This is a genomic window from Kordiimonas sp., assembly GCF_048264555.1.
Taxonomy (GTDB): domain Bacteria; phylum Pseudomonadota; class Alphaproteobacteria; order Sphingomonadales; family Kordiimonadaceae; genus Kordiimonas.
Window position 1 is genome coordinate 1 of the sequence record NZ_JBLXCX010000007.1, and the last position, 183595, is coordinate 183595.

A 183595-nucleotide genomic window follows, 5' to 3' on the forward strand; every position below is an offset into this window, starting at 1 on the left:
GCGCTCGCAGACGACTATGCCAACGCCTATTATGTCAACCCAGCCATTGTGGAGCTGCCGTCCCAGACACCCAGCATGTGTGATGAGACCTTTGCGCCCATCCTCTATATCGTGAAGTATAAAAACTTCAATGATGCCATGGCCATGCAGAACGGCGTGCCGCAGGGTCTGTCCTCCGCCATCTTCACCACAGATGTGCGCGAGGCTGAAACCTTTATCTCGGCCGCAGGCTCAGACACCGGTATCGCCAATGTGAACATCGGCACATCCGGCGCAGAGATCGGTGGTGCCTTCGGCGGCGAGAAGGAAACCGGTGGTGGCCGCGAGAGTGGTTCAGACGCCTGGCGCGCCTATATGCGCCGCCAGACTTCAACCGTGAACTACTCCAAGGAACTGCCCCTCGCTCAAGGCATAAAGTTCGAATTGTAGTAAAGCAGAAAGAACATAGCTCAGCATGAAGAGCTATCGGGGTGGCCGAAATCCGGCCACCCCTTCTTGTTTGTTAGCCCTTCAAACTTATACATTTTTCCCTAAATTTTCGGTGGTTCGTAATACAATCGAAATGCATCACTGTTAGGGTTTCACTTCAGGCAATCATCACACCTCAGGCACCCTTTGGCACCAGGCCGAAGTCCAACCCTTTTGAGAGTATGTTCGATGCCGAGCACCTATGAAGTTACTGCCATCCGGAAATGCGAAACACGCAACGCCTTTGAAAGCGTCACCCATCTGTGTGGCGAGGCCTATGATGGCTCACAGTGGCAGATTCCGCATGAGGATGCGATTGAAGGTATGCGGTGTGGACGGTTCGAATTTCTGGTGCCTACCCTTGAAGGGAAACAAGGGAAGCTCGTGATCGCGCGCAGCCCCTACAATCGGTACTATCTGAAATGCGCACAAGACCGCGGGGAGCCAACCTCTCTCCTCAGGCTACCCTCAGCATAAACGGCCCCACCTGTCAGCCTTATCTGGAGAGCCCCCATAACCGGCAAGAAAAAACCTCCCACAGCACAAGCCGCGAGAGGTTTTGAATTCTTTGGAACTGATAAAGGTTGAATTAACGACCTTTTACTACCAGACCATCGCGCTCAAGGCGCTTGCGCTCAAGCTTACGAGCACGGCGAACGGCAGCAGCCTGTTCACGAGCCTTCTTTTCAGATGGCTTCTCGTAGAACCGACGCATTTTCATTTCACGGTACACGCCTTCACGCTGAAGTTTTTTCTTCAGAGCACGAAGAGCCTGATCCACATTATTATCCCGAACGGTAACCTCCATGGGTTACACCTTCCTTTCTAAAGCCAAAATTTATGGTGCGGGACATCGGGGTCGCACCACAGGGCAAAAGGCCTATAGCAGAGCACCATCACGCACACAAGTCATTTCCACACAAAAAGCCGCTGCAGCCCAACGTGAGCGCTGCATAAACGGTTTCACATGAGCCTTATATACCATGGTTTTTGCCATATTGCCAGAATGCGGCACTATGCCCCTCGCGTCACCACGCCTTCCATGTTAGAAAATTGGTAGCAAATTCTCGAACCAACCAACGAGACCGATCATGGCCACGAAGAAGACCGTCGACCGTACGCCAGAAGAACTTCGCCTCCCCCTGATGGAAGCGATGACAGACCATGTTGCGTTTGACGGCTGGACAGAAACGGCACTCAGGCGCGCGGCGGAAGATGTGGGCGTGACGCCCGAGGTTGCTGAGCTGGCATTCCCACGGGGGGCCATTGAAGTGCTTGAGCTGCACCTTGAGGACGCAGATGCGGTTCTGGCAAAAGCGCTGGCTGAACGTGATCTGGCCTCAATGAAAATTCGCGACCGCATTACCGTTGCCATTCGTACACGCCTTGAGCTGAACATGGGAGAGCAAGAGGTTATCAAACGCGGCCTCGCGACCTTGGCATTACCTCAACACATGGCGCTTGGCAGCAAGGCACTATGGCGCACGGCAGACGTTATGTGGCGGGCAGCAGGAGACACCAGTACGGATCATAATTGGTATACAAAGCGCGCCACCCTGTCGGCGGTCTATAGCGCTGTGCTGCTGTATTGGTTGAACGACAGTTCTGAAGACTGTGCTGACACCTGGGCTTTTCTTGACCACCGGATTGAAAACGTAATGGCCATTGAGAAAGCCAAGTTTCAGGTGCGTGAGGCGTGCAAGAATGCGCCGTCGCTATCCCGCTTTCTGGGGCGTCTACGTTACCCTGGTATGTAGGGTTGTTCCCCGGCCATGGCTAAGGTGCCTCTTTCACCCGATAAACTTCTCACCCATCTTTCACGTGATGCATCAGCGCTTGTCCTCAAGTGGCACCGTTACCTCAAGACAGAACGCCGCGCCTCGCAGCACACGCTTGATGCCTACAGTCGCGACTTTGCAGGCTTTATAGGGTTCCTCAACAATCATCATGGCGGTGCTGTTACCGTGGCGCTTTTGTCTGAACAGTCGGTGCGGGACTTCAGGTCCTATCTGGCGGCCAAACGAGGCGAAGGTGCTTCCGCGCGTTCCACAGCGCGGGCGCTTTCCACCGTGCGCAACTTTTACCGTTTCATCGCCCGCACCGAAGGCATCGAAAATGACGCCATAAAGGCCATTCAGGGGCCGAAACTGCCGCACCGCGTGCCACGCCCACTGACGGAAGATGGTGCACGCGCGGTTATGGACACGATAGGCGAACTGGCGGATGAAGACTGGATTGCTGCACGCGATACAGCAATTATAGCTCTGCTGTATGGTTGCGGCCTGCGGATCGCAGAAGCGCTTTCAATGAATGGTGATCAGGTGCCAGAGGGTGAGACAATGCGTATTGTCGGCAAGCGCGAGAAGGAACGCATCGTGCCCGTTTTGCCCGCCGTCAAAGATGCGATCAAGACCTATCGGAAACTGTGTCCCTATGCGCTCAAAGCCGACGGGCCCCTTTTTGTGGGCAAACGCGGGGCACGCCTGAACCCGCGCACGGTGCAGGCAACGATGCAGAAGGTAAGGGCCTTATTGGGGTTGCCGGAAAGTGCGACGCCCCATGCGCTGAGGCATAGTTTTGCGACCCACCTCCTGTCGCGCGGCGGTGATTTGAGGACAATTCAGGAACTGCTTGGCCACGCTGACCTTAAAGCCACACAAATATATACGGAAGTCGATAGCGCCAGACTTCTTGATGTGTATGATAAAGCCTTCAGACGCACCTAAGGTGCAGCATGTTAATATCAGACAATGGACTTCTTCGTGACCTTACCACCAGAGCATAAAATAGACCGCTTTCGCGGCTGGGCGCTGACAGCGCTCTACGGCTCCATCACACTTCTCAGCGCGATGCTTATTCTTGCCGCCTATATGGTGTGGCCGGCATTTGAAGGAGACTCCATGCTCGTCCTTGGCACTGGTCTTATGGGTCTGGCCACCGCACTCTTTGGCTTGCGGGTAACGTTAGAATATGTCCGCGCCATGCGAGGGCATTCCGGTTTGCCAAAGCTCGCCTTAATGCCCTTTATCTTCATGGCGATGACCATGATCGCCGCAAGCCAGCTATTTGGTGGGCACTAACCCGGCTATACGGGTGCGTAAGCCGCTCGCTGAGGGTGTATCGTCAAGCCACCGCGGCGCCTTTCCTGCCCATGATAAACCTTCATGCCCTTTGCCGGGCGCGATTTGTACTGCGCCGCTCCACACCGTGGTGGATTTTGACAACCTCCCGTCTGCGACAAGGGCCAATATAAGAAGGTGCCCGCACAAATGGTTTTGGATTGCCGATCATATGATTTAGACGGGCATGCAGGAGCTTGGCGGTCAGCGGCAAACCAAGTATCTCATGTGCACCAGCGTCACGCGCGGAAACCACTTTCTGTCTGTCGGGGGTCGGGATCACCATCACAACAAAGGCTTCAGCGACGGGCCCGTCGCACATACGCACGAACTTGATAAAGTCTACCCCGCCAAATTCTGGCAGTTCATAATCTACGAAAAAGAGCGAGAAACGTGACTGCTCCATCCGGGTAACTGCATCTCTCGCACTGGTGACAAGGCGCCCACCGCCAATACCCTGTTCCCTCAGGAAGTGCCAGATTGTACGCCCAAGCTGGGCGTTAGAAAGGGCAACAAGTGCATTCATCGCCCCATAATCAATTTTACTACGCATGAAACTGTCCCCAACAGCAGTTAATCACGCCTGAAGATGGACCCTCTCGATCTGCCTGATCGGTCCAATTTTAGCTAAATAGTATCTAACGCTGATACGGCACAGCGAGGCACTCTGTCAAAAGACATATAAAATTTTATATAATCCAAAAAAAAGCCCCGGCTTTGCGGCCGGGGCTTCATGTCTTATAGCTCTTTTTGGCCACTACATATGGATGGTGCGGTTGTGGACAGCGAGCGCCGCTTCTTTCACCGCCTCAGTCTCTGTTGGGTGCGCATGGCAGGTCAGCGCAATATCTTCCGCGCTCGCGCCAAACTCCATCGCTGTTGCGGCTTGGGCGATCATATTGCCCGCGTCGGAACCGATGATATGCACACCAAGCACACGGTCGGTTTCCTTGTCGGCGAGGATTTTAACGAAGCCTTCGGTTTGCAGGTTGGCTTTCGCACGGCTGTTGGCTGTGAAAGGGTATTTGCCAGCATTATAGGCAACACCCGCCTCCTTCAGTTCCTCTTCCGTTTTACCAACAGCAGCAACTTCAGGATGGGTGTACACAACACCCGGAATAACATCATGGTTCACATAGCCTGTGAGACCAGCGATATATTCCGCACAGGCAACACCCTCATCCTCCGCTTTGTGTGCCAGCATTGGGCCTTCAATCACGTCACCAATCGCCCAGATACCGGGTACATTGGTTGAGAAGTCAAGGGCAACTTTGATGCGGGAACGGTCATCAAGCTCAACACCAACAGTTTCAAGCCCAAGGCCTGCGGTGTAAGGGCGGCGGCCAACGGACACCAGAACAACATCAGCCTCAAGCGTCTTGGCGTCACCGCCTTTAACAGGCTCAAAGGTTACATTCACGCCGGACTTGGTTTTCTCAACCGAGGTAACCTTGCTTGAGAGATTGAGCTTCATGCCTTGTTTCTTGAGCACACGACCGAAAGTTTTGCGAACCTCACCGTCCATACCCGGCAGCACCTGATCCATAAACTCGACCACGGTTACCTCAGAACCAAGCCGCTGCCAGACCGAGCCCAGCTCAAGCCCGATTACACCGCCACCAATTACCACCAGATGTTTTGGCACTTTTGGCAAGCTCAAGGCGCCAGTGGAAGAAACGATGGTTTTCTCATCGATCTCAACACCCGGCAGGCTCGCGACATCGCTACCTGTTGCGATGATGGTATTTTTTGTCTTGAGCGTCTGCTTACCGCCGTCATTCAGGTCTACCTCAATGGTATCCTTCGCGGACAATCGCGCAGCGCCCTTCACCCAGGTGATTTTATGCTTCTTGAAAAGAAACTCGATGCCGCCGGTAAGGCCATCCACGATTTTGTCTTTCGCGCCCATCATTTCCTTGAGGTCGAATGATACGCCTTTGGTGGTGATGCCAAACTTGCCAAGATCGTGCGCTGCCTCATGATAGAGGTGTGACGCATTCAACAATGCCTTTGAAGGCATACAGCCCACGTTCAGGCATGTTCCACCAAGCGTGTCTCGCTTGTCGATACACGCTGTCTTGAGCCCAAGCTGCGCAGCGCGAATAGCTGCAACATAACCACCGGGGCCTGCGCCAATTACAACAACGTCGAAAGTGTCAGACATCTTTTGTCCCTTTTTTAAGCAGATGGGTGGGACAATGGCCCACCCATGTAGATATCTTCAAATCTAAAAGCCGGCCCTACATATCGAGCAGAAGACGGGTTGGGTCTTCAAGCGCCTCTTTCACCCGCACAAGGAAGGTAACAGCCTCACGGCCATCAATGATGCGGTGATCATAGGACAGCGCCAGATACATCATTGGGCGGATAACGACCTGCCCATTGATGGCAACCGGGCGTTCCTGAATTTTGTGCATCCCCAGGATACCGGATTGTGGCGGGTTCAGGATCGGGCTCGACATCAGTGAGCCAAAAATACCACCGTTTGAAATCGTGAACGTACCACCCTGCATATCGTCAACGGTCAGCTTGCCGTCGCGTGCCTTACGGCCGAAGTTCGCGATAGACAGCTCCGTATCCGCGAAGGACATGTCTTGCGCATCCTTCAGCACAGGCACCACAAGCCCGTTCGGGCTTGAGACCGCAACACCGATATTCGCATAATTGTGATAGACGATTTCGTCACCATCGATCTGGGCATTCACGGCGGGAAGCTCTTTGAGCGCCAAGCAGCAAGCTTTGGTGAAGAAGCTCATGAACCCAAGTTTGATGTTATGCTTCTTGGCAAACAGATCTTTGTATTTGTTCCGCGCTGCCATCACAGCAGACATATCCACCTCATTATAGGTGGTAAGCATCGCGGCGGTGTTTTGCGCGTCCTTCAGGCGCTCAGCAATCCGCTTGCGAAGTCGGGTCATTTTCACCCGCTCTTCCCGTGGGCCGGATGATGCTGCAACAGCTGCAACAGCCGGTGCTGACATGGTGCGTGCACTACCGCTCTCGATCGCTTTCAGAACATCACCCTTGGTGAGACGACCATCTTTGCCTGTGCCGGAAATAGACGCTGGATCAAGGTTATAGTCTTCCACCATACGGCGCACAGCGGGTGACATTGGCATCAGGTCACCACCACCTGAAGACGCTGCTGGTGCAGGAGCAGTTTCTTTCGCTGGCGCTGCTTCTTCCTTCTTCGGTGCAGGCGCAGGTGCAGCCGCTTCCGCTTTTGGTGCAGGAGCAGATGAACCGCTTGCTTTACCTTCAGTATCGACCTTTGCGATCAGCGCACCGATCTCAACGTCCTCACCTTCTTCAACAACGATCTCGACCAGAACACCAGCTACAGGGCTTGGTACTTCCATCGCCACCTTATCGGTTTCAACTTCTACAATCGGCTCATCCGCAGCGACCGCGTCGCCCACCTTTTTCAGCCATGTGCCGATGGTGCCTTCCGCGACCGATTCACCCATCTGCGGGATTACGATATCTTCGATTGCCATTGGGTGTGCTCCTACCCTTCTTCTAAATCGTCAGTGCTTGATTAACGAGCTCTTCCTGCTCAGCCGCATGGCGCGAAGCCAGACCGGTGGCAGTTGAAGCGCTCGCGATACGGCCAGCATAAGCAGGACGTGCGCATTTCATTTCCAGATCAACAAGAACGCCTTCTAGAGGTTCATGGATATACCCCCATGCGCCCATGTTGCGTGGCTCCTCCTGACACCATACGACGCTCTCAGCATTTTTAAAGCGCTGAAGCTCGGTTTTGATGGCGCGTTCAGGGAACGGGAAGAGCTGCTCTACACGCAGGAGATAGGTATCATCCTGCTCACGCTTGTCGCGCTCATCCAGAAGGTCGTAATAAACCTTGCCTGAACAAAGCACCACGCGTTTGATCTTGTCGTCGCTCTTAAGCTTGATCGAATCGCCACCCTCGGTTTCGGCGTTATCCCAAAGTACACGGTGGAACTGGGAACCAGGGCCAAAGTCTGCGAGGTTCGATACGCAGCGCTTGTGCCTCAGAAGCGATTTCGGCGTCATGATCACAAGCGGCTTACGGAAACTCCGGTGCATCTGGCGCCTGAGAACATGGAAATAGTTCGCGGGCGTCGTACAGTTCACCACCTGCCAGTTATCTTCGGCGGAAAGCTGAAGGTAACGCTCAAGCCGCGCGGATGAGTGCTCAGGCCCCTGCCCTTCATAGCCGTGCGGCAACAGCATCACGAGGCCCGACATACGGAGCCATTTTGCCTCAGCGGAGCAAATGAACTGATCGATAATGATCTGTGCGCCGTTGGCAAAATCACCAAACTGTGCTTCCCAAAGCGTCAGTGAATTTGGCTCAGCCATCGAGTATCCATACTCAAAGCCAAGCACCCCGAATTCAGACAGGTGGCTATCCAGAACGGTAAACTGTGCGTCCTGATTAACTGACTGCAGCGGCACATAGCGATCTTCGGTTTTCTGGTCCACAAACACAGCATGACGCTGGCTGAAGGTACCCCGGCCACAGTCCTGGCCCGACAGGCGAACACCATAGCCTTCGCGCAGCAATGTACCAAACGCGAGCGCTTCAGCGGTTGCCCAGTCAAACCCCGCACCGTTTTCAAACATCTGGTGCTTGTTCTCAAGCACACGCTTAAGGGTACGGTGAATGTTGAACTTCTCCGGCACGGTGGTGATAATCTCACCCACCTCACGCAGCATGATCTCAGCCACACCGGTTTCAGCGCGGCGTTTTTCATGGTCGGCATCGGCAAGACCAAGGCCTTCCCACTTGCCTTCAAACCAGTCAGCTTTGTTCACGCGGTATTCGCGGGCAGATTCAAACTCATCCTCGAGGTAGCTGATGAACTCGTTTTCCATCTGCTCAAATTTCTCGGCGGTGAGGACACCTTCCGCAATCAAACGGTCCGCATAAATCTTTACCACGCTCGGGTGGTTTTTGATCGCTGCGTACATCAGCGGCTGCGTGAAAGCTGGCTCGTCAGATTCGTTATGGCCGAAGCGGCGATAACAGATCATGTCAATCACCACGTCGCGGCGGAAGGTCTGGCGGAACTCAGTTGCGATTTTTGCCGCATATGTCACCGCTTCAGGGTCGTCACCGTTCACGTGGAAGATGGGCGCTTGCACCATTTTCGCCACGTCACTTGGGTACGGGCTTGAACGTGCAAACTGCGGGCTTGTGGTGAAACCGATCTGGTTGTTCACGATGAAGTGCACAGTACCACCGGTATTGTACCCACGAAGGCCAGACATGCCAAAACACTCTGCCACGATGCCCTGACCCGCGAAGGCCGCATCACCGTGCAGCAGGAGCGAGAGTGTGGTATTACGCTGAGTATCTTTTTTCTGTTCTTGCTTCGCGCGGGTTTTACCGATCACCACCGGGTTAACGGCTTCAAGGTGTGACGGGTTCGCGTTCAGCGAGAGGTGAACCTTGTTGCCATCAAACTCACGATCCGCACTCGTGCCAAGGTGATATTTCACATCACCTGAGCCCTGCACGTCATCCGGCTTGAAAGAGCCGCCATGAAACTCGTTAAAGATCGCACGGTAGGGCTTCTGCATCACGTTTGCGAGCACGTTGAGGCGCCCCCGGTGCGGCATGCCGATCACGATCTCATCAAGGCCATATTGGCCGCCGGTTTTCATCACAGCTTCAAGGGCAGGCACCATGGCCTCACCGCCATCAAGGCCAAAGCGTTTGGTGCCGGTATATTTACGGCCAAGGAAACGCTCAAACTGCACGGCTTCAATGAGCTTGTTCAAGATCGCAATCTTGCCGCGGTCCGTAAACTGGATTTCCTTGTCACGACCTTCGATCTGACGCTGAATCCAAGCCTTCTCCTCAGGGTCGTTGATGTGCATGAACTCAACGCCGAGGTTTGAGCAGTAGGTGCGCTTCAGGATTTCGATGATCTCACGGATGCTTGCGGTCTCAAGGCCCAGCACACCGTCCATGAAAATCTTGCGGTCCATATCGCCGGGGCCAAAACCATAAGTCTCTGGCTTCAGCTCAGGGTTTACCGGGCGTTCCTCGAGCCCAAGCGGGTCAAGGTTCGCCATCAGGTGGCCGCGCACCCTGTAGGTGCGTACCATCATCAACGCACGGATACTGTCGATGGTGGCTGAGCGGACATCTGCCTGACTAACAGCCGCACCCGCAGATTTCGCAGGCGCGTCGCCTTCAATGAACATGTCCGAGCCATCAAGCCCGGTTGTCAGGTCATCGTTCGGGCGCAACGGCCAGTCTGACCGAGCCCAGCTCGGGCCGGACTTGGCAACGCCGGCTTCCAGTTCCTCAAAATATTCCGCCCATCCCTGGTCAACAGAGCTGGGGTCACTAGAATATTTATTATACAGAGTTTCAACAAACTGGGGGCTAACACCTTCCAGTGCGGCGATGCGGTCCATATCTGCACCCATGGGCAAATCGGCGCGGCGTTTTCCACCGCGCCCCTCTTTTGGCGGGTTAACCGTTGATGGCTTTAAGAAGCGTTGTACCAAGCGCTGCAGGGCTGTCTGAGACAATGATACCAGCAGATTTCATTGCTTCGATTTTGTCTTCAGCACCACCCTGACCACCTGACACAATCGCACCAGCGTGGCCCATCGTACGACCTGGAGGGGCAGTACGGCCAGCAATAAAGCCAGCAACAGGCTTTTTAACCTTGCTTTGTTTCAGGAACTCAGCAGCTTCTTCTTCTGCGGAGCCACCGATTTCACCGATCATGATGATCGAATGTGTATCGTCGTCACCGAGGAACATATCGAGGCAATCGATAAAGTTGGTGCCGTTTACCGGGTCACCACCGATACCGATACAGGTGCTTTGACCAAGGCCTGCAGCTGTTGTTTGCGCTACAGCTTCATAGGTGAGCGTACCGGAACGTGAAACGATACCCACATTGCCTGGCTTGTGAATATGGCCCGGCATAATACCGATTTTACATTCACCCGGCGTGATCACGCCCGGGCAGTTTGGGCCAACGAGGCGGGTTTTCGAATTTTTAAGCGCACGCTTCACGCGCACCATGTCCAGAACCGGGATACCCTCGGTGATACAAACCACAAGTTCAATCTCGGCATCAATCGCTTCGAGAATGGAGTCTGCTGCGAATGGAGGCGGAACATAGATCACAGAGGCATTACAGCCCGTGCGGTCTTTCGCTTCGCCAACGGTGTTAAAAACCGGCAGATCAAGGTGCTTCTGGCCGCCTTTGCCCGGGGTCACACCACCAACCATCTGTGTGCCATATGCAATAGCCTGCTCAGAGTGGAAGGTGCCCTGCGCGCCGGTGAAGCCCTGGCAGATAACCTTGGTATTTTTTCCTACGAGAACGGACATTACGCTGCCTCCTTCACGGCTTTCACAACTTTTTCAGCCGCGTCATTCAAATCGTCGGCAGTGATGATCGGCAGGCCGCTATCAGCCATGATCTGTTTGCCAAGTTCTACGTTTGTGCCTTCAAGGCGGACCACAAGCGGAACGCTGAGCGCAACTTCACGTGCCGCCGCAACAACACCTTCCGCGATCACGTCACAGCGCATGATGCCGCCAAAGATATTCACGAGAATACCCTCAACATTATCGTCTGAAAGGATGATCTTGAACGCTTCGGTCACACGCTCTTTTGTGGCGCCACCACCGACGTCCAAAAAGTTGGCAGGCTCGCCGCCCTTCAGCTTGATGATGTCCATGGTTGCCATGGCAAGGCCCGCGCCGTTCACCATACAGCCGATGGAACCATCGAGGCTGATATAGTTGAGGTCGTATTTGGATGCTTCGATCTCTTTTGGATCTTCTTCAGATTCGTCACGAAGCTCACGCACGTCCGCATGGCGGAACAGCGCGTTGCCATCAAATGACATCTTGGCATCAAGCACGATCATCTTATCGTCTTCGGTGAGGACAAGCGGGTTGATCTCAAGAAGCGATGCATCAAGGTCGGTGTAGGCTTTATAGAGCGCAGCTACTACCTTCTGACATTCCTTGGCAGCAGCGCCTTCAAGGTTGAGGCCAAACGCGACCTTGCGGCAGTGGTAAGGCTGCAGGCCAGTTACCGGATCAATCGTGATGGTTACGATTTTCTCAGGCGTGCTTTCCGCTACTTCCTCAATATCCATACCGCCTTCTGTAGACGCCATGATCGCAAGCTTGCCGCTCGCGCGGTCAAGCAGCATGGAGAGGTAAAATTCGCTTTTGATGGCGCAACCGTCTTCAACGTAAACGCGCTTGACCTCTTTGCCCTCAGGGCCGGTTTGGTGCGTCACGAGCGTTTTGCCGATCAGCTCTTTGGCAACAGCTTCAACGTCGTCGAGCGTTTTAACAACCTTCACACCGCCCGCTTTACCGCGGCCACCAGCGTGAATTTGCGCCTTCACAACCCATACAGGGCCGCCCAGCTTCTTCGCTTCATCAACAGCTTCAGCCGCCGTATAGGCAACACCACCTTCAAGTACGGGCGCGCCGTATTTTTTCAAAAGGCCCTTCGCCTGATATTCATGGATATTCATCTGCTATCCAACTCCTTGAGTTCCAGATTTGGAAAGTTCCAAGTCTCTTTGCGTGCCGCTTACGCGAGCGACGGATCGATATTGATGCAAGCTTCCATCAGGCCCTTCACAGCGCCTACGGAGTGATCGAAGCCGGTTTTCTCTTCGCCTTGCAGATCGATCTCAACAACTTTTTCAACGCCGTTTGCGCCAATAATCACTGGCACACCAACATACATGTTATCCAGACCATATTCCCCTGTCAGGTGCGCTGCAACCGGCAACAGGCGGCGTTTGTCTTTCAGATAGCTCTCTGCCATCTCAATCGCGCTGGTTGCTGGTGCGTAAAACGCGGAACCTGTCTTCAGGAGGCCGACGATCTCTGCGCCACCATCGCGGGTGCGCTGAACGATAGCATCGATCTTTTCCTCTGTTGACCAACCCATTTTAATGAGGTCTGGCACAGGGATACCAGCAACAGCCGAATAGCGGGTCAGCGGCACCATGGTATCGCCATGGCCACCAAGCACAAATGCTGTCACGTCCTGAACGGATACGTTGAATTCTTCTGCAAGGAAGTGGCGGAAACGCGAGCTATCGAGCACACCAGCCATGCCACAAACTTTATTTGTTGGCAGGCCAGAGAATTTTTGCAGCGCCCAAACCATGGCATCCAGCGGGTTGGTGATGCAAATAACAAAGGCATCTGGCGCATATTTGCCGATGCCTTCACCCACTGCCTTCATAACCTTGAGGTTGATGCCGAGAAGATCATCACGGCTCATGCCCGGCTTACGCGGCACACCTGCGGTTACGATAACAACATCTGCGCCTTCGATATCTTTATAGTCGTTCGCGCCTTTAAGAACTGAATTATACCCTTCCACCGGCGCGCTTTGCGCGAGGTCAAGCGCCTTGCCTTGAGGCAGGCCTTCCGCGATATCGAAAAGGACAATATCGCCCATTTCCTTAAGCGCTGCGAGGTGTGCAAGAGTACCACCGATCTGGCCGCTGCCGATCAATGCAATTTTTTTACGTGCCATGAGAATGCTCCAGCCAAGTTTTGGGGCCACTTGAGGTCAGTAACCGCGTACTGAAAAACAATGAATATTCTGGGAGCTACCTAGCGCGTTTACCCCCATGAGACAAGTCATGAAGTGCTACCTTGCTCGATATCCCTTTATGAATCGTTACCTTAGTGCGAATTCTGCCTTTAAGCCTTCTTATTTTTCCGCATCAGCCATGCAAAAAGCGCATAGCTCGCAATAAAAGGAAAGAAAATCGGTCGCTTAGGTGCCCGAGTCTCGCATTCTCTGGCCCAAGATATTCCAGACCATACCTGTCCGAACTGTTGCCAAACCCATCACCACACGATTATAAACTTTGGCTTATCAGGGGGTCGAGTTTCACTCGACAGGGTATAGGAGAGACCAGGTTGGTTGAGATAAGTATCAATACTCGCCACGATCCAGAGGATCTTAACGGTATCTATCGAAAAACTGGACGTCTGCAGGTTAAAAATTTTTTCCCGACAAATGTGGCAGATGAACTTTTTGGCCTGATCTCCCAGAACCAGACGTGGTTCACTGCCTATAATGAAGGCGAAAATTACTTCGAAATCCCTCATAGCGGGATGGCTAAGATGACACCCCAGCAAAGGCAGCAGTTCTGGCATAAAATACAGAAAGGCGCGCGTGACGGTTTCCAGTATTTCTTTGACCAATATTATATGACAGAAGCCATTATGAATGGCCGCGAAGAAGGTCATGCGCTGCACCAGATGCACAACTTTGTAAACTCGGACGAGTTTCTAAATTTCATGCGGACGCTCACCGGTGTCGAGGAAATTGATCGTTCAGACAGTTTTGCAAGCCGGTACATGCCGGGCCATTTTCTAACCACTCACACCGATACTCATGCCAATGAGAACCGCGTGGCTGCCTATACGATTTCGATGACCAGGAACTGGATGCCCGACTGGGGCGGCAATCTCATATTTTATGGTGAAGATGGCAATATCAACGGTGGGTTCACACCGACGTTCAATACCCTGAATATTTTCACGGTGCCGCAACTTCATGCGGTGAGCCAGGTCGCGCCTTTTGCCGGCGGCCCGCGCTTCAGTTTCCTTGGCTGGTTGAAAAGGGCGTAACTCAGGTGAGTTTTCCGTGGCCACGCGCCAGATAGTCTTCCGACTGCATCTCCATCAGTCGGGAGACTGTGCGGTCGAACTCAAAGTGGCCATCACCACTTTCATATAATTTGTCAGGTGCTACAGCAGCAGAACACAAGAGCTTCACCCCATGTTCATAGAGCGCGTCAATCAGGGTCACAAACCTCTTGGCTTCGTTTCGCTTTTCCGGCCCAAGCTGAGGCACCGCCACCAGAATAACCGTATGATAAGCGCGTGCGATGGCCAGATAGTCAGCAGCACCTAAGGCGTTGGCACATAATCGCTTGAAGGAAAAAACCGCCACACCTCGCGCTGCTTTGGGTACAAAAAGTTTCCGGCCCTGCACGATAAGTTCGTCGGACGGCACCTTGTCGCGGTCTTCCACATCCCGGTCGGTCAAACGAAAGAAAGCTTCGGAAAGCCTGGCCGTGGTTTCAGCGTTTATGGGCGTATAATAGGTGTCTACACCCTTCAGGCGATCATACCGGTAGTCGGTTGGGCCATCGAGCGGCACCACATCAAACTGCGCTTTGATCATCTCAATAAAAGGCAGGAAAAGCTGACGATTGAGCCCGCCTTTATAGAGGTCATCGGGCACCCGGTTTGACGTCGCAACGATAACCACCCCGCGCTCCAGCAATTCTTTGTATAGCCGTCCAAGCACCATGGCGTCAGCAATGTCGGTGACCTGCATCTCGTCGAAACACAGAAGTGTGGCTTCAAGCGCAATCTGCCGCGCAACCGGCGGAATGGGGTCATCCTCGGAAGCTCTACCGCCTTTCTCCGCTCGCTCTTTCGCGGAAAGGCCGCGCCACTCTTTCAGCCGCGCATGGATATCCAGCATAAACTCATGAAAATGCACACGCTTTTTGTGGGTAACCGGCGCGAGCTCATAAAAGAGATCCATCAGCATGGATTTGCCGCGCCCCACACCACCATATATGTAAAGGCCTTTGGGCGCCTTCTTGTCACCCCCGGTCCAGCGAAAGAAATTTGCGAGCCGCCAGCTCTTGATCGAAAGCCCACCAGACCGGCCCGCCACTTCAGGGTATTCAGCCAAATCATGGTACAGACGCTCAAAATGGGTCAGCACACGCTCCTGCTCGGGGTCAGGTCTTACTTCGCCTTCTCTAGCGAGCCGCGCATAGGCGGCCTTGGGCGTTTCCGTCATAAATATTGGCCTAGCTGGTCTGACAAATATATGTCTTCCTAACACGCGGTATAGGCGGGAACAAATGTAATTGCTCGCTCAAACCACGCTTTGGCTTCTGATAAATTTTGCCCTTTTCCTTGACCAACCGCCACTTCGTCATAATCAACAGGGTATAGATGTGCAGCTTACCGACGGTAGACAAAGGCCAGACCCTATGAACGATACCATGAGAATTGTACCGCTTGCCGGTGTCAAAAACTTCCGGGACATGGGCGGATACAGCACGCGTGACGGACGTAGCGTCAAATGGGGTCATCTGTTTCGTTCTGGTCATCTCTCTGACATGACCGACGAATGCGGCACTGAGCTGACCGCACGAGATATCGGGACCGTAATCGACTTTCGTTCCGACCGTGAAAAAGAGCGCCACCCGGTGCGCTGGCCAAGAAGCTGGGCGCCTGACTATCACGCGCTCCCCATCGGTGGGAATGCGGCGGCCTGGGTGCATGATCTGTTTGAACGCATTGCCACAAGCCCTTTTCCAGCGGATGAGTTGAGAGAACAGTTCATCATGGCGTTTGAGACCATACCCGTTCGCAACGCCAGTGGGGTGAAGGATTATTTTGATGCCATCATTGACCGGACCGCACCTGGCGCTGTGCTCTTTCACTGTACTGCAGGCAAGGATAGAACGGGTATTACCGGTGCATTGATGTTGCGCGCGCTTGGTGTTGATGAAGATCAGGTGATGGCGGACTTTCTGATGACCAATCAGGCCGTAGACCTTGATGAGACCAGCGCACGACTGGCAGGCTGGCTCTCCTCACGCGCCAACCGTGAAATCAAGCCGAAAGACGTGTTTCCTCTTGTAGGCGTGGAGGCAGATTTCCTGCATGCTGCAGACAAGGCTATCAGCGCTGAATTTGGAAGCCTGGAGAGCTATATGACGAGTGTTCTCGGTCTAACGCCGTCTCGGCTTGAAAAACTGCGCGCGTCATTCCTGAACGGATGAGCCAGCCGCATCAGTTCCTTCCAGCAACTGCACCAAAATACCGTCACGATTCAAGCGTGTGATTGCCGCATTGATACGCGGAAGCAGCTCAGCGTGCGCGCGATGAACACGTATCTTTTGCTGTGCCCTTATGCGCACACTCCCCAGCTCAAAGGTGTTTGGCTGATCGATCGTTAACGCCTGGAAATCCACGTTGCTGATCACGCCCACATCGGCACGGTCCGCTGCCAACAACTTCAGCACGTCTGAGAGGTCGCGCCCTTCTACTGTCACACCAAAAAATGGCCGGTCCTGATACTCAAAACCTGCAACAACCGCGACCCTCAACTGCAGTAGGTCTTCCGGTTTTTCTATTTCCCGCACATCCCCAGCCCTAAATACATATTGCTCACGTGTCAGGTAAAACGTGTCACTCCAGAGCTGTGCATTCATTTCTTCTGGCCGCACCCGCCACATTGGGGCAGTGCAGCAATCCAGAACAATTTCACCGCTTGTAAACATGCGGCGCTTCCGCTCCTCAGGCGCGTCCACAAATTCCGGCTTGATATTGGCTTCTTCCAAAATCGCACGCCATGCCGCCTGAAAACCGGGGCTACTGCTTTCGCTGGCCTTGACGGTCACCGGCTCTTCGGGTTTCTGGTCCGCGCCGGACATGGTCGCTTCCTGCAAAATCTCGGCTATCACACCGCTATCCTGCAGTCGGGCAATTGCCGCGTTAATCCGTGGTACCAGCGCGGCGTAATCCTTGTGAACCCTCAGCCTGAGGTCAGCAACAAAATGCGCCTCTCCAAGCTCAAGCGGGCGAGGCCGCAGGCGCATGCGGCGGTAAAAATCCTGCTGGTTGATCATGCCGACCTGTGCGCGACCTGCCACCAGCATATCAAGCACATCTTCCATATCCCGCACCTCAACGGTGCTGCCGAAATAGTCCTCATACTGGTAGTTAAACCCACGCACTTTCGCCACACGCAATTTGCGAAGCGCCTCTGGCGTGGGGATAGACAGCACATGGCCTTTTTTAAAAACATAATGTTCCGCTGAATGATGAAACGCGTCAGAGAACAGTTGAACCGCTTCCTCACCCGGTGCCTGACGCCATATGGGGGATGCGCAGCAATCAATAGCAATCACCCCGTCGAGAAACATGCGGCGCTTGCGGCCATGGGGCGCAGAGATGAAGTCAACCTTGATCCCGGCTTCATCAAGAATGGCCGCGAAGACTTTAGAGTAGGCAATCGAGTCACTCTGGCCCGCGCGCACAGCGGAAGGGTCGTCCGCTACCGCACCGACGGAAAGATAAAATATCACAGCAAGAAAGCCGCAGATAATCCTATGGAAAAGCCTTATAGTCAGTTCTCTGTCCTCTGGCCAAAGATCTAGTCATCTATATTGGCGTAGTCACGTTAAAAAAACGCTACCTAAAGCCTTACCACAACCTCTCAGGCTTATTCAGGTACCTTCATATCGCGAAGACGTGCCCCGGTCAGGTGAGCAATCCGGCCATTCGCGTTCAATGCTTTTATAGCGGCCTCAATGCGTGGCAGGAGATCCGCGCGCGAGTTATGCACTCTGGCACGTAGTGCAAGCCGGTGATGCTCCGGCCCCAATGCAAGCGGTAATGGATTGAGCTTTTGCCTGCGGCGAAACTCCTGATGATTTGCAATGGTGAGGTCTGCCTCACCTTGCGCCACAGCCTCAAATACCTCGCCAAGCGAGACACGAACGACCGTATCGCCGAAGGTCGCATCGCGGCGATAAGCAAATCCTTGTACAACACCAACACGGTATGCGCTCAAATCGGTTGGGTCGGGCAAAGCGTATTCCCGCCCCTCCTGTACGATCAGATGATCGACCGTGTAGAAAAAGGGCGACGTCCAGAGCTGGGTTTCTTTCTCGTCCTCGCGAGCGCGCCAATCTGGGACCGAGCAACAATCAAGAACCAGTTCGCCTTTTACGAACATATCCCTGCGAATGTCGCGCGGGGCAGCAATAAACTCCACCTCTATCTGTGCTTCCTCAAGAATGGCATGCCAGACATCCCTGAAAACGCTGTCACCAATCCGGCTGGCTTTCGCCACATCAGCCGCGTGGCTCGCCACACTTTGACAACCCAGTGTCACACCCAAGCACAGTGCAAATATCAGTCTGATCTTGTCCATCTCTAGCGCGCGCTCATTGAAGTTGCTACTTCACTCAACAAAAGGAGTTTATCCAAGCGGCCGTCAGCTTTCATTCTGGCAATGGCCGCATTGATCTTCGGTAAAAGGTCAGGCCGCGTCACATGCACACTGGCATGTAAATACCCGGATGCCATCACGTTGCCGAGCTCCATCGGCCACCGGCGTTTAGCCATTTCAAACCGAAACTGCAAGCCTGTGATAATGCCGACATCTGCCCGGTGCATTTCAAGCAGCGTGAGAATATCCGTATGGTCGCGGCCGTCGATGCGGTCACCAAACTGGTCCTGCCACATATAATCAAAGCCGCGAATGCCCGCCACACGCAGCGAAGTCAGGTCGCTACCATCTTTGATGGGCACGACTTCACCTTTGCGAAACACATAATAAGCCTGCGCAAAATAGATGGGATCGGTAAAAAGATGCGTCGCTTTTTCCTCGGGCGTGTCCCGGTACATCGGCGGGTGACAACAGTCCAAGAGCAGATACCCTTCTATGAAGGAGCGCCTTTTCCTCTTGGCTGGCAGCGGCGAGAACACCACGTCAATGCCAGCCTCCTTGAGGATAGCCTCCCATATAGGCGCGTTAGGTGCTGTGCTTGCCTGGCCTGCGCGCACAACGCCTTCGGCCTGCCCGGCGCCCACAGAAGTGCAGACGCAGAAAACTACACCAATGATAATTGCAAGCTGACTACAAACCTTCAACAGCGCCGAACCTTATCTCTCTCGCCCCTACTTCACTATCTTTCACAGACCTTGAAAAAAGATGAACGGCTTCGGTGAAAAAAACGGGGCCCAAAGGCCCCGTTTCTAATCAGCTTCCATGATCAAGCCTATCCTTTGCGCTCAACCATCATTTTCTTGATCTCCGCAATCGCTTTTGCCGGGTTCAAACCCTTAGGGCACGCGTTTGCACAGTTCATAATGGTGTGGCAGCGATAAAGTCGGAACGGGTCCTCAAGGTTGTCGAGGCGCTCGCCCGTTGCTTCATCACGGCTATCGATCAACCAGCGATAGGCTTGCAATAGTACAGCAGGCCCAAGGTATTTGTCATCGTTCCACCAATAGCTTGGGCAAGAGGTGGAGCAACAGGCGCACAAGATGCACTCATAAAGGCCATCGAGCTTCGCGCGGTCTTCATGGCTTTGAAGGCGCTCTTTCTCAGGCGTGGTGCTTTGGGTCTGCATCCATGGTTTGATAGAAGCATATTGCGCATAGAAGTTGGAAAGGTCTGGCACCAGATCTTTCACCACTTCCTGGTGCGGCAGTGGGGTGATAGAGACATCACCTTTTGCGTCTTCGATCGCTGTTGTGCACGCAAGGCCGTTTTTACCGTTGATGTTCATGGCGCAGGAGCCACAAACCCCCTCACGGCAGGACCGACGGAAGGTAACAGTGCTATCCATCTCATTTTTGATTTTAATGAGAGCATCAAGCACCATCGGGCCACAACCGTCCATGTCTACCTCAAAGGTATCCATGCGCGGGTTTTCACCGTCATCCGGGTTCCAGCGATACACGTGAAACGCCCGGGTGTTCGATGCACCTTCCGCCTTGACGGTCTTACCCTTGCCAACGCGGGAGTTTTTGGGAAGCGAAAATTCAGCCATTTGTCTACATCCTTCCCTTAATATACCCGAGCCTTAGGCTTGATATAGTCGACTTCCTCAGTGAGGGTATAGTCATGCACAGGGCGCTCACCCAGCGTGACCTTCTTGCCGTCAAACCAGCCTACGGTATGTTTCATCCAGTTTTTGTCGTCCCGGTCAGGGTAATCTTCATGCATATGCGCGCCGCGGCTTTCTTTACGCGCCGAAGCACCATGCATGGTCAGAACCGCCTGCCCGATAAGGTTATCAAGCTCAAGCGTTTCAATAAGATCACTGTTCCAGACCAGTGAACGGTCGGTGGTTTTAAGGTCACCAAACCCTGCCGCCACTTCATCTATAAGCTTCACGCCTTCCGTGAGCACTTCTTCTGTCCGGAAAACCGCACAGTTGTTTTGCATCACGCGTTGCATCTTGAGGCGCATGTCCGCAGTTGGCGTTGAGCCATCCGCATATCGGGCTTTGTCAAGACGACCGAGAGCCATCTCTTCATAGCCTTTTGGCAGCGGTTTCTGGGTCGCGCCTGCTTTGGTCGTCTCCGCCACACGGTGCGCGGTTGCACGGCCAAACACAACAAGGTCAATGAGCGAGTTTGAACCCAGGCGATTGGCGCCGTGCACTGACACACAAGCCGCTTCACCTACCGCATAAAGCCCTGGCACAGTTGCGTCCGGGTCTTTTTTGGTCGGGTTAATCACTTCACCATGATAGTTGGTTGGGATACCGCCCATGTTGTAGTGCACGGTTGGGATGATCGGGATCGGCTGTTTGGTTACATCCACGCCCGCGAATACTTTCGCAGATTCAGAGATACCCGGCAGACGTTCCGCCAAAATCGCAGGATCAAGATGGTCAAGGTGCAGGAACATATGATCCTTGTTGGCACCAACGCCGCGCCCTTCCCTGATCTCATTTGAGATCGAGCGGGAGACTACATCGCGAGATGCGAGGTCTTTGGCACTCGGTGCGTACCGCTCCATAAAGCGTTCGCCTTCGCTGTTGATCAGGATACCACCCTCACCACGTGCGCCTTCGGTGATCAGAACACCCGCACCGTAAATGCCGGTTGGGTGGAACTGAACGAACTCAAGGTCCTGCAAGCCAATGCCAGCCCGCAGCGCCATACCGCCACCGTCACCAGTACAGGTGTGGGCGGATGTGCAGGAGAAATAGGCCCGGCCATACCCGCCTGTTGCCAAAACAACAGACTGGCTGCGGAATGCGTGGATCGAACCATCTTCCATGTTCATGGCGATAACACCGCGGCATTCGCCGCCTTCCATGATCAGATCGATCGCGAAATATTCGATATAGAAGTCACTGTCATACTTCAGTGACTGCTGGTAGAGCCCGTGCAACATGGCGTGGCCTGTGCGGTCAGCGGCCGCACACGTGCGCTGTGCTGGTGGCCCTTCACCAAACTCGGTGGTCATGCCGCCAAAAGCACGCTGGTAGATCTTGCCTTCTTCTGTGCGGGAGAATGGCACACCGTAGTGCTCCAGCTCATACACAGCCGCCGGTGCTTCACGCACCATATACTCAATCGCGTCCTGATCACCAAGCCAGTCAGAGCCTTTAACCGTGTCATACATATGCCACTGCCAGCTGTCTGGGCCCATGTTGCCAAGCGATGCCGCGATACCACCCTGCGCCGCAACCGTGTGCGACCGGGTTGGGAATACTTTTGTGATACAGGCTGTTTTCAGGCCCGCTTCCGCGAGGCCCATGGTTGCGCGGAGGCCCGAGCCGCCCGCACCAACAACAACCGCATCATAAGTGTGTACTGTAATGGGATAGCTGCTCGTCATGATTTATCCCCCAAACGCTATACGAAGAACGGAGAAGATGCTGAGCGCCGCGATCAGCACACAAGCGAAGGTGATCACCAGCATTGAGGCGATCTTGGTGCCTTTGTCATGCACATAATCTTCGACGATGACCTGCAGACCAAGCCGCATGTGATAAACGAAGTTCGCGACAAACAGGATCACGAGAACGCTTGCAAACGGCTGCTTGAGCCAAGCAACCCATTCAGCGTGGCTTTTGCCCACATTACCCACAAATGAGATAACCATGAAGATCACCAAGGGGATGTTGGCAATGGCGGTAACCCGTTGCAGCCACCAGTGGTGCGTGCCGTCTTTCGCGGAACCAAGCCCACGAACCTTGGCAAGTGGTGTTTTCATATCAGCCATGGCTTACATCACCCCCAGAACTTTATAGGCCGCAACCCAGATCACAACCGTCATCACGATCGAGAACAGGAAGGTCAGCCGGGCGGATGCTGTGTTGGACTTCAGGTCATACATTTTGCCCATGTCCATGATCAGGTGACGGATACCGCCAGCCAGATGCTGCATCAACGCGAAGGTTAGCCCAAGAAGCACAAGGCGACCGACGATCGACCCTGCATAGCCTTGAACGATATCGAAATACTCGTGCCCCGTCGCAAGAGCCACCAACCACCAGGTAAGAAGGATAGACCCAAAAGCCAGCGCCGCACCGGTTGCCCGGTTGATAATCGACGCCGCCATGTGCCATCCCCAGCGATAAACCTGTAAGTGGGGCGAAAGCGGGCGTTTCACTTGAGCCATGAATAATCCCCTGACAGAATTGACATATTGGCCCTGCGGCAGCGAATGCTGCGCCGCAGAAAGAATCAGGCATTGTTTTAGCTCCCCATACGGCCCAACCGCAAGAAAGGATTTGGGTAAATCCCGAAATTTAGTGGTGACGCGGGAGCAATTATGCCAGTTCCCGGCATGAGGTAGGGCGGCTGGAGCAGCAGACAATGCAAGATGCCTCCCTTTATAAAATAATCTCAACCCACCATTGCAGAACATACACCCGTCTGCTACGCACCGTGTAGATTATACGATTACATTATTCTGGTCTTGGGGGTCTGGACTGATGATTTTTTTTCAAGCGCGCCGGCTCGTGCGTGTCGTTTGCTGTACTGTTATTATTTCATGTTCGGCCTTAAGCCTCGTATTTCTCTCGCCAACAACAAAAGCTGGCGACCTCATTCCAGTTGAGGCATTTGCGGCACTGCCCGACTTTTCTGGCGCCAAACTTTCCCCTAGCGGTCTGTCTGTCGCATATTTTGTTGAAATAGAGGGGAAATCAAACGTCGTCGTACAGGACTTGGGCGGCACCGAGCGCATTCTTATCCCACCTATGGATATAGGCGGCATCGACAATTTCTATTGGGCCAATGACGACATCATCTTGGTTAAGTTTGGTTTTGCGCAAGACAGATGGGCATTCAGCCGAACCTCGTACCAAACACGCATTGTCTCCTTTCACCGAAAAACACGCGAGCAAGTATGGCTTGGGCGACCCAAAAATGTCAGGCGAGGCTCAAGCAGCCGCGAGTTCACCTCTCAGTTTGAACGCATCGTCGATATGCTTGCAACTGACCCAGATCATATCTTGATGCAGATGGACTTTGAACTAGACGGTACACCATCTGTTTTTAAGGTAAATGTAGAGACAGGTTTGCGCCGAGATGAAAAAGCCGGTCGGCGCGGCATCCAAACCTGGTTTACCGACGCAAACTCAGACGTTCGTCTTGGGTACGGTTATGACGGTTCCAAACGTATGGCTATATACAAGGATCCAGATACCGGCTGGGAAGACCTTAAAAAAACAGACTGGTTCGAAAAATATGAGGTGGAGGGTTTTACCGACCGGCCGGACACCCTTTATGTGAGCGGCTTGAGCACATACGGAAAACGAGGACTATTCGAGCTCAACTTCCGGACTGGCGAGATATCTGACACGATTTTTGCTCACGAAGAGGTAGACATCTCCCACATCGTGCAGCATCCGCTAACCGGCAGGTTGTCTGGCGTTGCGTATATTGATGACTACTACCGTATTGAGTACATGGACCCGGACCTTCAACTGGTGCAACGCAGCCTTGAACGGGCACTGCCCGGCCACAACGTACTGATCACCAGCCGCGCGAGAGACAGTGAACTTTATTTGGTTTTAATGGATAGCGATCAAAACCCAGGGCACTACTATTTCTACAATCGCGGCGCCAAAACACTCGATTTTGTCATGGCGTCACGTGCACAAATAGACCCAGCCAAGATGGCGCTCACAAGACGGGTCGATATCCCTGTCCGTGATGGCACCTTCATTCCCGCCTATATCACTGAGCCCGAAGGCACAGGGAAAAGAGCTTTGCCCACGATTGTCCTGCCTCATGGTGGACCCAGCTCCCGCGATACTGGTGACTGGGATTATTGGACGCAGTTTTATACAAGCCGGGGTTATCTGGTACTGCGACCAAATTTCCGCGGTTCAACCGGTTATGGCCCCGCGTTTGAAGCTTTGGGAAACCATCAATGGGGTGGACTGATGCAGGATGATGTAAGCGATGCTACTCGCTGGCTGATATCAGAAGGATACGCAGACCCGAACCGCATTTGCATTGTTGGAGCTTCCTACGGTGGCTATGCTGCGCTGATGGGTGTAGTCAAAGAACAAGGCCTTTATGCCTGCGCTATCTCTGTAAACGGCGTAACCGACCTGCCTCGCATGAAGTATGAGGACACAAAATTTATCGGCGGCAGAAGCTGGACCAAAGAAATGGGTCTGGAAGGCGCTGAAGACGAAACCGTCTCACCGCACGATCGCGCTGATGAAATCAACGTACCCGTCATGTTAATCGCATCAAAGGATGATATGCGTATCTCCTATAAGTTCACGAGAAGCACACATAAAAAACTTCGGAAGCTGGGTAAGGACAGCACCTATATCGAGATTGAAGATGGCGGACATTCCATGAGCACACGGAATGCTCGGCTTACTATGCTTTCTGAAACAGAGAAATTTCTAGCCAAACATATCGGGAATTAATTCAGATCGTGCGGGACATCTGATTCACTCGCACGCGCATTAAACTATTGTTGTAATTTATTATTTTGGGGGACCACTGGAATGATCATCAGCCAATTGAAGCAATGCGCAGGCGCAATGGCGCTTGTTGCTATTGTTGCCGGACAACATGTCAGCGCGCAAGAGCCACTGCCGGCGAAGGCCTATACGTCGCTGCCTAATATGCAATCGGTGAAGATGTCACCCAATGCTCAGCAGATTGGCTATATAACGCACAGTGAAGGCCGCAAGGTACTCATTCTTGAGAACACCGATGGCGGCGAGCGGATCATGGTCCCCCCAGTGGATGCGGCTGATATCCTGACCTTCTATTGGGCGACTGATGACAGGGTTCTGGTGGCGTATGAACTCGCAGGGTCTTTTGCAGGATCCGCGAACCAGACCCATACAGCCACACGGCTTATCGCAGTCAACCGAGACGGTACGAGCCCTGACTGGATCGTCAGAAACCACGAATATACCCGGGTCGGGTCGCGAGTGGGCAAAGAAGAGTATCCTCCCTCGCAGTATCAGCACCATATTGTCGACCTTTTAAGAGATGACCCTGAACATGTGCTGCTGTCATTGGATGCCGACCATGACGGTGCCTATGAAGTGCGTAAGATGAATATCTATGATGGTAGCTATAGCATCTACAGAGACGACCAGCGCGGCATCCAGTTTTGGTGGGCAGACCACACCGGAGATGTGCGCTTCGGCGCCGGTTATGTGGCCGGCAAAAGCGACTATGTCTCAACCCTAAAAGGCCCAGACGACAAATGGATATCGCTTCGCAATGCCGAATGGGCAAAAACCTACGAGGTAGAAGGCTTCACGGAGGCGAGCGATGTCATCTTCGTATCCGGGCCTAGCCAGTATGGCACCAATGGTCTCTATAAATTGAACCTCAATTCGGGCCAGGTCGTCGAAACCATCTTTGAACACAAACAGGTTGATGTTGGCGGAGTGCTTGACCACCCGGAAACGGGCAAGCCTGCGGGCTATTATTACACCGTGGACACACCAATGCTTGTGTATTTTGATGCAACGCTGAAAAAGGTGCAGGGCGCGATTGATAAAGCCCTGCCGAACACGCACAACCTGATTATCGGCAAAGCAAAGGGTGCCCACACCTATCTGATCGATGCAAGCAGCCCCAGTGACCCGGGCGTATATTACTGGCTCGATTTCAAATCCAAGGCGATGAACGTTCTCGGCTCCTATATGCCTGATGTCACCCCCGCGAGTTCCAGCCCCATAACAAGCGTGTCTGTGCCAATGCGAGACGGCACATATATCCCGGCCTATCTCACCCGCCCGAAGGGGCAGGAAGACGCCACCGGTTTGCCCACCGTTGTGTTGGTGCATGGTGGCCCACAGGCCCGAGATACAGCAAGCTGGGACTGGTGGAGCCAGTTTCTGGCCAGCCGCGGCTACGCCGTCCTGCAACCCAACTTCCGGGGCTCCACGGGGTATGGCAAAGCGTTTGAAGAAGCTGGTGAACTTCAGTGGGGTGGTTTGATGCAGGACGATGTAACCGATGCAACCAGATGGGCCATCGAAAGCGGCATCGCCGACAGCAAGAATATATGTATCATCGGGGCATCATACGGCGGTTATGCAGCCTTGATGGGGGTGATCAAAGAACAGGGTTTATATACCTGCGCGGCCTCCATCAATGGCGTGACTGACCTGCCGCGCCTGAAAGCGTCTGACAAATATGGGGTGATCGGCGGCAGGGCCTGGATCAAGACCATGGGGCTCAAGGGTCGTTCTGACAGTGATGTTTCACCCTATCACCGGGCCAAGGAGATCAGCGCCCCTGTGCTCTTGATGTCATCGAAGGACGACACACGGATCGACTACGATATGTCTGAAGACCTGAACAAAAAACTGGTAGGTCTCGGCAAGGAAAGCACCTATGTCCTGATGGATGATGGCGGCCACCAGATGGACACGGCAGCCTCACGCCTGACAGTTCTGACAGCGCTTGAAAAGTTCCTCGCCAAACATATCGGCAGTTAGGATAAGCGACTTTTAGGACGCCAGACTGGCGATGGCTTCGGCCATCGCTACTTGCCGCCGGGCTTCCTCTACATGCAGTTCTTCAACCATGCTCCCGTCAAGAACCGCGACGCCCGCGCCCTGCCCTTTCGCTTCCTCGAACGCGGCAATCATGCGGCGGGCAAGCGCTATGTCATCTGCGCTTGGCGCAAACATCTTATTGGCCGCATCCACCTGCGAGGGATGGATCAGCGTTTTGCCGTCAAAACCCATCTCGCACGCCTGCAAGCATTCATCTCGGAAACCATCCGCATCTTTGAAGTTGCCGTACACACCATCAAGTATCGTGAGCCCATACGCACGCGCGACCAATAGGGCCATCGAAAGCGCCGCCATAACCGGCGTGCGATTTTTTGTGTGACGGGCGCGCAGGTCCTTGATCAGGTCATTTGTTCCAACAACCCATGTGGTTTGCCTGTCTGTGACAGTGGCAAGCTCTTCAAGTCGCAGGTATGCCTTTGGTGTTTCAATCATTGACCAAAGCTCAACCCCATCGGCACCGCCAAGCCACGCGAGTTCTTCCTCAATACGGCTGAGTGTTGACGCCTCTTCAACCTTGGGCACCAGAACCGCGTCCGGCTTGCCGCTTAGCGCCGCGGCCAGGTCCTCACGCCACCAAGGTGTATCAAGGCCATTGATGCGCACAACCCGCAGCCGCTTGCCGTACCCGCCTGCTTTCAGGGCATCAGCCGCTTGCTGACGCGCAACCGCTTTTGCCTCCGGCGCGACCGCGTCCTCGAGGTCAAAAATCACGCCATCAGAGGGTATATCCCGCGCTTTCTCAAGCGCCCGCGCATTGGAGGCTGGCATGAAAAGCATGCTGCGGCAGGGTCTAAATTCGGTCATCCCACTCCCCCGTATGTGAAGGCCCGCACAGGTCGCACGGGCCCCACCATTTTTAGCAACCGTTAGCTGTTACCAGCCACAGGTGCGGTCTTTGTTCTGCTCATCCAGCCATTCTTTAAGCGGTGCAAAATACGCAATGATGGCATCACCACTCATTTCACGGCTGCCCGTGAAGGCTTCCAGTGCGTCCGGCCACGGCTTGGAGGCACCCATTTCCATCATGGCATTGAACTTGGCACCCACTTCCTTGTTGCCGTAGATCGAGCACTCAGCAAGCGGGCCAGTCCAACCAGCCTGATCACAAGCAGCCTTATAGAATTGGAACTGAAGGATCCGCGCGAGGAAATACCGCATGTAAGGCGTGTTGCCCGGGATGTGGTATTTGGCACCGGGGTCAAAGGCATCAGCCGGGCGCTCATTAGGCGCCTTCAGACCCTGATATTCCTCCCGAAGTTTCCACCATGCGTCGTTATACTGATCAGGCGCCACCTCGCCGGAGAACACCTGCCAACGCCACTTATCAACCATCAAGCCAAACGGCAGAAACGCCACCTTGTCCATCGCCTGACGCAAAAGCGCAGGGATCGGGTCGCTACTGGCGGGCACTTCCTCGATCAGGCCAATCTGTTTCAGATAGTCCGGCGTCATCGACAAGGCGACCATATCGCCAATGGCTTCATGGAAGCCATCATTCGCGCCATTTTGGTGCAGCGGGCTTTGGTCTTTATAGGCACGCTGATAGAAGTTGTGGCCAAGTTCATGGTGCACGGTGACAAAATCTTCACCATTGACCTTGGTGCACATCTTGATACGCACGTCGTCCTTGCTGTCGATGTTCCATGCCGATGCGTGGCACTGTACTTCCCGGTCTGCCGGTTTTACGAAAAGAGACCGTTCCCAGAAGGTATCAGGGAGAGGGGCAAAGCCAAGCGAAGTGAAAAACCCTTCTGCGGTTTTTGCCATCTTTTTAGCGTCATACCCTTTTTCAACCAGCTTGCTGGTCACATCAATGCTACCGCCCTCAGCGCCCTCAGGCTTCACGAGCGGATAGATGTTGCCCCACTCCTGCGCCCACATGTTGCCAAGCAGGTGCGCGGGGATCGGGCCGCTATCAGGCACCACCCGGTCACCATAAAAATCAGAAAGTTTCGCCCTCACGTGACAGTGCAGCGCATCATAAAGCGGCTTCACATCAGTCCACATATTGTCAACCATTGCGGCAAAGGCATCGGGGTCCATATCGTAACCCGCGCGCCACATGGCACCTACATCCTTATAACCGAGCTCGCCCGCGCCCTCGTTGGCGATATCCACCATGCGGGCATAATCGCCCTTCATCGGCTTGGAGATTTTATGCCAGCCGTCCCACGCTGCCAGCAGTCGCTCCGGCGTGCGGTCTTCCGCCATGATGTCCGACACATCGCCAAGCGACAGGGTCTTGCCCTCCATCTCGACTTTGCCGGTGCCATAGGTGGCATCAAGGTTGGCCTTGATGGTCGCGAGCTCTGCTGTTTTGGCCGCATCGTCCGGCGCAGGCAACGTCAATGCCCCCTTGAGAATGGTCATTTTGCGCGCAAGTTCAGGCGGCAAATCAAGTCCGTCAAATCGTTTTGCCTCGTTGGCAAGCTTGACACCCAGCAAAGTGAAGGCTTCATCAGCCTCAGCCACAATCATGTTGGTATCAACCGTAATGAAATTGGCTTGTACCCAAGCCTTGCGGCTGAAGCTTTTGCCCTCATCCGAAAGCTTCTGCTCAGCATCACGCATAAAAGCTTCAGCTTCGGCAACGGTAGGCGCAGCTGTTTTTGCCTCGTCTGCCTCACCTTTATCCTTTTCACCGCATGCGGTGAGCGACAGCGCGACTGTAAGCGCGATCACTGATATCCCTGATTTCCACTGTGCCATGATTACCCCTCTATTATGATTTTAGCTCTTTTAGGCCTGGTCCGCGCTTGCCCAAGCGCAGCCGCGAGATTTTGCAAATCGCCAGCACACCTGTCAACTGCCCGGATTGCATCCATTCCATAATTGCTGACGTTTCGTTAACCATCCTGTGCTGTAATAACACGTGCCTGAGGGGTCGCTATATTATTTAATGCCATGCCGCATTTGAATGTGGCTGTGCATGATGTGGAGACACGATGTCAGCCGTGAAGAAAAAAAGCGCCAGCACAGAGCCTTTGACCGCCCTTGAGGGCATCTCGCACCTCACCGGCAAAGCGTTTTTTCAGGCTTTATGCAAGCTATTGTCGGAGCAATATGGCGCCGATATCGCCTATATCTCGCAACTGAGCGATGACCATATGACGGCGCGGACACTGGCTCACTATGAAAACGGTGCCTCCAAGCCAGCGACTGACTACCCGCTTGACCTTACTCCCTGCTGGGAAACTGCGAACAAACGTGGCTGCTTTTACGGCAGCGCTGTTCGCGAAACCTATTCTGCTGACACCTATCTGGAAGAACATGAGATTGAAGGTTACATCGGCCTGCCGCTTATGGGTGAAGACCTGAAGCGCAGTGAGGGCACGCTCATCGCCATGAGCAAAACACCGGTTGAAGAGGATGGCCTCCTTCATCAAGTGATGAAGCTCGCCCGGTCTCGCGCCCAAGCGGAACTGATCCACACCAAGCATGAAAACAAGCTCAAGGAAACCATCAGCCAGGCGTTATTGCTCAACTATTCAAAGTCTATGTTCATGGCCAACATTGGCCACGAGCTGCGCACTCCCTTGGGTGCCATGGTCGGCTACGCTTCCCTCATCCGCGATGGGCAGGCCGACAAAACCACCATCAGCACCTATGCCAACAACATCTGCTCCTCGGGCGAGGAACTGTTGGCACTCATTGGCGATATCATGTCGCTCGCCATGCTTGAAATCTCCGACGAAACATCCAAGAAGGAAAAGTTTGATCTTCTCGATATCGCGCGCACTGGCAGGCGCCTCATCCAGCAGCAAGCGGGCAGCAAGAACCTGGCAGTATCTGCCGCAACTCGTTCGGATGCCCTGATCGTGCACGGCGATGCCGGACACACAAAAAAGGCGCTGATGAACATCCTCTCAAACGCGGTGAAATACACCAGCAAAGGCAAGATCGAGATTGTCGTTGAAGCGGATGGTGAGGGTAACGCGCGCCTCAGTGTGATTGACAGTGGCGTAGGCATGAGCGAAGCGGAAATTACAAAGGCCACCGAACCCCTTGGCACCTTCACTCACGCCTATGACATGCATCAGGAAGGCGCTGGTCTCGGCCTACCCATCACCGCCCTTTTGATGGAGCGCCAGGGTGGCAAGCTCTTGATTGAAAGTGAAAAAGGCAAAGGCACCAAAGCCCATCTCATTTTCCCGCGTGAGCTTGTACATGAAGAAGAGGGCGACTTTATCTAAAGCCGCCCTCCCGCAATTCCAGTTCTGTCCTCAGTGCTTATGCAGCCGCAGACAAAATACCCTGGTTCAAAAGTGATTCCGCGATCTGCACCGCGTTAAGCGCCGCACCTTTACGAAGGTTGTCGGATACCACCCAGATATTAAGACCGTTTTTCACCGTAGGGTCTTTGCGGATACGGGAAATGAAGGTCGCGAAATCACCCACACATTCAACGGGGGTGATATAGCCGCCGTCTTCCCGCTTATCGATCACCATACAGCCCGGCGCTTCCCGCAGAAGGGCACGCGCCTGCTTCTCGGTCATCTCGTTCTTGAACTCGATGTTGATCGCCTCTGAATGGCCCACAAACACCGGTACCCGCACACAAGTTGCTGTAAGCTGGATGTTGGGGTCGAGCATTTTGTGTGTCTCTGCCACCATCTTCCACTCTTCTTTGGTGGAACCATCATCCATGAACACATCAATGTGCGGGATCACGTTAAAAGCGATCTGTTTAGAGAATTTCTCTTTCACAATCGGGTCGTTCACAAACACCGCGCGTGTTTGGGTGAAAAGCTCATCCATCGCCTCATTACCCGCACCAGACACGGACTGGTATGTGGACACCACGACGCGTTTGATCACAGCGGCATCATGCAAAGGCTTGAGCGCCACCAGCATCTGAGCCGTGGAGCAGTTCGGGTTTGCGATGATATTCTTCTTGATCTTTTGCAGGTGGTGCGCGTTCACCTCCGGCACCACAAGTGGCACGTCAGGGTCCATGCGGTAATAGGACGAGTTATCGATCACCATAGCGCCTGCGGCTGCGGCCTTTGGGCCAAACTCTTTCGAGACACCGGACCCGGCGGCAAAAAGTGCGATATCCACCTCTTTGAAATCGAAGGTATCAAGGGCAACAACTGTGAGTTCCTTCTCGCCGAAGCCCACCTTCTGTCCCATCGATTTTCGCGACGCAATGGCAATAACTTCCGTCGCCGGGAAGTCCCGTTCAGCGAGGATGTTCAGCATTTCACGACCGACATTACCGGTCGCACCTACAACAGCGACACGAAAACCCATGTTAATCTCCTATGGGGCTATAATTCGGGGCCTTTTGTGAAGGCTACCCTCGATTTGGTCAAACTCTATTAGATGAAGTGATGGTTTAGTTTTACTGCGCTGGTCTCATGCCTTTTCGAGCATCTTGAGGATGGCGTCACCCATGCCGGATGTACCGACGCGCGTGAAGCCTTCCGCCCAGATATCACCGGTACGAACCTCATCAAGCGTACTGGCGACAGCAGCCTCAATCTTGTCTGCGGCATCGCCCATATCAAGGGAATACCTAAGCGCCATCGCGAACGACAGAATGGCCGCCAGCGGGTTTGCAATACCCTGCCCCGCGATGTCGGGCGCGGAGCCGTGCACAGGCTCGTAAAGCCCTGGCCCACCTGAGCCGAGCGACGCTGATGGCAACATACCGAGCGAGCCCGTCAGCATCGCTGCGGCATCTGAAAGCAGGTCACCAAACAAATTGTCAGTGAGGATCACATCGAACTGCTTGGGGTTTTTCACCAGTTGCATGGCGCAATTATCCGCAAGGATATGCTCAAGCTTTACGTCTGAATATTCCGCTGCATGCAGTTTGGTCACCTCTTCGCGCCACAAAAGACCAGCTTCCATCACGTTGGCTTTTTCAGCGCTATGCACCTTGCCACCGCGCTTGCGTGCCATCTCGAATGCTACGCGCGAGATACGAATGATTTCCTCGTCCGTATAACGCTGGGTGTTGATGCCAACACGCCCGCCGCCCGGCAGGTTTTCAATGCCGCGCGGCTCACCAAAATACACGCCGCCCGCCAACTCACGCACAAAAAGGATATCAAGCCCGGCCACGTATTCACGCTTCAAGCTAGAGGCATCCGCCAGCGCATCAAAGCACATGGCGGGCCTCAGGTTCGCGAACAGGTCCAGGTCTTTCCGCAGCCGCAGAAGGCCAGCTTCCGGGCGCTTGTCATAATCGGTTTTGCCGTCCCACTTGGGGCCACCAACACAGGCGAGCAGGATAGCGTCAGATGCTTTGGCGCGCGCAAGCGTCGCGTCAGAAAGCGGTGTGCCTTCCGCGTCATAAGCGCAACCGCCGATCAGGCCTTCTTCCACATCGAAGGTTACGCCATAAGCGCCTTCAACCCACGTCATCACGCGGCGAACCTGATCAGTGATCTCCGGCCCGATACCATCACCGGGCAACAGCATAATATTATAGGTGCTCATGAAACTTCCTCGCCTGTAGGGTGGTTTTATGCCCGGTAAAGCCAGGGCGTTTGCATCTTTTGCTTGGCTTCAAAATCGCCGATGGCGGCATTGGCTGTCAGGGTCTGGCCAATCTCATCAAGGCCCTGCATCAGCATGTCCTTGTGCTCGGAATTGAAGTCAAATTCATAGTGCGCGTTCTGACAGGTGACCGTTTGCGCATCCAAATCCACGTGGATTTCATGGCCTGCCTCTGCCGCCATTACCAGTGCATCCACAGCCTCCTGTGGCAACTCAACGGTCAGGATGCCGTTCTTGATGCAGTTGCCAGCAAAGATGTCTGCAAAACTCGGCGCGATAAGACAGCGGTAGCCAAGATCCGCAATTGCCCAAGGCGCATGCTCACGGCTGGAGCCACAGCCGAAGTTATCCCCTGCGATCAGGATTTTGGCGCCCTTATAACGCTCTCCGTCAAACACATTGTCTTCAATACGGTTGCCGTCAGCGTCAAACCGCACGCTTTCAAAGGCAAACTTGCCAAAGCCTGTGCGCTCGATCGACTTCAGGTGTTTTGCCGGGATGATGATATCCGTATCAATATTCACACGCGGGAAAGGCGTCGCGATTGAGGTGATTTTGGTAAATTTTTCCATCGTCTCTCTCCGCCCTTAAAAGTCGCGCACGTCAACAAAATGGCCAGCAATCGCCGCTGCGGCTGCCATGGCGGGGCTAACGAGGTGCGTGCGCGCGCCGGGGCCCTGCCTGCTGACAAAGTTGCGGTTGCTGGTTGATGCCACATGTTCGCCCGGACCCGCTTTGTCCGGGTTCATGGCAAGGCACATGGAACAGCCCGGCTCACGCCACTCAAACCCAGCGTCGGTAAATATCTTGTCGAGGCCTTCCTGCTCCGCCAGTTCTTTCACGAGACCAGAACCGGGTACAATCATCGCTTCAATGATATGACCCGCCACCTTGCGTCCCTTGATAACACTTGCGGCTTCGCGCAGGTCTTCAATCCGGCTGTTGGTGCAGGAGCCCACGAACACGCGGTCCACCTTGATATCAGTAATCGCCATGCCTTCCTTGAGGCCCATGTATTCAAGCGCTTTCACCACACCTTCCTGTTTCGCGCGGTCAGAAAAGCTGCTTGCCGCAGGGATAGTGCCGGTGACCGGCGCCACATCCTCCGGGCTTGTACCCCAGGTCACCAGCGGCACGATATCATTCCCGTTCAGCACAATCTCACGGTCGAACTGCGCACCGTCGTCTGAGCGCAGGGACTTCCAGTGCGAAACAGCCGCATCCCATTGCCCCGCCTTTGGTGCGTAAGGACGACCTTTCAGATAGTTGAAGGTTTTCTCATCCGGCGCCACAAGGCCTGCACGCGCCCCCGCCTCGATCGACATATTACAGAGCGTCATACGCCCTTCCATCGAGAGGCTTTCAATCACAGAACCCGCATATTCAATCACATGGCCTGTGCCGCCCGCCGTGCCAATATGGCCGATGATGGCAAGTGCCACATCTTTCGCTGAACAGCCAACGGGCAAAGTGCCGTCTACCGTCACGCGCATATTCTTTGATTTTTTGAGCACCAGTGTCTGGGTTGCCAGCACATGCTCAACCTCACTGGTGCCGATGCCAAACGCGAGTGCACCAAAGGCCCCATGGGTTGAGGTATGACTGTCACCACACACAAGCGTAACACCTGGCTGCGTGAAACCCTGCTCAGGTCCCACCACATGCACAATGCCCTGCCGCACATCATCCATTGGGATGTAGTCGAGCCCAAACTCTTTGACGTTTGTCTCAAGAGCAGCAAGCTGCGCGGTCGACATCGGGTCAGGGTTTGGCTTGTCCCGGTCTTTCGTCGGCACGTTATGGTCGGGCACCGCGATGATGCTGTCAGGGCGGCGGATGGTGCGGCCGCTTACACGCAAACCTTCAAACGCCTGTGGGCTTGTTACTTCATGCACAAGGTGACGATCGATATATAGTAGGGCAACATTGTCGCTTCGTTTCTCGACAACATGGCCTTCCCAGATCTTATCGTACATCGTCTTAGGCATTTTCAGCTCCGCTTATCGGTGGTCTTTACCTTCCCGGACCTTCCGGCATTTTAGTGTGTTTTCCAACATCATGCTCCATGAGAGCACGGGCTATATAACCAGCCAAAATGAAAAAACGGGGGCAGGATCTGCGACCCGCCCCCGTTCTTTATAGCCACCCTCGACAATACGCAACAAATAAAAAGCTTGTTGCCGAGGATTGTAATATTATTTCGCGTCGTTTTTGCGGAAATCGCGCTTTTCAACGATACGAGCAGCTTTACCGGTGCGGCCACGCAGGTAGTAAAGCTTCGCACGGCGTACTTTACCGCGGCGAACAACTGTGATGGCATCAACGGTTGGGCCGTAGAGTGGGAATACACGCTCAACACCTTCGCCGTAGGAAATTTTCCGTACGGTGAAGTTTGAGCTGATGCCCTTGTTAGCACGTGCAATGCAGACACCTTCGAATGCCTGAATACGCTCGCGCTCACCCTCTTTAACTTTCACGTCAACACGCAGTGTATCACCAGCGCCGAACTCAGGAATGGTTTTGTCTTCCGTGAGCTTGGCAATGTGCTCTTGCTCGAGCTTTTGAATGATGTTCATCGGTCTAAACCTTTTCTTCTTTTTCCCGAACATAGGTCGACCAGAGGTCCGGCCGGCGTATCCGAGTTAACTCTTCAGCTTTTTCGCGGCGCCACTGGGCGACACGACCATGGTGCCCACTTGTGAGCACCTCGGGAATTTCCCGATCTTCCCAGACCTGAGGTCTGGTGTATTGAGGGTACTCCAGGAGCCCACTCTCAAAACTCTCTTCATCCAGCGTCTCAGCCGCGCCCATCACACCGGGCAGCAGGCGAACCACCGCATCAAGCATCACAAGCGCCGCTGGTTCACCACCAGACAACACAAAATCTCCGACGCTGATCTCTTCCACGCCGCGCGCTTCCAAGACCCGTTCGTCAACACCTTCAAACCGGCCACACAAGAGCGTAACGCCACCTGCGTCTTTCCACCTGTGAGCCTCTTTCTGGTCGAAGCGTTTGCCTCGTGGGCTCATGTAAACAAGTGGCCATTCCGGTTTGGCTTCCGCGCGTGCTGCGTCTATCGCACGCCCCAAAATATCTGCTCTAAGCACCATTCCGGGGCCGCCACCCGCGGGGGTGTCGTCAACCGAGCGGTGCTTATCGCTCGAAAAATCTCGAATGTCCAGTGTTTTCAACGCCCACAGGCCATCGGTGAGCCCCTTGCCTGCCAGCGACATACCAAGGCAGCCCGGAAACATGTCGGGAAACAGGGTCAGAAGCTGCGCAGTGAAGGCGGGGTTCATGACTTTTCCCCTGACTTTCCAACGGCTTCATCACCATCACGTTCGCTCACTTGGGTCTCAACCCACGCGTCAAATGCGATGGTTACAGTGCCTGCTTTCAAATTCACGTCAGGCACATAAACCTTGCGAAACGGAATGAAAGCAAACCGACCGAGGCCCGGCAGCGGTTTCTCAAGCACCAACTCGAGAAGGTCGTCAGAGCCAAAATTCTCAACGGCACGGACAAAACCAACCGTAGCGCCCGCTTCATCACAAGCGTTCAGGCCAATAAGGTCAGCGAGGTAAAACTCGTCTTCTTCCTCAAGGGCAAATGCATCGCGCGGCACATAAAGCTTGGTGCTTTTAAGCGCCTGTGCGTCCTCGCGGTTTTTCACCCCGTCCATGCGGGCGATAAAACCTTCTTTATCCGCACGCAGCCGCTTGAGAGACACTTGCGCGCCACCTGCCCCCTTGTGAAGGGCGGGGTATGCAAAAATGGCTTCGGGGTCTTCCGTGAAGGATTTCAGGCGCACGTCGCCACGGACCCCATGCGCGCCAGACAGAACGCCCACACAGATCCAACCATCCTCAACACCGCGCTGCGCGCGTTCATGAGCCCCGGAAGCCATTTTGGCATCACCTTAAATGAACATGCCCGGCACATAAGCACCGGGCATGGATCATAGCGCTGTGATTACTCAGCAGCTTCTTCTTTAGCTTCTTCTGCTGGTGCTTCTTCAGCAGCAGGAGCTTCAGCCGCAGCTTTCGCGGCTTCTTCTGCTTCTTTTGCAGCTTCCGCAGCAGCTTCAGCTTTCGCTTTTTTCTCTTCGATCAGGTCGAGAGCGCGCTGGCCCGGCTTACCCTTGTTTGGGTTGTTGCGGGTTTTAGCTTCCACAAGACCAGCCGCTTCAAGGAAACGGGAAACACGGTCGGATGGCTTTGCGCCTTCACCGAGCCAGTGTTTTACACGATCAGCGTCAAAGCTTACGCGGTTCTCGTCGTCTTTCGCGAGCATTGGGTTGTAGTGGCCAACCTTCTCGATGAATTTACCGTCGCGGCGAGCGCGAGTGTCCGCAACTACGATACGGTAGTAAGGACGTTTTTTTGCGCCACCACGGGCAAGGCGAATTGCAACAGCCATTTTACTTTCCTTTCAGATGTCCGGTGCCTCACGGGCGTTGCCGGACGTATTCTCAAGTTTTAAAACAATTCTCAGATGAGGTTGGCGACCTCTTTATGAGAACAACTTGTCGAAGCCCGGCGGCAAGCCACCCGGCATTCCACCCATACCTGGCAGTCCGGGCATGCCGCCCTTCTTGCCCATACGGGACATCTTTTTCATCATCTTCGCCATCTGCATATGCATCTTGAGAAGCTTGTTCACCTCGGGCACGGATGTCCCGGAACCGGCGGCAACACGCTTCTTGCGGGAAGCGTTCAGAACCTGCGGTTTCCGGCGCTCCTGCGGCGTCATTGATGAAATGATCGCTTCCTGACGCTTGAAGACCTTGTCGTCAACGCCAGCATTCATTGCGCCCTTGAGCTTGCCCATACCGGGAAGCATGCCAAGAACACCTTTCATGCCGCCCATCTTTGACATCTGCTGCAGCTGGGTGCGCAGGTCATCAAGGTCAAACTCGCCTTTGGCCATCTTCTTGGCCATTTTCTCGGCGTCTTCTTTTTCAATGGTCTCTGCGGCTTTCTCAACAAGGCTGACAACGTCACCCATGCCAAGGATACGGCTCGCAACCCGCTCAGGATGAAAATCCTCAAGCGCATCCATTTTCTCGCCGGTACCTGCAAGCTTGATCGGCTTGCCAGTTACGGCTCGCATGGAAAGGGCAGCACCGCCACGGCCGTCACCATCCATACGTGTGAGCGCAACACCGGTGATCCCGACCTGCGCATCAAATTCTTTTGCCACATTCACCGCATCCTGACCGGTGAGGCTATCGGCAACCAGAAGGGTCTCAAGCGGCATGGTCGCGTTGCGTACCGCCACAACCTCTGCCATCAGCGCCTGATCAACATGCAGGCGGCCTGCGGTATCAAGCATCACCACGTCAAAGCCTTGCAGCTTTGCAGCATCAAGCGCGCGGCGGGCGATATCAACCGGCATCTGACCCGGGATGATCGGCAGCGTTTTAACACCGATCTGCTCACCGAGGATCTTCAGCTGCTCCTGCGCGGCCGGGCGACGCACGTCAAGAGATGCCATCAGCACCTTCTTGCGGTCTTTCTCCGTCAGGCGTTTCGCGATCTTCGCCGTTGTTGTGGTTTTACCGGAGCCCTGCAAACCCACCATCATGATGGCAACAGGCGGCACGCCCGCAACATTGAGGCCTGCACTTTCAGACCCGAGCATGGCGACAAGTTCGTCGTTCACGATTTTGACGACCTGCTGACCCGGCGTGACAGACTTCATCACCTCATGGCCAACAGCTTTGGTTTTTACTTTTGCGACAAATTCTTTGACAACCGGCAGCGCAACGTCGGCCTCAAGGAGAGCCACCCGCACTTCGCGGAGCGCTTCGGTGACATCTGATTCCTTGAGCGCACCACGGCGCTTCAAACCATCGAGAATTCCACCTAACCGATCGGACAAGCTGTCAAACATAAGCAAAATCGCCTTGCATCTTTTCCAAATTCATCTTTTCCATCAAAGGCTTGAAACAAACAATAATGGCACCAGTGGGCGAAACTCGCTGACTGGTGGGCATCTCAGGGCGAACCGTTAAAGACGCGGATATGTCTGTCATTCCCTTGGGAAAGTGCGCTTTACATAAGCGCGAGGGGTAAATCTGTCAAGCGAAAGAGCCTGTCTCTCGCCCACTCATAGTCATTCGGCAGGGAACAATCTGTCCACCGCACTTTCAAGCTGGTCGATATCGATGGGCTTGGCGACAACATCGTCCATACCAATCGCGCGGTAAGCCTCAATATCCTCCGGCATGGTGTTGGCTGTAAGCGCAATGATCGGCACGCTTGCTGCACTGCCCTTCATGGCCCTGATCGCCTTGGCTGCCGTTTTGCCGTCCATCACCGGCATGCGCACATCCATCAGCACAAGGTCAAAGCCATGCCCACCGGCCGCAGCGTCACCAAGCATATTCACCGCCTCCTGACCGTTGCTCACAATCACAAGATCCCAGCCATAACGCGCGAGTAGTTTTTCCACCAGCATCTGATTGATGCGGTTATCTTCAGCCAGCAATACTCTGAGCTTGAGTGCACCAAGCCTCGCGCTATCCACCCGTTCGCGCGGGGTATTGTCATACCGTCCCTCAGCTTTCGGTAGTGTTACAGCAAAGCGGAAGCGGGAACCAACGCCCGGCATACTGTCTGCGTCAATGATACCGTCCATCAGGTCGGTCAACTCCCGACATATGGCAAGGCCAAGCCCGGTACCGCTTTGCCTGCGGCGCTCGCTGCCATCAACCTGCTCAAACCGTCGGAAGAGTTTTGCACCCGCCGCCTCGTCAAACCCGATGCCCGTATCTTCCACCAATACACTCATCCGATATAGCGCACTGTCTGCTGCAGTGAGTGTGACCGTGACATCCACCCGCCCCTCTTCCGTGAATTTAACCGCATTACCAACGAGGTTAAGCAGGATCTGGCCAATGCGCACCGGGTCCCCCACAAGGCGCAGGCCTGCTTCATCAGGCACATGGAGATTGAGCTGCAAACCCTTCTCAGCTGCCGCTGGCATGAGAAGGTCCACCAGCCGCCGCACAGTCTCAACAACATCAAACGCTTCGTTCTTCAGCTCAAGCTTGCCTTCATCAAGCTTGGCGAGATCAAGGATGTCATTGATCAGTGTCAGCAGGGTCTTGGCGCTCACCTGCGCCGCCTCAACCAGCTCGCGTTGCTGGCTATCGAGCTTGGTGCGCTCAAGAAGGTTCATCATGCCCAGCACACCCGTCAGCGGTGTGCGCAACTCATGGCTGGTGTTCGCGAGGAAGATGCCCTTTGCCTCATTGGCCCGGCGCGCTTCTTCAGCCGCTCTCTTGGCCTGTTTCATCTGCTGCGTCACAGACGCGTTCATGACTTCCAGTTGCTCGCTTTTCTCACGGTCGTCCAAGCGCATACGCTCAATGCGCGTGAGGGTCCGGTACCGCTGCCCAAAACACAAAAGGCCAAGGAGAAATGCCGGCAGAAGGAAGAAGGCAAAATGCCCTGCCAGTTCGCCGCCCAAATCCATCAGGCAAAAGATATAAAGCGCTACCGAAATGCTAGTCAGCAGGAAGTATATAAGCGGGCGCAGGGTGACAAAACCAAACACCATGAGCGCAAGCACCGCATTGGTCATTTGTATAATTTCGCCCGTAAGCGCAACATGCGTGAACACGTTTGCCACCCCAAGGAGCCCGGCTGGCACAAAAGCATAGTGGCTCACACTGGCGCTAATACCCCCTCGCCGTGCCACAACATAGGTGACACCGCTTACAAAAGCAGTCACCAGCGCCAAGCCCATAAGGGTGCCGCGAATATCAGCGGGCAGGAAAACCCAATGGGCAACGGCTAGGAACAGGTAATACCCGGTGATAACAGCCACTATTGTCGGCAGTTGCTGCAAGTATATACCGTCCAGCGCCCGACGAACGGCGTCATCTGCATTCCTATGGTCCTGCTGGCTCAGAAACGTCTCCCTTCTTCCTCCAATATCAATCTAGATCAAATATGGTCACTGGTCAGTATTAAACCTTAGGGCGAAAACGAAAAAGGGGACCAACACCGGCCCCCTTTCCAAAATCAGGATGCTCTGTGATCAGGACTTCGATGCGATATAGGCATCGATCTGTTCCTCAAGCACCGTGAGCGGTACAGAACCACCCATCAGCACAATATCGTGGAATTCACGGATATCGAACCTATCGCCCAGAGCTTCACGGGCCTTATCCCGCAGGCGCAGAATGGTCAGTTGCCCGATCTTGTAACCGCAGGCTTGCCCCGGCCAAACGATGTAGCGCTCAATCTCGGTCACAACGTCTGTTTCGCCCATGCCTGTTTTGGCAATCATATAGTCAATCGCCTGCTCGCGGGTCCAGCGTTTGGAGTGGATACCCGTATCCACCACGAGGCGCACCGCCCGGAACATCTCCGACTGCAGCGCACCGATCTTGTCTGCCGGTGTTTTCAGGAAGCCCATCTCTGCGGCCACCCGTTCAGAATAAAGCGCCCAGCCTTCCGTATAAGCACCATAGTGCATAAATTTACGGAACAGAGGCAGGTCTTCCTGCTCAAGCTGCAGGGCGATCTGATAGTGGTGGCCCGGCACAGCTTCATGGTAGGTCAGCGCGCGCATGCCAAACTTTGGTGTGCCCTTGATGTCATAGAGGTTCGCGTAGAAGCGGCCTGGACGGCTACCATCAAATGCGGGAGATTCGTAATAGCCGCCCGGCGCGCCTTGTTCGATAAACACAGGTACCCGCACCACTTCAACCGGTGCCTTTGGCGTACGATTAAACTGGTCAGCAATACCCGCCTCAATCTCCCTGATCAGCGCGGTATAATCTACCAGTATCTGCTGGCGACCTTCGTCCGTATCCGGGTAATAGTGGCGATCCTCCGCCGTGTAGGCGTTCAGGATTTCATCAAACGGCTGGGTGATGTCATACCCCTCCGCCTCAAGAAGCGCGCGCATCTCAGCCTCGATACGTTCCACTTCCGAGAGACCAAGCGCATGAATCTCATCCGCGGTCATTTTGGTGGTGGTATGTGCCTCAAGCTGGGTCTGATAATAAGCCGCACCGTCAGGCAGCTTCCAGACGCCTGCGTCATTGTTCGCGATGTTTTTAAGCTGCACTGTGTAATCCAGAAGCTCTGCCCACACAGGGAACACCACTTCCTTGATCGCGGCTTCGGTTTCCGCCAGTACCCGCGCTTTCTCTTCGTCAGACACCCCTTCAAGGCCGTCAAGCTTGGCGCTGAGCGCCTGATAGAAGGCATTGTCGGTTGCTTTGTCAGTGATGAAAGGCCGCAGCTGGTTTTCCACCTTCTGCAGAACGAACTTTGGCGGGATGATACCCATTTCTTCCCGCTTCTTCAGTTGCCCCATCAGCTGTTCGTACTGCGTGCGTATCTTGCGCAGCCGGGTGTTGTAATAGTCTGCCTCTTCAATATCGGTCACCGAATGAGTGCCAGTCATGAAGCTGGAGATGTTATTCTGCCATCCATAAAGTTGGGTAAGCGGATAATTATAGTGAGCAAAACGTTCGTTGCGGATGGTCTGTTCCATGCCGTAAGCCATCAGGCGCTTGTTGAAGCGCTGCTCTGGTGTCAAGCTCGCGTCGCTGTAGGACATCAGCGTTTCAAAATCTTCCTTCAGCTTCGCCAGTTGTTCCGCGTCATGTTCAAGCGAAATGTCGTCCAATTCGCCGTTATGCGAGGTGATGCCGTAAGGCTCCAGCATACGAAGGCCGGACATGGTCTCGGGGCTATCCAGCCCGCTCTGAACCACTACCCGGGTTTGGAAATGGTCAAAGCTGAAAGGCTTGAACCACACAAGCTTGGCGAGCCAAACGCCGCCGATGATCAGGAGCGCCAGAAACAGCAGCCCCACTATCTTTCTGATGGACACGGTATCCTCCCTCGATGTCTGAAAAGCAGCATACAAAAGCGCACGCCACACACAAGGGAATGTTATGGCTGAAAGTATGTTTGCTTTCCTGCGCCCCTGAGCGTGGCTCGCGCCCACTTCAAGTTTCCCTTCACAGGCGTTCACCAGTCCGCTATCCAGTGCAGGGAAGACCCGGTCACGGGAAGACTGGAAACATCAATCTCGGGGGAGATAGTATATGAGCGCAGCATCCACAGGCGATGCGCCGGGCCGGGCCATGTATCAAACGATCGGGCTCATTCTGGGGCCGATCCTGTTTTTTGCCATTCTGTATTCCCCGGCACCCGAAGGGCTTGCCCCCATCGCATGGCGCACCGTTGCGGTCGCGGCCCTTATGGCGACATGGTGGGCAACCGAGGCCATACCCGTGCCTGCGACCAGCCTGCTGCCGCTCGTGCTCTTGCCAACGCTTGGCATCGCCACATCAAAAGAAGCATCATGGCCTTATGCAGAACCGGTGATCTTCCTGCTGCTGGGCGGGTTTATCGCCGCCATGGGCATGCAGCGCTGGAACCTGCACCGTCGGATTGCGCTCAATATCCTCGCGCGGGTTGGTGATCATCCCGCCGCCCTTATTGGCGGTTTCATGGGGGCCAGCGCCCTTCTTTCCATGTGGATCTCAAACACCGCAACCACGCTGATGATTGTGCCCATTGCCATTACGGTGGCCGATACCATCCTGCGGGAACGGGCCGTTGGTCACCGCTTCACGATTGCGCTGTTGATTGGCTGTGCGTGGGCAGCCTCTATCGGCGGGCTCGGCACCTATATCGGCACACCGCCAAACCTGTTTGTGAAAGGTTTTATCCTGCAGCAAACCGGACGCGAAATTCTGTTCCTTGAATGGATGGCTTTTGCCATCCCGATCGTGGCCACCATGGTGCCGCTGGCGTGGCTGGTGCTGACCAAGGTTTGTTTCCGCTTCAAGGCCGATGAAGTGCGCGGCGGGCACGGTGTTGTGCAGGCGGAGCTGGAAGCCATGGGCAAAACCACAACGCCTGAAAAGCGTGTGGCGCTTATCATGGCGACCATGGCTTTCATGTGGAGCTTCCGTCAAATTCTGGTGGATTTTGAGCCGCTCACCAACCTTCTTCCCTTTGTTGCCAAACTGTCTGACATGCACATCGCTGTCGCGGCCGGGCTCGCCATGTTTCTCGTGCCAGCGGGGTCAGACACCAAAGGAGAAGCGCTCCTTGATTGGGAACGCACCGTCACCCTGCCCTGGGGGGTGATCCTTTTGTTTGGGGGCGGGCTTAGCCTTGCCGCTGCCATCAAGGCGACCGGCCTCGCGATCTGGGCGGGGGAAGCCATGAGTGGTCTGGCAACAGCGCACCTGTACCTTATCATCCTCGCCATCGTGGGCATGGTGATTTTCCTGACCGAACTTACAAGCAACACGGCCACCACGGCGGCACTTGTGCCAGTGCTGGGCGCGCTCGCGACCACCGCGAATATTGACCCCATTATGCTCGCCGCCCCAACTGCCATGGCGGCCAGCTGCGCCTTCATGCTGCCGGTTGCCACCGGGCCAAATGCCGTTGTGTTCTCGACCGGACATATTCATGTGCCGGATATGATGCGCGCGGGCCTCTGGCTCAACATCCTTGGCACCTTCGTAGTGGCAACCCTTTGTTACCTGTTGCTACCGCTGATTTTCTAGGCCAAGCGCTTTGCGGTCACGCGCGTAAATCTCTCGCAGCTTCGATGCGAGGTCGGCCTCAAGACGGGGCCGACGGTTACCTGAGATCAGCGCGAGCGGACCAAAGAGATACTGGCGCATCTTGGGGCGAAGGTGGCGCTTTCTGGCGGACGGCACGAGAACCGCAAATATCCGGTTCAACAGGCGGTAGACCGCGAGGATATTATTCCCAACGGACGGGTTTTGGTTATAGCTGCTTGCGCAAAAATCCGGCAACTCAGGCGCATAGCGGCCAAATACGTCACGAACCTCCTGTGCCGGATGTTCCCGTAGCGCGGCATGCTCAAAAATTCTGACATTGTCAGGACCAAAAGCTATCTGCAGACCTTTAATCAACGGGCACCAACTGAGGTCATCTTCTGTGACATGATCACAAAATTCCCTGAGTGTTTTTGTGCCGCCCTTCCTTACATATTGCACATAGTAGGACGGCAAAAAGGTCGCGAAATTGCGGATGAAATAGATCACCTGCACCTCATACCCGTCAAACAGGCGGGCTAGTTCGCCGATCCATTTCTCATGATGCGGGAAAAAGCCGGGCTTGTCTTCATGGTATGGTTCACCCAGAAGCGACTCGTTGGACAAGAGCAGACTGTGAGCGCCACTTGCTTCAAACAGCGCAGCCAATCGTGCCCGGGCACCGTCAAAGGCGACCTCCGGGTTGCGCCTCGTCCTCATTTGCACAAGGTGTGTGTGCAGCGGGTCTACTTGCCCGCCCTGAATCATACGCTCGGGATAAACAACCCCCGCGCTTCCCAGAACCTCCCGGTTTTCACTCAGGTAATATTGCAGGCTTGTAGTGCCCGTTTTTGGCGCGCCCAAATGCAGGATGATGCGTCTCTTTGGGGTTTGTGAGGGGGTCACGCCCAAACCTCAGGGCTCAAGCCGACAAGTGGGTGAGTAAGAAACTTGGCGTTCTCGTGTTCAAGCTCGCTCAAAAGGTTACGTCTTTCCTCTACCGTGAAACCGAAGCGCATCGGCATGCCAAGCGCCGCTTTCAGCACGCTAATCTCGTCATCGCCGCACCCGAGCAGGTCCTGCACCAACTGAGGTGTTGGCGCCTCGGCTTCCCTCAAAGCCGGGAACAGAACATTCTGCCGCCACGCAATATCAAGCCCCATGCCGGTGCGGTTCATAGCCAACAGGAGCGACAGCCCCGCTTCACCAAACCGGCTGTTACCGGACCGCAAACCACCACCTTGCAGGTTCAAGTTCTTCAGGCCGAGGAAGCCGAGTAGATGTTCGGTTTTACCCTCACCGGGCCAAGCCTCCAGCACACCTATCTTGGCGTGCGCCGCAAGACCATGACGCTCAAACGCTGTAGTCATACGTGCCCATGACATCTCACGTGGCGTGAACCGCGCCGCGAAAGTCTGGAAATCTTCCCGGAGCCCAAAGGCCACCCGAAACCCATAAGCGGATTCGATAAAACTATCCTGCCTGCGCACAATCAACCGTGGGTGCACCTCAACCGTTTTTTGAAGCCTTGATAGCGCACGACAGAACCCGTCAAATTTCTCGTAAAACTCATGGCCCAAATGACCGGGCATGATGCCCATCAGGTTCTCTTCGCTGATCAGGATGGTGTCTGCGTCAAGTGTGGCAAGTGTGGCGGAAGTTCGCGCCACAGCCATCTGGCTGCTTGGCTTCCAAAAACGATACTCATAAAGGCGGTTTACCGCCAATTTTTGCGCATTCTCAGCCAAATCCTCGCGCAAAAAAAGCGCCACACCCTGCGCCTCAATCTCGCCCCGGTTTCGCCGCAGCAGCGCCTGTGTGGCAGATGACGCGCAGCGGTGCGCACCCATATGAATAATCAGCTTTTTCATGGCTCTTTTCTTGTCACCCTGATGCGTATTTGTCCATCACGCAAAAAATCTTGTCTGATCAAGCGCTGAAAACCGCCACTAAATCATAGACTCTCACCCCTCAGGCACCATATAAGCAGCGCCATGAGCAGCAATATGCATACGCGCCGGTTCCTGAAGATGCAGGGCCTAGGCAATGACTTCGTCATTTTTGACGCGAGGGAGCGTGAGCTTTCCCTCACTGACGATGCTGTGCGCCATATTGCTGACCGGCGGCGCGGGGTCGGGTGTGACCAGCTTATCATCATGCGCACAGCGGAAGACGCTGATATCTTTATGGAAATCAGAAATGCGGACGGCAGCCGTGTTGGCGCTTGCGGCAACGCCACACGCTGTGTTGGCCGCCTGATGCTGGATGAAACCGGCAAGGATATTGTTACCATTCGCACGGATGCAGGGCTTCTAAGCGCCCGGCGCGCAGACGCAGGCATCAGCGTCAACATGGGTCCGGCACGGCTCGACTGGGCTGAAATTCCCCTGTCTCATCAGATGGATACCGCGAAGACGGATTTCTCGCTTGGACCACTTACACACCCCGTTTGTGTGAACATGGGCAACCCGCACGCGATATTTTTTGTACCCGATGTGGATGCTGTTGACCTCGAAACCTACGGCCCTCAGATCGAGACAGACCCCTTGTTCTCCGAACATGTGAATGTCTCTGTCGTGCACATACGGGACGGCATTATCCGCCAGCGGGTGTGGGAACGCGGCGCGGGCATCACCGAAGCCTGCGGCTCCGGCGCATGCGCAGGCGCCGTCGCAGCGGCACGGCTTGGGCTTACGGGGCGCAAATCAACCGTTCAGCTTGACGGTGGTCCTTTGGAGATTGAGTGGCTTGAAGACGGCACCGTACAGATGACGGGCAGCGCCACCCTCGCCTTTGAGGGGGAGATTACCCTTTGAGCGGCAAGCCAGATATCGTCACCTTCGGTTGCCGCCTCAACGCTTACGAAAGCGAGGTGATGCGCCGCCATGCGGAGGATGCGGGCCTTGATGATGTTATCATCATCAACACATGCGCCGTAACGGCAGAGGCCACCCGGCAAGCGCGGCAATCTATCAGAAAAATGAAGCGCGAGCGCCCGGACACGCCGATCATCGTGACCGGCTGCGCGGCGCAGATCGACCCCACGCAATTCTCCAAAATGCCTGAGGTCGCAACCGTGATCGGCAATCAGGAGAAGCTGGAGGCCAAGAGCTTTGTTGGCCTGGGGCGTGCGGGGCTTGATCTCTCAAACGCGCCGCGTGTGCAGGTGAACGATATTTTCTCCGTGAAGGAAACTGCAGGCCACTTGATTGACGGCTTTGGCGAACGCGCCCGCGCCTTTGTGCAGATCCAGAACGGCTGCAACCACCGCTGCACCTTCTGCATCATCCCTTATGGCCGCGGCAACAGCCGCTCTGTCGCTATGGGCGAAGTGGTGGACCAGATCAAACGACTGGTGGACAAGGGCTTCAAGGAAGTGGTGCTTACGGGCGTGGATATCACAAGCTTCGGTGAAGACCTGCCAAGCACGCCCACCTTGGGCCAACTGGTGCAGAAGATCATCAAGCTGGTGCCGGACCTGCCGCGCCTGCGTATCTCTTCGATCGATAGCATCGAAGTGGATGAGCCGCTTTATGATGCCATCATCCATGAGCCGCGCGTGATGCCACACCTGCACCTGAGCCTTCAGGCGGGGGATGACATGATCCTCAAACGCATGAAACGCAGGCATTTGCGCGGTGACGCCATCGAGTTCACGAGCCGTGTGCGCGCTGAGCGCCCCGACATGGTGTTTGGCGCAGATATCATCGCGGGCTTCCCGACAGAAACCGAAGATATGTTCCTGAACAGCCTTAAGCTCATTGAGGAATGCGACCTCACGTGGCTGCATGTCTTCCCTTATTCTGAGCGCGAGGGCACACCGGCGGCACGCATCCCAAACCGCGTGCCAAAACAAGTGCGCAAGGAACGCGCAGCCCGCCTGCGCGTGGCGGGCGACAAACGCGTCGCTGACCTCTTCAGGCGCGCCGAGGGCAAAGAAGCACACGTGCTCATTGAGCGCATCGGCCATGACGGGGAAGCCATAGGCCATAGCGAGCAATTCATTCCCGTGGTGATAGACACGGCGGCAGCACCCGGTGATATCATCCCCGTGCGCTTGACCGCCCGCGATGAAAACGCCATGACCGGCACCACACTAGACTAGATACTTCAGGATTTTTTATGGCAGACGAGAAAAAAGGCTGGTTTCAACGGTTGCGCGGCAAGAAAGAAGAGGCTGCGGAGACCCCGACAGTTGAAACACTCGCTGTTGAACAACACGAGCCTGAGCCAGTTGAACTGGCAAGTGACACCATCCAGCCAATCCCTGAGCCAACATCTGCCCCGTCTGAGAAGAAAAGCTGGTTCCAGCGCCTTAAGGCGGGCCTGAGAAAATCCACGAGCGCGATCTCTGGCGGTATCAGTGATATCTTCACCAAAGCGAAGCTGGATGACGATACGCTTGAGGAACTTGAAGACCTTCTGATCACATCTGACCTCGGTGTTTCTGTCGCGTCCAAGCTTACGCAGGCGCTTGCCAAAGGACGGTATGACAAGGAAATCTCTGGCGAAGAAGTGAAGCAGGTTCTGGCTGATGAGGTCGAGAAAATCCTCAAACCTGTTGCCAAGCCTCTCATCATCAACAAAGCCAACAAACCCCATATCATCTTGATGGCAGGCGTGAACGGTGCCGGTAAAACCACCACAATCGGCAAGCTCGCCAAAAAATTCAGGGAAGACGGCAAATCCGTCATGCTCGCAGCCGGTGATACGTTCCGCGCGGCCGCCGTGGAGCAGCTTCAGGTGTGGGGCGAACGGAACGGTGTGCCCGTTGTAACCAAGGAAATTGGCGCAGACGCCGCTGCTCTCGCGTTTGAAGCCGTTGAGCGAGCAACGCGGGAGGGCACGGATGTGCTGTTGATCGATACCGCTGGCCGCCTGCAAAACCGGGACGAGCTGATGGCAGAGCTTGCCAAGGTTGTTCGCGTCATCGGGAAGAAGATTGAAGGCGCACCGCATGATACGGTGATCGTGCTCGATGCCACCACAGGGCAAAACGCTGTGCATCAGGTGGAAGTGTTCCAGAAACTTGCCAACATCTCCGGTATTGTGATGACCAAGCTGGACGGCTCCGCCCGCGGCGGTGTGCTGGTGGCCTGTGCTGAAAAATTTGGCCTGCCCGTGCATGCCATCGGCGTTGGGGAAGCCATCGAAGACCTTCAGCCTTTCGACGCGCGCGAGTTCGCCCGCGCGCTGGTGGGGATTGAGGACTAGGCCTTATCACCTGGCGAGCTGTTTTTGTACCAGTCTACGTTACGCGTGAGGTACATGGCTGCGGCAAGCGCCACGAACATCAGCGTGGTGCCAGCCAGAAGCGCAAAATCTTCCATATTCAGCACACCATATAGAAAACCCAGCAGCGCTGTTTGTGTGAGGCAGATGCCGCCTGTCCAGCCGCCTGATTTGGTCACTGAATAAGCATAGGTGGTCACAAGCCCAACGATTAGGAGCGATGAGACCACATAAGCAGCGGTGAAGGCCATATGTTCCGCCAGCGACAAAAGGCCCATGAAAAACAGGCTGAGCGCAAGGCCGATAAGTATATACTGCACGGGATGCACCTTGCGGCCCGAGACAACTTCAAACAGATAAATCACTGCAAACGTCAGCAGCACAAAAAGCGAACCATATTTTACGCTGCGCTCCGTGAGACTGTAGGTATTCACAGGGTCAAGAAAGTTTACCGAAACAGCATTGGAGACCGGAAGCGGTGCGTTGCCCGCGAGGATTGGCCCAATACCTTGCGCGAGCCGGAGTGTTTGCCACCTTGCTGCAAACCCTTCAGCCGAGACGGTGCGGTCGATTGGAGAAAATCTACCATGAAACCCCGGAGACGGCCAAGCGGACGAAAGCTCAATATCGCTCGTGGTGCCAGCGGGCCAAATGTTGAGCGCCTCCATACCGCGAATGGAAAACCCGGCTTCCACGGCGAAAGTTGCGCCTGTGCTCACACCCAAGGCAGGCGCATGCACACCGCTTTGGCTGTGTTCAAGCCCGGTTGCCGGCTCAATGGCTGTTGCGTTACCATTCACGGTCATCACAATGTCGCCCTGCAGGCCTTGCAGGTCACTGAGATAGAGGCCGACAACCGCACTGCCCCAATCAAGCGCTGATTTTTCAATGCCCTGAAAGTCTTCAGGAACGGTAAAATTCGCCACCATTTTCAGCGTTGCCGTATAAACGTTGCTGCTATAGAGACCAAGGTTGCGGCTTTCTACATCCACTGTACCTTCGGTGATAAGCTTCCCGGGCAATAGAACCAATTGGCGTTTCAGGGTGACAAGCTCGCCGGTGTTGCGAATTTTCTCCACCGTTTCATAGGGCACAACAAGAACGGGGCCACCAACGGTCTGTTCATGACCCCATACCTCACCAATTTTCAGTTGAGCTTCATGGGCTCGTCCAGCGCGTTCATTTACAAGACTGCCGATCATCGAAAGCGGTATAAGCATGATCAGCAACATGAAACCGATTAGAACGGATTTCACACCATAACCGTTCAGGAACTGCATAAAACGACCGCCTGTGTCGTTGCCGTGGCTATCCCGGTTATCGCTCATGATCATAATCTCCCGCCAAACTCCCTGAAGTTTGACAGATAAATCATGGCGTTTTCAAGACTTTGGCTGTGTTTGGGGTATGTCGGGCAATCTCGGCCCCATGCGGGCGAGGGTGCCATCTTTGAGGATAAGGGTGTGATAAAGCACCCCAACCAGATGCAAGCCCACGAGCGTGGCTAGCACATACCAGCCGTAAACATGGATTTCCTCAAACAGATGGTGAAGCTCCATATCCCGCGCAAACGGTGTTGGGATGATAGTCATTCCAAAGACTGTGATATCCCACCCAACGGTCAAAAGCGTGAACATACCAGCGAGCACCACAAGGAAGATCAAACCATAGAGCAGGACATGCGCCGCCGCTGCGGCTTTGGCAATCACAGGCGGTGTGCCTTCAACCACTTTGGGTGTATCGCCAGAAAGCCGCACCGCAAGGCGAAGCAGCATGAAGGCGAGGATCAGCATACCGAACGACATATGTAGGCGAATAAGTTCGTTTTTATCGTCACCGCGCGGCATATCTGCAAACACGAGGCCGAGCACCGATTGCCCCACGAGTGCGATGGCCAAGACCCAGTGCAATGTTTTTGCGGGCCAGCCGTAAGCGTGCCTAGTGTTTTTCATCGGTGCTCTCCCTCTCCCAATCAAACGCCTTAAAAGGCGCCGGTCCAGCTGATGCGTGCCTTCATGTTGCGGCCGGGGTCAACCACGCCAGCAAACACGGTTTGCACTTCCGTATCAAACAGGTTGTCGACCCCGAGATCAATACGCAAGCCTTTGAGTGTTTCCTTCGGTTGCCACACAAGGAACAGGTCAACCGTCTCATAGCCGGGGCGCTCATCTGCCACGCTATTAACCTTATCAAACTTGGCCGCCACATTAGCACGAGCACCAATGCGTGCGCTCATTTCAGGTACCTTTACCTCACCAGACAAGTAAAGCCTGCTGGGCGCCAGTACGCCCACATAGTCGCCTGTATCTTTGTCCTTGCCGTCGACCGTGCTGTAGGATGCAATCAGACGCACACGTTCGCTGTTATACACACCTTCAAGCTCAAAACCCTCAAGCTCCGCGCGGCCGGTATTGATATTCCGGCTAGTGCCCGCATTACAGGTGTCGGGCATGCCCGGTACAAAACACGGCAGTGAGAACTCGAAATTCACCTCAAGGTCGATGAGGTCTGTAACATCGGATTTGAAGTATGCACCCTTGAGCGTGAAACGATCATCGCTCGTAAAAATTCCGGCAAAATCAACCCCGGCACCAAACTCCCATGTTTTTGAGCGCTCTGGCGCGAGGTCCGCATTCGGGATGAAGAAGTTAGGCGCTTCAAGCCCTGGCCCAAGCGGGATGGAGAAGTGAAGATCGTCCGCAAAAATCTCATTATAGGATGGTGCGCGGAAGGCTTCATTATAACTGCCGAAAATCATGAACTGGTCAACCGGGCGCCATGTTGCGGCAAACTTGGGAGAGATTTTTCCTTCTGACGTCTCAATATTCTCGCCCACGGCAGTGTTTTTGAAATTGTCATAGCGGAAGCCGGGAACCAGTATAAATTCACCAATGCCAGTGTCGGCCACCAGCTCGCCCTGCACAAAAAGCCCTAGCGTTTTGGCTGTGGCATCCGGTACACCACCACGGGTGCCGTCGGTCGTCACATTATCCGTGCCCACTTGTTCGTCCCGGTAATATTCACCGCCATAGGTGAGGGTGAAGCTTGAGCCGGTACCGAGGTCAAACTGGCTGCGGTTATCGAAACTCAGGCCAACGGTTTCCACGTCTCGGTTGATCACCCGGTCCGTATCAAGATCGCTTTCTTTCACATTGGCTTTATTCACATAACCAATAAGCGCAAAGTTGATGAGGTTGCTTTCCGGGTTAAAATCCAGACCCGCGCGGAAGGTATCGCTAACGATATCCTTCGCCATAAGGTCACCTGTGTTATTGCCAAGGCCGTTATTGGGTTCAACCGCGTCATTGCGGTAGCCGAGCCAGCTGCCGGAAAGCCTGAGCGCGTCCGATACCTGATAGCTCACCTTCGCGATGCCGGATGCAATGCTGTCATCCGCTTGCAGGCTTGTGCTGTTGCCAAGCGAGATATCACCGGAATCGCGCAGGCTTAGGCTCGCGACCGCATCCAGCTTGCCGTCGCTGCTGCGGCCAAAAAGTGTGGCGCCGCGAAGCCATTCGTCGTTTACACCCTGATAGCCCGCACTTAATCGGTATCCGGCATTCGCGCCCTCGGGCAACAGGTCAGCCGCATCAACCGTGTTCAGCGAGATGACACCACCGATGGCGCCCGAGCCGTAAAGCGATGAACCACCGCCCCGCACAACCTCGGCCGACTTCAACAGGTCCGGCTCAATGAAAAAGCGGCCATCATGGCCCGAGAGGAAACTTTGACGTACGCCGTCAAAAAGCACCACAACACCCTCACCCGCCATGCCGCGGATCGCGGGGGTTTGACCATTGCGGCGCGGTCCACCATCAAACACAAGGCCCGGCACAGATGCAAAAATATCTGAAATGCTGGACGCCACCAGATCATCGATCTCGTCGCGCGAAACCACGCTCACTGACGACGGCACGGAAAAGGCCTCAACCGGATTTTTGGTTGCGCTCACGGTTATTTCCGTGAGGTCGGCGGCCATTTCTGCCACGGCCTGTTGGGTTGCAAACATTGAAAGGCCAGCCAGCAAGAGAGCGGTGTTTTGTGCGCGGGTCATCGTCATGGGTTCCTGATCCTGAAGTTCCATAGAGGTGAAAATCATCTTGTTGATATTAGTTGCAAATGATTCTCATTTTTATTATTAGCGTCTTTATGCGATTCAGATTGCTAATGCAAGTGAGAATCATTATTATATTTATCGACACTCAAGGCGGGAACCGACAACCATGACAACTGCATCCTATCTAGCGCCGCTCAAGATGGCGGCGGCTCTGGCCACAGGCCTTCTCCTGGCCGCATGCAACACCACGAGCCAAGGCTCAAGCCAATCTGTCGCGCCCATGGCAGCGGCGGCGCCAACGATTACTGCTGAAAAATTCGAAGCCGACCGTAAGGCAATCCTTGCGATGGCTGGCGACTATAAAGTCACCTTCGACTTTCAGGAGACGGTGCCCTTCGTTGCCGGGTACTCACCGAAAGACCGGTACGTGACCGGCGCCCATGAGATGGTACGGGTGATTGAAGACACGGGCAGCTTCATCAGCCTCCAGCACATCCTTGTGGTGGGTGATGGTAAGGAAATGCCTTTCATGCCCATCAAGCATTGGCGGCAGGACTGGCAGTTTGAACCAACAGAGGTGATGGACTTCATCGGTGCCAATACATGGCAAAAACGGGAAGTGAATGCTGCTGAGCGTGCGGGAAAATGGTCACAGGTGGTTTATCAGGTTGATGACGCACCACGATATGCCGCCGTTGCCGCGTGGGACCACACCAATGGCATCGCGTCCTGGACCTCCCCCCCTAGCTGGCGCCCATTACCGCGCCGTGACGCCACCAAACGCGATGACTATCACGCTATTATCGCCAGCAATCGGCACGCCATCACACCAAACGGCTGGGTGCACGAACAGGACAATGCCAAGCTGATCCTAACGGGTGACGCGCCACAGGTTCTGGTGCATGAAATTGGCGTCAACACCTATACGCAGTTTGCTGATTTCGAAACGAAACTGGGCACAGAATATTGGGAGAAAACCCAAGGCTTCTGGAAAGCCATTCGTGACGAGTGGGCTTCCCTGTTTGCGAACAACAACCGTGTGGGCCTGACCATTCAAGGTGAACCAGCGGAGATGTATATGCAGATCCTTGGCATCGCGACAGATGTTGAAACCGGCAAAACCACGACTGCCGCTGCCGCTGAAGAAGCCCTCAAGGTTCTCGCTGAATATACTACCACCACACCTGCAAGTGTGGCCGAGCGCCTCAAAGGTGAAACAACTGATGGCGGCGAGGCCTACAGCAGCCATTAGGAAATCCTGCTAGATCGGGGAGTTACCCGCTCCCCGATCTATCCTTCCTTAAAAGCCGCATCTATCAGTTAAAGCTCCCCCTCTGTTTCGCTGGTGTTTTGGCAAAATCGGCTGTATAAGCCGCGCCCATGAGCACGAGCACACACACATCCAAAGTCGGTTTTGTCTCCCTTGGCTGCCCAAAGGCGCTGGTGGACAGTGAACGCATCCTCACCAAGCTACGGTCTGAGGGTTATGAAATCTCGCCCGAATATCAGGGCGCCGACGTTGTGGTCGTCAACACCTGCGGCTTTATTGATAGTGCAAAGGAAGAAAGCTTCAGCGCCATCAAGGAAGCCATGAACGAGAACGGTAAGGTTATCGTGACCGGCTGTTTGGGCGTTGATGAGGGAGCCGTGCGTGAGGTTGTGCCGGGGGTATTGGCAGTAACCGGCCCGCACCAATATGAGCAGGTTGTGGGTGAAGTGCATAAAGCCGCCCCTCAGCCGCATGACCCCTACGTGCACCTGGTGCCTGAAGCGGGCCTGCGCCTTACACCACGTCATTATGGCTACCTGAAAATCTCGGAAGGCTGTAACCACCGCTGTAAGTTCTGCATCATCCCCAGCCTGCGTGGTGATCTTGTCAGCCGCCCGATCCGCGCCGTGCTGCGCGAGGCAGAAAAGCTTGTTGAAGCAGGCACGCAAGAGCTTCTGGTGATCAGCCAGGACACAAGCGCCTACGGCCTTGACCTCAAGCACCAGACGGAAATGTGGAAAGACCGCGAGGTGCGCGCGCATATGACCGATCTCGCACGCGAGCTTGGCAATCTCGACGCGTGGGTACGCCTGCATTATGTGTACCCCTACCCTCATGTGGACGATGTGATTCCGCTCATGGCGGAAGGCAAAATACTGCCTTATCTCGATATCCCGTTCCAGCACGCCAGCCCAAACGTGCTGCGCGCCATGCGCCGCCCCGCGAATGAGGCCAAAGTGCTTGAGCGTATCGAGAAATGGCGCTCGATCGTGCCAGAGATTGTGCTGCGCTCTACCTTCATTGTGGGTTTCCCCGGCGAAACCGACGCGGACTTTGAGTATCTGCTTGACTGGATGCGTGAAGCCAAGCTCGACCGGGTTGGTTGTTTTAAATACGAGCCCGTTGAAGGGGCTGCAGCCAACGCCCTTGAAAACCCCGTGCCAGAAGAACTGAAGCAGGAACGCTGGGAACGCTTCATGGAAGTACAACAGGCGATTTCAGCTGAAAAGCTTAAAGCCCGCGTTGGCCTTGAAATGGCCGTTCTGATCGACGAAGTCACTGAAGATGGGGCCGTTGGCCGCACTTATGCAGATGCGCCTGAAATTGACGGGCAAGTTCACCTCAAGGGTGCAACCGAGCTAAGCGAAGGCGATATGGTGATGGCACTGATCACCGAGAGTGACGACTATGACCTGCACGGCCATGTTGTTGCTGACGAGGAAGAAGACGACTGGGATTGGTAAACTTCCGCCCCTCAGCTATTCCGCCAAACCGGCAATGCCCGCAACCGCAACAGCTGAAAACATCAGCCAGTGCGGCAACCGCATGAAACGCTGTTTGAAACGCAGGATCACCACTATGCTCATCCCTGCAAGCAAAACAGAAATGCCCGCTCCCTGATATGCGAGGCTTATGGCGCCAGGATGCCATGCAGCCCAGAAAAAGCCCAAAGCAATCGCCAGATACAGAAGCGTGAAGGCGTGCCAACACCCAAAGAGCACCGTCTTGACTGTGTCATTCAACTCATGCGCTTCAAGCATAGGGGCGACAACGTGCCGCCCACCCCGGATACAGTGAACCAACACCGTGCCAAGCGCCAAGCTTCCAGCAAGCAGAAAATAGATGTTCATCAGCCATGCTCCTTCTCACCAGAACCTAACCTGAAACCAGCACGCGCGCGACGGGCCATAACGTCGCACGAAATATATTTGACATAATCAACTATTAACTTGATTATAGCATCTAAAGGAGCATCCCATGCATGACATCGTTCCGTCAGACACCGTTCTGGCCATTCGCAGGTTCAACCGATTTTACACCAAGCAATTTGGCTTTCTGCAGCGCCGCATGCTGGAGAGTACCTATTCGCTGGTGGAATGCCGGGTTATTTATGAACTAGCGCAGCGCGGCGCGACCACAGCAAAAGCGATAGCGGCCTACCTTGGCCTGGACGCCGGCTACCTGAGCCGCATCATCAAACGTTTTGAAGATGAAGGGCTGGTGGACAAGGCCCGCAGTAAAGCGGACGGGCGTAGCAGGCTTTTAACCCTGACAGCCAAGGGAGAGGAAACCGCAGACGAGTTAGCGCGTATGGCAAACGATGACATCGCCGCGCGACTTGAAACGCTTGATGCAGACACCATTCAGGATATCGCAAAAGCCATGCAGAAGCTTGAGGCCGTTCTTGGCAACAAGGATGAGGAGAGAAAAACCGCTGTCATCCGGTCCCACCGTCCCGGTGATATCGGCTGGGTGGTCAAGGCCCATGGTGAGATCTACAGCGCTGAGTATAATTTCAACGAAAACTTCGAAGCCCTGGTTGCGCGTATCGCAGCGGACTTCATCAACACCTATGATCCAAAGATTGAGCATTGCTGGATCGCGGAAGTGAATGGCGAAAATGTGGGCAGCATCTTCCTCGTGAAAGACACAGACGAGGTCGCCAAGCTCAGGCTTCTGCTACTGACGCCAAAAGCACGGGGTATGGGGCTTGGCAAAAAGCTGGTGGATGAATGTCTCGGCTTTGCGCGGCGGGCGGGCTACAAGCGCGTGGAATTATGGACCAATGCCGTCCTGCATACTGCGCGGCACATCTATGAGAAAGCCGGGTTTGAACTGGTATCGGAAGATATACATCTGGACTTCGGCCCACCTCAGGCAGGACAGCACTGGCGGCTTGATTTCTAGTTTCCACCCTGAGTGCGCGGCGCTTCAGATGTATCAACCAACTGGTATCTTCCGGTTTTCTCAAGCGCGAGGTACGTGTTCCTGACCTTGTTTCTCATGGTTACATCAGCGTCTATGCCACTCGCGAGATAAAAACCGGCTTTGCCTTCAATGCGCATCGCGGGCCTTGTGATTGCCGGGTCAAACCCTTCTTTTCGCCGAAGCCGCGTGTTTACGGCAAGTTCGCTCACATAAATGTCGGCGCGGTTTGCAATCACCATGCGGAAGTCTTCAGTGCGACTGTTGGCAACAACCATGATATTTTCTTTGGGAATATCGGTCCAACCCAGAAGATCACAGGTGAGATCACCCGTGACACAGGCGGCCTGAAACTGCCCCGAGAGAAGCGTCTCTGGCGACACGCTACGCGGATCATCCGCCCGCACGAACAGATAGAAGCTTGATGGCGCAAGTGGCGCAAGCCAATCAAACTGTGCTTCACGGTCGGGTGTCCGGGTAATTGTGTAGATGAGCGCGTTCTTTCTGGTTTGGCCATACAGCATCGCCCGCGCCCAGGGGACCAGCTTGATGCTATAGCTCAGGCCAGCATCATCTAAAATCTGGCGTACCTTCGCTGTCGCGAGCCCTTCAACCTCTCCGCCGGGTCCCTGATAATTATAGGGGGGATAATTCTCGGTATACACAACCACATCTTCTGCGGAAGCAGGCACCACGCCAAGCAGCAAAAGCAGCCCAACAAACCATATTGCACCGGATCGTGACCTCATGCGCACGCCGTACCCCTTGCTCACGGAACCAGCATATATGCCGGTTCGTTCAACATCTGCCCCAAGCCGATGGTAGCGCAGAAATGAGGCATTTCAAAAAAGTTAATACGTTCAGCCTATAACCCGGCGCTCACTGCAGCTTGAAAAATTTCACAGCAGGCTATATCCGGTAGGTGGTTCTCTATGGGAGAGGACCACAACAGAGCTTGTACTCAGGGCAGGGTGAAATTCCCGACCGGCGGTATTTTCCAACCCGAGTTTCATGGAAGGAAAGAGCCCGCGAGCGCCCGCCGCGAACTATGGTGGCGGGGTCAGCAGATCCGGTGAAAAACCGGAGCCGACGGTATAGTCCGGATGAGAGAGTGGAAGCAGCGAACCAGCCCCAAGGAATTGGGGCGGGTTGCTCATACGCATGGCCGCACTTTGTTTGCCATGGTACTCTATCGACGCCCTGATTCCTGCTGTTTCAATAACGGAGACAAACAGTGAATCAGACTTCCAACAACCCCAAAAACCTGGATATTTTTGGCGCACCTTCTGAACGTGTTGAACGTGCCATCAAACAACTTCGCGAGGGTGGCGGTATCCTTGTGATGGATGATGAAAACCGGGAGAATGAAGGTGACATCATCTTCCCCGCCAGCACAATCACCGAAGCTCAGATGGCGATTCTCATCCGCGAAGGCACTGGCATCGTGTGCCTTGCCATGACCGACACGCACCTTAAAGCGCTGGACCTGCCCCAGATGGTCACAACCAATACCTCCGGTATGGGAACGGCCTTTACCGTTTCCATCGAAGCCAAGGAGGGTGTCACCACCGGTGTGTCTGCCGCAGACCGTGTGGTTACAATCAGAACAGCGATTACGGAAGGCGCCAAGCCCGAAGATTTGGCGCGGCCCGGACACGTCTTCCCTCTCCGTGCTCATCCGGGCGGCATTGCCGCCCGTGCAGGGCATACGGAAGCCTCCATTGATCTTGTATCAAAAGCGGGACACCCGCCCGCCGCAGTGCTGTGCGAACTCACGAACCCTGACGGCACAATGGCAAGGCTGCCTGAAATTGTGGCTTTTGCAGAAGCACACGGCATGCCTGTTGTAACGATTGAAGACCTGCTTGGGTACAATGCCCTGATGCAGGCACAAGTTGCCTGAGGTTATTCCTCTAGCATCACCATTTGGTATCGCCCGGCTTTCACGAGTCGGGCGTATGCCTTGCGTACTTTATCCCGCAACGCTTCCGGCACTTGCGTGCCTGCCGCCAGATAAAACCCGCCGCGACTTTCAATGGTCATCACAGATTTAACCACACCGGGCCCAAGGCCGGCATTTTTAAGGTGAGCTGCATTGAAAAACCTGTCATTGATATAGATATCTGCGCGTCCACCCACCACCATGTGCGGCAAGGGATACCCATGGTTGGGGACGATTATCATCTTCTCTTCAGGGATACCAACCCGCCTCAAATACTCGCAGGACAGGCTTTTGGTCAGGCAAACGCCAATAAAGGTGCCAGACGCCAGACTTTCCCGTGTCACCGCCCTCTGGTCGTCCGCCCGGACATAGAGATGAAATTCTGATTGTCCGATCGGCACCAACCAATCAAACAGTTCCTCACGCTCTGGCGTACGGGCGATGGTATATATGAGGCTGTTTTCGTCCTGCAGCGCCCGCGCGATGGCGCGGGGCCAAGGCACAACCTTCATCTCATAGGTGATGTCGCTTGCGTCAAGAATTTGCCGGACATTCGCCGTGGCAACACCGTCAACGGCGCCCTCCCTATTGGTAAAATTGTATGGAGGAAACTCTTCCGTGTAGACAATCACGTCTGTCGCTATCGCTTTCGCACCCTGTGCAAAACACGCATACATCAGTATGACCAGAAGTTGGTATAGCCCCCGCAAACCCTTCTCCCCGGACCAGCAAACTCAATATAGCCCGAGCCTAGCACAGCTGGCAGGTTTCCGCGATAGTGTCGTGGAGCACTTAACATCAAAAGGGCCAGCGCACAGCTAAACCGAAAAGCCGATCACTCCAAGAAGCGAACTTACAAAAAACAATGACCATTGCGGCATGCTGCGAAAACTCTGTTTTTTCCACAGAATCAGCGCCAAATTCCAAAGGCAATAGGTAATAGAAAGTGCCAGCGCCAGCACCGCGAGCTCAATCGCCTCGGGCGACAGGGCAGCCCATATGAACGCGGCGGCCATCGCAATCAGGGATAGGGTCACAAGATGCCAACAATAATAGTTGGTATACTTCGGCACCTCATGAATATCCCGTGCCCGCAGAAGCGGCTCCGCGATGTAGCGCCCACCAAACCAGCAGTGGATGCTACAGATCACGAGTGTGGTAATTCCAGCTGTCATGAAAAAGGTGTTCATTACCGTTCCTTCGCATCATTTGATGCTTTCACGGTATCGAACCATGCCCCTTACCACCATGAGGCGCAGTGCCGCAGGTAGCCTGCCCGAGCAACTTATGCACCAAGCCGGTATTCACCACCACGCTCGATCGCCTTTTTATAAGCCGGACGTGCCTGCAGCCGATCGAGATAAGCCTGAAGGTTCGGGAAGTGTTTGAGCGTGCCACCAAAGGAGGCCGCCTCAAACACAAAAGAGAGCTGTATGTCAGCACCGGTCAGCGTGTCACCAACAAAAAACTCACCCTCACCTAGAAGACCGGAAAGATAGCCGATATGGTTCACCGTTTCGCTTTTGATTCGCGGGCCAAGAGGTGCGCCCGCCTCACCCAAGCGGCCAACATAAAGCCCGAGCATCAACGGCAGCATGGCCGAGCCTTCCGCATAATGCAGCAGCTCTATATATTTGTTGTAGAGGCTATTCCCCATCGCTGGCGCAAACCTGCCCTCACCGTATGTCCGGGCCAGATACTCCACGATCGCGCCTGACTCCGCTATCTTCACCTCGCCATCCTCAAGCACGGGAGATTTTCCAAGCGGGTGAACCTCCTTGAGAGCATCCGGCGCTAGTCTTGTTTCCTTATCCCGCGCATAGAAAATGATTTCATACTCAACACCCAGTTCCTCCAGAAACCAGAGAATACGCTGTGAACGGGAGTGATTCAGGTGATGAATTTTAATCATGAGCGGGGTCCTCTGCATTGGTTCCAGCATTCAGCATGCTGCGTACGATTATATAAATAGAGCTGTCAGGCATATAACAACCCATGTGTTTTTCTTCTTTGTGACCAATGGTCAAAAATCGGAAATTTCGTTGGGTCGGCATGCGGCTTGTGATAGTTTCCTTCGCATCGAAGAGTATGCTGGCCATCCTCGCCAGTCGCTCGCCAAGGCAATATGATAAGGGCCATTAGAACGATGACGATCAAGATTGAAGACTACTACCCCAAAGACACATTTGAGCGGATCAAAGCCTTTGCGGAAGATAAAGAAACACCCTTTCTTGTCGTCGACACCAAGATCATTGATGCAGCCTATGACGAACTAACCAGCGCATTCCCCATCGCGCGGGTTTTTTATGCAGTTAAGGCAAACCCCGCGCCTGAAATCATCGGCCTGTTGAAAGACAAAGGTTCGAATTTTGATATTGCCTCTATCTACGAGCTCGACCGTGTCTTGGAAATGGGTGTGACACCAGACCGCATCAGCTACGGCAATACGATCAAGAAATCGCGCGATATCCGATATTTTTATGAGCGCGGCGTACGCCTTTTTGCCACCGATTCCGAGGACGACCTGCGCAACATCGCGAAGGCCGCACCGGGTTCCCGCGTTTATGCGCGTGTACTCACGGAAGGCACCCATACTGCAGACTGGCCACTCTCACGCAAATTTGGTTGCCAAAACGATATGGCAATGGACCTGATGGTACTCGCGCGCGAACTGGGGCTGGAGCCATACGGCATTTCCTTCCATGTTGGATCCCAACAGCGGGATATTGGCGCATGGGACGCTGCAATCGCCAAGGTTTGCAACATTTTCGAGCGCCTGCGTGATGAAGACGGCATCGTGCTCAAAATGATCAATATGGGGGGCGGGTTCCCCGGCAACTATGTGACCCGCGCGCACGACCTGCAGACTTACGCGAGCGAGATTACTCGTTTCCTGAAGGAAGATTTTGGCGATGACATGCCCGAGATCATCCTTGAGCCGGGGCGATCCCTTGTGGCAAACGCCGGCATTTTGGTGAGCGAAGTGGTCTTGATTTCGCGCAAAGCGCGCATGTCCTTGCACCGCTGGGTCTTCACAGACGTGGGCAAGTTCTCCGGCCTTATCGAGACGATGGATGAAGCGATCAAATACCCAATCTACACCGAAAAACACGGTGAGCTTGAGGCGTCCATCGTTGCAGGCCCTACCTGCGACAGCGCCGACATCATGTATGAAGACACCAAGGTGCCGCTGCCGCTCAATCTTGCGATCGGTGATCGTCTATACTGGTTCTCAACGGGCGCCTATACAACGAGCTATAGCGCTATCGAGTTCAACGGCTTCCCACCACTGAAGGGCTACTATATATAGCGCGCGCTTCTTAAGCTCCGGAATGTCTTGCCATGTCACATGGTTGGCGAATAATACTTGCTGACGAGCGGATGCATGGCCAGTTGGGCCATCGGCATGGGGGCTGAAGATGGGAGCACAACGGCACGGTTTTAACCGATCCGTCCCCGCATTTTTGCGGCCCATTTTCATGTGCCTGGTATTTAGCCTTTTCACCGCCTCACACACGGCAGCACAAGAAGCCCAGCTTTCGCCAAACCTGCTGCCGGGTGCCTGCTATTTTTATACAGACAGGCAAGATCAGTTCCCGAGTATGTTATCAATGACGGTGGAGCAAAGCTGTGACGGCGGCGTTGAGGCGCACCCTGACATGGTCTGGCTTTCCATAAGTCTTCATGAACTTCGTCCCGATGCGCATACTGACTACCAACTCGTCATGTTTCGCCACTGGGTCGAACGGCTTGTTGTACAGTTGCACTATGCGGATGGGCACATGCAAACCTATGACGTGGGTGCGCGCGAGTTTGATGACTTCTGGTCCGTTGGCAACTTCATAAAGTTTGCAGCACCCGCACGGGACGCCCGCGTGGATCACGTTCTTGTAGGGTTTCAGAACCCGTCATCCATCAAGCTTTTCCGTGAAATTCGCTTCACCAAAGACACCCAGTGGCAAAAGAAAGAGCTAAATGGCCACCTTCTTGTTGGTCTCATCGCAGGCGCTATCATCGCCATGCTTTTCTATAATATATCGCTCGCGGCTGTTTTGCGGTTCGATTTTCACCTGCATTACTGTTTGTTTCTCTTCTCCATTATCACCTATATCCTCACGGCCTACGGTGTGGTGGCGCACTATTTCCCTGGCGCTCTTACTGTCGGGCAACAGATGAACATCACCATCTTTTCGCTCGGGCTCAACGGGTTAAGCGGGCTGCTGTTCCTCTGCTCTTTTATGGAAAAGGGCCTTCTTTCCGAACGCTGGATGCGCCTCGCTAAAGCCGTGGGCGTCGCATTTATGGCTTGTGCGCTACTTTATATCAGCGCGCGCGGCTGGCACGCAGACACCATCGACCTTGTGTTCAACCTCATGTCTGGCGTTGGGCTCGTTGTCATCGTCAGCATCCTCACTAGCACCATCAGGAAAGGCAGCCGAGCCGCGATTTACTATGCGATCGGGTGGGCCTTGCCCGTGCTTGGCGTATGCCTGCGCATCCTGCGCGGCCTGGATGTCATCCCGCATTCACCGCTCGTTGAGTACGGCATGCCCATTGGTATGGCGCTGGAGACAGTCATCCTGTCCATCGGGATCGCAAACCGCATCAGCCAGATCCGGAAAGAACGCGACAGCGCGCGCTTGCTGACAGAGCAAGCCAACGCCGCCAGCAAAGCCAAATCAGATTTCCTCGCGCGCATGAGCCATGAAATTCGCACGCCGATGAACGCGATCGTTGGCCTGAGCGAATTGATGAGCACAACCAAACTGAATGCACAGCAGCAAAACTACGTCCAGAACATTCAGGTCTCGGGCGATATTCTGCTCACCCTGATCAATGACATTCTGGACCTGTCAAAAATTGAAGCAAACAAGCTTGAGTTGGAACACATCCGCTTTTCACCGAAGGAAGTGTTTGAGAGCGTGCATGTTATTCTGGAGCCCGCAGCGCAGGCAAAAGGCTTAACCCTCATATTTGAGGACCTGGAGGCGCTTCCCCCTGCCGTTGTTGGAGACCCAACCCGGTTGCGGCAGGTCCTGATAAATCTCGTCAATAACGCCGTAAAATTTACGGATGTCGGCACAGTAACTGTCAAGGTCGCTTCTACCACAAGCGCGGGTCGTGTTGAAATTTCCTGCAGTGTTGCTGACACAGGTATCGGCATGGGCCCAGACCAACAGGAGCGTCTGTTCCATTCGTTCACACAGGCCGATGAAACAGTGACGCGCCGTTTTGGTGGCACAGGCTTGGGATTGGCCATATGCAGGCAGCTTGTGGAGATGATGGGCGGCCGAATATGGGTTGAAAGTGAGCCAGGATTAGGCAGCACCTTCCATTTCACCATATGCCTTGAGCCTGCCACCGAGAAAGGCGCTTCCCACGCGACCGCGCAACCACAACCGCCAAGCGCCTCAACTGATCTCGCATCGCTCAAAGGTTTGCGCATCCTGGTGGCGGAAGATAATCGCATAAACCGCATGATTGCCGCAAAACTATTGGAACGTGTTAGTTCGCAGGCGGAGTTCGCGGAAGATGGCCGTGAGGCTCTGGAGAAGGCAGGCTCAATCGCTTATGACCTCATACTGATGGACCTTCAGATGCCCGAGATGGACGGCCTTGAGGTAACCCGCCTCTTGCGCGAAAAAGGTAAAAACGCCTCAACCCCCGTCATCGCGATGACAGCAAACGTAAGTGATGAGGACAAAGCACGCTGCTTTGAGGTGGGTATGAACGGGCACATATCCAAGCCGTTTAAACCTGAGGTTTTCTATGACGCCCTGCTTGCAGGCTTATCCACGAATACACCAGACACCCGCGCCTGATCACCTAGGTGCATATTGCAGCACGACGGTCGCGAGGGGCGGTAAGGTGACCATGGCTGAATAAGGCTGGATGTGCCACGGTACGGGTTCAGTGTCTACACCGCCGCCATTTCCAACGTCTGACCCGCCATAAAATTGTGAATCTGTATTAAGGCGTTCGGCCCAAAACCCCTTATACGGCATGCCAATACGGTATCCATGCCGCACAACGGGCGAGAAGTTACATAGCACGATACAGGGTTTTGTGCCCTCGCCACCCCACCGCAAGAAGGACAGCACATTATCGTTGGCTGCCCCGCCGTCTAACCACTGGAAACCATCTGCCGTGCAGTCACGGCGATGTAGAGCCGGTGTCTCGCGGTATAGTCGGTTCAGGTCCCGCACGAGAGACTGGATGTTTTTATGGTCGGCATTCTCAAGCAGGTGCCAGTCAAGGCTACTATCGGCGTCCCATTCCCGCTCCTGCGCGAACTCCCCCCCCATAAACAACAGCTTCTTACCCGGGTGGCACCACATGAAGCCAAAATAGGCACGCAGGTTGGCAAATTTTTGCCACCTGTCCCCCGGCATGCGACCAATAAGCGACCCCTTGCCATGCACAACTTCATCGTGGCTGAGCGGCAGCACATAATTCTCCGAAAAGGCATACTGGATGCCAAAGGTCATCTGATGGTGGTGATGCTTGCGATGAACCGGCTCTGTGGACATATATTTGAGCGTGTCATTCATCCAGCCCATATTCCACTTGAAGCCAAACCCAAGCCCACCATCATAAGCGGGGGAGGAGACTTTTGGATAGGCGGTCGATTCTTCCGCTACCGTAATGATCCCGTCGTTCAGCCCATATGCGCGCTCATTCATGGCGCGCAACAGGGCAATTGCCTCAAGATTTTCGTTGCCGCCATGCTCGTTGGGCAGCCACTCCCCATCCTTGCGGCTATAGTCAAGGTACAGCATAGACGCGACTGCATCCACCCGCAGGCCGTCCAGATGATATTCCTCCAGCCAGAAATGCGCGTTGGAGATCAGATAGTTTGCAACCTCACGTCGGCCGAAGTTGAAAATCAGTGTATTCCAGTCCGGGTGATACCCTTTCCTCGGGTCCGCATGCTCAAAAAGGTGGGTTCCGTCAAACTTCACGAGGCCATGGTCATCCGCCGGGAAGTGGCCCGGCACCCAATCGAGAAGGACACCAATTTCGGCTTTGTGGCAGGCGTCAATAAAAGCCTTGAACTCCGCCGGGGTACCGAAGCGCCGGGTGGGGGAATAAAGCCCAACGGGCTGATAGCCCCATGAACCATCAAACGGATACTCTGTGATCGGCATCAGCTCAATATGGGTAAACCCCATATCTTTCACATAAGGGATCAACCGTTCAGTCAGTTCGGCATAACTCAGGTAGGGATTGTCAGAATCCCACGACCGCATCCATGAACCCAGGTGCACTTCATAGATCGACATGGGCGCATGCATATTCTGGCGCGCGTCCCGGCCCGCCATCCATGCGCTGTCATCCCAATCATAGCCGTCCAGCGTGCGTACAACAGAGGCCGTATTGGGCCTGTATTCTGTCCCAAAAGCGAACGGATCTGCCTTCAGTGGCAGTTGCTTGCCGTCGCTTGAGAAAATGCAAAACTTATAGTGCGCGCCATCGCCAACTCCCGGCACGAACAATTCCCATATGCCGCTGCCACCACGGCTGCGCATGACATGCTGCGTGCTGTTCCAGTGGTTGAAATCCCCCACCACTGCCACATGATGCGCGCCCGGCGCCCACACAGCAAAACAGGTGCCCGCCACCCCTTCATGGGTAAGGATATGCGCCCCAAGGCAGGCATAAGCGCGCTCGTGCGTACCCTCAGACAGCAGATGTAGATCAAGGTCCGAGATCACCGACCCAAACCTGTATGCGTCATCATAAAACCAGCTGTATGAGCCGCTCGATGCCTTTAGCCGGTATCCGCCTCGCGCTTTCGAGGGCGCCAGTTCACCCTCAAACAGGCCAGCATCATGAATACGGGAAAGTTTAGCGAGCGGGCGCTTGCCTGCAGGCGTATAAACCTCAACCTTCTCCGCCCCCGGCGCATAGGTACGAATAACGCTGGTGTTGCCCTCAGTATGCCGCCCAAGCCTTGCAAACGGGTCTGTATGTCGCCCGTTCACAATCGCTTCAATTTCGTTCTGATCCATCGCCACTTGGCCCAAAGGCACTGTTTCACCCCTCATTCGGCAGCGCTTTCCAGATATCCTTCGCATAACCGCGGATCGTGCGATCAGCAGAGAACCAGCCCATGTTCGCTGTGTTCAGGATCGCTTTGCGGTGCCAATTGTCAACATCCTTAAACTCAGCATCTACCTTGCGCTGGGTGTCCCAGTAAGCATCAAAGTCTGGTGTCACCTGGAAATAGTCGTGTGCAAGCACATTGTCGACCACACCGGCAAAGCGCTCTGTATCACCGTGCGAATAACACCCGGCTGAGATCTGCTTGACCACTTCCTGTAGTCGCGGCGTTTCGGAAACTGTCATCCACGGCTGGCAACCTTCCTGCTGGCGGCGCGCCACCTCATCCGCTTCCATCCCGAATATGAAGATATTGTCATCGCCAACATGTTCCTTGATCTCCACGTTCGCGCCATCAAGCGTGCCGATCGTGAGCGCACCATTAAGGGCAAACTTCATGTTACCCGTGCCCGATGCTTCAAACCCTGCAGTCGATATCTGCTCAGAGAGGTCCGCGCCCGGGATCAGTTCCTCAGCCGCAGAGACATTATAGTTGGGCAGGAAAACAACCTTCAGGAGGTCTCCCACCTCTTCATCCGCGTTCACTTTGGCGGCGACATCATTGATCAGCTTGATGATCAGCTTGGCAAGGGTATAGCTCGGTGCCGCCTTGCCCGCGAATATCTTCACGCGCGGTGTCCAACCGGCGCTCGGGTCCTCTTTGATTGCATTATAAAGTGCCATGGTCTCAAGCGCATTCAGGAGCTGCCGCTTATACTCGTGAATACGCTTGATTTGCACATCAAAGAGGGACGTCGGGTTCACCACAATACCGGTTTGCTGTTTGATAAAAGCTGCAAGCCTCACCTTGTTCTCTGCCTTTACCGCCGCAAACTTCTTGCGGAAGCTTTTGTCATCGGCGTGCGGCGCAAGGGCGGCGATATGTTCAAGGTCTTTCACCCATGCATCCCCGATGGTGTCGGTAATCAGGTCGGCAAGAAGCGGGTTGCACTCATAAAGCCAGCGGCGTGGCGTAATGCCGTTGGTCTGGTTCAGGATACGGTCCGGGTATATCTCATGCAGGTCCTTAAAGACCGTTTGTTTCATCAGTTCAGTATGCAGAGCGGACACCCCGTTCACATGGCTTGAGCCAATAAACGCGAGGTTACCCATGCGCACCCACCCACCATGGTGCGGATCAATGGCTTTCATGGGCTCAACGTTTTTGCCTTCATATTTTGCCGATACTTCCGCAGCGAACAGATTGTCTATCTCGCGAATGATCTGCAGGTGGCGTGGCAGGCAACGTTCAAAAAGTTCCAGCGGCCATTTTTCAAGCGCCTCCGGCAATAGCGTATGGTTGGTGTAATGAAGCGTGGCGCGTGCGATCTCGAAAGACTCCACAAACTCAAGCCCATGTTTATCCACAAGCAAGCGTACCAGCTCCGGCACTGCGATTGCGGGGTGCGTGTCGTTGAGCTGCACGGCAGCGTATTGAGGCAGCTCATTCCAGCTGGTGTTATCAAGCTTATAACGGCGAAGAATATCCTGCAGGCTTGCGGAGGTGAAAAACACTTCCTGCTTCAAGCGAAGTTCCCGCCCCTCGGCCGTATGGTCACCGGGATAGAGAACTTTGGTGATCGATTCTGCAAGCACCTGCTGCTGTGCTGCAGCCATAAACTCACCTTGGTTGAACTGATGCAGGTTGAGCACCTCGGCTGACCGCGCGGACCATAGCCGAAGGGTGTTCACATGCTTGCCGCCCCACCCCGCAATGGGAGTATCGAAAGCGCCGGCCAATATGCGCTCAGACGGGGTCCAGACCATCTTGCCTGTGCCGTCACGCTGGACAGAGCCACCAAACTCGACGGAATATTCCACTTCCGGTCGCTGAAACTCCCACGCGTTACCAAACACGAGCCAGTCTTCAGGCTCTTCCAGCTGCCAACCATCCTGAAAGCTCTGGCGAAAAATACCATGCTCATAGCGGATGCCGTAGCCGATGCCCGCCACACCAACCGTTGCCATCGAATCCATAAAACAGGCAGCAAGGCGGCCAAGGCCACCGTTACCAAGGGCTGGATCAGGCTCTGAGTTCAGGATGTCGCTAAGATTAAAACCCAGTTCCTGGAAAAATTCCTTGGCTTCCTTGATCACGCCCATATTGGCGATAGCGTCCTCGAGAAGGCGGCCGATCATGAATTCCATCGACAGGTAATATACCCGCTTCTGCTTGGTTTTATAGATGCGCCGGGTGGTATCCATCCATCCGTCCACCATGCGGTCCCGAATCGCGAGCGAAAGCGCCACGCACCAGTCGCGTGCCACAGCGTGGGATTGATCCTTGCCAACCGAATAGACGAGATGCCTCAATACTGCATCTCCCAGTGGTTGGGCGTTGGCGGGGGTAACGGGCATATCCAGTTCACGGGTTGTCATATTACTTTAGCCTTGTCGCAGTAGAGGGAACATATTGTGCCGGTAGCGTTCTACCTGAGAGTAAAAAACATTTTGTGACATCTGATTTACAGTGGCGGATCAGTTTCTAAAGAAACCAATTCATAAACATTCTATCGTTAATACGATTCTTTTATTGCGCAATCGATTGCAGTTTTGCAAGACTATTACAAGCATTGAAATGCACCGCCAAAACCGAAATTCGGGGGACATGTCTTGAAAACAACAGTATCAGCACCTTATGCACGCCACACCATGGCCTATGTACTCGCTGGTGGCCGTGGCAGCCGGTTAAAAGAATTGACCGACAAACGTGCAAAACCTGCTGTATATTTTGGCGGCAAAAGCCGCATCATCGATTTTGCCCTCTCGAACGCCATGAACTCCGGCATTCGCCGTATAGGAGTGGCAACGCAGTATAAGGCACACAGCCTCATCAAGCACCTGCAGCGCGGCTGGAACTTCTACCGGGCGGAACGGAATGAGAGCTTTGACATCTTGCCTGCCTCCCAACGGGTTTCTGAAACCCAGTGGTACGAAGGCACCGCAGACGCTGTGTACCAAAACATCGACATCATCGAATCTTATGCGCCGAAGTTCATGGTTATTCTGGCAGGTGACCATGTTTATAAGATGGACTATGAGATGATGCTTGAGGAGCATGTGAACTCTGGCGCCGATGTTACCATCGGCTGCCTTGAGGTAACACCGGAAGAAGCCAAAGGCTTTGGTGTGATGCATGTAGACGATGACGACTATGTCACCAACTTCCTTGAAAAACCTGAAAACCCGCCCACAATTCCGGGTAAACCAAACGCATGCCTTGCCTCCATGGGCATTTATGTTTTTGAAACCAAATTCCTGTTTGACCAGCTACGGCGTGACGCGGCAGACCCAAATTCGTCTCGTGACTTTGGCAAGGATATCATCCCTTATCTGGTGGATAATGCGAAGGTGTTTGCACACCGCTTCACCAAATCCTGTATCCGAAGCGTACCGGGCGGTGAAGCCTACTGGCGCGACGTGGGCACGGTAGACAGCTACTGGGAAGCGAACCTCGACCTCGCGACAATTGAGCCGGGCCTCAACCTCTATGATCAGGAATGGCCGATCTGGACGTATGCGGAGATCACACCACCCGCGAAATTTATCCATGACCAGGAAGGCCGTCGCGGCGCTTCTATCAGTTCGCTTGTGGCCGGCGGCTGTATTGTCTCGGGCAGTCATATTGAACGCTCACTCCTGTTCACTGGTGTGCATGCGCATTCCTACAGCCGCTTAAACCATGTGGTGGCATTGCCTTATGTGACGGTCAACCGGGGGGCGCGGCTTTCCAAATGTGTGATCGACCGAGGCGTTGAAATCCCGCGTGGGTTAATTGTCGGGGAAGACCCTGAAGACGACGCACGCCGTTTCCGGCGCACCGAGAAGGGTGTGTGCCTGATCACCCAAAGCATGATCGACCGATTGGAGCACGAGGGATGAGCCAAACGCCCCTGCGCGTGCTGTTTGTTGCGTCGGAATGTTTCCCGCTCATTAAAACAGGGGGGCTTGCCGATGTTATCGGCGCCTTGCCTCGTACCCTTGCCGCAAGCGGTGATGATGCGCGCGTGTTGTTGCCCGCTTTCCCTGCCGTAAAAAAAGCTGCGCTGAAACAGAAAAAAATAGCAGAAATTGCTGACCTCGCCGGAGCCAAAGCCGCCCTCCTCAGCGCCAACACCTCAACCGGGGTAAAGCTGTACCTGCTCGATGCGCCGCATCTCTATGACGTGCCGGGTAATCCGTATCAAGGCAGCGACGGCAAGGATCGGCCAGATAACCATCGGCGCTTTGCCGCCCTCGCACGCGTAAGCGCGCTGCTCGCGCATGGCGATCTGGATAACAAATGGCAGGCAGACATCCTCCATGCCCATGATTGGCAAGCCGGTCTTGCCTCGGCTTATTTGTCCCTTTTGCCTGCGCCACGGCCAAAAACAGTTTTCACCATCCACAACCTCGCCTTTCAGGGGCTCTTCCCAAAAGCTACTTTCTCAAGCCTTGGCCTACCGCCGGAGATGTTCAGCCAGAATGGGCTGGAATATTGGGATCAGGTAGCATTCCTCAAGGCGGGCGTGGTGTATAGCGACCACACCACCACAGTGAGCCCGACTTACGCGCGCGAGATCCAAACCGATGACGGCGGCATGGGACTTGGTGGCCTATTGAAGAGCCGCTCCGCCCATATATCCGGCATCACCAATGGGATCGATACCGACGTGTGGAACCCGGCGAATGACCCCTCACTCACCACCACCTTTAGCCTGAAGTCACCCGCAGGCAAAGCCAGGAACAAAGCTGCCCTTCAGCAAAAACTGGGCCTTGATACAGACAAAAACGCGCCGCTTTTCTGCGTGATCAGCCGCCTGACAGAACAAAAGGGCTTGGACCTGCTTGCGGGTGCTATCCCGCATATTGTTGGCAACGGCGGCCAATTGGCCGTGCTGGGCACTGGCGACAAAGACCTTGAAGCGGCGTTCCAGAATGCAGCCAAGGCGCATAAGGGGAAGGTTGCAACCGTCCTCGGGTATGACGAGCCGCTGGCGCATCTACTGCAGGCGGGCGCTGACGCGATTTTCATACCGTCCCGGTTTGAACCTTGCGGCCTGACCCAGCTTTGCGCACTTCGGTACGGAACCATACCCATTGTCGCGCGTGTTGGCGGGCTCGCAGACACCATTGTTGATGCTAATGATGCCGCACTGCAAGCGGGTGCCGGAAATGGTATTCAGTTTTCACCCGTCACGTTCGATAACCTGATCGCCGCAACCGATCGCTTCCTCGCGCTATTTGATGACAAACGCACCCTGAACGCCGTTCGCAAACGCGGTATGAAGCAGGATGTAAGCTGGCAGCAACCCGCGGCAAAATACCGGCAAATATATCTGTCTCTTTTAAGCGACGCCACCTGAGGAGAGTTTGGTGACATCCTTCGCGCCACCAAGACCGGGAAGCCCCAATCCGCTTGGCGCAACCATTATGGATGGCGGCACAAATTTCGCGCTTTTCTCCGAGAATGCCACGGGCGTGGACCTCTGCCTCTTCTCGCCTGACGGCAAAGTTGAGCTGGCACGCGTGCCGTTACCTGAGCACACCAATGGCATCTGGCACGGCTTTATGCCGGACGTGCTTGAGGGGCAGCTCTACGGCTACCGGGTGCATGGCCCCTATGCCCCAGAGGACGGCCACAGATTTAATGCCCATAAATTGCTGATCGACCCCTACGCGCGCAGGCTTTCCGGGGCGTTCCGCCAACATGACGCACTTTTTGGGTATGCCACAGATGCGCCACAAGGGGACCTCAGCTTCAATACGCAGGATAGCGCACCCTACATGCCAAAATGTGTTGTCAGCCAGCCGGATTTCCGCTGGGGTAAAGACAAGCCTCCGCAGGTAGTGCCTGAGCAAACCATTATCTACGAAGCGCATGTCAAGGGCGTAAGCCAGCTTCACACCGGTGTTCCGGTCAAGAAACGCGGCACATTCGAAGGTTTATCCTCGCCGCGGATGCTGGACCATCTGGTAAAGCTTGGCATCACAAGCGTTGAGCTTTTGCCCGTGCAGGCCTTTTTCACCGAGCCCCGGTTGAGCAACCTCGGGCTAACCAACTATTGGGGCTACAACCCTGCAGCCTATTTTGCGCCTGAAGCCAACTATCTGGGGCCCGCAGGCGTACACTCTTTTCAGCGCATGGTGAAGGCGCTCCACAGCGCGGGGATCGAGGTGATTTTGGATGTGGTTTATAACCACACGGCAGAAAGCTGGGAGTTGGGGCCAACGCTTTCCTGGCGCGGGATAGACAACAAAAGCTATTACCGACTGGATGCTGAGAATCCCCGCTATTATGTCAATGACACTGGCTGTGGAAACACCCTGAACACCAACCACCCGCGTGTCCTTCAAATGGTGACAGACTCGCTTCGTTACTGGGTTGAGGAAATGCATGTGGACGGCTTCCGCTTTGACCTCGCCACCACCATGGCCCGAACCTCTGAAGGATTTCGGCCCGATAGCGCGTTCCTGACTGTCCTCCAACAGGACCCTGTTTTGTCGCGCGTGAAGTTGATCGCAGAACCATGGGATATTGGGCCGGGCGGATATCAGCTTGGTGCTTTCCCGTCCGGATGGGCAGAATGGAACGATCGCTTCCGCGATGATGCCCGGGCTTTCTGGCGCGGCGACAAGGGTGCGGCCCCTGCTCTCGCGGCCCGCATGCTCGGCTCCGCAGATATCTTTGACCATGGCGGCCGTAAAACCCAGACATCTGTGAATTTCATCACCAGCCACGACGGTTTCACCCTCAAGGATACGGCCAGCTTCAACCAGAAACATAATGAGGCCAATCTCGAGGAAAATCGGGACGGCCACGACCACAACATCAGCGATAATTGCGGTGAGGAGGGGCCAACGGCAGATACCGCTGTTCTGGAGCGGCGCGCAAAACGCGCGCGCAATCTCCTCGTGACACTATTTACCGCACAGGGCACCCCCATGCTCCTCGCCGGTGACGAAATAGGCCATAGCCAGAAGGGCAACAACAACGCCTACTGTCAGGACAATGAGATCACTTGGCTAAACTGGCGCGGCCTTGATCAGCCGCTTCTGGATTTTACTCGGCAGCTAATCACATTTCGGCAGCAACATCCCGTGTTCAACCGCCCAGCTTTTATGCATGGTGCGCATGAAAATACGCGTAGCCTCAAGGATGTCACATGGTTGACCATAACCGGGGATGAGATGACAGCTGGTGATTGGCATGACGACACCTTAGCTGCCTTCGGGCTTATGCTCTCAGGCACAACTGGCGCGCCGATGGGAGCAAATGGAAAGCCACTCATCGACGATGACTTTATCGTCTATATGAATGCGGGCGAAGACGACCTCACGGTCAACCTACCAACAGGGATGAAAGGCACATGTGTGCTGAACACAGCAAATATTGGCCGGGAGTTTGAGGTGGATCATACTTCTTCCGGTGTATTCCCTCTCCCGGCTGAAAGTGTGATCATTATCTGCTGCAAGGACGGGGTGCATTAATATGACCCTCAGCGCGGACCTTCTTCATAAAGTGTGTGAAACCGTCGGGGTTTATCACGGCTACAACAACCTTGCGGGTCATTACATTGCCGCAAGCGATGAAACAAAAATCGCTCAACTCACTGCGCTGGGCGTTGACGTATCAAACGACACAGCTCTTGAGCAGGAATATCTTCGCCTTTTATCGGAGAAAACACAGCCGCTCCCCGCATGCTTTGTTGTTATACAAAGTGACAATATGAGCCTACCGCTGCAAGGCGAGATCACAGCGCCCGCTTCATGGCTAGTCACGCTCGAAAGTGGTGATGTGATCGCGGGCGAAATACCTGCGGGTACCCACCTCGCAGTGCCGCTCAACCGCTCCCTTCCGCTCGGGTATCATCAGCTAACCCTGAAGTGGGAAGCAGAGACGCAAACATGTCCGCTTGTGGTGACGCCTGAGCGAACACTAGGCCTTGATGAGCGAACACAGGGGCCGCGCAGATGGGGCCTGACCGTGCCGCTTTATGGTCTTACCTCCAGCCGCAACTGGGGTATCGGCGATTTTGAAGACCTTGCCATGATGTCAGAGGCTGCTGCCCAAGTGGGCGCAGATTTTATCGGCATCAACCCGGTGCATGCGCTTTTCCCTTCCGCGCCGGAGAGATACAGCCCCTATTCGCCTTCCAGCCGTGAATTCCTCAATGTGATGCATATCGCACCGGACAAGATCGATGAGTTCAGCCGCAGCAAAAAGGGCCGGGATATACTTGAAGGTTTTTTGTGTGACCCTGACTATGCAGCGGCACGAAATGCAGAATTTATCGACTACACATCTGTATACAGGCTCAAGCACCGGGCATTTGAGGCTGCGTTTAAGCTTTTTTGCGCCCTGAGCCTCAATGGCAACCGTCGCCGCGCATTTGCTGATTTTTGCACACGTAAAGGCCCAGCTCTATCCCGGCATGCTCTTTTTGAAGTGATCTATGAACTTGAGCAAGCTGAAACGGGGGACACCGCAGGCTGGCAATCCTGGTCAGAAAACCTACAAACCCCCGATCACGCGGCTGTCACACGGATCGCCACAAAACACAAGAATCGCGTCGATTACTACTGCTACCTGCAATGGGTGGCGCATGAGCAACTGGCGGAGGCGCACGCCCGGGCACTGACGGCGGGCATGCGGGTCGGCCTTTACCTTGACCTCGCGGTCGGCATGGTGCCTGACGGCGCGGAAGCATGGGGTGAAAAGGCTGCGGTCGTCAGCGGCATGAGCCTGGGTGCACCCGGAGACGCAGCCAATCCAGACGGCCAGAAATGGCACCTGGCACCGCTGGACCCGATCATGCTCAGGAAAACCGGCTACCGCATTTTTGCCAAAACCCTGCGCGAAGTCATGGCGAATGCCGGGCTTGTGCGTATCGACCATATCCTCGGGCTGAACCGCGCCTTCTGGTGCCCGCTGGACCATGACCTGCCCGGCAATTATGTCGCCTACCCCCGTGATGAACTTCTGGGCGTCATCGCGCTAGAAAGCGTCCGAAATGGATGCGCGGTAGTTGGGGAAGATCTAGGCACTGTGCCCGAAGGATTTAAAGAGCAACTTGCCACCAAAGGATTGATGGGATGCTCAATTCTTTATTTTGAACGCGAGGGCGAAGCCTTCACACCAGCACAGCACTATGACGCCAGCCGGCTGGCGTCTATCAACAACCATGACTTTCCAACGCTGAAAGGGTTTTGGGAGGAAGAGGATTTTCGTTGGCGGGAAGACCTTGGCATCGGCACCGACACAATCGACCGAGATAAAGCTGCGCGGTTTCATGACCGCTGGTTACTACTGAAACGGCTTGAGGAAGAAGGCCTTCTCCCCGATGGGATATCTCCAAATGCGGCACCCGCTGCCCTGTCTGTAGACCTGTCTGCTGCGGTTCATGCTTTCCTCGCGCGCTCAAACGCCAACACCATTGCGGTGCAGATTGAAGACCTCTTGGGCCTCAGCCAACAACCCAATGTACCCGGCACCACCACAGAACAGCCAAATTGGCGCCGTAAAATCCCCGTGCCTGTCGAGAAGGTGCTTGAACATCCCCACTGTCGCCGTATCGTCGAGGCCATTCGAACACAAAGGCCGAAAGAACCCTTTGGAGATTAAAGGCATTATGACGCGCATACTCAAAGTTGAGACAACGCCAATTCAAGGACAAAAGCCAGGTACGTCAGGGCTGAGGAAAAAGGTGAAAACCTTCAAAGAGCCGCACTATCTGGAAAATTTCGTGCAAAGCATCTTCAACGCGGTTGGCGGAATGGAAGGTGCAACACTCATTCTTGGTGGTGACGGCAGATATTATAACCGGGAGGCCATCCAGATTATTCTCCGCATGGCGGCCGCGAATGGCGTGGACCGGGTGGTTGTCGGCCAAGGGGGGCTGTTGTCTACCCCTGCTGCCTCCTGCCTTATTCGCAAACGCAAAGCCAAAGGCGGCATTATCCTGTCCGCCAGCCATAACCCCGGCGGACCGGAGGAAGACTTTGGCATCAAGTACAATAGCGACAATGGCGGGCCTGCGCCTGAGACAATCACCAACGCTATTTATGCTGAAAGCCAAAATATTCGTGAATATCGCGTCACCGATACGGCGGACATAGAGCTTTCAGAAATCGCAGAATTTACAATCGGTGCCATGACGGTTGAGATCGTTGATCCGGTCAAAGACTACCGCAAACTGATGAAGACACTGTTCAGCTTCAAGAAGATCAAAAAGCTCTTCAAGAACGGCTTCCGGCTGCGTTTTGATGCCATGCACGCCATCACTGGCCCTTATGCGCAGGATATCCTGGAACGCAAACTTGGGGCGCCAAAAGGCACGGTGATTAACGCTACACCGCTTGAAGATTTTGGCGACCATCACCCAGACCCAAACCCTGTACACGCCCGCGACCTGTTTGATGTCATGTTCGGCCCAGACGCACCCGACATGGGCGCAGCATCTGATGGAGACGGCGACAGAAACATCATCTTGGGGCGCGGCATTTATGTAGCACCGAGCGATAGCCTCGCTGTTCTGGCGGCAAATGCTCATCTAGCGCCAGGATATGAAAACGGCCTCGCAGGCGTTGCCCGGTCCATGCCTACAAGCTGTGCCGTCGACCGGGTGGCTGCGGAAGTGGGTATGCCATGCTTTGAAACGCCAACTGGGTGGAAGTTCTTCGGCAACCTATTGGACGCTGGCAAAACAACCCTCTGCGGTGAAGAAAGTGCGGGCACCGGCTCAGACCATGTGCGGGAGAAAGACGGCCTTTGGGCTGTACTTCTGTGGCTAAACATTTTGGCCGAGCGGCAAGAAAGCATACGGGAGATCATGAAAGCCCACTGGCGTACCTATGGGCGCAACTTTTATTCCCGGCACGACTATGAAGCCGTGGATAGCACTGCAGCAGGGAACCTGATGGCCACGCTTGAAGCCAAGCTTTCCAGCCTGCCGGGGCAGTGCTTCGAAGGTGAAACCATCAAGTCCGCTGACAATTTTGCCTACAACGACCCAATTGATGGCTCATCAAGCACCGCCCAGGGCATTCGTATCTTGTTTGAGAGTGATGCCCGTGTGGTGTTCAGGCTGTCCGGCACAGGCACCGAGGGCGCGACGCTTAGGGTCTATCTCGAACGCTATGTCTCTGACCCCGAGGAGTTTGACACTGAGACCCAGGTTGCGCTTGAACGCATTATCACTGCCGCAGACCAGATCGCAGGCATTCGCAGCCATACCGGGCGTTCGGAACCAGATGTGATTTCATGAAGGCTCAGCCTTTCACTTTAGGTTTTGACAGGCTACTGTCAGCCTACTGACGTTTTTTGTCAGCAGGCTTGGGTATAGTGGCACCATGAGACGCGCAGACCGCCTTTTCCAGATTGTCAGTTTCCTGCAGGGACGGCGCATTGCCATTACCGCGCAGGACATCGCTGACGAGTTTGATATCAGTGTCCGTACCGTGTACCGGGACATTCAGGACCTTATCACCACCGGCGTACCCATTTCAGGGGAAGCTGGAGTAGGCTATATCCTCGACAAAAGCTACTATCTGCCACCCATGAGCTTTGATGTGAACGAGCTTGAAACCCTGATGCTTGGCGCAGCGATGGTTTCAAGCTGGACGGATGAGAAAATGGCGGCTTCGGCTAAAAGCCTGATCCTCAAAATCAAAAACGTGCTCACAGACCACGACAGGGAAACATTCTCCGGTATCGCGCTTTTTGCACCGCCGTCCCGGGCGAAACTGCCATGGAATATTGACTTCTCATACCTGAGGCAAGCGGTACGCCACAAAGAGGTGCTGGACCTGAGTTACGCGGACGAGGAAGGTGTCGCCACACGGCGTCGGGTGCGGCCCCTATCGCTTGTGTTTATCGGCCCCATCTGGATGATGCTGGCTTGGTGTGAACTGAGGAAAGACTTCCGTCATTTCCGGCTGGACCGCATGCTAAACGCAAGCTCAACCGGTGAAATTTTCACAGATACCGCCGAGACAAGCCTCAAGACCTACCTCGCGCGTCTTAATTATAGAGATGGCCTGAAAGATTAGGCCTCGCCATATTCTGCTGCGACAAACCGCTCAAGACTATCAAGACAACCGCTCCAGCCCTGATCATGGCTCGCCCGCACCTCATCAGATGGAAAGCGGGTTTGGGTCAGTATCATTTCTGTCCGGTTTGGTGAAAGCTCCCGAAAATCAAGCTGCACCAGGCTATGTTCGATGATATGTGAGCTCCAGGTGAAGGTAATGCGGTTATAACGGTTGATCTCCTTATATTCGCCGCTCATGGTGTACTCACCGGTTTTGAGGTGCATGGTCAAATTATAGCTGCCACCCACCGTAAAACTGTTCCGAACCGTACTGTTCTTCACGGGCGTCTGGCTTGCAAAAAACCAGCGCGCCATAACGGACGGCTTCGCCCATGCATCAAATAACTGGCGCTTGCTGCACGGCATTACGCGTTTGATCACGAGCGGTTCCATCTCACTCTCCCCCTGCTTCTTTTATATAAGCCTCAAGCTCATCCAGCCGCCCTGCCCAGAACTTGGCGTGGAGCGCAATATAACTGGCAACCGCACGCCAGGCATCAAAGTTCATATGGCAGTAAACCTCGCGGCCCTGACGTGACTTCAGCACCAGACCTGCCGCCTCGAGAACAGCGACATTTTTGGATGCCGCGCTCATGCGCCAACCGCCAAGGTTTGCGAGGTCGCCGATTGAACGAGGACCGGCAGCAAGCTCGGCAAGCATCGCCCTCCGCCGTTGATCAGCGAGTGCCATAAACACTGCATCCAGATGATCTTCATTTTCCATATATGGAAAATATAACAAGATTTATCTATCATCAATTCAATTAAATCAATATATTTCAATATATTATAATTTTTATATATTTTCGCAAATATGGTTTTATACCCATCCTGGGCCTCTAGAATTGGCAGCAGATAGCCAGCTAGAGGAGACATAACATGGCGAATATCTGTTTAACTTTCGGAACCAAAGCATCGCACGACAAACTTATCGATGCTCTAACCACAGTGAAAGGCCTTGCGGCATGGTGGACGGAAGGCACGAGCGGTGAGGCGGTAAAAGGCGGTGAAGTTGCCTTCCGCTTTGGCGACAACGGCGGCTTTGACATGCGAGTAGACGAGTGTGACGAAAATGGGGTGCTGTGGGAAGTTGTCGGTGGTCCTGATGAGTGGGTTGGCACTCAAATTGAATTTAAAATCATTCAGGAAGATGAGCACAACCAAGTGATGTTCCGCCACATCGGCTGGGCCGATGAAGGACCGTTTTTCCATCACTGTTCAATGAAGTGGGCCACGTTCATGCTCAGCCTGAAGGACTATGTGGAGATGGGCAGCGGTCGCCCCTTCCCCAACGATCTCAAAATTGAAGCCACAGGCATGTAACCGAGCCGACTGCAGCGAGAACAAAAAAAGCCCGGCATACCAGCCGGGCTTTTCATTAGAATGGTTATTCGCGTCAGGAGGTGATCGTCTCACTCACCTGCCAAGTTTGGCCACCATACATCAGCTTCTTGAGTGTGGTGTTGCCTTTCACGGCCTGCATCTGCCCGATCACTGCGTCGGTATAACTATGGTCTGCCTGACGAGCATAAAGCACACCCATCGCCATCGGCTCATTCGGGTTGCCACCAAGCTCACCAAGCATACGAGCAAGCTGCAGATTGGTTTCATCATGGGTCAGAATATCATCTTCCGTGATGCCGTTTTCACCAACCACAACAACTTCCAAAGCAAATACCTGCGGGTTGAAGCGGATACCCTTGTTACCCTCTGCACCAAAAAGCATCTTCTGGCCATGTTCAAGCAGCAGCTGCTTATCAGCCGCAACGCTCTTTTCGGTAATCCCCTGCCAGGCGGAATCGTTGTAGACGATACAGTTCTGCAGAATCTCAACAAAGGACGCACCTTTGAACGCATGCGCGCGTTTGAACACGCCCGGCATATGTTTCTGCGCCGTGTCCACTGTACGCGCCACAAAGTGGGCACCGGAGCCGAGTGCGAAGCTGATCGGGTTCAGCGCCGGGTCAACAGAGCCCTGCGGTGTGGAAGGTGAACGGGTACCCAAATCTGATGTTGGGGAATACTGCCCTTTGGTAAGGCCGTAAATCTTGTTGTTGAACAACAGGATATTCAGGTCCACATCCCGCCGGAGCGCGTGCATAAGGTGGTTACCACCAATCGAGAGGCCGTCACCGTCCCCTGTCACCACCCATACATCAAGCTCAGGGTTCGCGAGCTTCAGTCCGGTGGCCACCGCAGGCGCGCGCCCGTGGATAGTGTGGAAGCCATATGTATCCATGTAATAGGGGAAGCGGCTTGAGCAGCCGATACCCGACACAAACACTGTGTTTTCGCGAGTGACGCCCATTTCAGGCAGCGTGCGCTGCATGCACTTGAGGATAGCATAGTCACCGCAACCCGGGCACCAGCGTACCTCCTGATCACTCGTGAAATCTTTAATCGTCAGATCTTTTTTGGGGGCGCTCAATTCATTCATGGCACCTACTCCCTAATTGCTGGCTTCAGCGCGGATCGCATCCAGGATTTCCTGGATTTTGAACGGCTGGCCTGAGACTTTATTCAGCGGCTTGGCATCAATCAGGAACTTGTCCCGAAGCACGGTTTTAAGCTGCCCTGTGTTCATCTCCGGCACGATGATTTTATCAAATCCAGCCAGAAGGTCACCCAAATTAGCGGGGAACGGATGAAGGTAGCGGATATGAATATGCGAAACCTTCAGGCCATCGGCACGCGCGGCCTTAACGGCTTCCGAAATCGGGCCATAGGTTGAGCCCCACCCGACAACGGCAAGCGTGCCCTTTTCTTCGCCCTGGTCCACGTCCTGCGCCGGGATATCGTGGGCGATGCCATTAATTTTGGCCGCACGCGTATCCGTCATTTTCTGGTGGTTCTCAGGGTCATAGGAAATATGACCGGTGTTATAGCTCTTCTCGATACCGCCAATACGGTGTTCGGTTCCGCTAACACCTGGCTTCGGCCAATGACGTGCCAGCGTTTTTTCGTCCCGCTTGAACGGGTTGAACTCAAGCCCTTCTTCCGGAGCTTCCGCAAACTTCACGGTGAACGGCTCGATAGCGTCCAGATCAGGCAGCTTCCAAGGCTCTGCTGCGTTCGCGATAAAACCGTCAGTCAGCAGCATCACCGGCGTCATATATTTAACCGCAAGACGACAAGCCTCTATCGCAGCTTCAAAACAGTCGCCCGGACTACGGGTCGAGATAACCGGCAGCGGCGCATCACCATTGCGGCCATAGATCGCCTGGTAAAGGTCGGACTGTTCAGTTTTTGTCGGCAAGCCAGTGGACGGACCACCGCGCTGGCTATTGATAACAAGCACCGGCAGCTCGGTTGAGATCGCAAGCCCAAGCGCCTCACCCTTTAGGGCAATACCGGGGCCTGATGAGCTGGTCACACCAAGCGCCCCACCGTATGCCGCACCAATGGCCGCACAGATTGCCGCGATCTCGTCTTCCGCCTGAAAGGTCACCACACCCAGTTCTTTCATGTTTGAAAGCGTGTGCAGGATGGGAGACGCTGGCGTGATCGGGTAGGAACCAAGCACGATAGGAAGGCCCGCAAGCTCACCGCCTGCAGCCACACCCCATGACAGCGCCTGGCTCCCGGTCACTGTTTTATAGGTCCCGGGTTCAGAATGCGTTGCACCGATCTGGTAGCGCTTGAAGGTGGCAGAAAGCTCAGCCGTCTCACCAAAAGCGTGCCCAGCATTAAGCGCCGCAACGTTGGAGGCTGCTATATCAGGTTTCTTGGCAAATTTTTTCTCAAGCCAGTCAATAACGGGCTCACGCTTGCGGCTGAACATCCAGAGCATCATGCCGAGCGTCCACATATTCTTACAGCGCAGGGCCTCTTTATTACCAAGGCCGAACTCTTTCACCGCCTCCAGCGTCAGCTTGGAGATATCAAGCTCGATCACCTGATAGGCATCCAGCTCATGCGTGCCAACGGGGTCAACGTCATACCCGGCTTTTTGCAGGTTCCGCTTGGTGAACGACCCAGTATCAACAACGAGCAACCCACCCGGGCGAAGCGTGTCCAGATTCACCTTAAGTGCCGCAGGGTTCATGGCCACCAGCACGTCGGGCCTGTCGCCCACGGTCTTGATCGACTTGGCACCAAAGTTGATCTGGAAAGCGGAAACACCAAAAGTGGTACCCGCAGGCGCCCTGATCTCAGCCGGGAAATCCGGGAAGGTGGCAAGGTCGCTGCCAGACAATGCGGTCGAGGTCGTGAACTGGCTGCCGGTCAACTGCATGCCGTCGCCGCTATCGCCCGCAAAACGGACAACCGCCGATTCCAAAACCTGTACGTCAGAAGCCATGGATTACTTTTCCTTCAAGTCCGCAGGCAACTCCTAGTCACGCCCGCTGTCAATGCTCTTTGTCACATGTGCGATACAAATAACGATCTTCAAGCCAAAACACGAAGAACTTTTTCTATCATACGCATGAAACGCATCTATTTTGAGAATATAATTCTAATCATATTCTCAAAACCTATTTCTAGCTCGCGCGCGGCGTCCGCATCAGCACAAATTCCTCTGCGCTTGAAGGATGCACTGCAACGGTAGTATCGAACTGTGCCTTGGTCAGGCCCGCCTTAACGGCAATACCAATGCCCTGAATGATCTCTGCCGCGTCTGCGCCAATCATGTGCGCACCAATCACTTTGTCGGTTGTTTTGTCAACGATCAATTTGGTAAATGCGCGCTCGTCTGAGCCACCGAGCGTATGCTTCATCGGACGGAAGTCGGATGTATATACCTCGACAGCATCATATTTTGCTTTTGCCTCGGCCTCGCTCAACCCCACTGTACCAATTGGCGGCTGCGAAAACACAGCGCTCGGCACCGCATCATGCTCCGGCGATGTTGGTGCATTGCCAAACACCGTAAGCGCAAAGGCGTGCCCTTCCTTGATCGCGACTGGGGTCAGTTGCACCCGGTCTGTCACGTCACCAACAGCATAAATGCTGTCCACGTTCGTTTTGCCGTAAGCATCTACCTTAACAGCCCCACCCCGTCCGAGCTCCACACCCGCTGCATCAAGGCCAAGCCCATCGGTTTTGGGTACGCGGCCTGTGGCATACATCACAGCATCCGCTTCAAGCGTTGTGCCGTCGGTCAACGTAAGCGTCACACCCGTGGAAGATTTTTCTATTTTTGTGACGTTTGTGTTGGTGCGCAGGTCAATGCCCTTGGCGCGCATCTCAGTTGCTAATCTATCCCGCAGGTCATCATCAAAGCCTCGCAAAATCTGCTCACTGCGATAAAGCTGGATCACTTCCGAGCCCATACCATGGAAAATGCCGGCAAACTCAACAGCAATATACCCGCCACCCACAATCACGATGCGCTTTGGCTGTTCTTCCAGGTGCAGTGCTTCATTCGATGAAATAGCGTGCTCAATCCCGGGCACATCTGGCATCTGCGGCCAACCGCCAACCGCCACCAGAATAGTCTTGGCGGTAATCTCTTTACCACCAATCTCGACACTATTGGGGCCTGTTACGGTTGCTCGGCCATTGAGGATCTCTACACCCGCACCTTCAAGGGTTTTGATATAAAGGCCGTTCAACCGGTCAATCTCTGCGTCCTTCCGCGCAATCAGTGTTTTCCAGTCGAAGCTGGTCTCCCCAACGCGCCAGCCAAACCCCTTAGCCATTTCAAAGTCTTCAGAAAAATGAGAGGCATAAACGAGAAGTTTCTTCGGCACACAGCCCCTGATCACACAGGTACCGCCGACACGAAATTCTTCTGCCACAGCGACCCGCGCCCCAAAGCCTGCAGCAATTCGGCTCGCCCGCACACCGCCGGACCCTGCGCCGATAACAAAAAGGTCGTAATCAAACTCCATGGAGCACTTTCCCTTGATAGATATAATGTTGCATTTGCAATATTATTAGTTCTGGTTCAACCGTTTTCTGGCTTCTGAATATGGTGCCGAGCCTTCATAAACCAATATGGCGCATCTTCTGAGCGCATCACAATAATATGATGGCGCGCCAATCCCTACCCCAGAAATGCCTATTTCCGAGCAGTTGCCTCGAGCCACTCCGTAAAAGCAATTGTATGGTTTTTGTTATGTCGATCGCTGCGATAGTGCACATAATATTGCCCCCAGGGCAGCGAATAGCTGAACTGCTTCAAGGGGATCAGGTCACCAACTTTCACCAACCTGTCGGCGACAAGATCATTACTGAGCGCAATGCCAAAACCATCCACAGCGGCACGCGCTGAAATAAGAGCAAGATTATAGTGCCTGATATCAAGCGTCGTAGGGGGACGAAGGCCCAGGTGCTGCATCCACAGAGTCCAGTCTGCGCCCTCCTCAGTGCTGTAGAGTGGCCACTGCAGGATTGAGGCGGCATCTTTGGGGTCGATCTGCTTATGTACCGACGGTGCGCACACGGGATACCACCGTCCATCATTCAACTTCCGCGTCACAAACCCCTCAGGCGCGGGCCACGCACCGATCAACACGTCATAATCGTCCGCGTCAAAGCTATGTGCCATTACATAGGTGTCGAGCCGTGTCACAACTTCTGGGTAGGCCGAGTTAAAGTCGTGCATCCGCGCGACCAACCATTCTGATGCAACAGAGGTTTGCGCCATGATCCTGAGACTGACCTTCTGCTTGCCGGTTAGGTGATCCGTGACAGAGGCCATTCGGCTAAAACAGTCTCCCACCACCGACTGGAATGTATCGCCTTCCAGCGTTAACGAGACCTGCTTACCGTTCCGCACCAGTAGCTTTTTACCAAGGAAGTCCTCAAGCGCACGCACCTGATGGCTGACAGCACTTTGGGTTACACAGAGTTCATCCGCAGCGCGGCTAAAACTCAGGTGCCTCGCAGTTGCTTCAAAAGCCCTGACTGCCTTGAGAGGTGGTATTCTATCCATAACCTTATCCATGAATCTTATTCATTCATCTGTGAGATACTATCATTTCACATCATGATAAAGCCTTCATACTGTCAGGGCGACAACAGTGCCCACTTCACCGCGACAGCGAGGATATGTAATGGCGGATAAAAAACTTGAAACACTAGAGACGGAACGCCTCCGTCTGAGGGAAGCAACGCTGGACGACGCGACTTTTGCACTTTCTATTTATAACGACCCTGCATTTCTTGAATTTATCGGGGACAAAAAGCTACGCACCCTGGACGACGCCCGCAGCTACATCGCAGAAAATTTCATCGGTAGTTACCGCGTATACGGCATCGGCATGCTGATCGTGGAACTGAAAGACGGCGGCGAGCCCATTGGTGTCTGCGGCCTGGTAAAACGCCCCTACTTTGAAGAACCGGACATCGGCTTCGCGTTTCTGTCAGACTATACCTCAAAGGGCTACGGCTATGAAGCCGCGCTCACGAGCCTTGAGCACGCCACCACTGTACAAGGGCACAAATGCGTTCAAGCACTCGTGTCTCCCCACAATGTGCGCTCCATTGGGCTTATAGAAAAACTGGGGTTCCGTTTCGATCGGGATGAAATTTTGCCCGGCAACGAAAATCCAACCAAGATCTTCACTATCACTACCTGACAAAGCCGGATATCCATCCCGTGCAATGGCTTGCAGTCGGCATAGCGGCTGCAAGCTTGATTTCGCATATCCCCACCTATATGCTGCGCCGCAACATAAATATTTGGAGCTTCCCCGATGGATATTTCCGGCAAAACCGCGCTCGTAACCGGCGGCGCATCCGGCCTTGGTCGCGCAACCGTTGAGCATTTTGTAAAAAACGGTGCCAACGCTGTTATTCTTGACCTCAATGACAAGCTGGGCGCAGAGCTTGAAGCTAGCCTCGGCAGCGCTGTTACCTACGTGAACACAGACGTAACAGACGAAGCCGCTGTCGCAAATGCCATCAATATCGCCAAAGAGAAATACGGCAGCGTTGATATCGCCGTGAACTGTGCAGGCATCGGCAACCCACAAAAAATTATCGACCGGGATGGCAACCGTTTCCCGATGGACCATTTCCGCAAGGTGATCGGCATCAATCTGATCGGCAGCTACAATGTGTTGGCGCAGGCCGCTGAAGCCATGCAGGCCAACACGGCAAATGCGGATGGTGAGCGCGGTGTGATTATCAACACTGCATCAGTTGCTGCATTCGAGGGACAGATCGGCCAAGCCGCATATTCCGCATCCAAAGGTGGCATCGTGGGGCTTACCCTGCCTGCAGCGCGTGAATTTTCCCGTCAAGGCATTCGGGTAATGACCATTGCGCCGGGCTTCATCCACACCCCTCTTTTTGATGGCCTGCCGGAAGCTGCTGTGGAAAGCCTGACCAATCAGGTGGTATTCCCGAAACGCCTTGGCATGCCGCAAGAATACGCCAAGCTTGCCGGCCATATCGTTGAAAACGCCTACCTGAACGGTGAAACAATCCGCATGGATGCCGCCGCCCGCATGGCCCCTAAATAAGAGCACACTGGAATGGCGTGGCCCAGCCGCGCCATATCCCCTAGACAACATCCCCACCCGCTCTAGATGACGAAATGCACGAGCTATAGGGAGATGAGAACCGTGGGACCACTCAAAGGCATACGCATTCTGGAGCTTGTTGGCATTGGACCCGGCCCATTCGCGGGCATGATGCTGGCTGACATGGGCGCGGAGGTGATTGCCGTTGACCGGCCCGGCCCACCTTCGCCCATGGAAATGAAGGTTGATATCAACCGCCGCGGCAAACGCTCCATCGCCCTTGATCTTAAGTCCGAAGAAGGACGCACTGCTTTCCTCAAACTATGTGAAAGTGCCGATGCGCTCTTTGAAGGCTTCCGCCCTGGTGTCATGGAAAAGCTGGGCCTCGGGCCGGATGATGTCCTGGAGGTCAATCCTAAAATTGTCTATGGCCGCATGACAGGCTGGGGGCAAACTGGCCCGCTTGCCAAAACCGCAGGCCACGATATCAACTATATAGCCCTTTCCGGCGCCCTGCATGCCATGGGGCCTGCGAGCGGCCCGCCAACCGCACCACTCAATCTGGTTGGCGACTATGGCGGTGGCGGCATGATGCTCGCTTTCGGGCTGGTCTGCGGCATTCTGGAGGCTCAAACGTCAGGGAAAGGGCAGGCCATTGATGTCAGTATGGTCGAAGGCTCTTCTGTCCTGATGTCCATCTTCCACTCTATGCTTGCCAACCACCGCTGGGCGCCCATGCGCGGTGCAAACCTGCTGGACGGTGGCGCACATTTCTATGGCACGTTTGAGACCAGCGACGGCAAGTATGTAAGCCTCGGCGCCTTCGAGCCGCATTTCATGCAAGTGTTCGTAGACAAAACCGGGCTTGATAGCAGCTGGATGCAGAACCACCTGAACCCCGGCGAATGGCCCGCTCTCAAGACTGAGCTGGCGGAAATTTTTAAAGGCAAAACACTGGAGGAATGGCAGCAACTGCTGGACGGCACAGACGCTTGTTTTGCGCCCATACTACCGTTCTGGGAGGCGCATAAACACCCGCATAATCAGGCTCGGGAAAGCTTTATTGAGGTTGACGGCCTTCGCCAGCCTGCTCCCACACCGCGCTTCTCCCGCACGGAGCCTGAAGTGGCTCACGGCCCCGCAGTTAAGGGGGCGGATACGGACGAGCTTCTGTTGCAAGCCGGATACAGCGCAGCGGCTATCCAGACCCTGAAGCAAGCTGGCAAGATCGGTTAGTCTTTCGTCCGTGCGAGGGCTGCAAGTGCCCGTTCTCGAGAGGCTTTTCTGTCGATGACGGGGACAGGATAGTCTTTGCCAAGGGTAATCCCCGCCGCTTCCAATACCTCACGGGGAGCTTCAAACGGCTTATGGATATAGGCATCCGGCAACGCGGCCAGCTCCGGCACAAATTCACGAATATACGCCCCGCGTTTGTCGAATTTTTCGCCCTGCAGCACGGGGTTGAAAATACGAAAATATGGCGCCGCATCCGCGCCACACCCTGCAACCCATTGCCAGCTCGCGGAATTGTTCGCGAGATCTGCGTCCACGAGCGTATCCCAAAACCAGTTGGCTCCGTCCCGCCAGTGCCACAGAAGGTCTTTTACCAGAAAAGACGCCACAATCATGCGTACCCGGTTATGCATCCAGCCTGTTTGCCTAAGCTGCCGCATGCCAGCGTCTATAATCGGAAAGCCGGTTTTACCTTTTTGCCACGAGGTAACCACACCCCCCTCACCGTGCTGCCAAGGGAAACGGTTGAAGTTGGCCTTGAGCGGACGCTCAGGCATCTCAGGGAAATGGAACAGCAGGTGCGTGCTGAAATCACGCCACCCAAGTTCGCGCAAGAAGGCATGGATACCATTGCTGGCTAAGGGATTCGCGTCTGCAGCGGCGAGACTTTGCGCCCAAATGCGCCTGACACTGATTTCCCCGTCCACCAGATAAGGCGACAGACGGGATGTTCCATCAACCCCAGGCACATCTCTCGCACGGGCATAACCGGAGGCAATCTCATCCAGAAAATAGTCGAGCCTCTCAAGTGCGGTCGTTTCGCCCGGCTGCCATGCCTCAACGATAGGTTTTGCCCAGTAAGCGGGTTTTGGCTCAAGCCCCAGAGTGTCAATGTCATTGCTTTCCGGCCAAACTGGCGGTGAGGGTATATCGCTCGGTGCATCATAGGCGTAGAGCGTCCCGATCAACTCTTTTGCCTGCCGCCAGAAAGGAGAAAACACTTCATAGGGTTTGCCGGTTTTTGTGACGATATGCTCAGGCTCAAGCAACAGGTTCCCGCTAAACCGCCTGCATTCCACACCGGCAGCTGTGCAGGTTTCATGGAGCGTTTCCTGCAGTTTCCGGCCCGAGGGGCTATAGAGTCGGTTCATATACACCGCATCCGCCGCGCTCTCCCGCAACAGTGCACCAACAATATCGCATGTATTGCCGGACCTGATGACAAGCATGCTGCCCATGGCTTTCAGGCGTTCGTCAAGCTCAATCAATGACTGCAAGAGCCACCAACGGCGCGCGCCGCCCGCCGCCCATGTGCCCGCGTTTTCGTTATCAAGAATAAAGACAGGTAGCACCGGCCGGCCCGATTTGCACGCAGCCAATAACGCCGGGTTGTCATCAAGCCGAAGCGAACCGGCCATCAACACTAAAATCGAACTCACACAAGACCCCTCATGGTTTCACCATGAGGGTTTTACGTCAGAGATCCATGATCCGATCAATATCTTTTGGAAGTGGCTTCGGTTTCTCCATCAAAGACACCCCGATAAAGAGGATCAGTGAGGTGAGCATGGCAAGGAAACCGGGCGATATCGCATAAGGTATTGAAACCCCAAACAACTGGATACTCAGGTTGATAGCAAGGCTTGAGGTGATGGCGATAACGGCCGCCCGCGCGCTGGCTTGTTTCCAGTTAAGACCTATGAGCACAACTGGCACCAGTGCCGCCGCAAACGTACCCCAGCCAAACGCCCCAAGGATTGCTACAAGCGCGTTGCTGCCATAGTAGCTATAGAGCGCGAAGCCCGCGGATAGAACCGAAAGCCCGATGGTGGCAACGCGCGCCCAGAACAGTTCATTGTCAAGCGAGCGCCCCCTGATCGCCTTTGGGATATCGTGAATGATAGCCGCAGCGCCAATGTTCAAAAAACCGTCTGCTGTCGACATGATCGCCGCAAAAAGCCCCGCGAACACAATGCCCGCCAGAAGCGGGTGCGCATATGTGGAAAGAAATGCAGGTGCAGCCTCATCCGGCGCGCCAAGCGGCATCGCCACATCACCAAGCACAAGCGCGCGCATCACCACGCCCACAGATATCCAGAGCATCGCCGCAATGGCGTAGCCGAATATGGTCATGGGCAGGATGATGCGGTTGTCGCTCAAATTACGGTTCATCATCATCTTGGTTGCCACGTGAGGCTGGCCTGCGAGCCCAAGACCAAAGAGGAAAAACCAACTGAGCGATGCCATGGTGCCAAGCGTGCCAAAGGGCATGATGCTCTCACCGTCTTTTTCAAGGAGGATCTGGCTCACTTCCGCGAGTCCGCCATCAAACACACTCGCGGCTGTCATCACCACCAGCGCACCCGAGACAATCATGACGATGCCTTGCACGAGGTCTGTATAGACAGACGCGATAATACCACCTGTCACGCAGTAGAAGATCAGCACCGCACTTGAGATCACTACACAAGCGATCAGGCTGATATCAGCAAGTGTCTCGGTGGCTGATAAAATGGACTGCAACACCAGCGCCATCGCCAGGATCTGGGTTGCGAGATACCCGAGAACCCCGAGAAGGATGGTGCCCGCGGTTAACAGGCGGGCCGTTTCGCTGCTGTAACGAGCGAACACAACGTCCGGGAGCGACATGGTATCCCGCACCTCGGCCACCATGCGGATACGTTTGGAAATCAGGTAAAAGCCGGTTGCGTATCCAAGGGCGGAACAAACCGCCATCCAGATAGAACTGAGCCCGGTGGCATACACGAGGCCCGGCCCGCCCACAAACCCAAAGCCGGACAATGTGGAGGAGAAAACAGCGAGGCTGACAACAACGGGGCCAAGGCCGCGTCCGGCCACAAAAAAGTCACCCGCAGACTTGGTCCGGCGCATCGCCCATAGGCCCACCCAGATACACATCACCATATAAAGCGCAACACAGCCAAGAATGATCGCCTGACGAAACTCTTCCATCACTCAGCCCCCTCTTCCGCCTTCAACTCTTCCACAAGGGCGTGGAAAGCAGCTTCATCTTCAGCGGGTAGGAAATACCGACGAAAGGCAAACACATAAAACAGATCAAAGACCACAAAGCTCCCCCAAATGCCCCAGAACATCCAGTTCGCAGGTACCGGAAAACCAAACACAACATCTGTCTGGCCGGTTTCAAGATACGCCTCGTAGCCGCTATAGAGCATGTACCAGACAAACATGGCGATACCTGTGAATGCCGCCAGCGTAAGCCGGAGCGTGGTGTCTCGCCTGCCTTCAGCCACGCCCATATAGAGAAGCGTGCCAGCAAAGGCGATCACAGCGATCTGGAAGTAGAAGGGAGCCAGCCCGATCGTCGCGAGCCTTGCGGCACCATCACCACCAAGTTTCATGCCCGGGATAGTTTCATGGGCAACACCAACAGCCCCTGATGGTGGGTCACTCATCAATATAAAAATCGTGATACCGGCAATCGCCAGCAGAAACGCAAACGCAAGATGTATGGCTTTCACGATGGCCTCCCCTCCACCTGTTCGGAAGCGAGCCTAGTGGTCTTTGGATGCTTCGGTCAATAGGCCAGATGTTGATTTTTCAACGATCGTTCAATTTTATCTTAGTATATACGGCTTGATGAGCAGCAAACTCATGGTTAGGAGGATCAGCCAGGTCCCGAGCGCGGATACAAACCGCCCCATGCGCCGCCACGGTGTTGGTGGGCTCTCCACTTTCAGACAGACCGCGTGAATGATACGCACCAGCAAAAGCCCCGTACCAAGCCCGTGAAGCAAAAGCGGGCGTGTGTGTGCAAGCTCAAGCACCAGAAACATTCCAAGCATGATGGGCACATGCTCCGTAAAGTTTCCAAACACACGGATTCGGGTGGTGAGGTCAGGCTTGCCACCATCACCAAACTCGATATCCGCCCGAGCGCGTGCAAAGGATACCCTGATTGACAGGATCGCCATCAACAGCCCAAAAAGGCCAGTGTATAGAATAGTGAGTGGTATATTGCCCATGCGCCCTGCTCCCCTCCAGATCACAAAGCTATCAAACAAGGCGCAGGGCAAAAAAACAACGAAAAATGTAGCCTTAAAGCGCTGATTCCACTGCTGTGCGGGCAAGTTCGCGCACGAGGCCAAGATCAATATCACCGCCCTTGCTGCGCGGGGTGATCCACGAGCCGCCTACTGTCGCAACATTGGGCAGCGCACGGTAATCAGGGGCTGTATCAACCGAGATACCGCCCGTCGGGCAAAAGGTGAGGTCGGGCAGCACACTGCCAACCGCCTTGAGGAAGCCCGTGCCGCCTGAAATATTGGCCGGGAAAAATTTCAGCGCCTCAAAGCCCCATTCCCGCGCCTGCATGGCTTCCGAGAGCGTGGCAATACCCGGCAAGAACGGCCAGTTCAGCCGTTTTACAGCCGCCGCCAGTTCCGGCGTCAGCCCAGGGCTCACACCAAATTCCGCCCCCGCTTCAATTGATGCTTCAGCAAGGTCAGGGGTGATCACAGTACCCGCGCCAACACAGGCATCATCAGGCAGGTCCTGCTTTACGGTATTGATGGCGGCAAGCGCGGTCGGATGACGGAGAGTGATCTCGAGCACACTCAGACCCTCATCAAAAAGCACACGGCAGACATTCACCGCCTCTTCTTCGTTCACGAACGCCAGAACCGGGATAACCGGCGATTTTTTGAGTACCGCAACAACGTCAGACATAATTATTCCCATCCCGCAAAAACAGAGGCCCCACCGCTTGCTAAGCCGACAAGGCTACGCATTCCAGAGAAAAGATTGCGCCCAAATGTTTCAGGCGTTTGAAGGCCGCTTGATGGCGTGCGTTTTTCAAACTCATCCTTATCAACCAATAGCTCCAGCGTACCGTTCTCCGCATCAAGGCGGATCATATCACCGTGCTGCACACGGGCGATCGGGCCACCATTTGCTGCTTCCGGCGTTACATGGATCGCCGCAGGCACCTTGCCTGATGCGCCCGACATACGGCCATCAGTCACAAGCGCGACCTTGAAACCCTTGTCCTGCAGCACACCAAGGCTTGGTGTAAGTTTATGAAGCTCAGGCATGCCGTTCGCTTTTGGCCCTTGGAAGCGGATAACCGCAATAAAATCGCGCTCCAATTCCCCGGCCTTATAGGCTTTCAGAAGATCATCCTGATCTTCAAACACAATCGCTGGTGCTTCAATAAACCTGTGCTCCGGCTTCACGGCGGAGACCTTCATGACCGCTTCTCCAAGCGCGCCATTGAACACCGCCAAACCACCAGTGGGCTGGAAGGGGTTATGAACCTTGCGCAGGATCATCTCGTCGCCCGGCTGGTCAGGTGAGAGACGCCAGGTGAGCTTGCCCCCAACAAGGGCAGGCATTTCACCGAATGGCCGCAGGCCGCGACCAAGGATGGTTTCCACATCCTCATGCAACAACCCGGCGGAAAGCAGCTCCTTGATCACAAAGGGCGTGCCGCCTGCTTCGTGGAAGGCATTCACATCTGCGGTGCCGTTTGGATACACCCGCGCAAGCAGCGGTATAATCTCAGACAAGTCAGCAAAATCCTGCCAGGTGAGTTGGATACCTGCTGCCGCCGCAATGGCCACAATATGCAGCGTATGATTTGTGGACCCACCGGTCGCGAGCAGGCCGATAGCGCCGTTGATCACCGATTCAACCGTAACCATTTCGGCAAGGCCAATACCGTTCTTCGCCTCAGCCAACGCCACAATACGCTCAGATGCCGCCACATCCAGCGCCTCACGTACACCGTTACCCGGCGCGAAGAAACTACTGCCCGGCAGTTGCAAGCCCATCATTTCCAGCATCATCTGGTTAGAGTTTGCCGTGCCATAAAAAGTACAAGTGCCGGGGCTGTGGTATGCGCGGCTTTCACTTTGCAGCAGCTCGTCACGCCCCACTTCGCCCTTGGCAAACTGTTGCCGCACCTTGGCCTTCTCGCCATTCGAGATACCTGTGGGCATTGGGCCCGCTGGCACAAACACAAAGGGCAGATGGCCAAACGCTATGGAACCAATAAGAAGGCCCGGCACGATCTTGTCGCAAATACCAAAGAGAAGCCCGCCGTCAAATACATTGTGGCTCATGGCAATCCCGGTCGCCATGGCAATCACTTCTCGGCTGAAGAGCGACATCTCCATACCCGGCTGGCCCTGGGTCACACCGTCACACATGGCAGGAACACCGCCCGCCATCTGCGCAACACCACCGGCGGCTATTACAGCGCTTTTCACCTCATCCAGCTTCTGATGATAGGGCTGGTGCGCGGACAGCATGTCGTTGTAGGCGCTGACAATGCCGATATTGACCATGCCTTCCTGCATCAGCTTTTCTTTTTCAGCTTCCGAGCAGGCAGCGATGGCGTGGGCCAGGTTGCCACAAGAAAGATGCGGGCGCGCAGGCCCGGCGTCCCGCATGGCCTGAATGTTCGCGAGATAAGCGGCGCGGCTTTTCTCGGACCGCTTGTGCACACGCGCGGTAATTTCAGCTAGTCTTGGATGGGTCATGTTACGCTCCCGTCGTTACAGACAGCGGGTACACCCGAAACTCAGGGCGCCCAGTATACAGTTATGTCAGCCATTTGGGCGAGGCGCGCAATTGGCAGATGTGTATCTGTCGCCAGCGCACGTTCAAGCACTTGTTTCTTCTCATCACCCGTGATCATCAGGGCGATATGTTTGGCGCCCGCAATCGCGGCTGCCGTCAAGCTCATGCGGTCAAGCTCATCACCCGTAACAGCGCTCTTTTTTGCGCGCAGCGCCGCACAAGGTAACATGTTTGTTGTTGCCATCGCATCTTCAAGCCCCTCCGCATCCGGGAAGAGCGAAGCCGTATGACCATCTGGCCCCATGCCCAATAGCACACTGGCAAAGGGCAGTGACAAGCCAGAGTAGCGCTTGTTCACATCTGCCACCGCGTCAAACGGGTCTTTGTGTTTGGTTTTCATGCCAACAAAGTGAGCTTCTGTGGCCAGGTCGCGCTCAAGCGCGCCCCGCATAAACGCCTCATTACTGCGCGGGTGATCCAAATCTACCCAGCGCTCGTCAACAAGCGCAACCTGAATATCTTCCCACGCAAGCGGCGCTTCCGCCATGGCTTCAAATAGCGGCTTGGGGGTGGAGCCACCTGAGACGGCCCACGCCGCGCGCCCCTGTTTCTTGATCGCGCGCATCAACGCTTCCGAGGTATCTTCCTCAAGCGCGTCCACCATTTCGGCACGGGTTTCAAAGGTGCGCCAGCTTATCACTTGCCTACCTTCCGGCCACTGGTTTCATGGAACCATTCACGGCGATCACGGGTCATCAGATCATGTGCTTCATAGGGGCCCCATGTGCCAGCCTGATAGCTTTCAGGGGGTTCGCCTGAGTTGTCCCAGTGCTCAATAATCCGGTCGACCCAGCGCCATGCATGCTCCACCTCATCGCGGTGAACAAAGAGGCTCTGGTCACCGCGCGCGGCATCCAGGATCAGCCTGAGATATGGCCCGAGGCGGATAACATCATCACCCGTCACATCGAGGTTCATCTCAACTTCCTTGAGCGCCTCAGACTTGGCGGAATGGTTTTTCACCATCATGCGAAGCGCCAGATGGTCTTCCGGCTGCAGGCGAATAATGAAACGGTTCGGGCTGAGGTTCGAGCCCCAGTTGGGGTGCGGCGCATGGGGTACCGGCTTAAACTGGATCACAATTTCAGCGAATCTGTCCGGCAGGCGCTTGCCTGTGCGCAGGTAAAATGGAACGCCCGCCCAGCGCCAGTTTTCAATATGCGCCTTGAGCGCCACAAAGGTTTCAGTGCTGCTCGGTTGCTCTAGCTCAAGGTCTTCAGCATAACTGCCAACCGCCGTGCCGTGCATGGCGCCAGATTGGTACTGCGCCCGCACGACGTTGCGGTCGATTTCAGCGCCTGAAAGAGGCTTGAGCGACTTCAAAACCTTAAGTTTCTCATCCCGGATGCTATCGGCATCAAGGCGCGCTGGCGGCTCCATCGCCACAAGGCAAAGAAGCTGCAACAGGTGGTTCTGCACCATGTCACGCATAGCACCAGTGCCTTCATAAAACCCAGCACGGCCCTGCACACCCTGATCTTCCGCAATAGTGATCTGGATATGGTCGATGGTGCGCCCGCTCCAGAGTTCTTCAAACAGGATGTTCGAGAACCGAAGCGCCAGAAGGTTTTGCACGGCTTCCTTGCCGAGATAGTGATCAATACGGAAAGTTTGGTCCTCACCAAACGCGCGGCCCACGTCTGTGTTGATCGCCTGCGCACTGGCAAGATCATGCCCCAATGGTTTTTCAAGCACGACGCGCGCGCGTTTGCCGTTCAACCCATACTGCCCCAAGAGCTCACAAGTGCTGGTGAAAAGCCCAGGCGGAATAGCAAGGAAGTGCACGAGCGGGCGGTCGTCTTCACACGCCAGCGCTGCCTTAAGGCCTTCCCAGTCTTCACCGCCCTTGGTGAGGCCAAGCTCAACTACGGAAACCATACCGGAAAATGTTTTCAGGTCGTCTTTGCTAACGTCACAAGCTGGCTGCGATTCGCCAAATACATCCTTGAGCCACTCATGAACCGAGCCCTTGAGCCCTGAACGAGAGGTCAGATATATCCGGCTATCCGCCGACACGCGGCCCGCAACAAAACCAGCAAAAAGTGCAGGCAAGAGCTTGCGACGCGAGAGATCGCCACCACCGCCAAAGATGACCAAATCGAAAACATCTACCATTATAATCTTCCCAAAAATTACTCGCGCCGGACACTACTTTCATTTGACACCGCTGTCAATTTCACAATGGCATCAACGCGAGAATGCTTCCCTTTCCTGACAATAAAGTAATTTTTTAGTGACGGCGAGCCTTAATGATCCTATTTTGGTATTTAATTGGTATTATAATTGTGATAGAGATGTCTGCATCGTTGCATAAGGATACTGCCCGATGGCTCTTTCTGCCCTAATTGGCCCCCTAGACGGCTCCAGCCCGCTACCCAAATATCAGCAGCTCGCGCGCGCTATTGAACGCGCCATCGAGCGTGGTGCCCTCCCGAAAGGGGACGCCTTGCCACCGGAGCGGGATATCGCGAGCGATATGGCGGTTTCCCGCATTACCGTCAGGAAAGCGCTCGACGGCCTTGTGGAGCATGGCCTTCTAGACCGCAAACAGGGGGCTGGTACTTTTGTTTCTGGCCGCGTAGAGAAACCTTTCTCCCGCCTGTCGTCCTTCTCGGAAGATATGGCTGGACGAGGCTGGAAAGCACACAGCGAATGGGTCGCTCGCTCGGAAGGTGTCATCACACCGGAAGAAAGCCTCAATCTGGGCCTTGGGCCTGGCACCCGAGTTTTTCGTTTTACCCGCATCCGTTTCGCTGACAACACACCGATGGCGCTTGAAACCTCAATAGTACCGGCCTTTGCGCTACCTGGTCTGGATGCTGTTGAAACGTCGCTTTACGCCGCACTCGAGGCCACAGGCCACAGACCCGTGCGCGCGCTTCAGCGCCTTCGCGCCATCATCTTCACCGAAAAACAGGCCAAAGACCTCGGCGTAAACGCTGGCGACGCCGGGCTCTTTATCGAGCGGCGCGGTTTCCTCGCGAACGGCACCACGGTGGAAGTGACCCAATCCCATTATCGCGGCGATGCTTATGATTTTGTCGCCGAACTGCATGCATGAGTAAGGAAGTAACCATGACCGTACAAACCGCCCTCAAGCCCGACAGCACGCTGATGTTTAGCGAGGCCCGCGAGGCCAGCCATGTGGTCGCACGCCAACTCGCGGAAAATGAACCACTGATGGTCAAGCTTGGGCAGCAGTTGCGTGCCCTTAAACCTCGCGCGGTTGTAACCTGCGCGCGCGGCAGTTCTGACCACGCAGCCATGTACGGTAAATATGTCATTGAAACCAAAGCCGGGCTTCTTGTCTCAAGCGCGGCGCCTTCTGTGAGCTCAGTTTATGCTGCCAAACAGATGCTTGAAGGCACGCTCTTTATCGCTATCTCACAGTCCGGCCAAAGCCCCGACCTTGTGCGCACGGCCGAAGCCGCCAAGTCAGCAGGTGCTTTTGTTGTAGCGCTCGTGAATGTCACAGCGTCCCCGCTTGCGGACCTCGCTGACGCGGTTGTACCCCTACATGCGGGGCCCGAGAAAAGTGTTGCTGCCACCAAGAGCTATATCGCGTCCCTGAGCGCACTTCTGCAGCTGGTGGCCTTCTGGCAGGACGATGCTGAGCTAAAAACCGCGCTCACCTCGTTGCCGCGCCACCTGAGCGCAGCATGGGCGTGTGAGTGGGCTGCGGCCGTTGAAACGCTACTTGAAGCCCGCAACTTCTTTGTGGTTGGCCGCGGCGCCGGATTTGGCATTGCACTTGAAGCCGCACTCAAATTCAAGGAAACCTGTGGCTTGCACGCGGAAGCTTATTCTGCGGCAGAAGTAAAACATGGCCCGATGGCGATTGTGAACAAAGGCTTCCCTGTTCTTGTCTTCAGCCAAAACGATGCCACCCGCGATGGCGTTGAGGATATCGTTCGTGATTTTGCTGGTCGCGGCGCCAAGGTCATGACCGCAGGCTTTGAAGCTGAAGGCGCAGCCACCCTCGCAAGGGTTGAGGGCGCAGACCCGCTCATCGAGCCCATTCTTTTCATTCAGAGTTTTTACCGCATGGCAAACGCGCTCTCCATTGCGCGGGGTTACAACCCTGATGAGCCGCCGCACCTCAATAAAGTGACGGAGACAGTTTAATGGCTTTCGCGCTTACAGATGCCCGCATGTTCATTGGCCCACGCTGGACCGATGAAATCGCGCTCATCATTGAAGGCGACACCATCAAGAGCCTCATGAAGGTATCAGACGTGCCAGTTGATATGAAACGCGCCTCACTGGGCGGTAATATACTGACACCGGGTTTTATCGATACCCAAGTGAACGGCGGCGGCGGGGTGTTGTTTAATGACGATCCGACCGTAGAGGGCATCGCCAAAATCGCTGAGGCGCACCGGGCGTTTGGTACTACCGCCATGTTACCCACGCTCATAAGCGACGATCTTGAGGTGGTCGACCGCGCCATGCGCGCGACGGAGGCCGCCATTGACGCAGGCGTGCCTGGCATCCTTGGTATCCATATCGAAGGGCCTTTCCTGAACGAAAGAAAGAAGGGTGTGCATGACCCTTCAAAGTTCCGCACCATTGATGAAGCGGCATTCAAACTTCTGACATCGCTAAAGCGTGGCATCACCCATGTAACCATCGCGCCAGAATGCACAACACCAGAGATGATCCGCCGCCTGACGGACGCTGGCGTGATCCTTTCCGCAGGGCATACCGCCGCAAGCTATGAAGAAACGCGCGCCGCATTGGATGCCGGCCTCAAAGGCTTTACCCATCTCTATAACGCCATGACCGCGCTTGAGAGCCGGGCGCCAGGGGTTGTAGGCGCGGCGCTTGAAAGCCGCAGCGCCTACGCAGGCATTATTGTGGACGGTTTTCATGTTCATAAAGCCAGCCTCAATGTGGCCCTGCACGCCAAGGGCGCGGACCATCTGATGCTGGTGACAGACGCCATGCCATGCGTAGGGGCAGCGAGCCCGAACTTTGTCCTGCAAGGCAGGCCAATCACCGTTGAACACGGCAAAGCAACAGCGCCGGACGGCACGCTCGCGGGCTCCGCGCTTGACATGGCAAGTGCAGTGAAAAACACCCATGACATGCTGGGAGTATCCCTTGATGCAGCGCTCCGAATGGCGAGTGGTACACCGGCGGCCTTTCTTGGCCTCACAAAAACATATGGCAGCCTGCACGCTGGTGCACGGGCTGATCTGGTAGCACTGAACGACAATGTCGAGGTCCAGGGGGTTTGGATCGGCGGCAAGCACTATCAAACCAACCAAAAATAACGGGAAAATAGGAGGGCGTTATGGAAGCGGCATTACCCGTCGAGGAAAAACCGACAAGCACGGTCATACCCATGGCTATCATCGGTGTGTTGTTTTTTATATTCGGGTTTGTGACCTGGCTGAACGGATCGCTGATCCCGTTTTTGCAGATCATTTGTGACCTCAACGAATTTCAGGCGCTGTTTGTAACCTTCGCCTTTTATATTGCCTACACTGTGATGGCGCTCCCCATGGCAAGCGTGCTGGCACGCACCGGTTACAGAAACGGCATGGCGCTCGGGCTCGCGATCATGGTGGTGGGAATTTTGATGTTCATCCCGGCCGCACTCACAGCCAATTACCTCTTTTTCCTGAGCGGACTTTTTGTCCTTGGGACTGGTCTCACGATCCTGCAGACAGCCTCCAACCCTTACGTTGTGATGGTTGGCCCGAAGGAAAGCGCTGCCATGCGTATCTCCATCATGGGTATCATCAACAAGGGCGCCGGTGTTGTTGCCCCGATCGTGTTCACGGCGCTTATCCTTGCTGATCTTGGTGATCTCGCCCACGAAGGTGCTGGCACCATGACGGAAGCCGAGATCCAGGAACTCTCAAACCGCCTGATCATGCCGTATATCTATATGGCTGGCGTGCTGTTCCTGCTGATCGGGCTTGTGAAATTTTCACCCCTGCCGCATATCGACCCGGAGGAAGACCTAAGCGAAGGCGCGGATGAGAAAACCAGCGTCTTACAATTCCCACAGGTGATTTTGGGTGCGGTTGCCCTTTTTGCCTATGTCGGTGTTGAGGTCATTGCAGGTGATACCATCGGTCTGTTTGGCAAAAACATCGGTGTCGCGCATTTTGGTACGCTGACAAGCTACACCATGGTCTGCATGGTGATCGGCTATCTCATTGGCGTTACCTGTATCCCGCGCTTCTTTAGCCAGCAACGAGCCCTTCTCGGTTCTGCTATTGCGGGTTGCCTCTGCGTACTCGGGATCGTTTTCACCTCCCCATCGTCTTCTGCAATCGCGGACGTGCTTATCGGCTGGTCTGGTATCCCAACGGTACCAAACCCCGTGATGTTTGTGGCGCTCATGGGGCTCGCGCACGCGCTGGTGTGGCCTGCGGTGTGGCCGCTCGCGCTTGAGGGCCTTGGCAAGTTCACGGCCCAGGGCTCTGCACTTCTTATCATGGGCATTTCCGGCGGCGCTATCCTGCCGCTTGTACTCGGTAAGCTATCCACCAGCCTCGGCGACATGCAGGCTGCCTATTGGATGGCGCTACCGTGTTACCTCTTCATTCTCTATTACGCTGTTGCGGGCTACAAGTTGCGGTCCTGGGGCAGCAAATAGAGATTACGACGCTTGAGAACCCCCAGACTTTCAAGCAAAAAAGGCCGCGGAGAAATCCGCGGCCTTTTTCAATATGCGTTCTTAGGTCTCAGCTCTTTTTCACGAACTCTGACTTCAGCCCCATCTGGCCAATGCCCGGGATCTTACAGTCGATATCGTGATCACCGCCCACTAAGCGAATACCCTTCACCTTGGTGCCGACCTTCACGATGCTGGATGAACCCTTAACCTTCAGGTCTTTGATCACAGTAACATCGTCACCGTCTTGCAGAGTGTTGCCAACGGAATCCTTGATCACCAACGCATCGCTGTCGCCTGCGCCTTCTACCCCCGGTGTCCACTCATGCGCACATTCGGGACATATCAGGAGCGCACCGTCTTCATACGCATAAGGGCTGTTACATTCTGGGCAGGGTGACAGGTTGCTCATGATCAATCCTTCAAAGTTTGATGTTGGTATAAAGCCGCAGACCGCAAAGCACAAAACAAAATAGCCTCCAGACAGCCCGCACTCACACGGGTTGACTCTCTGGCCGCATGAATATATGTTGATATCAACCTAATTACATAAAAGGGAGTTGCGACATGACGTATGTGGATGGTTATCTGATACCTGTACCCACCTCAAAAAAAGCGGCCTATCAAGCATTAGCGGAAACAGCGGCCGTAATTTTCAAAGAACATGGCGCGCTGAGCGTGGTCGAAACATGGGGCGACGATGTACCCGAGGGCAAAGTCACCTCTTTCCCGATGGCTGTGAAGCTCGAGGAAGGGGAAGCCGTAGTTTTCTCCTGGATCACTTGGCCAGATCGGGCGACTCGTGACACCGGGATGAAAAAAGCAATGGAAGACCCACGTATGCAGATGGATATATCGAGCATGCCATTTGACGGCAAACGCATGATCTTTGGGGGTTTTGAAACCATTCTCGAGGCCTGACGGAACAGGAGGAATACATGAAACTCAAGGCACCCATTACCCCCTGCCTCTGGTTTGACGGGCAAGCAGAAAAGGCTGCAAAGTTCTACACCTCGATCTTTGAGGGGTCGAAAATCACCAATATCTCCTATTACCCCGAGGCAGGGCGCGAACAACACGGCCACGACGCAGGCGACGTGATGACCGTCATGTTTGAGCTTGGTGGGCAACAGTTCATGGGCCTGAACGGCGGCCCTCATTTCAAGTTCAGCGAAGCAATCTCGCTTTGCATCATGTGCGAAAACCAGGAGGAGATCGACTACTTCTGGGATGCGTTAACCGCTGATGGCGGCATGGAGGTTGAGTGCGGTTGGCTGAAGGATAAATTCGGCCTGTCGTGGCAGGTCATGCCAGCTAACATCGCCGAGCTTATTGGTGGCGACAAGGAACGGTCGAGCCGGGTTATGCAGGTGGTGATGAGTTCAAAAAAACTCAACATCGCCGCGATGGAAAACGCTTGAGATAAAACCTGAGCGGCAGAGAACTAAAAAAAGAGGTGGTTTTGGCCACCCCTTTTTTGATCCCTAGTTACCCTTCACGAGTTGCACCCAATCTATGGCCCAAAGTGGCTCATAGTGATTTGCGGCAACCCGAAAACAAAGCGCTTTGGCATCGGGTACCGCTTTGATCGACGCTTCAAGGGTGGTGACACCAAAACTGGCTGTCGCGGGCGCAAGCGGCAAGCGCGCGAGCTCTTCACCGTCACAGCTGTCTTTATACACCACGATTTCACCGGTTGAGGTTTCCGGCTTCGCCAGAGTGACAGAATTGATCAAATCCCCGATCTGGAAATTATAAGGCAGGTTGCCAACACTTACCTCAAGGCCGGTGACACCATCCATCGCCGGGTTTTCATAAATCCAGCACGGCTCAACGATATCCACAAGGAAGTTGGCCCGATTGCCCTCTTTCGGGTAGTCGTCATCCAGCTTGATGGCGAGGGCCGCGGAACATAGCGTCAGTTCGTCATCTTCGCGACGCAGGAAAGCACGTTCGCTCAGCACTCCCATGCGCGATTTGGAAAGCGGCTCATCACCATAGAAGGCCGCGGCTGTCACGGTCTCGCCAAGCGGCAGGGTCATAACCCCTTCGTATAGCGGCGAGGACGCGGAAGGCTCGCCACCACCAAGCGTGTAGCGGATATCACCCAAACCGGACTGGGTTTTCATGGTGAGCACCACCTGTCCGCCCGTATCCGGTTTTGCATCAAACTGCACGGCATAGGCGCTATCGGCGGGCTCAAGCCCCAAGGCCTTCAACCGGGCCATATGAGGCATCAAGCGCGACGCAAAATCCCGATAGTCATGATTATGCTCAGGCGACCACACGGTTTCGGCAAGCGCCAGCAAGCGCGGGAAGGCCATATGTTCAACCCTTGCTTCGGTACGCATATGCTCCGTAAACACGGTGACCTGCGCGCCAAGCACAGCTTTGGTCTCTTCCTCCGACAAGCCCTCAAGGGGGTCAAACTCATAAATATCCTGAAGCGTTTGCACATGCTCACGGCCGGGTGGTTCGTCGGTCATATAGCTCTGGCGATAATCGGTGTAATATATGGGGCTTGGTGCCATCACAACCTGCCGGCCAGCTTTTGCCGCCTCAACACCACCCTTGGTGCCGCGCCATGACATGATCGCGGAATCTGCAATCGAGCCGCCTTCCAGAATTTCATCCCACCCAATCAAGCGGCGACCACGTTCCGCCAGATAGTTGGCAAAGTGACGGGTGAAATAGGACTGGATTTCATGCACATCTTCAATGCCCAGCTCTTCCATCCGCTCCTTGATGCGTGCGGAATTTTCCCATTGTTTGGTAGAAACCTCATCGCCGCCGATATGCACAAATTTGCTGGGGAACAACGCCAATGTTTCATCCATCACATCCTCAAGGAAAGCGATGGTCTCATCTTCAAGGTTGAAGGTACTGTAATAAATACCCCAGTCGGACGACACTGCATCCACGGGCTCAGTGCCAAACTGCGGATAGGCCGCCACAGCTGCGGAGGCATGGCCTGGCAAGTCAATTTCCGGCATCACCGTGATGAAACGTTCCGCCGCATAGGCCACCACCTCACGCACCTGATCCTGGGTATAATAACCACCGTACAGCCTCGGCGTGCCCGTCGCTGGGTCGATATCTGCCTTGGGGGCAGCGCCAGCGGGCACCCGCCATGCCCCAACTTCTGTAAGCCGGGGATATTTCTTGATCTCAATACGCCAGCCCTGATCATCGGTCAGGTGCCAGTGGAACACATTCATCTTGTGAACGGCCATCCAGTCGATGAAATCTTTAACGAACTCAACGCTGCGGAAGTGACGGCTAACATCCAGCATCGCGCCGCGCCACTCCATGCGCGGTTCGTCGCTCACGCTCACAAAGGGGACAGCAACCTCACCCTCCCCTGCGTCTTGCGCCAGTTGCCACAGGGATAGCGCACCATAGAAAAAGCCTTCGGGCGTGGCCGCGATGATGTCCGCGCCTCGCGTACCCACATGTAGGCTATAGCCTTCCCTGGGCATATCCATTTTGGCGGAGGTAAAGCGGATACCGTCGTTTGCTTCGCCACCTTCAACCACAACAAGGTTGAGCCCCGTTGTGATGCGCAGTTTGTCGCTCAGATATTTCGCAACAGGCAGCAGATCAGCCTGCCCCGCAGGCACATTGATCGTGGTGCCTTCCTCAAGCAGGTAAGCCCCTTCCTGCACTTCAAGCGCAGCGGGCTTTGGTATGATCGCCGCATTTAGCGCGCCCACACTCGCCGCTGGTTTGCTGGCAGAAAACCCAACATAGGCAACTGCCGCCACAACCACAGAAAACCCAAGCAACTTCCAGTTCATCATCAATCCCCCGAACACCGCGGGCGCCCTCTATAAGCCCCGCAAAACTCTTGAACCCGACCTCAAAAAAATGGGCGGTGCAGTGTCCTACACCGCCCAGTTCCCCAATAATCAGCCGATAACGACTGATTGGCTGGAAAGTGAGCCATAGGCGGGAGGTCGATGCCGCGGGCTCACTACCAACTGTGCTGAGCACGCTCTTGCATGCCCGAATACTGCTCCCCTACATCTTCAACCGGTCAAGAAATTCGCCGTGCGGTATGGTTACCGCCAAAGCGTTTTCCCTCATCAGTTTCATCTGGGAGAAAAGACTGTCTGCCGCGTGTTCATCCATCTGGAAATTCAGCGCCGGATAGTGCTGCATGCCATAAAGGATGTAGCGGTAGTTCTCGTCCGAGAAAGTGGTTGAGAAACTGCCTGCGAGATCATGGAACTCACAAATCTTGTGTTTCCAAATCTCAAGCTGGCTTTCAAGCCACGGTGTATGCTTGACAGTCGCCTGTGCCGCGCGCCAGAAGTCACTGTCATCCCGGTTACTCAGGCAATAGTGCAAAACGATAAACTGCTTGAGGTCTTGATAGAACCCGCGCATTAAACGGTTGAAGCTATCGCGGCTGGCCTGGTTAGTCTCCTTTGCGAGGAGATGCGTGCCCATCAACCCGGCGGCCAGATTGATGAGGTGCAGGCCGGTAGATTCGAGCGGTTCAATGAACCCGCCCGCAAGCCCGGTTGCAATACAGTTGCCAATCCAAAACTCTTCCCGGCATCCCACTTTCATATTGAGGTGGGTGCATTTTAATACGTTGGACTGTGGGCCCAGGAACGCCCGCAACTCAGCCTCCGCCTCATCATTTGAGATGCGGTTGCCGTCATATACATAGCCAGTGCCCTGCCGGTTGGTGAGGTCGATCTGCCATGCCCACCCGTTGGAAAGCGCGGTTGCCACCGTATAGGGGTTTGGCACCTCATCACCCACCAGATCACGCTGGATTGCGACGGCCTTGTTGCAGGGCAATGCATCCTCAAAAGAGTTCCAGTTGCCCGGTTTCAGCTTTTCAATGAGAAGCCCGCGAAAACCTGTACAGTCGATAAACATGTCACCGCAATACTCGGCATCCCCGGCCTGCACAGCCACAATGTTTTCGCCCTCAACACGCACATCCGTGACCGTGGCCTCAACGTGCCGCACACCAGCGTCAACCGCCTTGCCGCGCAGGAAACGCGCGAGCAGCGTTGCGTCTATATGGTAGCCATAGGGCACGGCACCTTGATACGGCGCTGAGTTGGGGCCTTTTGGGCCATGCCCTTTTTTGATAAGCGCCGCGCTTAGGCTCACCCCCTCGTCGTACCGTTCTGCCCCATCACGCCCCGTTACCATCCACGCGCTGGAAAGGTCGAGCCCACGGCCCAATCTGACTTGCTCAAAAGGATGAAAATACTCGTGGGTTTTACCGTCCCGAGGTTTCATCCAGTCACGGAACATGATGCCGGTTTTGAGCGTGCCGTTAGTTGCACGCAGCAACTCGTTTTCATCAAGTCCCATCGCCGCGAAAAAGAACCGCACGCTGTGCACGGTTGCTTCACCCACACCAATAATGCCGATGTCCGGGCTTTCGATCACTGTGATATCGAAGTTTTTCCGGTCCTGATTGAACAGCCGGTTGAGATAGAGAGCCGTCATCCACCCGGCGGAACCGCCGCCGACAATTACCAATGATCTCGTATTAACCTCTGCCATACTGCCCCCTATATCTCGCTCAAGCCGTATTCTTTGATACGGTCAAGAAGGAGCCGGTGTTTCGGCAATTCACGCATCACCTGCTCTGCCGCTGCACTCATCTGGCGGAAAACACTTTGGGCGACATCTGCATCCTGATAGCGGTAGCTGATGGCGTCCATCTGCGTCTCGAACCCCATGCCGTAGAGCACATAGAGATAATTCTCCAGATTGAAGACCGAAAGTTTGGAGGAAAAATCATACGGGCTGGGCAGCTGGTGGCGCCAAACCTGCAGGTTTTCACGCAGGCTTTCAGGGATGGTTTCTTCGCGCCGGTTATCGAGCCAGAAAGCACTGTCCTCCCGCTTTGAGAGGCAATAGTGCAGCTTGATAAAATCTATCACCCGGTCCCACGCTTGCCGCACCCGGGCATTGAAGCGCCTAGCGATAACATCCATCGCGCCCCGGGTTGGCGGGAACTGTTCAGCAAGCATGCGCGCGGTCGCGTCATAAACAAGGATGCCAGTCGCCTCAAGCGGTTCAACAAACCCTTGCGACAGGCCAATGGCGACGCAGTTTTTAACCCAGTATTTTTCCCGGTACCCGATCCGCATCGGGATACGGCGGCACGTCACCTCATCCGCCAGACCACCCACAGAAGCGCGCAAATATTCGCGCAGTACTTCTTCCGCGCGTTCATGGCTCGTGTGCTTGGCGCTGTAAACATATCCGGTGCCACGACGTGCAGAGAGACCAATATCCCATATCCATCCTGCCTCCTTGGCGGTTGCGATGGTATAACTCGGGATCGGCGCGTCGGCGGACAGGTACGGCACCTGCGCGGCAAGGGCCGTATCCACAAAAAGCACATCATCTTTTGGGATGAACCCGACACCCAGCTTCTGCTCGATTATCAGCGCGGCGAAGCCCGTGCAGTCAATAAAGAGATCCGCCGAGAGCTCACCCGCATCATCGGTTTGAACCGCTCGAATATCACCATCCTCAGATAGTTTCACATCCGTAACATTCGCCAAAACATGCTGAACACCGAGTTTTTCAGTTGCATGTTTCGTGAGAAAAGCCGCGAACTTGGCCGCATCCAGATGGTAGGCGTAATTGACAAGGCCGTCATATTCGGCATGCACCATCTGTTTGGGGCCAAACCCCGCTTCACAGATTTTTCCCTGCACAGACACCGCATCCACAAAAGACGCATCGCCTGCCTGCCCCATCAGCCAATAAGGTGTGGGGTCAACCATGTGCCGCTCAGGATAGTCAAACACATGATGATAGGCGTTTGTGCCTTTGCTGGCAGGGTCATGGACCCAATCAACAAATTTGATGCTTTGTTTGAAGGTGACGTCACACTCGCGAATGAAATCCGTTTCGCGGATACCAAGGTGCGCAAGCGTTTGCCGAATGGCGGGTACGGTGCCTTCCCCCACCCCAATGGTGGGGATGTTGGCGGATTCAACGAGGGTAACCTTAACCCCGTCAGGGCTATTACTTTTGAGGCTGCCGGCAAGATGGCATGCAGAAAGCCAACCGGCGGTTCCACCACCAACGATCAGCACTTCCTTGATGCGACGATCTTTTACCTCCTCTTCCTGCATGCACGTCCCGCCCGAAATTCCTTAGCCTTGTAGCTCTGTTTTGATTTTCGCCAAGCGCCCGATCTGATTGATCGAGATCATGTGCGCATAGATCGCGGGCAAGAAGCCACGTTTCTTGAGGTCCATGAACTTGTCTTCCGGCAGCGCCATCAGCTTGTCTTCGTCAATGACATAAAGACCGTTCAGGTTCACCCGGTCTTCCCCAATAGTGACGCCCACGGTGCGCTCAACCAGAAGATCCAACTGCCGGATGATGGTGATAAAACCGCCGGTGACCTGGCTTTTTTCAAAGAAATCGATCACCGCTTCCTTGCGCTTAACGAGATAGTCACTTTCAGACTGATCGTCGCCATAGAGCGCTTCCCCCTCACCGCACAGAGCGCTGTCCTCATCAATGCCCAACATCAGTTGCTCGCTATTGTCGGCGGTTGGAATCAGGCGGAACGGCGTGTGCTTGATGATGGACGGTACATAGACCGATTGCCATTTACCGTCCTGCAGCAGGAGGTTCTCTTTTGGCTTGAGGCCAAGCATGGCAACAACCTGGAAATGGCCTGTGTTCACATCTTTCACAAAGATGATGGGCATATCCGTGCAGGCGCCGACAAACTCGTGCACAACAAGGGGAATAATATGTTCGTTCTGGATGATACTGAAGTCAGTCGCATCCTTCACTTTCAGGTTGGCGTGCTGATCTTTATGCAGTGGTACGACGCGCGTCACTCGATGCTCCCATAGAATAAATTAGGTTGATCAGCAGACCCTATAGCGTGTTGGTGAAAAAGGGGAGTCTAACTCCCCTTTTTCTTTGATGTGATGTTAGAGCTTGAAGCTCACACCAAGCGTAATGCGGCGCGCCATCTCAAATTCATAGAGAGGGAAACCACCGGTGAAGCCGCTGTTAGGCGTGTCTTGCACGTTGTTACCAAACTGCTTGGAGCGGTCTTCGAGCAGGTTGTTTACATCGAGATTGACCGAAATCTGCGGTGTAACGAACCAGGATGCGCTCATATCAAGGCTACCAAACGGCTTATGCAGACGGTTGCCGTATGAACCGGATTCGCGCAGCATGTAGCTTGAACGCCAGTTGTAAGCAACACGAGCCTGGAACACCTCATTCTCATAGTAACCTGCAACGTTGTATGAGTGTTTGGAGCTGTCGCTCAGGTATGGGTTACCGTCAACAAAGGTGTCTTCGTCCGTTGACGTATCGGTGAAGGTATAGTTGGCAATAGCACCAAACCCGTTACCGAAATCTTGCTGGAACTGCGCTTCAAAACCTTTGATGCTTGCAGCTTTCCCGTTGATTTTCTCCTGCACGGTCCAACCAGCGGCGCGCTCGTCGTCGCGTGGCAGATCAAACGGAATCTCGCCCGCATTTGCATGATACTCGGTGAAGTTTACGAAGTTCTTCACGTCTTTCATGAACACACCGACCGAGAACAGCGAGCCCTCAGCAAAATACCACTCAAGGCCAATATCAAACTGATTGGCAACAAATGGTTTCAGGCCGACGTTACCCACAATCCAGAACTGGTTGTTTGGCAGGTCATCGTTACTACCGGTGATATTCGGGTTCACATACATGTCCACATATTGTGGGCGTGCCATCACCCGTGCTGCAGAACCACGCAGTATCACATCATCCGCAAGGTCAATGGCAAGGTTGAAGCTTGGCAGGATCTCTGAATAGCTTGCGTCCGCTTCGGTTTGAACACCATTGAGGTAGTATGTGGATGTTGCATCAGTATGAGCATAACGAACACCAACGTTACCGCGGAAACCATCGCCCTCAAACTCTGCCATCAAATAGGCTGAAAGGTTTTTCTCGTCGATCTCGCTGTATGCGCCGAGGTCTTCGTTTTCACCAGTGATGCTGGCTTTCGCCCAATCTTTCAGCGCATCAGCGTCCACGCCCAAGATCTGATAATCCCCCGCACCAACATCAAGCGCATCACCAATGATCCCACTTGTGGAGATCACAGGATCAAAACCTGCTGCCTGCACATATTCAAACCGGCGGCTTGTGGAGTTGTGATCTGCGTATTTGAGGCCACCTTTAAGGGTGTGAATGAGGCCATAGTCTACATCCACCTCAAGATCAGCCTGCAGATAGCTTTCCTTGTCAGTCTTTGGTGTGCGGTTGAAGTTTGGACCTGTGCCCATGGCCAGTGAACCTGGGTCATAAGTCGTAAGATCGAAACCGTTGGTATCCCATGTCTGGCCACCACCAGTGAAGTCATAAGTGCCGCCCGGAATTGGGGTGCCACCGGTGCCATCATCAACAACCATCTCGAAGTCGGTACCGCCCGTGGAGGTAGTGTGACCACCCTGCACATCAAGACGGTAACCTTCACCGCTATACTCAAACGTCAGGTCGTAAACGCTGGAGTTCATGGTCGCTTCACGCGGACGCGCCTGATAGTACGCCACGTTGAGCGGGCCACGAGCAGGTGTGCCATTGATCTTGTCAGCTTCAGGCACATCGATACCAGACCAGGACGTATTCCCTTGCGTCAGCCACAGCGCATAGTTGGTATTGTCCGCCCGCATCTTCATGTCCATATAGTTGGCCACGATGTTCAGGTTTTCAGATGGCTGGTACTGCATGGTGGCCGTGATAGCGGAACGCTGACGGTCCTGCACGAAGGCAACCGGGCCTGCACCCCATTCCCAGAACGCTTCGTTACCCTGACGCTGCAGGTGGCGGCGCTGATACACGCCAGATACGAGAATACCGAAGTTCTCAGCATCGTTTTTCCAGCTCAAGAGACCGGAGAACTGAGGGTCGATCTTGTCGCTGTCGTTCTGGTGCTGGCCTTCAACGGAGCCATAGATGCTCAGCGAATCCATATCAAGCGGCTTGCGGGTATTGATAACAACCGTACCACCGATACCACCTTCAGCCAGATCAGCTTGCGCGCTTTTGTAAACTTCGATGTTGCCAACCAGTTCTGATGGCAGAAGTTCATAGTTGAAGCTGCGTTTCGCTGGCTCAAGCACGAACCAACCTGTTGAAGCCACGTTCTGGCCGTTCAGGGTTGTGAGCGTGAGCTCGTTACCTGCACCGCGGATCGATACCGCCGCACCCTCGCCGAACTGGCGCTGGATGGTAACACCCGGTACGCGTTGCAAAGATTCAGCAACGTTTTTATCGGGGAATTTACCGATGTCTTCAGCTGAAATCGCGTCAACGAGCGCTGTGCTGTTCCGTTTTACCGCAAGGCTTTGCTTGAGCGAGCCACGGATACCGGTCACGACAATTTCGTCGAACTCTTCAAACGAACTGTCAGCCGCCGCACTATCCTGGGCAGATGCCGCCGTGGCACTGCCAAGAATAGCCAGCGCACTGACTGACTGATAGAATGTCTTCTTGCTTAATCGCATGTTTTCCTCCTGGTTCCCACTTTATCGGACGACACCACTCCCAATTTGGCGACCGTCACAATCTCTTCACTTCTTGACTACCCACATCACCAAACCATCAACGCCCGTTGGCGTATGATGTGCTTAGCGAATCCATGTACCAGCCAGCTGCGCCGATCACGCCCAGCTGACCATGCTCAATGAGGTTGACCGGAATGGCTTCGAGGAAGGGACGCATGTCACCCTTCGCAACGAAGCGGTCCATAAACCGGCTCTCAATGAGGAAATTCCGAATTTTTGGCAGGATGCCACCGGCGAGATAAAGCCCGCCGCGCGCGCCGTAGCTAAGCGCAAAGTTGCCGGATGCGCTGCCCAGCATTTCACAAAACAGGGAAAGCGCTTCTACGGCATGTTTGTCTGTGCCCTCGACCGCCGCTTCAGAAATAGCCTCCGGGCTATCAAGCGTCACCTCGCGGTCATTGATTTCTGCCAAAGCATTATAAAGGTTTAGAAGGCCCGGGCCTGAAAGCACATGCTCTACATTCGCGAAGCCATATTTCGCGCGTAGATACTTGAATATCTCAAGCTCAAGGTCTGTCTCTGGGCTGAGGCCTGCTTGCCCACCCTCTGTATTCAGCGCCACAGGGCCTGCATGCCCTTGCAGAAGCACAGAGGCGCCAAGACCCGTGCCCGGCCCAAGCACCGCAACGGCACCCTGCTCCGGGCGAACCGCCCGGCGGTTCATCACCACCACATCGGCGGGGTTCAGGTAAAGGGTGCCGTAAGCCACCGCGACAAAATCATTGATCGCGCAAATCTCATTAAGACCAAGACGCTGGCGAATGTCAGCAAGCGAAACCCGCCATGGCAGGTTGCCTGCAATCAGGTCGTCGCCCACGAGGTAACCAGCGCTTGCGATCGCCGCACCTCGGATCTGGCTGCAATCCATGTCACCGAGGAAAGTGTCAAGGATTGAAGTCAGGCCATCAAAGTCGGCATTCTTGAACTTGTGATATTTGCGCACGCTCAGCGGCCGTGCCGTGCGGTCTGACCGCGAGATAAGGCTGAGCCTGGAGTGGGTACCACCGATATCCGCAGCGATAACAGGAGCTGTGTCAGCCATGCCCCACCTCCATGCATCCGCGTCGGATATATTTAAACAGATACTCAAACACAAACCCTCCCCAGGCTCATCGAACAACAGGTTGTTCAGTTTAGGTCCCCGTCTCTGTGTCGGGCGGTCCATGCATCCACCCCCGGAAGGGCGGGGTGGAAGCACGGCTTCCGGCCCTGGAAACGCCACAGAGAACTATTGTGAGTTAGGAGGAAAATGACAACGTTGTCCAACAAAAAGTTCAAAAAATGTTCACGTTGTCATTTTTTATGACATCGTTATCACTATTAAGTGATTGAAAATCAGATAAAATCCTAAATTCCTGACGCTTTGGTCAACATGACAACGTTGACTGTCTTGTGGGGCCGGGCCATAAAGAGTTCAGGACATTTTCAGGGGAGAATCGGGCAACCTTGGCCCGGTCAGATAAATTCGGCAGCCGTCACGCGGCGCTAAACAGATAGGGTGCTTGTCATTGTCAAAAGCCACCATCAAGGATGTTGCGCGGGTCGCTGAAGTTTCACTGAAGACCGTGTCCCGGGTGATCAACAACGAACCCACGGTTAAGGATGCCACCCGCAAAAAGGTACAGGCTGTCATCAAGGAGCTGCGCTATCAGCCAGACATGTCCGCCCGCAACCTGCGCGGCAACAAGTCTTACGCTATCGGCCTCGTTTACGACAACCCCAACCCTTATTATGTGGTCGATGTTCAGGAAGGGGTGCTGCAAGCCTGCCGCGAGCTGGGTTACAGCCTGCAAATTCACCCCTGCAATGCCAAAACCGGCGATATTGTTGAAGAGCTATCCGACCTGGCGCTTACCTCACGCCTCGCTGGCCTCGTTATTGCCCCTCCTATCTCGGAGGATGACGCGATCATCGAAGCGCTGCATGCGCGCGGTGTACATCTGGTGCGTATCATCTCCGCATCCTCACCACCCGGTGGCGCCACACCATGCGTGTATGTGAACGACCGCGCGGCGGCCCATTCGGTCACCGACCACCTCATTGAGAAAGGCCACAAGCGCATTGCCTTCCTGTGGGGGGAAGAGGAACACCACTCAAGTGGGGAGCGCTACGCCGGATACCACACCGCGCTTGAAGAACACGGCATCGGGGTTGATAGCGCGCTCGTGCTTGAAGGTCGTTATAGTTTCGATAGTGGCTTCCAGCGCGCCACCAAACTTCTGTCATCGAAAAAACCGCCAAGCGCGATCTTCGGCTGTAATGATGAGATTGCGGCGGGTGCCTTGGCTGCTGCCAAATCCCTTGGGCTGAATGTGCCTGGTGATGTGGCCATCGCGGGCTTTGAGAACAGCCCCTTCTCGAAACATGCACAGCCACCCCTGACCACTGCGGCACAATCGATCGGGGATATCGCCAAACAGGCGATGATGCTTCTTGTTGCGGAACTCCGCCCCCAGGCGGTCGGGGAAGATCATGCCAAAGCCACAAGCGAGTTTGTGCCTGAGCTGATCCCTCGCGCGTCAACTGATCATCTGGAAAACTAACGACGGATAATGGCGATGAGCGACACGTCCCTTGAAGGCCTCTTCCCCAAAATAACAGCCCCTTTGCAGCCCCTTCGTATCGAGCCGGGCTGGACCATAAGCTACAACGAATTTCTGGAAGCGGACCTGGATACGGACAAGGACCCCAACACCTGGGCAATGCGCAAACAGGATCTGTTTCAGGCAACGCAAAAAAAGCGCAACCGTCTGCTTGACCTCGGCTGGTATCCGGAGCATGAAGTGGACGGCGCTTTTCGCATCCAGATCTATGAAGGCGACTTCACCGGCACACAGCTGCATGAGTTTTCAAGCCGCAACCGGCAGGAAGTGGTCGCCGAGATGGAACGCCTGTTCCTCGTTATCAATCGCGGCGACCTTTAGGGTGTAGACCCTTTAACCAAACGCACCAGCTTTCAGCGCGATCAGCCCGCTGATCTCAAGCACGAGGCCATAGGCCACCTCAAGCTTGTCAAAAATCTCGCGGTGCGCGGCCGCGTAGCCCGATGATGCACCCCCTTCATAGGTGGTATCCTCACCATAAACCTCGTCATGGCTTTCAAAAGGCGCTTCCGGGAAAATTTTCCGAAGCTGAGCCACCGTATCCGGGACCTCAAGGTGTAACAGCTCAACAAGAAGCTCCTCCAGCGAGAAATCAAACCGTGTACTGAAGCGCGGAATTTCCATCGCCTTGAGGAAGATATACTGGATAAGCCCGATGCGTATCTGATGCAGCTCAAACAATTCCGCGTCCGGCGCCACAGCATCAAAGGCCGCCATCATGGCGTCATCATCCACGCAGTCAGTGAGCGTGCCCGCATCCCGGCGCAACTTTCGAATACAGGCATCCACCGCATCCGCCTCAAACAGGTCTTCAAGCAGTTTCGACAACCGCCGCAACTGTTCCCGTCGCATGGTGGAAGGTGTCTCATCCGACCGGTCGAGCCAATAGCCGGGGCTCAGGAGTTTAGCGTATGCCTCAATCACACCCACGTCAGAACGGGCGAGCGCATTCACCGCCAAGCTTGTCACCATCTGCAGGCGGTCAGATTTGGCGTGCAACGCTTCAAACATATCAGGCGAGCGCGCGATAGCGGTGCCAAGCCCCGCGCAACTGTTAGCCAAATACCCAAGCTGTTGCAGCACCGCATTGTGCGGGATAGCCCTAATCTGGGAAATACGCTCAAGGCGTTGGTGCATCGCCCCACCCGACTGACGCCGGAGCGAGCGTGAGCCCGTTGGGTACAAGAGGCTGCGGCCAATACCGTCGATCAGCCGCACATAACCTTTATGATCTGTCAGGTGCTGCTGATATTCCACCAGTGTCAGGAAGAAATCGAGCGACCAGCCTTTCTCATCATAAAAGGGGTCATCCTCGGCGTTATATTTATCAAAGCGGACCTCAAGGAAATCTGTGAGCGTTGCAAGCGCTGTATCTTCCGCGAGAAACCACAGGAATCCTTCCCCACCCTGGAAGCTAACCTCGTGTTTCTCGGGCTGTTCCAGCTCCGCGAGCCACTGGCGCACCCGCGGCGGCTGGGTATAAAGGAAACGTTTTTTGAGGCTTTCCGGATAAGCACCACGGCCAATGCTTTCGCCGTGGGTATCAAAAAACAAAAGCTGAACGTCGCCAAGCCCGCGCGCTTTCCAAAGCCGGATCACCCGAAGCTTGAAGCGTTCGATGGCGAGCGTGGCAGCGGGTTGGCCGATATAACGGCCACTGTCTGAGAAGCCGAGCTGCAGGCAGAAGCGCCCCTGCTTTTTGATATACTCAAGGAAATGCGGGTTATCCACGAGCTCCGCAATCACGCGGTCGCCACGCTCAAGGCCAATGGCGGTCTCGAAAAGAGGCGAGATTTCCACATGGTTCTCAACCCCGAACAACTTGGCGTAATAAAGCGCGGTCAGAAGCGTGAAGGGGGTGTCGGATTCCGCCACCAGCATGCGGATGCGTGTGGCAGCGTCAAAATGTTTCATGAACTGTGCGGCGGTCATAAACACACGCTTGGCCGTCGTCTGCTCGCGCGACAGCGTGCCATAGTGAATGCTTTTCGGTTTAACCGTATCCAGCTTCTCTGAAATAGCCGCGAGGAAATGCCGCCGTGTAGCAGACTGGTCTGGCGACTTGGTCATCTGAATTTCAGGGCCGATGGCGTTATGAAGCTGCGCTGCATTGAGGCGGAAATGAATGTGCGACAAGCCAAGCCCGATGGAGCGCCACTCGGTATAAAGCGTTGCGGCCGCGCACCAACCGTCTTTCTCAAGCTCTAGCGCCAACAGTTTCTCAAACGCGTCGGCGATGCGGTCAGACGCCGCTTCCTTGCGGGATTGATTCTCAACCGCCAACTGGTTCAGTTTACCAAGGCTGCCGCCCTCACGCTGGTGTTCTTCAAGTGTACGCATGCCCATTTCAAAGCATGAGCGCAGGTCTTCAAACCCGGCGCGGATCGTGGCCCAATATTGCCCAGCCTCGCCTGAAAAATCTGTCTGCCCGGCAAGACCGATACATTCCGCAAGCCCCGCAAGCGCAGAACGGTACCGGAAGAGAAGCCCGAGCGACCAGTCGATATCCGTCCGGCCATCAAGGTCGAAACCAACCCAGCTGGCAACCGTGGCAAGGCGCGGGCGCAGGGATTTATAGTCGTCCGGATACAGTTCTGACGCCACACGGAAAACAATGCCGTAAAACCGTCGGATCGCCCGGCGGATGTTGCCAACCGCAAGCCCGGCATAATCGAGCTCTTCATGAAGCGTGGGGGAGCGGGTCGGGTGCACGGTGCCAACTTCCAGGTTGGCCGTTGCCGCCGCAACAGCATCCGGCCCGCCGGAAACCGCCCCAAGGTATGAGCGTGCATATGTCCATGCCGTATCAGAGAGCGAGAAGGTCGGGTGCGCGGTGATCACGATGCCTGCAAGCTCATCCTCAAGCTGGGCGCTGAAGTCCGCAAACGGGATAAGCTCACCGTCTTCACCTTCGGCAAACCGGCGCACAAGAGCCGCGAGGCGCGCCTCATTCTCAGGCCTGGAGATTGTGGTCCACTGCGCGGACAAAGCCCCAAGCCGCCCATCAAGGCAGCGTTTACCACGCGCGGAAAGATCGTTCGAGAGAGCCGCCAAATCCTGTGTTCCATCCATAAGGCGTGCGGCAATATCAAACGCGGCAGATAGGTGCTGTCGACGTGCTTCGCTTTTTCCTTGGCCAGGATGGTCAAACATAATTTGTCCCTCATTTGTTTTGAATTTTGCAGCGCCCTTTGGTGACACCGCTGTCAAATTGGCGCTTTTGTAACAGAACCAGCGACGTTGTCACCTAATAAAATGTCTCAATACGCCCTATTTTGGCATATTTTATTACAAACAAGCGGCAAACGACGCTGTTTTTTGCGGATTCCGTCGTTGTCAGCCGGTTCTGTTTTGCGGCTTCCGCAAACACACTATGACACGAACCACAGGAAGAGGAGAAGCAACACTAAGCCTCCCCAAAAATTTCCAATTAACCTTTGTTTCTTACGCCTTCGGCCTGAGCGGGTTGTTGGAATTCCTGTTCGTCGAGCAACTTTGCTCTTCAGGTTTCGTTTTGCACCCTTGAATGGATTCATTCAATCCCCCGCGCGGTATCTCCGCCTAATGGCTACGCTTGAACAGCAGCATATAGGTTGCCGGCACAAAAAACAGGGTTAACACAGATGCAAACGACAACCCAAACATCATCACCACCGCAAGCGGCTCCCAAAGCGGCCCGCCAAACAGATAGAGTGGCAACAGCCCCACCACCGTGGTGATGGAAGTAAGCAAAATGGGCCGCAGGCGTTTGCCGCTCGCTATCACCACGGCATCCATCAGCTTGTGCACCTTAAGCTCGATATCGATCTGATCCACGAGCACAATGGCATTGTTGATAATGATGCCCGCAAGGCTGATAAGCCCAAGCGTAGCAAAGAATGACATGGGCTGCCCGGTGACAAGAAGCCCGATGGGCACGCCCACAAGGATAAGCGGTACGCTCATGAAAATAATGGCGATGCGACGGAAGCTGTTGAACTGATACATCACCGCCAAGATCATCAGAAGCACCGCAAAAGGCAGCCCTGCGCCCAGCTTGCCATATATCTCGGTCGAATCTTTCAACTCGCCCCCGATGGTCACCTCATAACCGGGCTCAAGTTCCAAAGCGTCTATGCCCTCCTTCACCTGCGCATAAAGCTCCGCCGCCGTATAGTTCGGGCTTTTTGCCGTAACCGTAATGGTGGGTTGCTGGTTTTTGCGCCACGTTTGGGAATATTCAAGCGAGGGCCTGAGCACCGCGGTTTGCTCAAGCGCCACCATGTTCGCATCGCTTGGCAGAATGATGTTCAGCAGGTCTTCAATGCTGTCCCGGTCTCGCTCAAGCGCGCGCACAACAATAGGGATCGTGCTGTCATCATCGCGGAAGCTGGAGATTTCAAAACCGTCAAAATAGGCATTCAGGTTTTGCGCAAGGGTTTGTGACGACATATTGAGCCGCCGCGCTTTATCCTGATCAACCTCAATCACCATTTTTACAAGCTTTTCGCCCCAGTCACTTTCGTTCTGCGCAATGCCGGGTACATCCGCGAACAGGCGTTCAACCCGCCGCCCAAGCCGCAACAGCGGCTCATGGTCTGGCCCCGCGATCTCCACCTTCACCTGCCCACTTTCACTGGCCCCCATAGCGAGGCGCTTGATGGTGAAACGTGCGTCAGGCACCTCTTCAAAAAAGTGCCGTTTGGCGCGGTCAGCAAACACCGCGGCCTCTTCCGGCGATTTTGCGTTTACCAGAATAAAGGCCGTAGACGGCGACGGATCAACCGGGTTGAGGCTCAGGTAAAACCTTGGGCCACCCTCACCCACATAGATGATGTGATCGTTAACTTCAGGGTTGATGCTTGCATCGCTTACCCAGTCAGAAACATCAAGTGCCACCTGCTCGGTTGCTTCAAAATGCGCACTTTTGGGCATATCGAGATAGATGAGCACTTCGTTACGGTCACTGAGCGGGAACATCTCTTTCGGCAGCACGGTGAAAAGCTGCCCCATCACCACCACAAGGCCATAAGCACCGATCACCACAAACGCCGCCACCCGAAGGGTGGGCTTCAAAAACCGCTGGTACTGCTGAACATATTCCGGCGGCGGTGCTTCCACGTCCGCCTCGTCGGATGCTGCGCTCGTGCGTTTCCTCAAAACCCGCGCGCATATCAGCGGCAGGAAATACATCGCTGTGATCCACGAGCCAATGAGCGTGAGCGCTAAAACCGCCCCGAGCGAGAAAGCATACTCCCCCTCAGAACCATCTATGAGGAAAAAAGGTGTAAACGCAAAAATGGTGGTGAGCGACGACACCATAAGCGGTACCGCGAACTGGCTACCGGCCTTAAGCGCCGCATCCCGCCGCGTGCTGCCCGCATCAACCCGGCTGAGAATATCCTCGACAATCACCACGCCGTTATCGACCAGAAGCCCGAGGGAGATAATCACCGCCGCAATGGATACCTGTTCCAGCGCGATATCCAGCATCTTCATGCCAATAAGCGCAAACATCACCGCAAACGGCACAATGGAGGCGATCACCATGCCGGAACGAAGCCCGAGGAACGCGAGTACAACAATCAGCACAACGATAAAGGTTTGCCCCACGTTCGAGAGCGCCCCCACCACGGTTTTATGCACCTCCGTGGGCTGATAGGTGGCGAAGTTCAACTCAAACCCGATGGGCAGGGTTTGTTCAAAAGCGCGCGTCGCTTCGGTTAGCCGTTCGCCCACATCAGCGATGTCATATCCGGGCTGCATCTGCACCCCGACCACCAGCGCAGGGCGGCCGTTATAATAGGTGCGGCTCTCAGGTGGGGAGACAAAGCCGCGCCGCACGGTCAGCAGGTCTTTCAGCCGGATGAAATCATCACTGCCGACGGGACGCGTGAGCATATTCTCAATCTCGGCCAGACTTTTGAAATCACCCGTCGCTTCCAGAAGGATAGAGGCACCTTCCGCGTTAATCTCGCCTGCGGGTAACACCACATTCTGGTTCTGAAGGTCACTGATCAGCGTATTCAGCTGGCCGCCGATCGCCTTGAAGCGGCGAGCGTCCAGCTCAAGCCAGATGCGTTCTTCCTGCACGCCGTAAAGCTGGGCCTTGGCGATACCGTCAACGGTATAAAGCGTGCGCTGCAGGTCTTTGGCCGCCTCTTCCATCTCGCGGTAATTGAAGCCTTCCGCTGTCATGGCGATGGAGGCTATCGTCACCTCACCAAAATCTGTGTTTACAAAGGGGCCGTGCGCGCCCTCAGGCAACTCACGGCTGATATCATTCATCTTGTCCCTGAGCGATTGCCAGATCGGCTCAAGGTTATCGACCTCGTCTTTCAGTTCCACATAGGTGCGCATGCGCCCGGTGGTAAGGATGGTGCGAATTTCCTTCACCTCGGCGATCTCGCGGATCTTGCGTTCCACCTTCTCGGTCACGAGGTTTTCGATGCGGCCCGGCGGCATGCCGGGATAAAGTGCGGACACAATCGCGGTGCGGATCGTGATCTCCGGCGATTCCCGTTTGGCAAAGTCTTTATAGAGCAACAGACCGCTAAGGATCAGCGCGCCCATCAGCAAAAAGGTAAACTGGCTGCGGCCAAGGCCGAGTTTCGTGAGGAAGCTCATATCCCGCCCCCTTAATGGCTGCTGGCTGGCAAACGGCGGACCTTCTGCCCGTCATGCAGGTACGACACCCCGGCGGAGGCGATCAGGTCCCCGTCCTTCAAGCCTTCCACCACGATGATCATATTGTCCCTGACCCCGGCGGTCATCACTGTGCGGGCTTTCACGGTCGAGCTTGCTTCATCAAACACATAAACCTGCGCAGAGCCGCCATCGTGCTGACGCACGGATTCGCCGCGTTTCAACGTTTCAGATTGCTCAAGCGCAAAACAGCGCACCGGCACAAGGAAACCCACATCGCCGGACAAAAGCCCTACATTCAGCGCCACTTCTGCCGCCATGCCTGCCTTCACACCCTCATGATCTTCTTCCAGAATAACAACGGCCGGGAAAGCAGACACCTGCCCCGCGCGCGAGCCCAGTTCCTTGATACGGCCTTTCAGGGTCACACCTTCAAGGTCTGTCACCGCTACCCGGGCCTCGTCTCCTGTTGAGAGCGCGTTGATCACCGTAGCGGGTACACTGAACTCAACCTCAAAGGCGTTTTGGCTATAGAGCGTGAGCACCGATTGCCCCGCCGACACATTGGCAAAAGACTTGGCATCCACGCTTGAGATCACGCCGTCAAACGGGGCCTTGAGCACGGATTTCTCCAACCGCTCCCCGGCGATGGCCAGTTGCTGGCGCGCCTGCTCCGTTTGGGCTTCAGCGCTTTTATAGGCGTTTTCGGCGCTATCGTAGGCTGCTTTTGTCACATTGCCGCTCTCCAGGAGCGCTGCCTTGCGCTCAAAATCCGTGCGGGCGTTTGAGAGGCTCGCCTCCGCTTGCCCAAGTGCTGCGCGCGCCTGCTGCACTTCAAAACGCAAGGTTGTCGGGTCAAGGTTCAAGAGCGCTTGCCCGGCAGTAACTTTGCTGCCCACCTCAAGTGTGACCTCGCTCAACTGCCCCGCAATCTCGAACGACAGCTTGCTTTCATCCGCGGGCTGGATAACGCTCGGGTAGCGCCTCACCATATTGTCTGCCGTGGCGGATACCTCAAAAACCTTGAGGCCACGCACAGGCGCCTCCTCATTTTTCGCATCCTTGCTCTCGCAAGCAGCAAGCATGAAAAACGGCACCATAAGTGCGGCAAGCCGAACGGCAGTTTGAGGACGGAGGAGTGTCATAAGCTGGCCCTTTTTGAGAGAGTGGGGCGGAAAACATCGTGAGAAAAGAATTGAGGAGCGATGATACACCGCTCCTCGTTTCAGTTCAAATATGTGCCTGACGTTCCAGCTTTATTTGCCGAGCTCCGTTGGCATCGCTGGCGCGTCTGGCCGTTTGATGGGGGTATAAACCTCAAGGTCTTTGAGGATTTCCTCAATGGCACGCTCAAGCTGCGGGTCACGGCCCGCATTGATGGCATCCGGTGCTTGCACCACGTCGATATCCGGGGTTACACCTTCGTTCTCAACCCGCCACTCACCGTCTGGTGTGTAGAAACGGAAGAAAGGCACCGCGAGCCAGCCACCGTCCATAAGGCCCGGGTTAGCGGAAATACCGATCAACCCGCCCCATGTGCGTGTGCCCACCAGCTTACCGAGGCCCATACGCTTGAACGCATAGGGGAGGAAATCACCACCAGAACCAGCATCCTGGTCAATCAACATTACTTTGGGGCCATAGATGGCACCGCCGGGTGTGTCGAAAGTGAGGCCATCGCGGTCTTTCCAGCTGGAGAGATACGTCCGGCTCAGCACATCGGTGATATAGTTGGCTGCCTGCCCGCCGCCGTTCTGGCGCTCGTCAACGATCAGGGCTTTTTTATCCACCTGCGCGAAGAACATACGGTTGAAATAGGTAAAGCCCGCGCCAGCCGTGTTGGGCAGATAGACGTAAGCCACCTTGCCATCGGTTGCTTCCTCAACCTGCTTGCGGCGGCTTTCAACCCATGCCCAGTGGCGAAGGTCCCCATCATCATCAATAGGTTCAACCACGATATCGCGTGCGTCTGCCCCGTCAGCAGATTTGGCGACCTTGAGCGTTACCTGCTTGCCCACGGTGCCTTCAAGGAAGGCATTGATGTTATCCGCGTCCGTCAGGTCACGGCCATTTACCGCAAGGATGAAGTCCCTTTCATTTGCGCCAATGCCGGGTATCGCCAAGGGTGCAACAAGGAACGGGTTCCAGCGTTCGCCGGTGTAGATCTTCTTGATGCGATACCGACCATCCTCAATGGTGAGGTCAGCGCCCAACAAACCGCCACCAGGGCCACGCTCACGGTGCACATCGCCGCCGCCAACACGGTTGTGGCCCACCTGCAACTCGCCGATCATCTCGACCAGAAGTTCGTTGAGGTCCTCCCGGCGGCCAACATGGTCAACCAGCGGGCGGTAACGGTCATAGACACCCTGCCAGTCGATACCGTGCAGGTTGGGGTCATAGAAATAATCCCGCTCCATACGCCAGACATCAGTGAAAATCTGCACCCATTCCGCGCGTGGGTTCACATAGCTTTTCACGTCAGACATATTGAGCGCATTGCCTTGCGGTCTTGCGCCCGCTGCGGCCACCATCAGGCGCCCGCCAGCCCCCATCACCAGCAGCTTGTTGCCGTCAGCTGAGAGGCTGTAGCCGCTCACACGTTCAAAGGCGGAGTCCGCGTCCTTGCCCTTGAAGTCGAACCGCATCAGGGTATCTGGCGCGCTGGTGTCCGTACCCGGCAGGTCCCGGCTCACGCCCGGTTGCTGGCGTTCCATGAAGAAAAGCGCCCCATCCGACGCGACCTCAAGGCTGTCATAGGATTTTTCCGCGACAGGCAGCGCGATGATGCGGGAAGTCAGGCCTTCAAGGTCGATGCCGGGCGCTTTCTGTTCCTCAGCTTTTTTGTCGTCCTTGCCCTCACCTTCAGCGTCACTATCGCTGTCGGTGTCCTCGTCTTTGGTGTCTTCCGCCTTGTCAGTCTTCACCGTCTCGTCGCCCGGTTTTGGCAACATGGGTGAGGCACCATCCGCCTGCAGAATAGCCACATATAGCCCGTAGCGGAGCGGTCGCTCCTGCGTGGACATATCAAGCCCCACCTGGCTTGGGCCAGAGTTGGTGGAGGCCGCAAAATAGAGATATTTTCCGTCGGGGCTGAAAGCCGGTGAGATCGCATGGCTCAGCCCGTCGGTCACCGGCGTATTTTCACCGCTTTCAAAGTCATGCAGCATGACCCGGCCAAAATAATTGGCCCCGGTTTTTGTGTAGGCCAGCCAGCGCCCGTCTTTCGAGAGCGACACACCAAAACCGGACCGTCGCTCGTCCGTATCGATCAGCGTACGTTCACCGCTTTTTACATCAATGGCAAAAAGATTGAGATGATTGTCGCTGTAGATGATGCGGCTGCCGTCATTGCTCCAGAGCATGAGGTCGTAATAAGCCGGGTCCCCAAGCTCGAGCGTGCGGCTTTCACCCATGCCCGTCTGGTCTGCGATCACCAGCTTATGCACACCGCCCGCGTCTGAGATATAGGCAATCTCGCCCCCTTTGGGTGACCAGAGGCCCGCGCTTTCCCGCACACCGTCGGTTGCGGTGATGTTGCGGGTGCTGCCGTCTTCCGTGGGCACAGTGAAGATTTCACCGCGCGCGGTTACTACCGCCCGCGTGCCGCTTGGTGACAGCGCCGCATTTTCAAGCGCACGGGACGCATCTTTCCAGCCCGGCTGCAGTTGCGGCAGGTCTGGCTTGATGGAGATTTTAATCTCGCGTGCGCGGCCACCGCTTGTTTTCATCTCATAGAGCCTGCCGCCCGCTTCATACACCAGCTTGTCGCCATAGCCGCTCGCGTTGCGGATATCCCACACATTGTTGTCCGTCAGTTGCTTTACGGCTTTTGACTTGGTGTCATACTCAAAAAGATTGGCGGCACCGTCCGCGCGGTCAGAGACAAAATAAACCTTGTCCCCGAGCCAGATCGGATTGCTGTCGCTGGCGTTCTCATGCGGGATTTCCTCCCACGCGCCGCTTTCCATATCGTAAAGCCAAACGGGTGGCGTGGTGCCGCCGCGGTGTTGCCGCCAGCCACTGGTGCCACGGTACGCTTTAATATGGGGCCGATAGGCGAGGCGCTTGCCATCCGGTGACCATGTGCCTTCAGCCACCAGTGCATCCATCACCTTTTTGGGGTAACCGCCCTTGATTGAAACCTGATAGGCCTGCGAGCTGCGACCAATAGCCACTTCGCGGCGGGAGGTGAAAAGCACTTCGGTGCCCGCCACATTCCAGCCTTCAACCACATCGTCGTCTGCATGATAGGTCAGGCGTTTCGGTTGCCCACCATCGGAGGAGATCACATAAACATCTGCGTTGCCGCCATATTCCGCCGTGAAGGCGACCCACTTACCGTCTGGCGACAGGTGCGGGCTGCTTTCGTCCGCCGGGTTCGAGGTCAGGCGCTTCGGGTTTTTGCCGTCACGGTCCGCGATCCAGATATCCCCGGCATATACAAATGCCAGCTTGTCTTTCGAGACCGAAGGTGCCCGCAGAAGAAGTGTTTCATCCGCCGCCAAAGCCCCTTGCGTCGCAGCACCTGTCAACAGTGCCGTGGATAGCATGAGCGCAGAAAATGCGCCGCGCAGTCGTATCATCGTGTGACCTCCCCTTATGTTTTGTGCGGGGAGCGTAGCGGATAAAAGTATGAGCGTCTAGCGTTCGCCACCCGTGGAACCACGCAGCATCAACTCAAATTCTATCTTGATTTCTTCTGCATTTTCATAGGCTTGAGCACGCCCCGCCGCAATAGCACCCAGTATAACTTCCGTTGCCTGTCGGCCCATGGCGCGAATTGGCTGGCGGACGGTGGTCAGCCCCGGCCACACCTGGCGTGAAAGTGGCGTATCATCAAAACCGGCCACCGCCAGCATGGAGGGCACGTCGATCTTGCGGGCGTGCGCCTCAAAAATCACCGCTGCGGCCATGTCATCGTTTGAGGCAAAAATCGCACTCGGGCGGTTTGGCATATCCAGAAGTTCGGCGGCGGCTTTCTGGCCCGAGCCAAAATCGAAATAGCCTTGTTTGACATTCTCAGCTGGCACGGAAAGCCCGGCCTCTTTCATGGCGCGCACAAACCCTGCTTCACGAAGGCCGCTTGCATAGTGATCCGGGTGGCCTTTAATGAGGCCGATGTTGCTGTGCCCACCTGCGATAAGATGCTGCGTCATTTGATAGGCGGCGTCTTCCTCGTCAATCAGGGCTGCGGGTGCGTCACCGGTCCCGCGTGAGGAAACCACAATCGCGGGGATGCTCTGTTCTTTCAGTGCATCAAGAAGCGCGACGCTATCCGTCAGCGGCGGGGTAACGATCACACCGTCAATGAACGACTGGCGCACCCAGTGCACAACTGCATCCACCATATCTTCATCATGGAAGGACACGGGGTTGAGCGCGAGGCCATACCCTTTGTCATGGCAGGCTTCGATGATACCGCTTTGCAGGTTGGCGAGGTAACTCGGGCTCGGGTTATCGTACAAAAGCCCGATCATATAGGACCGGCGCGCCGCAAGGCCGCGCGCCGACTGGTTTGGCCGGTAGTTCAATTCCTTGATAGCCGCATCCACTTTTTCCTTGGTTGCGGCCCGCACGTTGGGCTCCCGGTTTACAACCCGGGAGACCGTCTTGATCGAAACACCTGCCTTTTTGGCCACGTCATCGATGGTTACTGAGCGCATGTGGCCCCCTTTACCCATATTTGCATCCATCCTCTGATAGCCGGGTAATCAGGAAAAATAAATCCACATTACGCCAATAAGGACGAGTACACCGATGCTGGCCCACTTGGCTTGCGGTGTTGCACCCACCGCAGCCGCACCGCGCGCAGACATGGTAAGCCCTGCAACTTTCTCCTCCTCCGGCTCTTCCGTCATCAGGCTGACAATCACCAGAACCGCAACGCAGATCAGGAACAGGAAGATCGCCACATGAAGGAAATTGAAGGTCGCGAGCGAATAGAGCACACCGTCAAGGCTGTCTTTGTTGGCCTCAAGCACCAGGCGGCTGACGCCAAGCACAAGCCCCGTCATCAGCGAGGCGATGGCGCCGGTGGCGTTTGCCCGTTTCCACAGGATACCAATCAGGAACACAGCGGCGATAGGCGGTGAAATATAAGCCTGCACGCTTTGGATATAGGTATAGATCTTGTCTGAGATCAACTCCATCAGCGGAATCCACGCCATACCAAGAACCACCATCACGATGGTCGCAACCTGACCCACCCGCTTGAGGTGGTGGTCAGACGATGCGGGCTTGATCCGCTGGTAGATATCCATGGTGAAAACGGTGGAGCAGCTGTTGAACACGCTGGAGAGCGAGCTCATCAGCGCCGCCAGAAGCCCTGCAACCACAAGGCCCTTCACGCCCACAGGCAACAGCGCACCCATGAGGGCTGGCAGCGCCTGGTCAGGCTGGTCAAGCGTGATCATGCCTTTTTCCGCGAGCGCCATGGCAATAATGCCCGGCACCACAAAAATGAAGATCGGCAATTGCTTAAGGTAAGCCGCGAAGATGGTACCCTTGCGCGCTTCATCCTGGTTTTTGGCGGAAAGCACGCGCTGCACGATATATTGGTCCGTACACCAGTACCAGACACCTAGGATAGGCGCGCCAAAAAGGATACCCGTCCATGGGAACTCTGGGTCCGTCATCGGGCGCCACAGGCTGAAGGCTTCTTCGCCCACGCTGGCGCGCAGCTCACCCCAACCACCAACGGCTTCAAGCCCGAACCATGTCACGGCAATCGCGCCGCCAAGCAGCACAAACATTTGCACAAGATCGGTATAAAGCACTGCGCGCAGCCCGCCCCAAACGGTGTAGATAGCGGTCGCCACCACCACGATGGTGGCGCCTGTCCAGAAATCGATCCCCATCAGGGTTTCAAATACAAGGCCACCCGCCATCACGGTCACGGAAATTTTGGTCAGGATATAGCCAGCTACCGAGATCACCGCCAGATAGGTGCGGGAGCCCTGAGAATAGCGGCGCTCAAGAAACTCGGGCATCGTGAACACACCGGAGGCGATGTAAAACGGCACAAAAAGCCAGCCGAGAAGCAGAAGCACGAGACCCGCGATAATTTCAAACTGCGCCACCGGCACACCGGACGCAGCGCCTGTGCCTGCGAGGCCGATCAGATGCTCGGACCCGATGTTGGAAGCGAAAAGCGAAGCACCGATTACGAACCAGCCAACGTTACGACCCGCGAGGAAGAAGTCTTCCGACTCGCCGCCTTTACGTTCTTGCCGCCCGGCCCATATAGCCACACCAAAAATAATAGCAAAATAGATGGCGAGAACGCCCCAGTCGATGGATCCCATCGCTCACTCCCCCTGAACCTTATACAGTCAAGAACCTTATGTATTTTCCGGTATCCACGCGGGAACGCTGCGCACATCACGCAAATTCTCAATGGTCCGGAACTTCCCGGATGTGAGCATATAGCGATAGTGACAGCGCTGTCAATAAAGCGATCAACTATGCGCTCACAAAGGGGAACCAATGCCCATGCCATATGCCTGCCTTAAAAAAATGTGATACCAAAGCGGGGGATGCAGAAATGACGGAGCGGGGAACACCATGAAGATGAGAAATTTAGGGCTCACAATTCTGACTGCCGGAATGTTGTTCGCTTGCTCTGACGAAAAAGCCGCGAACGATGGGGACACCGCAACCACCGGCACAAGCGAAACAAAGCAGCAGATGAGTGCTGTGCCAACGGTCAGCGCTGGCCGGGTTGAGGTGATCACCGGTTTCCGTTCCGACGAGATCGGCCCGCGCACGGTGCATATTTGGCTGCCGCACGGCTATGATGAGCATAAAGCCTATTCCGTGATTTATATGCATGACGGGCAGATGTTGTTTGATGCCAACGGTACATGGAACAATCAGGAATGGGGCGTTGACGAGCTCGTAACCGAGCTGATGCAAAACGGCCGGATTGAAGACCTTATGGTGGTGGGCGTGTTCAACGCTGGCCAGCTTCGGCATAAGGAATATTTCCCGGAAAAAGCCTACTATCTGTTGCCGCGCGAAAAGCAGGAAAGCCTCTATGGTTTTGAAAGTGACCAGTTGATGGCGGACGAATACCTGAGGTTTCTGGTGAAAGAACTGAAACCCTATATTGACCGCAACTATGCTACCCGGCCAGATGCGGCCCACACTGCTGTGATGGGGTCCAGCATGGGTGGCTTGATCTCCCTTTATGCCATCAGCGAATATCCGGATGTGTTTGGCTCCGCTGCCGCCCTGTCAACCCATTGGCCAGGCGTAGAGCCTGACGAGATGGACGGTGTGCCGGAAGCGTTTCTCGCGTATCTGAACAAGAAGCTGCCGGACCCCAGGAACCACAAAATTTACTTTGACCATGGCGACCAGACGCTGGACGCCCACTACCCACCTTTGCAGAAAAAGGTGGATGCCTTGATGGTAGAAAAAGGTTTTACGGCAGAAAACTGGACGACCGTGGTTGCCCCCGGTGCGGCTCACGATGAAAAAGCGTGGCGCGACCGGCTACCCGGCGCGCTCACGTTTCTGTTCGGAAAATAAGAGGGAGCCTAACCGGCTTTAGGGGATATCGTGTGCGTCCACATTGCTGGGCTGCGCCTCGCTTGATGGGCTTTCCGCCCAGAAGCCCGCAACGGCGCGGCGGCCAACAGACTGTTCCATCTCCAGCACATAACGCACCGCAGATTTATACGGCTCCTCAAGCCCGATCACCTCATCGGGTGCTATGGTCATGCGCACTCCCTTGCCGTGCAGCCGCCACGCATTGGGCGTGCAGAACACGTGCAAGGGGCGCTCTGGTGTCGTCACTACATAATAGGGAACGTTCGAGACAATCGGGATATGGCGCGAATAGCGCACGCCATAGAAGCTGCAGCTTTCAAAATCCTGCGGGCCCACCATGCCGCCAATGATGCAATCCGTATAGCTTGTGTCCTGCACGCAGGAGCCTTCAAAGCTCGTGCACGTCATATTACAGGCGATAAATTCTGTCTGGTCGACATCACAAGCAGAGAAAGACGCGCCTGAAAAATCACACTTGAAGAAGATGGCACCGGAGAGAATCAGCAAATGGAACTGAGCTTCTGAAAAATCACAATTCACGAAAATCGTGTCGGACCAGCGAAGAACGCTTTTCACTTTCAGCGCGCTGATATTTTCCTGCGCGTACTGCTCCCCCATCACCAGTTTATGGGAGGGGAACATATTGGTCAGTGTCTTGAGGTCCATACTCACTGCTACTCCGGGCAAAGACGAGGTTTAAAGGTCAGGCGTCGTTCAGTCACAGTGTAGCGTCCTTTGGTATGAAAACCGTAAACAGTTGATTCAATTTTTAACCATTTATTGAGCGATATATCAAGAACACAGCCGCCAAACTCAGGAATATATGCATAAACCGCTGCTTTAATTGCATATTGTATATAAATTAGCCTATATGCAGAGGGGATGCATTTATAAAAAATTCGGGTAGGAGCTATCAATGGCAGGCACACAAAAGCTGGCGCGCAAATCGCTGGCCGTGCAGGTTGCAGATGCGCTGCGGGAGATGATCCTGAGCGGCGATTTTGAACAGGGTGAACAGTTGCGGCAGGACGATATCGCTCAGCGCCTGGGGGTGAGCCGCATCCCGCTCCGTGAAGCTTACCAGCAGCTTGAGGCCGAAGGCCTTGTGGTGAATGTGCCTTATAAGGGCACCATTGTCTCGCGCCTCTCCACCGATGAAATTACCGAGTATTTCGACATCCGCGCCACGCTTGAGGCTGAACTGCTCAGCGCGGCGATCGACCAGCTGGATGCAGACGTGATCGCTGAGGCCCGCAAGCTGGCAGAGCAGATGAACACCTCAAGCCCCGCCAAGCGCGGCGAGCTGAACTGGCAGATGCATGAAGTTTTATATCAGGAAGCCAACCGGCCCATCACGCTCGAGATGGTGAAAAAAATTCATGACAATCTGGACCGCTACGTGCGCATCCAGCTTTCGCTCTCGGACGCTAACCGTGACCGCGCCAATGAAGAACACGGGCGGCTGATCACCCTTTGTGAACAGCGCCGCAAAAACGAGGCTGTCGGCCTTCTCAAGGACCATATCGCCGGCGCACGAGACGACCTGATCGCTTACCTTCGTGACCACGACAAATAACAAACAGCAGGATATAAAAAATGTTAGACGCGACCCGGCTTACCGCCCTTCGGCAGGAAATGGCTACTAACAAATACGATGCTTTCCTCGTCCCGCTCGCGGATGCGCATCAGGGTGAATATATCGCCCCTTGTGACAAGCGCCTCAAATGGCTAACGGGCTTCACGGGCTCCGCTGGCATGGCCATTGTGCGCACCCATGACGCCGCCATTTTTGTGGACGGTCGCTACACGGTGCAGGTCGCGCGCGAGGTAGACCTTGAGACCTTCTCCCATCAACACTTGCATAATAACCCGCCCGCCAAATGGTTGCGTGCGCATGCGAACAAAGGCGAGCGCATTGCCTATGACCCGTGGCTGCACACACCAGCTCAGGTCAAGCTGCTGGAAGAGGAGGTGAAAGCCGCAGGTGCTGCGCTTGTTGCAGTCGCGCAAAACCCCATTGATGCCGTCTGGCATGACAGGCCCGCGCGCCCGTTGGCCGATGCGATCGCCTACCCTGAGGAAATGGCAGGCGAAAGCGCATCTGCACGGCGCGCGCGTATTGGTGAGCTGGTACGCGGCGCGGGCGCTGACCGGCTCGTGCTCACCCTGCCTGATAATATGGCGTGGCTGATGAACGTGCGCGGCGGTGACGTGGCCTATAACCCCATGCCGCAGGGTTTTATTATCCTGGCGGCAAGCGGCACGGCAGACTGGTTTATTGAGGATGCAAAACTCGCCCGAGCCCGGTCAGAGATCGACCTTGAGGGTGTCACCATCCACGCGCCGGATGCCTTCCTGCCCACACTCGCGGATTATGCCAATACGGGCGAGACCATATGGCTTGACGGCAACTGGTGCCCGGCCATTTGCGCGCAAACGGTAGAGCGCGCAGGCGGCACGGTGCATGATGAACCCGACCCGGTTCTTCGGGCCAAAGCGCATAAAAACGAGGCCGAGATGGCAGCCATGCGCACCGCCAACGCGCGCGACAGCGTGGCGTGGGTGAAGTTCCTGCATTGGCTGGACGCAAACGCCGCAAGCCGCGCGGCAGCGGGCCAGCCGATCACGGAACTTGAGGCGGCGGACGCCATTCTCGGCTACCGCAAGGAAGCCAACCAGTTTATGGAGCCAAGCTTTGAGAGCATATCGGCCACAGACGGCAACGCCGCCTTGTGCCACTATGCCCCAACCCTAAAGGCGCAGGCGAGCGTGGGCGCAGACAGCACCTATCTGCTCGATAGCGGCGGCCAGTATCTGGACGGCACGACGGACACCACGCGGTCTGTGCCCATTGGCAAGATCAGCGATGAATACCGGGACCGCTACACCCGCGTGCTTAAAGGGCATATCGCGCTCGCGCAGCTCCGCTTCCCCAAAGGCACCAAAGGCCACCATATTGATGCGGTTGCCCGCATACCGCTTTGGCAAGTGGGGCTTGATTATGACCATGGCACCGGCCACGGCGTGGGGGTCTGTCTCAGCGTGCATGAAGGCCCGCAGCGCATTGGCAAGGCGGTCAATGATGTTGAACTGGCCGCAGGCATGACCATCACCAACGAGCCGGGCTATTATGAGGCTGACAAATTTGGCATCCGTATTGAGAACCTGTGCGAGATTGTCGAGGGCGAGGATGGCTTCCTTGAGCTGAACGACCTCACGCTGGTGCCCATCGATACACGCCCGATTGATTTCAGTCTTCTCACCAAATCAGAGGTGGATTGGCTGAACGCCTATCACGCCCGCGTGCGGGCCGAGTTGATGTCGCAGGTCTCAGGCGCCGACGCAGACTGGCTCATGCGCGCCACGGAAGCTGTGTAACCGGCGGCGGTACAAACGAGAGTGTTAACCTAACCCGGCCAGCCATAGTGCCGGGTCAGGTTTTCAAATACCTCGCGCTGCAATGGGCCGCCCTGTTCGCCGTTACCCATCAGCACAACGCCCTGCCCCCGTTCGGGCCAGGCGGCGAGGAAACACCTGAACCCCCGGTTTGAGCCACCATGGGTGAGGCGCAGGCCCTCGCCTTGCCCGTCCACCGCAAAGCCGGGGCCCATGCCGTCCGTCACCTGTGTTGTCAGCTCCACGACCGAGGCTTTTGAAAGCACACCGCCCTCGCCCCTATAGGATGCCATCAGGTTCACGAGAAGCGCGGCGAGGTCAGACGGTGTGGTCCAGAGGCCCGCCGCCGCAAGCTCGGGGTAGGTGTGGGTCGGGCGGGCTTTGCCCTCATCATCATGCGCGCCCGCCGCAAAGGCGTAATGCAAGCCGTCAAGAGGCTGCATGAAGGTGCTGTGCTTCATGCCAAAGGGCTCCAGCACCAGCTCTTGCATCAGCTCTGCAAACGGCTGGCCGGTCACATCCTCCATCAGTTGCTGCAACACCGTGTAGCCACCGCCGGAATAGCGCCACGCAGCACCCGGTACCTGGTCTACATAGATGGCAGGGGAGTTGGCGGGGGCTGCACCATTCAGAACCTCTATCACAGTCGGCACCGGCTCATCGGGCGCATAGCCTCGGAAGCCATGCACGGTAAAACCCGCCGTGTGGGAAAGAATACGCCTTATGGTGACCGGATGCGCCGCATCCTGCGCGCCTTCGGGCAATTTCCATGAGGTCAGATAGGTGCTGATATCCGCATCCAAATTCAGATTGCCCATTTCAACAAGCCGCATCACCGCAACAGCGGTTACCGGCTTGCTGATCGACGCGGCCTGAAAAAGCGTCACCGGGGTCGCGGGTTCACCTGTGCGCGCATCACCATAAGCGTCCGCAAAAACCGTTGCGCCGCCCTCGACCACCGCAACCGACAGCCCCGGCACCTTATAATGCGCCATGCGCTCAACAAGGCTGTATAGCTCGGCCGAGTTTGCCTTGCTGGCAACCAGAGCATCACCGTTTTCAAGCGCGCGCCTGAGCCGCATGATGTCGTCATCTTCCGCGCTTGCTGGCGTTGCAAACAGAAGTGTCGCCATCAGAAGCCTGATCTTCGAGAAACGTGCCATTCGTCTTGTCCCCATGAGCGATTGCCTGTTCATGAAGGTAAGAAGGGGGAGCAGGCCACACAAGGGGCACGGGCCAATGTGTCGCAGCTCTCAATAAAACTGCCCGCCCGGAAACCCCGGCGGGCAGCAAGCATTGTATCAATATGCCAGCACTTAAGCTGAGCGGGTGTAGGCGGTTTTAACCGTGGTGTAGAACTCCCGCGCATAGGCACCCTGCTCGCGGCTGCCATAGCTTGAGCCTTTACGCCCGCCAAACGGTACGTGATAATCCACGCCTGCGGTTGGCAGGTTCACCATCACCATGCCTGCTTCCGCGTTCCGCTTGAAGTCGGTCGCATACTCAAGGGACGTGGTGCAAATGCCCGCAGACAAGCCAAATTCACAGTCATTCGCAACACGCAGCGCTTCTTTATAGTCCTTCACCTTCACCACACTGGCGACCGGGCCGAACACCTCTTCGCGGTTGATGGTCATATCAGGCGTGGTGTTCGTGATCAGCGCCGGGCTCATGTAAAAGCCGTCGCCGTCCAACAGCTCACCACCGCACGCCAGCGTACCGCCCTCGGCCACAGCCTGCTCCACATAGCGCATGTTGCTATCAAGCTGGCCCTTGTCCACCACCGGCCCGATCTGGGTTTCACCCTTGAGCGCATCACCAACACGCAGCTTGGCTGTTGCTTCCCTAAGCGCCGCGACAAACTGATCATGGATACCTTCGGTGACAATCAAACGGGAGGATGCCGTACAGCGTTGCCCGGTTGAGAAGAAAGCGCCCTGAAGCGCACAATCAACCGCGATATCAAGGTTGGCATCATCCAGCACCACAAGCGGGTTTTTGCCGCCCATCTCAAGCTGCACTTTGGCGCCGCGCGCGGCGGCTTTCGCGAGAATATCACGCCCCGTTGGCACGCTGCCGGTGAAGCTGATCCCATCAATGCCCTCTGAGTTCACGATCGCATCACCCACCACGCGGCCAGAGCCCATCACCAGGTTGAACACGCCTTTGGGCAAGCCTGCCTGTGCGATGATATCCGCAAGCGCCCAGGCAGAGCCCGGCACAAGCCCCGCCGGTTTGAACACCACGCAGTTGCCGTGCGCGAGCGCAGGCGCGATCTTCCACGCGGGGATCGCGATGGGGAAGTTCCACGGTGTGATCATGCCAATCACACCCACGGGCTCACGGGTCAGCTCAACCCCCATGCCGGGACGGGTAGACGGCAAGGCTTCACCACCGGGGCGCAGGGTTTCGCCCGCAAAAAACTTGAATATCTGGCCCGCACGCGCCACCTCGCCAATGCCTTCAGCGCGGGTTTTGCCTTCCTCGCGTGATAGCAGTTCGCCCAGTTCTTCCTTCCGGGCCAGAAGCTGGGTGCCGATATAGTCGAGTGCGTCAAACCGTGCCTGAATGCCTGAGCGTGCCCAGCCGTGGGCGGCGGCGTTCGCGGCAGAGATGGCGGCTTCGGCCTGCTCGCGGCTGGCCTGCGCATATTCGCCAATCACATCCGCCGTATTGGATGGGTTTATGTTCTCAGTGTAGCTCTCGCCTTCAACCCATGCGCCGTCGATATAATTATAAAACTTGTCCACTGTCGTCTCCCTCCAGACGGTTGAGTGTGTATCTCAGATAACCTGAAACCCGTGGGGGAATGGCTCCCCTTCATCCACGAATATGGTGTTGATCCCGGTCATATAAGCCGTCCCTTCTATAGACGGGATGATACCGGGCAGGCCACCCACTTTTGTCTCTTTTACAACGCCGCCCCTGAAGCGGCTGCCGATGATGCTTTCATGAATGAAGCTGTCACCCACCTTTAAACGTTTGCGGGCCACCAGTTGCGCCATCCGGGCCGAGGTGCCTGTGCCGCAGGGTGAGCGGTCGATGGCTTTTTCACCATAAAAAACCGCGTTGCGGCCATCGGCCCCTTCGCTCGGCGTACCTGTCCACATAACATGGCTGCAGCCTTTCACGGTGGTGTCTTCCGCGTGCGCGATGGTGACAGCCTCGTTCACAAGGCGGCGTACGATAGGGCTGAAGCGCAGCACATCACCAGGCGTGATATGCTCAAGCCCGCCAAAGTTTTCCTGTGGGTCAATAATCGCATAAAAATTACCACCATACGCCACATCAAGGCGAATGGCCCCAAGGCCCGGCACGTTAATTTCCACGTCCCGGTGCGCGAGGTATGAGCCCACATTGGTGATGCACACGCTTGTCACCTTGTCGCCCACCTGTTCATAGCGCACAGCCACGCGGCCCGCGGGCACCTCAAGGCTCAACTCCCCCGGGGTGCGCGGTTTGATCAAACCGTTTTCAAGCCCCATGGTCACGGTACCAATCAGCCCATGCCCGCACATGGGCAAAGCCCCGCTTGTCTCGATAAAGAGGATCGCCGCGTCCGCATCGCCTGCGATCGCGGGATAGATAATCGCGCCTGACATCAGGTCATGGCCGCGTGGCTCCAGCACCAGCGCGCGGCGTATCCAGTCATGATGCGCAATAAAATCCTGCCGCCGGGCGCTCATGGTTTCACCCCTCAGTGTCGGCACCGCACCAGAGACCACACGCACGGGGTTGCCGCCCGTGTGGCCATCGATGCACAGGAAGGTATGGCGCGCCATGTTTACGCGGCCTTCGTGAGGTCAGCAGGCAAGGTGGGGCGGGCGTCTACCGCAGCCTGTGTGACCGCCTGCACATAAGCACGCTCTTCCCCCTCGAGCATCATGCGCGGGGAGCGCACAACCTCAGACCCACGGCCCATGATCTCCTCCACCAGCTTGATGCACTGCACGAGTGTTGGGATGGTATCGAGATCAAGAAGCGGCATGAACCAGCGGTAAATTTCAAGCGCTTCATCATAGCGCCCGGCTTTCGCGAGGTTGTAGATAGCAACACTTTCACGTGGGAAGGCGTTGGTGAGGCCAGACACCCAGCCCTGCGCCCCCAGCATCAGGGCTTCAAGCGCGATATCATCCACACCGCCAAAAATGGCGAAGCGGTCGCCGAAGGCGTTCTGCAAATCAATGATGCGGCGGGTATCTTCCGTCGATTCCTTGATCGCGACGAGGTTTTCAATCTTGGCCAGCTCAGCCATGGTCTCGACCTTGATATCGATCTTGTAGGACACCGGGTTGTTATAAATCATGATCGGCAGGCTGGTGGCAGCGGCCACCGTTTTATAATGCGCGATTACCTCACGCGGCTGGGCCTGATACACCATCGCGGGCAGGACCATGAGCCCGTCTGCGCCGATCGCCTCAGCTTCGCGGGCATATGCTGCTGCGGCTTTAGGTGTAAACTCAGCAACACCAGAGAGGAGCGGCACACGGCTATCCACCACTTCAACCGCAGCCTTCAGTACCGCGCGTTTTTCTTCCGCGTTCAGGGAACAGTTTTCCCCCACCGTGCCGAGCGCGATGATGCCGTGCACACCGTCTGATATCAGGCCGTCAATCACCCGCTGGGTGGCCTCTAGGTCAAGGCTTTCATCCTTATGGAACTGTGTTGTTGTGGCGGGGAAAACGCCGGACCAGTTGATCATGTTTCGTCCTTTCAGATAGGCCAATACGGCCACGCATGGGGCCAGATAAAAAGGCGGGCGGAGAGGCTGACCCTTAGCCTCCAGAACCGAAGGCCGGGAAAGAGGGTGCACCAAACCAGAAGGGCCAAAATTGGCGCTTAGCCTGCCCGCCCGCAACACGGGCCACCGGCAGGGTGTCGTTCGCCAGCCCCCTGCTTCATGGCCCAAATTCTCAATTGCGTATATTGTATACAATATGCTATTGCAAGAAAAATCAGGCAGGCATTAGGGCGGTTGGGCAGACGGATGGAAAAACACGACTTTATCATCATTGGTGGCGGTATCATCGGCATCACCACCGCGCTTGAATTGCAGGCGGCGGGGCACGGCGTTCTTGTGCTCGACCGGGGCGGGGTCGGCAGCGGCTGCTCCTATGGGAACGCGGGGCATATAGCTGCGGAGCATATCTTCCCGCTTGCGACGCCTGCGCTTCTTCGCGCCCTGCCTGGTCTTCTCCTTCAGCCCAATGGCCCGGTAAGCCTGAAATGGCGTTACCTCATAAAGCTGATGCCGTGGCTTGTGCGTTTCCTGCTCGCCGCCCGGCCATCACAGGTGGCGCGCAGCACCGAAGCCATCGCCAGCCTGAACGCAGGCGCCATCGCGGCCTACGAAAGCCTTGATGCGCGTTTTGGGCTTGATGGTCTGCTCAAGCAGGACGGCACCTTGGTGGCTTACATGAGCGCTAAAGGGCTTGAAGGTGCCGCGCGGGAGAAAGAAGCACTGGCGCACTTCAGCATCAAAAGCGAGTTGATGGACCAAAAAGCGCTTGGGCAGTTTGACCCGGCGCTCAACCCCACGCTCATGGGTGGGCTTTATTTCCGCCACTCAGCACATATTGAGGACCCCTATGCCCTCACCCAAACCCTTAAGGCGCATTTTCTGGCGTTGGGCGGCAAGGTGGAGGAGGCCGAGATTACCCATATTGAACACCGGGCAAAATGCACGACGGTCTATTCAACTGATAAAGTTTGGCGAGCGGACAAAGTGGTGATCGCGGCGGGTGCCCACTCGCATCTGCTGGCCCGGCAGCTCGGATATAAGATTCCGCTCGAGACGGAGCGCGGATACCATCTTGATATCCCGCGCCCCAGCGTAAGCCCCCGTGTTCCCACAACTTTTTTTGAAAAACGCTTCGTCGCCACACCCATGCGCCACACTCAAATGGCAGTTTTACGGCTGGCTGGCCGTGTTGAATTTGGCGGCTTGAACGCAAAAATGACACTGAAACAAGCACTTGCGCTGCTGCCGCTAGGGCAAAATCTACTGCCCGATTTGGGGGGTGACGACCGCCACACTCGCGCCACAGAAACCGTCACACTTTCACCACAGCGCGCCACACCTGAAGGCATAAGGCCGTGGATGGGTTTTCGCCCCACCCTGCCCGACAGCCTGCCAGTGATGGGCAAGGCACCAAAGCATGCTGGTGTCTATTTTTGCTTTGGTCATCAACACCTTGGCTTAACCCAGGCGGCCATAAGCGCCCGCGTAATGCTGGGCATCACCACAAGTTTCGATGCCGGAATCGATGTAAACCCGTTCAGGGTAGATCGTTTCTGAAGCGTAATGATTATTCCGCGAGCGGGTCGATATAATCGCCTTCGCCAAGCCCTTCGAGGGAGGCGCGGAAGCGCTCGACCGTTTTGTCTGCCTTGTCCGTATTATCGAACTCGGCAACATGGAAAAGCGCGTCACCTTCATTGACGATGGGCAGGTTGGTGCGCCCGATCACCACGCCTTCCTGCGTGGCTTTGATCTCGACCTGTTCGTCGCCCAGAAGGTCAGACAGATAGGCCAGCCTGTCGCCCGCTTCGACCCTCGTGCCGAGCCGAATTGGTTCCCGGATAAGGCCTGAGCGCGCACCCCGAACCCAGTGTGAACTGCCAGCCTCAAGCGTTACGTGCGGCCTGCGCTTCACCTCGCGTTTGATCATGCCAACGCTGCCCAGAACATTGAGGATACCGCGCACCCCGGCGCTGACCGCCAGCTTGTCAAACCTGAGCGCCTCACCCGCTTCATACAAAAGCACAGGGATGCCTTTTTCCACCGCATAGCCGCGCAAAGAGCCGTCCCTCAGGCTCGCATTCACAATCACGGCGGTGTTGAACGCGCGGGCGAGTTTGGCGGTTTCCGCGTCGGCCATATTGGCGCGAATATGCGGGAAGTTGGTGCGGTGGTTTGAGCCTGTGTGCAGGTCGATACCGTAATCAGACCGGTCAATGATCTGCTTCCTGAACACGTGGGCCACACGCGAGGTCAGCGAGCCATGCTCAGACCCCGGAAAGCCCCGGTTAAGGTCGCGCCGGTCAGGCATATAACGGGTGTGGTGCAGAAAGCCGTAGACGTTCACCACCGGCACGCACAGAAGCGTACCCCGGATACGGTTGAGCGACTTCTGCTTCAGCAGCTGGCGGATGATCTCAATACCGTTGATCTCATCCCCGTGGATAGCCGCATTGATGAAAACCGTGGGGCCGTCCTTCTTGCCGTGGATGACGTGAAGCGGCATGGAAAGCGGCGTATACCGCGACTGCCCCGGCATGGAAAGCGACATGGAAACCCGGCTGCCCGGCTGCACCTTTTGTCCTGCAATTTCAAAAGGTGCACGTGTTTTCATGGGTTAGCCCTTGCCTTTGGTTTGGGTACGGTTCGGTTTTGCGTTTGCTTCGATAAATTCAATGATCTTGCCCGCAACGTCAATGCCTGTTGCTTTCTCGATGCCTTCAAGGCCGGGGGAGGAGTTTACCTCCATGATCACCGGGCCATGGTTGGAGCGCAGCATGTCAACACCCGCAACATTGAGGCCCATGACCTTCGCCGCGCGCACAGCCGTGGATCGTTCCTCAGGCGTAATTTTAATGGTGCGGGAGGAGCCACCCCGGTGGAGGTTGGAGCGGAACTCACCGTCCGCGCCCTTGCGCATCATGGAGGCAATCACCTTGCCGCCGACCACAAGGCAGCGGATATCCTGGGCTTTGGCTTCCTTGATATATTCCTGCACGAGGATATTGGCCTTCAGCTTGCCAAACGCCTGGATCATGGACCGTGCGGCGTCTTTGGTATCCGCGAGCACAACACCCACACCTTGCGTACCTTCCAGAAGCTTGATCACAACCGGTGTGCCGCCAACCATGTCAATCACGTCGTCTGCCTCACTGGTGCCATGCGCAAATGCGGTAAGCGGCAAACCGATGCCGCGGCGGGAAAGAAGCTGGAACGAACGCAGCTTGTCACGCGACCGGGTGATGGCGACAGATTCGTTCAAAGGGTATATGCCCTGCACCTCAAACTGGCGCAAAACGGCGGTACCGAAGGAGGTGATCGAGGCACCAATCCGTGGGATAACAGCGTCATAGCCCTCCACAATATCGCCCTTGTAGCGCATCTCAGGCCGGTGCGAAGCAATGTTGATATAGACCTTGAGCGTATCGATAGGGTCCATGGTATGGCCGCGCTTCTCCGCCGCCTCAATCAGCCGGACATGGGAGTATAGGTTGGCGTTGCGGGTCAGGAGTGCGATACGCATTTTCCAAAATCCTTATTGTTGCCACCGGTCGTCTTCGGGTTCGCCAAGGCCATATGACAGGCCACTATCAACCAGATAGCGCTTTGAAAGCGCCTGCCGGCCAACAAGAAGGCGGAACCCCATTTCGTCCCGATTTGTTAGTGTCAGCTCAATTTTCTGTACAAATGGACCAAGTACCAGTCGGGTAGAGACCACCAGACGTTTCTGCACCACGCCATTTGAACTTTTTACTTCGCGCTCACCCACAATGGGAGCGGCGCACTTAATCTCTGGTTTCCTGTGCCGCTGCACAGGATGCACAAAAAACTCGGCCCACGGCGCACCGTCGCGCATCACTTTCTTGATGCGGTAGGCATGCAGGGCCGACGTTTTGGCACCAGTATCAATCTTCGCCTTGATGTGAGGGATTGAGAATTCCGGCAACCCTGCCCACTCTCGCCACCCGACAATCAATTTGCTTTTCATAAAGCGATCTCCAAGTGCGGTAAGGAAACTTTCCCGTTTATCTTACCGCGCAGTATCGCCGAACCGGCGCTGCCTCTATCTGAATTCTGACAACTTTAGAAGCCAAATAATTCATTGAGCAACAAAGACTTGAGACTAGGTACAATTACGCCCGGTTTTTGGCGGTTTTTTGTTCGCCCATACCGGCGTAAGGTCGCGCTCGAAGCCATACCATGCGCGCCTAAACAAGGCATTGCGTCCCACAAGCAGGCGGCGACTCTAGCGCGAGTGACCCCACCTTACAACCGCACCAGCCTCTTGCAGCAGCAAAAGCAGCAAGATCGATACTTTTGCAATAAATGCAAATAATGCACCGACGATCTCGAAAAAGGCTCATATTGTCATCTCAAGCTGCATATATTGAGCATTTTTCGCATATTATTTTCATTATTTGCATTGATTTTTGCATAAAGCGCCGTATTCTCTCCCTGAAGCCTCACACAAGTGCCCACAGGGCGCCTGGGCCTGGTTTCCTGAATTAGGGGCCTCTGTAGCCGATCGCCTACCCTCTCCCACTCAAGGCTGGCGCTTGGCAAAGAGCATTCCTCCACCCTGACGGCCATGCTGTCGGGGTGTTTTTTTTACCTTCACAAAACCTTGAGCTATACTTGGTTACTATGTAACGTCTCGAAAAATTATAAAGCGAGGGTTACATATGACGAGGTTGCTGTTCCTGCTCTGCGCGCTCTGGAGCACAGAGCTTTATGCTCAAGACACTCATGCCTATCTGAAGTGGAATATTGATCACACACAGCGTATCCCGCGCCCGGCCTACCCGCTGACACCCCAACAGTCCAAAAGCATTGACCACTACGTGCTAAGCCATGATGCGCGCGGCAGGCTTACCCGCGTGACCTTCATGCATAGTGGGAAGCCGAGCCCCGCCGGGGATTATGGCGCGGCGACGCTCACCCTCACTTACGAAAACGATAAAACTGTTGAGGCTTACCTGAACACAGAAGGCGAGCCGGTGGCGGCGGGCGGTATCCTCCGCAAAATATATCACCACGACAATACAGCCTTCTGGCACCGCCTGAGTTTTGAAACGACCGACGGCACAGGTGTTACCCCAAGTGGCTATAGTGAAGTGCGGGTAGAGCGGGACAATGAAGGCCGCGTGATTACGGAAACTCGCTTCAGCCGGGACGGAGAGATTGTGCCAGAGCATAACGGCTTTGCCGTCGCCTCCTTCGCCTATGACGCCAATGATATGGCGCTTTATCGGCAATATGAAAACGCTGAAGGCAAGCTGCTTAACGGCAGCCTTGGGTATGCCCGTGTTTCCTTCAGTTTTGATGAGTTTGGCAATTTTCTGAGCGAAGAAGCGCAAGATGCAAGCGGGAAGCTCACGGCCATGTCCGCTGGCTTCAGCCGCATTGAATGGCGGGATTTCAACAGTTTTGGCAAACCTGCACGGGTCTATTATTTCGACGCACAGGCAAGGCCTTACGCACCCTATGCCTATTCAAGCCGCAGCTACACCGAGGCTATGCAGCGCGACGGTGTCGCCTATTATGGCGCGGAAGGCCAACCAGCCATGCACCCCGCAGGGTTTCACCGCATAGAGTATCACTATAAGGAAAATGGCAGCCTCGCTGAGCGCAAGCTCTTTGACGCAAGCGAAACCTTGATCACCAACCGGTAGCGACGCCGCGTGCTAAAGGACGGCAGAGCCGATCAGCGCCGCGTATTTTGCGGTGATCAGGTTCACCGAGATACGCTCGAGATAAGGCTGCATCGGACCTTTGGCGACAAAACGGCGCAACAGGTCGCTTGACGGCACCATGCCCATGATCTTGGGCAGGATACCCCCGCCGAGGAACACGCCGCCTGTGGCCCCGTGGGCCAGTGCGATATTGCCCGCAGAACTGCCAACGATGGAGAGGAATAGCTGCACCGCACGCGTGCAAGACGGCGCGCCACCCTCACCGGCCAGCTTGGTGATCTCGGCCGGTGAGAGGCCACGGTCACCACTGCCGCCATAGTCCACCAGGAAACGGTGAATGCGCGCGATCCCTTCCCCGCACAGGAAGGTCTCAACCGACACATGGCCCATTTCAGCGCGCAGGTGTTCTGTCAGGTCATGTTCAAGCCGGGTAGAGGGCGCAAACGCCATGTTGCCACCCTCTGTCGGCACAGTGATCCAATCACCGGCCATCGGCACGAGAAGCGCAACACCAAAGCCTGTCCCCGGCCCCATGACCGAGATCGGCCCTTTGCCGTCTTCAACACCTTTTTTAAGCTGAATATAATCAGCACCTTCTTCAAGAAACTGGCACGCGCCAGCGAGAGCGCCAAAATCGTTGAGAAGCTTCACGCTCTCAAGGCTGTGGTCTGCCTCCAGCACACCCGCATCCGCTTGCCAGCCAAGGTTGGTTAACCGGCCATGACGTGCGGTAGTAGGGCCTGCGATCGCGAGGCGGGCCATCCTGGGGCGGTCAGCCACACCCAATTGGCCGATATATTTACCGAGCATAGGGCTGACACCGGAAGAATCCGCACAGGGAAACACTGAAACTTTCTCAATGTGAGGTTTTTTGTCGCCCTCAATAAAACGGGCAATCCCAAACCGTCCATTGGTGCCGCCAATATCGGCAACAATACACGTTTCAGTGTTCGACATAACGATCCCTTCCCCGGCGCAACTCAACACCCTGAAGCGCCAACCTCAACACAGGGGGCGCGGAAACTTCCCATTTCGCACCCCTTCTTGACCAATAGTATCTTGTGTCTTTACCTCTCAAAGACAGCGCTGTCAATTCAGTAACGACGCGGCTTTGCGCAAACTTCCCCAAGTCAGCGACAACACGCCCTGCCAGAAAAACAGACCACATAGCCGCGTACGACTTGATTCCGGCTGCCGAGTTTGCTGTGGTGCAAAAGAGAGGCGAGAGCCTCAAAACAAAGTTTGAGGGGAAACAGTGTGAAGCGTTTGGTTTTGACCGCGCTGCTTCTGGGAACAGCAGCGTGTCAAAATACGCATACCCGGCCGACTGTCGCGCCGCAGTTCATGCGCGTGGGACCACTCGCCGAAAGCAATCTTTCGGATAAATGCGGCCTTGCCCTCAAGGCCCGCTCCGGCACTTGGGCAAACACTGGCGCGGTGGTTCTTTTCCAGCAAACAGGCAACACGGGAGCCGTGATCGCACTTGATGGCGCGAGCCGCCAACTTACGCAAACCCGCGCCACGCGAGATTCGATTGATGGCTTCCCAAGCCTGCAAGCCTTCAGAGCAGACGGCATGACCGCACGCCTGAGCGTAAGATTTGCAAAACCAGACGAGACGGAAGAGGGCGACACCCATGTTGGTGTTTTAATGGTGAACAAAACCGATGGCTGGTCGACAACCATCCCGGTTTCCGGCACCATATCATGCAAATGAGCGACGCACCTGTAACGGATATTCTGATCATAGGCGGCGGCATCAATGGTGCCGGTATCGCGCGGGACGGTATTGGCCGGGGCCTTTCCGTAACTCTTGTTGAGCAGAACGACCTTGCAAGCGCGACCTCAAGCGCCAGCTCAAAGCTTATCCATGGTGGGCTGCGCTATCTCGAGCATTATGAGTTTCGCCTCGTGCGGGAGAGCCTGCAGGAGCGGGAAACGCTGATGGCGATGGCACCGCACCTCATTCACCCCATGCGCTTTGTGCTGCCACACCATAAGGGCTTGCGGCCTGCGTTTATTCTTCGTCTCGGATTATGGCTGTATGACCATATAGGCGGGCGAAAAAAACTACCCACCACGCGAACCCTCAACCTCCGGCAAGATGAAGCGGGCGCGCCGCTCAAGGACGACTATAAAAAGGGTTTTGAATATTCCGATTGCTGGGTGGACGACAGCCGCCTTGTGATCGCGAACGCGCGGGACGCAGCAAACCACGGCGCCACCATCCTGCCCCGCCACCGTTTCTTGCGCGCAAGCACTGAAGGTGGGCATTGGGTCGCAGAGATTGAGACACCTGCCCGTAAGCGTATTTCCATCAAGGCGCGGGCGCTTATCAACGCGGCCGGCCCTTGGGTTGACGCGGTGCAGGAACACCTGCCCGTTGATAGCGGGCGCGTGAACAACATGCGGCTCGTAAAAGGCAGCCATATTGTGGTGCCGAAGCTTTATGAGGGCGCGCAGGCCTTCACCTTTCAGGGCAGCGATGGCCGTGTGGTTTTTGCCATCCCTTACCGCGACGATTACACCATGATCGGCACCACCGATGTGCCCTTCACCGATGACCCGGCACGGGTGCATATTGATGGTGAGGAGGTGACATATCTGTGCGCCCTGGCTTCAGAATATTTTAAATCCACCATCACGCAGGAACAGGTTGTCTGGAGCTTCTCCGGCGTGCGCCCACTTTATGATGATGGTGCCAAAAGCGCATCCAAGCTGACCCGTGACTATGTGCTGGACCTTGAAGCCAAGCACGGCATGCCACCACTTCTCAGCATCTATGGCGGCAAGGTAACGACCTACCGGCGGCTGGCGGAAGATGTATTTGAAAAACTGCACCCATATCTGCACGCCAAAGACGACTGGACCGAAGGTGCCGCCTTGCCCGGCGGCGACATACCGGGTGGGGATTTTGAGGGCTTTTATGCTACCGTACAAGCGAAACTGGACTGGCTGACACCAAGCGTGGTGCGGCGCCTGTGCCTTGCTTACGGCAGTGAGCTTGCGCGCGTGATAGGCGATGCCACAACGATTGATGAGCTTGGCCAGCATTTTGGCGGCGGGCTTTATGAGGCTGAGGTGCGTTACCTGATGGCACACGAATGGGCGCAAACGGCAGATGATGTGCTGTGGCGCCGCAGCAAACTGGGCCTTTCTCTCACGGCGGCTGAGCAGAAAAACCTGGCCGCCTGGATGAAATCCCAGCCCAGCGCCTAAGTGTTAGCCTGAGAAAGCCTGCGCCGCTTTCACTGCCCGGTGCCATTTCCGAATTTGCGCGTCCCTCGCCTCACGTGCTGCTGCAGGTTCAAACCGGCGATCCGTTTGCCAGTTGGCGCGCAGGTCATCAAGAGACCCATATATTCCTGCCTTCAGCCCCGCGAGATAAGCGGCACCGAGCGCCGTGGTTTCCATCACCACCGGCCTGTCCACCTGCAGCGCAAGCGTGTTTGAAAGGGTTTGCACCATCCAGTCATTGGCGACCATGCCGCCGTCCACCCGAAGCACTGAGGGCGTAATGCCGTCGTCCGCCATGGCGCTGAACAGGTCATGGGTTTGATAACAAACGGCTTCGAGCGTGGCGCGCACAAGCTCCGCCCGTGTGGTGCCGCGGGTCATACCAAAGATGGCGGCCCGCACATCCGGGTCCCAATGCGGGGCACCAAGCCCCGTGAAGGCAGGCACCATATAAACACCACCGCTATGCTCAACCGACGTGGCGAGCTGTTCGCTTTCCTTTGCGTTCTCGATAATCTTGATGCCGTCCCTGAGCCACTGCACCGCCGCACCTGCGATAAAGATCGAGCCTTCGAGCGCGTATGTGGTTTTACCGTCCAGGCGGTAAGCCACGGTTGTCAGCAGCCGGTTTTTGGAAGGGACAAACTCGCCTCCCGTATTCATCAACACAAAACAGCCGGTACCATATGTGCTTTTGATTGCACCTACATCAAAACAGCACTGGCCAATGGTTGCTGCCTGCTGGTCCCCCGCCACCCCAAGGATGGGGATACTGCGCCCAAAAAAATCGGGTGCTGTGCTGCCATAGTCTGCCGCGCAGTCGAGCACATCGGGTAGCACACTGGCAGGCACATCAAAAAGCTTCAGAAGCTCGTCATCCCACTCCTGCGTGCGAATATTGAAGAGGCTGGTACGGCTCGCATTCGTGGCATCGGTTGCATGCACCTTGCCGCCCGTGAGCCTTGAGATGAGGAAGCTGTCAATCGTGCCCCACGCCAGCTTGCCTGCCTCTGCAGACGCCCGCGCACCTGAAACATTGTCGAGCATCCAAGCCACTTTTGTGGCGGAGAAATAAGGGTCCAGCAGCAAGCCGGTTTTATCTTGTACCGTGCCTTCCGCGCCGTCCGCCTTCAGCTTCCGGCAAGTGTCTGCTGTGCGTCTGTCCTGCCACACAATGGCGTGGTGCAAGGGTTTGCCCGTGGCATGGTCCCACAGCACGGAAGTTTCCCGTTGATTGGTGATACCAATAGCGGCGATGCGGTGCCCTTTTGCCTCCGCTTCCTTTAAGGCGGCGCGCGCGGTCTCAAGGCTTGTTTGCCAGATCTCGTCCGCGTCATGCTCAACCCAGCCATCCGCCGGGTAATGCTGGGCAAATTCCTGCTGCGCAACCGCGATGATATCGCCTTCTTTGCCAAACACGATGGCACGGCTGCTGGTCGTGCCCTGATCCATCGCCAGAATGCAGTCTGATACTGATGTCACCGCCAAAACAAATCCCCCGAATGAAGCAAGCGAATACTTGCCGTGATCGGGGGACAGTTTGGCATCACTTTCGCCCGCCTTCAACAGCCGGGCGCGGTGATGACTAGTTTACCGGCACAAACCGCACGGCCATGCCACCGCCCGGCGCAAGCGGTAGCGCGAGCGTATCTGCCGCAGTGACCGTTTTGCTCTCAATCACCATGGCGTAAGGGTTGGTATCCCAATCCGCGTCGGCACCATCCCGGTATATCTCCGCCCGGTAGTTTTGCCGGGGCGAGAGGAAATCAAGGCTCACAGACAGTGTGCGGGCGTCCTCATTGGTGAGGCTGCCCAGGAACCATTCCTCGCTTCCCCTCGCCTTGCGGGCAAAGGTCACATAGTCCCCAATCTCACCATTGAGTGCGATGCTCTCAGACCAGTCTGTTGGCACATCGCGGATAAATTGGAAGGCATCAAGCCGGGCTTCATAATTCTCCGGCAGATCCGCCGCCATCTGGATCGGGCTATAGATCACCACATAAAGTGAGAGCTGTTTGGCGAGCGTTGTGCGCACTCGGTCATTGGGTTGCGCTTCCTCGAACAGAAGATCAAAAATGCCAGGCGTGAAATCCATCGGGCCAGACAGCATGCGTGTGTACGGCAGCACTGCCGTATGGCTTGGTGGGTTACCCGGCGAGCCCCAGGCATTATACTCCTGCCCACGGGCACCCTCGCGTGCAAGCCAGTTGGGATACGTACGGCGAAGGCCGGTATCCTTGATCGGCTCATGCGCGTTGATCGAGATTTTATGCTTGGCAGCTTCAATGAGTACCCGCTCGTGATGCTGGCTCATGAACTGGCCGTCATGCCACTCGTAAATCGCGTTGCCGTTTTCATCCAGCCGCTTGATATCGCCTGCGTGCGCCACATAACCGGTTTTCACCTGCGCCACACCGTTTTTGGCCAAAAGCGCAAAGCTGTCCGCCATCTGGTTTTCATAGTTGGTTACGCTACCGGAAGTTTCATGGTGACCGATGATGCGAACGCCGCGGTCACGCGCGTATTTCCCCAGTTCTTCAAGGTTATAGTCCGGGTATGGCTTGGTGAAGTTAAACACATCACCGTTATGGAACCAGTCACCATCCCAGCCTTCGTTCCAGCCTTCCACCAGCACACCGTCAAAGCCGTATTTGGCTGCGAAGTCGATATAACGTTTGGTGTTTTCCGTTGTCGCACCGTGGATCGGGCCAGAGCCCCAGCTTTCCACGCCCAGATGCATGCCCCACCAGATTCCCACATACTTGCCCGGCTGTACCCATGAAACATCCCCGAGTTTATTGGGTTCATTCAGGTTCAAGATGAGGTTTGAGTTCAGGAGGCCTGTCGCCTCCTCCGCGATCTGGATCGTACGCCACGGTGTAACAAACGCACCGTTCAGCCGCACTTTCACGCCGTCAGGCCCCGGTGACAGATTCGCCTTGAAGGTCGTGCCGTGGCTTTTCTCAAGCGACATGCCGGAATAGTTGGTCAGCGCAGCCTCATGGACCGAGATATGCAGCCCGTCATCGCGGCGCATGGTGATCGGCGTATGCGCCATGGGCACCTGATGAAGCTGGGTCTCGTTATAGACATATTCATACCGGTTCCACCAACGTGCCGGTATCCACCACACCCGCGCTTCTTCCGCGAAGGCAAATTCGGTGATCTCATCAGTGATGCCGATCTCGCCAAAACCACCATCTGCGGGCACGTCATAGCGGAAGCCAATGCCGTCATCAAACACCCGGAACACAACATTCAGGTGTCGCTTGAGGCCTTCATGTTCCGCAACCGTAACCGTCAGTTCGTTATAGTGATTGCGCACCGCCTCACGCTCACCCCATGGCAGCGCCCAGGTATCATCGTGTGATGCCACCGCCGCCGCGCTGATGCTGAGGCCATCATCAAAACCATCCATCTCTGAGAGGCGGAAACCAAGGCGTGACGGCGCAAGAACGGGTTTGCCCACATGCGCAACTTCATAATAAAGCCGCCCATCATCTGTCGTGACGGCAACGGAAATCTTGCCGTTTGGTGACGTGACCACAGCGGGCTCATCTGCAAGCAACTGCGATGTCGCCACAAACAGACACAGCAAAAAAGTGGATAGACGCAAAATCATCAAAAACCCCTCAACCATCGTGAAGCGTGCCACACCGTTCGCTCAGAACAGTGAGACGCCAGATTACCACATTCACGCTTCGCCCGAGGGGCCCGGGTCATATTTTATATTGGAAGCGACCTAAGGGAGAGCGCCGGTTGTCCGGCTCAATCCTTCCCACAATTTGTGTATGAATATTTGACAGCGCTGTCAATAATTATACGCGCCGGAGCCTAAAGAAGCTCAGACGCCAACACCTGTCGGGGCGGGTCATCAGGCCGCGCCGTCATCCCGCCTTCAATGATTGAGCGCACAACTGCGGCCAGATAACGAGCCACACGCTCCTGCCGCGCCGCGTCCCACACCAAGCGGTTATTGATAGCGATCATGGCACTGATGACATTTTTCCGCGCACCATGCTTGAGAAGCGTATGCGTAACAGCAGTGAGCGGCTCAAACGGCCAGTTTTTACACGCCTTATAGCTCCGGTCATGGTCGATTGCTGTTATCAGCGCGTCAGCCAGTCGGGCATCCGGGCCAGCATAAACACCCATGTCACAGGGCTTCGGCCCATAGCTTTCCGGGTCAAAGGTCTGGACCGAGATCAGCAGCGCCTGCGGACGGCGGCGGCCGATGGTGTTAAGCCCGGCCTCAACCGCCTCATGAAACGGCACATACAGCGCATCGTGGCGCGCGCGCACCGCATCAGCATCAAGTGCCTGATTGCCGGGGATAAGCCGACCACTATACTGCTGAGCTATCGCATCATCCGCCCCCGCTTCGCGATTGCAGTTATAGGCGAGGCGCGAGAAACGTTGCAGCACCGCCTGCGCGTCAATGAGGTTGGCGAGATGTTCCGTGACGGAAGCGGCACCGATATCCCACGCAATGTGATCTTCCAGCACGTCCCGCATCAACCCGAGTGTGCCAAGCCGCTCCGGCAACCGGTTGGAGGCGTGCTCACACACCAACACCACAGGCGCGGAACCAAGCGGATTTATCCGCTCAACCGCAGGTCCGTCGTTTCCGCCAAGCAAAGGCCCCAGCATCCGTTCCCTCATACAACATACGCAAGTTATCCCAAGTCTTTGGGTGTGCCGCATGATTGTGAAAGTGATGTGACGTCAAAGGTTATTCTTATAGCCCCGACATTCACATATGTTGACATCCACGTATGTTTTCGCTGCATTGGGGCCAACAAAAACCAGAAGAGCAGCACGCTGCACAACGACAAGAGGGGACACAATCAACATGAAACAACCATTTCGTCCGAAACAACACGGCCAGCGTTTCACGTGGCTACTGGCGCTTGTGCTTATCTGCTGCGCGCCCATAAGCGCTTCTGCTCAGAATATCCGGGTTACGGTGAATGCCTCTTATGCGGAATATTTGCTGGGGATGGTATGCACGGGCAAAGACGTGGATGAAGAATACCTTCGCACATATGCACCCCTTCAAAGCCAGATCGAGCATCACACCAGTATGTCAAACAGGCGAAACTTTGATGCCTTCCTCATCAGTTTGGAAGCTGCCTCAAAATGTGAAGTGCCGGAGAATGATGTCTTCCGCTTCGCCCCCATCATTGAAGACAAAGCGAAGTTCGAGACTGTTGTTTCTTTTTTCAAACAGCAAGGCCCTGCGATCGAATCGTTTGTTGGCGAAACGCTCGCCCCTTACCTGCCAACTGATCTTGACTATGAGGGTGATCTCATCCTGTCGATTATCGGGAACCCCTGCGGCGGTTTTGCCGTCTCTGGACGTTTCTACCTTGCTCTCAACTGTCTGGCTGGGGCCTACCAAGAGGATTTTGAGACTGCCAAACTCATCTCCACCCATGAAATTTTCCATGACATGCAGCACAATTTCTTCTTCGAGAAGGGAATGGATTTCAAGGACGTTACAACACCGCATGAAGGATACCGGTTTCTGTTCCAGCAACTATTGATGGAAGGAACGGCAGAATATGTTGCGGACAGCCGGCACATTACAGGTTCCGGCTTTTTATCAACTCTTCTCAAGGGTTTTTCCGACAACGGAAACGCATATATAGCCCAGCATATCCGCACCTTTGGGTATGCTGCCGATGTCATCGGTACATACCCAGACTGGCGAGCACGCCTGCATGACATGTTCATGATGGGCTTCACGGGCGCTGGCCGTCAGCTCTTCTATTATGCAGGTGCTGGCATGGCTCGCCATATGGAAGAAACCCTCGGGCGCGAGCCGCTAGTTTGCGTAATGCACCTTCCCGCTGAGCAGTTTATCCTTGCCTACCAGTCAACCGCACTCTCTTCCCCAAGTGAGATTGCTGTACCTCTCAGCCCCGCGATGATCGCTATCGCAAACAGCATGAGCGATGAGCGTGCCGCTGACCTAAGGTATGAAAGCTGCCTGAAATAATACACCCTCCATGCCGTGACAGGCATGGAGGGAGATATTTCTAGATTGCGCCTCGTGGGCCAGCCGCTTAGTTGGCGGCTGCCACAGGCGTAAACAGCAGGTCGTGATAGTCGAAGCTGAAGTCCGCGATCGGTGAAACAGCCTTGGCGGTTATCCGGTCTACGCGCCCTTCTGCGTCAAGGCTGAAGGTCAGGTAGGCAGGCTCCATCCCCAGGTCATTAAAGTGGGTAATGAAGGTATTGTAGCGCACATGCTCAAGCTTTGCCGAGAGGCCAAGCGAATGCGGGAAATCAACCTCCAGCACGTCACCCTCTTCCCGCACGGAAATGGTGCCATACCACGGGTCATTATACTCACCCACATAACCTGCCAGTGGGAGCAAAGGCCCGCTGCCCGATGCATCGCTCGTCGGTGCCAGTTGGGCCGCCACCATGTCAGCCGCTGCGGCTTGGCGTGCGACTTTAAAGTCATGCAGCTTCTCAGGCCAATTCTCCATCGGGAGATCGAGGTAGTGGTCAAGCAGTTCATAAAGAAGGCCACGTACCATCTCCCCTTCTTCGCTATTCACAGCAACATAAAACCCCACATCCTGATCGGGCAACAGGGCGACAACGGCCAGCGAACCAAACACCGCGCCGCCATGCCACACCAGCTTGGCCCCGCGATAGTCCTGCACTGTCCAGCCAAGGGCGTAGGTGCGGAACATCGGCTGAGCCGCAGCAAGGTTTGCGGGCGCAGGCGAGATAGGCTGCAACACTGCAGGCAACCACATCTGGGCCGACTGGGCTTCGCTGAACAGCCGGTCCTCACCCGCAGGCATCTTGCCTTTGCCCAGCTGGGTCAACAGCCATTGGGTCATATCATTTGCACTGATTGCAAGGCCACCCGCGGGGGCCGCGTTAGGCGCAATGGCCATCGTTTCATCAAGCGGGACCTGATCCCCCATACCGCGGATTGGCCCGTTCAGGCGAGCGTGGGGCCGCGCGCGGTTTTCGCTCGCGATCAAGGCCTGGTCGCTCACTGTTGAACTTTTCATTCCCAGCACATTGAAGATATTTTCCTGCACGAACACCTCCCAGGTATCCCCCGTGACTTCCTCAACAAGCTGGCCGGCAACCATATAGAGCACGTTGTCGTAGGCGTATCCGCTGCGGAAACTTGTGGCTGGCTTGATGTGGCGCAAACGGCGCATGGTCTCCTTGCGGGAGAGGTCACTGCGCGGCACAAACAGGAGGTCACCCGCGCCAAGGCCCAGGCCGCTTCGGTGCACCAGCAGGTCACGAACGGTCATCTCACGCGTGACCCAGGCGTCCCACATCCTGAAATCAGGCATATGGTCGATTACCCGGTCATCCCATTTGATGAGGCCGCGATCCACGAGAATAGCAAGTGCCGCTGTGGTAAAGGCTTTGCCTGTTGAGCCGGTAGCAAAAATGGTGTCAGCGTTCACCGCTTCTGGTGCCTCCAGGCTGCGAACACCAAAACCTTTCGCGAGTATAACTTCGCCCTTTTCGACGATAGCAACCGTTGCGCCGGGCACGCCGAGGTCGTCAAGCAGGCTGTTAACACGAGCTGGGAAATTTTCAGGGGGTGCACTGAAAGCCGGGGCTGCCAGTGCCAAATGGCACACTGCAGCGGCCACAGCCGTAAACCGTATATTGGGCATGATCTGTCTCCATAGTTTCTCCTGGCGGAGAGGGTTTTTTTACCCGAATGGAGCACATCATCCAGCGCACTCTTGGCTGAGCGTGCCCATTGGCACACGGGGCTATCATAACGATGACAGCCCAAAACCAAGAACGAGCCAAGGAGCCTCAAGCTTGCGCTTGCTGCTTTGGTGGCTGCTCATTCGGTCTGCTCAGTGCGATGTAATTTTTTATTTCTGGGAGGCTAACACTGCATCCACAGCGGGGCAAGCCCGCTGCGATACTCTTTCAACTCACCCGCGCGTATCAGGACGGGAAAGTGTCATCGACGGACATATCACCGCGCTCATTATCCCAAATCATTGAGATGATCCGCCAGCCATTCTGGCCGTCGTTATAGAATTGAATACTGTTGATACCGCGCCTCTCCGGCACCTCATCATCCGGTGCGGTTTTGGCTTCATAAGCGCTCCAAACATGGGCGATATTGCCGAAAATCCTGATCTCCCGGCGAAGCTCAACCTCGTAAAAATCGACATGAGCCAGGGCGGCGTCTGCCTCAACACTATACTGATCAAGGTCAAAGCTCTTGATCCACGGCATGCCCGCTTCATCAACGCCTGTTCGCATCTGTTTGCAGGCAGGGTGAAAAACATCGTCCTGTTTGCTCCAGTCCCTCGGGCCGGCCGGGCCAGAAACCATCTCGTACATCACCGCGAGGGCTGCACCAATTTCTCTGCTGTCACTATCCACGTTATCCTCCTTTTCAAAGAAATTAATTATTATCAAACATGTTTGACAACGGAGCGTAGCAAAGTCAATAAATAAGGAAAGGCACCAGACCCACTCATTTGACGACACCGCACAGGGGAGAATGCAGATGCAAAAATTAGCGCTCGGGCTCCTAGTAGCCCTTAGCTGTTTACCCAAAACGGCTAACGCAGATTCGGGTGCGGTGTGCCGACCGAACCCTGCCACACTGTCTGCCATCACGCGGGAGTTGGCTTCGGATGACTTTGGCGGACGCGCGCCTTCCTCCCAAGGTGAACCGCTGGTTATTGACCTCATCTCAAAGGCCTTCAAGGGCGCGGGCCTCTCACCTGCCGGAGATATGATTGATGGAGAGCAACAATGGACACAGCGCGTTGCCCTTGTCCGCTCAAGCATCGATGGTCCCGTCAGCATCACTCTCAACGCTGGCGACGCCCGCACGCCCCTAACACAGGGAAAAGAGATTGTCTTTCGCGCGACCAAACCAGGCACGTCGGAAGTTGATATCAAGAGCGCGCCAGTTGTTTTTGTTGGTTACGGTGTGTCTGCGCCAGAACGGGATTGGGATGATTTCAAGGGCGTGGATCTCAAAGGCAAAATCGCGCTGATTTTGGTGAATGACCCGGACCATCTGGATACAGAAGGCCCGTTTGGCGGCAACACCATGACCTACTATGGCCGCTGGACCTATAAGCTTGAGGAAGCCACGCGACGGGGAGCGCTCGGCGCCCTCATTGTCCATGAGACCAAGGCCGCATCCTACGACTGGCCGATTGTCAGAAACTCGAACATGGCAGAGGTTTTTGATATCCCCACCGACGCCTCCGTGCATCAACTCTCCGCTTCAGGCTGGGTCCAGCACGATCTGGCGGAACGTTTGGCGCATGACGCCGGGCTGGAGCTGAAAACTCTAGAAGAGCAGGCTCGGCGGCGAGATTTCCGCCCCGTTGAGCTATCTGGGGTAAGCCTTGACGTAGAATACTCAAGTGTTCACGAAGAAACCGTTTCCCACAATATTATTGGTGTTCTGCCGGGGAGCAAAAGGCCGGATGAATATCTGGTCCACTCGGCGCATTGGGACCATATCGGCCAGCGAATAGCAAGTGACGGCACAGTCCATATCTATAACGGCGCCCAGGATAACGCTGTTGGTGTCGCAGCCCTTCTGAAGCTTGCCAAATGTTATGGCGAAGCAGGCGCGGCTGAACGCTCGGTTATCTTCCTGGCCACCACGGCAGAGGAACAAGGGCTTTTCGGCGCTGGTTATTATGTGGAGCACCCTCCTTATGCGCTTAAAGACACAGTCGGGCTGATCAACTTTGATATCCTCGGCGTTAACGGACCGAGCAGGAATGTATCTACCTTCGGATATCCCGGAAACTCGCTGACCGATCTTTTGAAAACAACCGCCCAGCAGCATGGCCTTTATTTCTCGCCCGACCCAAAACCGGAAGCCGGGCACTATTACCGCTCGGAAACCTTACCCTTTGCGCGCGCGGGCATTCCGGCAATCACCTTTACCTCTGGTGACGACCTCATAGATGGCGGGGTAAGTGCCGGACGGCAGGCAGCGGCAGACTATATCGCACAGCGCTACCATCAACCCGGTGATGTTTGGTCACCAAACATGAACTTTGAAGGCATTGCCGAGAATGTAGCGCTTGTTTACGCCATGGGCTATCGGCTGGCGATGAGCGAAGACCGGCCTTATTGGTACAAGGACAGCGAGTTTGGTAATGAAAAAAAATGATACCCCCAGCATAGACAACACCCCTGCACAGGCGGAGGCCACCTTCCAGCTGGGTACAGCACTGCGCAACCGGCGCCAGCATCTTGCGATGACGCTTGCCACCCTATCGAAAGCCTGCGGCCTCTCGGTGCCTTTCCTCTCTCAACTGGAAAACAACCGAGCCGCGCCCTCGTTCACCTCCCTGATGAGGGTCGCAAGTGCGCTGGGTGTCGGCATCGAGCATTTTGTCAAAGTGCCACGACCACAGGAGTTTGTGCGGCGCGCGAAAAAACCGGTGGTGATGGATGCGGGCCTTCCGGTCCGCTATGAACGGCTAAGCGCGGATCATGAAGGGGCGCAGCTTGATGCATATGTGCTGCATGTACCCGCCGGCCAAGGGCACCCAAAGGTCGCGCGCGAAGGTGAGGGCCTTTGGTATGTTCTCGCGGGCCAGTTGGAGATGACCGTTGGTGATGAGAGCTTTATCCTTGGGCCTGGCGACAGCGCACATATCGACCAACGCCACCTGCACAGCGTTCGCGCCTCAGATGCCGGTGCCGTTAAACTCCTCTGGAGCGGCACGCCAAGATTGTTCTGACCATCCGCAGGATAGAACGTCGCCCCAGTAACCACAGAGCAAAACTGTCTTTACGCTGCCTGAGTGGCTAACCTGACAAGGGGGCTGGCTACAGCAACTGTTATGCCCAAATACCTCGGGTATCGATCACGATTTTTTCCGCCAGTTTTCCTGTGGGTACTCGCTTAAACGGTTTGTGATCAACGAGCAGCACGAAGATATCTGCCCGATCCAGCGCATCTAATATGCTCGCGAACTCAACACCAAGTTCTTTAAGCTTGTCTGGCAGTTCATCAATATTGGGCTCAACTGCCAAAACCTTGCAGTCCAAATCGCATGCTATACGCTCTGTGATCATCAGGGCCGGGCTTGTTCTCAGGTCATCAATATCCGCCTTAAACGCCAGGCCAAAGCAAGCAACGGTCGGTGCCTTTAGCTTTTCAGTCGCGCGTTTGACCTTGCTAAATACAAGCTCCGGCTTGCTCTCGTTCACTTGCCGCGCTGTAGCAATAAGCCTCGCTTCATCCGGCGCGCTATCCACAATGAAGTAAGGGTCCACAGCAATGCAGTGTCCACCAACCCCCGGGCCAGGCTGCAGGATGTTGACGCGTGGATGACGATTCGCGAGGCGAATGAGCTCCCACACATCAATATCAAGCTTGTCAGCGATCAGCGACAGTTCGTTCGCAAACGCAATGTTCACATCTCTGAACGCGTTTTCCGACAATTTAGCAAGTTCAGCAGTGCGGGCGTTGGTCAAGAAACACTCACCCTTGAGGAACACGTCATAAAGCGCCTCGGCGCGCAGCGCACACTCGTCCGTCACGCCACCAATGATGCGGTCGTTCTGCACCAACTCAATCAATACCCTGCCTGGCAATACACGCTCCGGGCAGTGAGACGCAAGATATTTGCTCCCGCATCCACCTTCAAGGTCAGGCCGGACTTCCTCAAGCCACGCAACCATCTTATCCGTCGCACCAGGGGGCACGGTGGATTCGAGTACGATCAGATTACCCTCAGCAACAAAGGGCGCCACCGACTTGATTGCGGCTTCAACATAGGTGAGGTCCGGTTTATGGTCTGCCATAAAGGGCGTTGGCACCGCAATGATGAAGGCATCGGCCTTATCAGGTGTTGTTTGCGCCTTCAGCGTGCCGTTTGACACCACGCCTTGAAGGAGACCGTCGAGGTCCACCTCCACAATGTGTGCCTGCCCCGTGTTGATGGTGTCAACTGCGCGATATCCACCGTAAATTCGGCACACGCAAGCTCAGAAATGTCCCAACTACTTCAATTTTGAGGCACAAGGTCTATTTGCCGTACATCAAGCGCATCAAAGTGGTGCGGCCGCTCAACTAAATGCCCTATGTCAAGGACGATGCGGTAAAGCTCCTGACTGCCAGAGAAATTCGGCTATGACACGCGTAAGGTTCAGTATTCCAGACTGATCTTGACTGGACATATGACCCGCGAAGAAGCGCCCTAAAGCTTAAGCGCCCGGCCTTCAACCCGGAGACGATCGACTAAGACTTCGAATATATCGCCACCAAGTTGGGATAACGATTGAGGAACTTCGCAGCTATTTCAACGCACCGAACAAGACGTATCAGGATTACCGATCACAGAGCGCCGTCTACAGCGTCGGGGCGAAGGTGATGCGAGCGAGCTTGACGGCAAGCGATGATCATTACAGCTCTGGCAACATCAGCGCCATCACCAATATATACAAGCGGCTGAATATTGCCGCGCCAGATGCGGCACACCTAGTGTAGCCAGGGGCAGGGGTGGTCCGCACGCATCTGTCAAATTGCTTGTGTAGCGCAGCCGGTTTCTGTCATTATCGGTGCGAGTGAAAGGGGTCAGGGCCATGGTGATCCTGCTAGTTTCTGCAAAATCCGGAGAACCAGAACCGCCGCTTTCCCTCAACACTTAATTCCCGAATGGCCTCTAGGTGGTTAACGTTGATCGACTGGTTTTCGCAGTAAGGGTCCAAGCTTTGTTCTGTATCAGATTAAAGCATTTAATTGAGCTTGAGTTGTTGGAGTAGCAGCAGAAATGAAGCTTCTTTATATGATTTTGATATGTGTCCCGTTGCCGTTTGGGAGCATTTCCCCTATATGGAAATGGTTCTGGGTAATTACAATTGGGGTGGCTACGCTCTCTCATTTATTGTTTAGTAAAGCACGCCTACCTAGGATGGCTTCGGGCCAAGCATGTTCCAGTTTTAGGTCCCTTGCCTCAGTATATTTACCCTTGTATTTCCTAGTTTTTTTAACAGCCTCGCAAAGCCTTTTTTTAAACACTCAGTATAGTGGCGGAGTTGTTGGGGGAGAATGGTTTTTCTTGAGCCACTTGGCTTTATTGTACTTCGCAAGCACTGTCGCCAGCACCTTAGATAAGTTCAAGAATTTGACGTGGTTCTGTGGTATCACTGGAGCAATTTATGCGTCCTATGGGCTTATTTTACATTTCGCTGGTTCAGACACTATCTTGTGGTTTCAAAAGACAAACCCTGAGTCCACTCTGTCGTCAACATTTGTGAATCGCAATAACTTCGCTAGTTTTTTGGGTATTGCTATAGTTTGCTTACTTGGTTTGCTACTGGACGGTCTGCATTCCACAGAGGCTTCAGCCCCCCCTAAAAAAAGGGAGCTTGTTCAAATGGCATGGGATAAAGTTGCATTTACCGTATCTTTGTTGGTGATACTATTTACCGCTCTTATGTTGACCGGGTCTAGGGCAGCAATTGTTTCAGTATTTGTTGGAATGTTATTGTTGGTATTTTTTTACATTCGCGAGGGCAACGCAACGGGTTATCAAAAAATCATTATAACAGTGCCTATCATCATATTTGGTCTTTTTTGGGCAGAGCTAAATGGTGATCTTTTATGGTATCGAATTACGTATGGCTCGGTTTTTAGCAATGACCCAAGATTTGACGTTTATATAGAAGCTTGGCCGATGATCTACGAAGCGCCTTTTTGGGGCTTTGGCCTTGGCTGGTTTGAGCCAACCTATAGTCTAATCCGAACCGAAAATATGGGCGTTGTCTTTTTGAGGATGCATAGCGATATATTGGAGTTCGTATTGGCTGTGGGAATATTTGGTACTTTAGCTCTGCTTTATTCCCTAGTTTGTTTTATGAGCTTTGTTGTCAGGGCAGGTCGAAAGCTAGGGTCATTCTCATTGAGGTTTGTGCCGATAATCTTGGTTATTCAACTCACCCTAAATTCTGTTATCGATTTTCCTCTGCAGGTATCGGCGATCACTTATACCATTATTATACTATTTGGGGCCGCGTTAGGCGTTGGCGTTAATTTGCGGGAGTCACGTTTTCGATGAAGATAATTATTGATTTGGATCACACGATCACACTACCAGGCTGGGAAGGTGATTATGACGCTGCCCCTGTCAATATAGCAGTTTTAGGGAAGCTAAGAAGGTATAGAGAAAAAGGGTATAAAGTTTGTATTTATACTTCAAGAAACATGAGGTCGTTTGAGGGAAATATCGGCTTAATCAATGTCAAAACGTTACCTCAAATATTGTCGTGGTTGGATAAGAATGATGTGCCATATGATGAAGTGGTTGTTGGCAAACCATGGTGTGGGCATGAAGGCTTCTATGTGGATGATCGCGCAATCAGACCAAAAGAATTCGTTGAGTTAGGTGAGGAAGAGATACGCGCTGTTCTCGCGGAAAATTCCCAATGACGATTTCACTCATCATGTCTGGAGCATATGTTTCACCTGGGTTGGCTGCGGAACTGGGCGAGTTGCCTCCTGCCTTCGTTCCCGTTGGTACAGGCCGATTATACCGCCTCCAGGTTAACGAGCTCAGAAAAATCTCATCGGAGATTTATTTGTCTTTGCCTAACTGTTTCCAGATACCCGCTACGGATCAGCGGCTTCTAGATGAGCTGAGCGTTAAGATCTTGTATGCAGACCCTAACTTGAACATTGGTGAGGCTTTATCTTTTTGTATCAATAGTATAGGCGTTTACGACAAAGAACTAACATTGGTATATGGGGATACATTGGTCACCCAATTGGAAGGTTCTTCTGACAATTGTTTGTCGATCCATCCTGCCAAGGATCAACACAATTGGACTCTTGCCGCTGAATTATTCAGCGCGAATAGTGGCATCGGTAGCGATGAGGTAGTTTCAGGCTTCTTTAAATTCTCCAATGTACCTTTGCTTTTGCAGCAAATAACCATTTCGCAAGGCAACTTTATGAGTGCTATTTCAAGGTATTCTGATATTGTTAAACTGGATTATCTTAGGTCCGGGAAATGGTATGATTTTGGCCATGTGCAAACGTATTTTAAGTCTTGCGGGGTTGTGTGTACTGCTCGGAGCTTCAACAATTTGAAGTTTGTTTCAAACCAAGTTGAGAAAAGCAGTAAACAGACGGCCAAGATGCTCGCAGAGATCAATTGGTTCAGAGAGCTTCCGGAGCCATTGAGAGCTTTTATCCCGGCCTTTCTTGGTGATTTTGACGATTGTCGTGGTGTTGGCTATAGGCTATCCAATACATTTAGTTCTACCCTTGCAAGTTTGGCTGTATTTGGTCGTTTGAATCGGCATGTTTGGGCGAGGATTTTTCGAGGTTGTAGGGACTTTTTGGAGGCCGCTCAAGCCTATGAAAGTAACGAAAACTATGAATTCGACGACTACTACTACCTTAAGACAGCTGCTCGCCTAGATGCTATGTCAGGCACTAGTATTTCAAACCTACTTCACAAAGACCTTCGAATTAATGGTACCTTAACCCCGCGTCCGCTTGTTATGGCTGAGGAAGCGTCCAACGCGCTACAAAGCCTATCAGGAACAAGAGCTGGGTCGATAGTGCATGGAGATTTCTGTTTCTCTAATATATTCTTCGATTTTCGCAGTGATGCGATCAGGGTCATCGACCCGCGTGGCATGCTGCCGGATGGTCGTATTAGTCTGTTTGGTGACCCAATGTATGATATTGGTAAGCTAGCCCACTCCGTGTATGGGGGTTATGATTTAGTAATTGCAGGGAGTATCAAGGCGAGGGCTCTAGGTCAAAATATCGAGCTATACGACAACATTCTCGACACCGGTTCCTGGAGAGGAATTGTGCAAGAATTTGAAGACTCTGGGATTTTGGCGCCTCTATCTAGACGAGATTTGCTGGCAATTCTTGTACATTTGTTTCTTTCAATGTTGCCCCTGCATAAAGACTCGCCTGATCGACAAACCGCTTTTCTCGGCCTGGCAGCTAAATTCTACCTAAAAATGAATGATGAGGCGTTATGATAATAGTTTTTCCTATGGCGGGGTACAGTCGGCGGTTTGTTGAAGCTGGATATACTCGCCCAAAATTTGAGTTGCCTGCAGGTGATTATACAGTTTTTCAGAGGGCTGTTCTCACTTTTTCAAACTATTTTGGTACCTCGGATAGGTTTGTTTTTGTGTATAGGGCTGGCTCGGAGACGTCTGATTTTGTCGAGGGAATGTGCAAGGAGATAGGCTTGGCGAAAAGTCAGATTATTTTGATTGAGCTTCTCGAAGGCACCTCGGGTCAAGGTGAAACAGTTGTCAGGGGATTAGAGCGGCTATCAATAGTGGACAAGGATACAGAGCCTCTAGTGATTTTCAACGTTGATACAGCATATCAAGAGCCAGTATCCTTCAACATAGCTGAGTTGGAGCATGCTAACGGCCTTTTAGATGTGTTTATTGGTGATGGGGAAAGCTGGTCATTTGTTGAGCCTTTCAATGACAATGATCAGGTTGGCCCAGTGCGTAGGGTGGTTGAAAAGGAGCGGATTTCCAGTCTTTGTTGTACGGGGATGTACTGGTTTAAGAGCCTGAGGACCTTTCAGTTAGCTTTTGACGAATACTATGATAGCAATCATTCTCTTTTTGATGGAGAGACCTATGTCGCTCCTATCTACCAAAAGATGATTGAGCAAAACAGTAATTCAGTCATTTATCGTCAGGTGGAGAGGGAAAAACTGGATTTCTTTGGCACGCCTTCTGAGTACGAGGACTATGTAAGTAAGCTAGGCGCTGTCGTTGGTGGGTTTAATGCTTAGAGATGTTGGTTTGCTGCTCTCCGTAAAGTATCTGTCCATTCTGTTGAGTATGCTTACCGGGCTCTCTCAGGTTTACATATTCACTAAATTGATTGCACCTGAAGATTTGGCCTGGCTTTTTACAGTTTCTGGTGCTGCAGCTTTTTTGTCTTTATTTGATTTTGGTTTTGGCAAGCCATTATATGTCGCATTAAGGAAAAAGTTCGTAAATAACGATGATATGTCTCGAGTATACAGGGCATCTTTTTCGATACTGTTTTGTTTCTTTTTGCTATCAAACGTTTTTTTTGTTGCGGCTTTTTCTGTCGTTAGCAGTCAACTAGAGAAAATCTCAACCCTGTCCTTTCTTTTGTTCACAGTCTCTTCAGGATTGAATATTTCTGTGGGGCTGATGAAGCATGTATTTTATGCCGTAGACAAATACCTTTTGTTCGATTTACATGACCTGGTTCGTCGAATTATCAATTTCGCTAGCCTAATATTTTTTTTCTATTGGCAAGACTTTTTTTCATTTGCATGCTTTCAGCTATGCGCTTTGGCTATCAGTATTTTCCTACTCATCTTTCAGATCAAACAGCCGTTGTGTTTGAAGGCGAATGTTTTTGAGCTTAAACCATTCAAAGCATCAGCCTTTAAAAACCTTGGATTTTCATTTAATGAGCTTTTTATATATTCCGGCGGATATATCGCGTTTAAGATTTCATCTCATCCATTGGAATTTCTCAAATTTGTCCTGTGGTCGAAGGTCTATGGCATTGTTGTGGTATTCATTCGAGCGTTAACCGATGTCGAGCTTCATCGCGTGTCAAGAGAGTATATGGCAGAGCCAAGTTTAGGAAGATCAAAACAGCTGGTTTGGCGAGTAATAGTGATATCTGTACTCCTAGCTCTATTGGCCAGCACCTTCTTGTTTGTATTTGGTGAGGCTATAATTGAGTTTGTGGGGAATGGTGCGTTTGTATTGAGTGACTGGCTAATCGTATCTTTAACGCTGATGCTAATTGCGAGCTCAATTCAGCATCCGTCTGGTACTGTATTGGTGTCCGTCGTGGGTGACTACCGGTTTTTACTGGCTTCATCTACTGCGATGTCAATCGCAATATTCTTTGTATATCTCCTTGCTAGGCAATTCTCTATGGAAAAAGTGTTGCTAACATATTCTTTGGTATTTTTTATTGGATCAGCCGTCTATTTTTTTAGATCAAGATATTGTTTGAGGACTGAAGTTGCAGGTAAACACAGTTAAAGACATCGTTGAACTGAACAATCTCAGCGAAAGTGCCCCTCTTGTCGAAGTCCGAGTTGATCGGTTGCCGCTTGGCTTGTGGCGTAATGCACTTCGGGTTGCGTCAAGAGCAGTTAGTTTGGGCGGTCAAATTAAGGTTCTAGGCTTCAAGAAGGATGGCTTCGGCTTTGACTGTAAGTTGCTGAAACGTTGGCAGATAATGAAGTTCATTGCATTGAACGGTATTTTTGCCAATTTCACTTTTGAAGAAGAAGCCAATTCCATATTACTTAAAAAAGATAAGTCAGTAGTTCCGCCGGACCAGCTTATTTCTATCGCGTATGTATGCTCGTCTAATGTCAAAGAAGCGCAGATTTTAAAGACGAAGTTAGAAACACTAAATGCGGACGCAGATCGACTCAATGCAAACATAGAAATGCTTGTTTTCTTTTCAGAGAAAACAAGCATTACAGAGAGTTTTCGAGCAATACATCGCACGACGGTTTATTATGCGGATGTTATGGAGGGGAGAAGAATTAATATCCTTAGAAAAAAAAAAGAGGCATTCGATGAAGCGCACGGAGGAGTTTTGGTGGTCGCGCACACACGAATCACAATGCCCGTTGACCAATTGATTAGGCTAGCTAGAAAAGACTTTGATGCCGCAGCGCCTAAAGTCGTATACAAGGAAAAAGGTGGCCCGACTCGGCCATATCTGGATGCGCTCTTATTGGATGGCTTTAGTTGCTGGTCGACTAAGAAGAAGACTTTGGTGTGTTCTTCAATGGCTTTGCCATATCAATATTATCTCGGCAACCGTGTGTTGAGCGTCGACGGAGGAGTAATTATATTGAGGAGAGACCGTATTAAAATCAACCCGTTTGAATTAGGGTCGGCTTGGGGAGAAGCAGAAGACGTCGACGTGTCCAACTACCTCGACCTCAGTGGGTATGTGGTTGAGTATTTGAGTGAGATTGAGTTCGAAAGCACTACGAATAAGCTAGATTTTTCAGACCGAGGGATACGTGTCGTTTTAGATCGAGTGCGATTAACGGCAGCTATCCTAAGAGATTTTTGGCTCAAATGGCGTGGTTCAACAGTATGGCCAATATGATTCAAGCAGGGAAAATTACTGCGCTATTGGTAGTTCTGCTATATTACGTTCTAAACCCCTATCCTTATTCTTTCTACCTTGAAGCATACCATGTGATTTTGGGGGAACTGATCTGGGTTTTCACGGGTTTGATATTTTTGTTGTTTTCTTATGAACTCTTGATGGGTGACACGAAACTTCTTCAAGACGAGTTGTCGGTCATTATCTTGGTTCTATTTTCACTGGGAATCTTGCAGTTTCTCTTCGGTTTATTTTTGGGCAACGTCGTTAGTGTCAGTGAAATTATTGCTTTGGCGTTGTCTTATCTTCTGATGATGGCCGGTTATGCGGTCGGGCGGGGGCTTGTTGTGGCTGAATCGACGGAAAAATTCCTGTTTTTAGTCATAACAGTATTGATTTGTTGGGCGTTTTTCTTGGCTTTCGCCAACCCGGACTATACCCTGCGAAGACCATATTCATCTACTCTTTTTTTGATACTGCTTGGGTGGTTCGCCAAGTTGCATCTTTTTAGATTTGGCTTCGCTGCCTACGTTGTTCTCGCTGCTGTGACCTTGCTCGCCTTTTACAGTCAAACTCGAATAATACTAGGGTGGCTGCTTGTGCTTTGGTTTTTGGCCGTCTGGGGATTGGGTAAACGATATGTTGCAACCCTAGTGTTGGTCGCTCTTTTTGTTGTTTTGTCTATAGAATGGCAGGAGCCGATTTATTCACCCTATTCAAGAATGCTAAATTATTCCCCTGTGGATCGGGTATACATTTGGGAGACGGCTTCACGGCGTTTTTTTGATGGCTCGCTGATCGAAACTATTTTTGGTCAGGGCCCTTTTTCAGGTAATTATCTGACCGCGAGTGGATTGCAAGCTTCGACGGCACATAATGTCTATTTGCAGGCTCTAATGTCTGGTGGATTCCTCGGTGCAATAACCTCGTTAACATTCTTTGTGTTCTTGACGATCAAAATGCTAAAAAGAGGTAGGTATGAATTTTTGTATTTTTGGCTGATGGGGCTTGTTTTTGATTTGCCTTTTGTAGTGGCGTCTACCTCTAGGTTTTTTGAATATGGGCTTTTTTTAATGTGCTGCGGCATGGTTTTATCGTGGCCTGATTCAGCAAAAGGTGATCAACGACAGAGCCAAGTAAGATGAAAGTTTTGCTTTTAAGCGGGAATTTTCATTCCCAAGGAGGAATGATTGACTATCTTAAATGCTGGGCAGATCAGTTGGCTCGATGTGGTGAGGATTTTTATGTAATTTCTGTTTCGGGCCAAGCTGAATTCTTAGAGTACCCCCAGTATACTTTTCTTTCGAAGAAAAGGCTAAGTGATTTATCGATGCGAGAGATAGCGTTAAGTTTTATCTCTCACTCTCCAATCATGAAAGATTACGCGGAGTTTATAGCAGCTGTCACGACGGGGCTAAATGCAAGGGAAATCCACATTATTGACGACTCTGTATGGGCTCCCTTTATCGCTAATTGGCTGAAAAAAAAGCTACCCAAAGCAACCGAACTAGTTGTTACTGTTCACGATCCAAAGTTTCACATTGGCCAACACATAAGCTTGTTAGGTAGATTTTCCTCTATAGTGTCGCGCCGGTTTTTGCTTAGTTTGGCGACTGAGGGCCAGATAAGACTGCATGTGCATGACCGCAAGCTAATACCAGGAACGGTATTTGAAAAGCTCCCTATGTCGGCATTTTGGATTGAAGATCACCCCGTTCGAGACCCCATCGTCTATAGATCGCTAAACTTTCCAAATAACCCTGTTCGGATTGGCTTTGTTGGCCGGGTCGAACCGTATAAGGGTGTTGACCTGTTTATTGACTGTCTTCTACGCCTTGAAAAACTGCGTGATGACATAGAATACGAAGCCTATGTAGTTGGCAGAGGAGCTTTACCTGAGAGTGTTTCGCAGCTTAGGTGTTGCCATGTGATTAATGATTTTCTACCAGAAGACCAGCTACATAGTGTGATTGCTAATATGGATCTGGTTATACTTCCTTACATCGAGGGCACTCAGTCAGGTATAGCTTCTCTCTGTCACACGTATCATATACCCCTGATTGTATCAGATGTTGGGGCCTTGCCAAACTTCGTGAATAAGAAGAATGTTGGTGAGGTTTTCGCAGCTGGAGACGTTGCTGGATTGACCGCAAGCGTCCACGCAATACTGTTGAACCCCGACAAGCTGAAGATGTGGCGCCGCAACTACGGCGTCTGATCTGGGGTGTTTTCTATCGGAAGGGGAACAATGGCGATGCGAGTTTTTTTGAGAAAATGTGTCGGCGGGCTTTTGAACGAGAGACAAAAGAAACGCCTTAAGAAACTTGAACTTTGGGCCAGAAAGCGCTCTCAATCTGTTTACCCAAAATTGAACGCTGCAACCTTTGAAGATTTGTTTCGGAACAAGATGGGCCTTAGAGAAGGCGATGTCGTAATGGTGCATGCAGGCTTTGGTTCAATAAATACGAAACTGAGTCCTAGCCAAGTATATGAGACTTTGGCGAAAGTTATTGGCCCCAGAGGAACAATTGTTGTTCCAACGTTTTGTATGGGCAGTTCTGCTAGGTGTATGTCCAGCGGCGACGCCTTTGACGTGTGTAAAACTAGGTCTGGGATGGGAGCTTTTTCCGAATATGTGAGGCAACTTCCCAATGCTCCCAGATCGTTGCATCCGATTAAGTCCGTGGCAGCCGTTGGAGCACACGCTCAGGAAATATGCTTTGGGCACGAAAAATGTGAACATCCCTTCGGTTTGGGAAGTCCATTTGATACCATGTTGCAGTTAAGGGCTAAGGTGATTGGGCTAGGTGTGCCTATGACATATCTCTCATTTGTTCACACTGCAGAGGATATTTGCCCTGCGTCGGTAGAATTGCCCGTCTGGGACAGAGAAAAGTATACAAAGAATTGCTTTGATTGTGATGGCAATTTACATGAAGTCACGACCTATGTTCACAACTTGCCTCTCATGCAAAAGGCTGATCCGGGGAAATTTTGCCGTAGATATCTTGAGCGGCACTATTTTAAGGAGTTTAAATACAGAGGCACGGTTTTCTTTAAGGTCGATGCTGCGCCACTGGTCGAAAAGCTAACCGAAGGTCTAGTATCTGGGTTTACCATATATGACTAAGAAGCCTCTGAAAGTGGCTGTAGTTGGCCCTACTCCTCCACCTAGTGGAGGAGTAGCTTCATATATCAAGGGGCTAATGCAGGCATGCCGTCTAATAAGCCCGGTTGATGAATGGCGATTTAGAAATTATACTTGGTATAAATTGGTGGAACTAGCTTTATGGCAACCTGATATAATTCATTATAACTTCTCTCGGTCATATAAGCGGGGAATATCAACCGTACTTGGTCGCCTCATGCGTTCTGCTGTGGTGCACACGATTCACGGAGATCAATTTGATGTAACTAAGTTTGGTAATCGAATTGCACTAAGGTTTTCATCGGGCGTAATCGTATTGAATGATTCTGCTTTTTCGTCAATTTTGAGTGCTGATATATCTATCCGCGTGGAGAAAATCTCCCCGATGTTTTCTGAGAGTCAATGTGTTAGAAGCCCTAGTGTAAAGTTGCCGATGAAAATCGCACAATTGATCCCCTTAAACCGAAAATGCATGTTGGTATATGCGAGAAGTAGGGGTGCGATAAGAGGCCAGGAGATTTACGGGTTTGAGTTTATTGCTGGTCTCTTACCATCAATTTCTAACCTAGGCTTCCATGTGCTGTATTTAGATCCGAGCAATGCCTACAATAGTTTGGCCCTTGATCCCCAAGGCGTTGGAAATACGTTGCACATTGTCGAGGACCTGGATTTTAGGGCGTTATTGGAATATGTTTCCGTTTATGTCCGGCCTACAGCGTCAGATGGAAATTCGATAGCGATACTAGAAGCGCTTGACGCTGGACTTCCGGTATTATGTAGCGATGTCGTTGATCGTCCAAGCGGTACAATTACCTATAAATATGGCTGTAGATCAGATTTTATTTCACAACTTAAGATGGCCGCTAATCAAAAAGACAGCATTAAACGCCCACCTCAGTTGGACAGTATTTCCAAGTATATCGAATTCTTAGAAAGGGCTATAGATGAGCCGGGCTAGTAGGCTGTACTTAAGCTTGCCATATTGGGGAAAAGTCTGTGCTGTGAATTTTATGGCGCTTCGCAAAGCTCGACGACGCCTAAATCATAGGGTTATGAAGTTAAAAGACCTCTATTTGAATCTAGATTTTAGGGACTATGACGGTCGATATGACATGCTGATTAGGTATGATCTCGAGCCAATAACGAAGGACAAAAGAACTGTTATTCAAAATTTTGATAATATCGTAAACAAACAGAAAGTATATGAGACTTGGCATACGAGTGGTACAACTGGTGCGGGAATGGCCTATCCTATATCAAAAGGGTTTGAGGAGCATCTTTGGGCCTTCTATTGGAAGTTTAGAGCAATCCACGGAGTTTCAGAGAAAGATTGGTTTGTTTACTTTATTGGCAAGCCTTTGGTTGAAAACGACAAGCGCAGGCCTCCCTACTGGATTTACTCGTGGCCGACCCGGCAGCTATTGATGAGTCAATTTCACCTATCTCCAGAAACAGTTAGTGACTATTTGAGGGAAATAGAAAGGTCAGGGATAACATGTATGCATTCTTACCCCTCTGTTTTGTTTGAATTTGCTCGCCTTGTTAAGGAGGCTGGACTACAGGAGATCGCAAGAAGCTGTAAGATGAAATTTATCTCATGTAGTTCTGAGAAGCTCTTTTCTTGGCAAAAGGATCTAATTGAGTACATATTTAATTGTAGATTGGTCCAAATATATGGAATGACGGAAGGTGTCGTGAACGCTTATGAATGTGATGCTGGAAATCTTCATGTTGATGAGTATTTTTCTAAGGTGGAGTTGGAAAAGATTGATGGTCAAAGGCACCGACTCTTTGGTAGTAGCTTTCACAATGAAGCGTTCCCTCTTGTTAGGTATGAGTCTACTGATGAGCTACTTATCAATCATTATTCTGCATGCTCTTGTGGCAGAAAAGGCAGATTGATCTCTGAAGTTTTAGGCCGGGAAGATGACTATGTTCTGCTGCCAGATGGTCGCAAGATTGGAAGGCTAGATCATATTTTTAAATCCATAACCATCATTCAAGGTGCGCAACTGCATCAAAAACAAGATTATGGAATTGAGATCAGAGTGAATTGCGTGCCGAATATTTTTGAGCAAGCGGAAAAGCAAATTTTAGCCGAGATTTTCGAAAAATTAGGAACAGACCTAAACATAAAAGTCGTTCGGGTAGAAAGGCTGCCTGTGACAGAAAACGGTAAATTTCGCGCGATTACTTCAGAAGCGTTGATGAACAAACCATGTCACGACAAATAAAAAACTATGTCCTCAAATTGCTTGCGTACCGATTTAGAAAAGGGACGGTTGGTTCAGGGTGCATTTTTTCGCCAGGCTCTAGAGTTCTGTCGCCGAGGTATATTTCTATTGGTGATAACACATTCATTGGGCGCGATGCATTGATTTCCACTTCAGCTTCAGGACGATCTCCAATCTCAATTGGTTCAGATGTGATGATTGCTCAAAGGACGATGATTATTGGGGGCAATCACGAATTTGCTGACACTAGTGTCCCGATGAGGCTTCAGGGCGAGGGAAAGCAAGGAGAGATTGTAGTTGAGAATGACGTGTGGATCGGTGCAGGCTCGATAATCCTGTCTGGGGTTACGATTGGGCATGGTGCCGTAATCGCTGCGGGAGCCGTTGTTACCAAGTCGGTAGCACCTCAGACTATTGTGGGGGGGAATCCAGCAAAAGTCTTAGGCACAAGGTGAGAGATGTCGGAATTTAGCAAGCCGTTAGATTTAGTTTTCTCGTTAGACTACGAGAAATTCGGAGATGGATCTGGGTGTGTTTATCGGGACCAGATAATACCAACCAGTTATCTTGCATCGGTATTGCAGCTGTATGGGGCTCGGCTCACTGTTTTTGTGGAGGTTGGCCAACAGCTCTACTATTCCTCCCTCCAAGATTGGGACCAGGTGAAACCAATTGAAAACCAGATAAGAAACTTATACAGAAAGGGGCACGGTATTGAATTGCATATCCATCCTATGTGGTTTTTTGCAAATGCTCAAAACACGGGGCCGCTTAGTTTGCATAGATATCCATTTGATTTGAGTCTTTTATGCCAGAGCCAGATGGAAGACATCATCTCAAAATCAGTCAATTACCTAAAGAGATTAATTGAAGGTATAGATTCAGGATATCGACCATTAGCATATAGAGCAGGAGCATGGTCAATGTCTAACCGACTGTCCTTGTTCAGTTTCCTCCGGGAGAATGGCATAAAAATTGATAGTACAATAGCCCCTGGCGCCAAATTTCATTCTTCGTATGGCAGCTTTGATTATACGAACTATAAGATGGAGGCAAGTTGGGCCGAAGACGGGCTGTTAGAAATACCTATTCTAACCGAAAAAAGCCGAATGAGTGTTATTCATTACTGCAACTACGGCGGCATCAAGACTCGGCGGCTAGTGTCGAGGCTATATAAAAATAAGCTAGCTGACATGGACAAGGGAAAGATTGGGCGGCTAACAAAACTGTTTAACAAAGACTATTGCATGGCGGACTACAACTTCATTGCACCAAAAAAAATATTTAAAATGATCATGCGCCATTATTACAATCATGTTTCCTCATCAGGCGATTCCGTTCCAGTTGTTCTAATCGGTCATTCAAAAACTTCCTATTATTCAGATAGATTGCATGAGCTATTTCACCTATTACAGTCTGCCCCGATGCCTGTTAGGTATAGAACTATCTCGGATATTCACACCAACAAGTAAGTTGAAACCACTATTTTGAGTTCAGGTTTAGGCGGATGCAAATTGTGCTACAAAATTTGGGGTCGGGGAGGACAGTTGTCGCAAAAGTACCGGTTCCGTCGCTAAAAAGAGGTCATTTACTGATTGAAACCCAGGCAAGTCTCATTTCTGCCGGCACAGAACGTATGCTTGTCGATTTCGGGCGGTCCAGCTACTTGGAGAAGGCGCGTCAGCAGCCTGAAAAGGTCAAGATGGTACTTGAGAAGATCAAGACCGATGGCCTCATGCCGACCATTGATGCGGTCAGGTCCAAGCTCGACCAACCGATCCCGATGGGCTATTCGAATGTCGGCCGTGTCATCGCGGTCGGCCGGGGTGCAGAAGACTTCAAGGTGGGCGATCTGGTGGTGTCCAACGGAAACCATGCCGAGATCGTATCCGTACCCAAAAACCTGTGCGCCAAGATTCCGATCGATGTGACGGCCGAGGATGCGACCTTCACTGTTGTCGGCGCCATCGCGCTGCAGGGCATGCGGCTCGCGCAGCCGACACTCGGTGAGTGTGTCGTGGTTACAGGCCTTGGTCTTATCGGCCTGATGACGATCCAGCTTTTACGTGCCCATGGCTGCCGGGTTCTTGGCCTTGATTTTGACAAAGGCAAGCTCAGCCTCGCCCGCGCCTTCGGTGCCGAGGTGGTCGACCTGTCGGCTGGGGAAGACCCGATAGAAGCTGCCGAACGCTTTTCGCGCGGGCGCGGCGTGGATGCTGTGCTGGTGACAGCCTCGACCAAAAGCAGCGATCCCATCCACCAGGCGGCCACCATGTGCCGCAAAAGGGGGCGCATCATTCTTGTCGGCGTAACCGGACTGGAGTTGAACCGCGCCGACTTCTATGAAAAAGAGCTCAGCTTCCAGGTATCCTGCTCGTACGGCCCCGGCCGCTATGATAGCGCCTATGAGGAAGGCGGACAGGACTACCCGGTGGGCTTCGTGCGCTGGACCGAACAGCGAAACTTTGAGGCGGTGCTGGATCTTATGGCGTCAGGGCAACTTGCGCTCGATACCCTGAAAACGAAATCCTTCGCCCTTGAGGATGCGAAGCAGGCCTACGACCTGTTGCTGAACGACAAGGGCGCGCTTGGAGTGGTGCTGACCTATGGAGGATCGGCATCCGACGAGAAAAAAGTCACCACGCTGCCTCTTCCGGGCGCCCGACAAGCCACGGGTGGCGCGCCTGTGCTGGCCGCCATCGGTGCCGGGAACTATGCGGGGCGCACGCTGTTGCCTGCTTTTGCGAAAACTGCCGCCCGGCTGAAGACTATCGCGTCGGCCGGGGGCGTTTCTGGCAGCCATTATGGCAAGAAGCTTGGGTTCGAACAGTCCTCGACCGATACAGAAGCCATTTTTGCCGCCCCGGATGTTGACGCAATCATCATCGGCACGCAGCATAACAGCCATGCACATTTTGTGCTTGAGGCCCTGAAGGCCGGCAAGAGCACCTTCGTCGAAAAACCTCTTGCGCTGACAGCGGACGAGCTCAACGCCATCGAAGCGGCATACCGGGATGCAGCAGCCACGGGCCACACCCCGTTGCTGATGGTAGGCTTCAACCGGCGCTTTGCTCCTCTGATGCAAAAGCTCAAGCGTGAGACGATGCGGTCAAGTCAGCCAATGAGCATTATCTATACCTGCAATGCAGGGGAGATACCATCTGACAGCTGGATTCAGGACCCGAGCCGCGGCGGCGGCCGAATTATCGGCGAAGCCTGCCACTTTATCGATATTGCGCGGCACCTCGCGGCCTCCGAGATAGTATCGGTGCAGTCAAATAGGATGTCTCAGCCGACGGCCGACTGTCACGATACCGCCTCCATTACCCTTACCTTTGCGAATGGCAGCATGGCGACGATCCATTATTTCGCCAACGGCAACAAGGCGTTTCCGAAGGAGCGCATCGAGGTGTTTCAGGGCGGAAAAGTATTTCAACTCGATAACTTCAGAAAACTCTCAGGATTTGGCGCAGTGGGGCTGAAATCCAGAGCCTTTCAGCAGGACAAAGGCCAGGCCCGTTGCGCTGCTGCATTTGTCGAAGCGCTACAGGCTGGCCAGCCGTCACCAATTCCCTTTGACGAACTAATGGAAGTGTCAAGAGCCTGCATTTTAGCAAGTGACTTGATTACTAAGGGCTAGTGGTCAAGAAGCGGCGTTTGGAGGGCGATATGTCTGCCTCAAAATTTGGATTATATTGGCGGACATTGAAATATCTCAAACCAGTGCAACTGACAAACCGCATCCGACGCCAGTTTGTCAAGCCAAAGCCTGTCGCGAGGCCGACCTTCGCACCCAGCCCGCGAACAGGGGTATGGACTACCCCAATCGTGAAGCCTGCCTCGCTTGGGGCTGAAGACCGCTTCTGTTTTCTGAACCGTACCGAGATGATAACGGGAGCCGAAGGCTGGAACCACCCGGACTTGCCCAAGCTTTGGCTCTATAACCTTCATTACCATGATGGTCTGTGTTCCGGGAATACACCAGCCGAGCGGAAGTTGCGCTTGGTCGAACGCTGGATCGCTGAAAACCCGTTCGGCTATGGCAACGGCTGGGAGCCCTATCCTATATCGCTCCGGATCGTCAACTGGGTGAAGTGGCGCCTAGCAGGCGGGGTGGCTCCCGATGGAATGGACGCTTGCGTCTACCAACAAGCACATGTTTTGTCGCTAACGCTAGAATATCATCTGCTCGGAAATCATCTGTTTGCCAACGCGAAAGCCCTAATTTTTGCTGGGCTGCATTTTGAGGGGCGGAGGCCGCTTTCCTGGCTCGAGAAAGGCCTAGCGTTGCTAATGCGCGAGTTGACAGAGCAGTTTCTGCCGGACGGTGCTCATTTTGAACTCAGTACGACCTATCACGCGACGCTCACAGAAGATCTTCTGGACCTGTGCAATATTCTGCAAGCCTATGGGCACGACATTCCCGAAGTTCTGGTAAGTGTGGCCGGACGCGCCATGGCCTGGCTGGACGTAATGACTCGGCCCGACGGGTTGTCGCCGCTCTTTAACGATGCCGCTTACGGCATTTGTCCCACATTTGGCGAACTCGAGAGCTATGCAGAGCGGCTTTGTGTGGTGTGGCGACCAACAAGGCAGATGTCACTCACCGACTTACCTGACAGCGGATACTTTCGTTATGATGGCGCTGCCTACAACTTCTGGGGTGATGCGGGTCAGATTGGCCCCGACTATATCCCCGGCCACGCGCACTGCGACATGTTCAATTTCGAGCTTTTCGCCCATGGTAGGCCGGTCGTTGTCGATACAGGTACGTCAACTTATGACGTGGGTGCGCGCAGGACTTTGGAGCGCTCGACCGCGTCCCACAACACAGTTCAACTTGGGCACCATGAGCAAAGCGAGATATGGGGCGCCTTTCGCGTCGGGCGGCGCGCCCGGATCACCGAGCGTCACGTGGCGCAGGGCAACGTGGAGGCCATGCATGACGGGTTCAAGCGCCTTGGAGTTCTTCACCGGCGGTCGTTCCAATTCGGCAAAGACCGTATACTGCTGGAAGACCGTCTAACCGGCAATAGTGCCGGGCAGGCGGTGGCGCGCTTTCACCTACATCCCGATAGGGAAGTCTCGGTAGCAGGCGATACCGTGCAGACAGGCGGCGTGGCGTTTTCGTTTTCAGGCGCGAGCAGCATAGATATTTCAGGCTATTACTATGCGCCCGAGTTTAATAAACAGATATCGGCCAAGTGTATTGAAGTTCATTTCAGCGAACGTCTCAGGACCGATATTCAAATATGAGAATTCTTTTTATAACCGACAATTTTCCGCCCGAAGTCAACGCACCGGCGTCACGTACATTCGAGCACTGCCGGGAATGGGTCAGGCTTGGCGCAGATGTAACGATTGTGACCTGCGCCCCCAATTTCCCGCAAGGCAAGGTGTTTCCGGGGTACAGGAACAAGCTGTTCCAGAGAGAACTGATCGACGGCATCAAAGTTATCCGCGTTTGGAGCTATATCGCTGCAAATGACGGTTTTGCAAAGCGCATTGTCGACTATATCAGTTTCGCCATGATGGCCTTCTGGATCGGCCTGTTTCAGAAGGCCGATGTCATTGTTGCCACTTCACCTCAATTCTTTACGACCTTTGCGGGCTTTGCGCTGTCGAAGCTAAAGCGGCGCCCTTGGGTGTTTGAGCTCCGAGACCTGTGGCCGGAGTCCATCGTAACTGTCGGCGCGATGGAAAAGGGGCGGGCGATCCGGATGCTCGAACAGGTCGAACGGTTCATGTACCGCAAGGCAGACCTTATCGTCCCGGTGACCGACGCCTTTCACCGGAGGCTGGAAACATACGGCATCCCTGCGCAAAAGATGCATGTTGTAACGAATGGCGTCGATACCACGTTGTTTCCCGCGAGGGCCTTGAATACGGCTTTGCGTTCCGAGTTGAACCTGCAGGACAAGTTCGTGATCGGCTATATCGGCACCCACGGAATGGCGCATAACCTCGAGTTCATTGTTGAAGCAATGACGCAACTTGACGACCCGGACATTCACCTCCTGTGCCTTGGCGATGGCGCCAGAAAAGCCGCAGTGGTGGAAAAAACCCGCAAACTGGGCCTTTCCAATATGACCTTTCTGGATCCTGTGCCCAAGGAACAGGTTCATAGCTATATTTCTGCCCTCGATGCCGTTCTGGTGCCGCTCCGCAGGTCTGAGACCTTCAAAACCGTTATTCCATCGAAAATTTTCGAGTCTGCCGCGATGGAGAAACCCATCCTGCTTGGGGTGGATGGGCAAGCCCGCGAAATTGTCGAGCGTTACAATGCCGGACTGTATTTCGAACCGGAAAATGTGCAGGCCTTCGGACGGGCCGTGTCTACAGTCAAGAATGACGCGGACTTGCGGTTGGCCTATGCGGCAGGGGGCCGGGCATTATCAACAGACTATGACCGTAAAACGCTGGCAAAAAAGATGCTGGATCGGATAGCAATATTGGCAGGAACAAGCTATGAATAGGCCCGAATTCAGGGGAGAGGCCTTGATACAGCAGCGACTTTAAGAAATAAGACATCAGGCATGAAAATTCTTCAGATATTTGGCACACGGCCAGAGGCCATCAAGATGGCGCCGGTCGTACACGCCTTCGAAGCGGCTGAGGGCATTGAAAACCGGGTCTGTATCACGGCTCAGCATCGCGATATGCTGGATCAGGTTCTTGGCTTCTTCGATATCCGTGTCGATCACGACCTGAATGTCATGCAGGTGGCCCAGGGGCTCGCGGATGTGACCGCCCGCGTCCTCACTGGGGTCACCAAGGTTCTCGAAGCCGAACGGCCCGATCTCGTTCTGGTGCATGGTGACACAAACACCACCATGTCGGCGACCCTGGCGGCCTATTACCAGCAAATTCCTGTCGGGCATGTCGAGGCAGGCCTCCGGACCCACAACCTTTATTCTCCCTGGCCGGAGGAAGCCAACCGGCTGATCACGGACGGCCTCAGCGCGCTTTGTTTTGCGCCGACGGAAGGGTCCAGGAAAAACCTCCTGAAGGAAAATATCCCTGAACAGCGCATTTTCGTCACAGGTAACACGGTGGTCGATGCCTTGTTCATGGCGCGCGACCGGATCGTGCGTGATGATGCGATGGTGGCGTCCTTTAACAAGACGTTCGAGTATCTAGACGCTGGCAAAAAGCTCGTTCTGGTTACCGGGCACCGGCGTGAGAGTTTCGGCCAAGGCTTCGACGATATCTGCGACGCGATCGCCCATGTTGCAGCCCAACCGGACGTTGAAATCCTCTATCCTGTGCACCTGAACCCCAATGTGAAAGGCCCCGTGCATGCGAAGCTCGCCGGACTCAGGAATGTTCACCTGATCGCGCCTCAGGATTACCCGCACTTTGTCTATCTGATGAACCGCGCCCACGTCATTCTGACCGATTCCGGTGGCGTCCAGGAAGAGGCGCCGTCGCTTGGTAAACCCGTTCTGGTGATGCGCGAGACGACCGAACGACCGGAAGCCGTTGAGGCCGGGACGGTCAGACTTGTGGGAACCGACGCCGACAAGATTGTCGGAGAGGTAGAGAGGCTGCTTGACGATCCATCCCATTATGGGGCAATGGCAGAAGCACATAACCCTTATGGCGACGGCACTGCCGCACAGCAAATCCTGGAGGCAATCAGGCGTGTATACCTATAAGTCAATCTGCATCGTAGGGCTTGGCTACATCGGCTTGCCCACAGCGGCGGTTTTCGCAAAGGCCGGGCTCCAGGTGACTGGTGTCGATGTGAACCCGAAGGCCGTGGACAGCATCAACAAGGGCAAGGCCCATATTGTTGAGGTTGACCTCGACGGGTTGTTGCAAGGGGTGGTCTCAGCTGGACAGTTGAAGGCCCAGACAGTTCCCGAGAAAGCGGATGCCTTCATCATTGCTGTACCGACGCCCTTTACCGACACCCTTAAACCTGACCTCAGCTATATCGAGGCGGCGACTCGATCGATCGCCCCCTATATTGAGGCGGGCAACCTGATTATTCTGGAATCGACAGTCCCGCCTGGTGCAACCGACCAGATGGTTGCTTGGCTCGAAGAGGAGCGGTCGGATCTTAGGGGCGGGTGCGGCACCAAATATTTTGCTGCCCACTGCCCTGAACGGGTCCTGCCGGGCCGTGTACTGATCGAGCTTGTGCAGAATGACCGAATTATTGGTGGCATTACAAACGACTGTGCCCTAAGGGCACAAGCGCTCTATGATGTTTTTGTCAAGGGCGAATGTTTTCTGACGAACGCGCGCACGGCTGAGATGGCAAAACTGTCCGAAAATGCTTTTCGTGACGTCAATATCGCCTTCGCGAACGAGCTGTCGCTGATCTCCGACAGGCTGGACATTGACGTATGGGAACTGATCCGCCTTGCGAACAGGCACCCTCGGGTGAATATCCTGCAGCCAGGGCCGGGCGTTGGCGGCCACTGTATCGCGGTGGACCCCTGGTTCATTGTCGACAGCGCGCCAGAAGAGGCTCGCCTGATCCGGGCAGCGCGGGAAGTGAATGACAGCAAACCGGAGCATGTCATCAAGAAGGTGAAAAAGGCGGCCGCGAAGTTCAAGGCCCCGACCATTGCCTGTTTTGGGCTCGCGTTCAAAGCGGATATTGATGACCTGCGTACCAGTCCGGCGCTGATGATCACTGAGCGGCTCGCCAGCGAACTCGATTGCCGCATTCTGGTAGTTGAACCCAATATCGAAGTGCTTCCACCGAAGCTTGCCGAACTTAAAGTGGAGCATGCGGAACTGACGGACGCGATCGAGAAAGCCGATATTCTAGTGCTGCTGGTGGATCACAAGCCCTTCAAGCGTATTTCCAGTGAAAAACTGTCTGAGAAGATTGTTATTGACACACGTGGCATTTGGACTAACGCATCCCCAGCGTAAGCGGCCTCAGTTTCCCCCAAAAAAAGCAGAGAATGGTAGTCAGCACAGAAACTATAATAGCGCAGTAAGCTAACTGACCTGTTCCTAGGAAAATGAGTTTTTTTTGAGAGACGATTTTAGCCTATTCAGTCCATGAATAAGAAGAAATCATATGGAACGACAAAGACGTTACACAGGAGCAGATCATCTCGAAACTGCGTGAAGGAGGGGAAGGTCTTTTGAGCCAGGGCAAGACGGCTAGTGAGGAGGCAGTCCGTTAGTTGAGCGCGACCTTGCAAACCTATTACCGGTGGCGCAGCGTACGGCGGGATGAAGACCGATCAGGTACGAAATTGGAGCGAAAGAACGCACGGCTGAAGAAGACTGTGACTGAGCTCACGCTCGACAAGCTAACCCTCAAAGAGACCGCGGAGGGAAATTACCAGACCCCGCTCCTCTCTGGTGACGTGTTGACCATGTGATGGACGAGCTTGGCATTTCCAAACACCGCACTCGGGAGCTACTTCGTCAGCACCGTTCCACTAGTGTAAGGCAACAAAGAAAGCGGCCTGGTGAAGATGCCTTGACGACGATCGTCATAAGGTCGCCAGCCAATGTGGCCGGTCCTTCCGCACATCTTGGAATAGATTTTTTTGATTTTTCGGAAGTCTATTGCGCCTGGAAACAACCTACACCGAATCCGCGCGCAAAGTTCACGGTTGCTCACCCTGGTTCGGCACGGCCTATCGCTCCACCTAGCGCACACAAAGCTTAATCCCAGCCGTTATAGACTTATCTTAGAAAGTGGACACGACTTTCAACGGATATAAGAATACTGATTGGATGAATTTATGGCACACACTCTAAGCACTAAGCATTTTCAAAATATCCAACACTTTGCTGCTGCACACAGTGGCCGCGTACTTAGCTATGATGACCTTGTTTCATCCTCAACAGGCCCATTCAGGAAGCTTGAGTGCCCTGCGGCATGGCGTTTCTGCTAAAAAACCCCGACCGATT

The 183595-nt window shown here is 54.4% G+C and carries 149 protein-coding genes, 1 pseudogene and 1 riboswitch; of the genes and pseudogenes, 67 read left to right on the plus strand and 83 right to left on the minus strand.

Translation table 11 applies throughout. The annotated features are described in order from the left end of the window. Together ACN0XZ_RS15965 and ACN0XZ_RS15970 are read left to right on the plus strand one after the other, a co-directional pair. On the plus strand, window positions 1-429 hold a 429-nt coding region (locus ACN0XZ_RS15965; RefSeq protein WP_417458797.1), incomplete at its 5' end, for an aldehyde dehydrogenase family protein. Between the two features lie 228 nt (window positions 430-657). Continuing rightward, the gene (locus tag ACN0XZ_RS15970; protein ID WP_417458798.1) at window positions 658-945 is read left to right on the plus strand and encodes a hypothetical protein; all 288 of its coding nucleotides are present in this window, start codon (window positions 658-660) and stop codon (window positions 943-945) included. A gap of 112 nt (window positions 946-1057) precedes the next feature. Here ACN0XZ_RS15970 and rpsU read toward each other — a convergent pair whose 3' ends face one another. Then, the gene (gene rpsU / locus ACN0XZ_RS15975) at window positions 1058-1276 is read right to left on the minus strand and encodes a 30S ribosomal protein S21 (protein ID WP_020401352.1); all 219 of its coding nucleotides are present in this window, start codon (window positions 1274-1276) and stop codon (window positions 1058-1060) included. Between the two features lie 283 nt (window positions 1277-1559). Between rpsU and ACN0XZ_RS15980 the strand changes: the two genes are divergently transcribed. From ACN0XZ_RS15980 to ACN0XZ_RS15990, 3 genes are read left to right on the plus strand one after another with little or no spacing between them, the layout of a single operon-like run. Beyond that, window positions 1560-2225: a COQ9 family protein gene (locus ACN0XZ_RS15980; protein WP_417458799.1), complete on the plus strand. Its 666-nt coding sequence runs from the start codon at window positions 1560-1562 to the stop codon at window positions 2223-2225. 15 nt (window positions 2226-2240) lie between these two features. Then, a complete protein-coding gene (locus ACN0XZ_RS15985) occupies window positions 2241-3194 on the plus strand; it encodes a tyrosine recombinase XerC (RefSeq protein ID WP_417458800.1) in 954 nt (317 codons plus the stop codon). A gap of 36 nt (window positions 3195-3230) precedes the next feature. Continuing rightward, window positions 3231-3548, plus strand: a complete 318-nt coding sequence (locus ACN0XZ_RS15990; RefSeq protein ID WP_417458801.1) for a hypothetical protein — start codon at window positions 3231-3233, stop codon at window positions 3546-3548. Between the two features lie 82 nt (window positions 3549-3630). On the opposite strand, the gene ACN0XZ_RS15995 is transcribed toward ACN0XZ_RS15990, so the two are convergent. The 7 genes from ACN0XZ_RS15995 to mdh form a co-directional block, all read right to left on the minus strand. After that, window positions 3631-4140, minus strand: a complete 510-nt coding sequence (locus tag ACN0XZ_RS15995; RefSeq protein ID WP_417458802.1) for a hypothetical protein — start codon at window positions 4138-4140, stop codon at window positions 3631-3633. A gap of 204 nt (window positions 4141-4344) precedes the next feature. After that, on the minus strand, window positions 4345-5751 hold the full coding sequence (gene lpdA / locus ACN0XZ_RS16000; protein ID WP_417458803.1) for a dihydrolipoyl dehydrogenase: 1407 nt from the start codon (window positions 5749-5751) through the stop codon (window positions 4345-4347). Between the two features lie 76 nt (window positions 5752-5827). Beyond that, a complete protein-coding gene (gene odhB, locus ACN0XZ_RS16005; protein ID WP_417458804.1) occupies window positions 5828-7084 on the minus strand; it encodes a 2-oxoglutarate dehydrogenase complex dihydrolipoyllysine-residue succinyltransferase in 1257 nt (418 codons plus the stop codon). A 22-nt stretch (window positions 7085-7106) separates the two neighbouring features. After that, complete coding sequence (locus tag ACN0XZ_RS16010; RefSeq protein ID WP_417458805.1) at window positions 7107-10001, minus strand: 2-oxoglutarate dehydrogenase E1 component; 2895 nt, start codon at window positions 9999-10001, stop codon at window positions 7107-7109. 58 nt (window positions 10002-10059) lie between these two features. Then, complete coding sequence (gene sucD / locus ACN0XZ_RS16015; RefSeq protein ID WP_417458806.1) at window positions 10060-10935, minus strand: succinate--CoA ligase subunit alpha; 876 nt, start codon at window positions 10933-10935, stop codon at window positions 10060-10062. Next, window positions 10935-12104 (minus strand): ADP-forming succinate--CoA ligase subunit beta, encoded by a 1170-nt coding sequence (gene sucC / locus ACN0XZ_RS16020; RefSeq protein ID WP_417458807.1) that lies wholly within the window; start codon window positions 12102-12104, stop codon window positions 10935-10937. Before sucC ends, sucD begins: the two co-directional genes overlap by 1 nt. 59 nt (window positions 12105-12163) lie before the next feature. Next, a complete protein-coding gene (mdh, locus tag ACN0XZ_RS16025; RefSeq protein WP_417458808.1) occupies window positions 12164-13126 on the minus strand; it encodes a malate dehydrogenase in 963 nt (320 codons plus the stop codon). 392 nt (window positions 13127-13518) lie between these two features. Here mdh and ACN0XZ_RS16030 point away from each other — a divergent pair, with 392 nt between their 5' ends. Then, window positions 13519-14235 (plus strand): 2OG-Fe(II) oxygenase, encoded by a 717-nt coding sequence (locus ACN0XZ_RS16030; RefSeq protein ID WP_417458809.1) that lies wholly within the window; start codon window positions 13519-13521, stop codon window positions 14233-14235. 1 nt (window position 14236) lies between these two features. Here ACN0XZ_RS16030 and zapE read toward each other — a convergent pair whose 3' ends face one another. Continuing rightward, on the minus strand, window positions 14237-15427 hold the full coding sequence (zapE, locus tag ACN0XZ_RS16035; protein ID WP_417458810.1) for a cell division protein ZapE: 1191 nt from the start codon (window positions 15425-15427) through the stop codon (window positions 14237-14239). A gap of 196 nt (window positions 15428-15623) precedes the next feature. Between zapE and ACN0XZ_RS16040 the strand changes: the two genes are divergently transcribed. Continuing rightward, on the plus strand, window positions 15624-16421 hold the full coding sequence (locus ACN0XZ_RS16040; protein WP_417458811.1) for a tyrosine-protein phosphatase: 798 nt from the start codon (window positions 15624-15626) through the stop codon (window positions 16419-16421). On the opposite strand, the gene ACN0XZ_RS16045 is transcribed toward ACN0XZ_RS16040, so the two are convergent. The 7 genes from ACN0XZ_RS16045 to sdhC form a co-directional block, all read right to left on the minus strand. Continuing rightward, window positions 16404-17729, minus strand: coding sequence for a substrate-binding periplasmic protein (locus ACN0XZ_RS16045; RefSeq protein ID WP_417458812.1), 1326 nt, complete (start codon window positions 17727-17729; stop codon window positions 16404-16406). The two genes, ACN0XZ_RS16040 and ACN0XZ_RS16045, sit on opposite strands and share 18 nt — an antisense overlap. 137 nt (window positions 17730-17866) lie before the next feature. After that, complete coding sequence (locus ACN0XZ_RS16050; protein WP_417458813.1) at window positions 17867-18580, minus strand: substrate-binding periplasmic protein; 714 nt, start codon at window positions 18578-18580, stop codon at window positions 17867-17869. A gap of 2 nt (window positions 18581-18582) precedes the next feature. Continuing rightward, on the minus strand, window positions 18583-19302 hold the full coding sequence (locus tag ACN0XZ_RS16055) for a substrate-binding periplasmic protein (protein ID WP_417458814.1): 720 nt from the start codon (window positions 19300-19302) through the stop codon (window positions 18583-18585). A 128-nt stretch (window positions 19303-19430) separates the two neighbouring features. After that, window positions 19431-20207 (minus strand): succinate dehydrogenase iron-sulfur subunit, encoded by a 777-nt coding sequence (locus tag ACN0XZ_RS16060; protein ID WP_417458815.1) that lies wholly within the window; start codon window positions 20205-20207, stop codon window positions 19431-19433. A gap of 17 nt (window positions 20208-20224) precedes the next feature. Next, the gene (gene sdhA / locus ACN0XZ_RS16065; RefSeq protein WP_417458816.1) at window positions 20225-22012 is read right to left on the minus strand and encodes a succinate dehydrogenase flavoprotein subunit; all 1788 of its coding nucleotides are present in this window, start codon (window positions 22010-22012) and stop codon (window positions 20225-20227) included. 3 nt (window positions 22013-22015) lie between these two features. After that, window positions 22016-22399 (minus strand): succinate dehydrogenase, hydrophobic membrane anchor protein, encoded by a 384-nt coding sequence (gene sdhD, locus ACN0XZ_RS16070; protein ID WP_417458817.1) that lies wholly within the window; start codon window positions 22397-22399, stop codon window positions 22016-22018. Window positions 22400-22402: 3 nt separating this feature from the next. Next, entirely contained in the window at window positions 22403-22798 is a 396-nt protein-coding gene (gene sdhC / locus ACN0XZ_RS16075) for a succinate dehydrogenase, cytochrome b556 subunit (protein WP_417458818.1), read from the minus strand. Between the two features lie 316 nt (window positions 22799-23114). Here sdhC and ACN0XZ_RS16080 point away from each other — a divergent pair, with 316 nt between their 5' ends. Together ACN0XZ_RS16080 and ACN0XZ_RS16085 are read left to right on the plus strand one after the other, a co-directional pair. Next, window positions 23115-25073: an alpha/beta hydrolase family protein gene (locus tag ACN0XZ_RS16080; RefSeq protein WP_417458819.1), complete on the plus strand. Its 1959-nt coding sequence runs from the start codon at window positions 23115-23117 to the stop codon at window positions 25071-25073. Between the two features lie 81 nt (window positions 25074-25154). Then, complete coding sequence (locus ACN0XZ_RS16085; RefSeq protein ID WP_417458820.1) at window positions 25155-27116, plus strand: alpha/beta hydrolase family protein; 1962 nt, start codon at window positions 25155-25157, stop codon at window positions 27114-27116. Window positions 27117-27128: 12 nt separating this feature from the next. Here ACN0XZ_RS16085 and ACN0XZ_RS16090 read toward each other — a convergent pair whose 3' ends face one another. Both ACN0XZ_RS16090 and ACN0XZ_RS16095 read right to left on the minus strand, forming a co-directional pair. Beyond that, a complete protein-coding gene (locus tag ACN0XZ_RS16090; RefSeq protein WP_417458821.1) occupies window positions 27129-28001 on the minus strand; it encodes an HpcH/HpaI aldolase/citrate lyase family protein in 873 nt (290 codons plus the stop codon). Between the two features lie 69 nt (window positions 28002-28070). Further along, window positions 28071-29906 (minus strand): M2 family metallopeptidase, encoded by a 1836-nt coding sequence (locus ACN0XZ_RS16095; RefSeq protein ID WP_417458822.1) that lies wholly within the window; start codon window positions 29904-29906, stop codon window positions 28071-28073. A 236-nt stretch (window positions 29907-30142) separates the two neighbouring features. Between ACN0XZ_RS16095 and ACN0XZ_RS16100 the strand changes: the two genes are divergently transcribed. Continuing rightward, the gene (locus ACN0XZ_RS16100) at window positions 30143-31390 is read left to right on the plus strand and encodes an ATP-binding protein (protein ID WP_417458823.1); all 1248 of its coding nucleotides are present in this window, start codon (window positions 30143-30145) and stop codon (window positions 31388-31390) included. 37 nt (window positions 31391-31427) lie between these two features. Here ACN0XZ_RS16100 and ACN0XZ_RS16105 read toward each other — a convergent pair whose 3' ends face one another. The 11 genes from ACN0XZ_RS16105 to ACN0XZ_RS16155 all read right to left on the minus strand — a co-directional run bounded on the left by ACN0XZ_RS16105 (window position 31428) and on the right by ACN0XZ_RS16155 (window position 43566). Next, a complete protein-coding gene (locus ACN0XZ_RS16105; protein ID WP_417458824.1) occupies window positions 31428-32450 on the minus strand; it encodes an aspartate-semialdehyde dehydrogenase in 1023 nt (340 codons plus the stop codon). 105 nt (window positions 32451-32555) lie between these two features. After that, on the minus strand, window positions 32556-33644 hold the full coding sequence (gene leuB, locus ACN0XZ_RS16110) for a 3-isopropylmalate dehydrogenase (protein WP_417458825.1): 1089 nt from the start codon (window positions 33642-33644) through the stop codon (window positions 32556-32558). A 26-nt stretch (window positions 33645-33670) separates the two neighbouring features. After that, entirely contained in the window at window positions 33671-34276 is a 606-nt protein-coding gene (leuD, locus tag ACN0XZ_RS16115) for a 3-isopropylmalate dehydratase small subunit (RefSeq protein WP_417458826.1), read from the minus strand. A 15-nt stretch (window positions 34277-34291) separates the two neighbouring features. Continuing rightward, the gene (gene leuC / locus ACN0XZ_RS16120) at window positions 34292-35698 is read right to left on the minus strand and encodes a 3-isopropylmalate dehydratase large subunit (protein ID WP_417458941.1); all 1407 of its coding nucleotides are present in this window, start codon (window positions 35696-35698) and stop codon (window positions 34292-34294) included. A 201-nt stretch (window positions 35699-35899) separates the two neighbouring features. Continuing rightward, on the minus strand, window positions 35900-36280 hold the full coding sequence (gene rplS / locus ACN0XZ_RS16125) for a 50S ribosomal protein L19 (RefSeq protein WP_417458827.1): 381 nt from the start codon (window positions 36278-36280) through the stop codon (window positions 35900-35902). Window positions 36281-36284: 4 nt separating this feature from the next. Further along, entirely contained in the window at window positions 36285-37004 is a 720-nt protein-coding gene (gene trmD, locus ACN0XZ_RS16130; protein WP_417458828.1) for a tRNA (guanosine(37)-N1)-methyltransferase TrmD, read from the minus strand. After that, window positions 37001-37612: a ribosome maturation factor RimM gene (gene rimM, locus ACN0XZ_RS16135; protein ID WP_417458829.1), complete on the minus strand. Its 612-nt coding sequence runs from the start codon at window positions 37610-37612 to the stop codon at window positions 37001-37003. The genes trmD and rimM overlap by 4 nt, the downstream gene beginning before the upstream one ends. A gap of 65 nt (window positions 37613-37677) precedes the next feature. Continuing rightward, window positions 37678-38124: a 30S ribosomal protein S16 gene (gene rpsP / locus ACN0XZ_RS16140; protein ID WP_417458830.1), complete on the minus strand. Its 447-nt coding sequence runs from the start codon at window positions 38122-38124 to the stop codon at window positions 37678-37680. A gap of 93 nt (window positions 38125-38217) precedes the next feature. Next, a complete protein-coding gene (gene ffh, locus ACN0XZ_RS16145) occupies window positions 38218-39600 on the minus strand; it encodes a signal recognition particle protein (protein WP_417458831.1) in 1383 nt (460 codons plus the stop codon). 222 nt (window positions 39601-39822) lie between these two features. After that, complete coding sequence (locus ACN0XZ_RS16150; RefSeq protein ID WP_417458832.1) at window positions 39823-41562, minus strand: ATP-binding protein; 1740 nt, start codon at window positions 41560-41562, stop codon at window positions 39823-39825. 192 nt (window positions 41563-41754) lie between these two features. Further along, window positions 41755-43566, minus strand: a complete 1812-nt coding sequence (locus tag ACN0XZ_RS16155) for a DUF885 domain-containing protein (RefSeq protein ID WP_417458833.1) — start codon at window positions 43564-43566, stop codon at window positions 41755-41757. Window positions 43567-43783: 217 nt separating this feature from the next. Between ACN0XZ_RS16155 and ACN0XZ_RS16160 the strand changes: the two genes are divergently transcribed. Further along, window positions 43784-45265, plus strand: a complete 1482-nt coding sequence (locus ACN0XZ_RS16160) for an SLC13 family permease (protein WP_417458834.1) — start codon at window positions 43784-43786, stop codon at window positions 45263-45265. Here the strand turns inward: ACN0XZ_RS16160 and ACN0XZ_RS16165 are convergent. Both ACN0XZ_RS16165 and ACN0XZ_RS16170 read right to left on the minus strand, forming a co-directional pair. After that, window positions 45248-46168 (minus strand): hypothetical protein, encoded by a 921-nt coding sequence (locus ACN0XZ_RS16165; protein WP_417458835.1) that lies wholly within the window; start codon window positions 46166-46168, stop codon window positions 45248-45250. The two genes, ACN0XZ_RS16160 and ACN0XZ_RS16165, sit on opposite strands and share 18 nt — an antisense overlap. Next, window positions 46165-47133 carry a hypothetical protein gene (locus ACN0XZ_RS16170; RefSeq protein ID WP_417458836.1) on the minus strand — a complete coding sequence of 323 codons (969 nt, stop codon included), beginning with the start codon at window positions 47131-47133 and terminating at the stop codon, window positions 46165-46167. The genes ACN0XZ_RS16165 and ACN0XZ_RS16170 overlap by 4 nt, the downstream gene beginning before the upstream one ends. Before the next feature lie 123 nt (window positions 47134-47256). On the opposite strand from ACN0XZ_RS16170, the gene dapF reads away from it, so the two are divergent. The 3 genes from dapF to ftsY are packed head-to-tail and all read left to right on the plus strand — an operon-like array spanning window position 47257 to window position 50476. Next, window positions 47257-48078 (plus strand): diaminopimelate epimerase, encoded by an 822-nt coding sequence (dapF, locus tag ACN0XZ_RS16175; RefSeq protein WP_417458837.1) that lies wholly within the window; start codon window positions 47257-47259, stop codon window positions 48076-48078. After that, the gene (mtaB, locus tag ACN0XZ_RS16180; protein WP_417458838.1) at window positions 48075-49367 is read left to right on the plus strand and encodes a tRNA (N(6)-L-threonylcarbamoyladenosine(37)-C(2))-methylthiotransferase MtaB; all 1293 of its coding nucleotides are present in this window, start codon (window positions 48075-48077) and stop codon (window positions 49365-49367) included. Before dapF ends, mtaB begins: the two co-directional genes overlap by 4 nt. Window positions 49368-49384: 17 nt before the next feature. Then, complete coding sequence (gene ftsY, locus ACN0XZ_RS16185) at window positions 49385-50476, plus strand: signal recognition particle-docking protein FtsY (protein ID WP_417458839.1); 1092 nt, start codon at window positions 49385-49387, stop codon at window positions 50474-50476. Here the strand turns inward: ftsY and creD are convergent. Genes creD through ACN0XZ_RS16200 form a run of 3 tightly spaced genes read right to left on the minus strand, consistent with a single transcriptional unit; the run spans window position 50473 to window position 54554 of the window. Next, window positions 50473-51822: a cell envelope integrity protein CreD gene (creD, locus tag ACN0XZ_RS16190; protein WP_417458840.1), complete on the minus strand. Its 1350-nt coding sequence runs from the start codon at window positions 51820-51822 to the stop codon at window positions 50473-50475. The two genes, ftsY and creD, sit on opposite strands and share 4 nt — an antisense overlap. Before the next feature lie 54 nt (window positions 51823-51876). Continuing rightward, window positions 51877-52446, minus strand: coding sequence for a cytochrome b (locus ACN0XZ_RS16195; RefSeq protein ID WP_417458841.1), 570 nt, complete (start codon window positions 52444-52446; stop codon window positions 51877-51879). 29 nt (window positions 52447-52475) lie between these two features. Next, on the minus strand, window positions 52476-54554 hold the full coding sequence (locus tag ACN0XZ_RS16200; RefSeq protein ID WP_417458842.1) for a TonB-dependent hemoglobin/transferrin/lactoferrin family receptor: 2079 nt from the start codon (window positions 54552-54554) through the stop codon (window positions 52476-52478). A 163-nt stretch (window positions 54555-54717) separates the two neighbouring features. Between ACN0XZ_RS16200 and ACN0XZ_RS16205 the strand changes: the two genes are divergently transcribed. Together ACN0XZ_RS16205 and rimO are read left to right on the plus strand one after the other, a co-directional pair. Beyond that, window positions 54718-55803 (plus strand): DUF6607 family protein, encoded by a 1086-nt coding sequence (locus ACN0XZ_RS16205; RefSeq protein ID WP_417458843.1) that lies wholly within the window; start codon window positions 54718-54720, stop codon window positions 55801-55803. Window positions 55804-55931: 128 nt separating this feature from the next. Next, window positions 55932-57284, plus strand: a complete 1353-nt coding sequence (rimO, locus tag ACN0XZ_RS16210) for a 30S ribosomal protein S12 methylthiotransferase RimO (protein WP_417458844.1) — start codon at window positions 55932-55934, stop codon at window positions 57282-57284. A 15-nt stretch (window positions 57285-57299) separates the two neighbouring features. Here rimO and ACN0XZ_RS16215 read toward each other — a convergent pair whose 3' ends face one another. Continuing rightward, window positions 57300-57671 carry a hypothetical protein gene (locus tag ACN0XZ_RS16215; RefSeq protein ID WP_417458845.1) on the minus strand — a complete coding sequence of 124 codons (372 nt, stop codon included), beginning with the start codon at window positions 57669-57671 and terminating at the stop codon, window positions 57300-57302. 127 nt (window positions 57672-57798) lie between these two features. On the opposite strand from ACN0XZ_RS16215, the gene ACN0XZ_RS16220 reads away from it, so the two are divergent. Then, complete coding sequence (locus ACN0XZ_RS16220) at window positions 57799-58728, plus strand: bifunctional helix-turn-helix transcriptional regulator/GNAT family N-acetyltransferase (protein WP_417458846.1); 930 nt, start codon at window positions 57799-57801, stop codon at window positions 58726-58728. On the opposite strand, the gene ACN0XZ_RS16225 is transcribed toward ACN0XZ_RS16220, so the two are convergent. After that, a complete protein-coding gene (locus tag ACN0XZ_RS16225; protein WP_417458847.1) occupies window positions 58725-59495 on the minus strand; it encodes a substrate-binding periplasmic protein in 771 nt (256 codons plus the stop codon). The two genes, ACN0XZ_RS16220 and ACN0XZ_RS16225, sit on opposite strands and share 4 nt — an antisense overlap. Before the next feature lie 204 nt (window positions 59496-59699). Then, window positions 59700-59865: riboswitch (FMN riboswitch) on the plus strand. A 115-nt stretch (window positions 59866-59980) separates the two neighbouring features. Here ACN0XZ_RS16225 and ribB point away from each other — a divergent pair. Further along, the gene (ribB, locus tag ACN0XZ_RS16230) at window positions 59981-60649 is read left to right on the plus strand and encodes a 3,4-dihydroxy-2-butanone-4-phosphate synthase (RefSeq protein ID WP_417458848.1); all 669 of its coding nucleotides are present in this window, start codon (window positions 59981-59983) and stop codon (window positions 60647-60649) included. A 2-nt stretch (window positions 60650-60651) separates the two neighbouring features. On the opposite strand, the gene ACN0XZ_RS16235 is transcribed toward ribB, so the two are convergent. The 3 genes from ACN0XZ_RS16235 to ACN0XZ_RS16245 all read right to left on the minus strand — a co-directional run bounded on the left by ACN0XZ_RS16235 (window position 60652) and on the right by ACN0XZ_RS16245 (window position 62600). Beyond that, window positions 60652-61398 (minus strand): substrate-binding periplasmic protein, encoded by a 747-nt coding sequence (locus ACN0XZ_RS16235; RefSeq protein ID WP_417458849.1) that lies wholly within the window; start codon window positions 61396-61398, stop codon window positions 60652-60654. 108 nt (window positions 61399-61506) lie between these two features. Beyond that, window positions 61507-61878, minus strand: a complete 372-nt coding sequence (locus ACN0XZ_RS16240; RefSeq protein WP_417458850.1) for a hypothetical protein — start codon at window positions 61876-61878, stop codon at window positions 61507-61509. Window positions 61879-61973: 95 nt separating this feature from the next. Next, window positions 61974-62600 (minus strand): glutathione S-transferase family protein, encoded by a 627-nt coding sequence (locus tag ACN0XZ_RS16245; RefSeq protein ID WP_417458851.1) that lies wholly within the window; start codon window positions 62598-62600, stop codon window positions 61974-61976. 234 nt (window positions 62601-62834) lie between these two features. Between ACN0XZ_RS16245 and ACN0XZ_RS16250 the strand changes: the two genes are divergently transcribed. Both ACN0XZ_RS16250 and ACN0XZ_RS16255 read left to right on the plus strand, forming a co-directional pair. After that, window positions 62835-63998 carry a type III PLP-dependent enzyme gene (locus ACN0XZ_RS16250; protein WP_417458852.1) on the plus strand — a complete coding sequence of 388 codons (1164 nt, stop codon included), beginning with the start codon at window positions 62835-62837 and terminating at the stop codon, window positions 63996-63998. A gap of 169 nt (window positions 63999-64167) precedes the next feature. Then, window positions 64168-66510 (plus strand): ATP-binding protein, encoded by a 2343-nt coding sequence (locus ACN0XZ_RS16255; RefSeq protein ID WP_417458853.1) that lies wholly within the window; start codon window positions 64168-64170, stop codon window positions 66508-66510. Here ACN0XZ_RS16255 and glgB read toward each other — a convergent pair whose 3' ends face one another. Both glgB and ACN0XZ_RS16265 read right to left on the minus strand, forming a co-directional pair. Next, window positions 66511-68736 (minus strand): 1,4-alpha-glucan branching protein GlgB, encoded by a 2226-nt coding sequence (gene glgB / locus ACN0XZ_RS16260; RefSeq protein WP_417458854.1) that lies wholly within the window; start codon window positions 68734-68736, stop codon window positions 66511-66513. It abuts the gene before it with no gap. Then, the gene (locus ACN0XZ_RS16265; RefSeq protein WP_417458855.1) at window positions 68726-71170 is read right to left on the minus strand and encodes a glycogen/starch/alpha-glucan phosphorylase; all 2445 of its coding nucleotides are present in this window, start codon (window positions 71168-71170) and stop codon (window positions 68726-68728) included. The genes glgB and ACN0XZ_RS16265 overlap by 11 nt, the downstream gene beginning before the upstream one ends. A gap of 234 nt (window positions 71171-71404) precedes the next feature. On the opposite strand from ACN0XZ_RS16265, the gene glgC reads away from it, so the two are divergent. The 6 genes from glgC to ACN0XZ_RS16295 all read left to right on the plus strand — a co-directional run bounded on the left by glgC (window position 71405) and on the right by ACN0XZ_RS16295 (window position 80821). Next, window positions 71405-72673 (plus strand): glucose-1-phosphate adenylyltransferase, encoded by a 1269-nt coding sequence (gene glgC / locus ACN0XZ_RS16270; protein WP_417458856.1) that lies wholly within the window; start codon window positions 71405-71407, stop codon window positions 72671-72673. An 11-nt stretch (window positions 72674-72684) separates the two neighbouring features. After that, window positions 72685-74136 (plus strand): glycogen synthase GlgA, encoded by a 1452-nt coding sequence (gene glgA, locus ACN0XZ_RS16275; RefSeq protein ID WP_417458942.1) that lies wholly within the window; start codon window positions 72685-72687, stop codon window positions 74134-74136. Window positions 74137-74146: 10 nt separating this feature from the next. Beyond that, window positions 74147-76261 (plus strand): glycogen debranching protein GlgX, encoded by a 2115-nt coding sequence (glgX, locus tag ACN0XZ_RS16280; protein ID WP_417458857.1) that lies wholly within the window; start codon window positions 74147-74149, stop codon window positions 76259-76261. Between the two features lies 1 nt (window position 76262). Further along, window positions 76263-78395: a 4-alpha-glucanotransferase gene (gene malQ, locus ACN0XZ_RS16285; protein WP_417458858.1), complete on the plus strand. Its 2133-nt coding sequence runs from the start codon at window positions 76263-76265 to the stop codon at window positions 78393-78395. Between the two features lie 7 nt (window positions 78396-78402). Next, entirely contained in the window at window positions 78403-80037 is a 1635-nt protein-coding gene (locus tag ACN0XZ_RS16290) for an alpha-D-glucose phosphate-specific phosphoglucomutase (protein ID WP_417458859.1), read from the plus strand. A gap of 85 nt (window positions 80038-80122) precedes the next feature. Further along, window positions 80123-80821, plus strand: a complete 699-nt coding sequence (locus ACN0XZ_RS16295; RefSeq protein WP_417458860.1) for a helix-turn-helix transcriptional regulator — start codon at window positions 80123-80125, stop codon at window positions 80819-80821. Here the strand turns inward: ACN0XZ_RS16295 and ACN0XZ_RS16300 are convergent. Together ACN0XZ_RS16300 and ACN0XZ_RS16305 are read right to left on the minus strand one after the other, a co-directional pair. Then, entirely contained in the window at window positions 80818-81255 is a 438-nt protein-coding gene (locus ACN0XZ_RS16300; protein ID WP_417458861.1) for an SRPBCC family protein, read from the minus strand. The genes ACN0XZ_RS16295 and ACN0XZ_RS16300 overlap by 4 nt on opposite strands. A 1-nt stretch (window position 81256) precedes the next feature. Further along, window positions 81257-81604 (minus strand): ArsR/SmtB family transcription factor, encoded by a 348-nt coding sequence (locus tag ACN0XZ_RS16305; RefSeq protein ID WP_417458862.1) that lies wholly within the window; start codon window positions 81602-81604, stop codon window positions 81257-81259. Window positions 81605-81741: 137 nt separating this feature from the next. Between ACN0XZ_RS16305 and ACN0XZ_RS16310 the strand changes: the two genes are divergently transcribed. Then, window positions 81742-82185: an SRPBCC family protein gene (locus ACN0XZ_RS16310; RefSeq protein WP_417458863.1), complete on the plus strand. Its 444-nt coding sequence runs from the start codon at window positions 81742-81744 to the stop codon at window positions 82183-82185. 73 nt (window positions 82186-82258) lie between these two features. Here ACN0XZ_RS16310 and ACN0XZ_RS16315 read toward each other — a convergent pair whose 3' ends face one another. From ACN0XZ_RS16315 to ACN0XZ_RS16330, 4 genes are all read right to left on the minus strand, one after another. After that, window positions 82259-83299: a 2-oxoacid:ferredoxin oxidoreductase subunit beta gene (locus ACN0XZ_RS16315; RefSeq protein WP_417458864.1), complete on the minus strand. Its 1041-nt coding sequence runs from the start codon at window positions 83297-83299 to the stop codon at window positions 82259-82261. 12 nt (window positions 83300-83311) lie between these two features. Continuing rightward, the gene (locus ACN0XZ_RS16320) at window positions 83312-85162 is read right to left on the minus strand and encodes a 2-oxoacid:acceptor oxidoreductase subunit alpha (RefSeq protein ID WP_417458865.1); all 1851 of its coding nucleotides are present in this window, start codon (window positions 85160-85162) and stop codon (window positions 83312-83314) included. Between the two features lie 181 nt (window positions 85163-85343). Next, window positions 85344-86696 (minus strand): glutathione-disulfide reductase, encoded by a 1353-nt coding sequence (gene gor, locus ACN0XZ_RS16325; protein WP_417458866.1) that lies wholly within the window; start codon window positions 86694-86696, stop codon window positions 85344-85346. Window positions 86697-86866: 170 nt separating this feature from the next. Continuing rightward, the gene (locus ACN0XZ_RS16330) at window positions 86867-87742 is read right to left on the minus strand and encodes a LysR family transcriptional regulator (protein WP_417458867.1); all 876 of its coding nucleotides are present in this window, start codon (window positions 87740-87742) and stop codon (window positions 86867-86869) included. 121 nt (window positions 87743-87863) lie between these two features. Here ACN0XZ_RS16330 and ACN0XZ_RS16335 point away from each other — a divergent pair, with 121 nt between their 5' ends. The 3 genes from ACN0XZ_RS16335 to ACN0XZ_RS16345 all read left to right on the plus strand — a co-directional run bounded on the left by ACN0XZ_RS16335 (window position 87864) and on the right by ACN0XZ_RS16345 (window position 90512). Further along, the gene (locus ACN0XZ_RS16335; protein WP_417458868.1) at window positions 87864-88388 is read left to right on the plus strand and encodes a GNAT family N-acetyltransferase; all 525 of its coding nucleotides are present in this window, start codon (window positions 87864-87866) and stop codon (window positions 88386-88388) included. A 117-nt stretch (window positions 88389-88505) separates the two neighbouring features. Next, window positions 88506-89276, plus strand: a complete 771-nt coding sequence (locus ACN0XZ_RS16340; RefSeq protein ID WP_417458869.1) for an SDR family NAD(P)-dependent oxidoreductase — start codon at window positions 88506-88508, stop codon at window positions 89274-89276. Window positions 89277-89378: 102 nt separating this feature from the next. Next, window positions 89379-90512, plus strand: coding sequence for a CaiB/BaiF CoA transferase family protein (locus ACN0XZ_RS16345; RefSeq protein ID WP_417458870.1), 1134 nt, complete (start codon window positions 89379-89381; stop codon window positions 90510-90512). On the opposite strand, the gene ACN0XZ_RS16350 is transcribed toward ACN0XZ_RS16345, so the two are convergent. The 8 genes from ACN0XZ_RS16350 to zwf all read right to left on the minus strand — a co-directional run bounded on the left by ACN0XZ_RS16350 (window position 90509) and on the right by zwf (window position 99248). Beyond that, entirely contained in the window at window positions 90509-91948 is a 1440-nt protein-coding gene (locus tag ACN0XZ_RS16350) for a cryptochrome/photolyase family protein (RefSeq protein WP_417458871.1), read from the minus strand. The genes ACN0XZ_RS16345 and ACN0XZ_RS16350 overlap by 4 nt on opposite strands. A 37-nt stretch (window positions 91949-91985) precedes the next feature. Then, window positions 91986-93482, minus strand: a complete 1497-nt coding sequence (locus ACN0XZ_RS16355; RefSeq protein ID WP_417458872.1) for a sodium:solute symporter family transporter — start codon at window positions 93480-93482, stop codon at window positions 91986-91988. After that, entirely contained in the window at window positions 93482-94012 is a 531-nt protein-coding gene (locus ACN0XZ_RS16360; protein WP_417458873.1) for a hypothetical protein, read from the minus strand. Before ACN0XZ_RS16360 ends, ACN0XZ_RS16355 begins: the two co-directional genes overlap by 1 nt. Window positions 94013-94108: 96 nt before the next feature. Further along, entirely contained in the window at window positions 94109-94516 is a 408-nt protein-coding gene (locus ACN0XZ_RS16365) for an MAPEG family protein (protein WP_417458874.1), read from the minus strand. A gap of 73 nt (window positions 94517-94589) precedes the next feature. Beyond that, window positions 94590-95219: a bifunctional 4-hydroxy-2-oxoglutarate aldolase/2-dehydro-3-deoxy-phosphogluconate aldolase gene (locus tag ACN0XZ_RS16370; RefSeq protein ID WP_417458875.1), complete on the minus strand. Its 630-nt coding sequence runs from the start codon at window positions 95217-95219 to the stop codon at window positions 94590-94592. A 2-nt stretch (window positions 95220-95221) separates the two neighbouring features. Then, window positions 95222-97033 (minus strand): phosphogluconate dehydratase, encoded by a 1812-nt coding sequence (gene edd / locus ACN0XZ_RS16375; protein ID WP_417458876.1) that lies wholly within the window; start codon window positions 97031-97033, stop codon window positions 95222-95224. A gap of 41 nt (window positions 97034-97074) precedes the next feature. Further along, the gene (gene pgl, locus ACN0XZ_RS16380; protein WP_417458877.1) at window positions 97075-97773 is read right to left on the minus strand and encodes a 6-phosphogluconolactonase; all 699 of its coding nucleotides are present in this window, start codon (window positions 97771-97773) and stop codon (window positions 97075-97077) included. Then, window positions 97770-99248 (minus strand): glucose-6-phosphate dehydrogenase, encoded by a 1479-nt coding sequence (gene zwf / locus ACN0XZ_RS16385; RefSeq protein ID WP_417458878.1) that lies wholly within the window; start codon window positions 99246-99248, stop codon window positions 97770-97772. The genes pgl and zwf overlap by 4 nt, the downstream gene beginning before the upstream one ends. A 211-nt stretch (window positions 99249-99459) precedes the next feature. Here zwf and ACN0XZ_RS16390 point away from each other — a divergent pair, with 211 nt between their 5' ends. The 4 genes from ACN0XZ_RS16390 to ACN0XZ_RS16405 are packed head-to-tail and all read left to right on the plus strand — an operon-like array spanning window position 99460 to window position 103746. After that, entirely contained in the window at window positions 99460-100194 is a 735-nt protein-coding gene (locus ACN0XZ_RS16390; RefSeq protein ID WP_417458879.1) for a GntR family transcriptional regulator, read from the plus strand. Window positions 100195-100208: 14 nt separating this feature from the next. Continuing rightward, window positions 100209-101258, plus strand: a complete 1050-nt coding sequence (locus ACN0XZ_RS16395) for an SIS domain-containing protein (RefSeq protein WP_417458880.1) — start codon at window positions 100209-100211, stop codon at window positions 101256-101258. After that, window positions 101258-102409: an N-acetylglucosamine-6-phosphate deacetylase gene (gene nagA, locus ACN0XZ_RS16400; protein WP_417458881.1), complete on the plus strand. Its 1152-nt coding sequence runs from the start codon at window positions 101258-101260 to the stop codon at window positions 102407-102409. The genes ACN0XZ_RS16395 and nagA overlap by 1 nt, the downstream gene beginning before the upstream one ends. A gap of 20 nt (window positions 102410-102429) precedes the next feature. After that, entirely contained in the window at window positions 102430-103746 is a 1317-nt protein-coding gene (locus tag ACN0XZ_RS16405) for a sugar MFS transporter (protein ID WP_417458882.1), read from the plus strand. A gap of 88 nt (window positions 103747-103834) precedes the next feature. On the opposite strand, the gene ACN0XZ_RS16410 is transcribed toward ACN0XZ_RS16405, so the two are convergent. Beyond that, complete coding sequence (locus tag ACN0XZ_RS16410; protein ID WP_417458883.1) at window positions 103835-104176, minus strand: zinc ribbon domain-containing protein YjdM; 342 nt, start codon at window positions 104174-104176, stop codon at window positions 103835-103837. A 155-nt stretch (window positions 104177-104331) separates the two neighbouring features. On the opposite strand from ACN0XZ_RS16410, the gene ACN0XZ_RS16415 reads away from it, so the two are divergent. Then, window positions 104332-104685 (plus strand): DUF1428 domain-containing protein, encoded by a 354-nt coding sequence (locus ACN0XZ_RS16415; RefSeq protein WP_417458884.1) that lies wholly within the window; start codon window positions 104332-104334, stop codon window positions 104683-104685. 17 nt (window positions 104686-104702) lie between these two features. Next, a complete protein-coding gene (locus ACN0XZ_RS16420; protein WP_417458885.1) occupies window positions 104703-105185 on the plus strand; it encodes a VOC family protein in 483 nt (160 codons plus the stop codon). A gap of 63 nt (window positions 105186-105248) precedes the next feature. Here ACN0XZ_RS16420 and ACN0XZ_RS16425 read toward each other — a convergent pair whose 3' ends face one another. The 6 genes from ACN0XZ_RS16425 to glk all read right to left on the minus strand — a co-directional run bounded on the left by ACN0XZ_RS16425 (window position 105249) and on the right by glk (window position 115380). Further along, entirely contained in the window at window positions 105249-107561 is a 2313-nt protein-coding gene (locus tag ACN0XZ_RS16425; RefSeq protein WP_417458886.1) for a beta-N-acetylhexosaminidase, read from the minus strand. A gap of 223 nt (window positions 107562-107784) precedes the next feature. Continuing rightward, window positions 107785-109299, minus strand: a complete 1515-nt coding sequence (locus tag ACN0XZ_RS16430) for a tryptophan halogenase family protein (protein ID WP_417458887.1) — start codon at window positions 109297-109299, stop codon at window positions 107785-107787. Between the two features lie 8 nt (window positions 109300-109307). Next, window positions 109308-110891, minus strand: a complete 1584-nt coding sequence (locus ACN0XZ_RS16435) for a tryptophan halogenase family protein (RefSeq protein WP_417458888.1) — start codon at window positions 110889-110891, stop codon at window positions 109308-109310. A gap of 21 nt (window positions 110892-110912) precedes the next feature. Next, entirely contained in the window at window positions 110913-111614 is a 702-nt protein-coding gene (locus tag ACN0XZ_RS16440; protein WP_417458889.1) for a SapC family protein, read from the minus strand. 96 nt (window positions 111615-111710) lie between these two features. Further along, window positions 111711-114278 carry a TonB-dependent receptor gene (locus tag ACN0XZ_RS16445; RefSeq protein ID WP_417458890.1) on the minus strand — a complete coding sequence of 856 codons (2568 nt, stop codon included), beginning with the start codon at window positions 114276-114278 and terminating at the stop codon, window positions 111711-111713. 97 nt (window positions 114279-114375) lie between these two features. Next, on the minus strand, window positions 114376-115380 hold the full coding sequence (gene glk, locus ACN0XZ_RS16450; protein ID WP_417458891.1) for a glucokinase: 1005 nt from the start codon (window positions 115378-115380) through the stop codon (window positions 114376-114378). 466 nt (window positions 115381-115846) lie between these two features. On the opposite strand from glk, the gene ACN0XZ_RS16455 reads away from it, so the two are divergent. Together ACN0XZ_RS16455 and ACN0XZ_RS16460 are read left to right on the plus strand one after the other, a co-directional pair. Further along, window positions 115847-116881, plus strand: coding sequence for a LacI family DNA-binding transcriptional regulator (locus ACN0XZ_RS16455; protein WP_417458892.1), 1035 nt, complete (start codon window positions 115847-115849; stop codon window positions 116879-116881). Window positions 116882-116896: 15 nt separating this feature from the next. Continuing rightward, the gene (locus tag ACN0XZ_RS16460) at window positions 116897-117262 is read left to right on the plus strand and encodes a hypothetical protein (protein ID WP_417458893.1); all 366 of its coding nucleotides are present in this window, start codon (window positions 116897-116899) and stop codon (window positions 117260-117262) included. Window positions 117263-117274: 12 nt separating this feature from the next. On the opposite strand, the gene ACN0XZ_RS16465 is transcribed toward ACN0XZ_RS16460, so the two are convergent. From ACN0XZ_RS16465 to ACN0XZ_RS16490, 6 genes are all read right to left on the minus strand, one after another. Beyond that, window positions 117275-120094, minus strand: a complete 2820-nt coding sequence (locus tag ACN0XZ_RS16465) for a phosphoenolpyruvate carboxylase (RefSeq protein WP_417458894.1) — start codon at window positions 120092-120094, stop codon at window positions 117275-117277. Between the two features lie 408 nt (window positions 120095-120502). Beyond that, window positions 120503-123547, minus strand: a complete 3045-nt coding sequence (locus ACN0XZ_RS16470) for an efflux RND transporter permease subunit (protein ID WP_417458895.1) — start codon at window positions 123545-123547, stop codon at window positions 120503-120505. An 11-nt stretch (window positions 123548-123558) separates the two neighbouring features. Then, window positions 123559-124710: an efflux RND transporter periplasmic adaptor subunit gene (locus ACN0XZ_RS16475; protein ID WP_417458896.1), complete on the minus strand. Its 1152-nt coding sequence runs from the start codon at window positions 124708-124710 to the stop codon at window positions 123559-123561. A gap of 111 nt (window positions 124711-124821) precedes the next feature. After that, on the minus strand, window positions 124822-128151 hold the full coding sequence (locus ACN0XZ_RS16480) for a S41 family peptidase (protein ID WP_417458897.1): 3330 nt from the start codon (window positions 128149-128151) through the stop codon (window positions 124822-124824). Window positions 128152-128208: 57 nt separating this feature from the next. Then, entirely contained in the window at window positions 128209-129231 is a 1023-nt protein-coding gene (locus ACN0XZ_RS16485; RefSeq protein ID WP_417458898.1) for a LacI family DNA-binding transcriptional regulator, read from the minus strand. 48 nt (window positions 129232-129279) lie between these two features. Continuing rightward, entirely contained in the window at window positions 129280-130872 is a 1593-nt protein-coding gene (locus ACN0XZ_RS16490; protein ID WP_417458899.1) for a sodium:solute symporter, read from the minus strand. 259 nt (window positions 130873-131131) lie between these two features. On the opposite strand from ACN0XZ_RS16490, the gene ACN0XZ_RS16495 reads away from it, so the two are divergent. Then, window positions 131132-132100, plus strand: coding sequence for an alpha/beta hydrolase (locus ACN0XZ_RS16495; protein WP_417458900.1), 969 nt, complete (start codon window positions 131132-131134; stop codon window positions 132098-132100). An 18-nt stretch (window positions 132101-132118) separates the two neighbouring features. Here the strand turns inward: ACN0XZ_RS16495 and ACN0XZ_RS16500 are convergent, their stop codons facing one another. Beyond that, the gene (locus ACN0XZ_RS16500) at window positions 132119-132787 is read right to left on the minus strand and encodes a pentapeptide repeat-containing protein (RefSeq protein WP_417458901.1); all 669 of its coding nucleotides are present in this window, start codon (window positions 132785-132787) and stop codon (window positions 132119-132121) included. Window positions 132788-133037: 250 nt separating this feature from the next. Between ACN0XZ_RS16500 and ACN0XZ_RS16505 the strand changes: the two genes are divergently transcribed. Then, a complete protein-coding gene (locus ACN0XZ_RS16505) occupies window positions 133038-133697 on the plus strand; it encodes a GntR family transcriptional regulator (protein ID WP_417458902.1) in 660 nt (219 codons plus the stop codon). A 20-nt stretch (window positions 133698-133717) separates the two neighbouring features. Next, window positions 133718-135499, plus strand: coding sequence for an aminopeptidase P family protein (locus ACN0XZ_RS16510; RefSeq protein ID WP_417458903.1), 1782 nt, complete (start codon window positions 133718-133720; stop codon window positions 135497-135499). Between the two features lie 29 nt (window positions 135500-135528). On the opposite strand, the gene ACN0XZ_RS16515 is transcribed toward ACN0XZ_RS16510, so the two are convergent. From ACN0XZ_RS16515 to ACN0XZ_RS16530, 4 genes are all read right to left on the minus strand, one after another. Beyond that, window positions 135529-136680: a serine hydrolase domain-containing protein gene (locus tag ACN0XZ_RS16515; protein WP_417458904.1), complete on the minus strand. Its 1152-nt coding sequence runs from the start codon at window positions 136678-136680 to the stop codon at window positions 135529-135531. A 153-nt stretch (window positions 136681-136833) separates the two neighbouring features. Next, entirely contained in the window at window positions 136834-138267 is a 1434-nt protein-coding gene (locus ACN0XZ_RS16520) for an aldehyde dehydrogenase family protein (protein WP_417458905.1), read from the minus strand. 33 nt (window positions 138268-138300) lie between these two features. Next, window positions 138301-139299: a 4-hydroxyproline epimerase gene (locus ACN0XZ_RS16525; protein ID WP_417458906.1), complete on the minus strand. Its 999-nt coding sequence runs from the start codon at window positions 139297-139299 to the stop codon at window positions 138301-138303. Between the two features lie 2 nt (window positions 139300-139301). Further along, the gene (locus ACN0XZ_RS16530) at window positions 139302-140219 is read right to left on the minus strand and encodes a dihydrodipicolinate synthase family protein (protein WP_417458907.1); all 918 of its coding nucleotides are present in this window, start codon (window positions 140217-140219) and stop codon (window positions 139302-139304) included. 285 nt (window positions 140220-140504) lie between these two features. Between ACN0XZ_RS16530 and ACN0XZ_RS16535 the strand changes: the two genes are divergently transcribed. Next, window positions 140505-141815: an NAD(P)/FAD-dependent oxidoreductase gene (locus tag ACN0XZ_RS16535; RefSeq protein ID WP_417458908.1), complete on the plus strand. Its 1311-nt coding sequence runs from the start codon at window positions 140505-140507 to the stop codon at window positions 141813-141815. A gap of 10 nt (window positions 141816-141825) precedes the next feature. Here the strand turns inward: ACN0XZ_RS16535 and ACN0XZ_RS16540 are convergent, their stop codons facing one another. Genes ACN0XZ_RS16540 through ACN0XZ_RS16550 form a run of 3 tightly spaced genes read right to left on the minus strand, consistent with a single transcriptional unit; the run spans window position 141826 to window position 144246 of the window. After that, entirely contained in the window at window positions 141826-142872 is a 1047-nt protein-coding gene (locus ACN0XZ_RS16540) for a succinylglutamate desuccinylase/aspartoacylase family protein (protein ID WP_417458909.1), read from the minus strand. A gap of 3 nt (window positions 142873-142875) precedes the next feature. Then, a complete protein-coding gene (rimK, locus tag ACN0XZ_RS16545) occupies window positions 142876-143781 on the minus strand; it encodes a 30S ribosomal protein S6--L-glutamate ligase (protein WP_417458910.1) in 906 nt (301 codons plus the stop codon). A 12-nt stretch (window positions 143782-143793) separates the two neighbouring features. Continuing rightward, on the minus strand, window positions 143794-144246 hold the full coding sequence (locus ACN0XZ_RS16550; protein ID WP_417458911.1) for an ATP-dependent zinc protease: 453 nt from the start codon (window positions 144244-144246) through the stop codon (window positions 143794-143796). 694 nt (window positions 144247-144940) lie between these two features. Here ACN0XZ_RS16550 and ACN0XZ_RS16555 point away from each other — a divergent pair. Then, window positions 144941-145930 (plus strand): hypothetical protein, encoded by a 990-nt coding sequence (locus ACN0XZ_RS16555; RefSeq protein ID WP_417458912.1) that lies wholly within the window; start codon window positions 144941-144943, stop codon window positions 145928-145930. 12 nt (window positions 145931-145942) lie between these two features. On the opposite strand, the gene ACN0XZ_RS16560 is transcribed toward ACN0XZ_RS16555, so the two are convergent. Then, a complete protein-coding gene (locus ACN0XZ_RS16560; RefSeq protein ID WP_417458913.1) occupies window positions 145943-146908 on the minus strand; it encodes a glucokinase in 966 nt (321 codons plus the stop codon). 300 nt (window positions 146909-147208) lie between these two features. Here ACN0XZ_RS16560 and ACN0XZ_RS16565 point away from each other — a divergent pair, with 300 nt between their 5' ends. Together ACN0XZ_RS16565 and glpD are read left to right on the plus strand one after the other, a co-directional pair. Beyond that, window positions 147209-147667 carry a hypothetical protein gene (locus tag ACN0XZ_RS16565; RefSeq protein WP_417458914.1) on the plus strand — a complete coding sequence of 153 codons (459 nt, stop codon included), beginning with the start codon at window positions 147209-147211 and terminating at the stop codon, window positions 147665-147667. Further along, window positions 147664-149169, plus strand: coding sequence for a glycerol-3-phosphate dehydrogenase (gene glpD / locus ACN0XZ_RS16570; RefSeq protein ID WP_417458943.1), 1506 nt, complete (start codon window positions 147664-147666; stop codon window positions 149167-149169). The genes ACN0XZ_RS16565 and glpD overlap by 4 nt, the downstream gene beginning before the upstream one ends. 3 nt (window positions 149170-149172) lie before the next feature. Here glpD and glpK read toward each other — a convergent pair whose 3' ends face one another. The 3 genes from glpK to ACN0XZ_RS16585 all read right to left on the minus strand — a co-directional run bounded on the left by glpK (window position 149173) and on the right by ACN0XZ_RS16585 (window position 153837). Beyond that, complete coding sequence (gene glpK, locus ACN0XZ_RS16575; RefSeq protein WP_417458944.1) at window positions 149173-150639, minus strand: glycerol kinase GlpK; 1467 nt, start codon at window positions 150637-150639, stop codon at window positions 149173-149175. A gap of 133 nt (window positions 150640-150772) precedes the next feature. Beyond that, on the minus strand, window positions 150773-152809 hold the full coding sequence (locus ACN0XZ_RS16580; protein ID WP_417458915.1) for a glycoside hydrolase family 97 protein: 2037 nt from the start codon (window positions 152807-152809) through the stop codon (window positions 150773-150775). A 212-nt stretch (window positions 152810-153021) separates the two neighbouring features. Continuing rightward, window positions 153022-153837, minus strand: coding sequence for an N-formylglutamate amidohydrolase (locus ACN0XZ_RS16585; protein WP_417458916.1), 816 nt, complete (start codon window positions 153835-153837; stop codon window positions 153022-153024). Window positions 153838-154039: 202 nt separating this feature from the next. On the opposite strand from ACN0XZ_RS16585, the gene ACN0XZ_RS16590 reads away from it, so the two are divergent. Continuing rightward, window positions 154040-155188 (plus strand): DUF5700 domain-containing putative Zn-dependent protease, encoded by a 1149-nt coding sequence (locus ACN0XZ_RS16590; RefSeq protein ID WP_417458917.1) that lies wholly within the window; start codon window positions 154040-154042, stop codon window positions 155186-155188. A gap of 67 nt (window positions 155189-155255) precedes the next feature. Here the strand turns inward: ACN0XZ_RS16590 and ACN0XZ_RS16595 are convergent, their stop codons facing one another. Continuing rightward, complete coding sequence (locus tag ACN0XZ_RS16595; RefSeq protein WP_417458918.1) at window positions 155256-156854, minus strand: serine hydrolase; 1599 nt, start codon at window positions 156852-156854, stop codon at window positions 155256-155258. Between the two features lie 286 nt (window positions 156855-157140). Then, the gene (locus ACN0XZ_RS16600) at window positions 157141-157587 is read right to left on the minus strand and encodes a hypothetical protein (RefSeq protein WP_417458919.1); all 447 of its coding nucleotides are present in this window, start codon (window positions 157585-157587) and stop codon (window positions 157141-157143) included. 127 nt (window positions 157588-157714) lie between these two features. Between ACN0XZ_RS16600 and ACN0XZ_RS16605 the strand changes: the two genes are divergently transcribed. Further along, window positions 157715-159355, plus strand: a complete 1641-nt coding sequence (locus tag ACN0XZ_RS16605; RefSeq protein WP_417458920.1) for a M28 family peptidase — start codon at window positions 157715-157717, stop codon at window positions 159353-159355. Beyond that, on the plus strand, window positions 159342-159932 hold the full coding sequence (locus ACN0XZ_RS16610) for a helix-turn-helix domain-containing protein (protein WP_417458921.1): 591 nt from the start codon (window positions 159342-159344) through the stop codon (window positions 159930-159932). Before ACN0XZ_RS16605 ends, ACN0XZ_RS16610 begins: the two co-directional genes overlap by 14 nt. A gap of 100 nt (window positions 159933-160032) precedes the next feature. On the opposite strand, the pseudogene wecC (ACN0XZ_RS16615) reads toward ACN0XZ_RS16610, so the two are convergent. Then, window positions 160033-161151: pseudogene (gene wecC, locus ACN0XZ_RS16615) on the minus strand (UDP-N-acetyl-D-mannosamine dehydrogenase); the annotation flags it as partial. Between the two features lie 818 nt (window positions 161152-161969). Between wecC (ACN0XZ_RS16615) and ACN0XZ_RS16620 the strand changes: the two are divergent. The 19 genes from ACN0XZ_RS16620 (at window position 161970) to ACN0XZ_RS16710 (ending at window position 183057) form a co-directional block, all read left to right on the plus strand. Then, window positions 161970-163256: an O-antigen ligase family protein gene (locus tag ACN0XZ_RS16620; RefSeq protein WP_417458922.1), complete on the plus strand. Its 1287-nt coding sequence runs from the start codon at window positions 161970-161972 to the stop codon at window positions 163254-163256. Further along, complete coding sequence (locus ACN0XZ_RS16625) at window positions 163253-163627, plus strand: capsular biosynthesis protein (RefSeq protein WP_417458923.1); 375 nt, start codon at window positions 163253-163255, stop codon at window positions 163625-163627. The genes ACN0XZ_RS16620 and ACN0XZ_RS16625 overlap by 4 nt, the downstream gene beginning before the upstream one ends. After that, window positions 163624-165201, plus strand: coding sequence for a hypothetical protein (locus ACN0XZ_RS16630; RefSeq protein ID WP_417458924.1), 1578 nt, complete (start codon window positions 163624-163626; stop codon window positions 165199-165201). The genes ACN0XZ_RS16625 and ACN0XZ_RS16630 overlap by 4 nt, the downstream gene beginning before the upstream one ends. A gap of 215 nt (window positions 165202-165416) precedes the next feature. Further along, window positions 165417-165983, plus strand: a complete 567-nt coding sequence (locus tag ACN0XZ_RS16635; protein ID WP_417458925.1) for a hypothetical protein — start codon at window positions 165417-165419, stop codon at window positions 165981-165983. Next, complete coding sequence (locus tag ACN0XZ_RS16640) at window positions 165976-167229, plus strand: hypothetical protein (protein WP_417458926.1); 1254 nt, start codon at window positions 165976-165978, stop codon at window positions 167227-167229. The genes ACN0XZ_RS16635 and ACN0XZ_RS16640 overlap by 8 nt, the downstream gene beginning before the upstream one ends. Then, entirely contained in the window at window positions 167210-168322 is a 1113-nt protein-coding gene (locus tag ACN0XZ_RS16645) for a hypothetical protein (protein ID WP_417458927.1), read from the plus strand. Before ACN0XZ_RS16640 ends, ACN0XZ_RS16645 begins: the two co-directional genes overlap by 20 nt. Beyond that, a complete protein-coding gene (locus ACN0XZ_RS16650) occupies window positions 168310-169467 on the plus strand; it encodes a hypothetical protein (protein WP_417458928.1) in 1158 nt (385 codons plus the stop codon). Before ACN0XZ_RS16645 ends, ACN0XZ_RS16650 begins: the two co-directional genes overlap by 13 nt. Continuing rightward, window positions 169464-170540, plus strand: a complete 1077-nt coding sequence (locus tag ACN0XZ_RS16655) for a glycosyltransferase family 4 protein (RefSeq protein ID WP_417458929.1) — start codon at window positions 169464-169466, stop codon at window positions 170538-170540. Before ACN0XZ_RS16650 ends, ACN0XZ_RS16655 begins: the two co-directional genes overlap by 4 nt. Window positions 170541-170570: 30 nt before the next feature. Continuing rightward, window positions 170571-171452 carry an AAC(3) family N-acetyltransferase gene (locus tag ACN0XZ_RS16660; RefSeq protein ID WP_417458930.1) on the plus strand — a complete coding sequence of 294 codons (882 nt, stop codon included), beginning with the start codon at window positions 170571-170573 and terminating at the stop codon, window positions 171450-171452. Then, entirely contained in the window at window positions 171445-172428 is a 984-nt protein-coding gene (locus ACN0XZ_RS16665) for a hypothetical protein (protein ID WP_417458931.1), read from the plus strand. The genes ACN0XZ_RS16660 and ACN0XZ_RS16665 overlap by 8 nt, the downstream gene beginning before the upstream one ends. Beyond that, window positions 172415-173704 (plus strand): hypothetical protein, encoded by a 1290-nt coding sequence (locus tag ACN0XZ_RS16670; RefSeq protein WP_417458932.1) that lies wholly within the window; start codon window positions 172415-172417, stop codon window positions 173702-173704. The genes ACN0XZ_RS16665 and ACN0XZ_RS16670 overlap by 14 nt, the downstream gene beginning before the upstream one ends. Continuing rightward, entirely contained in the window at window positions 173689-174159 is a 471-nt protein-coding gene (locus tag ACN0XZ_RS16675; protein ID WP_417458933.1) for an acyltransferase, read from the plus strand. Before ACN0XZ_RS16670 ends, ACN0XZ_RS16675 begins: the two co-directional genes overlap by 16 nt. A 3-nt stretch (window positions 174160-174162) precedes the next feature. Continuing rightward, window positions 174163-175176, plus strand: a complete 1014-nt coding sequence (locus tag ACN0XZ_RS16680) for a hypothetical protein (RefSeq protein ID WP_417458934.1) — start codon at window positions 174163-174165, stop codon at window positions 175174-175176. 35 nt (window positions 175177-175211) lie between these two features. Then, window positions 175212-177344, plus strand: a complete 2133-nt coding sequence (locus tag ACN0XZ_RS16685) for a bi-domain-containing oxidoreductase (RefSeq protein ID WP_417458935.1) — start codon at window positions 175212-175214, stop codon at window positions 177342-177344. A gap of 29 nt (window positions 177345-177373) precedes the next feature. Continuing rightward, entirely contained in the window at window positions 177374-178960 is a 1587-nt protein-coding gene (locus ACN0XZ_RS16690) for a heparinase II/III family protein (protein WP_417458936.1), read from the plus strand. Further along, the gene (locus ACN0XZ_RS16695; protein WP_417458937.1) at window positions 178957-180180 is read left to right on the plus strand and encodes a glycosyltransferase family 4 protein; all 1224 of its coding nucleotides are present in this window, start codon (window positions 178957-178959) and stop codon (window positions 180178-180180) included. Before ACN0XZ_RS16690 ends, ACN0XZ_RS16695 begins: the two co-directional genes overlap by 4 nt. A 60-nt stretch (window positions 180181-180240) precedes the next feature. Next, a complete protein-coding gene (gene wecB / locus ACN0XZ_RS16700) occupies window positions 180241-181362 on the plus strand; it encodes a non-hydrolyzing UDP-N-acetylglucosamine 2-epimerase (protein ID WP_417458938.1) in 1122 nt (373 codons plus the stop codon). Beyond that, entirely contained in the window at window positions 181349-182596 is a 1248-nt protein-coding gene (gene wecC, locus ACN0XZ_RS16705) for a UDP-N-acetyl-D-mannosamine dehydrogenase (RefSeq protein ID WP_417458939.1), read from the plus strand. The genes wecB and wecC (ACN0XZ_RS16705) overlap by 14 nt, the downstream gene beginning before the upstream one ends. Window positions 182597-182856: 260 nt before the next feature. Further along, window positions 182857-183057, plus strand: coding sequence for a hypothetical protein (locus ACN0XZ_RS16710; protein WP_417458940.1), 201 nt, complete (start codon window positions 182857-182859; stop codon window positions 183055-183057). Window positions 183058-183595: the final 538 nt, after the last annotated feature.

What these genes read in the sequence shown, in the direction of transcription:
- ACN0XZ_RS16650 (WP_417458928.1), top strand. Translation starts at nt 168,310, where the DNA reads ATGGCCAATATGATTCAAGCAGGGAAAATTACTGCGCTATTGGTAGTT.
- ACN0XZ_RS16220 (WP_417458846.1), top strand. Translation starts at nt 57,799, where the DNA reads ATGCATGACATCGTTCCGTCAGACACCGTTCTGGCCATTCGCAGGTTC.
- ACN0XZ_RS16590 (WP_417458917.1), top strand. Translation starts at nt 154,040, where the DNA reads ATGAAACAACCATTTCGTCCGAAACAACACGGCCAGCGTTTCACGTGG.
- leuB (WP_417458825.1), bottom strand. Translation starts at nt 33,644, where the DNA reads ATGAGCACCTATAATATTATGCTGTTGCCCGGTGATGGTATCGGGCCG.
- creD (WP_417458840.1), bottom strand. Translation starts at nt 51,822, where the DNA reads ATGAGCGATAACCGGGATAGCCACGGCAACGACACAGGCGGTCGTTTT.
- ACN0XZ_RS16585 (WP_417458916.1), bottom strand. Translation starts at nt 153,837, where the DNA reads ATGCTGGGGCCTTTGCTTGGCGGAAACGACGGACCTGCGGTTGAGCGG.
- edd (WP_417458876.1), bottom strand. Translation starts at nt 97,033, where the DNA reads ATGACCCATCCAAGACTAGCTGAAATTACCGCGCGTGTGCACAAGCGG.
- ACN0XZ_RS16470 (WP_417458895.1), bottom strand. Translation starts at nt 123,547, where the DNA reads ATGAGCTTCCTCACGAAACTCGGCCTTGGCCGCAGCCAGTTTACCTTT.
- ACN0XZ_RS16490 (WP_417458899.1), bottom strand. Translation starts at nt 130,872, where the DNA reads ATGGGATCCATCGACTGGGGCGTTCTCGCCATCTATTTTGCTATTATT.
- ACN0XZ_RS16355 (WP_417458872.1), bottom strand. Translation starts at nt 93,482, where the DNA reads ATGGAAGAGTTTCGTCAGGCGATCATTCTTGGCTGTGTTGCGCTTTAT.
- trmD (WP_417458828.1), bottom strand. Translation starts at nt 37,004, where the DNA reads ATGAACCCCGCCTTCACTGCGCAGCTTCTGACCCTGTTTCCCGACATG.
- ACN0XZ_RS16660 (WP_417458930.1), top strand. Translation starts at nt 170,571, where the DNA reads ATGGCGATGCGAGTTTTTTTGAGAAAATGTGTCGGCGGGCTTTTGAAC.
- ACN0XZ_RS16620 (WP_417458922.1), top strand. Translation starts at nt 161,970, where the DNA reads ATGAAGCTTCTTTATATGATTTTGATATGTGTCCCGTTGCCGTTTGGG.
- ACN0XZ_RS16095 (WP_417458822.1), bottom strand. Translation starts at nt 29,906, where the DNA reads ATGGCACAGTGGAAATCAGGGATATCAGTGATCGCGCTTACAGTCGCG.
- ACN0XZ_RS16465 (WP_417458894.1), bottom strand. Translation starts at nt 120,094, where the DNA reads ATGTTTGACCATCCTGGCCAAGGAAAAAGCGAAGCACGTCGACAGCAC.
- ACN0XZ_RS16160 (WP_417458834.1), top strand. Translation starts at nt 43,784, where the DNA reads ATGAGCGCAGCATCCACAGGCGATGCGCCGGGCCGGGCCATGTATCAA.
- ACN0XZ_RS16625 (WP_417458923.1), top strand. Translation starts at nt 163,253, where the DNA reads ATGAAGATAATTATTGATTTGGATCACACGATCACACTACCAGGCTGG.
- rplS (WP_417458827.1), bottom strand. Translation starts at nt 36,280, where the DNA reads ATGAACATCATTCAAAAGCTCGAGCAAGAGCACATTGCCAAGCTCACG.
- zwf (WP_417458878.1), bottom strand. Translation starts at nt 99,248, where the DNA reads ATGGTAGATGTTTTCGATTTGGTCATCTTTGGCGGTGGTGGCGATCTC.
- ACN0XZ_RS16250 (WP_417458852.1), top strand. Translation starts at nt 62,835, where the DNA reads ATGACGATCAAGATTGAAGACTACTACCCCAAAGACACATTTGAGCGG.
- ACN0XZ_RS16170 (WP_417458836.1), bottom strand. Translation starts at nt 47,133, where the DNA reads ATGAAAAAGCTGATTATTCATATGGGTGCGCACCGCTGCGCGTCATCT.
- ACN0XZ_RS16605 (WP_417458920.1), top strand. Translation starts at nt 157,715, where the DNA reads ATGCAAAAATTAGCGCTCGGGCTCCTAGTAGCCCTTAGCTGTTTACCC.
- ACN0XZ_RS16370 (WP_417458875.1), bottom strand. Translation starts at nt 95,219, where the DNA reads ATGTCTGACGTTGTTGCGGTACTCAAAAAATCGCCGGTTATCCCGGTT.
- ffh (WP_417458831.1), bottom strand. Translation starts at nt 39,600, where the DNA reads ATGTTTGACAGCTTGTCCGATCGGTTAGGTGGAATTCTCGATGGTTTG.
- ACN0XZ_RS16425 (WP_417458886.1), bottom strand. Translation starts at nt 107,561, where the DNA reads ATGAACTGGAAGTTGCTTGGGTTTTCTGTGGTTGTGGCGGCAGTTGCC.
- ACN0XZ_RS16295 (WP_417458860.1), top strand. Translation starts at nt 80,123, where the DNA reads ATGAGACGCGCAGACCGCCTTTTCCAGATTGTCAGTTTCCTGCAGGGA.
- leuD (WP_417458826.1), bottom strand. Translation starts at nt 34,276, where the DNA reads ATGGAAAAATTTACCAAAATCACCTCAATCGCGACGCCTTTCCCGCGT.
- ACN0XZ_RS16200 (WP_417458842.1), bottom strand. Translation starts at nt 54,554, where the DNA reads ATGACGATGACCCGCGCACAAAACACCGCTCTCTTGCTGGCTGGCCTT.
- ACN0XZ_RS16445 (WP_417458890.1), bottom strand. Translation starts at nt 114,278, where the DNA reads ATGCGATTAAGCAAGAAGACATTCTATCAGTCAGTCAGTGCGCTGGCT.
- ACN0XZ_RS16395 (WP_417458880.1), top strand. Translation starts at nt 100,209, where the DNA reads ATGACCGTACAAACCGCCCTCAAGCCCGACAGCACGCTGATGTTTAGC.
- ACN0XZ_RS16685 (WP_417458935.1), top strand. Translation starts at nt 175,212, where the DNA reads ATGCAAATTGTGCTACAAAATTTGGGGTCGGGGAGGACAGTTGTCGCA.
- ACN0XZ_RS16290 (WP_417458859.1), top strand. Translation starts at nt 78,403, where the DNA reads ATGACGCGCATACTCAAAGTTGAGACAACGCCAATTCAAGGACAAAAG.
- ACN0XZ_RS16195 (WP_417458841.1), bottom strand. Translation starts at nt 52,446, where the DNA reads ATGAAAAACACTAGGCACGCTTACGGCTGGCCCGCAAAAACATTGCAC.
- ACN0XZ_RS16010 (WP_417458805.1), bottom strand. Translation starts at nt 10,001, where the DNA reads ATGGACCGCATCGCCGCACTGGAAGGTGTTAGCCCCCAGTTTGTTGAA.
- ACN0XZ_RS16630 (WP_417458924.1), top strand. Translation starts at nt 163,624, where the DNA reads ATGACGATTTCACTCATCATGTCTGGAGCATATGTTTCACCTGGGTTG.
- ACN0XZ_RS16420 (WP_417458885.1), top strand. Translation starts at nt 104,703, where the DNA reads ATGAAACTCAAGGCACCCATTACCCCCTGCCTCTGGTTTGACGGGCAA.
- ACN0XZ_RS16320 (WP_417458865.1), bottom strand. Translation starts at nt 85,162, where the DNA reads ATGGCTTCTGACGTACAGGTTTTGGAATCGGCGGTTGTCCGTTTTGCG.
- ACN0XZ_RS16240 (WP_417458850.1), bottom strand. Translation starts at nt 61,878, where the DNA reads ATGAACACCTTTTTCATGACAGCTGGAATTACCACACTCGTGATCTGT.
- ACN0XZ_RS16555 (WP_417458912.1), top strand. Translation starts at nt 144,941, where the DNA reads ATGACGAGGTTGCTGTTCCTGCTCTGCGCGCTCTGGAGCACAGAGCTT.
- ACN0XZ_RS16695 (WP_417458937.1), top strand. Translation starts at nt 178,957, where the DNA reads ATGAGAATTCTTTTTATAACCGACAATTTTCCGCCCGAAGTCAACGCA.
- malQ (WP_417458858.1), top strand. Translation starts at nt 76,263, where the DNA reads ATGACCCTCAGCGCGGACCTTCTTCATAAAGTGTGTGAAACCGTCGGG.
- gor (WP_417458866.1), bottom strand. Translation starts at nt 86,696, where the DNA reads ATGGAGTTTGATTACGACCTTTTTGTTATCGGCGCAGGGTCCGGCGGT.
- ACN0XZ_RS16060 (WP_417458815.1), bottom strand. Translation starts at nt 20,207, where the DNA reads ATGGCTGAATTTTCGCTTCCCAAAAACTCCCGCGTTGGCAAGGGTAAG.
- ACN0XZ_RS16665 (WP_417458931.1), top strand. Translation starts at nt 171,445, where the DNA reads ATGACTAAGAAGCCTCTGAAAGTGGCTGTAGTTGGCCCTACTCCTCCA.
- ACN0XZ_RS15970 (WP_417458798.1), top strand. Translation starts at nt 658, where the DNA reads ATGCCGAGCACCTATGAAGTTACTGCCATCCGGAAATGCGAAACACGC.
- ACN0XZ_RS16430 (WP_417458887.1), bottom strand. Translation starts at nt 109,299, where the DNA reads ATGGCAGAGGTTAATACGAGATCATTGGTAATTGTCGGCGGCGGTTCC.
- ACN0XZ_RS16415 (WP_417458884.1), top strand. Translation starts at nt 104,332, where the DNA reads ATGACGTATGTGGATGGTTATCTGATACCTGTACCCACCTCAAAAAAA.
- ACN0XZ_RS16500 (WP_417458901.1), bottom strand. Translation starts at nt 132,787, where the DNA reads ATGGACCTCAAGACACTGACCAATATGTTCCCCTCCCATAAACTGGTG.
- ACN0XZ_RS16100 (WP_417458823.1), top strand. Translation starts at nt 30,143, where the DNA reads ATGTCAGCCGTGAAGAAAAAAAGCGCCAGCACAGAGCCTTTGACCGCC.
- ACN0XZ_RS16475 (WP_417458896.1), bottom strand. Translation starts at nt 124,710, where the DNA reads ATGACACTCCTCCGTCCTCAAACTGCCGTTCGGCTTGCCGCACTTATG.
- glgB (WP_417458854.1), bottom strand. Translation starts at nt 68,736, where the DNA reads ATGAGGGGTGAAACAGTGCCTTTGGGCCAAGTGGCGATGGATCAGAAC.
- sucD (WP_417458806.1), bottom strand. Translation starts at nt 10,935, where the DNA reads ATGTCCGTTCTCGTAGGAAAAAATACCAAGGTTATCTGCCAGGGCTTC.
- glpD (WP_417458943.1), top strand. Translation starts at nt 147,664, where the DNA reads ATGAGCGACGCACCTGTAACGGATATTCTGATCATAGGCGGCGGCATC.
- ACN0XZ_RS16265 (WP_417458855.1), bottom strand. Translation starts at nt 71,170, where the DNA reads ATGACAACCCGTGAACTGGATATGCCCGTTACCCCCGCCAACGCCCAA.
- lpdA (WP_417458803.1), bottom strand. Translation starts at nt 5,751, where the DNA reads ATGTCTGACACTTTCGACGTTGTTGTAATTGGCGCAGGCCCCGGTGGT.
- ACN0XZ_RS16090 (WP_417458821.1), bottom strand. Translation starts at nt 28,001, where the DNA reads ATGACCGAATTTAGACCCTGCCGCAGCATGCTTTTCATGCCAGCCTCC.
- ACN0XZ_RS16540 (WP_417458909.1), bottom strand. Translation starts at nt 142,872, where the DNA reads ATGAAAACACGTGCACCTTTTGAAATTGCAGGACAAAAGGTGCAGCCG.
- ACN0XZ_RS16040 (WP_417458811.1), top strand. Translation starts at nt 15,624, where the DNA reads ATGAACGATACCATGAGAATTGTACCGCTTGCCGGTGTCAAAAACTTC.
- ACN0XZ_RS16610 (WP_417458921.1), top strand. Translation starts at nt 159,342, where the DNA reads ATGAAAAAAAATGATACCCCCAGCATAGACAACACCCCTGCACAGGCG.
- nagA (WP_417458881.1), top strand. Translation starts at nt 101,258, where the DNA reads ATGGCTTTCGCGCTTACAGATGCCCGCATGTTCATTGGCCCACGCTGG.
- ACN0XZ_RS16530 (WP_417458907.1), bottom strand. Translation starts at nt 140,219, where the DNA reads ATGATCAACTGGTCCGGCGTTTTCCCCGCCACAACAACACAGTTCCAT.
- ACN0XZ_RS16595 (WP_417458918.1), bottom strand. Translation starts at nt 156,854, where the DNA reads ATGCCCAATATACGGTTTACGGCTGTGGCCGCTGCAGTGTGCCATTTG.
- wecB (WP_417458938.1), top strand. Translation starts at nt 180,241, where the DNA reads ATGAAAATTCTTCAGATATTTGGCACACGGCCAGAGGCCATCAAGATG.
- sdhC (WP_417458818.1), bottom strand. Translation starts at nt 22,798, where the DNA reads ATGGCTCAAGTGAAACGCCCGCTTTCGCCCCACTTACAGGTTTATCGC.
- mdh (WP_417458808.1), bottom strand. Translation starts at nt 13,126, where the DNA reads ATGGCACGTAAAAAAATTGCATTGATCGGCAGCGGCCAGATCGGTGGT.
- dapF (WP_417458837.1), top strand. Translation starts at nt 47,257, where the DNA reads ATGAGCAGCAATATGCATACGCGCCGGTTCCTGAAGATGCAGGGCCTA.
- ACN0XZ_RS16690 (WP_417458936.1), top strand. Translation starts at nt 177,374, where the DNA reads ATGTCTGCCTCAAAATTTGGATTATATTGGCGGACATTGAAATATCTC.
- ACN0XZ_RS16310 (WP_417458863.1), top strand. Translation starts at nt 81,742, where the DNA reads ATGGCGAATATCTGTTTAACTTTCGGAACCAAAGCATCGCACGACAAA.
- ACN0XZ_RS16080 (WP_417458819.1), top strand. Translation starts at nt 23,115, where the DNA reads ATGATTTTTTTTCAAGCGCGCCGGCTCGTGCGTGTCGTTTGCTGTACT.
- ftsY (WP_417458839.1), top strand. Translation starts at nt 49,385, where the DNA reads ATGGCAGACGAGAAAAAAGGCTGGTTTCAACGGTTGCGCGGCAAGAAA.
- zapE (WP_417458810.1), bottom strand. Translation starts at nt 15,427, where the DNA reads ATGACGGAAACGCCCAAGGCCGCCTATGCGCGGCTCGCTAGAGAAGGC.
- ACN0XZ_RS16495 (WP_417458900.1), top strand. Translation starts at nt 131,132, where the DNA reads ATGAAGATGAGAAATTTAGGGCTCACAATTCTGACTGCCGGAATGTTG.
- ACN0XZ_RS16510 (WP_417458903.1), top strand. Translation starts at nt 133,718, where the DNA reads ATGTTAGACGCGACCCGGCTTACCGCCCTTCGGCAGGAAATGGCTACT.
- glk (WP_417458891.1), bottom strand. Translation starts at nt 115,380, where the DNA reads ATGGCTGACACAGCTCCTGTTATCGCTGCGGATATCGGTGGTACCCAC.
- ACN0XZ_RS16340 (WP_417458869.1), top strand. Translation starts at nt 88,506, where the DNA reads ATGGATATTTCCGGCAAAACCGCGCTCGTAACCGGCGGCGCATCCGGC.
- ACN0XZ_RS16640 (WP_417458926.1), top strand. Translation starts at nt 165,976, where the DNA reads ATGCTTAGAGATGTTGGTTTGCTGCTCTCCGTAAAGTATCTGTCCATT.
- sdhD (WP_417458817.1), bottom strand. Translation starts at nt 22,399, where the DNA reads ATGGCTGATATGAAAACACCACTTGCCAAGGTTCGTGGGCTTGGTTCC.
- ACN0XZ_RS16050 (WP_417458813.1), bottom strand. Translation starts at nt 18,580, where the DNA reads ATGGACAAGATCAGACTGATATTTGCACTGTGCTTGGGTGTGACACTG.
- ACN0XZ_RS16085 (WP_417458820.1), top strand. Translation starts at nt 25,155, where the DNA reads ATGATCATCAGCCAATTGAAGCAATGCGCAGGCGCAATGGCGCTTGTT.
- ACN0XZ_RS16515 (WP_417458904.1), bottom strand. Translation starts at nt 136,680, where the DNA reads ATGGCACGTTTCTCGAAGATCAGGCTTCTGATGGCGACACTTCTGTTT.
- ACN0XZ_RS16560 (WP_417458913.1), bottom strand. Translation starts at nt 146,908, where the DNA reads ATGTCGAACACTGAAACGTGTATTGTTGCCGATATTGGCGGCACCAAT.
- ACN0XZ_RS16405 (WP_417458882.1), top strand. Translation starts at nt 102,430, where the DNA reads ATGGAAGCGGCATTACCCGTCGAGGAAAAACCGACAAGCACGGTCATA.
- ACN0XZ_RS16460 (WP_417458893.1), top strand. Translation starts at nt 116,897, where the DNA reads ATGAGCGACACGTCCCTTGAAGGCCTCTTCCCCAAAATAACAGCCCCT.
- ACN0XZ_RS15980 (WP_417458799.1), top strand. Translation starts at nt 1,560, where the DNA reads ATGGCCACGAAGAAGACCGTCGACCGTACGCCAGAAGAACTTCGCCTC.
- ACN0XZ_RS16390 (WP_417458879.1), top strand. Translation starts at nt 99,460, where the DNA reads ATGGCTCTTTCTGCCCTAATTGGCCCCCTAGACGGCTCCAGCCCGCTA.
- glpK (WP_417458944.1), bottom strand. Translation starts at nt 150,639, where the DNA reads ATGGATCAGGGCACGACCAGCAGCCGTGCCATCGTGTTTGGCAAAGAA.
- rpsP (WP_417458830.1), bottom strand. Translation starts at nt 38,124, where the DNA reads ATGGCTGTTGCAATTCGCCTTGCCCGTGGTGGCGCAAAAAAACGTCCT.
- ACN0XZ_RS16480 (WP_417458897.1), bottom strand. Translation starts at nt 128,151, where the DNA reads ATGATACGACTGCGCGGCGCATTTTCTGCGCTCATGCTATCCACGGCA.
- ACN0XZ_RS16675 (WP_417458933.1), top strand. Translation starts at nt 173,689, where the DNA reads ATGTCACGACAAATAAAAAACTATGTCCTCAAATTGCTTGCGTACCGA.
- rimK (WP_417458910.1), bottom strand. Translation starts at nt 143,781, where the DNA reads ATGCGTATCGCACTCCTGACCCGCAACGCCAACCTATACTCCCATGTC.
- ACN0XZ_RS15985 (WP_417458800.1), top strand. Translation starts at nt 2,241, where the DNA reads ATGGCTAAGGTGCCTCTTTCACCCGATAAACTTCTCACCCATCTTTCA.
- rpsU (WP_020401352.1), bottom strand. Translation starts at nt 1,276, where the DNA reads ATGGAGGTTACCGTTCGGGATAATAATGTGGATCAGGCTCTTCGTGCT.
- sdhA (WP_417458816.1), bottom strand. Translation starts at nt 22,012, where the DNA reads ATGACGAGCAGCTATCCCATTACAGTACACACTTATGATGCGGTTGTT.
- ACN0XZ_RS16215 (WP_417458845.1), bottom strand. Translation starts at nt 57,671, where the DNA reads ATGAACATCTATTTTCTGCTTGCTGGAAGCTTGGCGCTTGGCACGGTG.
- ACN0XZ_RS16410 (WP_417458883.1), bottom strand. Translation starts at nt 104,176, where the DNA reads ATGAGCAACCTGTCACCCTGCCCAGAATGTAACAGCCCTTATGCGTAT.
- ACN0XZ_RS16205 (WP_417458843.1), top strand. Translation starts at nt 54,718, where the DNA reads ATGACAACTGCATCCTATCTAGCGCCGCTCAAGATGGCGGCGGCTCTG.
- rimM (WP_417458829.1), bottom strand. Translation starts at nt 37,612, where the DNA reads ATGGCTTCCGGGGCTCATGAACGCGCGCAGCGCGGTGTTGAGGATGGT.
- ACN0XZ_RS16655 (WP_417458929.1), top strand. Translation starts at nt 169,464, where the DNA reads ATGAAAGTTTTGCTTTTAAGCGGGAATTTTCATTCCCAAGGAGGAATG.
- ACN0XZ_RS16505 (WP_417458902.1), top strand. Translation starts at nt 133,038, where the DNA reads ATGGCAGGCACACAAAAGCTGGCGCGCAAATCGCTGGCCGTGCAGGTT.
- ACN0XZ_RS16525 (WP_417458906.1), bottom strand. Translation starts at nt 139,299, where the DNA reads ATGGCGCGCCATACCTTCCTGTGCATCGATGGCCACACGGGCGGCAAC.
- ACN0XZ_RS16485 (WP_417458898.1), bottom strand. Translation starts at nt 129,231, where the DNA reads ATGCGCTCAGTAACCATCGATGACGTGGCCAAAAAGGCAGGTGTTTCG.
- ACN0XZ_RS16550 (WP_417458911.1), bottom strand. Translation starts at nt 144,246, where the DNA reads ATGAAAAGCAAATTGATTGTCGGGTGGCGAGAGTGGGCAGGGTTGCCG.
- ACN0XZ_RS16580 (WP_417458915.1), bottom strand. Translation starts at nt 152,809, where the DNA reads ATGATTTTGCGTCTATCCACTTTTTTGCTGTGTCTGTTTGTGGCGACA.
- ACN0XZ_RS16435 (WP_417458888.1), bottom strand. Translation starts at nt 110,891, where the DNA reads ATGCAGGAAGAGGAGGTAAAAGATCGTCGCATCAAGGAAGTGCTGATC.
- ACN0XZ_RS16330 (WP_417458867.1), bottom strand. Translation starts at nt 87,742, where the DNA reads ATGGATAGAATACCACCTCTCAAGGCAGTCAGGGCTTTTGAAGCAACT.
- ACN0XZ_RS16365 (WP_417458874.1), bottom strand. Translation starts at nt 94,516, where the DNA reads ATGGGCAATATACCACTCACTATTCTATACACTGGCCTTTTTGGGCTG.
- rimO (WP_417458844.1), top strand. Translation starts at nt 55,932, where the DNA reads ATGAGCACGAGCACACACACATCCAAAGTCGGTTTTGTCTCCCTTGGC.
- ACN0XZ_RS16225 (WP_417458847.1), bottom strand. Translation starts at nt 59,495, where the DNA reads ATGAGGTCACGATCCGGTGCAATATGGTTTGTTGGGCTGCTTTTGCTG.
- ACN0XZ_RS16670 (WP_417458932.1), top strand. Translation starts at nt 172,415, where the DNA reads ATGAGCCGGGCTAGTAGGCTGTACTTAAGCTTGCCATATTGGGGAAAA.
- ACN0XZ_RS16300 (WP_417458861.1), bottom strand. Translation starts at nt 81,255, where the DNA reads ATGGAACCGCTCGTGATCAAACGCGTAATGCCGTGCAGCAAGCGCCAG.
- ACN0XZ_RS16535 (WP_417458908.1), top strand. Translation starts at nt 140,505, where the DNA reads ATGGAAAAACACGACTTTATCATCATTGGTGGCGGTATCATCGGCATC.
- ACN0XZ_RS15995 (WP_417458802.1), bottom strand. Translation starts at nt 4,140, where the DNA reads ATGCGTAGTAAAATTGATTATGGGGCGATGAATGCACTTGTTGCCCTT.
- ACN0XZ_RS16105 (WP_417458824.1), bottom strand. Translation starts at nt 32,450, where the DNA reads ATGGGTTTTCGTGTCGCTGTTGTAGGTGCGACCGGTAATGTCGGTCGT.
- ACN0XZ_RS16245 (WP_417458851.1), bottom strand. Translation starts at nt 62,600, where the DNA reads ATGATTAAAATTCATCACCTGAATCACTCCCGTTCACAGCGTATTCTC.
- odhB (WP_417458804.1), bottom strand. Translation starts at nt 7,084, where the DNA reads ATGGCAATCGAAGATATCGTAATCCCGCAGATGGGTGAATCGGTCGCG.
- ACN0XZ_RS16315 (WP_417458864.1), bottom strand. Translation starts at nt 83,299, where the DNA reads ATGAATGAATTGAGCGCCCCCAAAAAAGATCTGACGATTAAAGATTTC.
- ACN0XZ_RS16255 (WP_417458853.1), top strand. Translation starts at nt 64,168, where the DNA reads ATGTGCCTGGTATTTAGCCTTTTCACCGCCTCACACACGGCAGCACAA.
- sucC (WP_417458807.1), bottom strand. Translation starts at nt 12,104, where the DNA reads ATGAATATCCATGAATATCAGGCGAAGGGCCTTTTGAAAAAATACGGC.
- ACN0XZ_RS16335 (WP_417458868.1), top strand. Translation starts at nt 87,864, where the DNA reads ATGGCGGATAAAAAACTTGAAACACTAGAGACGGAACGCCTCCGTCTG.
- ACN0XZ_RS16680 (WP_417458934.1), top strand. Translation starts at nt 174,163, where the DNA reads ATGTCGGAATTTAGCAAGCCGTTAGATTTAGTTTTCTCGTTAGACTAC.